General features: G+C 35.5%; 206 protein-coding genes and 1 riboswitch (2 of these 207 only partly in view). Of the genes, 99 read left to right on the top strand and 107 right to left on the bottom strand.

Features of this window, described 5'->3' with window-relative positions:
* From BUA89_RS01585 to BUA89_RS01550, 8 genes are all read left to right on the top strand, one after another.
* Positions 1–588, top strand: partial view of an NAD(P)H-quinone oxidoreductase gene (locus tag BUA89_RS01585; protein ID WP_072952875.1) — the 3' portion only. The gene continues 381 nt to the left of window position 1, outside the view; the window shows 588 of its 969 coding nt (coding positions 382–969); its start codon lies off the left edge, out of view; it ends in the stop codon at positions 586–588.
* Positions 589–597: 9 nt separating this feature from the next.
* Positions 598–1,278 (top strand): YoaK family protein, encoded by a 681-nt coding sequence (locus tag BUA89_RS01580; protein WP_072952874.1) that lies wholly within the window; start codon positions 598–600, stop codon positions 1,276–1,278.
* A gap of 451 nt (positions 1,279–1,729) precedes the next feature.
* Positions 1,730–2,779: a cupin domain-containing protein gene (locus BUA89_RS01575; protein WP_072952873.1), complete on the top strand. Its 1,050-nt coding sequence runs from the start codon at positions 1,730–1,732 to the stop codon at positions 2,777–2,779.
* Between the two features lie 11 nt (positions 2,780–2,790).
* Positions 2,791–3,477 (top strand): YoaK family protein, encoded by a 687-nt coding sequence (locus BUA89_RS01570; protein WP_178362415.1) that lies wholly within the window; start codon positions 2,791–2,793, stop codon positions 3,475–3,477.
* 5 nt (positions 3,478–3,482) lie between these two features.
* A complete protein-coding gene (locus tag BUA89_RS01565) occupies positions 3,483–3,944 on the top strand; it encodes a redoxin domain-containing protein (RefSeq protein ID WP_072952871.1) in 462 nt (153 codons plus the stop codon).
* Positions 3,945–3,946: 2 nt separating this feature from the next.
* Positions 3,947–4,462, top strand: a complete 516-nt coding sequence (locus tag BUA89_RS01560; RefSeq protein ID WP_072952870.1) for a DsbA family protein — start codon at positions 3,947–3,949, stop codon at positions 4,460–4,462.
* 89 nt (positions 4,463–4,551) lie between these two features.
* Complete coding sequence (locus BUA89_RS01555) at positions 4,552–5,424, top strand: alpha/beta fold hydrolase (RefSeq protein ID WP_072952869.1); 873 nt, start codon at positions 4,552–4,554, stop codon at positions 5,422–5,424.
* Positions 5,425–5,718: 294 nt separating this feature from the next.
* Positions 5,719–6,540 (top strand): alpha/beta fold hydrolase, encoded by an 822-nt coding sequence (locus tag BUA89_RS01550; protein WP_072952868.1) that lies wholly within the window; start codon positions 5,719–5,721, stop codon positions 6,538–6,540.
* Between the two features lie 89 nt (positions 6,541–6,629).
* Here the strand turns inward: BUA89_RS01550 and BUA89_RS01545 are convergent, their stop codons facing one another.
* From BUA89_RS01545 to BUA89_RS01525, 6 genes are all read right to left on the bottom strand, one after another.
* Entirely contained in the window at positions 6,630–7,460 is an 831-nt protein-coding gene (locus BUA89_RS01545) for an alpha/beta fold hydrolase (RefSeq protein WP_072952867.1), read from the bottom strand.
* The gene (locus BUA89_RS22845; RefSeq protein ID WP_143152245.1) at positions 7,417–7,665 is read right to left on the bottom strand and encodes a hypothetical protein; all 249 of its coding nucleotides are present in this window, start codon (positions 7,663–7,665) and stop codon (positions 7,417–7,419) included. Before BUA89_RS22845 ends, BUA89_RS01545 begins: the two co-directional genes overlap by 44 nt.
* Positions 7,666–7,792: 127 nt before the next feature.
* The gene (locus tag BUA89_RS01540) at positions 7,793–8,590 is read right to left on the bottom strand and encodes a helix-turn-helix domain-containing protein (protein WP_072952866.1); all 798 of its coding nucleotides are present in this window, start codon (positions 8,588–8,590) and stop codon (positions 7,793–7,795) included.
* 62 nt (positions 8,591–8,652) lie between these two features.
* A complete protein-coding gene (locus tag BUA89_RS01535; protein ID WP_072952865.1) occupies positions 8,653–10,068 on the bottom strand; it encodes an aldehyde dehydrogenase family protein in 1,416 nt (471 codons plus the stop codon).
* 209 nt (positions 10,069–10,277) lie between these two features.
* On the bottom strand, positions 10,278–10,958 hold the full coding sequence (locus tag BUA89_RS01530; protein ID WP_072952864.1) for a metal-dependent hydrolase: 681 nt from the start codon (positions 10,956–10,958) through the stop codon (positions 10,278–10,280).
* 107 nt (positions 10,959–11,065) lie between these two features.
* Positions 11,066–12,301, bottom strand: coding sequence for a hypothetical protein (locus BUA89_RS01525; RefSeq protein ID WP_143152244.1), 1,236 nt, complete (start codon positions 12,299–12,301; stop codon positions 11,066–11,068).
* 397 nt (positions 12,302–12,698) lie between these two features.
* Between BUA89_RS01525 and cqsA the strand changes: the two genes are divergently transcribed.
* The 12 genes from cqsA (at position 12,699) to BUA89_RS01465 (ending at position 23,600) form a co-directional block, all read left to right on the top strand.
* Positions 12,699–13,907 carry an alpha-hydroxyketone-type quorum-sensing autoinducer synthase gene (gene cqsA, locus BUA89_RS01520; RefSeq protein ID WP_072952862.1) on the top strand — a complete coding sequence of 403 codons (1,209 nt, stop codon included), beginning with the start codon at positions 12,699–12,701 and terminating at the stop codon, positions 13,905–13,907.
* Between the two features lie 279 nt (positions 13,908–14,186).
* Complete coding sequence (locus tag BUA89_RS01515) at positions 14,187–14,636, top strand: hypothetical protein (protein ID WP_072952861.1); 450 nt, start codon at positions 14,187–14,189, stop codon at positions 14,634–14,636.
* Positions 14,637–14,702: 66 nt separating this feature from the next.
* Positions 14,703–15,167: a hypothetical protein gene (locus tag BUA89_RS01510; protein ID WP_178362414.1), complete on the top strand. Its 465-nt coding sequence runs from the start codon at positions 14,703–14,705 to the stop codon at positions 15,165–15,167.
* A gap of 120 nt (positions 15,168–15,287) precedes the next feature.
* Positions 15,288–15,599 (top strand): hypothetical protein, encoded by a 312-nt coding sequence (locus tag BUA89_RS01505; RefSeq protein ID WP_143152243.1) that lies wholly within the window; start codon positions 15,288–15,290, stop codon positions 15,597–15,599.
* Positions 15,600–15,709: 110 nt separating this feature from the next.
* The gene (locus tag BUA89_RS01500) at positions 15,710–16,408 is read left to right on the top strand and encodes a DUF1826 domain-containing protein (RefSeq protein WP_072952858.1); all 699 of its coding nucleotides are present in this window, start codon (positions 15,710–15,712) and stop codon (positions 16,406–16,408) included.
* A gap of 621 nt (positions 16,409–17,029) precedes the next feature.
* Positions 17,030–18,223 carry an ABC-three component system protein gene (locus tag BUA89_RS01495; RefSeq protein ID WP_072952857.1) on the top strand — a complete coding sequence of 398 codons (1,194 nt, stop codon included), beginning with the start codon at positions 17,030–17,032 and terminating at the stop codon, positions 18,221–18,223.
* The gene (locus BUA89_RS01490) at positions 18,220–18,714 is read left to right on the top strand and encodes a three component ABC system middle component (RefSeq protein ID WP_072952856.1); all 495 of its coding nucleotides are present in this window, start codon (positions 18,220–18,222) and stop codon (positions 18,712–18,714) included. Before BUA89_RS01495 ends, BUA89_RS01490 begins: the two co-directional genes overlap by 4 nt.
* Before the next feature lies 1 nt (position 18,715).
* Entirely contained in the window at positions 18,716–20,659 is a 1,944-nt protein-coding gene (locus BUA89_RS01485) for a DUF3732 domain-containing protein (RefSeq protein WP_072952855.1), read from the top strand.
* A 233-nt stretch (positions 20,660–20,892) separates the two neighbouring features.
* Complete coding sequence (locus BUA89_RS01480) at positions 20,893–21,339, top strand: hypothetical protein (protein WP_072952854.1); 447 nt, start codon at positions 20,893–20,895, stop codon at positions 21,337–21,339.
* Positions 21,340–21,342: 3 nt separating this feature from the next.
* On the top strand, positions 21,343–21,690 hold the full coding sequence (locus BUA89_RS01475; protein WP_072952853.1) for a hypothetical protein: 348 nt from the start codon (positions 21,343–21,345) through the stop codon (positions 21,688–21,690).
* Positions 21,691–21,973: 283 nt separating this feature from the next.
* Positions 21,974–22,933 carry a PIN domain-containing protein gene (locus tag BUA89_RS01470; RefSeq protein ID WP_072952852.1) on the top strand — a complete coding sequence of 320 codons (960 nt, stop codon included), beginning with the start codon at positions 21,974–21,976 and terminating at the stop codon, positions 22,931–22,933.
* 43 nt (positions 22,934–22,976) lie between these two features.
* Positions 22,977–23,600: a hypothetical protein gene (locus BUA89_RS01465; protein ID WP_072952851.1), complete on the top strand. Its 624-nt coding sequence runs from the start codon at positions 22,977–22,979 to the stop codon at positions 23,598–23,600.
* 164 nt (positions 23,601–23,764) lie between these two features.
* On the opposite strand, the gene BUA89_RS01460 is transcribed toward BUA89_RS01465, so the two are convergent.
* From BUA89_RS01460 to mnmE, 7 genes are all read right to left on the bottom strand, one after another.
* Positions 23,765–24,565 carry a restriction endonuclease gene (locus BUA89_RS01460; protein ID WP_072952850.1) on the bottom strand — a complete coding sequence of 267 codons (801 nt, stop codon included), beginning with the start codon at positions 24,563–24,565 and terminating at the stop codon, positions 23,765–23,767.
* Between the two features lie 117 nt (positions 24,566–24,682).
* Positions 24,683–25,579, bottom strand: coding sequence for a hypothetical protein (locus BUA89_RS01455; protein WP_072952849.1), 897 nt, complete (start codon positions 25,577–25,579; stop codon positions 24,683–24,685).
* Positions 25,580–25,597: 18 nt separating this feature from the next.
* The gene (locus BUA89_RS01450) at positions 25,598–25,975 is read right to left on the bottom strand and encodes a helix-turn-helix domain-containing protein (RefSeq protein WP_072952848.1); all 378 of its coding nucleotides are present in this window, start codon (positions 25,973–25,975) and stop codon (positions 25,598–25,600) included.
* A gap of 185 nt (positions 25,976–26,160) precedes the next feature.
* Positions 26,161–27,234, bottom strand: coding sequence for a hypothetical protein (locus BUA89_RS01445; protein WP_072952847.1), 1,074 nt, complete (start codon positions 27,232–27,234; stop codon positions 26,161–26,163).
* Entirely contained in the window at positions 27,231–28,457 is a 1,227-nt protein-coding gene (locus BUA89_RS01440) for a site-specific integrase (RefSeq protein WP_072952846.1), read from the bottom strand. Before BUA89_RS01440 ends, BUA89_RS01445 begins: the two co-directional genes overlap by 4 nt.
* Positions 28,450–29,001, bottom strand: a complete 552-nt coding sequence (locus BUA89_RS01435; RefSeq protein WP_072952845.1) for a helix-turn-helix domain-containing protein — start codon at positions 28,999–29,001, stop codon at positions 28,450–28,452. The genes BUA89_RS01440 and BUA89_RS01435 overlap by 8 nt, the downstream gene beginning before the upstream one ends.
* A gap of 267 nt (positions 29,002–29,268) precedes the next feature.
* Positions 29,269–30,654, bottom strand: a complete 1,386-nt coding sequence (gene mnmE / locus BUA89_RS01430) for a tRNA uridine-5-carboxymethylaminomethyl(34) synthesis GTPase MnmE (RefSeq protein ID WP_072952844.1) — start codon at positions 30,652–30,654, stop codon at positions 29,269–29,271.
* A gap of 218 nt (positions 30,655–30,872) precedes the next feature.
* Here mnmE and BUA89_RS01425 point away from each other — a divergent pair, with 218 nt between their 5' ends.
* Complete coding sequence (locus tag BUA89_RS01425; protein ID WP_072952843.1) at positions 30,873–32,642, top strand: aminopeptidase P family protein; 1,770 nt, start codon at positions 30,873–30,875, stop codon at positions 32,640–32,642.
* 236 nt (positions 32,643–32,878) lie between these two features.
* On the opposite strand, the gene BUA89_RS01420 is transcribed toward BUA89_RS01425, so the two are convergent.
* Positions 32,879–33,313 carry a phage tail protein gene (locus tag BUA89_RS01420; RefSeq protein ID WP_072952842.1) on the bottom strand — a complete coding sequence of 145 codons (435 nt, stop codon included), beginning with the start codon at positions 33,311–33,313 and terminating at the stop codon, positions 32,879–32,881.
* 184 nt (positions 33,314–33,497) lie between these two features.
* On the opposite strand from BUA89_RS01420, the gene BUA89_RS01415 reads away from it, so the two are divergent.
* From BUA89_RS01415 to BUA89_RS01390, 5 genes are all read left to right on the top strand, one after another.
* Positions 33,498–33,935 carry a DUF6526 family protein gene (locus BUA89_RS01415; protein WP_072952841.1) on the top strand — a complete coding sequence of 146 codons (438 nt, stop codon included), beginning with the start codon at positions 33,498–33,500 and terminating at the stop codon, positions 33,933–33,935.
* 204 nt (positions 33,936–34,139) lie between these two features.
* On the top strand, positions 34,140–35,243 hold the full coding sequence (locus BUA89_RS01405; RefSeq protein ID WP_072952839.1) for a DNA topoisomerase IB: 1,104 nt from the start codon (positions 34,140–34,142) through the stop codon (positions 35,241–35,243).
* A gap of 78 nt (positions 35,244–35,321) precedes the next feature.
* The gene (gene pruA / locus BUA89_RS01400) at positions 35,322–36,947 is read left to right on the top strand and encodes an L-glutamate gamma-semialdehyde dehydrogenase (protein ID WP_072952838.1); all 1,626 of its coding nucleotides are present in this window, start codon (positions 35,322–35,324) and stop codon (positions 36,945–36,947) included.
* Positions 36,948–37,308: 361 nt separating this feature from the next.
* Entirely contained in the window at positions 37,309–37,518 is a 210-nt protein-coding gene (locus tag BUA89_RS01395; protein ID WP_072952837.1) for a cytochrome C551, read from the top strand.
* A 150-nt stretch (positions 37,519–37,668) separates the two neighbouring features.
* Complete coding sequence (locus tag BUA89_RS01390; protein WP_072952836.1) at positions 37,669–37,881, top strand: hypothetical protein; 213 nt, start codon at positions 37,669–37,671, stop codon at positions 37,879–37,881.
* Positions 37,882–37,984: 103 nt separating this feature from the next.
* On the opposite strand, the gene BUA89_RS01385 is transcribed toward BUA89_RS01390, so the two are convergent.
* Both BUA89_RS01385 and BUA89_RS01380 read right to left on the bottom strand, forming a co-directional pair.
* A complete protein-coding gene (locus tag BUA89_RS01385; protein WP_143152242.1) occupies positions 37,985–38,878 on the bottom strand; it encodes a hypothetical protein in 894 nt (297 codons plus the stop codon).
* Positions 38,879–39,137: 259 nt separating this feature from the next.
* Complete coding sequence (locus BUA89_RS01380) at positions 39,138–40,760, bottom strand: tetratricopeptide repeat protein (protein WP_072952834.1); 1,623 nt, start codon at positions 40,758–40,760, stop codon at positions 39,138–39,140.
* 280 nt (positions 40,761–41,040) lie between these two features.
* Here BUA89_RS01380 and BUA89_RS01375 point away from each other — a divergent pair, with 280 nt between their 5' ends.
* On the top strand, positions 41,041–42,210 hold the full coding sequence (locus BUA89_RS01375; RefSeq protein WP_072952833.1) for a thioredoxin family protein: 1,170 nt from the start codon (positions 41,041–41,043) through the stop codon (positions 42,208–42,210).
* Positions 42,211–42,250: 40 nt separating this feature from the next.
* On the opposite strand, the gene BUA89_RS01370 is transcribed toward BUA89_RS01375, so the two are convergent.
* Entirely contained in the window at positions 42,251–42,943 is a 693-nt protein-coding gene (locus tag BUA89_RS01370) for a hypothetical protein (protein ID WP_072952832.1), read from the bottom strand.
* 253 nt (positions 42,944–43,196) lie between these two features.
* The gene (locus BUA89_RS01365) at positions 43,197–44,219 is read right to left on the bottom strand and encodes a 3-oxoacyl-ACP synthase III family protein (RefSeq protein ID WP_072952831.1); all 1,023 of its coding nucleotides are present in this window, start codon (positions 44,217–44,219) and stop codon (positions 43,197–43,199) included.
* Between the two features lie 72 nt (positions 44,220–44,291).
* On the opposite strand from BUA89_RS01365, the gene BUA89_RS01360 reads away from it, so the two are divergent.
* The 8 genes from BUA89_RS01360 to BUA89_RS01325 all read left to right on the top strand — a co-directional run bounded on the left by BUA89_RS01360 (position 44,292) and on the right by BUA89_RS01325 (position 51,898).
* Positions 44,292–45,191 carry a magnesium transporter CorA family protein gene (locus tag BUA89_RS01360; protein WP_072952830.1) on the top strand — a complete coding sequence of 300 codons (900 nt, stop codon included), beginning with the start codon at positions 44,292–44,294 and terminating at the stop codon, positions 45,189–45,191.
* Between the two features lie 211 nt (positions 45,192–45,402).
* Positions 45,403–46,989: a patatin-like phospholipase family protein gene (locus BUA89_RS01355; protein WP_072952829.1), complete on the top strand. Its 1,587-nt coding sequence runs from the start codon at positions 45,403–45,405 to the stop codon at positions 46,987–46,989.
* 44 nt (positions 46,990–47,033) lie between these two features.
* Positions 47,034–47,993 carry a hypothetical protein gene (locus tag BUA89_RS01350; protein ID WP_072952828.1) on the top strand — a complete coding sequence of 320 codons (960 nt, stop codon included), beginning with the start codon at positions 47,034–47,036 and terminating at the stop codon, positions 47,991–47,993.
* 20 nt (positions 47,994–48,013) lie between these two features.
* On the top strand, positions 48,014–48,496 hold the full coding sequence (locus BUA89_RS01345) for a hypothetical protein (RefSeq protein ID WP_072952827.1): 483 nt from the start codon (positions 48,014–48,016) through the stop codon (positions 48,494–48,496).
* 55 nt (positions 48,497–48,551) lie between these two features.
* On the top strand, positions 48,552–48,920 hold the full coding sequence (locus tag BUA89_RS01340; protein ID WP_072952826.1) for a hypothetical protein: 369 nt from the start codon (positions 48,552–48,554) through the stop codon (positions 48,918–48,920).
* Positions 48,921–48,928: 8 nt separating this feature from the next.
* Complete coding sequence (locus BUA89_RS01335) at positions 48,929–49,276, top strand: hypothetical protein (protein WP_228420506.1); 348 nt, start codon at positions 48,929–48,931, stop codon at positions 49,274–49,276.
* Between the two features lie 34 nt (positions 49,277–49,310).
* Positions 49,311–50,789 (top strand): FAD-binding oxidoreductase, encoded by a 1,479-nt coding sequence (locus BUA89_RS01330; RefSeq protein ID WP_072952825.1) that lies wholly within the window; start codon positions 49,311–49,313, stop codon positions 50,787–50,789.
* 599 nt (positions 50,790–51,388) lie between these two features.
* On the top strand, positions 51,389–51,898 hold the full coding sequence (locus tag BUA89_RS01325; RefSeq protein WP_072952824.1) for an LptA/OstA family protein: 510 nt from the start codon (positions 51,389–51,391) through the stop codon (positions 51,896–51,898).
* A 65-nt stretch (positions 51,899–51,963) separates the two neighbouring features.
* Here BUA89_RS01325 and BUA89_RS01320 read toward each other — a convergent pair whose 3' ends face one another.
* The 4 genes from BUA89_RS01320 to BUA89_RS01305 all read right to left on the bottom strand — a co-directional run bounded on the left by BUA89_RS01320 (position 51,964) and on the right by BUA89_RS01305 (position 54,741).
* Positions 51,964–52,515 (bottom strand): DNA-3-methyladenine glycosylase I, encoded by a 552-nt coding sequence (locus tag BUA89_RS01320; RefSeq protein WP_072952823.1) that lies wholly within the window; start codon positions 52,513–52,515, stop codon positions 51,964–51,966.
* Positions 52,512–52,832: a MazG-like protein gene (locus tag BUA89_RS01315; protein ID WP_072952822.1), complete on the bottom strand. Its 321-nt coding sequence runs from the start codon at positions 52,830–52,832 to the stop codon at positions 52,512–52,514. Before BUA89_RS01315 ends, BUA89_RS01320 begins: the two co-directional genes overlap by 4 nt.
* A 5-nt stretch (positions 52,833–52,837) precedes the next feature.
* A complete protein-coding gene (locus BUA89_RS01310; protein ID WP_072952821.1) occupies positions 52,838–53,749 on the bottom strand; it encodes a helix-turn-helix domain-containing protein in 912 nt (303 codons plus the stop codon).
* Between the two features lie 122 nt (positions 53,750–53,871).
* Positions 53,872–54,741, bottom strand: coding sequence for an SDR family oxidoreductase (locus BUA89_RS01305; protein ID WP_317043370.1), 870 nt, complete (start codon positions 54,739–54,741; stop codon positions 53,872–53,874).
* 264 nt (positions 54,742–55,005) lie between these two features.
* Here BUA89_RS01305 and BUA89_RS01300 point away from each other — a divergent pair, with 264 nt between their 5' ends.
* From BUA89_RS01300 to BUA89_RS01270, 6 genes are all read left to right on the top strand, one after another.
* The gene (locus tag BUA89_RS01300; protein ID WP_072952820.1) at positions 55,006–56,610 is read left to right on the top strand and encodes a helix-turn-helix domain-containing protein; all 1,605 of its coding nucleotides are present in this window, start codon (positions 55,006–55,008) and stop codon (positions 56,608–56,610) included.
* A gap of 1,019 nt (positions 56,611–57,629) precedes the next feature.
* Complete coding sequence (locus BUA89_RS01290) at positions 57,630–58,439, top strand: hypothetical protein (protein ID WP_143152241.1); 810 nt, start codon at positions 57,630–57,632, stop codon at positions 58,437–58,439.
* A 1,206-nt stretch (positions 58,440–59,645) separates the two neighbouring features.
* Positions 59,646–60,905: a hypothetical protein gene (locus BUA89_RS01285; protein WP_143152240.1), complete on the top strand. Its 1,260-nt coding sequence runs from the start codon at positions 59,646–59,648 to the stop codon at positions 60,903–60,905.
* A gap of 10 nt (positions 60,906–60,915) precedes the next feature.
* Positions 60,916–62,187 (top strand): hypothetical protein, encoded by a 1,272-nt coding sequence (locus BUA89_RS01280; protein ID WP_143152239.1) that lies wholly within the window; start codon positions 60,916–60,918, stop codon positions 62,185–62,187.
* 429 nt (positions 62,188–62,616) lie between these two features.
* On the top strand, positions 62,617–63,417 hold the full coding sequence (locus tag BUA89_RS01275; protein WP_072952815.1) for a hypothetical protein: 801 nt from the start codon (positions 62,617–62,619) through the stop codon (positions 63,415–63,417).
* A gap of 4 nt (positions 63,418–63,421) precedes the next feature.
* Positions 63,422–64,207 (top strand): hypothetical protein, encoded by a 786-nt coding sequence (locus BUA89_RS01270; protein ID WP_072952814.1) that lies wholly within the window; start codon positions 63,422–63,424, stop codon positions 64,205–64,207.
* Between the two features lie 570 nt (positions 64,208–64,777).
* On the opposite strand, the gene BUA89_RS01265 is transcribed toward BUA89_RS01270, so the two are convergent.
* Entirely contained in the window at positions 64,778–65,194 is a 417-nt protein-coding gene (locus tag BUA89_RS01265; protein ID WP_072952813.1) for a hypothetical protein, read from the bottom strand.
* Between the two features lie 195 nt (positions 65,195–65,389).
* Here BUA89_RS01265 and BUA89_RS01260 point away from each other — a divergent pair, with 195 nt between their 5' ends.
* Both BUA89_RS01260 and BUA89_RS01255 read left to right on the top strand, forming a co-directional pair.
* Positions 65,390–67,378 (top strand): ATP-binding protein, encoded by a 1,989-nt coding sequence (locus BUA89_RS01260; protein ID WP_143152238.1) that lies wholly within the window; start codon positions 65,390–65,392, stop codon positions 67,376–67,378.
* Positions 67,365–68,006, top strand: coding sequence for a response regulator transcription factor (locus BUA89_RS01255; RefSeq protein WP_072952811.1), 642 nt, complete (start codon positions 67,365–67,367; stop codon positions 68,004–68,006). Before BUA89_RS01260 ends, BUA89_RS01255 begins: the two co-directional genes overlap by 14 nt.
* Before the next feature lie 49 nt (positions 68,007–68,055).
* On the opposite strand, the gene BUA89_RS01250 is transcribed toward BUA89_RS01255, so the two are convergent.
* From BUA89_RS01250 to BUA89_RS01230, 5 genes are all read right to left on the bottom strand, one after another.
* Positions 68,056–69,630, bottom strand: a complete 1,575-nt coding sequence (locus BUA89_RS01250) for a DHA2 family efflux MFS transporter permease subunit (RefSeq protein ID WP_072952810.1) — start codon at positions 69,628–69,630, stop codon at positions 68,056–68,058.
* 564 nt (positions 69,631–70,194) lie between these two features.
* Positions 70,195–71,298, bottom strand: coding sequence for an HlyD family secretion protein (locus BUA89_RS01245; RefSeq protein WP_072952809.1), 1,104 nt, complete (start codon positions 71,296–71,298; stop codon positions 70,195–70,197).
* A gap of 14 nt (positions 71,299–71,312) precedes the next feature.
* A complete protein-coding gene (locus tag BUA89_RS01240; protein ID WP_072952808.1) occupies positions 71,313–72,626 on the bottom strand; it encodes a TolC family protein in 1,314 nt (437 codons plus the stop codon).
* A complete protein-coding gene (locus tag BUA89_RS01235; protein WP_072952807.1) occupies positions 72,610–73,236 on the bottom strand; it encodes a TetR/AcrR family transcriptional regulator in 627 nt (208 codons plus the stop codon). Before BUA89_RS01235 ends, BUA89_RS01240 begins: the two co-directional genes overlap by 17 nt.
* Before the next feature lie 288 nt (positions 73,237–73,524).
* Positions 73,525–74,643, bottom strand: a complete 1,119-nt coding sequence (locus BUA89_RS01230) for a DNA polymerase III subunit (protein WP_072952806.1) — start codon at positions 74,641–74,643, stop codon at positions 73,525–73,527.
* Positions 74,644–74,889: 246 nt separating this feature from the next.
* Here BUA89_RS01230 and BUA89_RS01225 point away from each other — a divergent pair, with 246 nt between their 5' ends.
* Genes BUA89_RS01225 through BUA89_RS01215 form a run of 3 tightly spaced genes read left to right on the top strand, consistent with a single transcriptional unit; the run spans position 74,890 to position 77,830 of the window.
* Positions 74,890–76,188 carry a hypothetical protein gene (locus tag BUA89_RS01225; RefSeq protein WP_072952805.1) on the top strand — a complete coding sequence of 433 codons (1,299 nt, stop codon included), beginning with the start codon at positions 74,890–74,892 and terminating at the stop codon, positions 76,186–76,188.
* Position 76,189: 1 nt separating this feature from the next.
* Positions 76,190–76,783 carry an LPS export ABC transporter periplasmic protein LptC gene (lptC, locus tag BUA89_RS01220; RefSeq protein WP_072952804.1) on the top strand — a complete coding sequence of 198 codons (594 nt, stop codon included), beginning with the start codon at positions 76,190–76,192 and terminating at the stop codon, positions 76,781–76,783.
* A 3-nt stretch (positions 76,784–76,786) separates the two neighbouring features.
* Complete coding sequence (locus BUA89_RS01215; RefSeq protein WP_072952803.1) at positions 76,787–77,830, top strand: anhydro-N-acetylmuramic acid kinase; 1,044 nt, start codon at positions 76,787–76,789, stop codon at positions 77,828–77,830.
* A 30-nt stretch (positions 77,831–77,860) separates the two neighbouring features.
* Here BUA89_RS01215 and BUA89_RS01210 read toward each other — a convergent pair whose 3' ends face one another.
* Positions 77,861–78,250, bottom strand: a complete 390-nt coding sequence (locus BUA89_RS01210) for a hypothetical protein (RefSeq protein WP_055980700.1) — start codon at positions 78,248–78,250, stop codon at positions 77,861–77,863.
* A 40-nt stretch (positions 78,251–78,290) separates the two neighbouring features.
* Between BUA89_RS01210 and BUA89_RS01205 the strand changes: the two genes are divergently transcribed.
* On the top strand, positions 78,291–78,902 hold the full coding sequence (locus BUA89_RS01205) for an NUDIX hydrolase (RefSeq protein WP_072952802.1): 612 nt from the start codon (positions 78,291–78,293) through the stop codon (positions 78,900–78,902).
* On the opposite strand, the gene BUA89_RS01200 is transcribed toward BUA89_RS01205, so the two are convergent.
* Together BUA89_RS01200 and gldJ are read right to left on the bottom strand one after the other, a co-directional pair.
* On the bottom strand, positions 78,895–80,166 hold the full coding sequence (locus BUA89_RS01200; protein WP_072952801.1) for a UDP-N-acetylmuramoyl-tripeptide--D-alanyl-D-alanine ligase: 1,272 nt from the start codon (positions 80,164–80,166) through the stop codon (positions 78,895–78,897). The two genes, BUA89_RS01205 and BUA89_RS01200, sit on opposite strands and share 8 nt — an antisense overlap.
* Before the next feature lie 64 nt (positions 80,167–80,230).
* On the bottom strand, positions 80,231–81,826 hold the full coding sequence (gldJ, locus tag BUA89_RS01195; protein ID WP_072952800.1) for a gliding motility lipoprotein GldJ: 1,596 nt from the start codon (positions 81,824–81,826) through the stop codon (positions 80,231–80,233).
* 164 nt (positions 81,827–81,990) lie between these two features.
* Here gldJ and porU point away from each other — a divergent pair, with 164 nt between their 5' ends.
* From porU to BUA89_RS01180, 3 genes are all read left to right on the top strand, one after another.
* Positions 81,991–85,896, top strand: a complete 3,906-nt coding sequence (porU, locus tag BUA89_RS01190) for a type IX secretion system sortase PorU (protein ID WP_072952799.1) — start codon at positions 81,991–81,993, stop codon at positions 85,894–85,896.
* A 60-nt stretch (positions 85,897–85,956) separates the two neighbouring features.
* Positions 85,957–87,120 carry a type IX secretion system outer membrane channel protein PorV gene (porV, locus tag BUA89_RS01185; protein ID WP_072952798.1) on the top strand — a complete coding sequence of 388 codons (1,164 nt, stop codon included), beginning with the start codon at positions 85,957–85,959 and terminating at the stop codon, positions 87,118–87,120.
* A 367-nt stretch (positions 87,121–87,487) separates the two neighbouring features.
* Positions 87,488–89,770, top strand: coding sequence for an FUSC family protein (locus tag BUA89_RS01180; protein WP_072952797.1), 2,283 nt, complete (start codon positions 87,488–87,490; stop codon positions 89,768–89,770).
* On the opposite strand, the gene BUA89_RS01175 is transcribed toward BUA89_RS01180, so the two are convergent.
* Positions 89,751–90,365 carry a 4'-phosphopantetheinyl transferase superfamily protein gene (locus BUA89_RS01175; protein ID WP_072952796.1) on the bottom strand — a complete coding sequence of 205 codons (615 nt, stop codon included), beginning with the start codon at positions 90,363–90,365 and terminating at the stop codon, positions 89,751–89,753. The genes BUA89_RS01180 and BUA89_RS01175 overlap by 20 nt on opposite strands.
* Positions 90,366–90,779: 414 nt before the next feature.
* A complete protein-coding gene (locus BUA89_RS01170; RefSeq protein WP_072952795.1) occupies positions 90,780–91,310 on the bottom strand; it encodes a HugZ family pyridoxamine 5'-phosphate oxidase in 531 nt (176 codons plus the stop codon).
* Positions 91,311–91,802: 492 nt separating this feature from the next.
* On the opposite strand from BUA89_RS01170, the gene ahcY reads away from it, so the two are divergent.
* The 4 genes from ahcY to BUA89_RS01150 all read left to right on the top strand — a co-directional run bounded on the left by ahcY (position 91,803) and on the right by BUA89_RS01150 (position 97,224).
* A complete protein-coding gene (gene ahcY, locus BUA89_RS01165; protein WP_072952794.1) occupies positions 91,803–93,119 on the top strand; it encodes an adenosylhomocysteinase in 1,317 nt (438 codons plus the stop codon).
* Between the two features lie 458 nt (positions 93,120–93,577).
* A complete protein-coding gene (gene yiaA / locus BUA89_RS01160; RefSeq protein ID WP_072952793.1) occupies positions 93,578–93,970 on the top strand; it encodes an inner membrane protein YiaA in 393 nt (130 codons plus the stop codon).
* A 141-nt stretch (positions 93,971–94,111) separates the two neighbouring features.
* Positions 94,112–95,437 carry a BspA family leucine-rich repeat surface protein gene (locus tag BUA89_RS01155; protein ID WP_072952792.1) on the top strand — a complete coding sequence of 442 codons (1,326 nt, stop codon included), beginning with the start codon at positions 94,112–94,114 and terminating at the stop codon, positions 95,435–95,437.
* A gap of 26 nt (positions 95,438–95,463) precedes the next feature.
* Positions 95,464–97,224: a BspA family leucine-rich repeat surface protein gene (locus BUA89_RS01150; RefSeq protein WP_072952791.1), complete on the top strand. Its 1,761-nt coding sequence runs from the start codon at positions 95,464–95,466 to the stop codon at positions 97,222–97,224.
* A gap of 117 nt (positions 97,225–97,341) precedes the next feature.
* Here BUA89_RS01150 and purE read toward each other — a convergent pair whose 3' ends face one another.
* Entirely contained in the window at positions 97,342–97,845 is a 504-nt protein-coding gene (purE, locus tag BUA89_RS01145) for a 5-(carboxyamino)imidazole ribonucleotide mutase (RefSeq protein ID WP_072952790.1), read from the bottom strand.
* Between the two features lie 148 nt (positions 97,846–97,993).
* Here purE and BUA89_RS01140 point away from each other — a divergent pair, with 148 nt between their 5' ends.
* On the top strand, positions 97,994–98,899 hold the full coding sequence (locus BUA89_RS01140; protein WP_072952789.1) for a DMT family transporter: 906 nt from the start codon (positions 97,994–97,996) through the stop codon (positions 98,897–98,899).
* A 142-nt stretch (positions 98,900–99,041) separates the two neighbouring features.
* Here the strand turns inward: BUA89_RS01140 and BUA89_RS01135 are convergent, their stop codons facing one another.
* Together BUA89_RS01135 and BUA89_RS01130 are read right to left on the bottom strand one after the other, a co-directional pair.
* A complete protein-coding gene (locus BUA89_RS01135; RefSeq protein WP_072952788.1) occupies positions 99,042–100,154 on the bottom strand; it encodes a 5-(carboxyamino)imidazole ribonucleotide synthase in 1,113 nt (370 codons plus the stop codon).
* Positions 100,155–100,476: 322 nt separating this feature from the next.
* Positions 100,477–101,025 (bottom strand): DUF1543 domain-containing protein, encoded by a 549-nt coding sequence (locus BUA89_RS01130; protein WP_072952787.1) that lies wholly within the window; start codon positions 101,023–101,025, stop codon positions 100,477–100,479.
* 85 nt (positions 101,026–101,110) lie between these two features.
* Here BUA89_RS01130 and BUA89_RS01125 point away from each other — a divergent pair, with 85 nt between their 5' ends.
* Complete coding sequence (locus BUA89_RS01125; protein ID WP_072952786.1) at positions 101,111–101,941, top strand: sulfite exporter TauE/SafE family protein; 831 nt, start codon at positions 101,111–101,113, stop codon at positions 101,939–101,941.
* On the top strand, positions 101,938–102,321 hold the full coding sequence (locus BUA89_RS01120) for a DUF1634 domain-containing protein (RefSeq protein ID WP_072952785.1): 384 nt from the start codon (positions 101,938–101,940) through the stop codon (positions 102,319–102,321). Before BUA89_RS01125 ends, BUA89_RS01120 begins: the two co-directional genes overlap by 4 nt.
* 137 nt (positions 102,322–102,458) lie before the next feature.
* Here BUA89_RS01120 and gloA2 read toward each other — a convergent pair whose 3' ends face one another.
* Genes gloA2 through BUA89_RS01105 form a run of 3 tightly spaced genes read right to left on the bottom strand, consistent with a single transcriptional unit; the run spans position 102,459 to position 104,201 of the window.
* On the bottom strand, positions 102,459–102,836 hold the full coding sequence (gloA2, locus tag BUA89_RS01115; protein ID WP_072952784.1) for an SMU1112c/YaeR family gloxylase I-like metalloprotein: 378 nt from the start codon (positions 102,834–102,836) through the stop codon (positions 102,459–102,461).
* Position 102,837: 1 nt separating this feature from the next.
* Complete coding sequence (locus BUA89_RS01110) at positions 102,838–103,758, bottom strand: hypothetical protein (RefSeq protein WP_072952783.1); 921 nt, start codon at positions 103,756–103,758, stop codon at positions 102,838–102,840.
* Entirely contained in the window at positions 103,758–104,201 is a 444-nt protein-coding gene (locus tag BUA89_RS01105; protein ID WP_072952782.1) for a nuclear transport factor 2 family protein, read from the bottom strand. Before BUA89_RS01105 ends, BUA89_RS01110 begins: the two co-directional genes overlap by 1 nt.
* A 135-nt stretch (positions 104,202–104,336) precedes the next feature.
* Between BUA89_RS01105 and BUA89_RS01100 the strand changes: the two genes are divergently transcribed.
* Complete coding sequence (locus tag BUA89_RS01100) at positions 104,337–105,419, top strand: endonuclease/exonuclease/phosphatase family protein (protein ID WP_072952781.1); 1,083 nt, start codon at positions 104,337–104,339, stop codon at positions 105,417–105,419.
* Between the two features lie 87 nt (positions 105,420–105,506).
* On the opposite strand, the gene BUA89_RS01095 is transcribed toward BUA89_RS01100, so the two are convergent.
* The 12 genes from BUA89_RS01095 to BUA89_RS01040 all read right to left on the bottom strand — a co-directional run bounded on the left by BUA89_RS01095 (position 105,507) and on the right by BUA89_RS01040 (position 116,188).
* Entirely contained in the window at positions 105,507–105,827 is a 321-nt protein-coding gene (locus BUA89_RS01095) for a GIY-YIG nuclease family protein (protein WP_072952780.1), read from the bottom strand.
* A 166-nt stretch (positions 105,828–105,993) separates the two neighbouring features.
* Positions 105,994–107,052, bottom strand: coding sequence for a diphosphomevalonate decarboxylase (locus BUA89_RS01090; protein WP_072952779.1), 1,059 nt, complete (start codon positions 107,050–107,052; stop codon positions 105,994–105,996).
* Between the two features lie 61 nt (positions 107,053–107,113).
* On the bottom strand, positions 107,114–108,883 hold the full coding sequence (locus BUA89_RS01085; protein ID WP_072952778.1) for an AMP-dependent synthetase/ligase: 1,770 nt from the start codon (positions 108,881–108,883) through the stop codon (positions 107,114–107,116).
* A complete protein-coding gene (locus BUA89_RS01080) occupies positions 108,880–109,893 on the bottom strand; it encodes an NAD-dependent epimerase/dehydratase family protein (RefSeq protein ID WP_072952777.1) in 1,014 nt (337 codons plus the stop codon). Before BUA89_RS01080 ends, BUA89_RS01085 begins: the two co-directional genes overlap by 4 nt.
* Before the next feature lie 321 nt (positions 109,894–110,214).
* Positions 110,215–111,219 (bottom strand): MvdD family ATP-grasp ribosomal peptide maturase, encoded by a 1,005-nt coding sequence (locus tag BUA89_RS01075; RefSeq protein WP_072952776.1) that lies wholly within the window; start codon positions 111,217–111,219, stop codon positions 110,215–110,217.
* On the bottom strand, positions 111,212–112,168 hold the full coding sequence (locus BUA89_RS01070; protein WP_072952775.1) for an MvdC/MvdD family ATP grasp protein: 957 nt from the start codon (positions 112,166–112,168) through the stop codon (positions 111,212–111,214). The genes BUA89_RS01075 and BUA89_RS01070 overlap by 8 nt, the downstream gene beginning before the upstream one ends.
* 80 nt (positions 112,169–112,248) lie before the next feature.
* Positions 112,249–112,473 (bottom strand): microviridin/marinostatin family tricyclic proteinase inhibitor, encoded by a 225-nt coding sequence (locus BUA89_RS01065; RefSeq protein ID WP_072952774.1) that lies wholly within the window; start codon positions 112,471–112,473, stop codon positions 112,249–112,251.
* 27 nt (positions 112,474–112,500) lie between these two features.
* Positions 112,501–112,782 carry a microviridin/marinostatin family tricyclic proteinase inhibitor gene (locus BUA89_RS01060; RefSeq protein WP_072952773.1) on the bottom strand — a complete coding sequence of 94 codons (282 nt, stop codon included), beginning with the start codon at positions 112,780–112,782 and terminating at the stop codon, positions 112,501–112,503.
* A gap of 37 nt (positions 112,783–112,819) precedes the next feature.
* The gene (locus BUA89_RS01055; RefSeq protein ID WP_072952772.1) at positions 112,820–113,059 is read right to left on the bottom strand and encodes a microviridin/marinostatin family tricyclic proteinase inhibitor; all 240 of its coding nucleotides are present in this window, start codon (positions 113,057–113,059) and stop codon (positions 112,820–112,822) included.
* A gap of 116 nt (positions 113,060–113,175) precedes the next feature.
* Complete coding sequence (locus BUA89_RS01050; protein ID WP_072953269.1) at positions 113,176–113,955, bottom strand: alpha/beta fold hydrolase; 780 nt, start codon at positions 113,953–113,955, stop codon at positions 113,176–113,178.
* A gap of 97 nt (positions 113,956–114,052) precedes the next feature.
* On the bottom strand, positions 114,053–114,772 hold the full coding sequence (locus tag BUA89_RS01045; protein ID WP_072952771.1) for a pyridoxine 5'-phosphate synthase: 720 nt from the start codon (positions 114,770–114,772) through the stop codon (positions 114,053–114,055).
* Positions 114,773–114,922: 150 nt separating this feature from the next.
* Positions 114,923–116,188: a mechanosensitive ion channel family protein gene (locus BUA89_RS01040; RefSeq protein WP_072953268.1), complete on the bottom strand. Its 1,266-nt coding sequence runs from the start codon at positions 116,186–116,188 to the stop codon at positions 114,923–114,925.
* 260 nt (positions 116,189–116,448) lie between these two features.
* Between BUA89_RS01040 and BUA89_RS01035 the strand changes: the two genes are divergently transcribed.
* The 3 genes from BUA89_RS01035 to BUA89_RS01025 all read left to right on the top strand — a co-directional run bounded on the left by BUA89_RS01035 (position 116,449) and on the right by BUA89_RS01025 (position 118,707).
* On the top strand, positions 116,449–117,624 hold the full coding sequence (locus BUA89_RS01035) for a carboxypeptidase-like regulatory domain-containing protein (protein ID WP_072952770.1): 1,176 nt from the start codon (positions 116,449–116,451) through the stop codon (positions 117,622–117,624).
* A 75-nt stretch (positions 117,625–117,699) separates the two neighbouring features.
* Complete coding sequence (locus tag BUA89_RS01030) at positions 117,700–118,197, top strand: DUF456 domain-containing protein (RefSeq protein ID WP_072952769.1); 498 nt, start codon at positions 117,700–117,702, stop codon at positions 118,195–118,197.
* Positions 118,198–118,206: 9 nt separating this feature from the next.
* Positions 118,207–118,707 (top strand): hypothetical protein, encoded by a 501-nt coding sequence (locus BUA89_RS01025; protein ID WP_072952768.1) that lies wholly within the window; start codon positions 118,207–118,209, stop codon positions 118,705–118,707.
* On the opposite strand, the gene BUA89_RS01020 is transcribed toward BUA89_RS01025, so the two are convergent.
* The 3 genes from BUA89_RS01020 to BUA89_RS01010 all read right to left on the bottom strand — a co-directional run bounded on the left by BUA89_RS01020 (position 118,694) and on the right by BUA89_RS01010 (position 120,602).
* Complete coding sequence (locus tag BUA89_RS01020) at positions 118,694–119,335, bottom strand: uracil-DNA glycosylase (protein ID WP_072952767.1); 642 nt, start codon at positions 119,333–119,335, stop codon at positions 118,694–118,696. The genes BUA89_RS01025 and BUA89_RS01020 overlap by 14 nt on opposite strands.
* A 154-nt stretch (positions 119,336–119,489) precedes the next feature.
* Positions 119,490–119,993 (bottom strand): GNAT family N-acetyltransferase, encoded by a 504-nt coding sequence (locus tag BUA89_RS01015; RefSeq protein WP_072952766.1) that lies wholly within the window; start codon positions 119,991–119,993, stop codon positions 119,490–119,492.
* A gap of 6 nt (positions 119,994–119,999) precedes the next feature.
* Positions 120,000–120,602, bottom strand: a complete 603-nt coding sequence (locus tag BUA89_RS01010; protein WP_072952765.1) for a hypothetical protein — start codon at positions 120,600–120,602, stop codon at positions 120,000–120,002.
* Between the two features lie 63 nt (positions 120,603–120,665).
* Between BUA89_RS01010 and BUA89_RS01005 the strand changes: the two genes are divergently transcribed.
* The 5 genes from BUA89_RS01005 (at position 120,666) to BUA89_RS00980 (ending at position 125,882) form a co-directional block, all read left to right on the top strand.
* Positions 120,666–122,813: an endonuclease MutS2 gene (locus BUA89_RS01005; protein ID WP_072952764.1), complete on the top strand. Its 2,148-nt coding sequence runs from the start codon at positions 120,666–120,668 to the stop codon at positions 122,811–122,813.
* 6 nt (positions 122,814–122,819) lie between these two features.
* Positions 122,820–123,308, top strand: a complete 489-nt coding sequence (locus BUA89_RS01000; RefSeq protein WP_072952763.1) for a YcxB family protein — start codon at positions 122,820–122,822, stop codon at positions 123,306–123,308.
* Positions 123,309–123,592: 284 nt separating this feature from the next.
* Entirely contained in the window at positions 123,593–124,309 is a 717-nt protein-coding gene (locus BUA89_RS00990; RefSeq protein ID WP_178362413.1) for an ATP-binding cassette domain-containing protein, read from the top strand.
* Positions 124,310–124,341: 32 nt separating this feature from the next.
* Positions 124,342–125,139, top strand: coding sequence for a hypothetical protein (locus BUA89_RS00985; RefSeq protein ID WP_072952760.1), 798 nt, complete (start codon positions 124,342–124,344; stop codon positions 125,137–125,139).
* Between the two features lie 63 nt (positions 125,140–125,202).
* Positions 125,203–125,385: riboswitch (cobalamin riboswitch) on the top strand.
* A gap of 113 nt (positions 125,386–125,498) precedes the next feature.
* Positions 125,499–125,882 (top strand): acyl-CoA thioesterase, encoded by a 384-nt coding sequence (locus BUA89_RS00980; RefSeq protein ID WP_072952759.1) that lies wholly within the window; start codon positions 125,499–125,501, stop codon positions 125,880–125,882.
* A gap of 201 nt (positions 125,883–126,083) precedes the next feature.
* Here BUA89_RS00980 and BUA89_RS00970 read toward each other — a convergent pair whose 3' ends face one another.
* Entirely contained in the window at positions 126,084–126,674 is a 591-nt protein-coding gene (locus BUA89_RS00970; RefSeq protein ID WP_072952757.1) for an HD domain-containing protein, read from the bottom strand.
* Positions 126,675–126,985: 311 nt separating this feature from the next.
* Here BUA89_RS00970 and BUA89_RS00965 point away from each other — a divergent pair, with 311 nt between their 5' ends.
* From BUA89_RS00965 to BUA89_RS00930, 8 genes are all read left to right on the top strand, one after another.
* Positions 126,986–127,315, top strand: a complete 330-nt coding sequence (locus BUA89_RS00965; RefSeq protein ID WP_072952756.1) for a PadR family transcriptional regulator — start codon at positions 126,986–126,988, stop codon at positions 127,313–127,315.
* Positions 127,316–127,326: 11 nt separating this feature from the next.
* Positions 127,327–129,054: a PspC domain-containing protein gene (locus BUA89_RS00960; protein WP_072952755.1), complete on the top strand. Its 1,728-nt coding sequence runs from the start codon at positions 127,327–127,329 to the stop codon at positions 129,052–129,054.
* Positions 129,055–129,367: 313 nt separating this feature from the next.
* Positions 129,368–129,970: a 1-acyl-sn-glycerol-3-phosphate acyltransferase gene (locus tag BUA89_RS00955; RefSeq protein WP_072952754.1), complete on the top strand. Its 603-nt coding sequence runs from the start codon at positions 129,368–129,370 to the stop codon at positions 129,968–129,970.
* An 82-nt stretch (positions 129,971–130,052) separates the two neighbouring features.
* Positions 130,053–130,487 (top strand): PaaI family thioesterase, encoded by a 435-nt coding sequence (locus tag BUA89_RS00950; RefSeq protein ID WP_072952753.1) that lies wholly within the window; start codon positions 130,053–130,055, stop codon positions 130,485–130,487.
* 107 nt (positions 130,488–130,594) lie between these two features.
* Complete coding sequence (locus BUA89_RS00945; protein ID WP_072952752.1) at positions 130,595–131,626, top strand: hypothetical protein; 1,032 nt, start codon at positions 130,595–130,597, stop codon at positions 131,624–131,626.
* Positions 131,627–131,824: 198 nt separating this feature from the next.
* Positions 131,825–132,931 (top strand): RNA polymerase sigma factor, encoded by a 1,107-nt coding sequence (locus BUA89_RS00940; protein WP_083531567.1) that lies wholly within the window; start codon positions 131,825–131,827, stop codon positions 132,929–132,931.
* 150 nt (positions 132,932–133,081) lie between these two features.
* Positions 133,082–133,840 (top strand): hypothetical protein, encoded by a 759-nt coding sequence (locus BUA89_RS00935; protein WP_143152237.1) that lies wholly within the window; start codon positions 133,082–133,084, stop codon positions 133,838–133,840.
* 21 nt (positions 133,841–133,861) lie between these two features.
* Complete coding sequence (locus BUA89_RS00930) at positions 133,862–134,830, top strand: chorismate-binding protein (RefSeq protein WP_072952749.1); 969 nt, start codon at positions 133,862–133,864, stop codon at positions 134,828–134,830.
* Between the two features lie 68 nt (positions 134,831–134,898).
* Here BUA89_RS00930 and BUA89_RS00925 read toward each other — a convergent pair whose 3' ends face one another.
* The 10 genes from BUA89_RS00925 to BUA89_RS00880 form a co-directional block, all read right to left on the bottom strand.
* On the bottom strand, positions 134,899–135,093 hold the full coding sequence (locus BUA89_RS00925) for a hypothetical protein (protein ID WP_072952748.1): 195 nt from the start codon (positions 135,091–135,093) through the stop codon (positions 134,899–134,901).
* 5 nt (positions 135,094–135,098) lie between these two features.
* Complete coding sequence (locus tag BUA89_RS00920) at positions 135,099–135,701, bottom strand: MarC family protein (protein WP_072952747.1); 603 nt, start codon at positions 135,699–135,701, stop codon at positions 135,099–135,101.
* Positions 135,702–135,745: 44 nt separating this feature from the next.
* A complete protein-coding gene (locus tag BUA89_RS00915) occupies positions 135,746–137,491 on the bottom strand; it encodes a BatD family protein (protein ID WP_072952746.1) in 1,746 nt (581 codons plus the stop codon).
* Entirely contained in the window at positions 137,491–138,213 is a 723-nt protein-coding gene (locus tag BUA89_RS00910; RefSeq protein ID WP_228420505.1) for a tetratricopeptide repeat protein, read from the bottom strand. Before BUA89_RS00910 ends, BUA89_RS00915 begins: the two co-directional genes overlap by 1 nt.
* Positions 138,214–138,334: 121 nt before the next feature.
* Positions 138,335–139,342, bottom strand: a complete 1,008-nt coding sequence (locus tag BUA89_RS00905) for a vWA domain-containing protein (protein WP_072952745.1) — start codon at positions 139,340–139,342, stop codon at positions 138,335–138,337.
* Positions 139,342–140,334 carry a VWA domain-containing protein gene (locus BUA89_RS00900; RefSeq protein WP_072952744.1) on the bottom strand — a complete coding sequence of 331 codons (993 nt, stop codon included), beginning with the start codon at positions 140,332–140,334 and terminating at the stop codon, positions 139,342–139,344. The genes BUA89_RS00905 and BUA89_RS00900 overlap by 1 nt, the downstream gene beginning before the upstream one ends.
* Entirely contained in the window at positions 140,327–141,223 is an 897-nt protein-coding gene (locus BUA89_RS00895) for a BatD family protein (protein ID WP_378158291.1), read from the bottom strand. The genes BUA89_RS00900 and BUA89_RS00895 overlap by 8 nt, the downstream gene beginning before the upstream one ends.
* Positions 141,224–141,332: 109 nt before the next feature.
* Positions 141,333–142,196, bottom strand: coding sequence for a DUF58 domain-containing protein (locus BUA89_RS00890; protein ID WP_072952742.1), 864 nt, complete (start codon positions 142,194–142,196; stop codon positions 141,333–141,335).
* A gap of 81 nt (positions 142,197–142,277) precedes the next feature.
* Positions 142,278–142,733, bottom strand: coding sequence for a GNAT family N-acetyltransferase (locus BUA89_RS00885; RefSeq protein WP_072952741.1), 456 nt, complete (start codon positions 142,731–142,733; stop codon positions 142,278–142,280).
* Entirely contained in the window at positions 142,733–143,737 is a 1,005-nt protein-coding gene (locus BUA89_RS00880) for an AAA family ATPase (protein ID WP_072953266.1), read from the bottom strand. Before BUA89_RS00880 ends, BUA89_RS00885 begins: the two co-directional genes overlap by 1 nt.
* A 251-nt stretch (positions 143,738–143,988) precedes the next feature.
* Here BUA89_RS00880 and BUA89_RS00875 point away from each other — a divergent pair, with 251 nt between their 5' ends.
* The 6 genes from BUA89_RS00875 to BUA89_RS00850 all read left to right on the top strand — a co-directional run bounded on the left by BUA89_RS00875 (position 143,989) and on the right by BUA89_RS00850 (position 150,692).
* Entirely contained in the window at positions 143,989–144,462 is a 474-nt protein-coding gene (locus BUA89_RS00875) for a DinB family protein (protein WP_072952740.1), read from the top strand.
* Positions 144,463–144,573: 111 nt separating this feature from the next.
* Complete coding sequence (gene rlmB, locus BUA89_RS00870; RefSeq protein WP_072952739.1) at positions 144,574–145,326, top strand: 23S rRNA (guanosine(2251)-2'-O)-methyltransferase RlmB; 753 nt, start codon at positions 144,574–144,576, stop codon at positions 145,324–145,326.
* Between the two features lie 26 nt (positions 145,327–145,352).
* Positions 145,353–146,405, top strand: a complete 1,053-nt coding sequence (locus tag BUA89_RS00865; RefSeq protein WP_072952738.1) for a DUF6263 family protein — start codon at positions 145,353–145,355, stop codon at positions 146,403–146,405.
* A 65-nt stretch (positions 146,406–146,470) separates the two neighbouring features.
* On the top strand, positions 146,471–146,719 hold the full coding sequence (locus BUA89_RS00860; protein ID WP_072952737.1) for a hypothetical protein: 249 nt from the start codon (positions 146,471–146,473) through the stop codon (positions 146,717–146,719).
* Positions 146,720–146,737: 18 nt separating this feature from the next.
* Positions 146,738–149,275, top strand: coding sequence for a YfhO family protein (locus BUA89_RS00855; RefSeq protein ID WP_178362412.1), 2,538 nt, complete (start codon positions 146,738–146,740; stop codon positions 149,273–149,275).
* 112 nt (positions 149,276–149,387) lie between these two features.
* Positions 149,388–150,692: a glycosyltransferase family protein gene (locus BUA89_RS00850; RefSeq protein WP_072952735.1), complete on the top strand. Its 1,305-nt coding sequence runs from the start codon at positions 149,388–149,390 to the stop codon at positions 150,690–150,692.
* Between the two features lie 160 nt (positions 150,693–150,852).
* Here the strand turns inward: BUA89_RS00850 and BUA89_RS00845 are convergent, their stop codons facing one another.
* Entirely contained in the window at positions 150,853–151,491 is a 639-nt protein-coding gene (locus BUA89_RS00845) for a hypothetical protein (RefSeq protein ID WP_072952734.1), read from the bottom strand.
* 186 nt (positions 151,492–151,677) lie between these two features.
* Between BUA89_RS00845 and BUA89_RS00840 the strand changes: the two genes are divergently transcribed.
* Positions 151,678–152,643, top strand: coding sequence for a YpdA family putative bacillithiol disulfide reductase (locus BUA89_RS00840; protein WP_072952733.1), 966 nt, complete (start codon positions 151,678–151,680; stop codon positions 152,641–152,643).
* Positions 152,644–152,723: 80 nt separating this feature from the next.
* On the opposite strand, the gene BUA89_RS00835 is transcribed toward BUA89_RS00840, so the two are convergent.
* The 5 genes from BUA89_RS00835 to BUA89_RS00815 all read right to left on the bottom strand — a co-directional run bounded on the left by BUA89_RS00835 (position 152,724) and on the right by BUA89_RS00815 (position 163,322).
* The gene (locus BUA89_RS00835) at positions 152,724–154,307 is read right to left on the bottom strand and encodes a calcineurin-like phosphoesterase C-terminal domain-containing protein (RefSeq protein WP_072952732.1); all 1,584 of its coding nucleotides are present in this window, start codon (positions 154,305–154,307) and stop codon (positions 152,724–152,726) included.
* Positions 154,308–154,528: 221 nt separating this feature from the next.
* Positions 154,529–155,983, bottom strand: a complete 1,455-nt coding sequence (locus BUA89_RS00830; protein WP_072952731.1) for a SusD/RagB family nutrient-binding outer membrane lipoprotein — start codon at positions 155,981–155,983, stop codon at positions 154,529–154,531.
* A gap of 11 nt (positions 155,984–155,994) precedes the next feature.
* Positions 155,995–158,970, bottom strand: coding sequence for a SusC/RagA family TonB-linked outer membrane protein (locus BUA89_RS00825; protein ID WP_072952730.1), 2,976 nt, complete (start codon positions 158,968–158,970; stop codon positions 155,995–155,997).
* Between the two features lie 338 nt (positions 158,971–159,308).
* Positions 159,309–160,052 carry a glycerophosphodiester phosphodiesterase gene (locus BUA89_RS00820; protein WP_072952729.1) on the bottom strand — a complete coding sequence of 248 codons (744 nt, stop codon included), beginning with the start codon at positions 160,050–160,052 and terminating at the stop codon, positions 159,309–159,311.
* A 165-nt stretch (positions 160,053–160,217) separates the two neighbouring features.
* Positions 160,218–163,322 (bottom strand): TonB-dependent receptor, encoded by a 3,105-nt coding sequence (locus BUA89_RS00815; protein WP_072952728.1) that lies wholly within the window; start codon positions 163,320–163,322, stop codon positions 160,218–160,220.
* 242 nt (positions 163,323–163,564) lie between these two features.
* Between BUA89_RS00815 and ligA the strand changes: the two genes are divergently transcribed.
* Positions 163,565–165,571, top strand: coding sequence for an NAD-dependent DNA ligase LigA (gene ligA, locus BUA89_RS00810; RefSeq protein WP_072952727.1), 2,007 nt, complete (start codon positions 163,565–163,567; stop codon positions 165,569–165,571).
* 51 nt (positions 165,572–165,622) lie between these two features.
* Here the strand turns inward: ligA and BUA89_RS00805 are convergent, their stop codons facing one another.
* Positions 165,623–166,327 (bottom strand): hypothetical protein, encoded by a 705-nt coding sequence (locus BUA89_RS00805; protein WP_072952726.1) that lies wholly within the window; start codon positions 166,325–166,327, stop codon positions 165,623–165,625.
* A gap of 88 nt (positions 166,328–166,415) precedes the next feature.
* Here BUA89_RS00805 and BUA89_RS00800 point away from each other — a divergent pair, with 88 nt between their 5' ends.
* The 3 genes from BUA89_RS00800 to BUA89_RS00790 all read left to right on the top strand — a co-directional run bounded on the left by BUA89_RS00800 (position 166,416) and on the right by BUA89_RS00790 (position 170,638).
* Entirely contained in the window at positions 166,416–167,060 is a 645-nt protein-coding gene (locus BUA89_RS00800) for an MgtC/SapB family protein (RefSeq protein WP_083531565.1), read from the top strand.
* 157 nt (positions 167,061–167,217) lie between these two features.
* A complete protein-coding gene (locus tag BUA89_RS00795) occupies positions 167,218–169,356 on the top strand; it encodes a S46 family peptidase (protein ID WP_083531564.1) in 2,139 nt (712 codons plus the stop codon).
* A 169-nt stretch (positions 169,357–169,525) separates the two neighbouring features.
* Positions 169,526–170,638: a T9SS type A sorting domain-containing protein gene (locus BUA89_RS00790; protein WP_072952725.1), complete on the top strand. Its 1,113-nt coding sequence runs from the start codon at positions 169,526–169,528 to the stop codon at positions 170,636–170,638.
* Between the two features lie 41 nt (positions 170,639–170,679).
* Here the strand turns inward: BUA89_RS00790 and BUA89_RS00785 are convergent, their stop codons facing one another.
* On the bottom strand, positions 170,680–173,547 hold the full coding sequence (locus tag BUA89_RS00785; RefSeq protein ID WP_072952724.1) for a M16 family metallopeptidase: 2,868 nt from the start codon (positions 173,545–173,547) through the stop codon (positions 170,680–170,682).
* A 167-nt stretch (positions 173,548–173,714) separates the two neighbouring features.
* On the opposite strand from BUA89_RS00785, the gene BUA89_RS00780 reads away from it, so the two are divergent.
* The 7 genes from BUA89_RS00780 (at position 173,715) to BUA89_RS00745 (ending at position 179,135) form a co-directional block, all read left to right on the top strand.
* On the top strand, positions 173,715–174,191 hold the full coding sequence (locus BUA89_RS00780; protein WP_072952723.1) for a hypothetical protein: 477 nt from the start codon (positions 173,715–173,717) through the stop codon (positions 174,189–174,191).
* Positions 174,166–174,864, top strand: coding sequence for a hypothetical protein (locus BUA89_RS00775; RefSeq protein WP_083531563.1), 699 nt, complete (start codon positions 174,166–174,168; stop codon positions 174,862–174,864). The genes BUA89_RS00780 and BUA89_RS00775 overlap by 26 nt, the downstream gene beginning before the upstream one ends.
* Positions 174,865–174,903: 39 nt before the next feature.
* On the top strand, positions 174,904–175,470 hold the full coding sequence (locus BUA89_RS00770; RefSeq protein ID WP_072952722.1) for a YdeI/OmpD-associated family protein: 567 nt from the start codon (positions 174,904–174,906) through the stop codon (positions 175,468–175,470).
* Positions 175,471–175,961: 491 nt separating this feature from the next.
* Positions 175,962–176,588 carry a hypothetical protein gene (locus tag BUA89_RS00760; protein WP_143152236.1) on the top strand — a complete coding sequence of 209 codons (627 nt, stop codon included), beginning with the start codon at positions 175,962–175,964 and terminating at the stop codon, positions 176,586–176,588.
* Positions 176,589–176,674: 86 nt separating this feature from the next.
* Positions 176,675–177,070 (top strand): immunity 22 family protein, encoded by a 396-nt coding sequence (locus BUA89_RS00755; RefSeq protein WP_178362411.1) that lies wholly within the window; start codon positions 176,675–176,677, stop codon positions 177,068–177,070.
* Positions 177,071–177,182: 112 nt separating this feature from the next.
* Positions 177,183–177,359 (top strand): hypothetical protein, encoded by a 177-nt coding sequence (locus BUA89_RS23030; RefSeq protein WP_178362410.1) that lies wholly within the window; start codon positions 177,183–177,185, stop codon positions 177,357–177,359.
* Between the two features lie 549 nt (positions 177,360–177,908).
* Positions 177,909–179,135: a hypothetical protein gene (locus tag BUA89_RS00745; RefSeq protein ID WP_072952717.1), complete on the top strand. Its 1,227-nt coding sequence runs from the start codon at positions 177,909–177,911 to the stop codon at positions 179,133–179,135.
* 5 nt (positions 179,136–179,140) lie between these two features.
* Here BUA89_RS00745 and BUA89_RS00740 read toward each other — a convergent pair whose 3' ends face one another.
* From BUA89_RS00740 to tssO, 32 genes are all read right to left on the bottom strand, one after another.
* Positions 179,141–179,788, bottom strand: coding sequence for a hypothetical protein (locus BUA89_RS00740; RefSeq protein ID WP_072952716.1), 648 nt, complete (start codon positions 179,786–179,788; stop codon positions 179,141–179,143).
* A gap of 169 nt (positions 179,789–179,957) precedes the next feature.
* Positions 179,958–181,295, bottom strand: a complete 1,338-nt coding sequence (locus BUA89_RS00735; protein WP_072952715.1) for an AbiH family protein — start codon at positions 181,293–181,295, stop codon at positions 179,958–179,960.
* A gap of 3 nt (positions 181,296–181,298) precedes the next feature.
* Positions 181,299–184,148 (bottom strand): DNA polymerase I, encoded by a 2,850-nt coding sequence (polA, locus tag BUA89_RS00730; protein WP_072952714.1) that lies wholly within the window; start codon positions 184,146–184,148, stop codon positions 181,299–181,301.
* Positions 184,149–184,452: 304 nt separating this feature from the next.
* Positions 184,453–184,803 (bottom strand): immunity 51 family protein, encoded by a 351-nt coding sequence (locus tag BUA89_RS00725; RefSeq protein ID WP_072952713.1) that lies wholly within the window; start codon positions 184,801–184,803, stop codon positions 184,453–184,455.
* 81 nt (positions 184,804–184,884) lie between these two features.
* Positions 184,885–185,403 carry a hypothetical protein gene (locus BUA89_RS00720; RefSeq protein WP_072952712.1) on the bottom strand — a complete coding sequence of 173 codons (519 nt, stop codon included), beginning with the start codon at positions 185,401–185,403 and terminating at the stop codon, positions 184,885–184,887.
* 21 nt (positions 185,404–185,424) lie between these two features.
* Positions 185,425–190,167, bottom strand: coding sequence for an RHS repeat-associated core domain-containing protein (locus tag BUA89_RS00715; protein ID WP_228420504.1), 4,743 nt, complete (start codon positions 190,165–190,167; stop codon positions 185,425–185,427).
* Positions 190,168–190,353: 186 nt separating this feature from the next.
* Positions 190,354–191,613, bottom strand: a complete 1,260-nt coding sequence (locus tag BUA89_RS00710; RefSeq protein WP_072952711.1) for a tetratricopeptide repeat protein — start codon at positions 191,611–191,613, stop codon at positions 190,354–190,356.
* A 123-nt stretch (positions 191,614–191,736) separates the two neighbouring features.
* Positions 191,737–193,902 (bottom strand): type VI secretion system Vgr family protein, encoded by a 2,166-nt coding sequence (locus BUA89_RS00705; RefSeq protein WP_072952710.1) that lies wholly within the window; start codon positions 193,900–193,902, stop codon positions 191,737–191,739.
* A 224-nt stretch (positions 193,903–194,126) separates the two neighbouring features.
* The gene (tssD, locus tag BUA89_RS00700; RefSeq protein WP_083531561.1) at positions 194,127–194,537 is read right to left on the bottom strand and encodes a type VI secretion system tube protein TssD; all 411 of its coding nucleotides are present in this window, start codon (positions 194,535–194,537) and stop codon (positions 194,127–194,129) included.
* Between the two features lie 335 nt (positions 194,538–194,872).
* The gene (locus BUA89_RS00695; protein ID WP_072952708.1) at positions 194,873–195,229 is read right to left on the bottom strand and encodes a hypothetical protein; all 357 of its coding nucleotides are present in this window, start codon (positions 195,227–195,229) and stop codon (positions 194,873–194,875) included.
* Between the two features lie 819 nt (positions 195,230–196,048).
* Positions 196,049–196,378 carry a hypothetical protein gene (locus tag BUA89_RS00690; protein WP_072952707.1) on the bottom strand — a complete coding sequence of 110 codons (330 nt, stop codon included), beginning with the start codon at positions 196,376–196,378 and terminating at the stop codon, positions 196,049–196,051.
* Between the two features lie 100 nt (positions 196,379–196,478).
* Positions 196,479–196,775 (bottom strand): hypothetical protein, encoded by a 297-nt coding sequence (locus BUA89_RS00685; protein WP_072952706.1) that lies wholly within the window; start codon positions 196,773–196,775, stop codon positions 196,479–196,481.
* Positions 196,772–197,680 carry a hypothetical protein gene (locus BUA89_RS00680; RefSeq protein WP_072952705.1) on the bottom strand — a complete coding sequence of 303 codons (909 nt, stop codon included), beginning with the start codon at positions 197,678–197,680 and terminating at the stop codon, positions 196,772–196,774. Before BUA89_RS00680 ends, BUA89_RS00685 begins: the two co-directional genes overlap by 4 nt.
* Entirely contained in the window at positions 197,655–198,032 is a 378-nt protein-coding gene (locus BUA89_RS00675) for a hypothetical protein (protein WP_072952704.1), read from the bottom strand. The genes BUA89_RS00680 and BUA89_RS00675 overlap by 26 nt, the downstream gene beginning before the upstream one ends.
* 119 nt (positions 198,033–198,151) lie before the next feature.
* Positions 198,152–198,829 carry a hypothetical protein gene (locus tag BUA89_RS00670; protein ID WP_143152235.1) on the bottom strand — a complete coding sequence of 226 codons (678 nt, stop codon included), beginning with the start codon at positions 198,827–198,829 and terminating at the stop codon, positions 198,152–198,154.
* Positions 198,829–200,139 (bottom strand): zinc metalloprotease, encoded by a 1,311-nt coding sequence (locus BUA89_RS00665; protein WP_072952702.1) that lies wholly within the window; start codon positions 200,137–200,139, stop codon positions 198,829–198,831. Before BUA89_RS00665 ends, BUA89_RS00670 begins: the two co-directional genes overlap by 1 nt.
* Positions 200,140–200,141: 2 nt before the next feature.
* Complete coding sequence (locus BUA89_RS00660; protein WP_072952701.1) at positions 200,142–202,079, bottom strand: type VI secretion system Vgr family protein; 1,938 nt, start codon at positions 202,077–202,079, stop codon at positions 200,142–200,144.
* A gap of 45 nt (positions 202,080–202,124) precedes the next feature.
* The gene (locus tag BUA89_RS00655; protein ID WP_072952700.1) at positions 202,125–202,997 is read right to left on the bottom strand and encodes a lytic transglycosylase domain-containing protein; all 873 of its coding nucleotides are present in this window, start codon (positions 202,995–202,997) and stop codon (positions 202,125–202,127) included.
* Between the two features lie 75 nt (positions 202,998–203,072).
* Complete coding sequence (locus tag BUA89_RS00650; protein WP_072952699.1) at positions 203,073–205,568, bottom strand: ATP-dependent Clp protease ATP-binding subunit; 2,496 nt, start codon at positions 205,566–205,568, stop codon at positions 203,073–203,075.
* A 177-nt stretch (positions 205,569–205,745) separates the two neighbouring features.
* On the bottom strand, positions 205,746–206,303 hold the full coding sequence (locus BUA89_RS00645; protein WP_143152234.1) for a hypothetical protein: 558 nt from the start codon (positions 206,301–206,303) through the stop codon (positions 205,746–205,748).
* Positions 206,304–206,398: 95 nt separating this feature from the next.
* The gene (locus BUA89_RS00640) at positions 206,399–207,766 is read right to left on the bottom strand and encodes a zinc metalloprotease (protein WP_072952697.1); all 1,368 of its coding nucleotides are present in this window, start codon (positions 207,764–207,766) and stop codon (positions 206,399–206,401) included.
* Between the two features lie 2 nt (positions 207,767–207,768).
* Positions 207,769–209,706, bottom strand: a complete 1,938-nt coding sequence (locus tag BUA89_RS00635; RefSeq protein ID WP_072952696.1) for a type VI secretion system Vgr family protein — start codon at positions 209,704–209,706, stop codon at positions 207,769–207,771.
* Between the two features lie 189 nt (positions 209,707–209,895).
* Entirely contained in the window at positions 209,896–210,300 is a 405-nt protein-coding gene (gene tssD, locus BUA89_RS00630) for a type VI secretion system tube protein TssD (protein ID WP_072952695.1), read from the bottom strand.
* A gap of 188 nt (positions 210,301–210,488) precedes the next feature.
* Entirely contained in the window at positions 210,489–211,451 is a 963-nt protein-coding gene (locus BUA89_RS00625) for a hypothetical protein (RefSeq protein ID WP_072952694.1), read from the bottom strand.
* Between the two features lie 93 nt (positions 211,452–211,544).
* Positions 211,545–212,072, bottom strand: coding sequence for a hypothetical protein (locus tag BUA89_RS00620; protein WP_143152232.1), 528 nt, complete (start codon positions 212,070–212,072; stop codon positions 211,545–211,547).
* Positions 212,073–212,174: 102 nt separating this feature from the next.
* Positions 212,175–213,422: an SH3 domain-containing protein gene (locus BUA89_RS00615; protein WP_072952692.1), complete on the bottom strand. Its 1,248-nt coding sequence runs from the start codon at positions 213,420–213,422 to the stop codon at positions 212,175–212,177.
* The gene (locus BUA89_RS00610; RefSeq protein WP_072952691.1) at positions 213,415–216,534 is read right to left on the bottom strand and encodes a DUF5675 family protein; all 3,120 of its coding nucleotides are present in this window, start codon (positions 216,532–216,534) and stop codon (positions 213,415–213,417) included. The genes BUA89_RS00615 and BUA89_RS00610 overlap by 8 nt, the downstream gene beginning before the upstream one ends.
* A gap of 17 nt (positions 216,535–216,551) precedes the next feature.
* Entirely contained in the window at positions 216,552–217,055 is a 504-nt protein-coding gene (locus tag BUA89_RS00605; protein WP_072952690.1) for a DUF4280 domain-containing protein, read from the bottom strand.
* A 93-nt stretch (positions 217,056–217,148) separates the two neighbouring features.
* Positions 217,149–219,548, bottom strand: coding sequence for a type VI secretion system protein TssR domain-containing protein (tssR, locus tag BUA89_RS00600; protein ID WP_072952689.1), 2,400 nt, complete (start codon positions 219,546–219,548; stop codon positions 217,149–217,151).
* A gap of 47 nt (positions 219,549–219,595) precedes the next feature.
* The gene (locus BUA89_RS00595; RefSeq protein ID WP_072952688.1) at positions 219,596–220,507 is read right to left on the bottom strand and encodes a PKD domain-containing protein; all 912 of its coding nucleotides are present in this window, start codon (positions 220,505–220,507) and stop codon (positions 219,596–219,598) included.
* Between the two features lie 52 nt (positions 220,508–220,559).
* Positions 220,560–221,084 carry a type VI secretion system transmembrane protein TssO gene (locus BUA89_RS00590; protein ID WP_072952687.1) on the bottom strand — a complete coding sequence of 175 codons (525 nt, stop codon included), beginning with the start codon at positions 221,082–221,084 and terminating at the stop codon, positions 220,560–220,562.
* A gap of 12 nt (positions 221,085–221,096) precedes the next feature.
* Complete coding sequence (gene tssO / locus BUA89_RS00585) at positions 221,097–221,633, bottom strand: type VI secretion system TssO (protein ID WP_072952686.1); 537 nt, start codon at positions 221,631–221,633, stop codon at positions 221,097–221,099.
* A 180-nt stretch (positions 221,634–221,813) separates the two neighbouring features.
* On the opposite strand from tssO, the gene BUA89_RS00580 reads away from it, so the two are divergent.
* The 7 genes from BUA89_RS00580 to BUA89_RS00550 all read left to right on the top strand — a co-directional run bounded on the left by BUA89_RS00580 (position 221,814) and on the right by BUA89_RS00550 (position 228,573).
* The gene (locus tag BUA89_RS00580) at positions 221,814–222,485 is read left to right on the top strand and encodes a response regulator transcription factor (RefSeq protein WP_072952685.1); all 672 of its coding nucleotides are present in this window, start codon (positions 221,814–221,816) and stop codon (positions 222,483–222,485) included.
* Positions 222,486–222,625: 140 nt separating this feature from the next.
* A complete protein-coding gene (locus BUA89_RS00575; protein ID WP_027388329.1) occupies positions 222,626–222,916 on the top strand; it encodes an HU family DNA-binding protein in 291 nt (96 codons plus the stop codon).
* A gap of 366 nt (positions 222,917–223,282) precedes the next feature.
* Positions 223,283–224,842 carry an Rne/Rng family ribonuclease gene (locus tag BUA89_RS00570; RefSeq protein WP_072952684.1) on the top strand — a complete coding sequence of 520 codons (1,560 nt, stop codon included), beginning with the start codon at positions 223,283–223,285 and terminating at the stop codon, positions 224,840–224,842.
* 128 nt (positions 224,843–224,970) lie between these two features.
* Positions 224,971–226,365 (top strand): T9SS type A sorting domain-containing protein, encoded by a 1,395-nt coding sequence (locus tag BUA89_RS00565; protein WP_072952683.1) that lies wholly within the window; start codon positions 224,971–224,973, stop codon positions 226,363–226,365.
* A 115-nt stretch (positions 226,366–226,480) separates the two neighbouring features.
* Positions 226,481–227,230, top strand: a complete 750-nt coding sequence (locus BUA89_RS00560; RefSeq protein ID WP_072952682.1) for a hypothetical protein — start codon at positions 226,481–226,483, stop codon at positions 227,228–227,230.
* A gap of 1 nt (position 227,231) precedes the next feature.
* Complete coding sequence (locus tag BUA89_RS00555; RefSeq protein ID WP_072952681.1) at positions 227,232–227,699, top strand: OsmC family protein; 468 nt, start codon at positions 227,232–227,234, stop codon at positions 227,697–227,699.
* A gap of 223 nt (positions 227,700–227,922) precedes the next feature.
* Positions 227,923–228,573, top strand: coding sequence for a response regulator transcription factor (locus BUA89_RS00550; RefSeq protein WP_228420503.1), 651 nt, complete (start codon positions 227,923–227,925; stop codon positions 228,571–228,573).
* 182 nt (positions 228,574–228,755) lie between these two features.
* Here the strand turns inward: BUA89_RS00550 and BUA89_RS00545 are convergent, their stop codons facing one another.
* Positions 228,756–230,267, bottom strand: a complete 1,512-nt coding sequence (locus BUA89_RS00545; RefSeq protein WP_072952680.1) for a carboxypeptidase regulatory-like domain-containing protein — start codon at positions 230,265–230,267, stop codon at positions 228,756–228,758.
* A gap of 10 nt (positions 230,268–230,277) precedes the next feature.
* Positions 230,278–230,686 carry the 3' end of a CsgG/HfaB family protein gene (locus BUA89_RS00540; RefSeq protein WP_072952679.1) on the bottom strand. It continues 956 nt past the right edge of the window, so 409 of the gene's 1,365 nt are visible here — the last part of the coding sequence; its start codon lies off the right edge, out of view — the gene reads right to left on this strand; it ends in the stop codon at positions 230,278–230,280.

Here is a 230,686-nt window from a genome sequence, read left to right as displayed (position 1 = left end):
GTTTGGTCTAATGTCTTTCAGCGAGGGAAACTCCAGCCAGGGGAAACCCTTTTGCTTCACGGCGGGAACAGCGGTATCGGAATTACAGGAATTCAGATAGCACATGCTTTGGGCTCAAAAGTTATTGTTACCGTTGGTTCTGAGGAGAAAGGCCAGGTTTGCCTTGATTTGGGCGCAGATTTTTATATCAATTATAAAACTCAGGATTTTGAAAATGAACTGAAGAACGAAGGGGTAGATGTAATTCTGGATATGATCGGTGGTGATTATTTAGCCAAAAACATCAATATTCTGAAACCTGAAGGCAGACTTATTCACATCAATGCAGTTGACGGAAGCCAGACCAATCTCGATATCTGGAAAGTAATGACAAAACGTCTTACCATCTCCGGAAGTACTTTGAGAGGCCGAGAGTACGAATTCAAAAAACAACTGGCAAAAGAAGTTCAGAAATATGTTTGGCCTTTGATAGAGTCCAAAAAATTCAGACCTGTAATATTCAAAACTTTTCCATTTTCTGAAGCTTCCGAAGCACATGAATTATTAGAAAAAGGAACGCACAGCGGTAAAATCGTATTGGTAAGATAAGCACATCCCATGAAAAAAGATGCTGTTTTTTATTTATCCATTATTATGGCTTTCAGTGCGGGTTTTGTGGACACAAGTACCTTCACTGTGGCAGATGGCTTGTTTTCCGCGCATATCACGGGAAACTTTGTCGTTTTTGCCTACAAATTGTGCCATCATCACACGTTGGGTAATTTTGCCAACCTTGTGAGTTTTCCTGTTTTTATCTCTGCCGTTATTCTGACGAGTAAAATTAACAGCATTTATAAAAATGAAAAAGTAATCTTTGTTTCTATAGGAATATTACTGATGATAGCAGGACTCACCGCATTTATCTTAAAACAAAACCACATCGAAACAGGTTTTATCTATCATTTGATGCTGATGCTGATTGTATTTTCGATGGGAATTCAGAATACCATCAACCGATTATTCCCGAATTCTACTTTTGGTTCAACCACTGTCATGACGGGAAATGTAACCCAAGCAATATTAGATTTTTTCTCCTACATTTCTTTACCAAACACTTTTGAGAAATTAATTAATGTAAAAAAATCACTCGTTCTTCTGTCCGGATTTTTGACAGGCTGCATTGCAGGAGCATTGATATCTTCTACTTTTGGCCTAGTTTCCATGCTTATTCCTGCAACTTTGATCATCGTATTCGCTTTTTTTGAAAGGCTCATTATTCCTAAAATTGAACTTCAGTAAAGGATAATCAATTTTTATTTTCTTTAAATACAACTGTTTTGTGGCCAGACAGCTTTTACATTTATTTAAAAACAAAGTTGTTTTTCCTGCTACCTATTGGGTAAAAAATAAATATTAATTTTAAACAGTTTGTTTGTAAAAATAACTTTATTAAATACCTCTTCGGAGTTATCCGTTAAAATATAAATTACAAGACTTCATTAGAACTCTTTAAGAGCGGCCTGTGCCAATAATTATCAGTTCGTTCCTACGGAACTCCTCCCGACCAAATTTCAATCTATTAACAGAATACCTTCTACGGGAGCGGAAAAATATCATCGTCTTTTATATCATAAAACTCAACGACTCATTTTGCCCGTTCACCGAATGAAAGCTTAAAAATCACAGATTCAGGAGTAGTTTTACAATAGAAATTAAAGACAGACACTTATAATAATCACTAAAAAATAATATGATGAATACTTCAAATTTAAGCTTCAAATACGAGTTAGAAAAACAAAACCCACGTACTAATGACGGAGGAACTACAAGAGGTGCTTCTGTAAAAGATTTTCCTGCATCAATAGGTATTGCCGGAGTTTCTATGAGACTGCAGCCCGGAAGTATGAGAGAATTGCACTGGCACGCCAATGCCGCAGAATGGGCGTATGTGATTTCGGGAACCGTTCGTACCACTATTATTCATCCGGACGGAAAAAGCTATACCGATAATTTTGAACCGGGAGATGTATGGTATTTCCCAAAAGGGTACGGCCACTCGATCCAGGCGACAGGAACGGAAGAGTGTCATTTCATTCTGATCTTTGATAACGGTAATTTTTCCGAAGACCACACATTCAGCGTTACAGATTTTGTTTCAAGCGTACCGCCTGAAATTGCCGCTCAGAACTTAGGTTTAACCCTTGAAGAAGTAGCAGCGTTACCACAAAAAGAAGTCTATTTCGCAGCAGGAATTGTTCCGGATGAATTATCTTTCAATGCCACAGCAAGACCTGAAGAATCTGATATTGAATTAACCAATCTTCACCGTTATCCTTTGCATTCTCAACAGCCGAGAATCATTCCCGGAGGTGGTTTGCAAAGATTGGTAACGAGTAAAGAATTTCCTATCAGCAAAACAATGGCTGGTTCTATTCTAGAACTTCAACCCGGCGCTTTAAGAGAAATGCACTGGCATCCGAACGCTGATGAATGGCAGTATTTTATTTCCGGACAGGCAGAAATGTCGGTTTTCTTAGCGGAAGGTACGATTGTTACCGAACAGTTTAGTGCGGGAGATGTAGGTTATGTTCCGATGGGAGCCGGACATTATATCAAAAATACAGGCGATAAGGTTTGCAAAGTTTTAATTGGATTTAATAGCGGAACTTATGAATCCATTGATCTGAGCGAATGGCTGGCTGGAAATCCGAAAGATGTTGTCATCACGAATTTTGGTTTGAAGGAAGGCGAAATTGAAAAATTTCCTTCGAAGAAAGTATTTATTCAACCTGAAAAATAACGGTTTTGATTGTGGAAAAATCTCTTCTGTCATCCGAAGAAATTAAAGTACAGGAGAAATTGGCCATCTTTTTAGCCTTCATTGCTGGATATATCGACGCAACGGGATTGATCAAATGGAAAACCTATGTTTCCTTTATGAGTGGAAATACCACACAATTGGGAACGGCTTTTTTCAGTGGAAAATATGGAGTCATCATTATATCAGTCACAGTAATTGGAAGTTTCTTAATTGGAATCTTTGCAGGAACCTGTTTATCATTATGGAAGAAATGCAGCACTAAAACGATTGCTTTTTACATTGTTTCGGGAATTTTGATTTTTTATACATTCATCAACTACCGTTTCCAAATGGGTAATATTCCGTCCGTTGCTATTCTTGGTTTTGCGATGGGAATAATGAATACAATCGTAACAACCGTTGGACATCAAAAAGTAAATACCGATTTTGTAACGGGCACTTTGAACAGCCTTGCAAGAAATACTGCAATCTTTATGATGAGCAATGACAGAGATGAAAAAAATCAATCTAAAGCCAATGCAGTTCATTTGCTGCTCTTATGGATGGGATTTTTGTCAGGCGCTGTCACGGCTCCCTTCTTACTAAGTATATTGAAAAATTGGATTTTGCTTTTACCTGCAGTTTTATTGCTAACTTGTAGAGGATTAATTTTCAATTCAATAACACCTAAAAACTAAATATTATGTTACAAAAAGGCACAGTTGCTCCCGATTTTACATTGTTTGCAACACCAGACCAGAAAGTCACTTTATCAGAATTTAAAGAAAGAAATGTCATCCTCGCTTTCTATCCCGCAGACTGGAGTCCGGTTTGCAGCGACCAGATGGCTTTATACAACGAAACTTTGAAGTTCTTCCATAAATATGACGCAGAACTCTTTGGAATCTCTGTGGACAGCAAATGGTGTCATCTTGCTTTTTCACAATCCAGAAACTTACATTTCCCATTGTTGGCCGACTTTGAAGCAAAAGGAGAAACAGCAAAAAAATACGGCGTTTACGATGATGAGGAAGGAGAATGCAAACGCGCATTATTCGTCATTAACAAAGATGGCATCATCGAATGGAGCTACCTGTCTCCTACCGCCATCAATCCCGGCGCAGACGGAATATTAGATGCTTTAGAAAATCTTAACACAAAATAATTATGTCACTAAAACCATCAGTCAGCACAACTGACCACGCCCAAGGTAACGACAACGCCGACCTTGTAATTGTAGAATACGGCGATTATCAATGTCCGTATTGCGGAGCCGCTTATCCTGTTTTGAAAGAATTAATGAAAGAATTCGGAAGTCAGGTAAAATTTGTTTTCAGGAATTTTCCTTTGTCGGAAATGCATCAATACGCAAGACCTGCCGCCATTGCAGCTGAAGCAGCCAATCTTCAGGGAAAATTCTGGGAAATGCACGATGCGATCTACGAAAACCAGGGATCTCTGAATGAACTATTCTTATTTGAGCTTGCAGAAAAAATAGGCTTAAATATTTCTCAATTTAAAGAAGATATACAGAAAACCGAACTGGAAGAAAAAGTAGATTCGGATTTAGAAAGCGGAATTGTAAGCGGAGTAAACGGAACGCCTTCTTTCTTCGTTAACGGAAATAAATTCAATGGTGGCGCTCAGGATTTGATTGAATTAATTAGAGAGAATGCAGGATGATTTAGTCTTTCAGATAAATAAATCTACACAGCATTAATGAACATGTTATCAATAAAAATTTGATTATTTTTTTATTTTAAATAAGTAAAATGGATACTAAAAGACTAAATATCAACCATACACTTTATGCCAATGGCATCCGCCAAAATTACATAGACACTGGCGAAGGCGCTCCCGTTGTCCTCCTCCATGGTTTTCCCGAAACCAATTATGCATGGAGATATCAAATACCGGTACTCAGCAAAAAATACCGGATAATAGCACCCGACCTTCGTGGCTATGGTGAGACAGATAAACCCGCAACCGGCTACGATAAAAGGAATATGGCCAATGACATTATCGCTTTATTGGACGAACTGGGAATAGATAAAATTGCTCTTGTAGGCCATGACCGTGGTGCCCGTGTAGCCACCCGGCTTGCCAAAGACCATCCTGAACGTGTAGACAGATTGGTTGTGATGGACAATGTACCCACCCGTATTGTTGCCAGGGATCTGAATGCTGAAGTCGCAAAAGCCTATTGGTTCTTTCTGTTCCATCTTGTTCCCGATTTGCCGGAAGTTCTTATCTCCGGAAAAGAGGAGCAATGGCTGAGATGGTTTTTCTCCGACTGGACCTATGACCCTTCCACGATCTCCGGAGAAGCATTTCATACTTATGTACAGGCATACCGCTCTCCCGGGGCAGTTCGAGGCGCGATGGCAGATTACAGAGCTAATGCAATAGATCTAGAGCAGGATAAAGAAGATGCTCATATCAAAATAGAATGTCCGACACTGGCACTTTGGGGTGAGAACTTCGGTGCTGTGGGAAAAATGTTTGATATGCCAAAAATCTGGGCAGAGATGGCGACTAATTTAAAAGCAGTATCTATTGAACAATGTGGACATCTTCCTCATGAAGAACGTCCTGATAAAGTAAATGCGTTGCTGCTGGAATTCTTACAAGGCTGGAAAGGCTAATAGCCCAACTAAATCTTAAAGATAAAGTTTACAAAAATTTTCTTTAACGGGCCAAGATAAATACTTTCATCTCTTCGATTTAAACTTATTTAAACTTTTATATAAGCGGAAGTAGAAAAAAGATTTTTAAACATAACATATTTAAGTTTAACAATTAATTACAAAAAAAGCAATCAGGCATACGAAATTAAACTAAATTAATTTCTACCTGCTTTATCTGCCCTACATTTGCTAAAGTAAAGACAGAACAACTATCAAATAAAATTAATCACAAACATTAAAAATTTAAACAAAATGAGTACACTAAAATTAAAAGACGGAACAGAAATTTTTTACAAAGATCAAGGTGAAGGACCGGTATTAATGTTTCACCACGGATGGCCACTATCTTCAGACGATTGGGATGCACAGGTGATTTTCTTCCTTCAGAGAGGGTACAGAGTTATTGCACACGACAGAAGAGGCCACGGAAGATCCAGCCAGAATATTTACAATCACACGATTGAGCAATACGCTTCTGATGCTGCAGAGCTTGTTGAGTTTTTAGATTTAAAAGATGTGATTCACATCGGTCACTCTACTGGAGGTGGTGAAGTGATCCGTTACGTTAACAAATATGCCAAAGGAAGAGCCAAAAAAGCAGTTTTAATCAGTGCGGTTCCACCGATTATGGTTCAAAGTGAAAGCAATCCTGATGGCGTTCCGATGTCTGTTTTTGATGATATCAGAGAACAGACACTGAACAATAGAAATCAGTTTTACATCGATCTTACTTTCCCTTTCTATGGATATAACAGAGAAGGCGCAAAAATAAAAGAAGGTGTGCAGAGAAACTGGTGGAGACAGGGAATGATGGGGGGAATTGTCGCTCATTATGATGGAGTAAAAGCTTTTTCTGAAACTGATTTTACAGAAGATTTGAAATCTGTAGAAATTCCGGTTTTGGTAATGCATGGCGAGGATGACCAGATCGTTCCAATTGCCAATGCTGCATTAAAATCAATTAAATTATTGAAAAACGGGAAATTAATTACTTACCCAGGTTTCCCTCACGGAATGCCGACGACAGAGCACGAGACAATTAATAAAGATCTTTTAGAGTTTATTGAAGCTTAAATCCAAGCCTTAGTAAGACCCTAATATTACTAAAAACGCAGAAGGAATTACTTTCTGCGTTTGTTTTTTTCTCATAAGGGGCGAAAATTCTATTTCAGGAAGAGATTGATGTATCCTGCCGTAAGTTCCGGATGTTCATGTTGTGGTGCGTGCCCGGCATCATTCAGAATGATGTGCTGCATCGTCGGCGCATTTCTTAACAATGGCATCCAGTTTTCGGTAGCAAAACTGATATCATGGTCCCCTGAAACCACCAGAACTTTAGATTTTAAGGTCTTATAACTTTCGCGGAAATTCCAACGGTCTTCCCGCATGGTTCCAGATCCTGCAATATATCTTTCAAAAATCTCCTGATTTGCGGGAATTAAAGAGCTGTCTAATCTCTTCCCTATTCTGTCGTGAGATTCCTGAGCTGCTTTTCTGCTTTTTTCGGAAGCCGGCTCAAAGAACAGATAATATTCGTCTTCCAGATCATTAACAGGCTTTAAGGCATGATCAAAAAATACCTGTTCTATCGGAATCGCATTTTCCCCCGGAGGATTTGTTCCTATTAAAATAGTGTTCTGCACACGTTCCTGATTTTGGAAAGTAACTGCCTGAGCGACCAATCCGCCGTATGACCAGCCCAAAACATTAAATTTATCTATTCCAAGATAATCTGCCAATGCAGGGACAGTTTTTGCCACCTCAACGATATCCAGAGGCAGTTCCCCCTCCGAGCTTCCGATTCCGGGATAATCAAAAAGAATAACCGTATTTTTTTCTGCAAGAGAGTCTATAAATAAGGGATCCCAGGTATCCATGATTCCCCTGAACCGATTAACAAAAAACAAAGGTGATCCTTCTCCGAATTTTCTGTAGGCAATCTTACCATTGTTAATTTCTGCAAACTGAGTTTCTGCTGTTAATGATGTTTTCATAGGCTAATATTTTTAATACTAATTTACAAAACTTTTTAATGCCCGTATGCAGCAATACCTTCTTTTTCCAATCCTGAATACATTTCATTCTTTCAGTATACAGCTCATTTACAATATGATAAATAATCCTACCAAACAACAGTCTCTGTGATGGGTTGATGGTCGAGTGCTTCAGCTTATAATCTCCCGAATCCTTTTGATGCATCTGTGATGAAACTCTTTTACTTATTTTTTAATTTTAGTATTGTTTAGTTATCAGCAATGACTAAGAATCAGTAATCCATTTCAGCAGAAGAATGATATCAAATTACATGCGCCCAATGTAAAATCAATTATACCTTTTCAGTGATTTTTGTCGGACTGTATCCAAAATACTTTTTAAATGCATAAGAAAAATGCGAAAGGTCTTCAAAACCTAGATCCACAAAAATATCCGATGGCAGATTTCTTTTTTCTTTGATCAGAAAATGAGCTTCAGTTAACCTTTTCTGCAAAATCCATTTGTGAGGGGAAGTATGAAATACTTTTTCAAAATCCCGTTTGAATGTCGCCAGACTTCTTCCTGTGAGATAGGCAAAACGTTCCAGATTCACGTTATATTTATAATTCTGATTCATAAATGCTTCGAGATCTATTTTATGTGGTTCTGAAAAATCAAAAAGAATATTTTTCAATTCAGGCTGAAGCCTTAGCAGGATCAGGAGTAATTCTTTTATTTTTAAATCGATCAGATCTCTGGTCAGCAGACTTTTAACTTCAAGAATACTTTTTAGTCCGTTGACATAATTTGTCAGAACCTCATTCATCGGTATCGGAACCATAGGCTTTACAACCTCAAAATGATCCATCGATAACTCGTATTCTTTGGCAGCATTCCGCAATACCTCTTCACTAAGATAGATATTAAGACTTTCAAAAACTCCGTTTTCAGGAGGGTATTTTACAAATTTTACCAACTGATTTTTACGGATCAGATTGAAATGTCCTTCTTCGGCTCTATAGCTGTCTTTTCCGTCTGCCAGCATAAAGCTTCCCGACAGCTGGTAAGAAATCGTATGCTGAGGAACAAAATTTTCCCCTTTCCTGCTCATTTCATGATAACACGAATAGACAATATCTGACTTTTCCATTTTCTATTAGAATAAAATAAAGCGCTATTTCTGCAACAACGCTTTATCAAATTTACAAATTATTATTTCAGAATCGCTTTGGCTTCAAGATAAGCATCTAAGCCATATACTCCGTATTCCCTGCCAATTCCTGACTGCTTGAAACCACCGAAAGGCAGCATAGGATCATGACGGAACCCGTTGATACAGACTCTTCCAGCATCTATCTGGGAAGCAACTTTCTTCGCTCTTTCAGGATCTTCCGAACTGATGTAGGCCGCCAAACCGTAAGGTGTATCATTAGCAATCTCGATAGCTTCCTCTTCCGTTTTGTAAGGAATAATTGATAATACAGGCCCGAAAATTTCTTCCTGAGCGATTCTCATTTTATTATTCACATTCGTAAAAATGGTCGCTTTTACAAAGTTTCCCGCTTCCAGACCTTCCGGTTTCCCTACTCCTCCTGCTAATAGGGTTGCTCCTTCTTCCAATCCGATTCTGATGTAATTCTGCACTCTTTCAAACTGCTTTACACTGACCATCGGACCGACATTGGTATCGGGATTTTCCGGCATTCCTACGATTACTTTTTCTGCGGCAGCTTTGGCAATAGCATTCACTTCTTCCAGCTTACTTTCAGGAACCAATAGCCTTGTCGGTGCAATACAGGCCTGTCCGCTGTTCATATAAGCGCCAAAGACTGCAGTTGGAATAACTTCTTCAAGATTGGTATCATCTAGAATAATATTAGGAGATTTTCCTCCAAGTTCCAGCGTTACTCTTTTCATGGTATCCACAGCGGTTTTAGCAATAATTTTTCCTACCGCCGTAGAGCCTGTAAATGATATCTTTGAAATATCCGGGTTATGGGTAAGCTCTGTTCCTACCACATTTCCTAAGCCTGTTACAAAGTTGATGATTCCTTTAGGCAACCCCGCATCGTGAAAGGCTTCCATTAAAACCTGAGTCTGTAAACTGCTCATTTCACTGGGTTTGATCACAACAGTACATCCGGCAGCAATCGCAGTAGCAACCTTACTGCAAACAGAGCTGTTGCTGGCATTCCACGGCGTGATAATTCCGACAACTCCTACCGGCTGCAAAACAACAGTTGAGTTATTAATATTTTTTTCGAACTCAAAAGTTCTGATTGCTGCAATCATTGTATCGAACCAGCTGCCTGTATATTGATTGCTTACTGAACAAAACTGAAACGTTCCTCCATATTCCTGAATCATGATATCCGTAAGATCTTTTTCTCTTTTCTGCACGGCATTCTTCAGCCTTTCAAGATATTCTATCCGCTCATCAACCGTTGATTTTGAAAAAGTTTTAAAAGCTTCTTTTGCGGCTGCAATTGCGTTTCTGGTATCCCATTCATCTGCAAGAATTACCTCACCGATCTTTTGATGATCCGAAGGATTTATCAAATCTAAAACTTCTGTTCCGTGTGGCTTTACAAATTCGCCATTGATGTAAATTTTGTCTACTGTTTTCATTTCTAAAATTTTATACTACAAAATTAGATCAGAAATGAAAGTCCGACTTTGCAAAAAAGCTCAATTATACTTTGTAAAAAAGTTCAATCATATTTCAGTAATTAAAATGGTTTTTTGTAATAAAGAGGTTTAAACTTTTATTTAATTGCAAGAAAAAAAGCCTCCCAATCTGAGAGACTTATATAAATATTAAAAAATGTTATCTGTAATTATAATTCTATCGTAGAACCTATTTCAGGAAGATGAAGCTCTAAACCGCTGTTTTTAAAATCATCCAATGCTTTTTGCTTATCCAAAACAATAAAACCGAATGTATCGTAATGTACACCCAATACATTCGTAACTCCGATAAGTTTCGCAGCCGTAATAGCTTCCTCCACGCCCATGGTCAAAAGATCTCCTATTGGAAAAACAGCAAAATCGGGTTGCATAAAATCCACTACCAGCTTCATATCCAGAGATAATGCCGCATCGCCACTGTAATAAAAATTACCCTCTTCACTGCTGATCACAAAACCACAGGCAATCCCGCCGTAAGAACCATCTTCAAAACTGCTGGAGTGCAGTGCATTTACACATTTTACCGTGCCGAAATCAAAGGCAAACTTGCCTCCGGGATTCATTGGAAAGGCATTTTCTATACCGTTTTTTGTAAGCCAACTGTAGATTTCAAAGTTGCCGACTACTTTAGCACCCGTATTTTTCGCAATCTGTATTGCATCATAAATATGATCGTAGTGAGCATGTGAGACAAAGATATAATCAGCTTTAATACTGCTTACATCAATATGACTCGCCAACGGGTTTTGTGTAATATAAGGGTCAAAAAGAATGTGCTTCCCGTTAATTTTTGCGGCAAAGCACGAGTGTCCGTAATAGGTTATTTCCATAATATCAGTTTTTGTCTTTTTACAGCAAATTTCCAGCCAATCAGCTATTTAATATTTTATCTTATTGTTAATTATATATTAGTATCGATACAACCCTTATTAATGTATTACCATTTTATATAAGGAAGTAGTTTTTTTATTTGCTCCTGCCCGCTGTCATTTTGCTGCTTTTTAAGTTCATTGCCTGTATCGCGCAAAATCCTGACTGCTTCAGTGTTATACACTGATTCTGAGTTTAAATCAGCAAGTGCTTTATTATAGTCTTTTACCAGACTGTTTGCTGCCCCAAACTTTTTGTTAAGACCATCACCTAATGAAATTAATGTTTTATGAACTGCATTATTCTTTCCGAAACAACCTTTATCCCCTCCAACACCCTGAGTCAGGCATTTATTAAGTTCTGCCGAAGAAAGCTTCCCTCCTGCACAGCCTACAAAAACATATGGATCTCCTACTGAGGCTGAAGAGCATTGAGCCACGATTAAAGACTCAGGGGTAATATCAAATGCATTGGCTCCATAGCATATAGCAACATTGGAAAAATTGAGTAGGCCTTGCTGACCAAGCCCTTTTACACAGGAAATCATCTTTTTAAAATCAGAATCGTGTTCTGTTTCTGAAAAGCATAAAGGAAATTTACTGTAATCTGAACCAAATTCGTTGTGACATTTTGCTATTTTCCGTGAATACTGCTGCTCTTTACTGCGTCCCATTATATTAATCATACACAACGTTTCTTCCTCCGGTGTAACAGAATTTTTAGAGCATTTATAAATTTCAAATTCTTTTTTACCAGACATTTTTTCGATCATGCAGTGGCCAAACTTCTGTTTATCGATCTGACTAGAGGACATTAAAGACTGCTTGTAACAGTTATTTGCTGCCAGTTCCGAAGTTATCATCACATTACCGTAAGGTTTTTCTTTATTGATTAAAATAACAGGTACAGGAGTAACAGCTCCCGTCGCGGTTACAATCCCCACATTAGGATTACTTTCTTCAGAAACAGTATTTACTTCTATAGGAGAAGGTGGTTTAAAGTCGTAATTACCGATAACCCGGCTACCAAACCTGTAATCTATCTCAATAAAATTTCCCCGGTAATCCAGGAAATATGCATTTTTAGCAGGATCTACAGCCGGTAATCTAAGAAACATCAGCCCGGAAGGATCACGCTGTGCAAAACCTCTGTTCGTAGGGTTACCATCCTGAACGACCAAGCCATTATCATACAAAGCAAAGGACTGCCCTCTTAACTGATCAGTGATACGGCCGAGAATATTTTGTGCAAATACCAACTCGGAAGCCAAAATCATGAGCAGAATTAGAAAAAGGGATTTCAAACTTTTAATTTTTGTGTTCATAATGAGTTATCAGATTATTATGTTCATCAAATTTAACTAAAAAAAACATCGTTTAAAATACCACCAAAGGGGTATATTCCAAGAAAATATACCCTAAATACTATTACATATTCGGTTAAAAAATTTATCCGTAAAAAATAGAGTTATTAAAAAAAACAATCATTAATATTCTGAAATCATTCCTATAAACATTAATAAATGCACAATAAAAGTCACTACTGTTTGAAAAATAATTTAAATTTGATACATGGGTTCACAGCTAATTTTTATTCAGCATTTCCCTTTTTTATTATTTATAGTTTAATGAAAAATATAAAGTCCGGAAATGGTAAAAGTTTTTTGAGCATTTATATAAAAAACCACAAAACATCATATCATGAAAGCTACTTTACCTCATTCTCTGCAAGAAGATTTGCAGACCAAATTTCCGGATTTCCTTTTAAAAAAAATGAATGATTTCTATGCCAACAGAATGGGCAAAGAATGGAATGGCAAACACATTCTCCGAGGAAAAATTCCCAATGAAAATTCAATTGATCTGACAAGCAATGACTATCTGAAGTTCTCAAATGATCCACAGGTTTTACATTCACAACTTACAGCTTTTGGTGAAATACATCAAAACCCTCTGATGTCGGCTTCCTTTATTCATGGGAATAATCCACATACCCAGCTCGAAAACCGTCTGGCTGACTTTTTCGGAGCAGAATCTGCCATACTTTGTCAATCCGGATATGCAGCCAATCTCGGGCTAATGCAGGCATTGGTAGAAGATTCCGGAGTGCCTGTATATATTGACATGATGACCCACATGAGTGTCTGGAATGGTATACGTTTGGGAAATGGAAAAGCGATATCCTTTATGCACAACGACATGAGCCATTTGGCAAGAAGAATTAACGAATATGGTGCCGGGATTATTGTTGTAGATTCTGTTTACAGCAGTAATGGCAGTCTTGCCCCGTTGTATGAACTCGCCGAGATTGCTCGGGCAAACAACTGTACTTTAATAGTGGATGAATCGCACTCTTTTGGCACTCATGGAAGACATGGAAAGGGATTAATACATGAATCAGGCATTACTGATCTTGTCTTATTCAGAACTGCCAGCCTTGCTAAGGCTTTTGGTTCTAGAGCAGGAATAATTTTATGCCCCGACGGATTCAGAGATTTTTTTAATATTACCTCCAAACCGCAGATATTCAGTTCAGCTCTTATGCCTTTTGATATTATCGGATTAAGAGCTATATCGGACCTCATCCAATCTGAAACCGGAGATGAAAGAAGATCGAGACTTCATCAGTATTCTTTTCAATTAAAAAAACTGTTATTAGAAAAAGGAATTGATGTTACTGAAAGCGAGTCACAAATAATCTCATTAAAAGTAAATTCGGAAAGTAAAATGATGTTCCTAAAAGAGTATCTGGAAAACAAAGGGATATATGGGGCTCCTTTCTGTACACCTGCCACTGCTAAGAAAAAACCTTTATTACGATTTTCACTTCATTCCGAATTACCTCAGGATATGCTTGAATATATTGCTGTTAACTGTCAAAAAGCATTTTCAGCTCTTACATTGCAATAAATTTCTTGCTCTTAATTTCAAAAAGATGTAGTAATTTCAGAGCTTGTTCAAATTTAATCTAAAGCACATTTAGTTTATTCTTAATTTTAACCCTTAAGGCTTTAAGAAATTATTCGATTACTACAGATTAAGCAATCAATACATCTCATTTATTAAGTTTTTCAGCTTGAACTCTTAAATTCTTAATGTTTAAAAACTTAAACAAACTCATAATTAAATTCAAGCAAAAAGCTTATTTTATATACACGAATTAACTATATTGGCAACGAATTGACCGATATGAAGCTACATCAAAGAAAATTTACCGAAATTAAAATATTACTCAAAGAAAAACTTGGTGAAAAGATTCGTACAGAAGAAAAATACGGAACTGAGTATCTCGAAATAGATGGCAGCAAAGTATGGATGAGTGCTGATGATAAGGAACTTATCGTAGGATACGGATTTTCTCATACCCATTTTACTGATGATGATAACCTTTATGAAGGGATCATTCAGTTTTTTGATTTATTAACCAATCCTGTAAAAATCACTGATTACATTAAAGGAAACACTATTTTTAAGACTGTTGTCGAAATAGAATATCTAAATGCTCAACCTCTAAACATTGGAGAAACAGGCTTACTGTTCTACCCTTACTGGAAAAAAACTAAAACTGAAATTTCCTTAATATTGCCGATACTTACTAAAAAGGATATTGAAAAAGAGGTAAATGTCATTATCAACTGAAAATTTGTATTAAAAATTACAACCGGCAGTTTAGGCTAATGGTATCAAAACTAAAACTTCTTATATTTGGCAAGATTTAGACAAAAAAATATCAGTATAATGACTTTTGATGAAATAAAAAAAGAAACCCAGCTTGAAATAAAAACCAACCCAAAAACCAGGCTCATCTGGTATTGGGGGCTTGCATCACTGATCTCTGTTTTTATCCTGAAATGGATCCGTGCACAACACATGCATCTCTCCGAACCAGCAGATTTTCTACAGGGTACCTTGCCCAACTTTTTTGCGGCTACCGGAATTTGTGCCGCTGTTTTTGTCTACCATAAACTGATTTTCCGGGTAGATAAACCTTTTACCGAAAAATTGATTTTTGCAACTCTATTTACTCTTTTTGGATTAATACTTTGGGAAGTTATACAATATTTCATGGGATCGCCAATGGACATTTATGATATTATGATGACAATTTTTGGCTGCGGAATAACTGGGGGATTTATTTATATTCTTTATTATAAGACTATTAATATGTAAAAAAACTATAGTCAGAAATGAAAAAAGCACTATTTTACAGCGTCATTATCCTGGCAATGTTGGCGGGGTTCTTTTATATTCTGTGTGAAAAATCCTTCCCGCACCAAAAAACTAAAAGTTTTGGACTGTGAAACCACGTATCAGGATTATTATTTCAATAACTGGAGCCTGAGAAATTGGGTGATAAAACCCCAGCCCACCACAGAATTTTCCAGACAATTTGCTAAAAAAGAAGTCGGACAATGCCTTTATGAAAAATATTTTATTTCGCTTGATCCTCGATATAGAACTGAGCTTTTAAAGTTGTTCAAGGATAATCATGAAATAAAAATAAGCGTGAAAAACTTTGAAATCAATACCGAGTTTAAAGAAAAAACCGGACGAAATACACCTTCAAACCCTGTTTATTTTGATCCAAACTATTTAGAATAGAGCATCTTAATGAACAACTGATATAAAAAACAGATTATGTCATTATTCAAAAGCCCATATCTGATATTTGTTCATTATTTTTGCTGGAATATTCGAAAATTCATTGGGATATGAGCAGTACATTTTCCGTCAATACACAAATCAGTGTGGTTTCTAACTTTTCACAACTCGTTGGTATCAACTTTCACGATTCAGTGAATGCAATCTGCTGGGAGAGAAATTTAGCCGGAGATTTTAAAGAAATTGTTTCTCAGCTTGAATTAAAAGAAAATATTACGGAAGTTCTGCCCAAAGATCTCCTCTCTCTAAAACTGTCTGAAGAAGGCGATCTTGCAAGAAAAATTATTTTAACGGATCTCAAATTACTGACTGATTTCGGTGCTTCTCCTTCTTTAAACCTGCTTAAAAACTATGAAAGAGATGAAGAGTTTGATTTTATTTCCACCGATGTATACTCCTATCATGTGGATCGTTCTCCCATAGGAACCGATACTTTTTTATGCACTTACCATGGTGCTGCGAGCGACATTTTACCTAATCATCAGGCTATACAGAAAATCCAGATCCCTGAAATCCGGGAAAAACTTAAAGCTTTGTATGATGGGCCTTCAGAGAAATTTGAAGATTTCCTCAGGGAAAACTACTTTGATCTTCATTACGAGGCCCTACATAATGCTCACCCCATTAATTTGGGATTGGGACATGTGTGGAGATTGGCTGTAGATCACCCTGGACAAAAAGTATTGCCCTGTATTCATCGGGCTCCGATTGAAAATGAGGGTGAATATCGGTTGCTTTTGATTTGTTGATTTACTTATTAACAATAATTACTTTCCGATACAAAAATAGTTATAATTAATTATCAGTAAGTTATATATAATAGTAACAATATAGAATCGTATCGATTGTTATTTTTAGATTTTCACTAAAATGTAGTCCGTTTTTAAAATACAAAAAATAATTATATAGATAATTTGTAACGAAAGTTTAAATTATCGATTCCCAATCTTTGAGATTAATAAAAATCGCACAAAATTATTATTTTGAAAAAAAAGAACAAGGAATTAATTTGTTACCATTTTAAACATATAAATAATAAAAGCAATCTCTATTTCTAAACCTAAGAAATACTTGTTGTTATTACAATATTTTAGATATTACTACTCCTTTTATTCTTTTTAGTAGGTGGGTAATCCTTATCTAATCTTACATTTTAAGCAGGAAAAATATTTTACGAAAAATTTTAAGCTTTTTAAACCTCCAAAAAAAAATTTTGCTCTACTTTTTTAAAGTAGGGGGTACTACCAAAACTTGCCCTATACCGGGGCACTTTTGTATAGATACCTTCTGATAAGATAGATATAGTAAGATTTTGGTAATAACAAAAATTTACTATATTTACAATTAACTCAAAACCATGAATTTAAAACATGCCTGAAATAGATACAGATTTTTCAGCAAAAGAACCATCTTTAGGATATTTTTATCAAATAAAATATGCATTATGGCTTTTTCTAAATAATAAAGATTTAGATGAAGCAAGTTTAAGAATTGAAAGTCTGGACGATATTGATGTTACAAATGTTGATGTCACAAATTTATATCAGACCAAACTTCATATTAAAAATAAAGCTAATCTGACTGATGCAAGTACAGATTTTTGGAAAACAATAAGAATATGGTCGGAACATATACAAAGTAACATAGTCGATGTTGAAAAGAGCATTTTTAATCTAATAACTACCGAGCAAGTTCCTGATACTAGTATTTTATATAAATTAAAAGAAGGCAACCTAATACCAGAGGAAATTGAAGAGGTAATTAAGCAGTTAGATTCAATAAGCATTTCTTCTACTAGCAAAACTAATGAAAAAGGTTATCAAGCTTATAACAGTCTTAGTTCCGATATCAAAAAAAAGTTAATAAAAAACATACGAATTCTAGACAATTCTCTTGACACTACTGAATTAGAAAATAGAATTAGAAAAGAATTACAAATATTCATCTACCCGGATTACCTTGATGATTTTTGTGATTTTTTATCTGGTTGGTGGCTAAGATGCTCAATAGAAATCTTAACTAATTCGAGAGAATTTATAACGTATCAAGAACTACAGACACAAATCAATAACCTTCGTGATAAATATTCTGCTGATAATCTTCCTAATCATTTTCCTGAACAATTAAATATTTCTGACAAGGAAGTAAATGATTTAAAAGATAAGAATTTCATTAGACAACTTGATTTAATTCAAATAAAACTTAGTTCAAAAACGACAAAGAGAGCAATAAGCGATTTTAGAAGGGCTTACGAACAAAGATCACGATGGTTAAGATTACAATTGTTAAATCCAAGCGAAGAAGAAGAATTTGATAAGAGATTGCTTGATTATTGGAAAAATATTTTTGAAATTATGTGTGATGAAGCCGACGAAAATGAAGCTGATATTGAAGAATTAAAAAAATTGGGGAAACAGTTTTATTTAGAACAATTTGCTAAAAATACACCACAAATAAAGATTAGAGATAAATTTAATGAAGATTATTTAACAAGAGGAAGTTTACATATTTTATCAGATCATAAAAAAATAGGTTGGCATCCAAAATTTAACGATGAATTATGAATTCGACTTGGGAAAACAGAAATCCAATAATAGCAAATTTATTCAACCCTGCATTTTGTGGTGAAATTATTCGTGTAGTAATTCAGTCATACAATAAGCAATCTAATAAAAAGTTTCCATTTGCTTTAGCTTTTATTATTTTGCCAATATTACTACATGATGAAACCAGGAAAAAATTACCTCGATCAGTAAGATCATACTTTTTTGTCTGGATAGAGGAAAATGATTATTTATTTTTAAATTTTGCGAAACGAACGCAAAGTATGGTAAAATATACAAAAGAAGCCATCATTTTTGCTATGGCTTATAAAAAAATTTATATACTTGAAACGGGTGAATTTATAGTTTTAGAAAAGAAAATTAAGAAGAGAAATGGAGAAGAATATGAGGAATATAATGAGATTCTAAAAAAAGCAGAAATGTTGGGAAAATGGCTAGCCTTAACAAGTGATGTAAAATCTATCTATTCATTTTTGAGAATAACACCATAATATGCAAATACATAAAATAATACTTTATAACTCAATTGGAGAAACACGAGAGTTAGAATTTAATATAGGAAAAGTAAATATTATAACTGGAGAATCTAAATCTGGTAAATCTGCATTAATTGAAATTGTAAACTATTGTCTAGGATCGAAAACATGCGAGATTCCTGAGGGTATCATTAGAGAAACTGTTTATTACTTCGCATTAACTGCGGTTTTTGAGGATAATGAAACTATTTTTATTGCACGCGAAAATCCAAATGTTAAACAATTGCAATCTACAAGTACGGTGTATTTAAGACGAAATACCTCTGATTATATTCCAGGCTTTTCAGAAATAGATACTAATATTGACATTGATGCTTTGAAAGATTTTTTATCAAAAAAAATTGGAATTTCAGAAAATGTTCATACACCGGATGGGTTAACAAGAGATTCTCTTAAAGCAAATTTTAAACATGCAAGGTTTTATTCATACCAACCACAATATTTAATTGCGAACCCAAATCAATTATTTTACAATCAAAATAAAGAATTTATTCCTCAAACTATAAAGGACACTTTACCCTATTTTTTGGGAGCTGTAAATGAAAACTCTCTAGCTATAGAAAATCAAATATCTTCATTGAGAAGAGATCTCAATAGATTGACGAGACAAAAAAAGGAAAATGAAAAAATTAAAGAAAAAGGAATAAGTAAAGCTTACTCTTTAATTCAAGAAGCAAAAGAGATAGGGTTGCTTAGTGAAGATACGAGTAAATATGATGAGAATAATGCTTTTGAAATCCTTGTTGAGATTTCAAAATGGGAAAATACACCTTTAGAAGCTAAAGGGGAAAATTCAGCTATAAAAGCTCTAATAGATGATCGCAACGAAAAAAAAATAGAGCTTGGAAAGTTTCTTGATAATAAAAAAGTAGTTACTGATTATCTAAAAAATAGTTTTGGGTATTCAAAAGAAGCGAAAGAACAAGAGATAAGACTTGAATCTATTTTTTTATATGAAAATGGAACTATTTCAGATAATATTTGCCCCTTATGTAATAGTTCGCTAGATCATTCAATTCCAAGTGTGGATAATATTAATAAATCACTTGAAAGTATTCAGCAAGATTTAATGTTAACGAGGCAAGAAAGCCCAAGAGTACAAGCATATATTGAAACAGTAAATAAACAAATACACGAAGTCGAATCAGATCTATCTAAAATTGAAGCATCCATTGCCGCTTTATACATAGAAAATGAAAAAGCTAGAACATTACGTGATCTGAATATCAGAAGAGGTAAAATCATAGGTAGAATAAGTTTATTCTTGGAAAGCCTTTCTGATACTGAAGAAAACATAGGACTTGATCAACAAATTAAAATTCTGAATCTTAAAATAAGTGATTTAGAAAAATTATTGGATACTGAAAATGAAAAAGAAAAGCTCCTGTCAATTTTAAATAAGATTAATTTACAGATGAGCAAATGGGTTGAAAATCTTGATGTAGAAGATGAAGATAACCCAATTAGATTTGACTTAAATAGATTAACAATTTATATTGATTCACCAACCAAGCCAATAGCTTTACCTCAAATCGGAAGTGGTGCTAATTGGGTAGCTTATCACTTATTGATTATACTAGCACTACATAAACATTTCGTTCAAAAAAATAGACCGGTTCCTAGATTTATATTTATTGATCAGCCAACTCAGGTATATTATCCACCCGACAAATCAGAAGGTGTATTAGTCTTGAAAGATAATGATGATGCTGATGAAATAGCTGTAAGTAAAATGTTTAATTTCATTTTCAAAGTAGCTAAAGAATTGTCTCCAGCATTGCAAATAATTATAACTGATCATGCTTACTTACAAAATGATAACTTTAAAGAGTCAGTAATTGAAGTTTGGAGAGATGGAAGAAAATTAGTTCCTATAGATTGGGAAAGAAATATCTATTAATAAAGGCACAAAATTTGTAGTTTTGCGCAAAAGACATCAACGAAATTTAATAAGTGTAGACTTATTTGCTTTGTATAGGGAAATTTGGCGATTTAAAAATACAACACTAAAGCAAGAGTCGGACACCACACGATTGTGTGGGCGTTCTGCTTTTGTGTTTGTGGGTTACGCCAAATACCTCCTATACGAAGTGTGAATTGCTCACACTTTTTTTATTTCCTAAAACTTAAAGTATGAACATTTTTAAACTGAGAGAGGAGGTAATAAATTTGGCAAACATCGGAGAAATCCTGTATACTTTGCCCAAATCTGACAAAGATTATAAGAATAACATTTTTATTAGTAATAATAAGATTGAAAGCGTACGATATAGCAACTTCATTGCTAAAACTATCCTAAACTTACATCACGGAATATTTTCACAAAATACTTTTGAGCTTCTCAATACTTATGCAATTCAAGATGTGGAATTACAAAATACAACTTGCAGAAGCGCAATAATTGAAAATATGTTTTTTACCATTTATGGAGGTAAACCAGATTTTAATAGAATAATAAATCAGCCTATATATTCTCAAAATCTAAATAAGATGTTTTCTCCATTTTATTTTATAGAAGCATTTGATTTGATGTTTGATCCAGACGAATACAGAAGAAAAGTTATTAACAGAATATTTTAATTTATGAAAAAAATCATTTTTACATTAGCGTTGGTAGTACCAACTCTTTATTTTGCACAAGACTCTCAAAAAGACAAGAAGTGTGATCTACCCTCAACTTACCAAGAACCCGCACCGGATAAGAAAATACAGTCTTTTCTAAAAAAAGTAGATGCTACAACAGAAGATCTTAGAAAACATATTGCAATCGATAATGATTGTGATGAGAAAGACATTGTTTTTCTTCGTATTTCAGAGCAAAAAGGAAATGGAATTTATGATGTGTGTGTCAAAGGCAAGTCAATGAAATATAAAAGGATGGGATCAGTCTTTATGAAGAATAGTGAAAATCCCTTTGATACAGGAAAATGAAATCAATCAGTTGGGTGCATTACCTCGTTAGAATTCAAGAAATATAGTATTTGGGATAATATTTTAATTTTATTAGTGTCAATTACATTTCTTATTTTATACACTGTTTGTGCATTTTATATTATGTATGGTTTGAAATTATTGAGCAAAAGTTTAAAAAGAATTTTAAACTAAGCTAAAAACCTGTCATTAGACAGGTTTACTATTTTATAAAGTAAAAAACCGTAAAAATACGGATAGATTTCTTCATAGAAAATCCGATATTGTAACAAATAGTAACTTCATGAAAAATATTTATATAGATACAAATGTATATCTAACATTTTATCATTTTTCAAATGAGGATTTGAAGGAATTAAAGAAACTTATAGCATTAATAAACACAGATAACATCTGTCTGTATGTACCAGAACAGACAAAGAATGAATTTGATAGAAATAGAGAAGTTAAGATTGCAGATTCGCTTGACAAGCTTGTTTCCACTAAGTTTAATAATCAATTCCCAATGATTTGTCATAACTATGATGAATATACAGAAATGAAAAAAGCAATAAAAAAATATGAGTCAAATAAAAACTCCTTGCTGAAAAAACTCAAACATGATGCAGAAACTAAAACTCTTCAAGCAGATGAAATACTAAATAAACTTTTTGAGAAAGCTAAAACAATTGAAACAACAGATGAAATAATTAGCAAAGGAATTTTGAGATATAATATTGGCAATCCTCCAGGAAAAGATAAATCATATGGTGATGCTATTAACTGGGAAAGTCTTTTAGATGATGTACCCGATGAACAAGATTTATATTTCATATCTGACGATAAAGATTTCTATTCAAAATTAAATGATAAAAAGTTTAATGATTATTTACTTAGTGAATGGCAAGAAAATAAAAACTCCAAATTATTCTATTATCGAAAAATAACTGACTTTTTTAAAGAGCATTTCCCACATATTGAAATCACCAGTGAGACGGAAACAGAAAAAGAGATAATTATTAAGAATTTATATGAAGCATATTCATTTGATAATGCTAAGTATGTAATTAGAAAACTTAGAAATTATGATAATTTCTCAATTAAACAATTAAATGATATTACAACTGCATTTACTAGCAATAATCAAATATATTGGATAAAAGATGATTCTATTGTTTATTCTGCACGAAAACAAATTATTGAAGAAAATAGAGATAAAATAGATGAAAATCTTTATAAGCGATATAATACTGCTTATTATTAACGTTAATGATAAATCTTAATTTTAAAAACTAATAATTTTAATTATGAAAAAATTATTTGATGGAAATCATCTTTCCAGTTATTTATTAGATGTAAAGGAAAAAATTACATCACAACTTAATTCCTATCCGGAGGGAGAAATATTAAATCTTGAAAAAGAAAAAATTATTGAAAGTAATTTAAAAGTATTTAGAATTAAAAACATCGGAATTAATTTTGAAAGTAGGACTTCAAAAATAGAAATGATACCTTTAACCAAAGACCAGTTTCCTTTGCAAGCAAGATTTTCTTTAGAAGCTGGCAAGAAATATGATTGTGCTAAAATTACCTATACTTATGATATTACAGGGGATGGTATTTTTTTCTATTTACGTCCGAGTAAATTTTATTACCAGATAAATTTTGATACGGGTATAGTGCAAAATAAGTTGAAAATTAATATTCAAACCACTTATGGATCTGAAAATCTTAGTGACCAAATAAAAAATGAAGTCAAAGGTTTTATGCGACGGTTTGAAGATGAGGTTGTAAAAAATATAGAAACAATTAATCAAGAAATCAACGAATTTAATGAAGAGCTTCCAAAATTCATAAATGATTTAATTGACCAGCGAAAATCAAAAATTATTTCAAAAAAGGATGCTGAAAATGATTTGAATAATTTTTAGTTTAGAATTTCATAAAATAAAACTTAATCTGACAGTTTAATATAGCTTAATTATAACTTATCAGATTAAGTTTTTTAATTTTAATTATTTCTCTAGCTTAAAGTAGTAGCTTTCAAAAGTGTAAAAATTGTAATACACAGCCATTAAAAACTTAAAAATGTACATTAAAATTGTAGACTTACATTATTATATTTCGTTAGCTCTATTTCTTTATTAATTTCTTTAGAAGTAATAAAATTATCTTTTAGCCAGTTTTGAATATCCTTACTATCTTTTAATTCTAAATCATGATTTTTTTCTTCTAACCATTTACTATCGTGAGTGAAAAAAGTATTTGTAATTAACATTCCTGCATTAAAATAATCCACCAAATTCATCGCACCTACAAAATCTCGTACTTCACCAGCTGTCACTTTTTTAGTAATATTAACTTTATATTTGATTTGGATTGCAATAATAATATTTACAATATCTTTTTTATATGCTATAACATCTATTCCTCCATCAGCTTTATTTGTACTTCCTGATTTTTCTATACCAAAACCTTTATTTTTTAATAACGTAATAATTAAGTTTTCAAATGTATCGGGAGTTATTTTATCTAAATTTTTGAAATCCTTTCTAATCCATTCTATAATTTCATAAGTGGGATCGGTCAATATTACATTAATATTTTTATCATCATTCTTTTCTCCAAACAAAAATTTCAAAGCCTCCTCCTCAATTAAAGCATTAGGACTGAGGTCGACTTTAAAATTATTTTGTTCTAAAAGTAGAACAACTTTCGGCATAGACATCCTTAGCTCTTTAACTACTTTATGAAGCTTCATTTTTTTAGGTATAGATTGATTATCAAACTTGGTTCTATATTTAAAATTTGATTGATTAGATTGTTGCTTTTTCCTATCTAAATCATCTAAATGTTTTTGTTTTGTTTTATCTTGTTGAGTAGATTTTTTTCTCATTAAATTATTTTTAATAAAGATAAGAATAGAAACTTTAAATTAAAATACAGAAAGCAGAAAATCAATTCCCTACTTTCTGTAATTATCAACTCCGGCTTCTTATACAATGTCCGTAAACTAACTATCTAATAATTCAGTAAACTTACTATCCATAAGCGATAAGAGTATTTTTTTATTTTCTAATAATTTATTTTTTTCAAAGTATGGATAGGCTTTTTTTGATTCTAATTTGAAACTACCTTTACTTAGTTCAGCCCAATACTTGTGTGAGCAATATTTATATAGCTTATTTTTCTTATAATGTGAAAAATCTCTAATCTCGATATTATCAATGCACATTAGTTTAAATTTCACAATACTACACAATTTATCATAGAGAAAAATTAAGTTATCTCGATCATCTAAATCGTTTAAAAAACAAATTCCATTTTTATTGAAATCTCTTTTATCTAAAAATTTAATCTCAACTCTTAAAATTGCGTCTCCATTGCATTGTTGTCTACCCTTATGATAAATCTTAAGTCTATAATTACCTTTTTGAAATTCTTTATAGACCTGCTCTTCCGTTGGTGGAGGGAATTTTGAAACTTCACAAAAATCATAAAGAATACATTGATCCAATATAAATTCATCTAAATCAAACGGCACTCTTAGATTTAATCCAAACTCTAAACCTTGTGAAAGCTCTAGTTTATCAACCGGGAACTTAATCCTATCCTCCAGAAAATCAACTGCATTAACAAGAGAAGAATGCTTAAAATCATTATAATTCCCATCAATTCCATAAACTATTTTATTATAAAAATGATGTAAAGAGTTATGAAGATAAGCTCCTTGATTAGTGATTTTAAGTTCCATATTTTCAAATTCTTTTTTGTAGGTCTCATACGAAACAAGTGCATTTTCAGTTTTATCAAATCTGGTATAACTTATTTTTTCAAGGTTGTAGTTATCTTTCATAATTCCAAAAATTTCATTTTTATCAGGAAAATATGCTTTAATATAATCTATCATTTTTCAGAAGTATTTAGATTAAACATATTTTCTGCTATCAAATCCGCTATTAACCTCTGTATCTATCATTGAAAGAGATTTATATCGTTGTCCAGATACAATTTCATTCATCAAATCTTTTCTCAATACAAGAAATTTATTTGCAAATTCAGGTTTGTATGCTGGAATCAATCCAGAATTAATTTTGTCTCTAACGACTCTTTCATTCATTCCAAGAAGTTCAGCAACCTCTTTAGTTGTTAAAACTTCTTTTGTCTGCACAATACGACTAAAAATATCTAGTTTTGCTATATAAACAGATAATAGTCTGGTTACTATTTTTTGTACCAACTTTTCGATTATAAAACCGAAATTTTCGTTATGGCTGGATTTCGCCGTCATGATAGTTTTTTTCATACCATCGGCGTATCAAGAATTTAGCAATTGTGCCAAAAACAAAAAAACTCCCACTTTGCAGTAGGAGTTTTAAATAATTAATAATCAATATTTTATAACTCAAAATAAAATATCAATTCATTTATAATATCTGATTTTATTAATAAAATGAAATTTTTTTATAAAAAATACAAAGTAGGAGTTTCTTATTTTATGCTTACTATTTCATAAAGAATCGCAAAGCAATTTTCTAAGTTTAAAACATCTAATTGATTGGTTGAATATTTTAAATCTTTTAGCTTATCAGAATTTACTTCAGCATTATTTTGATAGGTGAAAAAATCGGATAAAATTTTCCAATGTGTATTATTTGTTGAAGTAATAATATTTTTATCAATTAAAACCTTATAAAAACTTTTTAGTAATGAAGGTGTTTTAAGCCAAATAATTCTATCTCTTTCTCTTCTTCGATTATTGAACAAATCATCAATTTGTTCATAAGTTGTCACATTTGCAATAAAGCCTTTTTCTATCAAGCTGTTTTTAATTGAATTTATTACAACTTCTCTCGCTTCATTAGTTAATCCCTTTTTAAAATTAGGTCTATTTTCTATCTGAAAAGATTGAATTTCTTTTTTAGAGGGATAAACAAGTTTTTTTAAAGCACTAAAATTATCTTTAGATAAATAATCAACGAAATTAGAATAGAAATCACGAAAAACATCTAAATAGATCTCTTTAACGGCAATTCCATATTTAGAAAAAACATTTTTTTCCTTGCGAATTGCGTCATCTAAATTATTATAGTCATTCAACAAAAGTTCAGTAAGTTTGTTAATATAGTTAAACTTATTCTTTGACAGGATATATTCATGCCGAAGTAAAGTTTGTGATTTTGTCTTTTCTTTTAATAAAGCATTATATAAAGGTTCAAAAAATGAAACCATTTTAAGCTCTCCGTCTTCATCTTCAATTTTCATCTTACCTTCAACTTTATACTCAAATTTATATTCTTTAACATTTATAAAATAATGATATGCTATAAGATAAAAATAATCACCTCTAATGAAAATATTTTTAAACATATCAAAGTTTTCTATTTTCGTCTCATCAATATTTAAACCTTTTGGACGTAAACTTTCTTTATTCCAAAAGAAATAACGAAACTTTGAAAATGGGTATACATCGAATTCGTCGTCGTCTTTATTCCCCTCTTCAAAATATTGAAATAGTGGAGAGAAATCAAAATCATTATCTATAACAGGTAAAAATTCTATCATATTCCCAATATTATATTATTAATTGTACTTACTTTTCTTTTATCAACTATTTTAGCATAAATTTCGGTTGTAGTTACATTTTTATGACCAAGCATTTTTGAAATAAGATATATATCTGCTCCGGCTTCTAGCTGTGCAACAGCGTAAGATGTTCGGAAATTATGAAAAGTGACTTTCTTATCAATTTCTGCCTTCAATAGCCATTTCCTCAAATTATCATTGAGTGAATGATATGCAATTCTATCAAAAACAAAATCTGATTTTTTTGTTCTCTCTCCCATTAAATTTACAGCTTCTTCTGAAATAGGATGGTATTGAAATGCTGAGGTTTTTTGCATTCTGAAATATATGTAACTTATCTTGTCTCTTACAACAACATCTTCCCATGTTAAATTATTTATATCACTATAACGAAGACCTGTTAAGAATGCAAACATGCAGTATCTTCTTAATGTTTCATCAGAAAATTCTGTTGTGAATAGAGTTCTACACTCATCAATTGTAAGAAAATTCTTCATGACTTCCTCTTCTTCAATCCAGCCTATACGTCCTTTAAAACTTTGTGATAGATAATTATCTTCATAAGCCATTTCTAAGACTTGTATAAATCGAATAAAATAACTTGCCGCAGAGTTTCTTCTTAGTTTATGTTTGGTACTTTTTAGTTGATATGTGTCAAGTAATCTATTTTTGAAATCTTCGATTAAAGTTTTATTAATATCACTGAAAAGGACATTATTATAATATTTGACAAAATATCCGTAGCAAGCTTTCCAAGCGCCAACTGAACTAGTTGCGTTTTCTGCTTTCTCTTTAAAGTATTCTGTAAATATTTTCTTTTTATTTTCAGCTAATTCTAAAGTTTTCAGCTCCGCTTCTGTATAAATATCAGGCTTCGTAATTTCCCTGAATCTTTTGGCTCTAAGTAATTCAATAGCTTCAAGTATTTCTTTATTGTGGTGCTTTTGCGCCGGTGTAAGGGTTAATTTTCTAGGATTACCCGTTTTATCTTTAATAATTTCAACTTTAGATTGTTTCTTGCCTTTTGAATCGTTGTAATAAATAATCTCACTTTGAAAATCATTATATAAAAAGTAACTTGTTTTTTCATAACGGGTATATTTTCCAGTCTTTCTATTGAAAACGGGAGGATAGAAATTTAATGAAAGATTACTTTTATTACCTTTTACAAGTTTTTTCAGTACAGTTACTTTTTTACTCATTATTAAAGATTGTATTTACTAAGTTTTTGGGAACATACACATTTTTACCTTTTGGAATTTTTGGAACATTATGTTTTTTGCATAAATGATAAAATGAACCTGAACTCACTTTAAATGCGTCTAAGACCTCATTAATCGTGTAATAATTATCATCGCAGAAATATGGTAAATTATATTGTTTTTCTTCGTTATTTTCAGCTTTTTGCTTAAAGAGTATATCTAAGTCAACCTTTCTAATTCTAATGGCTTTAAAGCCTTCTAATTTACTTAATCTGCCATCTTTTAACATTCGATAAATTGATGTTCTACTAATATTAAGTAAAAGCATAACCTCTTTGATAGATAAGTAATCTTTCTTTTGAATTTCTTCAATATCATAACCTTTAATTTGTACTTCAAAATCCTTATCACTCGCTTGAATCTTTTCATCACGCTTTCTCTTTTTGTAGAATTTCTTAGCACAGTCATCGGAACAGCATTTTGTTGTAGTCTTTTTAGCTACAAACCTATTTCCGCAGAATTGACAAATTTTATTGACTTCCATAACGTCTAAATTCTCCCCAAAAATGTTTCATATTGTTTCATCATGTTTCCCATTGTTTCAAAATGTAACATTTTTTAACGATGAAATTACAAATTTTATTCCAAATCAAATTCATAGAAACGAAATAGAAACAAATGGAATGTGTATATTCTGCAATATTAAATTTTGAAACAAAACATAAGACAAATAAAAATCCCCTTAAATATTACATTTAAAGGGATTTTTGTATTATTGTAATTGTAATCTATATACAATCTAAAACACTGTCTATTTTCCGATACAAAACTTAGAAAAAATATTCCCCAACACCTCATCATTAGTAACCTCACCGGAAATTTCACCAAGATGTTCTAAAGCATTTCGCAATTCATAAGCCAATAATTCTGTTGAAATCTGGAAATTGATGGCCTCTTTTACCTTATTGACTGCATCTAAAGATTTCTGCAGAGCTTCAAAATGTCTTTGATTGGTAATCACCACATTGCTTTCGGAAGCTTTTAGTTGCTCTACGTAAGATGACAATTCATTCTTTAAATCCTGGATATTTTGATTTTCGACCGCTGAAATTTTTATAAAATCAAACTCGTGGACAATCGCATTTCTGAAAATGTCTTCTGCTTTCTCATATTGAGTCGGAACCACCTCATCGATTTTTGTAGCACAGATAATTAACTTGAGATCATCTCTTAGCAAAGATTGAATCATTTCAATATCTTCAGAAAAATCTTCAGTGGCAGCATCTGCTAAATACACTAAAATATCGGCATTTTCTACTTTTTCCTTAGCTTTTTTTACCCCGATAGCTTCGATTTCATCTATGGTTTCACGCAATCCGGCAGTATCGATCAAACGGAAAGCATGACCTTTAATATGAAGAATTTCTTCTATGGTATCTCTTGTTGTCCCGGCAATGTTGCTTACAATCGCTCTTTCCTCTTTCAATAAAGCGTTTAGAAGTGTAGATTTTCCGGCATTGGGTTTTCCGATGATGGCAACAGCGGTTCCGTTTTTAATGGCATTTCCATATTGGAAACTTTCAATCAATGAATTAAGTTTCAGTTCGATTTTATTCAACAGCTGAACTAAAGCAGATCTGTCAGCAAATTCAACGTCTTCTTCTGCAAAATCAAGTTCAAGTTCAATTAAAGAAACAAAATTCAGTAAATCTGTTCTCAAAAAAGAAATTTCGTTGGTAATTCCCCCTTTCAGCTGATTAATGGCCACTTTTCGCGAAGCTTCGTTTTCAGAGGCAATCACATCAGCAATGGCTTCAGCCTGCGAAAGGTCTATTCTTCCGTTAATAAAAGCACGAAGCGTAAATTCTCCTGCTTTTGCCATTCTGGCTCCATTTTTAATCAGTGTTTCAAGAATACGTTTCCCAATATGCGGCGAACCATGGAAGGTAATTTCTACAGAATTTTCTGTAGTGAAAGTTCTTGGTGCCAAAAAAATAGAAAGCATTACCTCATCAATAGCCTCTTCCCCATCCATAAAATACCCGTAATGAATAGTATGGGATTTCTGTTTTTCAAGTTTTTTTGAAGGAAAACATTTCTGAACTACAGTTAATGCCTCATTTCCCGAAACTCTGATGATTCCTAAAGCTCCTATTCCGTTGGCCGTTGCAAGCGCACAAATGGTATCGTTATTCATACCGCAAATTTACGGTTTTTAATGGCAAATGAATAATACCGATTATCTATTGTCATCATTTTATTAAAGCTAAATGACGTCTGTTAAAAGTAAGATTCAGATTACTGCCCGAAAAATGAGCAACAGAAAAAATAGATTTAATTATTGGGTAAAATATATACAATGTACTTTTAAACTTCAAAATTTCGTAACTTTCCCTCTTTAAAAATTATTAAAAAATGACTTCAAAGGAAAAAGTGGCTGCACTTCGTGAAGAGATGCAGAAAAATAATGTTGATGCATTTATAGTATACTCTGCCGATCCCCACATGAGCGAATATTTGCCTAAAGAATGGCAGGAAAGAGCATGGCTGTCGGGATTTTTAGGCTCAGCAGGTTTTGTGGTAATTACAAAAGATAAAGCCGGGTTGTGGACGGACGGAAGATATTTCACACAGGCACCAATCGAATTGGCTGGTTCGGGTATCGATCTTTTCAAGGACGGAATGGAAGGAACTCCTAACTATATAGACTGGATTATTTCTGAGATTCCTGCTGGCGGAAAAGTTGCGGTAAATGCCATAGCAACTGCTCATGCGAATTGGGAACTTCTTACTCAAAAATTAAATTCAAAAAATATAACTTTAGTTGATGCCCCTCTTCTGAAAGAAATCTGGAAAGACAGAGGCACTCCTTCAAAAAATCCGATTTTTGTTCATCCTGTGGAAAGAGCAGGAAAATCTGTTGTTGATAAAATTGCAGCGATCCGCCAGAAGATGGAAGATATGGAGGCTACCGTTCATATCATTTCCAGCCTGGATGATGTTGCCTGGACATTGAATTTAAGAGGAAGCGATGTGGAAAGCAATCCTGTTTTCCTGGGTTATATCATTATCACTAAAAACGACGCAATCCTGTTTACTGATCTTGACAAATTAGAAGTTGAGGCTAGAAAACTAATGGACAAATCTTTCGTGAAAATGATGCCTTATGAAGAATTCTACAATCATTTAAAAACGTTTAAAAACGAAAAAGTTTTAGTCTCTCCTACCAGCAACCAGTCTATTTTTGAAGCTTTAAAATCTGAGAATGGATTTATTAAAGCTCCGGTTCCGGGAAATCTGATGAAGGCTCAGAAAAATGAAACAGAGCTTGAAGGTTTCAGAAAAGTGATGGTAAGAGATGGTGTTGCGATGGTGAAATTCCTGTATTGGCTGACTCACAATGCCGGAAAAGAAACAATGAACGAATACTCTATCGGGGAAAAACTAAGAGGTTTTCGTGCAGCAGGTGAAAATTTTGTCGGAGAAAGTTTCGGCAGTATTGTAGGGTATAAAGATAATGGTGCAATCATGCATTATTCGGCTAAAAGCGAAGGTAGCAAAGAAGTTACCAACGATGCAAGTATTCTGGTAGATTCTGGAGGACAGTACCTTGAAGGCACAACCGATATTACAAGAACATTAGCTTTAGGAGCTGTTACGGAGGAGTTTAAAAGAAATTCTACATTGGTTTTACAAGGATTGATCCGTTTATCGATGGTAAAATTCCCGAAAGGGACAAAAGGCGTTCAGCTTGATGCCATTGCAAGACTTCCTCTATGGATGGAAGGCAAAGATTACAACCACGGTACAGGACATGGTGTCGGCAGCTTTATGAATGTGCATGAAGGGCCTCAAAACATCAGAAAAGACATGAATCCGCAGGAGCTTTTGGTAGGAATGGTTTGTTCCAACGAGCCCGGATATTATCTCGAAGGTGAATACGGAATCCGTCATGAAAATCTAATTGCCGTTAAAGAATCCGAAACTACTATCCACGGTACTTTCTACGAATTTGAAACCTTAACGTTCTGCCCGTTCTTTAAAGATACCATTGTTAAAGAAATTTTATCTGAAGAGGAAATCAGCTGGCTGAACCACTATCATAAAACTTGTGAGGAAAAAATTGCTCCATTTTTAGAAGGCGAAGTAAAAGACTGGTTCCTGGAATTGGTAAGTCCTCTTTAACAGAGAAAGATAATTTAAATTTTTATTAAATATAAAAAGCCTTGTCATTTGCATTACAAGGCTTTTTTTATATGGAGCAACCGTATTTTTACGGATAAAATTGCAGGGATTCTCCTGAATGTCCCGAATACAATTGAAGCTATCTTTGTATCAACAAAAAGAAACATCATTCATATCTTCATAAACATTCAGTAAATTCAAAAGCGGAATCACTTCAATCCTTTGGAGTGATTTTTTTATTTCAGATTTTCAACAGAAATTCCTTCGTGCGTCAGAACAAGACTTTCCGTTGCAACCTGAGAATCATTGCTTACTAACACAGGCCCGATATATTTTGATGGAAAGCAATTTCGGAGCTTCCAGATAATAAAAGGGGTATGCGTTTCATCAAGAAGTTTTATGACGACATCACGTCTTTCTACTGACCCGAATGTTTTAGTTCTGATCCAGTTGAAGAAATCATTATCTCCTTTTACGATAGCTCTTTTTAAAGTAACATCCGAAAATCTGAGCAAGCCAGGCGCTTTTTGTTCTGAATCGAGCTTTGAGCTTCCGTCCCTTACCGAAATAACATCGATATTCATATCCAATCCTGAAACTTCAAGAAATTCTGTCCTGTTACCCCCCCAATCTACTGAGAAATGGTAACGATTGATAATTTTTTGCGGCATGATCAAGTAGTTTTTATCCTATATAAATATACTGATTATTAATCAATTATTTAAATTTAAAAATATCATTCATTACATTAAAATAACTTTATCAGAAGAATTCATTGCTGCATCTTGATACCACATAAATCAATTATTATTGAAAATTTAACATTTTGGAAAGGTTATTGCTTACTTACACAGTATGGAAAGTCAGAATTATAAAAATCACAGGAAATTTTATCCGCCGCATCATTTCATTTATCTTCCATTACTAATTCTGCTGAAAGGTTTTGGAATTTATAAAATTTTTAATGATGAACAGCATCAGCTGATCTGGATTTTATTTTCAATCGTTATTTTTCTGCTTTTCTATCTGGCAATTATGGTAAGACAGCATTATGCGCTGGGACTTCAGAACCGTCTGGTAAGAATCGAATTTAAACAAAGATATTTTGAAATTTTCGGTTTGAGATCTGATGAGGTTGAAGAAAAACTGAAGTTCAGTCAGATTGCCGCATTGAGGTTTGCTTATGATGATGAATTTAAAGAACTTTTGTACAAAGCACTTCATGAAAACATTTCGGGAGATAAAATAAAAAAATCCATCAGAAACTGGCGGGCTGACCATCACAGAATTTAAAATAATAAACACCAAAAATAAATTATTATGAAAAAATGGAGCTTATACAGTATGACGATATTTTGTTTGCTGACATTAACAAGCTGCGAAGCAGTAGAAACAATCTTTAAGGCAGGAATGTGGTGGGGAATCATATTAGTAGTTGGCGTAATAGCTATTATTTTATGGCTATTTTCAAGGGGTAGGAACTCTTAACCAAATCTTATGGAAAATTCAGACTTAGACCTCATTTCACATCTGAAACCCGCGAAGATTGTAAAAATTATGAAAGATCCGGTAGCATCTGCAAAGGCGGTACATCTTATATATACCTCCGATGCAGAATCAGCCGGTATCACCCGAAAAAAGACCGGAAAAAAGTATTCTTACTATAAAGACGGAGAAAAAATCAAAGACAAAGACGAAATCACAAGAATTAACAAACTGGTTATTCCTCCGGCTTGGGAAAATGTGTGGATCTGCGCTTTGGATAATGGGCATCTTCAGGCAACAGGTTTTGATGTGAAGAAGAGAAAACAGTATCGTTATCATCCGTTATGGAGTGCGTTGAGGAATCATACAAAGTTTTACAGAATGCTTCAGTTCGGGTATGCTCTTCCCAGCATACGTCTGCAGGTAGAGAAAGATTTAGCGTTAAGAAATTTCGATAAACGAAAAATTTTAGCACTGATTGTCAGTTTAATGCAGAGAACCAATATCAGAATTGGAAATAATGCCTATGAAAAACTCTATGGCTCTTTCGGTTTAACGACTTTAAAGGATAAGCATGTTCAGGTAAAGGGACAAAAAATTACTTTTCATTTTAAAGGTAAAAAAGGAGTAATGCATGATATTGATCTTAAAAGTAAAAGACTGGCGAGATTAGTTCAGAAATGCAAAGATATTCCCGGAAGGGAACTTTTTCAGTATATTGATGATGAAGGAAACCGCCATACCGTAGATTCAGGAATGGTGAATGATTACATCAAAGAAATCAGCGGTGAAGACTTCACGGCAAAAGATTTCAGGACATGGTCCGGAACTGTAAGTGCACTAATCGCTTTTAAAGAGATTGGTTATGCAGAAAATAATACTCAATACAAGAAAAAAGTAAAAGAAGCATTGGAAATCGTAGCTTCACACCTTGGAAATACAAGTACAGTTTGCAGAAAATATTATGTTCATCCATTGGTTATTAATCTTTATGAAAATAATACTATCAAAAAATATCTTGATGAGCTGGAAAAAATAGAGGAAAATGACGGTAAAGCCGATCTTACTCAGGAAGAAAAACTGGTTCTCAAAATATTAGAAAACGAAAAGATGTAAATAGTCTCTATCGATTTTTTGTCAGGATTAAAAGTTGTAAATTTGTATCATTAGCAAATAAAAAAATATACAACTAATATGTCTAAAGCAATTTCGCAAGTACCATTTGCAGTAAACGAGCCGGTAAATTCTTATGCACCGGGAACTCCGGAAGTGAAAAGCCTTATCGCTCAATACAAAAAAATGTGGGCTGAAAAGATTGAAATCCCCATGATCATTAATGGAAAAGAAGTAAAAACTGATGATAAAGTTCAGCTTCAGTCGCCTCAGGATCATGCACATGATTTCGGTTTTTACCACAGAGGAACAATGCAACACGTAGATGACGCGATTAACGCTGCACTGGCTGCAAAAAAACAGTGGAATGAGCTGGGCTGGGAGCAGCGTGCGGCAATTTTCTTAAAGGCAGCTGATCTTTTGGCGGGACCTTACAGAGATGTAATCAACGCGGCTACCATGATCGGACAATCTAAAAATGTACATCAGGCTGAAATTGATTCTGCTTGTGAATTGATCGATTTCTTAAGATTCAACGTAGAATTCATGACGGAAATGTATTCCGAACAGCCAGTTTCTGATTCAGGAATCTGGAACAGAGTGGAATACAGACCATTGGAAGGATTCTGTTTTGCGGTAACTCCGTTCAACTTTACAGCGATTTCAGGAAATTTACCAACTTGTATGGCCATGCTTGGAAACGTAGTCGTTTGGAAACCATCTGATAAGCAGGTATATTCAGCAAAAGTAATTATGGATGTCCTTACAGAAGCTGGTCTTCCTGCAGGTGTTATCAACATGATCTTTACCGACGGAAAAGAAACTGCTGAGAAAGTTTTGGCACACAGAGATTTTGCCGGACTTCATTTTACTGGTTCTACGAAAGTATTCCAGGGAATGTGGAAAATGATCGGTGATAATATCCACAACTACAGAACGTACCCAAGAATCGTTGGTGAAACTGGTGGAAAAGACTTCGTTATCGCTCACCCATCTGCTAACGTAGAAGCTGTGGCGACTGCTTTGGTAAGAGGTGCTTTCGAATATCAGGGACAGAAATGTTCTGCGGCTTCCAGAGCTTATATTCCTCAGTCTCTTTGGGCTGATGTGAAAAAAGTAATGGAAACTCAGATCGCTTCTATTAAAATCGGTTCTCCTGAAGATCCATCCAACTTTGTAAATGCTGTAATCGACAAAAATTCTTTCGAAAAATGTAAAGGATATATCGACAGAGCAAATGCTTCAAGCGAAGCAAACGTTGTAATCGGCGGACAAACTGATGATTCTAAAGGATGGTTTGTAAATCCTACAGTTATTGAAACGACAAATCCTCAGTACGAAAGTATGGTTGAAGAAATCTTCGGTCCGATTTTATCAGTCTACGTTTACGAAGATGCAAAATGGGCTGAAACTTTACAATTGGTAGATTCTTCTTCTCCTTATTCATTAACGGGTTCTGTTTTCGCACAAGACAGATACGCCGTAAACGAAGCATTCAAAGCATTGGAAAATGCTTCAGGAAACTTCTATATTAATGACAAACCGACTGGTGCGGTTGTTGGTCAGCAGCCTTTCGGAGGTGGAAGAGCTTCAGGAACAAACGATAAAGCAGGTTCCAAAATGAACTTGTTGAGATGGACTTCTGTAAGATCTATTAAAGAGACTTTTGTTTCTCCTAAAGATTACAAATATCCATATCTTGGTTAATCAATAATGAGTAAAAAGCAATAAGTAATTGTTGCCCTTTGATCATACAGCCTCGGAATTTCGGTTTCGGGGCTTTTGTTTATTTGATGATCGCGATTGCTTCGTCGCTTCGCTCCTCGCAATCTCTAAATATTTTAATAGAAATTTCAATGTTAATCTAAATATTATTTCATTAATTGGTGATAGGATTTACATCCTATCCTATAGTATGCCGCCACTTCGTGGCTCGTTGCAAACCATATTAAATATAAATCATTGAATATTAACATATTTTAAATCAATTTATCACTATTTTAGTATCTGAAAGATCTGTTAGGAATAATAATTGGACTATGTATAACACACACCAAAACAAAATATTATGAAAAATTTATTGTTAATAGCAGCTTTAGGAATATTCGCAATAAGCTGCGGAACAAAAGAATCCTCAATGACAACCAATAATTCGGATTCTGCAGCGGTAAACAATACAACAGCAGTACCGCCTGCCACTATAGACACTGTGAACACAGCAACAGTTAATCCGGATAGTATTAAAATGAAAATGGATTCAGCGAACACAGTACGATAAATACAGGTTTAACATAATAACGGGAAGTCCTCAGATGAAAGTTCTGGGGATTTTTGTTTTTAGCACAGAAGTATAAGAAACTACTTTTTACTTTTTACTTTTTACTTTAATCACTATATTTGATATAATACTAAACATTAAAAAATTACTATGAGAAAATTATGGATATGCGCCTTTTTTGGCTTATTATTTTTAGGAAGCTGTGCCGATAAAAAGGAGAACAGAGAAGAATTTAAAGAAGATCACAATAAAGATTCTATAAGAAATTCGATGGGAGATTCTGCAGTTGCCAATTCAGAAGCTGTACAGCCAATTTCTGCCGACAGCACGAAAACAGCAACAGATACGCTGAAAACAAAATAAAAACAACAAAACCGCAGAGTTGGTCTGCGGTTTTGTACTTAAAAAAACTTGACTGAAAAAACCGGGCAATCATCCCCGATTGTATTGTAAACTGATAGTCTTATTAACTTCCTAAGTAGATAAAGGTATTCACTACCAGATATGCAGATCTGTTATCTACAGTGGTTCCGCTACCTCCTGTAGGCACAGAAGCAGATCCTGTTACATTATGCATGTGAGTTCCCGACGCAGCGGTTACCCCGATCATACCGATACCACCCCATGAAAATGAATTGCCGTCTCCCTGATAATTATTGGTACCATTATTATTAACCATAGTTCCCCCCAACAAAAAGCCTCCTTCTGTAGGCGTATGCGTGTGAGCTCCTGCCGCTTGAGCAATACCTTCTACAGTTCCCGATAGATTGATATTCGGTAAATTTTCCCGCTTTATGGCTATAGAGTTATCTCCCCCCACGGTTCCCGGAATTTCATTATTCGCTTTTGACTTCAAAACCCTGTCTGTCGCATCAGGAAGATTATTTGTCAGTCCAAGACTTTCAGCAGAAGCCTGACTTTCCGGAGAAAGCAGAGATAGGCTCCTTCCGTCCAGCAGATACCATCCGTCGTGATCACTTGTTTTAAAAGAGCTTTTAATATCTCCTATATTTTTACTGTTTAAAGCTTTTGCATCACCCAGCATCATTTTTTGCCAGATATTTCCATCAAAATAATATAATCCCTGCGAATTGATATTAATTGTTTTTGAAGTAGCTGAAGTTACCGGCAAAGTTACAAATACAATGGTCCCGGCATGTGCATTGGTATATTGGGAATCTCCTGCCTGCAGTTGATCTCCTGTCATTCTCGGGGGCAAAATACCCTCCGCTGTGGATCCGTCACCATTTTTGGCAACGACATCCAGACTCGTTATTGGATTTGCCGTATTAATGCCGACCTGCGCATAGGCAAAGTTAGACAATACAGCAGCCATAACGACTGTAAAAGTTGTTCTCATCCGTTTAATTGTTACTAGTTATGTTTCATGGTTGGGTATAAAATATCGGTTACATATTCTATACCATGAGCTAGTAGTTTTCTTAGTTTAGTGTTTAGGTGTGTTGTACGAAACTTTATTTTTCCCGGAAAAGGTCTGGTGACTGCAGTATTTGGTTAGCCCCGTAAAACTGCCGCAAATATAAAAAAGTCTCTATTTCAGCTAAAACAAATAGTTATCCGTTTTCCCGAAAATGATAAGAATAAGATATAAAAAATGATTATTGATGTTTATTTTCCCGAAAACCGGCATATTTATCGCTCCGGCGATCGGAATCAAGCAACTTTATGTAGGCTGAAGGAGAATAATCGGTAACGATCTTAAAAACCGAAGCAAATTTACTGTGAGTAGAAAATCCGCATTCATCCGCTAAAATACTGATTTTATATTGCCGGTATTTATCATCATTAATAAGTTTGTCGACAATATAATTGATCCGTAAACGATTGATATAGGTTTTAAAATCTGAACTTTTATGCTGATTGATCACATACGAAAGGTATTTAGTATTCGTGCTCAATTCTCCGGCCAAAAAAGGCAGAGACATATTCTTATTATTGTATAAACTCCCCTTTTCAAAATCATCCAGAAGTTCAAGCAGCTTGGTTTCGGTTTCAGGGGTCATCAGCGATTCGCTGCGCTTTTTACCCACTTCTTCACTGTTTTCAAAAATTTTCTCCACAGATACATTGGTGAAAGAAGATTCTTCATGTTTCACGGATACTTCTACAGGTTTAGAGGCTATTTTCCGCTGGCTTCTTAGAATATGTCTTAATTTTGCCAGCTGTTTCCTCTGTTTTGTACGAAAATGCAGAAAAGAACCGATTAAAGCAGAGCAAAGAACAATAATGATTACATTCTTAGCAATACTAATCTGCCGGCCGCTTTTGTTTATCATAATTTCTTCACCATTGCCTGGCACCTCACCATTTTTACCATTAGCTTCACTGAATGCTTTTAAATATTTTTTGGCATACAGCGCAGCATTTTCATCATCTCCAATGCCTTCATAATAATCATTAATAGTTGCATATACAGTTTTTTTAAGCTCAGGATTAACCGATTTTTCAGCAACGCCCTCCGCTTTTTTCATATATAGGTAGGCTTCTTTCCAGTTTTTCTGCTTAATTCTTATGGCTCCCAGACCGTTATATACCCAACCTAAAAGATGCGAAAACCCACCAAGCATTTTTTCGGAAATTCTGTAGTTGATTTCGGCACTATTAAGATCATTAAGCTTAAAATAAATATCTCCTAAAAGCTGATAAGAAGCGGCGGAAGGAAATTTAACATTTATATTTTCAAATTGTTTGAAATACTGTAATGACCTGTTCACAAAATCTCTTGCCGCATAAAAATTGCCTTGGGAAAATTCATAATACGCCAGTTCCTGATTCAAAATTCCCATTGATTTCTTATATTGATCAGGATTTTTGATCTTATTGGCAGTATCCCAGCTTTTCGTAACATATCTTTTAGATTTTTCATAAAGCCCTATTTGCCTGTATTGTGCAGCAAGAAATATCATTATATTAAACTTCCACTGCAGATCAGAAATAGTATTCACCAAAGCGTAGGCCCTCTCACCATATCCCACCGATTTTTTGAAATTTCCGGCCTGCTGATATAAATGAGCAGAAAGCATAAGGGTTTTAACTTTGTTTAATGAGCTGGTAGAAGTTTGATAAAGAGAATTTGCTGTGTGCAATGCTTCAGACATTTCTCTGGGCGAGGTAATTTCGGAAGTGCCTTGATAGATGGTTTCGAAATCGTTTTTTTTCTGAGCTTGGATATGGATTGAAATCAATAAAAATACTACAAGTCTGTGAAAACTTTTAGACATACGTTAACAAATTATTATCATGGTTATTATAATAATTCATCATTAAAGAAGTGTCTTTTTGTTTTTCACAAAATTAAGAATAATTTAGTTTTTAATAAAATTTAATACGCTTAATTAATGTTAAAGTAAAAATTCAACAATTTATTTACTTATGTGGTATCAAAATGTTTATTTTAACCTCAACCGAAAAAAATAATCAAAGCAGAAGTGTAACTATTTTTGTTTTATAAAGACTGATTTGGTAACATAATTATTACATTTGCAATCAATAAAAAGTTTTATGAAAAAATTATCAATATTCTCAGCCCTTTTCATCGGAGCATTAGCTCTTGCACAAGGGATTAAATTTGAAGAAGGAAACTTCGCAGCAGTTCTTGCAAAAGCTAAAAAAGAAAACAAGCTTGTATTTATCGATGCGTATACAACGTGGTGCGGACCTTGCAAACTGATGGTGAAAAATGTTTTCCCGCAAAAACCTGTCGGTGATTATTACAATGCCAATTTTGTGAATGCCAAAATCGATATGGAAAAAGGGGAAGGAATTGAAATTGCTAAAAAATATAATGTAAAAGCATTCCCTACTTACCTATTCGTAGACGGAAACGGTGAATTGGTGCACAGAACTTTAGGATATGTGGAAGAAAAAGACTTCATTCAGTTTGCGAAAGATGCAGGAGATCCGAACAAGAGACTAACGGCATTGAAGCAAAAATTTGAAAACGGAGAAAAAGATCCTGAATTTTTGAAAAACCTTGCAAGTCTTACCATTTATAACGATGCCGAATTTGCAGGAAAAGTATTGGAAAGATATTTTGCAGGAAAAACAGAGCTGAATATGGAAGATGTACAGATGTTACTTTCAGCTACACAGACTACAGATAGCCCGTTGTACAAAACGTTTCAGTCAAAAAGAGCGGAAATTACAAAAGTACTTCCTACTGAAAAGTATGATGCAATTGACAAAAATATCAAGATCAGTACTTTGTTTAAGAAGTCATACAAAGCAGATACAAAATCTTGGGATGATAATTATTTCCTGACAGAAGCACAGAAATTCTTATCAAAAGAGGAAGCTGAAAAAACCCTGAAAAAAGCACAGGCAAACAGAGCATTAAGAGATAAAGATTTTGCTAAATATGAAAAATTGGCTTTAGAATTAAACAAAGATACTTCCGCAGCAAGCTCTGAAGAACTGAATTCTTTGGCATGGAATTTCTTTGAAAATGTAACGACTAAATCTTCTTTGGAAAAAGCAGTAGTATGGGCACAGGAATCTGTAAAAAAGCATGAAAACTACGCAAACACCGATACTTTAGCTAATCTTTACAACAAAGTAGGTGATAAGAAAAATGCTAAGATTTGGGCAGAAAAATCGGTAGCGCTTGGAAAAGCAGCCGGTGAAGATACCGGAGATACCGAAAAATTACTGAAAACACTTTCAGTACAATAATAAGAAATCCGCAGATGCACTCTGCGGATTTTTATTTTTATCAATTATTATAAACCAATACCTGCATTTTGGTGAGCATAGCTTCTGTATCTCCGTTGTAACCTCCGTATGTTGAAGGGACAAAATTTACAATCTGATTTCCGAACCAAGAAGAATACTGAACTTTGAAAATGTAGGTCCCTGTCGAAAGTGTTATAGATTTTAAAAATGTTACTGGAGCCGGAAGATTTACCAAATTTCCTGTAGAACTTGTTGACGTATATGCCGAAGAAACTTTTACTCCATTTTGCAACAAACTAAATACTCCCTGAGTACCTGTATCACCTCCTGTTACCGAATTAACAGCGTATCCTAAAACCGTAAACAAAAAAGTTTGGGTCATTCCGGTAGGTACTGTTAATGTAATAGTAGCTCCGGGAACATCGGCTGTAGTACCCTGATTAATAGTTAAAGCTGTAGTTCCTTGTACGTAATTTGCAGATGCAATAGTTCCGCTTACGGAGTTTAGTGTTTTCCAAGTTGGCGCTGATCCTGCTCCGTTTGAAGAAAGTATTTGTCCTGCTATTCCCGCTGATCCTGCCGTAGTGGCACTACCGCCAACATTCAGTTCCTCCGTGACCTGTAGAGATCCGTTAACATGCAATGTTCTTTGGGGTGTTGGGGTATTAACCCCTGTTTGTGAATAACCTAATATAGATAATAAAAGGGTTAAACATAATAAAATTTTTCTCATTTTTTTTGAATTATGGTTAATAGAATCAAACAAAAATTAAAATATATTAATTTTACATACCACAAGTTAATTCAAATTAAAACAACTCCCAAATATTTCACACTAAAATGAATAAAAATTAACAATCTAGTGAAATTCCATTAAAAACTAATAATCAATCAATTAGAATAATAAATATTAATCTGAATCAATTTTCCATAAAAAAAGCCGCATTAATGGTGAATGCGGCTATAATCCAATTAATTATTCTTGTTTAATATTCAAACAAAACACTTCCCCAAGTAAAACCACTTCCGAAAGCAGAAAGAAGAACCAGGTCTCCCCTCTTTATTTTCCCTTGTTCGATCGCTTCACTTAAAGCAATCGGAATAGAAGCTGCCGTTGTATTTCCATACTTCTGAATATTGTTGAAGATCTTCTCATCCGGCAATCCGAATTTCTGCTGAACAAACTGGGCAATCCTCAAATTCGCCTGATGCGGAATAAACATATCAACATCATCGATTGTTTTTCCTGCTTTATCTAAAGCCTCCTGCATGGTTTCAGGAAATCTTGTTACGGCATGTTTGAAAACGAAATTTCCGTTCATGATCGGGTATACTTCTTTGTTGGTAACATTTTCCGGATCTTTTCTCATCCTATCGCTCCAGCCGAATTTAGACCCCGGGAACTGTGTGCAAAGATCATCTGCATATTTTCCTTCAGAATGCATATTCATCGCTAAAATATCTCCTGCATTTTCATCTTGAGTTGCAGAAAGGACAATGGCTCCGGCTCCATCTCCAAAAATAACGGAAACTCCTCTTCCTTCATCAGAAAAATCCAGTCCGAAAGAATGAATTTCTGCCCCTACTACCAAAATATTTTTATAAGTCCCTGATTTAATAAAAGCATTCGCCACACTCATCGAATAGACAAACCCCGAACACTGGTTTCTGACATCCAATGCTCCGATTGTATCACAACCCAACATCTCCTGCAATAAAACGCCACAGCCCGGAAAATAATAATCCGGTGAAAGGGTTGCAAAAATAATATAGTCTATATCTTTTGAAGTTAAACCTGCATTGGCAATCGCTTTTTCGGAAGCCTTAAAACCTAAATAAGCAGTGGTTTCCTGAGAATCGTATCTGTCTTTTCGGTGTCTTCTTTCTTTAATACCGGTTCTCTCTGTGATCCACTCGTCGTTGGTGGTCATTAATTTTGCTAAATCATCATTGGTAACAACGTTATCCGGAACATAAAATCCTATCCCTTTTATTGTACTCTTAATCATATAGTTTTTTAATTTTGACAAAGATAAAATTATTTAAGACATAGTATTTCAAAATATTACTATTTTTACGGTATGCCAATTGACACAATTTACAGAGATTCTCAGTGCGAATGGGTGGATGTAGAAGCTCCTACTGCAGAAGACATGAAATTCCTTCATGAAAGATATGAAATCAACAACCTGCTTCTGGAAGATACCTTAGATCCCAACCATTTACCGAAATACGAAGAAGACGAAGAGGTAAAATTTTTCCTTCTCCGCGAAAGCACTGAGCTTGAACGTAAAAACCTCAACACCATCAGTGATATCAGCACCAAAATAGGGATTTTTCTTGTAGGCAAGACGATTATCACCATCCACAGGATGAAAACCAAAAGCATTACGGAAACCAAAAAGCAGGTATCATGCCTGAAAGAAGAGACAACTTCTGGACATATCGCCCTAAGAATAGCATTGCTCGTCATGAAAAGTTTTGATGATGAATCGATAAGCCTTCTGGAAACAATGGATAATATAGAAAATGAAATTTTTCTAAAAAACACCAATCATACCAATCAGATTAAAAGATTATACAAGCTGAAAAGAAAATCCGGCCTGAATTCCCGTGTGCTTACCATTTCTACGGATGCAGTAGATAAATTTAAACTTCTGAACCTTAAAGACTCCGAAGTTGTTGATTTAAAGGATAAACACAAAGACGTTGTCGGAGATTTCGACCATCTGAATATTCAGATTACCAACCTGATCTCTATGTTTCTGGCACTTTCGGATCAGAAAGCCAATCAGGTGATGAAAGTACTGGCCATTTATTCGGTATATTTTTTACCAATCACTTTTATTGCGGGAGTTTACGGAATGAATTTCGACAATATGCCGGAACTTCACCACAAATACGGATACTACGCAGTATTAGGAGTAATGGCAGTAGTGGTGATCTGTACTTTTATCTATGCCCGAAGAAAACAATGGTAATTTTACGCCTGTCATCCCGTAAAAACCCTGCTTACTGAAATTTTAATTAAAATTAATTTTAAATTATAAAAACGAATATGTAAAACATCGTATTTTTATTATGTTAAATCATTACCCTTGTTATTGCGAACCGCGAAACCCATACTCTGACAACAGAGACAACGTCCTAATTTCAGAGCTGCAATGACAAAACTGTTAAAACCTAATTGTCATGAAACCTGAAACTCTAAACCAAATTCTTGAGGAAAATGTTCTTTCAAAAGAATCCAAAGAAAAGCTCTCTTCTTTATACGCCAATATTTCAGCCAAAGAGTTCTCTGATCTTTTAGATGAGCAGGGCAATCAATATGTAGAATTTGTTCAGGAAGGCGGCGGTGTCTGGGGAAGTGCATTAGTGGGCTATCTGTATGGGCTCGAAATATTCGGAATCCGTTTTCTGAAAGTGGCGGGAACAAGTGCCGGAGCGATTAATACCATGCTGATTGCAGCCTACAAGACCAAAGAAGAAGCCAAGAGCGAAGTCATCAAAGACATTCTGTTCAACTGGAATTTTTCGGATTTTATGGATGGAAAATCGTATGTGAAAACAACAATTCATTCAATACTGAACAACAAGAATTTCATCAAAATCAATGCTATTATTGCTGCTATTCTGATGTTGATATTGGTTATTGCTCCGTTTGCCGTTTCTTCGGAAACCACATTGCGTGCAAAACTCCTTTTTCTGATTCCTATTATTCCCATCATCATTGCATTTCTTTATTTCAGAAAGCTTTATAATGATTTGAAAAAAGCAAATTCGGGACTTAATCCCGGGAATACTTTCATGACCCAAATGAAAGATGTGCTGGATAGCTTTGGTATAAGAACGGTTGCTGCACTGAATGAAAAATTTGCTAAACAGGGGAAAGACCTTAATCTCAACTATCGGTACGGCAACGGGAACCAATATTACGATATTGCACTGAAAAGCATTGAAGAGATCAGAACCAACAATAAAGAACATATCGACGAGATCCGTTATAAAATTTTCTATGAAGGTGCTGTCAACAATGAGTATTATAAAAAAGATCCTTTTTATTCATTAAAGTCGGAATATACTGTAATTACTACAGATATCAATGCCAAGATTAAAGTAGAGCTACCTACCATGGCCAACTTATACTGGTCTGAGGAAGAACTTAAGCACATCAGTCCGGCAGAATTTGTGCGTGCGTCAATGTCAGTTCCTTTCTTTTTTGAACCTTTTCAGAAACAAATTAACAAAAATGATACTTCGGTAAAATATGCTTGGAAATTCTGGATGAACACAAGGCAGGAAGATATTAACCCTGTCGGCGTTTTCATCGATGGTGGAAGTATCTCCAATTTCCCGATTGACCTTTTCCATTCCACTGATATTTTTTACCCGAGAATGCCTTTATTCGGAGTACAGTTGACCAGCGACTCGGATATTCTGTCAGAAAAGGGAAAAACAAGTGAGCAGATCTTAAAGTCTCCCCTTTCGTTTGCCGGAAATATCATCAGCACACTGAAAGGTTTTAACGATAAAACATTTCTTACCAAACATACATTCTACCACCTTTTCAGCATCCAGACCGTGAATTGCGGAACAAGCAGCTGGCTGAATTTCTTCATGAAAAAAGAAGAAAAAGAGGAACTATTCAATCGTGGATTTGTAGCAGCCTTAGATTTTCTTAATAATTTCGACTGGCAGAAATACAAATGCGAAAGGATGATGCTGTCTATGAAGGAGAAAAAGATTTTAAAGGAAGAGGATACGAAGACGGTGGGGTAAGGAATTTTGAGTATTTTAGTTCGATTTTTAATGGTAACTAAAATATGAATCCTTTTCGAGACTATCAGACAGATTTCTTAGCCTATCTATTTTTCATGGATAAAACTCATTACAGCGGGGATTCATATTCTCAAATGAAGATGGAACTTGCTGACAGAGATTTTAACTTTGATAATTTCAATCAGGAATTATATATCCGTTTAGTCATAAAAGATGTTTTCGCCGGATGGGAAAAACAGGTCAGAAAAATGTTTTCAGAGCTTATTGCCAATGGCTGGACTTTTACACAAACATTAGATTATAAATATTCATGGGGACGCCTTACCTTTCGTGGATTTCATACAGAAGTAAATCCAAAATTCCATGAAATTCTGGAAAAATATATTATAATTTTCGAGTCTACCTGCGGTGTCTGTGGAAATAGGCGAAATGTAGAAAGCTACGGTGATTATTATTTCTGCAAAAAGTGTTATTTAAAATATTTAAAAAAATTCAGGATCAGCAATATAGACAAGAAAGGCTTTTTGTATTTTGATGAAAAGAAACATTATATTTTTTGGTCTGATATCAATAATATTGAATGGGAAAACAATAATTATGATGCATTTAGAATTACTTTAAACAAACTTTCATCAGAAGAACAAATGATAAAGGAGTATGATGAAACGGATCATATATTTTTTTCTAATGAAAATTTTAATTTTTTTAAGCTGTTAAGAAAAATCCCGGCTCAACTGCTTACAGAAATCCAGAAAGAAGAAATTAGTGAAATCTGTAACAGTTTAGAAAAATGTATAATTTGTGGCAGAAAATCAGTTATAAAAGACAGATGCCAAATTTGTGGAAATTTGAAAAATACATTTGAATATCTTACTGAAAATTCTCTGAGAAGATTTGGAAGCAGACAGGAAATGATAGAACATAAAAAGAAAAGTTTCAAACAAAGCTTGAAAAATATAACGATGTTCAGATACCGATATAAAACAGACATGTCCTTTAAATAAACGAATAATTCAACAAACCAATGGCCCATAGAATATGCTTAATTATTACAAAAGATCAGGCAAAAGTACCCAAAGAGCTTCCCCATTTTTTTGATAATGATTTTCTGGTTATTCCTACTTCTGATGACGGATATCAAACTGATGATATCATAAAATTTTCTAAAAAATATCCTCACTTTAATGATATATTTAAAGCAGTTGACGATAAATTTTGGGAAGATGAAATAGCCAATAATGATTATGAAAGCATGTACTGCGAACTTTATCAGTTTGAAGATTTACTGAATATTGAAATTATAGAAATGCTGCATTTATCCAACTTCATCATTTATCATTACACGGAACTCACAACAGAGATTTATGAAGAATGCATTGCTTTTGAAAACAGAATGACAGTCGAAAATCCTATGGCCAGATTTAATGAAACCGGAATCAATAGCTACAATTACTGGAGATTTGATTCGTGTAAAAAACGGTATTTTGAAGATTTAAATAAAAGATAGGACGTTTTAGTAATTGATTTTAAATTTAAGATGAGTTAAGTACAAACCAGATAATATGGCAAGCAAAACAGATTTAAGAGAAAATCTATCTCTTCCGATATTCGAAAATACAAACGAAACGGAATTATTCCAAAACCAGGTACTGCGTCCCATTTTAAAATTGCAGAATGATATTTATATTCTCATATTCAAGGATTATGCTTTCAGAAAAACATCCGATTTTGACTCCCTTACGACAGTACAAAAGTTTGATTTTATTGATCAGAGTCTTCAAAAAGATAATGCACTGAGAAATACATTGATCGGAATAACCATTGGCATGCTTATTTTGGAAGAAATAAAAACCTACCTTTCCGACAGCAAATCCTACAACAAAAGAATCATCGCCATGCTTTCTCAAAGGATAAAAAGCCAGATTAAATAGCTTGAATAATGAAGATAGATAAAGAAACCATCAGCTACATCATTAGCTACTTCGGTAATTTAATGACTAACAATGAAAAATTAGCTTTACAGCATCAGATGTATATGTCTAAAAGCGCTGATAATAAAACATTGAGAAAAATAATGACGGAAAGAGGATGGATTAATAATGATCCTGAAACTCTCAACCTTTTAAAACAAGGATATGAAGAATTTGAAATGAATGTTGTGAAACGTATTATGTCGGAAACTCCTGAAAAAGTTTTTTTCAACAATTGTCCGAAATGCGGAAAACTGGCAAGAACTCCTTATGCGAAGCAATGCAGATATTGTAGCCACAGCTGGCATACAGAATAAAGAATTTAATTACTTTTAGCCACAACCTTTACCAATGAAGAAAAAATATTTCTACATCCTCAGCCTGTCCGTACTGCTGATTCTCTTGTTCATTTCTGTTCCTGTTTTCCATGTTTTAAAAACAAAATGGAGCGAATCCGGTTATCAAAAAACTGAAATTCCAAAAGGATATACGAACGATGCCAGTCAGTTGAATTTAACTAAAATTGACACTCTTGTTCAGGTTCCGAAAACCAAGCAGGAAATTGAAAAACAACTTCAACAGATTTTGCAGTACGCCAAAGAGAAAAACCTGAAAGTTTCCATAGCCGGCGCACAACACAGCATGGGCGGCCACAGCATCTATCCGAATGGGATCCTATTAAATATGCTTCCTTACAAACAGATGGAACTCGACAAAAAGAATAATATTCTTACCATCGGTTCGGGTGCACTTTGGGAAGATGCTATAAAATTTTTAGACAAACATGGAAAATCGATCGCGGTAATGCAGGCTTTCAGTTCGTTTTCTGTGGGCGGTTCAATGAGTGTGAATGGCCATGGCTGGCAAAAAAATCTCCCTCCGGTTTCTTCAAGCGTAGTTTCATTTACTTTAATGAACCATGCTGGTAAAATTCTCAATTGCAGCAGAACGGAAAATCCTGAACTTTTTAAGCTGGTTATCGGTGGTTATGGCCTTTTCGGGATTATTCTGGATGTAAAACTCAATGTTGTTGATAACGTTGCTTTGAAATATAAATACATAAGACTTCGTTCGGAAAACTATGTAGATTACTATAAAAAATTTATCTCTGCCAATCCTGATGTTAATTTGGTTTTTGGAAGATTAAGAATTTCCAACAAACGTTTTCTGGAAGAAGCAACCATTAATTATTTTGTGAAAGCTGATGAAAAACCACTTTCTCTTCCCCTACAAAATGCCAAAAACGAAGAAACGAAACGGCTGGTTTTCAGAAGTACAGTAAACAGCGAATACGGAAAAAGGCTACGCTGGGATCTTGAAACCGGAATGAATAAAATGACAAAAGATGCCGTGTACTCCAGAAACGAACTGCTGAACGACCATGTTTCCCTTATCGAAAATAAAGATCCCAATTCTACAGATCTGCTGCAGGAATATTTTATCCCCGAAAGAAACTTCAATCAGTTTATCAAAGACATAAAACCCGTTCTTAAAAATGCTGAGCCCGATTTGCTAAATATCACCATCCGTGCGGTAAATAAAGATGAAGACAGCTATATGAACTATGCAAGAGAAAATGTATTCGGCTTCGTTCTGCTATTCAACCAGAAGAAAACAGATAAGCAGGAGCTGGCAATGAAAATACTCACCAACAAACTGGTAGATCTCACCCTAAAAAATGAAGGAACATTCTACTTTCCGTATCGTCTTCACATTGATAAAATAAAAATGAGAAAAGTATATCCTCAGGCAGATTCTTTCTTTCAATTGAAAAGAAAATATGATCCGCAGGAGATTTTTGAGAATAAGTTTTATCTTCATTATAAATAAAACGTTGTAGATTTGGAAATATTTTGATATTCAATTCGTCGATTTGAGTGTCCTAATGAAATCGGGATGCATTGAGAACCCTTGAACCCAAGCACAAAATTTGTCTTTTCAACAAAAACTTCTCGATACACTCCGCTTCGCTCCGCACTCGAAGTGACGCTCGGTTTATATAAAAAAAGTTGCACCGTCGGTTCGAGTGTTTTTCGAAGCGTAGCGTAGAAAAATGTATCGAGAACTTATGAATGATAAAAAAATTTAAGTCTTAAGCTCAACAACTTCTCTATACGATATTTTTCAAAGATCTACTCAAAGTGACGAAAACGAATTAAAATACATACGTCTTACATAAGTAAATAAAACTAAATTACAAACATCATGATGAACTGGACCATCAGGAGCTTAAAAACATGAAAGCTCTAGTGTATACATCACACTCGCCCGAGTGGAGGGTACCCACTCGCCCGTATGAGGACCCCACACTCGCCCGAGTGTGTCACCCAGTAGAAAAGTAATATTTTCTTGTACAACGAAAGAAAAACAAAGACGGGATTTCAATATTTTCCGTAGCTTTAATACCACAAACACCAAAATATTAATCCATGAAAAAATCACTTTTTGTATGCTTACTTTTTGTAATCATCAGTTTTAGTCATCTTTACAGAGCCCAAAAACTTTCAGACGGGCAAACCACCGAGCTCAAGGGGATGAGTGTTACCTTCAATATCCTCAATAAAGAAACAATAGAACACGGCGGGAAATCTTTCGACCGCTATAAAGTTTCAGCGACGGTGAAAAATACCTCCGATAAGTCTTATAACATCAGACTTTCTTCATTTCCACAGATCGTTACCAATACCGGAATCGTAGAGCTAGACTGCATCAATGCCACCGGAGCGAAGCTTACCTCTAAAAAAATAGAGCTGAAAATGAAAGCCCAGATCATCAATGTCACCTACTCAGCGTATGACAAATCCGGAAAGTTGACCAACAGCATTATTCCTGTTACAGGCAGCTATTATTTTGATGCGGGAGATACCATCAGCGATAATGCCATTTTTATTGTTCCGCAGGGCGAAAAGCCCGATATTAACGTGAGAAGTTTAAGATAACACTCACCAGATAAAAGTCTTCTCTTACGAAAAGACTTTTTCTTTTTCCGGATCACAAAACACGATCAGATTTCCTTCCATTTCGGCTTTTGTTCCAGTACTTTATGATAAACGGGGCAGCCTTCTGAGTGTGAGCCTTTCAGATAACCGATGCTCATTAAAAACTCATTTACAATTTCACCTCCTGTGAATTTGAAGGTTTTCTTAAACAGTTTCATCCATTCCGGCAGGGTTTTCGGGTGATGGTGCTCCAGCCATTTTTCGAACGAACCAAATTCTTTCTGAAGTTCCATAATGGTTTTGGCATTTTCGATGGCTGCATTTACCTTTAATTTATTTCTGATAATTCCGGGATCTGCTAATAATCTCTCACGGTCAGCCTCTGTGTAAGCCGCTACTTTTTGAATATCAAAATTATCATAAGCGAGCCTGAAACTATCTTCTTTCTTTAAAATGGTTTCCCAGCTTAAACCTGCCTGATTGATTTCCATCACCAGCCTTCCGAACAGTTCATTGTCATCATGAATCGGGAACCCGTAATGATTGTCGTGGTATTTTTTGTGAAGCGCCCTTCTGCTTTCGGGTTGCATTCCTTCGATGGCTAAACAATAACTCATGGTAAAATCTCTTCTGTTTTGGTTAAAAATGTATTTAATGCTTTCTTAATATCAATTCCTGTGCGGTCTGCCAAGACAATCAGCCACCAGATGCTTTCTCCTAACTTATGTTCCAGCTCTTCCGCAGAATCGGGTTTCGTCCATGTTTTCTCATGTGACATTACATTTCTGCCAACCAAACCGGCATCGGTTAAAAATCCCAAAGGATCCTGCTCCGTCGTCCATTCTTTTCCATTCTGCTGAATTTCCAGCTGATGATACTTTTCCCTGATTGCCAGAGACCGTTTGATGATGATATCTAAATTATTCTGATCCATAGTATTTATTGTTGAAATGACTGCTTGAATTCGTTAGGTGTAAGAGAGGTTTTCTTTTTAAACAGCTTACTGAACGATTGCGGATGCTCAAACCCCAGCTGATAAGCTGTTGCAGAAACAGAATATTGCTCGGCAGACAAATAGTCTTTCGCTTTTTCTATTAATTTTTCGTGAATATGATGCTGTGCATTTTGCCCCGTATGCAGACGGAGCATATCGCTTAAATATCTCGGTGTTACATTCAGCTGGGAAGCCAGATATTCCACGGTAGGAAGGCCTTCAAGACTTTTCTCATGCTCAAAATAATCGTTCAGCACTTGTTCCATCCTTGAAACCAGGTCGTTGTTCACCGCTTTCCGGGTAATAAATTGCCTGTTGTAAAAACGGTTACTGTAGGTGAGCAAAAGTTCGATCTGAGATATAATCACATCCTGACTGAATGCATCGATTCTTTCATTCAGCTCATTTTGAATATCATTAAAAATATGCGAAATGGTCTGTTTCTCTCTTTCTGAAAGATACAGCGCTTCCGCAGCTGAATAGGAAAAGAACCCACACTTTCTGATCTTCCGAGCCAAAGGATAAGGCTGCAGAAAATCAGGATGAATGTGCAGAGACATCCCGCTGTAATCGGCTTCCTCCTGATCCATCCTCAGTATCTGGCCGGGAGAAACGAAGGACATGCCGCCATCCTGAAAATCATAATATCCCTGTCCGTATTTAATCTTCCCTTTGAATTTTGTTTTAAATGAAATCTTATAAAAATCCAGCTTAATGCCGTTTTCATACTCTTTCGGATCGAAAACCGCTTTCCCGTAATCAATCAGTCCTATCAGCGGATGCAACGACGAAGGCTGTCCCATCGCTTCATGCAGTGCCGATAAAGAGGTAAAATGAATGGGAGGTTTTGTTTTCATAAAGCAAAGATAAGGCGGGTTGGTGACAACTGTCTGGCAGGAGGGGTTATTAATTATGAATGATAAGTTATGAATTATTAATTGAAAATCACCGCTACCATTTCACATTTCATTTCTGATATCTAAAAAAGAAATCCTTCTTTCACTTTTTGAACCTGCTGCTCCACTCCATTTTCCATTCTTTCTTTATATAATATATTGGCATCTTTTCCGGCGATGTAGCGCAGCTGCCCTGTTCCGTCGGTTGCTGCTTCGAAAATAATCTGTGCAATATCTTCCGGTTTGGAGTAGTTGGCGATTTGCTCAGGAGAATACCCTTCCTGTACTTTTTCTGCCAGCTGTCTGTACGATTCATGGAAAGCTCCGTCTAAGGAGCGTCCCGCAAAATCAGTCTGGATTCCGCCCGGTGCCACAACTTTTACTTTGATATTGAACTGAGCCAGTTCGTACGCAAGACATTCGGAAAACCCGTCTACGGCAAATTTGGTTGCACTGTAAATAGAACAGGTCGGAAATCCCATTAGCCCAAATGTTGAGGTAATATTGATTAAAACACCATCCTTTCTCTCTCTGAAATAAGGAGTAAACGATTTGGTCACCCGGATGACACCCATGAGATTGGTTTCAATCTGCTTGTGGATCTGCTCATCGGTAAAGGCTTCCAAAGGTCCGATCAATCCGTAGCCGGCATTATTCAGAACAACATCGATGCTGTGGCTTTTCAATACTTCGGTCACTGTTTTTTCCAGTTCGTCTTTTTCTGATACATCCAGTTTCAGAACGGTTACATTTTCCAGCGTATTCAGCTCTGTTTCGTATTCGGGGTTTCTCATGGTGGCAATCACATTCCATCCTTTGGACTGGAATAATTTTGCGGTTGTTTTTCCTAATCCTGATGAAGCCCCTGTAATAAAGATTGTTTTCTGCATGTTGATTTTGTTGATGATTAACAAGGCAAAGGTCTTCAGAAAAGAAAACACCGGTGTAGCCATATTGAGTTTTTTCGTAGTTATATTGACGAATTTTAATTTTATTGTGTAAGTCCATTGCAAAAACATGAAGATATCCGTAAAACATCAGGCAGAAATTAAAATAAATCACTCTTAAAAGACACATCCCATCCGGTAAAAACCTCATTTTCAATAAATACCACATTTAATGAAAAATTTAATCATAATAGGTAATTTTTAATTTATCTTTGCTAAAATTAATCTAAATCAATATTTATCTGAAAAATTTTCCTACCTAATTAAACTATGGCGAAAAATTTACTTTTTATCATTTTCCTATATTCTTCTGTAGTGTGGGCACAAAAAATAAACAGTCTTTCAGAAGATATTTTTGTAAGAACAGCCAATATAATAGCTCCTAAAGATCCCCAACGGGCTTTACAAATAGCCGATTCTATTACTAAAACAGCTAAAACTTCTGAAATTAAAGGAAGAGGATTTCTCCTGTCTGCCAATATTCTTTTTTTCCATGACAAATATGATGAAAGTTTAAAATTCGCAGAAAGAGCAAAAAAAATTTTCGATAAAACTGAAAACTACGAGCTACAGGCAAGAGTTCGCGGACTTTTGGCTGAAGAATACCGATTTATAAGACTCCCACATAAATCTAAAGGATATTTAGAAGAAGGACTTAAGATATCGGATAAAATAACAGATCCTAAAAAACAGGCCATGATAAAAGCGCGTTTTTTTGCTGAGTTAATAGAAGGTGAATTAACCGATGATCATGTCGATCAGGCGTTAAAGCATCAGCTTCAAAGCCTTAATTATCTTTCGAAAATACCTGAAGATACCCTAAATACGGGACATGCTTATCACACCTTGGGCACCATATACACTATTAAGCATAATTACGAACAGGCCAAGGTCTATTTCTTAAAAGCGATAAAAATATTACCCGAATCAACTCATGATAAGGCGCTTGCCTATATCGGTCTGGCAAAAGTTTTAATAAATGATGGAGATTACGATGAAGCAGAAAAAATTCTTTTCAGAACTTTGAATTTTGCTGAAACCGCTCAGAATTCAAGCATAAAAAAGATTGTTTTCAGAGTCTTAGCAGATTTATATGAAAAAAAGAATGATTTTGAAAAAGCCAGTCTGTACAGAAAAAAATATGCCGAAACCCTGCATGATGCTCTTACTGATACCTCAGAATTTGTAGATGAAAATTATAACAGGTTTGAAAAGCAAAATCAGGAATATGCCGACTGGGACAGCATCCAGAATATTGTCATCGGTATTGCTGTTTTACTGATTCTTGGACTTCTCACGATTTCTATCATCAACAGAAAGAAGCACAAAGAAGAATACAAAAAATTCAAAAACATTCTTATGCATTATAAAGAAAAAGCAGAATATGTTTTAGAGACCAAAGTAGACACTTCCCATATTGAAGAGACTGAAAATGAAGAAGAAACCGTAGCCGAAGAGATTGAATCCGAAAAAATTCCTGCAGAAATTGCCATCAACAAGGAAACCGAAACTCATATCCTGACGCAACTCGAGCGGTTCGAAAAAGAGGAACTTTACAACAACAGCCAGATTTCCCTGTCATATCTTGCGATGGAGTTCAATACCAACATCCGTTACATTTCTTATGTTGTAAAAAAGTATAAAGGAACCGATTTCAAAAACTATATCAATAAGCTGAGGATCAATTACATTATCCATAAGCTCAATACTTCCGAAAAATATAGGAAATACAAAGTAGGTGCACTAGCTGAAGAATGCGGATTTTCCTCACACAGTAAATTTACGACCATTTTCAAGTCGATTACCGGGATTTCCCCTTCTGCTTTTATTGCCTTTGCAGAGCAGGAAAACGCTAAAAAGAAAACATCAAATTAGAAATATAATTATTAATTATTTACACTGGCCTGTACCGCTTCGGTACAGGTTTTTTATTCCTTTGCTACGTTTTCGGTAATTCTTCCATTGCTTATTCTTCTCTACTTACTTCATAATGCTGTAACATAAAAAAACAAATCATTAAGAATCAAAACTTTAAACTCTTAAAGCTTCTCTTTTTCTGAAAATGAAAAGGTCTTTATTTTCAGAAAACCAGAGCCATAGGTACCTTTGCTATGCAAGACTGCCCGATATACAGCGGGCCGCAGTAACATCCGTGGTGGATTTCCGGTATGTAAAGCCTTGACAGAATTTACACATGTTTTAAATATTTCCGCCGGATAGCTGTTTATCCTTATTTATGAATGGAGATACAGCAGATGTGAAGCCACGGGTTTAGTTAGGTATCGGAATACAGGGAAGAGCTTTCCTGTATTCTTTTTTAGTTTATACTGTTTAAACTAAACTTTAAAATTTGATATAAGGCCTAATAATTCGTATATTTTTTTGTAATAAAATAGAGAAAAAAGATTCTGGGAATTTATCTTCCTCATTACAAACTCCTTGATACAATTTTTTATCAAAATTTCCTCAAAATGAAGACATTACATGAAATACACAACATTTAACTTATTTAGCATTGCCATAACGATTGATTTTACATTCAAAAAAGCACTTCTAATGAATCGTTCTCAATTATTTATAAAATACATGGTTAAGCAAATGGTAGTGATTACTCTGGTCGGACTGTTTTTCAAGGCAGTCTTTTTTTATGCCAGCTCCCATTATATCGTAGATTAAATTCTACATTAAAAATAAATAATATAAAACTATATACGTATAATTAAGCTTTTTTGTTTATTTGTGGGGCCAAATCATAAATATTCAATAAAAAATATGTAAAACAATTAAACTTTTAACAATGAGAAAAAAAAATCTTACTTTTTGCTGTCTTTATTCCATTTTTACATGCAGCACAGATAGGCGTTAACAACGCCATTCCGTCCAGCACACTTGCTGTGGCCGGTTCTATAGAAGGAAACTTTAGAGAAATTACCACAACAGACGTTTTAACAACGAATGACTACCATGTCTCATTTTCGGGAACCACAGTGTCTGTACTTAATTTACCTTCTATGTCTGCTACCGATAACAGTATTTCAGATTTTAGGGGAAGAAAGTATTATATAAAAAACAACAGTACCTCCTCCAATCTTATTCTTACGGCAGTAGCAGGACAAACTATACGGATCGGCGGTAATACGGTACCCGCCAATACTTACACGGTAGCTCCGGGAGTATACGGAATCCTGACTGCTAACGGAAGCAATGGCTGGGATCTGGATCTGGCAGTAAGCACATTACCAGATACCAGCTGGAAACTGACTAGTAGCGGATTTAATGGAACATTAAATGTTTTGCAGCCCATTAATACAGGTACTACATATCAGACTGTGAATGGCAGTACCGTAACCATTACTGTTCCTGCCGGTTATACAGAATCCAGAGTTGTATTGAAATTCGACGGCTGGGGCGATGTATCTGCCGGAGGGGCCGCGATGGGATCATTAAGATTTCAGATTGTTCAGACAGGAGTATCTGCCGCCACCTATGCCTCTACTACCATGGCCTCATGGTCGGTTCCTTTCGCTAATGGCTCAACCCCGTACCGATATAATTTTCCTGCGGCCTATTCCATTTCAAATTTAGCGCCGGGTACCTATACGTTTAACCTTCAGGTAATACGAGAATCGGAAGCAGGTGCTGCAGTAAATGGGCTGACGATGTGGGGAATACAGGCCAGAGCAGAAGTTTATAACCGAAATTAGCAGGCCACACTATAAGACTGCTTACACGACAGTTTATATTTTAGCTTTAAAAAGGCGGTTTCTTACAGAGACCGCCTTAATTTTTTAGTTCATATTGATAGTTATCTTGATATTATATTTAGACAAGCTGTCAATCGGCAATTCCAAAACGCTAAGAAGTGCTAACCCGTTGTCATACCTCCTCTACACACTTCACTACCCGTCGGAAGACACTTCTATAACGGTCGAAAGGCAGTTCTATAAGTATCGGCAGGCATTTCCGAAGTGCCGACTGCCCGTTGTACAAGTCCCGATACCCCCTTTGGTAAGGGGGTATTTACCCTTCCGAAGTCACTTTTGGTACTTAGGTAAGGGTTTGTCGAGGCATAAGAAACGGTCTGCAGGGATTCCGGAAGTCCCTAAATCCCCATTTATAAGGAGTTACAGCCCGTTGGCAAAGTACTTTTAGTCCCTTAGACAAGCCCCGATACCCCCTTAGGTAAGGGGGGTATCCCCTTTCGAACCCCCTTGTTCAGAGTACTGTAGTTATAGGTTTTGAAAAATATTGATAGTGGATTCGTCACTTGGGTATTTTTCAGAACAAACTGGAGAAAAAATGTATCGAGAATTTGTCTTGAAAATCCTGAACTTCTCGATACGATTTTTTTCAAAAATCACTCGAAGGGACAAAAATACATCAAAATATCCAGCGGGTTTATTCTCTGTTTTCTATCATAAAAGCTTAGTTCTTAAAACTATTTTTCTGTTTTCCAAAGATTAAACACCATACAATAGTCACCACAATAAGATTTATTACGGGATTTTAACACAACTACAAAACACTACCTATCAATCATTTACATTTTAAAAACTTTCTGTTTTCGGAAAACGAAAAGGTATTTTCTTTTAAAAATACAGGTCTCGCTCTACATTTGCGAAGTAATGTCAAGCATAATAAACTTTTAAAACATGAAACCAATGTCCACTATCAAACCTTCACGGATTTCACCTTCTGGGTAAACACCCTGCCCCTACCATCACAATCTTTTTTGATCCCAACTTCTGTATAACAAATGCATCGATGCTTTTGTTCAGTTGACTGCCTTTAAAAAATCTCAGGATTTTCTAAAGCACTGCTTTTATAGTCTGTCTGTAAAAGATACTCTCATCTGCGTAAGCAAAACTCTCGACACAAAAACAATTTATCAGGATTCTAAAATTACAAACATGAAAAAACAACTATTAACTGCCTTTGCATTAACATTGGGCACATTGGCTATTGCTCAGGTGGGTGTGCACACCACCACTCCACAGGCCTCATTCGATATCAATGCTAAAACCACTACCGGAGCTTCCGCAGAAGGATTACTCATCCCAAGGGTAGACCGACTGAAAGCACAGACAATGACCGGGATTGCTACCTCTACTATGATCTATGTGAACAGTATTGCCAACGGATCATTAGGTGGAAATGCCGTGAACATCAATGCAGAAGGATATTATTACTTTGATGGTACTGTATGGGTAAAGCTGAATTCAGGCGCATCTCCTTCTATTAATATCTATAATGCAGATGGTACGCTTACAAACAGTAGAATCGTAACACAAGGAACCAATACTTTAACTTTTAACCCAACTGTAAATAACGGATTCTCAGTAAAGGGCTCTGTATTTTCTGTGGATGGTGCTAATAACAGAGTGGGTATCGGAACAACTACTCCTATAGCTCCGCTTCAGATAAGAACAACTGTTGCAGGGCAAGTTCCCGTAGAAGTAACTCAGCCTATTAATAATCTTTTACCGGGAATACGTATTTCGGGTACGGGAACTCCGGCTGTGGGGCAAACCGCGCTAATTGGTTTTAACCCAAATGAAAGTCAGGGAGCCTATCCTATTTTAGCGGGAGCAACCTACACCTCAGCTTCCGCAAGCCAAGGTGATGCGGACTTTATTGTTGCAGCTTCCCAGGGAGGAACAGCAGAAGTCATGTTAACCGTAAAAAACAGAGGAAACGTAGGAATCGGTACCACAACCCCTCAGAAAAAAATGCACGTTAACGGTGGATTGCAGATTACAAATGAATTAAGTGTAGGTGGTGATGCCGCTACAGCGGGAAGCTCAGGAACAACAGGACAGGTACTGACCTCAAATGGCGCAGGAAACGCACCTACATGGCAGACTCCGGCAGGAGCCAATACGCCTGTAAGAGCAGTTACGAGTAATGATACATTAACAGTAGCTGATTCGGGAGGTTTTGTCTATTCTAGCGGGACTGCTGCCTTGACAATTACTGTACCGGATACCCTGCCAATAGGTTTTCACTGTGTGATTATCCAACAGGGAACGGCACAGGTAACAGTAGTAGGATCAGGTACATTGACCTTGAATTCTGCCCGTGGAAATAAGACCAGAACGAGGTACTCTGCCATTGGAGTAGTAAAACATGCAGGTAACGTTGGAGTAATTACCGGAGATGCCGTGAATTAAAATGAAAAATATGAAAAGTTTATACATGGGAATTATATTCCTCTCGTTTTTTCAGGTTAAAGCCCAGCAGAATATTATTCTGCAAGCTTTAGAAGGTGAAGTTCCGGTTCCTGCATTTACCATCACCTCATGTACCGTTTCTACGGACGGATATTTAGGAGTTGGGCTGCCAGCAGCCAGTGCTGATATTACTGCTCGTCAGGTCATTTCAGTGAATGTAATCGTTCCAGGACCTTATACCTTTACCACCGGGGCAGTAAACGGAGTTACTTTCAGTGCATCCGGAACATTTACCAATCCGGGACTCCAGAATGTAACCTTAAATGGTACGGGTATACCGGTTGATTACACTATAGGTAACGGAACATTTACTTATACCGTAACGAATACCAACGGAACTAATGCAGGCAGCTGTAATTTTACCCGAAAAGTATATGTCCCTGATCAAAACTATACAGGCACAATCCGAAATGATGGATTGCACCGTTTTTTATATAAAGTTATTTTAGGCCCTGGAGGGAATGACTGGTTACAAACGAATTTAGGATCTCATTATAACAATGTTGATCATCCTTCCTTTAATCCCGAAGCATTTGCAACTGGAGTTGATGATTACAGAGCATTTGGAAGTTTATTCCAGTTGGGAAGAAATTCAGATGGCCACGAATTGGTTAATTGGACATCAGCTACAACAGCTGTAACCACAGATTTATCCAATACGGCATCTCCAGCCCCTACACCTACTACAACTCCGGTTAATACAGGTTTGTTTTATACTTCTACTGATGCTAATTATACGCCCGGAATTACTTTTGGTAATTGGTATGGCTTAGCAGCATTGGATGTTACTGCAGGAAGAAGAATCGTAGGTCCCGGAAAACCTTGCCCAACAGGATTTATGATCGCATTAAACGTCACTAATACTTTAACACCTGCAACGGCTCCTAATTATTACGGTGTAGATTCCAATGCAGGATCAGCTTATTGGATTGGTAATACTTTAAAACTGGTAGCACCAAAGGTATATCGTAATGGAGGTACAGGAAATTTGACGGCATACAACAGGAGATTAATGAGACAAAATGAAGAAACATCTATCCCCGTTGATAATCCTGTAATTAGTCCAGAATATGTAATTGAAGGTGGGATTATGACGATTCCTTCAGGAGATCCCTCATATCATAGGGACAGACGTATATCAGAAACCTGGAATACAGCAACAGAAAACTTTGATCCAAGAGGAAGTTTGGATGGGTACCCTGTACGATGTGTTAAGCGTTAAAAATTTATTCATGATTCTAATAGCACAAATAAAATTTATTACCACTTGTTTACCGTAATGAAATGTTCCCTCATTTTTCATTACAAAAATTAATAGGATTTTGGATGGTTAAAATCTTTTAATTTTAATTAGCTTTATGGCAGAACCTGTTCTTTTTTGAGCAGGTTTTTTTACTAAAATTTACAGTTGTATTGAATTATTTTTTTACAATTTTTCAGATATTTATCTCGTAAACACTCAAACAAGTTGCAAATTTTCACCAAACACAGAATTATTAACCAAATTTAATTAAAAATTAAAACATTAAATATCAACAATTTAAAAAACAAAAACTTTCTATTTTCCGAAAACGAAAAGGCTATTCCTTTAATATATGCAGTCTTCCGTATAACTTTGCTTCAATGTCAAGCATAACAAAAATTTAGAACAATGAAAAAAAAGATCATCTTACTTTGCTCTTTGGCAACCTTCGGTTTTTCTTTCGCACAAGTCGGGGTAAATACCACTAACCCGCAAGGAGCATTTCATGTAGACGGAGCCAAAGACAATAACATTACAGGTACTCCTACAGCTGCCCAACAGCTTAATGATTTTGTGGTAACCAGTACAGGAAATGTAGGCGTAGGAACAACCGCACCTAATGCCAAGATGGAGATTAATTCGGGTACTGCGAATACGAGTGGATTACGATTTACAAACCTTACCTCTACCACTCCTATTTCATCCGGACAGACCATCGGAGTAGATGCTTCTGGAAATGTGGTAACCTTACCCAATCCTACAGCCGTTGGGGTAACCACCGCAGAAGTAGCTTCTTCTTCAGGAGCCGATTTCAACGTCAATGACAGTTCAGATACTGTGGTTTCTGGATCGGTACAGAACATTACCATCCCTACAGGTGGAAAAGCAGTGTTCATTAATTTTATGCTGGGTATAGACTTTGTAGAGCCTATTGCAGGAACTGGAGCAGGATATTTCAGAGCGATGCTGTTTATAGACGGGGTTGCTACCAACACTTATCTTATTACTCAGGAACCGTTATCTACAGCAAATCCAAATACAGGAGGGCAGCAGCTTCAATATACTTTAAGCACCGTAAAAGAACTTGCAGCAGGCAATCATACCCTTGATGTGAGAATGAGAAGAACAGCGGGTAACGGTACTTTAGCCGGAGCAGTTAATGTATGCAGACCTATCTCCATGTCTTTTAATGCTTCTTACCTAAACTAATTGTATGAAAAAGTATCTATTACTGGCAGGTTTTGCAGCCATGAATACCCTATCTGCACAAATGGGAATCAATACCGATAACCCTCAGACTGCTTTTCATGTGGACGCCTCAAAAGATAACAATACTTCCGGTACTCCTACCATAGCACAACAGGATAATGATTTAGCCGTTACTTCTGCAGGAGGAATGGGAATCGGGATTACCACACCTAACGTGAAAGTGGAGCTTAACTCAGGAACAGCAAATACCAGCGGATTAAAATTTACCAATTTTAATTCAACAACACCTGTCGCAACGGCCGGACAAACTTTAGGAGTAGATGCATCAGGAAATATTATTACCGTTCCGAATGCTTCTGCACCGAGTGTGGTTACCGCAGAAGTCGCCAATACCTCGAATACAGCTTTCTTTGTTGATGATTTAGCGTATACCATTATCCCCACTTCTTCACAAACCCTCAATATACCAGCCGGTGGAAAGGCGGTTTTTATCAACTTCATGTTAGGAGTAGATTACGGAAACTTTCCTACAGGCGGCGGCAGAGGTTATTATGAAGCAAGGTTGTTTATAGATGATATTCCTACCAATGTATATTTAACAGTTCAGGAAAAAGATCAGGGAGGCAGTAACGCTTCATTTTCTTTCAGTACTGTTAAGTCACTGTCCGCCGGAAGTCACACGATTGATGCAAGAATGATAAGATCTGCAAACAACGGAACCGTATCGGATGCAAATATGACCTGCAGAATTATGTCGATGTCTTTTAATGCCTCTTATATCAATAATTAATAATAGTCCTGGTTTTTACCCTCAACAATTAATCATTGATTATTATCATGCGTGGTAATGAAATTCTCCCTCGCTTTTCATTATCCTTAAAAATACAAATGTCTCTATAAAAATTATATAGGATTGGGGTAGTTCCCGGCGTTACGTCCTTCAATTTAGTTTCAGTGGTTAAGCCTGTTCATTTTTCGGACAGGCTTTTTTTAATTTAAATCTATATAAAAAGTGCTATTTTAGAATGGTGTTAATCAATAATTTATCTAAACTTTTTTTTAACCGTAAGATGTAAAAAATTTTAACACTTTAGTGATTTTAAGTCTAATAAATACAAAGAAGAGCACATAATTTAAAAAAAATCAAGGATTTTTTCTTTCTGCAGATTTTTGAAATACTTTAAAGACACCTAATAAAGTTGAGTTTTTGGAGTTTACATCATCAACTTTACCATTCAAAATAACAGAAAAATTAAAATATAAAAAAACCTCCGAAACCAGGTCGGAGGCTGAATATTGTTATTGTGAAGGTGTTTTAAAAGTGCAATACCAGAACATTTGCACACCATATTAAAGTGTATTAAAAAGTATGGCTCGCAGAGGCTGATAAATACTGTCCGCTTGAAGTTCCTTCTTTTTTCAGCTGACCGTCTACCCAGATCTGAACCTTTAATGTAGCTGAAGCATTGGGGCCGATGGCATTTACCGCAACATTGGCATTGTATGCTCCTGCTTCTGAGGTGATTTCAGGGCTCGTCCATGTCGTTCCGCTTAAGCTGCTTGCAGTGGTCGGGTTTCCGTCGATTCCGTAAACGGCAATTTCAATATTGCTTCCGGCAGAAGCTTCCGCCTTGAACACCACTTTATGGGTTTTCCCTGCTCCGGGAGTATTATCGTCATCATCATTGCTGCATGATGCTACAAAACCTAACAGCAGCGCAGCTGCCATCATTATAAACGACCCTTTCAATACGTTTTTCAATTTCATTTTTTTCATAATTTCTCTTGTTAAATATTACTGTTTCTGTTGTTCCTGTAATCTTAATGATTGGTAACGGCAAAATTATGGTGGCTTTTGAAGGCAGTCAATCCTGCGAAATCAGTAAAAGCTCCTACCTATTTTCAGGTATTTTTCGGTGTTTATTTTATCGCTATATTACGGAGTTTTATTCACCGTAATGAAATTGATATAATGAAGAACTACCTCATCACGATTTGCATTTTATTATCCTTCCACTTTTCGGCGCAACAGCTTGTTCCTCTTAATGAAAAAGCGTACACCGACAGCCTTAAAACCGCAGTTACCCGCAACAGCAACAATGCTTCTAAAGCATATGCTTATTTTTTGTTATCAGATTATTACAGAAATACAGACTCCGCGGCGAGTAAAAATTATTTAAAGAAAGGAGAAGCTTTAAGCCTAAAGAACCCTTTGTCACAAGCGAAATATCTTTATTATGAAGGTCAGTATTTTTTAGAACGGAACAAGGAAAAAGCAGCATTATTCTATCAAAAAGCCCTACAGGAATTATCAAAAATAAAAGGACAGGAAGCCGATTTCCTGAAAGCATCTTCGTGGTATGGCTATGGAATTACGCAGAAAAATAAAGAAGGCTATCCTTTTTTAGTTAAAATCCTGATTGAAAAAAGCATTCCGCAGGTTGAAAAGTACAGGAACAATAAGTCTCTAGGGCATCTTTATTCGCAACTGGGGATCATTCTCACCTATAATGCAGAGTTTAAAAAAGCGTTTGAATACAATACGAAAGCCATTAATTTATTAGAAAAAAATGCCCCTAATACTCCGGAAATGTTTTTTGCGTACCTTAATATGACAAGCAATTTATGTTATCAGATTAAAGGTGACGAAGCCGGAAAATACCTTGATAAAGCAGAAAAACTGATACAGCCGTACCCCGAATCTTCTTCCAACGCTTCTTTTTATTACGGAAAAACACTATATCTGATTACCAAGCAGAGAAACGAAGAAGCCCTTCCAATGATTGAAAAGGGACTTTCCTACACAAGAAAATACAACCAGAATCTTCTGATGCAGATGTTTTACCTACACAAATATGATATTCTGAGAAAGCAGAACAAACTGAATGAGGCTAAGAAAGTTCTGGAAGATATCTTAACAGATAAAACGCTTATTATTGATGTTAATAACAGAAAGGCATTTTACCAGCAGCTTTCCGGACTTAATGAACAGATGGGAAATCTTTCGGAGGCTTTGAAGTGGGAAAAGAAATACTCAAAATTAAATGACAGCTTATACGCTGAAAATGTAAGTCTGAAGCTGAATACCCTTGAAGCAAAGTTCAGAACATCTGAAAAGCAAAAAGAAATTGCCGACCTTAATGCAGAAAAAGCACAGAAAGAACTGGAGATCAATAAGAAGACTCAATATCTGTGGATGCTCGGTATTGCTTCGGTTTTCTTGATTATTTTAATGATTTCCATTTATTTATATACGAAAAAATTAGCCAAAGAAAGAGAAATCAACCATGCGCAAAAGCTTAAGGAAATTGCACAAAAAGAAGAATTGAATATCACTAAAGCCATTCTGGAAGGCGAGGAAAAAGAAAGAGAAAGAGTTGCCAAAGACCTTCACGACGGTCTCGGAGGAATGCTTGCAGGTGTAAAGATCAATTTATCCGCATGGGCTTCGCAGCATCTTGAAAATCCCAGACAGGAAAAGTTCTCGGAAATCCTCAGCCAGCTCGATCATTCGGTAACCGAACTGAGAAATGTAGCCCGAAACCTGATGCCGGAATCGCTGTTAAAGTTCGGTCTGGAAACCGCCTTGCAGGAATTATGTGAATTCTACACCCGAACAGATCTGCATATCGATTTTCAGCCGATCACGATTAATTCAGAAATTCCGCTGGGAGTACAGATCAATATCTACAGAATCGTACAGGAAATTCTTGCCAATGCCGTAAAGCACTCGGAGGCGAAGAATATTCTGCTTCAATGCTCACAATCGGACGAAATTTTTATGATCACTATTGAAGACGACGGTAAAGGATTTGCAGAAGATTCACATCAAAAAACGAAAAGTATGGGAATTCACAACCTCAACAATAGGGTTAATTATTTAAAAGGTAAAATGGAAATCAGTTCCGATGATACCGGAACCGCCATCACTATAGAACTGAATACGCATGCCATCTCATAAAATAAATATCGTTATTGTAGACGATCATCCTATCGTCATTGAAGGGCTGAAAATCATGCTGAAAAATCAGCCTCTGTTTCATATTTCACAGACATTTAACAAAGGATCTGAAGTGCTCGGCTTTATAAAATCCAATGAAGTGGACATTCTTCTTCTGGACATTACATTGCCAGACATCAGCGGAATACAACTTTGTGAAGATATTAAAAAAATCTCTCCCAAAACATCTGTAATCATGTTCAGCAACCGATCTGAAAGGAGCATCATCATGCAGTGCATCCAAAACGGAGCCAGCGGTTATCTTCTGAAAAATGTCTCGATGGATGAATTAATGGCTTGTTTCAAAGGTGCACTTTCGGGAAATATTGTTTTCTGCAGCGAAACCAAAGAGATCATCAGCAAACCTTCCCAGCAGGAGCTTGGTGCTCTTCCACGGCTTACGAAGCGTGAAAAAGAAATCCTCCGGTTTTTAGCACAGGGAAAAACAAGCAGCCAGATTGCGGATGAACTCTGCCTCAGCCCGCTTACTGTCGATACGCATCGTAAAAATTTACTGCAGAAATTCGGAGCCAAAAACTCGGTGGAAATTGTCAACATTGCCTTAAAGCACAATATTATTTCAGAATAAAAAGGCCTCCACAAAAATTGCGGAGGCTTTTGTTTTATGTAAAAAAAATTTAGTGTACACCACTTAAATCTATTTTTTCTTTGCTTTTTCGCTCTTTAACGAAAAGAATAAACGGAATACAGATTAAGAATATTACTCCCAAATAAAGGAAAACATCCATGTAGGACAATACTGTTGCCTGTTTTGTTACGGACAGATCGAGCATTTTATAGGCTGCATTCAGTGCAGCATCGGGAGTCATTCCTTTTGCCATGAAGCTTCCTTTTAAAGCCTGCAATCTTTGCTGTACTGCAAAATCTGTTTCGTCGAGGTGGGTAATTAGGTTTACCCTGTATTTCTGGCTGGCATTGGCTATAAAGGTTGTTATCCCTGCAATCCCGAAAGAACCTCCCAGCTGCCTCATCATCCCTGTAAAAGCCGCCCCCTGACCAATTTCCTGGCCTTTCAATGTACTCAGCGACAAGGATGTGATCGGGATAAATAATAGTCCGAGACCTGCTCCTCTTACAATCAGCATCCAGAAAAAGGCATCTTTTCCGGTATCCGGAGTTAAGATTTTATAGCCCCAGAAACTGTAAATAAAGAAAATGAACAATCCTAAGGAAACAAGAATTTGCTGTTTTGCTCCTTTTGATAATAATCTACCAATAATAGGCATCATAAAGGCTGTCGTTAGTGCCGCCGGAATCATTAGGGCTCCTGACTGAAGTGCCGTCCACCCCAAAATACTCTGGGTATACAACGGAACGATAAAAGTAGAGCCATACAACCCAAATCCTAATACAAAGGACATTACGGTACCAATCCTTAAATTACTGTTTTTCAGAACTCTAAGCTCTACAATAGGATATTTAAAGGTAAGCTCGCGCCAAAGGAATAAAATAAATCCTAAAACCGCTGAAATCGTAAATGTAACAATCATGCCGCTTTCGAACCAGTCTTCTTCATGGCCTCTTTCCAGAATGAACTGTAATGAGCCCACTGTGACTGCTAATAAAGCAATTCCCAACCAGTCTACATCGGAAGCTTTACGTTTTTCTGCATATTTTGGACTCCTTACAAACTGAAGCGTCATTAAAGTCGCCGCAATCCCGATCGGAATATTAATATAGAAAATATACGGCCAGCTGAAATTATCTACGATATATCCTCCAAGAGGCGGACCTAAAGTGGGACCAATAATTACCCCCAGACCATAAATTGCCTGGGCCATACTTCTTTTTTCAATAGGATACGATTCCGTAATGATCGTCTGTGAAGTTACCAAAAGTGCACCCCCACCAATACCCTGCATCAATCGGAAGAAAACCAGTTCCCAGATATTCGTTGCATTACCGCATAAAAATGAAAACACGGTAAATATAATAATGGAAGCCGCAAAGTAATTTCTACGCCCGAACTGCTGAGAAAGCCAGCTCGTCATCGGTACAATAATTACGTTTCCTATCGCATAGGCGGTAATTACCCAACCTACTTCAGAAAGTGTGGCTCCAAGATTACCCTTCATCTCGTTCAAGGCAACATTTACAATCGTGGAGTCCACTATTTCAAGCAGAGCACAAAGAATAGCTGTGATCGTGATGATCACTCTTCGGGCTCCGTATTCTACTAATGAATCTTGCATAGTTTTTTTTAATATTTAAAAGAAATCAAGAGATTTGAGATCCAGATATCAGAATATGTTTTTTACGAACTAACTTATTCTTAATTATGAATTCCTGTTTTGTAATCAGCAATTATTTCCGGATCTCTAAATATCTTAATTTAAAAAAGTGAATTGTCAATGTTCATCAACTTCATAGTCAATTTTTACCGCTTCATTACAACCTCATTATTTATTGACTTACCTCCTGTTTTCATCAACTTCATAATTTCTGTTCCTTCATGTAACCTATCTTCATTCATGTCATCCGCATCCTCAACATCATTGTCTGTTTTACTACTTCATTTCAACCGCATCATTAACTTTCTCCTGCATACATTCGCCAACTCCATTTCCTGCCTGCATTTCCATCATTATTAATTCCTCCCCCATTGTTTTCAACTTCATGATAATTTTTACTACTTCATCTCATCATCATTACCGTCCTCTGCATCTTTTACCACCTTCATCATCAACTTTACTTCTTCATATCCTCTTCATGGTTCAACCAACTTCTTTCAGCAAAACTGACAATTCACTTATATATTATTTCAATGAAACTTCTGCTTTCACATTCATTCCTGTTCTCAGTTTTTTTGCAATGTCTTTATTAAGATTTACAAAATCGATTTTTACCGGAAGCCTCTGCACCACTTTTACAAAGTTCCCACTTGCGTTATCCGGAGGCAGAATAGAGAATGTAGCCCCTGTTGCAGGAGAGAATGAGCTTACTACTCCGTCGAATTCCTGATCAGGAAAAGCATCAATCTCAATTTTTACTTTTTGCCCTTCTACCATTTTATCAACCTGAGTTTCTTTAAAGTTCGCCACTACCCACTTCTGATCGTTTTTAACCAAAGCAAATAATTGCGAACCAGCCTGAAGGTATTGTCCTGCCTGGGTAGGAACTTTTCCTACATATCCGTCTTCAGGAGCCACAATTACAGTGTATGACAAGTTTAATTTTGCATTTTCTACATCCACTTCTCTCTGCTTAGCCACAGAGCCAGCAACACTGATCTGTTGAGAGCTTGCCGCAGTCTGAGAAGAAGCGATATTAGTCTGCTGAGCAATTTGGTTTCTTTGATCCACCAAAACCTGTAACTGTCTGTCTGCACTTTGTTTTGCTGCTAAAGCCTGCTCATACTGCTGTTCTGTAATCGAGTGGTCTTTTACCAATACTGAATATCTTTTTAAATCCTGAGCGGTTTTCCAAACGTTTACTTTGGCCGCTTCGATCTGTGCATTCGCTGTTGTTACCGCCGCTTCGGAAGAGCCGATGTTCTTTGAAGTCGCTGTAGTAGAAGCCTGCGCATTTGAAATATTACTTTTTGCTGTTGCTAATGCAGCTTCAGCCTGCTCCAATGCCATTTTCTGATCCCTGTTGTCTAACACAACTAAAGTATCTCCTTTTTTAACAAATTGGTTATCTTTTACCTTCACCTCGGTTACATATCCTGAAATCTTTGAGATAACCGGAGAAAGATTCGAAGCGATTTGTGCATCGTCTGTTTCCTCATGAACCTGTCCGTAAGAATAGGTTTTGTATCCGTAGATTCCTCCACCGATCAGAACGACGGCTAAAATGATAGGGAAAACTAAACTTTTTTTCTTTTTAGGTTCAGTTGCTTGTGTAGTATTATTTTCCATTGTAGGTTTCGTGCTTATTTTATTGTTAGGGTTCCTGTAGTCTGTAATAGTTTTCTGTATGCCAGTGCTGCATCTGCTTTAGCATTGATTACGCCAACGTTTGCTGCAATCTGAGCTGCATCTGCATCCAATAATTCCGTCATGGTAGCCAATCCATTGTCGTATTTATTTTTTGTAATTCTGTAGTTTTCATTAGCCTGTTCTGCAGACTTTTCGAAAACAGTAATTCTTTTTTTAGAATAATCTGTGTTCTGATATTCTCTGTTTACATCAAGCTTGATATTATCATTCAACAATTCGTTGGTTGCCGTCAGCTGCATTTCTCTTGCTCTCGACTGCTTGAGTGCAGAATTTTCTTTCCAGATATTCGAAAGATTGTAAGAAATCCCGACTCCCACGTTCACAGCATTATAAATAGTAAGGAATTTCGGAATATCCGCAGCCACATAACCACCTGTGAAGGCAATTGAAGGAAGGTTTTCAGCTTTCGCAGCTTTCGTCCCCAAGGCAGCAGCCTGTCTCTGCTTGTCTAAAGCCTGTAGGTCCTTACGGTTTTCTCTTGCTTCATTTAGGTAGAAATCAACTGCTTTTACTTCATTTCCTTCATCAATGTAGTTTTGGTCAACCTCAATTTCAGTTGTTTCCGGAAGGCCTAACAACAGATCCATATTGATATTGGCAATATTGTAATTATTTTTTGCTTCCAGCAACTGCAATTCTATATTCGAAGTCTGGAGATTGGCCTTCAAACGGTCGTTTCTGGCAATAACTCCGTTATTTTCAAGCTTTAGAAAAGTTTCGTCTCTTTTCTGCGATGCGGTAAGGTTTTCTTCTAATACTTTGATCGACTGATTGGCTTTAAACAAGTTATTGTAAGCCTGTGCAACATTATAAGCAATAGCTGTTTTATCATTTTCAGTGCTTAATTTTGATGCTTCTACCAGGTATTTTGCAGATTCGATTCCATATCTTATTCTTCCTCCGCTGTAAATCGGAACGCTAAGATTGGCCGAACCGTAAGCAACCTGATGAACTTCAGGGCCTCCGTCTCCGGACACACCGGGAAGCTTTATATTAACATTCGGCTTCAAAGGAAGATACATATAACTTCCTGAAACTTTCAGTTCCGGCAGCTGTCTGTTTTTCGCTTCCAAAAGATCTGCAGTAGCCTCTTCTATTTTTGCGGCGTCGATCTTCAGGTTTTTGCTGTTCTGGATACCCAGCTGCACAGCTTCATCAAGAGTAAGTGTTTTTTTCTCCTGAGCATTTGCGTTTGCAATCCCTACGAACAGAGCCAGCGCAAGGACTGAGTTATTTATTTTCTTCATAACCTAAAAGGTCTTTTAGTAAATATTTAATATGTTTATTAAGTTCTGTGTAATACTTTTCGTCGAAAACTTCTTCATCATCCGTATCATTTAAAAATTCTTTATACATTTCTTTGGCATTGGATGCATAAAACAAAGTTCCGCTTACGGTAGAATGAAGCAGGTAGATCGGAGGATTTTTAGTGAAAATTCCTTTTTGCAGGCCACTTTCCAAGATTTTTGAATACATGGAGATAAATCCCATCTTTGTCTGCTTCAGAAATTCTATAATGTGTGGATTTTCCGCATGAAGCTGTTCCCGCTGCATGATCCTGTAAAAGCATTTGTGATGCCTTACTTTACCTGCAAACTGATCTACGATCTTTTCTACTTTTTCCCACTCATTAATATCTGTTCTTTCAATAATATCTTTTGAAAAAAACTGTCCCTCGTTCATTCTGTATTCCACTAACTTTTCGTACAGTTTTTCTTTTGACCCAAAGTAGTAAGAGATCATAGAGATATTTACATTGGCTGCTTTAGCGATCTCCCTAGTGGAAGTTCCCTCGAAACCTTTTTCAGCAAAAAGTATTTCGGCAGCAAACAGTATATTTTCTTCTTTTGAAATCATTTATTATACTCTCATTTTTACAGGTGCAAATTTACAACGGAATTTTAACAAATCAAACGATTGATTGAATTATTAATTTTATTTTAATATTAATAAATTTAATTATTTGAAAATCAGTATTTTAAATTTTATTTAAAAAATTAATAAACAATATAGACTGTGTGATTGTCATAAAATTCAGAAGAAAACATTCACCAAAAACAAGTGCTGAGATGCATATTTACAGGAAATGAATAAAAAATTTTGTGATGAAGGAATAAAAACTCCGACATATTGCCGGAGATATTTTTATGAGTTTTTATGAATATATCTGGATAATTTTATTCCTAAATCGGTCCAGACAATTTTAGGGTTTCCGTTTCGGGTTAAGTGTAAATCGGCAGTGTTGATCTCTTCTAAAATACTTTCAATATTCGCCCCGCTGATGAATTTTGAGAAACCGATCCAATTAAAACCATTGGCATTAATTTTTTTATAAACAAGATCTTCCGACTGATAATTCTGAAGCAAAGCCAACCTGAAAATCTCTGAACAGTAATTTAAAAAGTTCTTCTGCTTTTCGCGGTTCCAGCCTGCAATTTCTCTTGCCCAAAGAATGATGCTTTTCAAAAACTCAGGTTTCTTTTTTACCATAAAGGCATCTCGCACCCATTGTATAAATAAGGTCTCAAATTCGTCACTTTTATTTCCCGACTGTAAAATTTTAATGGCAACGTTAAGATCTCCTTGGGCCTGATGAATGATTTCCCCTATTTTATCATCTGAAATATTGAAATTCTTTTTTAAATAAATGTCAAGATCTTCATCCTTTATTCTTGGAACTTCAACAATCTGGGTTCTGGAAAGAATGGTTGGTAAGATATCGTTTGTAGATTCTGCAGTAAGTAAAATAATGGTCTTGGCCGGCGGTTCCTCTAAAAATTTCAGGAATTTATTGGAAGCGGCAACATTCATTTTATCAGCCCTCCAGACAATTAAAATCTTGGTTCCGCCTTCAAAACTTTTTAGTGAAAATTTCTGATTCTGATCGTCAATTTCATCGGCAGAAATAAACAACTGCTTATTTTCCGATTCTAAAAATGCCGTCCAGTCATCGTAACTTGAATAAGGGGCATTGATGATCATTTCCCTGAATTCCTCAAACTTATTTTTGCTTAAAGAATTTTTGTTGTCTGTAAAAACCGGAAAGCTGAAATGCAGATCCAGATGATTCAGATGCTCAACCTTTGATCCGGCATGCTCATTCTCGCGGCTCAGAACTTCTTTGGCATAAGCCAGAACCACCGGCAACGTTCCGTAGCCCTCTTTTCCTACGAAAAGCTGGGCGTGGCTCACTCTGTTTTCTGCAATACTGTCGATAAGAAGTTTTTTCAGGCTTTCCTGTCCGGCAATGTTGTCCCAATTCATGGCTCAAAGATAAAGAATTTTTGGAATGGATGATTTGTGAAGGATGAATTTTGCTATCAAGTGAACAGCGCATTTTAGCCGTTTTATTCTATTAAAAAGTTATAAAAATTCACAGGCGAAGCGAATACACAATTCTCAATTCACCATAATTCTACGTATTCATCACCCTTAACAAACTTTAACCTCTGATAATTTTTACAATTCATTAATATTTAAGATATTTGCGCATTGTTTTAAAAATAAAGAATGAAAAAAATCTTTGTACTATCATTCATATCAGTTGGATATTTCCTAAATGCACAGAGTTTAAGCAACTCGCCGTATGCAACTTATGGAATTGGAGATGTAAAATATGATAATACGATTGAAACTGCCTCTATGGGAGGTATATCAACAGCATTTATAAGTGATTTTACCAGCAGCTTTAATTTCGCAAACCCGGCGAACAATGCCAATTTTGAACTTACAAGTATCAGATTGGAAGCAACCAACGAAAACAATTACTTTAAAACAGATTATAACAATACGAAGTCTACCAAACATTCTACGTATTTATCCAATATAGCCTTAGCTTTCCCTTTGTCACCAAAATTGAAGATGGGATTGTCTTATCAGCCTTACAGTTCTAAAAGTTATGAAATTATACATACGGATGAGCTTAAAGATGAAAATGGTCAAGTATATGCTATCAGAGGTAACAGATTCAAGGGAAGCGGTACATTGAATACAGCTCAGATTGCTTTAGGCTATAAGGTAAGTGAAAAGTTTGCGTTGGGAGTAAGAGCAAATTATTATTTTGGAAATCTTTATGATCTTAATGAATTAACACAATCTAACGCCGAGCTTATCAACGGATACGAAACTAAAAACAGTATCAGAAATTTTAATTTCACATTAGGAGGTAGCTACCAGAACTTAAACACAAGTACAGACAAAAAGCTGACCATTGGTGCAACAGCTACTTTTGGAAATACCAGCAACATGACTACTGATTATGTAAACAGTACTTATTTTTATTCTGATGCTTCGGCAACGGTAAAAAGTAACGAAAGTATTATTGATAAGAAAAGCATGAACTCCAACAACCTTTTACCTTTACAGGCTTCAGTGGGTGTAGGTTACGGTGAGGAGAACAGATGGTTTTTGTCTCTTCAGGGAGATTATAAAAAAGGAGAAAACATAGCCTATTTCGGACAGTCTCTGGATCTTAAAGATTCGTACAGGATTTCTGCCGGAGGTTGGTATTTGCCCAACTACAACAATTTCAGAAGCTATTTCTCTAGAGTTGTCTACAGATACGGGGCATTTTATGAAAAAGGAAGCCTTCACCTTGCCGGACAAAACATTAATAAATTCGGATTATCTGCCGGTGTCCTTCTTCCGTTCAAAACGAGCAGCATCACAAGGATGAGCGGTCTTGAATTGGGTATTGAAGTTGGAAAAAGAGGAACTCTTAAAAACAATCTTATCAACCAAAACTACATCAACCTGAGAGTTGGATTCAATTTTGCAGATAAATGGTTTAGAAAGACCTTATATAACTAAAATGACGTTTTTTAGAAACATATTACAAAAAAAAAATATAGCATACCTTTTTAGTTGTGCTATATTTTTTATGGTAACATCCTGTGAAGAAGATCTTACAAAAAAAAATGAGAAACAGAATAAAAACTTCCCTTCGCAGATTATCAACAATGCCAATATTATCCAAAGAGATTCAGGGATTGTAACGATGCGGGCCAAGGCTCCTATAATTGAAAAATACGAATTAATCGACAGTGTATACACCATAGCCAGAAAAGGGATCGACATTCAGTTTTTTGATAAAAAGAAACCCAAAACTCCCGGAACGATTAAGGCAAAATATGCAAAGTTCTACGACTATAAAAGGTTTTATGAAGCCAAAGGAGATGTAAGAATTACCACCAATGAAGGAGATAAATTTGCAATGCAGAGTGTTTACTGGGATCAGGTGAAAAAACATATCTACACCCACGACACCGTTTATGTTACCCGAAAAGACGGTAATACTTTGATCGGGGCGCACGGGATGTGGGCCAAAGATGATTTTTCTGAGTATATATTTTACGAAAATTCAGGGAATTTTACCAGTCAGAAATTTTCTGAAGACAAAAAATAATTTATGATTCTTCATGCCATCGGTCTGATGTCCGGAACAAGTCTGGACGGTCTGGATATCTGTTTAGCAAGATTTGAAAAAAAAGAAACATGGAATTTTGAAATTCTGAATGCTGAAACAGTTCCTTATGAGAAAAATCTGGAAGAACAGCTTAGAAATTCCATTTACCTTTCTGCGGAAGAACTCATGGAACTACATTCGGAATATGGCTTTTACCTGGGAAAAACTGTTAAAAATTTTATTTCTAAACATCAGCCTGAAAAAATTGACTTGATTGCTTCCCACGGACACACAGTTTTCCATCAGCCTCAAAAGAAATTTACTTTACAAATTGGGGACGGAAGAGCGATTAAACTCGAAACCGGTTTACCCGTTATCTATGATTTCAGGACTCAGGATGTTCTGATGGGTGGAAATGGCGCTCCCCTTGTTCCGATCGGCGATGAACTGCTATTTTCCGAATATGATGCCTGCCTTAATTTAGGTGGATTTTCTAATATTTCTTTAAAAATTGACCAACAGAGAATCGCTTTTGATATTGCTCCCGTTAATATTATTCTGAACAAGTTAGTTCAAAAATTCAATAAAAATTTTGATGAAAACGGAGATTTAGCCAGAATGGGAACAATAAATGAAGCCTTATTATTGGAGTTAAACTCATTACCCTTTTATCAACAATCTCATCCGAAATCTCTGGGAATTGAATGGTGTAATGAAAATGTTTTCCCTCTATTTAAAGATATTGAAACGGTCGACCTATTAGCCACTTTTACAGAACATATTGCCCAGCAAATTTCAAAAATTTTCAATAAAAATAAATTAAAGAATGTTCTTTTCACAGGCGGCGGTACTTACAATCAATATTTAATTGAAAAGATCAGATCAAAAACAGACACTGAAATTATTATTCCTGAGAAAGATATTATTGAGTATAAGGAGGCTTTAATCTTCGCATTTATGGGCGTTCTAAGGCTCAACAAAGAAATTAATGTACTAGCGTCTGCTACGGGAAGTTCCCATGATCACAGTTCCGGAATTATGGCATAAAAAAACCTTCATTGCTGAAGGTTCTTTATTTTATTTGTAGGCTTCGATCTTATCTGTTAAGGTATTGATGAAGTTTTGAAGCGGCTTTTCTACCATCATTTTAATGAAAGGATTGAATTTTCCTTCGAACAACATCTGAACTTCTGTTTGGTTTTCATTAAGAGGATTCAAAGTTGCCGTTAAAGAGAAATCTAAGCTGGAGCTTGCCGATTTCAGAACTGCTTTCTGATCGTTTACTTCATCGATTTTTAAAGCAATTTCCGGCATTCCCTGCAATCCGAATTTAAATCCATCTTCTCTCGTTTCAAACTTCTGAAGACCATCCGGCATAAAATCTTTGTAATTTTCCGGAGATTTCAGCACTTCTACCAACTCTTTAGATGATTTATTGACAATAATCTTTCGTCCTTCTAAATTCATTTTTTATTTTTGTATTTAAATTCTTAATTCTTACAAATATATGTATAAAGTTTTTGTGAACGAAAAAAAATTATTACTGTCTAAGCAATCTGAGAACTTAGAAAAAACGCTTGGATACGAAAACGTCACAAGCCTGGAGATCGCTTTGGATATTCTGGAAAATACATCTGTAACGGAATTAAACGTTTTTGGAGAAAATATCGATGAAATCTGGGCAGAGTTTCAAAAACTTTTCAGAATTATTGAAGCGGCAGGAGGGGTTGTTAATCAGCCAAACGGCGATATCCTTTTCATAAAAAGACTTGGAAAATGGGATCTTCCGAAAGGTAAAATGGAGAAAGGAGAATCCCGTGAGGAGTCTGCTGTAAGGGAAATTGAAGAAGAAACGGGCTTGGCTAATGTAGAATTGGTACAATTTATTAATACGACCTATCACATTTATGTTGAAAGAAATGGAGATAAAGTACTGAAATGTACCCATTGGTTTGAAATGAATTTCGATGGAGAAGACACTTCAAAACCGCAGATTGAGGAAGGAATTACTGAAGTTGCCTGGAAAAACACCACTCAGATTGAAGATGAGGTTTTCCCAAGCACATTTAAAAATATCAAACTGATCATTAAAGAATTCTGGGAGACAAAGGCTAAATAAAGTCAATCGATTTTTCTAGAGCGATCCCTCTTGATCCTTTTAATAATATATTTTCTGACTGAATTTTATTTCCTTTTAAATACTCTATTAAATCAGCCGTAGTTTCAAAAGATTTTCCTGATGAATTTACATTTCTGAAGTTTTTCCCGACAGTGATAATTTCATCAAAACCTAGTTCCTGAGCAAGCTGAAGTATGTTTTGATGTTCTTTTTCACTTTCATCCCCAAGTTCCAGCATATCGCCTATAATGATGGTTTTAGAACCTTCAAAGGTGATAAAATTATGCAGGGAAGCATTCATAGAACTCGGGTTGGCGTTGTATGTATCCAAAACTAAAGTCTTGCCCTCTTTTTTTACAACCTGTGAACGCATGTTCGTAGGCGTATAGTTTTCGATGGCATGTCTAATTTTTTCAAAATCAATCCCGAAATGAAGACCCAAACTTGCTGCTGCGCAAAGATTGGTAAAGTTATATTCTCCTGTTAGCTTTGAAACAGCTTTTTTATCCTGATAAGTTAATCCCACAAAATGTTCTTCGGAAAACAACTCAAACTGATAGTCCGAACTGGCTTTTCCAAAGGTAATTTTTGGTGAATAATTTTCCGTTTTTTCTATCTGGATAGGATCATTCTCGTTAACAACGATCGTTTGCTGATGATCTTTAAGGTAATCATACAATTCGGATTTTCCTTTAATCACTCCTTCAAAACCTCCGAAACCTTCCAGGTGAGCCTTCCCAAAATTGGTGATATATCCAAAATCCGGCTGGGCAATTGAACATAAAAGCTCGATCTCCTTCTGATGATTGGCTCCCATTTCGATAACGGCCATTTCATGTTCCGGCTTAATGGAAAGAATTGTTAAGGGAACTCCAATATGGTTATTTAAATTTCCAGAAGTATACTGAACATTGAATTTTTCGGCAAGTACCGCGTGAATAATTTCTTTCGTCGTCGTTTTCCCGTTGCTGCCGGTAAGCCCGATAATAGGAATCTGCAATTGTTTTCTGTGATGAACTGCCAATTCCTGCAAAAATTCTAGTGTAGAACGAACATAGAAAATATTTTTGGCTGTATTTTCATAATCCTGCTGCTCGACAATTACCGCCAAAGCACCTTTTGCTATAGCATCTTCTGCTAATGTAGCCGCATTGAAATTTTCTCCTGAAAATGCAAAGAAAATATCATTTTCAGCGATTTTTCTGCTATCGATGGTTACCTTTTCAGACTGTAAAAATAACGGATAAAACTGTTCTATATTCATAGTTCAAAAATAAAAAAACCTTCCAAAATTTTGGAAGGTTTTTTGAAAATTATTTTGATAAATATTATCTTCTTGTTCTACTCTTATCGCTTACTCTAGCATCTTGAGCTACACGGAATCCAATCCATCCATAAGCTCTATCCTGGCTCTTATATCTTCTTTGTCCCGGATCCAACCAATAAGCTGTATCTTGCCAAGAACCACCTTTTACCACTCTTACATCATTGGTAATACCTGTAGTTCTATCTTTTTTATCTTTCTGCAGTACTACTTTACCGCTTGCATCAACAATAAATCTTGCTTTAGGAGCATTATACATATTGTATGAAGCAGCTGAATCTGAAGCATTTCTGTAATCTAAAGACGATTGTCTGTCACCATCCTTATAGTTTCTGTAATCAGCAATTGTTTCTCTTTCGAAATGACCTGGTAAGTTTCTGTATACTAATCTTCCATCCGCCAATGTATCGTATTTAATGCTGCTTTCGTCAACCATTTTGTAAGTTCCGTCTCCGTTTCTTACAATTGCCTGAGGCATATTTCCTCTGTAATAGTTAAAGTCACTTGCATCTTCATCAATTATTGGTCTGTAAACATCAGCAGTCCATTCAGAAACGTTTCCGTACATTCCGTAGATTCCAAGGTCATTAGAAGGATACTGTCTTACGTCTGAAGTTTGTGCAGAACCGTCGTTTTTCCATCCTGGAAGACCAGAATAGTCACCCGATCCCATTTTGAAGTTTTCAAGGAACATTCCTTTTTCTCTTCCTTTAGTACCTCTAAGAAGTTCAATCTCAGGCTTTTTACCCATATACTGATTGTACTCTCTGTTTTTAGCCATACCTAAAGCTGCATATTCCCATTCAACTTCTGTAGGAAGTCTGAATTTTGAAACCATTGCAGCGTTTGGAGCTCTGTTTGCAGCTAGCAATCTTTGGTTTGTTGTTTTCAAACCTGTTTTCTGCTGCATTCTTTTCTCATTGATATATCCTTGCATTTCCGGATCATTCGATTTGAATTTATCCATGTTGAATGCAGTTCCACCTTGGTTATTAGATTCGTTGATATACAAATCTTTAGCAATAATACCTGCTTGCATTAACGCTTTCTCGTTTGCTCTGTCTGAAAGCCACTCGCAGTATCTGTTTGCCTGAGTCCAAGAAACACCTACTACCGGATAGTAATCAAACTCTGGAGAACGGAAATACGTCTCGTTGTAATCATTTCTAGATAGTTTGTTGTCCCATAATAAGGTATCCGGCAAAGCACCGTTGTAAATTTCCTTAAAACTAGGATCACTTGGAGGGAATACGTACTTCAACCATGTAAGGTATTCGCGGTATTCGTAGTTAGTAATTTCAGTTTCCCCGATAAAGAACGAACTTACCTGCATTCTGCGCGGTGAGTTATTCCAATCGTGCATAACATCATCTTTCACTAATCCCATTGTAAAAGTTCCACCTTCTACATATACCATTCCCGGCCAACCTTTCTGCTTTTGTTGCTTTCCTGCAAAAAACCAACCTTGTTTCTCGTTTGGTTTCCAACCTGTTTTGCTGACAAATTTTTTAGTACCGCCGCCATTATTAGATCCTCCGCAACTGGTTAATGCAAGTGTAGAACTTAATGCTATTAATGAAAACAACTTTAGTTTTTTCATAGTCGATATAAATATTTTCAAAGTACAAAGAAAAAATAAATTATTCAATAAATCAAGTAATAGTTTGATTTTTTTGAAAAACGTTAACAAATTAATTTTATTGTATCACAATTTAATTATAAAATTTTCATTTATTTTGTAATTCAGAAATTTCAATAATAAACATGAAACAAAAAATTTCGCTTTTATTCCTAATAAGCTTTGTATCAATGTTCTGGTCTCAAAGAGTATCCATTGAATGGGATGGCTCTAAAATCCGCGATTACGGCGATACAAAACTGAATCTCCCAAATTTTAAGAATGAAGGATTTTCGTTCAGCCAAAATAACATTTTTATAACAACCAAACAACAAGTTGGCGAAAACCAATTGAAAGTTTCTAATATGGTTTGGGAAAATGTTTCCGGTAAGGATTTGTTTTCATTAAGTAGAGATCTTATCCCTGAAAATGAAGTAAAAGATATTACATATTATAATCTTGAGGGAGGCCGATATGCGAGCATTAATGTATCAGTGTTTAAGAAAATCAACGGGCAGGTTCAGCGATTATCATCATTTGAGATTTCTCCGGGCAATGGATCTAATAATATCGGAAATACTTTAAAAGTTGGTACCACGAATAATCCTTTATCAACAGGAAATTTTTATAAAATAAGAGTTGACAAATCGGGAATCTTTAAAATCACGAAACAGTTTTTGCAGGATAACGGGATTAACCCTTCTTCTGTAAACCCGAAAAACTTCAGAATCTACGGAAATGGAGGTATTATGCTTCCTGAACATAACCAAGATGTAAAATACAGTGCACTCCAGGAAAATGCAATTCAGGTTGTGGGCGAAGATGACGGGGTTTGGAATGACAATGATTATGCTTTGTTCTATGCGCAAGGACCGAATGGCTATAATCTTTATAATACTTCTAACGGAAACGGTTTCAAAAGAAGAGAGACCAGGACTTATGCAACTGAGAATGTGAAGAACATCTATGAGGATTATTCTTATTATTATATTAATTTTGATAAGGGTCCCGGAAAAAGAGTTCAGCCTGTTGATGTGAATCTGCCGACAACTCCTTTAATTACAAGATTTGATAATTATCAGGTGATCAACAATGATCAAAAAAATCTGATGAAAGTCGGAAGAACATGGGTTGAAGATACCCCTTTTATTACGGATAAAGCAGTTAGCTTTACAACGGCTTCTCCAATTCAGGCAGGTGATGCCATCCGATATAAAGCTCAGGTTATAGGTTATAAATCGCAAAAAAATAAACTTACTTACGATATCAATACTCAAAATCCTGTTCCTTTCACAGTTCCTGAACCAGATCAAGGGTCTACATACGAATTTCACCCGATGACCTACCAAGGTATTATTACAGGTTTAAGCGGAAACCAGATTACTTTTAATCTTAAACCAGATATTACCTTAAATCCGAACGGTACTTTTTATCCTGATTATTTCGAAGTTCAATACAAGGATAATCTGAACTTCAATGGAACTCAGATGAGTTTCAGAGATTTTTCACTGGTAAGCGGCAGCAATACTAATTATGGTTTCAGTATGACCAATGCGGCTTCGGCTGAGCAGATCTGGGATGTTACCGATATTACCAATGCCAACAGAAGGGTAAATAAAGCTGCCGGAAATACTACTTTTAATTTCGGCTATATCACTTCCGATCAGAATTTTAATAATGAATTTGTGGCTTTCAGGGCAGATGCAGCATTCAGTCCGCAATTTGTGGGAAGAATCAATAACCAGAACCTTTCAGCACTTCAAAATGTTGATTATTTGATCATTACGACTCCTGAAATGATGGGACAGGCGCAAAGATTGGCCAATTATCATCAGACAAAAAACAACTACAATGTACAAATTGTAGATACCGACAGAATTTATAATGAATTTGGGAGCGGAAGTAGAGATCTCACTGCTATAAGAGATTTTGTTTCTAAGCTGAATACTCCTTTGGGAACATTAAAATATGTGTTTATTTTAGGAGATACTTCGTATGACTTCAAAAACAGAATATCGAATAACTCTAATGTAGTGTCTAGTTATCAGAGTGAGGTTTCCAGTGATCTAGTAAGATCTTTCGTTACTGATGATTATATCGTAATGACGAAACCACAAACCAGCAGTTATATCGACTCGAACCTTCCAGATCTTCCGGTAGGAAGAATACCGGCAGCTAATGGCACAGAAGCAGGTAATATGATTGATAAAACATTAGCGTATTACAACAGTTTATCCGGGCAGTCTACTCCTTTTGGAGAATGGAGAATGAAACTTGATTTTGTTGTAGACGATGATAATGATGGTCCCGGTCTTGTTCCTTTTCATACAGTTATGAACAATTCTTTGGCGTCTGTTTTTGAACAACCATCATCAACAAACCTAAAAGAGTATAATATAAGAAAATTATATTTAGATGCATTTGCAGCACAAAGTACTGCAGGAGGACAAAGATATCCCCAAGTGAACCAAGCTATTTCCAATGACATAGGAAACAGTTTATACCTTTTCTATTTCGGACATGGAGGTATCAACGGCTGGGCCCAGGAAAGAGTTTTGACACTTAATGAAGTTCAAAATGCCAATAACTTCTCGAATGTGTACAGCAGATTCCCGTTTGTATCTACCATTACTTGTGAATTTACACTTTGGGATGAGCCGGAAACATCTTCTGCCGGAGAACAGTTCATTAAACTAAAACAGGGAGGTCCCGCTACGATGATTACCTCAAGCCGTGCCATCAATGTAGGGTATGGTGTAGACTTTACCAATACTTTTACACAGAAAATCTTTACCCTTACCAATGATGATTTCGAGACCTTAGGATATGCTCATTTAAATGCTAAGAAACAATATGGTTCTTCTTCGGAACATTTAAAGGTAAACTTTTTGGGAGATCCTGCTATGAAACTAAGCAGACCTAAAAGATTATTAATCATAGACAATATTGAAACTCCTGTACCTGGTTTAATCAGAGGACTGGATTTTGTAAAAATAAAAGGGCACATCAACAATCCGAACGGAACCGTAAATACTACTTTCAACGGAAGAGTTGTGATTAATATTTTCGATAAGAGGTTGAACAAATCAACTTTAAATAACGACGGAGGATTAACTCCTGTTCTACAATATACAGAAGAAGGAAGTGCTATTGTAAAAGCATCAGGAACAGCCGTAAACGGTGTTTTCACGGTAGAATTTTATGTTCCTAAAGACATCAACTATGCCGTTGGGGAAGGAAGAATCTTAGGATATGCAGATAACAAAGCATCAGATGTATTTAATAATCAGGCTGTACAGGTAGGTGATATTAATCCCAACGGAATTAATGATAATGAGCCTCCAAAAGTAAAATTGTACATGAACAATACCAACTTTGCAGACGGTGGTATTACAGATCAAAATCCAATGTTACTGGCATGTGTTACGGATGATACAGGAATTAATTCCACAGGGTCTGGTATTGGTCACGATATTACAGTATATTTGGACGGGCAAATTATCAACACCATCGTTCTGAATGATTTTTATGCATCAGGAGAAGGAAATGGATGTTTAAGCCCAAGTCTTGCAGATTATCAAAAAGGAAATGTAACCTACCCTTTCAGAAATCTTGCGATAGGACAACACCAGTTAACATTTAAAGTTTGGGATATAAACAATAATTCGACAACTGCAACGTTAAACTTTGAGGTTAAGGATGAAGCCGATCAACATCTGATTATCAACAGACCGTTGAACTGGCCCAACCCTTTCACCAACAAAACGTACGTTCAGTTTGAGCATAATTGTGATGATATCCTTGATGTAAACGTTCAAATCTACACAATTACAGGAAAATTGGTAAGAACTTTATCACAGCCTGTTGTTGCAGAACCGTTCCTACAGGGCTTTAGAACCCCTCGCCAGGCAATAGAATGGGACGGAAGAGATGATTTTGGTGCTACAGTAGCAAAAGGTACGTATATTTTTAAGATATTTGCAAAAAGTCAAAATCAGGAAAAATGCAAAGGAAGTGCTACAGCTGTAGAAAAAATGGTACTTTTGAAATAAATTTAAAACAATAACAGTAATAATATTAACAAAAAACTGATAATATATAAAAGACAACATATGAATTTAACTACTAAACTGCTTTTAGGAATTGGGTTAAGTGCTGGTTTTTTAGGCTATTCTCAAGATTTAAGTCTAGTAAGACCTGTATTAACCGGAGCTCCTTTCTTAAGAATCGCGCCGGATGCAAGAGCTGGAGGTATGGGAGACCAAGGTGTGGTAACCTCTCCGGATGCTTTTTCACAATTCTGGAATGCCGCGAAATATCCTTTCAGCAGAACAAGTTCTTCCGTAGGGTTAAACTACACACCATACATGGGAAAACTTACCAATGATGTGTTTTTATTATACGGAGCATTCCACAAATTCTTAGGGCAGGAAGAAAGATCTACCATCTCTGCGAGTATCTATTACTTCAATATGGGGGAAGTAGACCTTACTCAATTAGTAGGAAATGAGGTAACATCCATGGGTACCTCAAAGCCAAACGAATTCTCGATCGACGTTGCGTACGGTCTTAAACTATCGGACTCTTATTCCATGGCCGTTACCGGTAGATATATCCGTTCAGATTTAGCCGGAGGTTTCAACACAGATACTACTCTGAAACCCGCAAACTCTTTTGCGGTTGATATTTCAGGATACTATACCTCTCCTAAATTCTCAAGTTTCGGAAATATGGATGGTAAAATCAACGGAGGTTTTGCAATTCAGAACTTAGGTCCGAAATTAGACTACACAGGAAACGAGGAATCAAGATCCTATCTTCCGACAATGGCTAGATTAGGGGTTGGTTATGACATGTATCTGGATGATATGAACAGAGTCGGAATAAGTGTTGAAGGTTCTAAAATTTTAGTTCCCGGATCAGAATACATAGGTACGGATCCCAATACAAGACAACCGATATATGAAGTGCCAAATGTGGGACCAATTGCAGGTATCGGAAAATCTTTCAAAAACAAAAACTCTATCATGATGAGTGGAGCATTAGAATATTCTTATGACAATGCCTTCTCTGTAAGAACAGGTTATTTCCACGAAAGTGAAGAGCAGGGAGCAAGACAATTTGCTACTGCGGGTATCGGTTTAAAATACCGTTCTTTCGGATTGGATATTTCTTATCTGATCAATATGTCTAAAATCAATACAGCCTTGGATAACACCCTTCGTTTCGGTCTTACCTGGAACATTGGTGAAGAAACTTCAAATGTAGATTATTAAGAATATATTCTGATATCAATACAAAGCTCCATTTTTAATGGGGCTGTTTTGTTATATTTTATTTTCTGGAGCTGTTTCCCGCTCTCCGCACTCGCTATTTTTTTGTTTCGGCGCGGCAGCTCCGCTGCCGCGCCGAAACAAAAAAATGAGCTCAAACAAAGCTGCGATCGGGGCTAAAAATTGAATTGCAAACTTTACATTGCCAATCAATTGTCAATTCACTTCGGTCCTAATCCTGAAAATCATCATTTGCTTTCGATGAAAAATTCACAATTCACAATAAAATAAAATCTGATATTTCAAAATATCTTCAGAAAAGTCTTATTTTTATAAGGCTTTTTGTTTTGCCAATACCTAATTTTGCAGCATGAATTATTCCGCGGAGCTCAAAAAATTCGTAACCAGCCAATATGTATATTCTGCCATCAGAATTACATTAGCCACTGTTTTACCCTGTCTTGTTCTTGCCCACTTCGGAATTTTAAAAGAATATTTCCTCTTTCCGCTTGGAACGAGCTTCGTTGCCCTTACCGATCAGCCTGGACCTTTTATCCGAAGAAGAAATGCATTAACCTTCGCAACCATTTGCTTCGTGTTCGTTGCCCTGATTGCAAGCCTGGTAATGAAAATCAAAATTCTGGTTTTCGCTGAGATCATCGTTTTCGGAATGTTCTTTTCATTAATTGGTGTTTACGGACAAAGATTAGCAGCAGTGGGATCGCTTTCACTGGTTGTTTTAGCCATCTTCATTGATGGACATTTAACAGGAGTCGATATTTTTAAAAGTTTACTGATTTTCGCTTCCGGCTGTGTATGGTTTTTATTGATCTTTTTAATTGTAACAACCATTCAGCCTTACAAATTGGCAAGCCAGATGATTGGGGAAAATTATCTTCAGCTGGCCGAATTCTTAAAGATCAAAGCCAATTACTATCAGAAAAATCCTGATTTCGATAAACTCACCACACAGGTTATCGCCAAGCAAATCGAAATAAAAAACCTTCAGGAAGAAACCAGAGAAACTGTGTTCAAAACAAGGGTTATTGTGAATGAATCCACAACAACAAGCCGTCTATTGATGTTAATGCTATTGAATTCGATGGATCTTCATGAAAAACTGATGACTTCCGAAAGCGATTACGAAAAACTTCAGAAAAGCTTTGACGATTCTGAAATTTTAGTCAATATTCATGATTATCTGAATTTACTTGCTGAAGAAATCACCAACATCGGGATTTCTCTTCAATTGGGAACAAGAGCAAAACCAATGTTCAACCTCGATGTTGAATTAAAAAGCCTCAATCACAATTATTTTGATCTAAGAAACAAAAGAATTTCACCCGATAATTTCGAGGATTTTATGATCTTGCGACAGATTTTAATGCGCATCAATGAAATCACGAAAGAAATCAACGAGATTTATAAAGTTTTTTCACAAAATGTAAAACTGGCAAAAAGTCTTTCCACAGGATTAGATTTAAAGAAATTTATGCCCAATGAAGAAAAGCTTAATTTTAAGGTTTTAAAAAATAATATTTCGCTTTCATCCTCGCATTTCCGTCATGCATTGAGAATTACGATTGCTTTATTGTTGGGATATACGTTTTCATTATTTCAGTTTATAGGAATCGGCCATACCTATTGGATTTTAATTACGACAGTAGCCATTCTTAAACCCGCCTACTCCATCACAAAACAAAGAAACCTGCTGCGTCTGTACGGAACGATTGCCGGAGCCGTAATTGCGTACGGAATCCTACATTTTGTTCACATCAATGAAGTTTTGTTTACCATTCTTTTGTTGAGCATGATCATGTGCTTCAGCTTCCTGAAAGGAAGATATTTCTGGGCGGTTCTGTTTATGACGATTTATGTTTTTTTGAGTTTTAATTTTTTAAGTCCGGGAAATATTGATGTTATTTTTAAAGACAGAATTGTAGACACCATTGTTGCCGGAGTTATTACTTCTCTGGTTTCATACATGGTACTTCCGGTTTGGGAACACACCCAGAATTTAGATTTAATGAAAAAATCAGCAGAAACGAATCTAATTTATTTCCAAAGTGTTATATCTAAATTTCTTGGAGAAAGTTTTGATATCGAAGATTATAAAGTAAAGCGTAAAAATGCTATCATTTCATTAGCCAATCTTTCCGACAACTTCCAGCGAATGATTTCTGATCCAAAAAACCAGCAGAAAAAATTGGAAATTGTTCATCAGTTTGTGGCGACTTCCCATTTGATTACTGCTTATACCGCATCTCTTTCTCAATATGTAAAAGATGATGAGAAATATCCTGAAATCGATGCCGAAGGATGGAGCAAAAAAATCGAAGCCGAATTACAACAGGTTTCTAATCTGCTGAACGGAAATAAAATTGATGAAGTTTTGAAGATGGACAGCCGTATCGAGCCGGAAGATTCATCTTTGGAAGATTTGATTTTAAAAAGAAGAACCGAATTGATCGAAAACGAAAGCTACGATCTGAGGGATCCTAATAAAATTTCACATTTAACGGAACTGAAAAACATCCATGACGTGTTGGAGCTGATTTATGACGTTGCTAAAGAACAAAGAAAAGTAATCGAAAAATACAGGAACGAAGCAGCAGCAGTTGGGAGTACTGAAGTTATTCCTCAACAATCGTGAAACAATAATCGTCGAAAAACTCCACCCTTGCTTTAAATTCATCGGAAATTTGATCATCATACACCCTGCATTTGATGTGATGAAGATGCTTTAATTCAAAAGGTCTTACTTCGTAATGTTTTTTCAGCGACCAGTGTTTGGAATGATGAATTTTGTACATGCTTTCCTTCACGCTCCAAATAATCGTATAAAAAGTAGATTCATTATCAAAAGGGATAAAATCTCTTTCATTTTCATACGTGAATTTATCAATTACCCTCAAAATTTTAGGGTTAAATTTTTCTATATCAATCCCAATTTTATTTTTAGAAATCGCAATGGCTGCAAATGGAAAAGAATGGGTAATCGAAATTTCCGCATCTTTTGGAAACAAAAATGGTTCTCTTTCTTTATATAAAATTTTTGAATGTGGCTTTAAACCTTTTAAAAGTTTGCGAACCATCAAAACCTCCAACAATTTTTTCGGATGATAATCTTTTACTTTCTCAGCATTTTCAGGCTCCAAAAGTTGATTAATATCCAGATCTTCGGTTTCATCGTATTTCCATACAAGAATCGTAGCATTATCATCAGAAAAATCGCGGTAAAGAGGCATGGGTTTGTTTATGGGACAAAATTAGTGAAAAAATTTTTGGCGGGAAATTGGGAGTTGGAAGTATGAGGTTTTACTCCTGACTTTTTATTTTTTGTTTTTGGCTTTGAACCTCAATTAAAATAAAATATTGGTCAGTTTGAGTAGAAATTATTCGTAATGAAATGGAAAATAATTTTGTATCGAGAATTTTTACTTTCAGCAACTTCTCAATACAATTTTTTCAAAATCTACTTGAGCCGACGATCTATTAATAGAATTAGGATTTAATCTCGAAAATAAGTTGTTCAAAATTTTAAACAAAAAAATTCACTCAAATCCGAAGACTCAAGTGAATTTAATATTATTTAAAAGCTAAAACACAATAAAGCAGTTAGTAGTAAAACCTCCCGCTTTCCTCATCGAGCTTCCTACAAATTATTTCGTCTGATGGTTCACATCATTTCTGTGTTCCATAATTTCAAGATTCTGATCTACGAAATATGCACTTCCGAATCCGTTTACATAAGAACCTTTCACCGGATGAAGCCCGATCAAGATGAAATCTTTCATTTCAGCGATAACGTCTACAACCTTTCCGTGAGTTTCTTTTAATTGAGAAACAACTGCGTTCCAGGTTTCAGAATCTCTTTCAACCTGAGAAGTTGCCGCTTCGATTGTCAATCTCTCACGAGCGTAGATCTGTTTTGTTTCAGATTCGTCTTCGATAAACATGATTGAAGTTTTTCTTCCGTCAGCAAGGTTTTTTGTGTGCTTTGCCATGAAAGAAACCAATATATAAAATGTGTTGTCTACTTGTACAAAAGGGGCATAACTAGAATTAGGCGTTCCTTCAGCATCTACCGTTGCTAAAATTACACTGTTTGTTCTCTCGATAAGTTCTTTAACTTTCGGAGTGAGTGGTTTTGCTTGTTTCCGTGCTTCTTCCTGTGTATGTGTATGATTCATAATAAAAGATTTATTCGCGCAAAAATAGCTTATTTAGACTAAAGAAAAATAATTTTTGTATAAAATATCTGTAAAATGGCTGGAAGATAAAGGTTTGAAGATGGAATTTGGTGCTCGCTAAATAATTTATGGTTGTTTTTTTACTAATAATTAAAAATTTGTCTAAACCTTTTATTTGATCTATTAATGATTTTTCAAATATTGAAGTGAAAGACTACCACCCTAGCCCCGATTGCAACGGCATCCTTTTGTGTAGTGAAAACGGAACAAAAGATATAGTGGAAAGCGGGAAATAGCTCCTAAAAAAATTAAGTAAATTCCAAATGCTAAAACAAAAAATCCAATTCTTATAACCTTAAAAATTTTCTTCTTCCAACTTCATGCTTCCGTCTTACAGCCAAACCAAATTCCCAAAATGTCATTTCTCTATCTAAATTATTAATTGTAATTTTGCATTTTAATTATCGTTGAATTAAAACCTATTCATTACATATGAGTACTACAACACAATACGTTCCTTACAAAGTGAAGGATATCTCCCTTGCAGAATGGGGAAGAAAAGAAATTACCCTTGCAGAAGCAGAAATGCCAGGTTTGATGGCTATCCGTGAAGAGTACGGACCGTCTCAACCATTAAAAGGTGCAAGAATCGCTGGATGTCTTCACATGACGATCCAAACGGCTGTGCTTATCGAGACATTGGTAGCTTTAGGAGCTGAAGTTACTTGGTCTTCTTGTAATATTTTCTCTACACAGGATCACGCTGCTGCTGCAATTGCTGCTGCAGGAATTCCGGTTTACGCTTGGAAAGGTCTAAATGAAGAAGAATTCGATTGGTGTATTGAACAGACTTTATTCTTTGGTGAAGACAGAAAACCCTTGAACATGATTTTGGATGATGGTGGAGATTTGACGAACATGGTTTTTGATAAATATCCTGAATTCACAAAAGATATCAAAGGACTTTCTGAAGAAACGACAACTGGAGTTCACAGATTGTACGAAAGAATGAAAAACGGAACTTTGGTGATGCCTGCTATCAACGTAAACGATTCAGTGACTAAATCTAAATTCGACAATAAATACGGATGTAAAGAATCTGCAGTAGATGCTGTAAGAAGAGCGACAGACGTAATGTTGGCTGGAAAAAGAGTGGTTGTTTGCGGATACGGAGACGTAGGTAAAGGTACTGCTGCATCTTTCAGAGGAGCGGGTTCTATCGTTACGGTTACTGAGATCGATCCAATTTGTGCGCTTCAAGCTGCAATGGATGGTTACGAAGTGAAAAGATTGGATACTGTGGTTGATAACGCAGATATCGTAATCACGACTACCGGTAACTTCAACATTGTAAGAAAAGAGCATTTCTTAAAATTAAAGGATAAAGCAATCGTTTGTAACATCGGTCACTTCGATAATGAAATCGATATGGCTTGGTTGAACGAAAACTACGGTCACACAAAAACTGAAGTGAAACCTCAGGTGGACATCTATACTCTTGAAGAAGGTAAAGAGGTTATCATTCTTGCTGAAGGTAGATTAGTAAACTTAGGATGCGCTACAGGTCACCCGTCTTTCGTAATGTCAAACTCTTTCTCTAACCAAACTTTGGCTCAGATCGAACTTTGGAACAACTCTGAAGCTTATGGAAACGAAGTATACATGTTACCTAAGCATTTGGATGAAAAAGTAGCAGCTCTTCACCTTAAGAAATTAAGCGTAGAACTGGAAACTCTTTCTCCTGAACAGGCTGAGTACATCGGTGTTGACGTGAAAGGTCCTTTCAAACCTGAGTATTACAGATACTAAGAATTGTCATCCTTGCTTATAGTGAGCTTGTCGAACTTTCGAAGGATCTCAACATAACAGACTCTCCAATTTTTGGAGAGTTTTTTACTCAAAATCTAATATCCTCTAACACTCCAACTCAACTAGAAGCTATTTCCTGCTCTCCACACTCGTTATTTTCTGGATTTATTTTTGCGGCGGCTTCGCCGCCGCAAAAATAAATCCAGAAAATGAGCTCAAACAAATGCTGCGATCAGGGCTAGGAAATTACACCCGTGAAAAGTCAATTGTTAATTTCATCGTAAGTGAATGATGAATTTTACTTGAAGTTATAAAATTGACAAGTGAACCAATTATATGAAATGAATTTACATTTCACAATTTCTTTTTTGATCGTACAATAAAAATTCAAAATTTCAGTTGTTATTCACTTTTAATTTAATTTAATATCTTTGGAGCCTTAACAAAAAAACATTAACATGAAAAAACAAAATGTGTCAACTGCATTCGTAGCAGCATCTTGGATAGCACTGGGAGCCGGAATGATCGGTTTTATTGTAGGTCTTGCCAGAGCAGAGATGCAGCTTAATGAAAAAGGCTATTATTTCACTATCTTATTATACGGCCTGTTCGCCGTAGTTTCTTTACAGAAAGCGGTTCGTGATAGATTAGAAAATATTAAAGTCACCGATATTTATTACGGTATCTGTTGGTTTGCCACACTCTCTTCAATAGTTTTATTAGCTATCGGACTTTGGAATGCCACGATTTTGCCAAGCGAAAAAGGATTCTATGGATTTGCCTTTTTACTGGCACTTTTCGGAGCCATTGCCGTACAGAAAAATACCCGGGACAATATGCTTCAGGAATAAATTACTAAACTCTCCAAATTCGGAGAGTTTTTTGTTGAAAAAGACTCATTACTGTTAAAATTTTCTATTAATTATTCAAAAACTCTTAATATTTTACATATTTTATTACTTTTGTGATTACCTATTTCACAAAATATTGATATGTATAAAAAACTAATAACACTTCTTTTATGTATTGTATTCATTCAAATCACAAAGGCTCAAAATGAGTTCATCACCGTTTGGAAACCCGGAACCGCCCAACAGATAGAATTTCCCGGGAGAGGTACAGGTTTCCGTGTTTACTGGGAAGAGATCGGATATACCCAACACAACGGGATTATAGATGATGTTACTTCGAATCTCAATTTCATCATTCCTTTTGGAAGCCCTCTCAATCCTGTTCCGGCAAATGCAACATACCGCATTAAAATAAGCAATGGAAATGGATCTTTTAATTCAATACGATTTTTCGATAATACAGTAGTCCCCATTTATAGTAATCCTGATAGTTCCAAAATTTTAGAGATACAGCAGTGGGGAAATATTCATTGGACGACATTTAATAACGCTTTTGTTTTTTGTCAAAATATGAACATCACAGCAACTGATGTCCCGGATCTATCTGCAGTTACAAGTTTTAGAGAAATGTTCTATCTATGCATGAATCTGGTAGGAAATCCTTCTTTTAATAATTGGAATACCTCCACGGTTACCGATATGTATTATATGTTCGGAGACTGCTATCTTTTCAATCAGCCCATAGGCAACTGGAATGTGTCTAATGTCACCAATATGAGTTACATGTTTGATGCAGCAAATAGCTTTAATCAGAATCTTCGAGATTGGAAAACATCGAATGTTATGACTATGGAACACATGTTCCATGAAGCGAGCCTTTTTAATCAGGACATAAAAATTTGGGACACCAAAAAAGTGACCAATATGGTTGAAATGTTTCATGATACAGATTTTAATCAGAATCTCGGTTCGTGGAATTTGAGCGCTTTAACCAATGCGGAAGATATATTTCTTAATTCCGGAATGAGCTGCCAGAACTATGACAGCACTCTTTATGGCTGGAGCTTATCCTCTACAACTCCTAATAACATTAATATTTCCAGTGCTTCGCCATTGGTTTATTCTCATCCGCAAGCGGTTATTGCAAGAAACTCTCTCATTACCAATAAAGGCTGGACGATCTCCGGAGATACCTATGATAATAATTGTCTTTCTGTGCTCTCTACATCAGAAATGATTACAAAAAATCCGGTAAATATTTATCCAAATCCTGCTACTGATTTTATTTATATTAAAAACATGCAAGATCTAAAAACCTATACAATTTTTGATGCCAGCGGAAGAACTGTACTCCAAAATTCTTTACATGAAGATAAAATAAATATCAGTTCATTGATTAAAGGAAGCTATCTCTTAAAGATTATTACAAAAGAAAAGAATTATAATTTTAAATTCATTAAAAAATAAAACTGAGAACCACCAAAACATCAAATATGCTAAAAAAAATCAACTTTTTAATAGCTTTTATTCTGTTCAGCCAGATTATTAGTGCACAAAATGAATTCATCACGATCTGGAAACCGAGTATTCCACATCCTCATCCATACCTTCCATATGCAGGCGTTCCGATAAATTCTACAGATACCCAGATTTGGGTTCCGGCTGTTGGAACAAATTTCACAATCTATTGGGAAGAAGTTGGATATCCTTCACACCATGCTACAATGACTGATGTAAATTCCATTTATCAGGTTTTTATAGATTTTGGAGCCCCTTCCAATCCCATTCCTGCAAATGCTACATATCGTGTAAAAATCAGTAATGGAAACGGTAATTTTCACAGATTCCGGTCTTCCAATTGGGATCTGTTTATCAATGGGGACGGCATTGTAGGAGACGTTCATAAAATCATTGATGTTGAACAATGGGGCAGCACAAAATGGTCTTCTATGAAACAGGCGTTTCAGGCCTGCAGAAACATGAATATCTCGGCAACCGATATTCCTAATCTATCGAATGTTACAGAGATGCAACATATATTTACGGGGTGCAGTTCTCTTGTGGGAAACCCTTCCATTAATAATTGGAATACTTCTCATGTCACTGATATGCGGTTTGCATTTGCCGGCTGCTCCGTCTTCAATCAACCAATCGGAAGCTGGGATACTTCTAATGTAACAGTGATGGCAGGAATGTTCAACAGTGCATTAAAATTTAATCAACCGATCGGAGACTGGAATACTGCGAATGTAATATATATGACAGCTATGTTCAACTCGGCAAGAGAATTTAATCAACCCATCGGAAACTGGGATCTATCCAGCAATCTGGAGTGCGAATTGATGTTTTCCGACGCCTGGAAATTTAATCAGCCCATCGGAAATTGGAATACCTCCAATGTCTTGGAAATGAATGGAATGTTTATGGGTGCAAAAGCCTTTGATCAGGATATCAGCAATTGGAATACCGGGAACGTTTATATTATGCACTACATGTTTTCAGGTGCAGAAAAATTTAATCAGGATATCGGGAACTGGGATGTGAGCAATGTAGAAAGCATGTATGATATGTTTAATGGTGCTGTGCTATTTAATCAGGACATTTCTGGCTGGAATGTTGGTAAAGTGATGCTTATGCAAAATATGTTTAAAAATGCTCAATCCTTCAATCAAAATATAGGAAACTGGAATGTAAGTATGGTTAAAAACATGACCAGTATGTTTGAAGGTACCCCTAATTTTAATCAAAACTTAGGACATTGGAATTTAGCTTCGTTACAACAGGGTCTTAATATGTTCTTCAATTCCGGGCTTAGCTGTCAGAATTATGACAGTACACTTTTCGGCTGGAGTTCTAATCCCTCGACTGCAAGTAATATTTATTTTACTTCAGCAGCACCGCTTATCTACTCTCATCCTGCAGCGGTAAGTGCAAGAAATTCTTTAATAACCAATAAAAACTGGACGATTTCCGGAGATTCTTACAACGGCGAATGCCAGTCTTTTCTCGGAACTTCCGATGTGAACATCAAAAAAGAAATATCAATTTACCCCAATCCTGCTGCTGATTTTATTTATATTAAAAACATACAAGGCCTCAACAACTATACAATTTTTGACGCCAGCGGAAGAACAGTACTTCAAGATTCTTTACATGAAGATAAAATAAATATCAGTTCTTTAATTAAAGGAAGTTATCTCTTAAAGATTGTCACAAAAGAAAGGAGTTATAATTTTAAATTCATCAAAAAATAGAAAACGCCTCACGGAAATGTGAGGCGTTTTTGTTGTAAATGGTGAATCGTCAATTGTGAATTTAACTAATTTAAAATCGACTTTCGAAGAGAAATTGACCATTCACAATTCACTTTATTATTTGTCAAAATGATTCGGATGTTGTGCTTTAATGTCATCAACAGTTCCCAATACTTTATCTTTCAGAGCATCCTGATATTTCTGAAGCTGGTCTGCAACCTGAGCATCGCCCGCCCCGATAATTTTTGCAGCCAATATTCCTGCATTCAAGGCACCGTTTAAAGCAACAGTTGCTACCGGAATACCGCCCGGCATTTGAAGAATCGACAATACAGAATCCCAGCCGTCAATAGAATTACTAGACAGAATAGGAACACCAATTACGGGTAACGTGGTACAGCTCGCCACCATTCCCGGAAGATGTGCCGCACCTCCTGCTCCGGCAACAATTACCTTTAGACCTCTTTCTTTAGCTGTTTTGGCATAATCAAACATTCTTTCCGGAGTTCTGTGTGCAGAAACAACCGTTAATTCATAAGGAATGTCCAAAGATTTTAAAAAATTTGCTGCCTGTTCCATGATCGGCAAGTCGCTCTGACTTCCCATAATAATTCCTACCATTCTTCAATTTTATTAGATGTTCAAAGATAAAGAATTAATGATGTTTCTGCAAAAAGGCGCAAAAGTTGTTCTGTTACCTTGAGAAGTTGCCCATCTGTATCCATTGGGATTATTGTAAATTAAATATTTTTACTAATACATTTAAATTTTGAAAAATTATAAACTAAGTCTTGCCATTTGTACGGTTGCTATCGTTTGGGGAACAACCTTCTTATCCATACGCGTTGCAGTGGAAACGATTCCAGCTTGGTTTGTTGCGGGGATCCGCCAGTTTTTAGCAGCCATTTTCATGCTTTTGATCTTACTGTATCGCAAACAGTTTAGATGGATCGGATGGAATAATCTGAAATACCAGCTGGTTTTTTCTACATTAATGCTTATTATCGCCAATGGCATGACCACCGTTGCGGAGGAATCCGTCACCAGCAGCCTGACTTCACTAATCAGTGCCTGTTCTCCGATTGTGGTCTTTCTCGGAAGTGTAGCAATCGGACTCCAGAAATTCAGCTTTCGGGCACTGGTGGGGGTATTAATGTGCTTCGGAGGAATTGCCCTTATCTTTTGGGATGGGATTAATGATTTGGGTAACCCCGAATATGCACTGGGAATTTTCTTCCTTTTTATTGCTATTCTGGGATGGGCTTCAGGAACTATTTTTACTAAAAAATTGAATATCCAGAGCGAGAACATTTCTCTTAATCTGTTTTACCAATTCGCTTTTGCAGGAATTGTACAGATTATTTTTGCTTTCCTGTTTTCGGAACATTATAACTTTGGAAACTGGAGCCTGAAAAGTATTTCAGCAATGCTCTATCTCTCTGTTTTCGGCTCTGTGGCTGCATTCTTTGCATTTCACTATGCTCTTACCAAAGTTTCTCCGGTTCAGGTTTCCATTCTGGCTTATATCAATACCATTATTTCCATATTTTTAAGCTGGCTGATTCTTGGGGAAGATATTTCTACTAAGTTTATATTTGCCGCAATACTGATTATCTTTGGAGTTTTTGTGATTAACTACAACAGGGAGATGTTTAAAAGACAGAGAATGGAGTGATTAAATAGAGTCGTTTCAATTCAATCTTAAAAAACAGCAGAATAACAAAACTAATAATAAGAATATATTTTAAATATCCTAAAATTTCCAAATAAAAAAGACTGCTTTTGGGCAGTCTTTTCAATATAATAAGGTTCTTCAATTACTCCGCAATCACTCTCACCATTCCCTTCACCATCACCAATTTCTCCATCAGCTCCTCTCGGGAATCTGCCAATACATTGATGTGTCCCATTTTTCTTCCCGGCTTGGTTTCCGTTTTTCCGTAAAGGTGAACGTAAGTTTCTGGTAATCTTAGCACATCTTCCATTCCTTCATAAATCACTTTTCCAGAAAACCCTTCTGCTCCGACTAAATTCAACATTCCGCTGTAAATAATTGCGTCCGTATCTGCTAAAGGCAAATTTTTCACGACACGATACATCTGTTCAAACTGAGAGTTTGCATTTCCCTCCTGACTCTGATGCCCGGAATTGTGTAGTCTCGGAGCCGTTTCGTTAACCCAAACTTTTCCTTCTTTATCCAAAAATAATTCGATGGCAAAAAGTCCCGGAGATTGGATCGCGTTTAAGAATTTCTCAGTGATTGAGTTGATTTGTTCTTCAATTTCTTCAGTCAGGAAAACCGGACAAATATTGAAATCCAACAAGTTTAATTTGGGATCTGCAACCATTTCCGTTACAGGAAAAGTTTTTGTTTCACCATTTTCGTTCCTCGCAACAATTACAGAAAGTTCTTTATCGATATCCACTAATTTTTCAATCACAGAATCCTCAATCCAAAGGCTTTTCATATCCTCAGCCGTACGGATTACCTGTACTCCTTTCCCGTCATATCCTCCCGTATTCATTTTCTGCACAAAAGGCAATGGCATTTTGATCTCATCAGAACTTCCGTCCATGATTTCAAATTCCGGGCTCGGAATATCGTAAGCCTTATAAAATTGTTTCTGAAGAATCTTTTGTTGAATCGTTTTAATGATTTTAGAATTCGGCACAACTTTTATTCCCTGATTTTCCAGTTCAGCCAAAGCATCAGCATTAACATGCTCAATCTCAATTGTCACCACATCTTTATCTTTACCGAAACTCAAAACCGTTTCATAATCGTTGAAATTTCCTTGTGTAAAGTAAGAAATATTGTGGCAAGGCGCATCAGAAGCCGGATCCAGTGTATAAAATTCATCGTCGTATTTCAAGGCTTCCTGAATCAGCATTCTTCCCAGCTGTCCTCCTCCTAAAATTCCTATTTTCATTTTTACTTTTATTTTTTCTATTAGATTTAATTTTTTTGATTTAAACCTCTTTTTTAAACACAGAGTTCACAGAGGGTTTTATTTAAAAATACTTTATATTTTTAAGTTCACAAAGGCACTTCACTTAGCAAAGAGCTCAAAATTTTGCCTTTGTCCATTTTAATTTATTTCCGTCACTTCGAATAGATTTTTGCAAAATCGTATCGAGAAGTTTGTAATTTTGGAGATACATCTGTTCTCGATACATTTTTTCTCAACTTTGTTACGAAAAATACTCGAACTGACGAATCCAATACCGTAATTTTACAAAATGTGCAACGGGTTAAATTTTATCAATTTTCAAATATCCCAATCCCATAACATTTTCCTGATTTTCAGCATCGGATTTTATTAATGAAATTGAATATTTTTCTTTCATTTTTTCCGGAAGAATATCGTTTACATTAAAAATATCATCAATATCAACGCCGTGTTTATCATCAATATGACTTACGGCTCCTTCAAATCCCATTGTTTTGTAAAATTCGGTTGCTTTTGCTTTTTTCACAATATCGCCCATTGAATTTCCAACCATTAAATGCTGCTCGTGAAATTCTTCAAAAAAACCTCTTTTATATCCTCCAAGATTAATAAAATACAACTGCTCTTCTGAAGTCTGTTCTCCTTTTTCAACAATTTTCACTTCATATCCATCAGCAAATTTTACTTCCTGATAACAGTCAAGATGGATCTTTCCATTGGCTTCCTTCCAGAATTCTTTCATATCCGGAACAAGATCTTTCAGACTTTCCGCAATCCCGAAAAACACATCATGCTGCTCAATATTCCTTCCTTTCGGTGTTGCCCCGAGGATGATATAAAATAATTTCATTTAAAATTTTGTTTATGCAAAAATACGTCAAATTTATCTTTTTTAAACGTTTGGCAGACTAACGCAATAGTTTTATATTTGTAGCATGTCAGAAATCATCATTCTCTTCCTTGGAGCAATTTCGGCAGGACTTTTGGGTTCACTGACCGGTTTAGGAGGAGGAGTTATCATTATTCCTTTATTAACGCTGGGTTTCGGCGTTCCTATGCATTATGCCATCGGCGCTTCTTTGATCTCTGTAATTGGAACTTCTTCCGGTGCGGCAGTTGCTTTTGTGAAAGAAGGCTTTACCAATATGAGGATAGGGATGTTCCTGGAGATTGCCACAACAGCCGGAGCTATTGTCGGCGCTTTGGTTTCCGGTGCTTTAAATCCTAATACGATCGGAATTATTTTCGCCAGTATTCTTCTTTTAACGGTTATTTTAAATTTAAAAGGGAAACCGGATCATCAAGAACCTGTTATCAAAGGAAGCCTCGAAGATAAATTAAAGCTTCACGGGACTTTTCCTGATAAAGGAGTTGTAAAAACCTATTCTGCGAGAAATACAGTTCCGGGATTCTTCATGATGATGTTTGCAGGTGCGATGTCAGGATTATTGGGAATCGGTTCGGGTGCGCTGAAGGTTTTGGCCATGGATAATATGATGAGGTTGCCATTCAAGGTTTCCACGACTACCAGTAATTTTATGATTGGGGTGACTGCGGTTGCCAGTTCATTGATTTATTTCCAGAGAGGCGAAATTATTCCTGTAATTGTTGCTCCGGTTTTGGTAGGTGTTGTGGTTGGAAGTTTCATCGGATCTAAAACATTGATGGTTTCAAAAACAAAAAAACTGAAAACATTTTTTGCAATTGTGATTACCATTCTTTCGGTTTATATGATGTATAACGGTATTAGAAGCAATTTCTCATGAGAAAAAATTTTACAGATGCTGATCTTAACCGTTCTGTGGGAAATCTCCTGCGATTGGGCGTTATTTTATCAGTTACCACCTCATTAATCGGTTTTGTGAAGCTTTTCACAGAAGGATTTAAAATGCCGAAAAAATACAAGCTTCTTGACATGGGGACATCTTCCGAAAAAGTTTGGGGACATTTCTGGGATTCACTTTGTAAAGGCGAAGGCATGGCTATTATCCAACTGGGAATATTACTTTTGATCTTTACTCCTTTAATGAGGATTATATTCGCGTTGATCGGTTATTTAAAAGAAAAAGATTACGTTTATGTGGTCATTTCTTCAATTGTTCTGGCAATTATGGCGGTGAGTTTCTTTACAGGCTATGCACACTAATTCTTACCAATTTATTTGAATTAACCAAAACAAATATTTTTCGATAAGATTATTATACTTTTATAAGCATATCAGCCACGAATACACAAATTAGTGCTTAATATTCGAGCATTCGTGGCATCAAAACCTTCTTTTAATTAAGCTTCATAAAACTCCAGCGGCAACTGATCCGGATCTTGGGTAAAAAAAAACTCTTTTCCGGTGAATTCATCTATTCTGATCTCTTCGCAGTTTAATCCTTTCCTAACTAATTCCTTCCGTGTATCATTAACATTCTCCACCGAAAAAGCCAAATGCCTTAGACCGCATGCTTCTGGTCTTGATGGTCTTGGCGGAGGATCTGGAAACGAAAACAGCTCAATTACATAATGATCTTCGATAGCAAGATCTAGTTTATACGATTGTCTTTCTTCACGATATACTTCACGAATGATATGTAAACCTAAAATTTCTGTATAGAATTTTTTTGAAACTTCGTAGTTTGAACCAATGATGGCGATATGATGGATTTTCATTCTAAAATTTTTTAAATTCCTCTTCCAATAATTTTTTATAAACTTTTCTCAGTTTTCTTTCAACTTGTGCCTCTCTTAAATTTTTTTCAATGGTCATCGATTTTAAGCTCATATACGTCCCTCCTGTTTTCTCATCTTTAGACATATAAAACTGGATATTTTCAATGGTTTGGTCGCCTATTTTTATTTTATCAATCTTATAGTCTCCACTCTGTTCAATTTCTCTCACGATCAATCGTTTTATGCTGTCGTCTGCAATACGAAAAATAGCTTTATTATTATGGAGATTCTGTTGCTGTACATTTACCATATCAAAATATTTCCATTTATTTTTATTAACAATTCTTGTTGTGTCTTTATATATATTAATATTTCTATTTTTAAATTCGTCAATAAGTTCGTCTTTTGGCTTGGCTACAGTGAAGGTTGAGTTAATAAAAGCCAGATTCCCTGAATAAGACAAATAATTATATCTGTATCCCGGAGATGTCGACATTAAAACGAAAATCGTCGGCAGCAATACCGCAAAGGCATGAATTTTCTTTAAGCTGAACGGGTGCAAAGCCTTTATATTTTTAATCAAAAAGTAAGGAACTGGCAACAGCAATAAAACCAATAAATCCGACTCATCTACCACCCTGTGAATTGAAATTGGAGAAATAAGATTATACCACTTTATAAAACTCTCCGAAAAAGGTGATTTCCAGAAACTGAAAAATAATCCAGCTGCAAAGACTGAATTTTCTTTTAATTTTGGGAATAGATACGTCAGAAGCATCGGCAGCAAGACAATTCCGACAATGTCTGATAACTTTCCTGTTAGCCAGCTTGTATATTGAAATTTAAAAAAATGATCATTTAAAAATAAAACAATCAAACAGCTTAAAAAAACGTAATTTAAGATCAGATTTTTGTTTCTCATTATTTAATTTCCTTGCAGTTATCTTTCCTTCTTGTGTCAATTAAATATTGAATTTTCCACTCATCATTTTGCTTTACCAGCTGAAAGCTGTTTGCTCCGCAATGAGAAAATTTCCCTTTAAAATAAAATGAATACGGTGTAAAAACACTCGCCAGATTTCCGTCTACATGAATTGCTTCTATTGTAATTCTTTCATCAAGATCATCTTTTGACATTTTGGAAATGGAAGCGGCAAATTCTTTTATATCTTCATTTTTGACACCATCTTTCGTGATTGTCTGTAGAATTGCTGTATCGGAAAAAGAACTTTTTAATAATTCAGGATCAATATTTTTCATGGCTAAAAATAAATTCCGGATCGGTTTTTCGATTTCCTGATTCTGATTTTGCTGTCCGAAGCAAAAACTGCCGAGCAGTAATACAATAGCGAATAATTTATTCATGATTTCCGTTTTATAAACTGATGAAATAAAATTAACAAATAAATTTTAAACTCAATTTTGATTAACAAAGTTTAAACGTAAATTCGTTTGAAAAGTTGTAAAATTGAATTAAATTTATCCGTTATTTTGACTTGTATGTGGATATTGTATGTGATTCTGACTGTTTTATTGCTGATTTTAACCCTCTTACCTAAAATCCAGCATTCGCACTGGGTTTTCCGTGTTCCTGAATTCGGAAAAATACAGCTCACATTTTTTATACTTTTCACATTGATCTTAGGTTTCCTGATTGATGCTCCCAAAACTTTATGGTACTATCAGGGGCTTTTGCTGGTAATATTTGTACATCATGGGGTAACGCTTATAAAATATACTCCTCTGTATCCTGTTAAAAAACATTCTCAACAGCATCAGTCATCTGAAAAACTACATTTTATTTCTGCCAATGTTTATCAGTTTAATAAAGAATATGACCGTTTTATTCAATTAATTAGAAAATATAAGCCGGAAATGTTCCTGACTATGGAAAGTAACGGGGATTGGGAAAATGCATTGCGAGTTTTGGAAAAAGACTATCCTTATCAGCATAAAGTCACGCTGGAAAATACGTATGGAATGCATTTTTATTCAAAAATTAAAATTGAAGATTCTCAAACCCATTATTTTGTTGCTGATGATATTCCAAGCATTGAAGCCCATCTGAAGACCAAAGACGGCTTTTCATTTGTATTTTTCGGAGTTCATCCACCACCGCCAAGTCCTACGGAAGAAGAGACTTCTAAAGAAAGAGATGGTGATTTATTGAGTACAGCAAAACGAGTTATAGAAATCAAAAAACCGGTGATTGTTGTTGGTGATTTCAATAATGTGGCTTGGTCTAAATCCTCTATCTTATTCAGAAAAACCAGTCACCTCATCGATCCCAGAATCGGGCATTCTTTTGTTTCAACTTTTCATGCAAAATACCGTCTGCTAAGATTTCCGATTGATCTGATGTTTCACAGTGAAGATATTTTCATTAAAGATTTAAAGACCCTCGAAAATTTTGGTTCCGATCACCTTCCCGTGTATTGTGAATTTTTTATCGATCATGAAAATGAAGAACAGGAAGAACGTATCGATTATGCTACACAAGAGGAAAAGGTTGAAGCCGAAGAGATGATTGAGGAAGGGAAAAAAGAGGATGGAGAACGTGATGCTGTGGTGACTGAGGGTTGATTTAAGATTATTTTTTTTATTGTTTTAGGTTCTATACATAGGTTTAACACCATGTTTGTCATTCCGTAGGAATCTAAGCCACAATATTTAAAATTCTTGTTCAAATAAATAATTCCAAAAATCCAGATTAGGATTAACCGATCTTATTAATTCCAATTTTTTATTTCTGGGAAAATCTTTAATTTCTTTTTCTCTTTCAATTGCTTGTTGAATCCAGCCAAATTTCTCATAATAAATTAAAAATTCAATATTATATTTCGCTGTAAAGCTATTTTTATTTTCTTTAGTTGCATGCTGAAATAATCGTTTATGAAGGTTATTTGTAACACCAGTATACAAAACAGTTTTTCTTTTGTTTGTAAGAATATATACGTAAAAAGTATAAATTCCTTCTGAAAACTCTATCATTGGTATTGTGTTTTTTTATTTAACATTGCTTAGATTCCTACGGAATGACAAACAAGCAGTTAATCTAAATAAAAAATATACCTCTATCATTTTGTAGAATCTGAGTATATAAAGCTAAATAAAAAAACGGACAAAAGCCCGTTTTCTATAATCGATTTTACTTTATTTAAAACTTCATCACATCCTTTACCACTCCATTATTCTGAGTATGCTGCAATAATTCTGTTTCAATAAAAGCTTTAATATTTTCTTCCGAACCATCATTCGGGAATAAAAGATGAACGTTTGCCCCGGCATCCAGCGTAAAGAATAAAGGTAAGCCTGTTTGTCTTCTGAAGTCCCAGATTTTATTGATGACTTCCAAAGTTCCTGTCTTCATGAGAATAAATGCAGGATCGCTCATCATCATCATGGCGTGTAAAGTTAATGCTTCGTGCTCTACCAATTTGATGAAACTCTGAAGATCCCCGCTCGCTAAAATCTCTTTCATCGGACCAAAATTTTCTCTTGCCTCCTGAAATCTTCTGTCTGCATACGGATTTGTATTCATTAATCCATGACCAACCGTAGAAGAAACGTTTTTCTGACCTTCATGAATCAATAAAACCCAGTCATTAAAATCTTTAAAAATATCATGAATTTCATCATCCGGATATTTCGCCGCAAATAAATCTGAGCTTCCTCTCACCTGAGATTCTCCCCAAACCACCAATCCATTGTAAAGGCTTCTGCAGGCACTTCCGCTTCCCAATCTCGCTAAAAATGATGCTTTCCTTAATGAATCTTCTTCCGAAATTTGCCCTGAAAAAGCTTCATCCAGCTTCATCAGACATTTTGCGATAGCACCAAATCCAGATGCCGAGCTTGCTATTCCTGAACTGTGAGGAAATGTATTTTCTGTTCTGATAATGTATTTTCCTTGTAAAATCCAGGGAAGATACTGTTCAATAGTGTTGAAATATTTCTCGATTTTTTCGGCAAATTTCACTTCTTCATTTTCTGCCAGAAAAGTTTGTACAGAAAATGGTTCTTCAGCCAAAAATTCTATTGTAGTATTGGTTTTACAATGATTTAAAGTATAGCTAATGCTTGGGTTTGCAGGAATCTGATTGTCGTATTTTCCCCAATATTTAATTAAAGCAATATTCGACGGACAGCTTTCCGAAACCGTTTGATTACTTATCGTAAATTCGTTATTTCCTAAAAATTCTTGTGTTGTTGTCATAATTCTGATATTTATTGGACCTTAGCCCAATGCTGCTTACATCGCCATTTATGGCTAAAACTTAATACATCTTCTCAATCAAATCCGCATATTTTTTCAAAACCACGTTTCTTTTCACTTTCAGTGTTGGAGTAATTTCTCCTGTATTGATATCGAATTCCGCAGGCATCAAAGTAAATTTTTTCACCTTTTCGAAATCGGATAAATGGCTTTGTAATTCTTTCAGTTTTTCTTTATAAAAATCGTGAACTTTCTCATTTTTCACGATCTCTTCCCAATTCGTAAACGGAATATTGTTCTTTTTAAGATAATCCTGTAAAAACTCAAAATTAGGGACAATCAACGCAGAGACAAATTGTCTTCCTTCGGCAATCAGAACAATCTGACTGATAAAGTTATTATTTGTTAAAATATTTTCAATCTGCTGTGGCGCAATATATTTTCCATTGGAAGTTTTCATTAAATCTTTCAATCGGTCTGTAATGGTAAGATTTCCTTTTTCATCAATTTTCCCTGCATCACCTGTCTTAAACCATCCATCTTCTGTAAAAACCTTCTGCGTTTCTTCAGGTTTGTTGTAATATCCTTTCATGATTCCGTTTCCTCTCGCCTGAATTTCATCGCCTTCACCAATACGGATTTCTACACCCGGAAGGGCTTTTCCGCTTGTTCCATGCTCAAAATGGGTTAATGGAAATAAGGTTAACGTTGCTGTAGTTTCTGTTAAGCCATAGCCAACCGTTACATGAATTCCCACCGATTCGAAGAATTTGGTCACTTCCGGAGACAAAGAAGCTCCGCCACAAGGCAAGAACCAGAGTCTACCGCCCATTTTTTCTTTAATCTTACTGAATACCAATGTTTCAGCAACCGTTTCTTTTATTTTTAAGCCTAATGGAACTGGTCTTTCATTTCTTTTTAATTCGGCAGTTTCCCACCCGGTCTTCAGTGCCCAATCGAAGATTTTTTTCTTTAATGATGAACCTTCTGCCGCTTTTTCCAATACTCCGGCGTACACTTTCTGGAAAAATCTAGGAACTGCACACATCATCGTTGGCTTTACTTCTTCTAAAGCTTTGGCTACATTTTTAGGATCTTCAAGGAAATAAACCCTTGCGCCACCATATAGGCACAATAAAGTCCAGCATCTTTCGAAGACATGACTTAGCGGTAAAAATGCCAGAGAAAGCTCTTCTTCAAAATTTTTAAATTTGAAAAATTCAAAGTGAGCATCGAAAGCTTTGATGAAATTTCCGTGAGTGAGCATTACCCCTTTGGGTGTTCCGGTAGTTCCTGAAGTATAAATTAAAGTAGCAACATCTTCATATTCTTTGTGACAGAATTCAAGCTTCGGAGATGATTTGGCAATGAAATCTTCAAGATAAAAACTGCTGAATTCTTTCTTGATCCAGACTGCTTTCTTTGAAACAATAATCGTCTGAAGATGAGTATCTTCTCTTTGTAAAAGTTCAAGACAGGCATCATACTGCGCCTGGTCGCCTACTAAAATTATCTTTGCCCCGGAATCTTTGATAATATATTCTGCCTGTTCTGCATTATTGGTTGAATAGACAGGAACCGTGATGGCTCCGATGGACATGGCCGCAAGATCGAAAATAATCCATTCTGATGAGTTGTCCGAATAAATAGCCACTTTATCATTTTCCTGAATTCCAGCATTTTTCAGTGCGTTCGCTGTTTTACCAACAATCTCACCGAATTTTTTCCAGCTCAGTTCTTTCCATCCTGCATCTTTCTTTTTAAAACCAATGGCTGATTTTACAGGATGTTTTTCTATATTTTTTTGGATAATCGCCTCTGCAAGATTCATTTCTTAAGCTTTTGATCAGTGATATAATTATTCAAATGAAAATCAATACTTTCCGTAAGAGGGATAAACTGATAATTCAATTTTTCTTTTATTTTTTTATTGGAAACAATATTCATCGATGAGATGGCCTTCACATTGGACCTAGTCACCATTCTCAGCGGCGGAATAAGCCACCCCAGCAATACATTTGCAAAAACACCAAGGTTCAACTGAAAGTTTGAAAGAATTTTCGCCTCCTTCAATCCCAATTTTCCTCTAATCTGTTTTCCTAATTCGGCATATTTTCTGTTTTCAGAAATGATAATAAACCGCTCTCCAAAAATATTTTTCTCCATCAATTCAATGGAAATATTCGCAACATCTCTTACGTCTGCATAGCTCGTTCCTCCTGAAAATGTAAAACCGTTTTTTTCAAAAGTAGGGAAAATATCACCACTGCTGTTGCCCCAGTTTCCGCTTCCTACAATCATTCCCGGATTAACGATCACCGTGTTAAGACCTTCTGCAGAAGCTCTCCACACCTCCATTTCTGCCAGATGCTTTGAAATGGCATAGGCTGAGTGTTCATCTTTCGGGTTAAAATCAGAATCCTCATCCAGTTCCCCCTTGTCATTGAAAAGATCCAGAACGGCGATAGAGCTTACATGGAGAAACTTTTTCACCTCAGAACCATCGCAGGCAAACAGAAGGTTTTCTGTTCCTTTTACATTCACATGGTAAATTTCCCTGCTGTCTTTAGGATTGAAACCTACTTTTGCGGCACAGTGATAAACCTCATCAACCCCTTTTAAAGCGTCCTGAAGAGAATTGATGTCATCAAAATCTACATCTATCCATTCAATTTTACTGAAAAAATCGTCGGGATTTTCCGTATAAAATGTATAGGAATGTCTTACTTCGTTTAAATTGCTTATCGGTCTTTTTGCTGCACGAACTTTTTTTCCCTTTTTAAGAAGTTCCAAAACAATTACCCTGCCCAAAATTCCGGTCGCTCCCGTTACAAAAACCATCAATTACTGTTACTTGATTGCTGACTAAATTATGATAATATTCTACGTTATGCAAATTTGCGATTTTTAAGGGAGAATTCGGTTTTTTAAAAGATAAAAACCGTAAAAGTTTTATGTATTTTAAATTTTGTTTCGTTATTTTTCTTTGGAATTCTTTAAACGCAAAGATCACAAAGATTTTTTTATGAAACTTGAAAATCTGTTCGATTGCAAAGGCGTTTCACTCAGCAAATAATATAAAAGAAAAACGGACAAAAGCCCGTTTTTGTTGAATTATATTTTGAAAATAATTTTCATTAATCATTAATTTTTATTTAAAACTTACACCAAAACCATATTGTTTCTTCTCGGAGCTTTATCACACAAAACATCAGCGATACTCTTTGAAATCTGGTTTCCCTCTGTAAGATTATCCAACCAGAAAAACTCGCCGGCCGCATTAATTTCTATAAAATAATATTCATCTTCCGGAGAAACAATGATATCAATCGCTCCATAATCAACGTTATAAATATCCAAAAGCTCCAGCAGTTTTGCCTCTACATCAGTGGGAAGTTCTGTAGGGATCCATTTATCGATAAGATTTACCCCGTCTTTTCTCCAGTCGATTTTTGCTGCATCAGACTGTTGGGAATCGATTTCAAAAGCGTACACATCACGCCCTACAATCGTTACCCTAAGCTCTTTTTTCTTCTCGATTTTCTTCTGAAACTGCATCGGGCAATACAAAAGGGTGTCCAGCTCTTCCAGTTTATCTTCATTAACGACGTTGGTGAAAACAACACTTTCCACACCGTCTTCATATATAGCGAATCCTGTTTGCATTTTCGCAATTACATTCTGATGCTTTATGATAAACTGTTTGGCTTCCTCAGGATTGTTGGTAAGGCAGGTTTCCGGAATTTTCAATCCGATCTTTTCTGCGATTTTCAGTTGCTCTTCTTTGCTGTCCAGTCTTCTGTAAACACCAGGTTTCCCTAAAGAATAGGCATCAATAGATTCCAGGAAACCGAAAAGTGTATTGCGGATTTCGCCCATAGCCGCACCGTAAAATTTAGGATCCATTTCTTCCTTCAAGCCATTTCCTATATTATAAGCTCTTCTGTACCAAACTGCTGAAATATCATCCAGACGGTGTTTTTGATCCGGAGTTTCTAAGATACTGATCCATTTTCCGTCCTGAAAACTTGTAGTAAGCCTGTTTTTCAGCGGATAATCGTCTACGTTGAAACGAATCACTTCACAGCCATTTTTATCTATATATTCAGTTACCTTTTCTATTGAAAAGTTATCTCCCGTATGGGTAATTATTAAAATTTTATTCATTGGTTTTCATTCTTTTGATAAGGTTGTCGGCAATTCTTTCCGCAATTGGGAACTTTAATTCTTTTTGCAGCATTCCCCATTCTCCCTGTGGATTTACTTCAAGAAAATAATAATTTCCGTCTTTACTTTTGATCATATCAATCGCACCGATGTACAACCCCATTTCCTGCATCATCGAAGTCAAATTGATTTTGACAGGATCCGGCAAATCGTATTCTGACCAGAAGTAATTTCCCTGAGCTACACGCCAATCGGCATTTTCGCTGTTATTGATCTTTCCGGTAAAAAATTCACCATCCAGATAAACGATTCTTAATTCATATTCTTTATCCACATAAGGCTGAAAAATCATCGGGCAATATTCAATATCTTCTATGTTTTCTAGAGAATTTTCATCAATAATATGGGTGGAAAGAAAATTTTCTCCTCCCATTGATTTTGAAATCACTCCATGAAGTTTTGCCACCATTTTTCCGTTGCAGTTTTCATGAAAAAAATGAGTGATCTTCTTTGAATCGTTGGAAAAAATAGTTTTTGGAACGGTTAAATTATTTTTTTTTGCAATTTTCAGCTGAAGCATTTTATTGCCGTCAATTTTAGTTTCGTTTTCAAGAGGGTTGATCCACGGAACATTTTCCAAACTGGTAAAAAGATTGTACCTGAGACTTGAATATTCTTTTACAAAAATCCTTTTATAGCTTTCATCCAGCTCTTCAGGAATAGAAATCCCCCATGACTTTCTGTGCCAGACCGCTTTTACATCTTTTGAATGGACGGTGTTGCCAAATTCATCAGTCAGTTCAAAAAAATCTTCGTGAATACTGATCTTCTGAAGATGATTCAACCGGTCGGAATTCAATCTGAAATACGGAATATTTTTAGATTTTAAATATTCAAAAAAGATATCGATATTATAAAAATCCTGAGAATGCGTGATACAAAGAATCATTTGCCTGCTTTTTAGTAAAAAAGGAAACTTAAATTAAGTTTCCTTTCATGTCGTTTATTAGTATATGGTGACAATATTATCTAAAGATCCACATACTGAGTATCGTCATCGCCGTCTGAAGGATACTTTTGCGTCTGCATCATATCAAGCGTAGGCTTTGTTACCGTATCAAGAGTCGGTTTTGTAATGATATCCTGTGTAGCCAAAGTGATGTCTCCACCTCCTTTGATTTTTTCAGGATCCTGAAGTTGCTTTTCCAGAAACGAAGCGAAGAATGGCTTCTTTTTTGAATCTTTGTTTTTCATTATAGTTTTAATTTGGATTGGTAATTTTTAAGGTTCTAAAGGTTCTAACCCAGGTAATCCGGGATTGAATCCTCCTTCGTCACTATCGGACGGATATTTCAAAGTAACCGGAGTGTCATATGCAGGCAAAGTGGATATTGGCCCATCCGATGTGCGCGTGGTAACAACCATGTCTTTCGTAGGAAGGGTAACAGAATCGTTATTGATGCTTGTTATAATCCCTCCTCCTCCCTGAATTTCTTCAGGATTCTGAACTTGCTTCTCTAAAAATGAAGCGAAAAACGGCTTTTTTTTGTCGTTGCTTTTCATAATGTTGTAATTTGAATTTAATATTTGGTTTTAGTTTTTATACTGCATTTGCATCTTCGTCACCGTCTGAAGGATACTTCATCGTGACGTTATCGCTTCCGGGCTTCGTGACCTGATCCTGAAGTGAAGAAGTGATGCTGTCTTTCAGGGGTGCTGTAGCATTATCCTGCAAAGCAGAAGTAATAGACCCCGAACCCCCTTTTATTTTCTCCGGATCTTCAATCTGCTTTTCTAGAAACGAAGCGAAGAAAGGTTTTCTGTTTTTTTTCTCTCCCATAGTATTTATTTTTAGTGATTTAGAAAACTCTAAAGTATTAAAAAAATTCACACTGAGAAGAATAATTTTACATTTTAATAAAATTTTAACAAATTCAAACCCATACAACCATTATGTTATACAATATTTAAAAATTCTTTTACAATGTTAGCAAAATCAACAGGATTCTCTGCCTGTACCCAATGTCCCGCATTTTTAACGGTTACAATTTTTTCTTTCGGGAACTGCTGTTTAATGGCAAATTCATCCTGAGGAAGAATGTAATTGGATCGTTCTCCGGCAATGAATAAGGTTTCACCTTCAAACACACCGAATTTTATGGCATTTGAAACGAATTGATTATATTTCTCGGACAAAGTTTTCAGATTAAACCTCCAATTAAGCTTCTTGTTATCATCCCAATACAGATTTTTAGTTAAAAACTGAATGGTAGATCTTTCCGGAATATACTGGCTTAAAACAGCTTCCACTTCATTTCTGGAATTAACCGTATTAAAATCAACCGTTTCCAAAGCTTTGATAATTCCCTGATGGTGTGGCGGATAAGCCTTTGGAGTGATATCAACAACAATCAGCTTCTCCACTTTCTCAGGATATTTTATAGCAAACTGCATGACCGCTTTCCCTCCTAAAGAATGCCCTAAAATATGAGCTTTCGGAATTCCGTAATGATCCATATAGCGAAGAATATCATCTGCAAGATCATCGTGAGACATGTCTTCCGAGTGAAAACTTCTTCCGTGGTTTCGAAGGTCGATTAAATGTGTCGGTAAAAATTCACCAAAATCTTTTCCGAAAGTTCCCCAGTTATCGAGCATTCCAAACAATCCGTGAAATACAAGAAGCGGTGTAGACGAAAGATTTTCGCCAAATATTTTTGAATTTAAAATTTCCATAAGTTTTGTTTTTTTGGATGGAAGTTGGATGATGGAAGCTTGAAGTTTAAAACAACTCTTAATAACCTCCAGCTTCAGACTTACCACTTCCAGCCTTTTACCATTTTGCTAATCTCTTCAAATATGCCTGAACCGTATTTTCCAATCCCATATACAATGCTTCGGAAATCAGAGCGTGCCCAATGGAAACTTCCAATAGATTCGGGATATTATCAGAAAAATATTTTAAGTTATCTAAGCTTAGATCGTGACCTGCATTAACACCCAATCCAAAATCTGCGGCAACGACCGCCGTATCGTAATACCGTTTTATGGCTGATTCTTTATTTACTATATAATTTTTTGCGTAAGCTTCTGTATACAATTCTATTCTGTCTGTTCCGGTTTTTGCAGCATATTCTACCAATTCCGGCGTAGGATCCAGGAAAATAGACGTACGGATTCCTGCATTTTTAAATTCGGCAATAATTTCTGTAAGAAAATCCAGATGCTTTTTGGTATCCCAGCCCGCATTTGAGGTAATTGCGTCGTCTGCATCCGGAACCAGCGTTACCTGCTCAGGTTTTACCTCCAACACCATATCGATAAACGGGCGGTGAGGATTTCCTTCAATATTGAATTCTGTTGTGACCAACGGCTTCAGATCATAAACATCTTTTCTTGTGATATGTCTTTCATCAGGTCTTGGGTGAATGGTGATCCCCTGTCCTCCAAACTCCTGAATTTTAATTGCAGCTTCCGTTACACTTGGCGTTTCGCCTCCTCTTGCATTTCTTATTGTTGCAATTTTATTAATGTTTACACTTAATTTTGTCATTTTTGAATTGTTTTTAAGCAGGAAGATGGATGCTGGAAGCTAGAGGTTTACTACAACTCTGCATATTTCTTCTACTTTTAAATATTTATAACAGAAAATTTTTGAGAAATGATGACGACTTTCATCCTTCCGCAACTATTTTCCAACTTTTTATACTTTCACACTTACCTGCATCACCTGCAGATCAAATTCTTTTGAAGCAACCAATAAATGGTCAAAAATATCTGCCTGAATCTGTTCAAAATGCTCCCATTTTGAATCATTGGCAAAACAATAGATTTCCAACGGCAAACCTTGTGGGGTAATATCCAGTTGCCGAACCATCATTGCGCCATCCTGATCAACATCCTGATCGTTTTCGATATATTTCTGGGCATAATATCTGAATACTCCAATATTCGTCAACTGTCTACCATTGATGATTTTATCTTTATGCTTCAGGTTTTCTTTTTCTTTTTTGAGCTCATCCTGTTTACCTTCAAGGTAATCTGCTATCAGATTGATTTCCTTTAAACGCTGAATATCTTCTTCCCCCAAAAACTTAAAAGAATTAATATTGAAATAAATAGACTTTTTAATTCTTCTTGTATTTGATTCGGACATTACCTGAAGATTTTTAATCTCCGTTGTCAACAGGTCATACGTTGGAATGGTAGAATATGTTTTATCAAAATTATTGATTTTTGTAGTCAGCAAATTGATCTCAGCAATATTTCCTTCCAGATTATACTTGGGAATGCTTACCCAATCTCCTACTTTCATGTTTTTGGAAGTTGCTACATGAATTCCCGTTACAAAACCTAAAATGGTATCACGGAATACCAATACCAAAACCGCAGTAATGGCTCCCAAACTTCCGACGATAGTTGTTCCTTTAATTCCAAAAATCACACAGATACCCACCACGGAAAAGATAAAAATCCCGAGAATTTTTACGGTTTCCGAAATAGCATTCAATGCCATTATTTTATAGAAATCCTGTTTAATAATGAAATAATTCCTGAAACCCGTTAATGCTCTGTAAAGCATTCCGGCAAAGATCATTACCATTCCCAGATTAACAGATCTGATGATAAATTTTGTTGTTCTATCTAAAGCTCCTGCAAATATCGACTCATGAATACTTCCTATAATTAAAAGAGCGATAAAATGCGCAATAGAATTGGTTATTTTTGAAGCATAAATAGAATTGACAACCGGATATTTTTCCTGATTGTGAAAAAAACGGAAGACACTGTTGATAATGACTTTAAGAATAAAATCGATGACAAAAAAAACAGCACACAGCAGGGCTATTTTCACGATGATATGAACAACCCAATCGAGCCCGGCAGGGGAAATCCTGCTTATATATTTATACAGTGGCTCACTCAGTTCCTGCAAAAAGTCTTTTGTTTCTTCTAACTGATCATTCATTACAGCAAATTTATGAAAATTAAGGATGATTTTAATTAAAAACTTTTCCAGCAATTTTTATCCCAAAATGATTTTTCCGTATTTTTTAAAGATAATTTTACAAGCATTAAATCTTCTGAAACCCTCATCAACAAATTAAATCATTCATTACCAATCTTTAAATAAGATAAATCATTAATAAAAATAATCACATTTAAGTGTTTTATATTTATTTATTTTTTAAATTTGGTTAAAACTAAACAAATCAAAATCAATTAAATATGAAAAAACACTACTTATTTATTTTGTTGTGCATCTTTACACTTTTCATTAATTGTAGAGGAGATGAATCTGCAACAGTTTCCGATCCCGGTTCTACAGCGGTAAAAACAGGAAAGCTTACCGGAAAGGTCATGTCACAAAACGGCACCAAACCTATCGGTGGAGCCTCAGTGTTTACGTTTGATGAAAAATACAAAATCTACTATACAACTTCTGATGCCGAAGGTAATTTCTCACTGGAAGCTCCGGTCGGTAATCATACCATTCATATTCAGACCGGTAATGGTAGTAATTTCCGTACAGAAATCTCTGCTCAGGTAAAAGATAATGAAACATTAGCTCTTGATGCGAGCCAGACAAAGCTGAATCAGGTAGCAAAAATTGCTTATGTAAAAGGAACTTACGATCAAATTGAGGACATTATCCAGTCTTTAGGATATACGGCCACAGAAATTACCAATAATGATCTTGCCAACTTAACGACTATATCGCAGTACGACATTATTTTCCTGAATTGCGGTTCCAGAAAATATCTTATCCACCAAGCTCTTTATCCCGCTATTGATGCCAACTTAGCAACTTTTGTGGCTAACGGAGGAAGTATCTATGCTTCCGATTGGGATGTTGCCTATTTGGTAGGAGGTACAGACAATACTTCAGCCTGCGCACCTGCGGGAGGGTTTGTTCCGGACGCGAAACTATGTTCTCTAAACCAGGGAAGCTCAGGCATTATTCCGGCTACGGTAAGCAATGCAGGACTTGCTGCTGCTTTAGGATTTAATACGCTTAATATTGACTTTGACTTGGGAGTGTGGCAGAAAATCACAAATTATGACCCGACTTATTGGGAAGTTTTAGTGAAAGATATGTCGAATAATCCTCTAATGATAAGAACCAATCATTTTACAGCAACAGGAGTTCCGAATACTCCGGTAGGAAATGCCCCGAACACAACGTTTACAACGGTTTGTATTACTCTTCCCGGAAATATTCAGATCAGTATTTCTGTACCTCAGGTACTGGTTCCTTATCTTGTCGCTCTCGGAGCAACGGTAGGACCTTGTTCAGGATCTTCCAACAGCGGCTACATCTATTACACGAGCTTCCATAATCATGCTTCCGGAAACATCGGGAATGCTGCGGGAATCCTTCAATATGTTATCTTAAACCTATAAATAACTTTAGTTTTTAAACATGAAGTGGCTCTTACAAAGCCACTTTTTTTATATCTTGCATGTATAATTTTAACTATGAATTTAGACACCACCTTAATCAATATCCTTAGTCTTATCCTATTATTCCTGGGAATTTTAGGGACGTTTTTACCTATTCTGCCGGGATTGCTACTAAGCATCTGCGGACTTTTGATTTATAAATTCGGTACAGATTCTGATCTATCGATGATCTATGTCTGGGCTTTTGGGATTCTCACTGCCATTTCAGCGGTTTTAAGTTATGTTATTCCTGCCAAAACCAATCAGAAATATGGCGGAACAAGATGGGGAAGCATCGGATCTGTGATCGGGATGATCGTCGGAATGTTTTTACCAATTCCTTTAGGATTTTTGATCGGAATGTTTGCCGGAGTTTTTATCGGCGAACTTCTTCATGACAGTAAAGACATGAACAAGGCTTTAAAATCTACAAAAGGAGCTTTCATTGGATTCATTTACGGAACCGGTTTCAGCTTTGTGGTAGGTGTGGCAATGTTTTTGGTAGTAGTATTGGATATGCTTAATATTATTTAAAAGAAAATCATGCTTTATAAATCCATTATATTCAGTTTAGGCCTACTATCATTAGTCAACTGTAATGCTCAGAAAGAAACAAAAAACACAGCTAAAACCAATATTGATCCAACAACAAAAGAAGTAAAAGTGTCGAACCAAGATGGAAAAATCATGTATTTCAGCGAAGGAGAAAACAGATTTCTGAAGGAATATCAGATGAATGTAACCTTCAAAGGAATTTCTGAAGACAGTCGCTGCCCGAAAGATGTTAACTGTATTTGGGCGGGAGTTGCCGTGGCACAGGTTGAAGTAATGGGTACTGCAACCCGGCCCGTGACTTTAAATCTTGCAAGCACGGATAATAAGAGTAGAAATTACCATCAGTCTGCAGAATTCAACGGCTATACAATTTCTCTTACCGATGTTCAGCCTTATCCTGAAGCAGAAGCAGGCGCCAAAGCATTAAACGGAAAATATAAAATAGGAATTACCATTAAAAAAGGAGGTGGTGAATCTACCACGAAATAGGTTTCTTCCCTTTTGAAACCAGATATTCATTAATTTTCGAAAAAGGTTTGCTCCCGAAAAACCCTCTGTATACAGAAAACGGAGAAGGGTGCGCGGACTTTAAAATAAAATGCTTAGCCGGATCGATGAATTCGGCTTTTTTCTGTGCAAAAGCACCCCATAGAACAAAAACTATATTTTCTTTTTTATCCGAAATTTCTTTGATGATATAATTGGTAAATGTTTCCCACCCCAGATCTTTGTGGGAATTCGGAGTGTGGGCACGAACGGTTAAAGTTGCATTCAACAATAAAACGCCTTGTTTTCCCCAATCGTCCAGCTCTTTTGAAGTTCTTACTACTCCCAGATCATCTTTTAATTCAATAAAAATATTTTTTAATGAAGGCGGTGCGGCTACCTGCTCGGAAACAGAAAAGCACAAACCATTCGCCTGATAGTCGTTATGATAAGGATCTTGCCCGATAATAACTACTTCAATATCATCAAAAGGAGTAATTTCCAACGCTCTGAAAATCTGATTTTTCGGTGGAAAAACTTTTGTTGTTGCATATTCTTGCTTTACTTTTTCCCAAAGGTTGGTAAAGTATTCGGTATTTTTTATAGGGGCTAGAATTTCTGTCCAGGTCATTTTGTTTAATTTGAAAATGATTTAATTTGAGAATTCAATTTTAACGCCAGACTGTCATTTGAATACAGCAAGGCGAAATGAAGATTTATAAGCAAATTTAACAATTAAAATAAAAAGATAGATTTCTCCTTCCGTCGACATGACGAATGAAATATTATCTCTTTAAGCTAAACACCAAATTATCCGGAAATCCTTCATCCTTCCTTGCCTCTTCCAATACAAAATTATGTTTTAAAAGAAGACCTTTCGAGTTTTCGTTGAATTTATTGGTCATTGCCAAAATCTCATGCAAATGTAAATCATTAAAAGCAAAATTTAAAACGGCATCCAAAGCTTCCGACATGATTCCTTTTCTATGATAATCCGGTAACAATTCATATCCTACTTCTGCCTCTTTTTGATCTTCGGAAAAATTCCACAGACAAATCGTTCCGATCAGATTAGGTTGATCTTTTAAAGAAATTCCCCAATAAAACGTCTCATTATTTTGCGTTCTCTCTTTAATGGTTAAAATAAACTGAAGCGCATCATAATTGTTTTTCGGAGAATTTCTCTGTACAAATTGATTGATGACTTCGTTGCTTCGGATTTTAAAAATATCTTCTACGTGGCTTTCGTTGATTGCTTTTAATTGTAGTCTTTCAGTTTCTAGTTTCATAATTTTTTATTCTATTGCATTAAAACCATAATATCCATCTTCCATGCTCATAAATTTTCCTGTTGCTCCATCAAATCTTAGAGTTTTTAAATGTCGCAAATGCTGTTCTTTATTTAAAATATGTCCTATAACCAGCCATTCATATATTTTTTTCGGATTATTGACAAGCATATCTATTTTCCAATCAACACTATTATTCAGATCAATATTGAATTCATTTTTTACTTTCTCGATCAACTGATATATTGAAAAAGTAAAATTTGGTTGTGAAAAATCAATTTCCTTCACAATCACTCCTTCATTATTATATTCAAGAGCCTTGTCTATATTCAAATTTTTAAATTTATATGATTCACCTAGAAGATTTCCTTTTCTATCATAAGCATATATCCGAATAAAATTCAGTTTATTTTGCTCTCTTACTTCTTCAAAATAATGTTCTCCGTCATCTCTACTATTAACTAATAAATTCCCTTTTTTATAATTATAAATACCATATTTATCTCTTTTAATTTCAAAAGATTTTACTTTAAATTTTTTAGTATTCCAATTCGTTTGAGCTCGAAAAGGAATAATTAAAAAAAGTAAAAGAAATAATACAATCTTCATTAATAATTTTTGTAAATATCTCAAATATACGTAATAATCACATTTTCTCACTAAATTTGCACTGTGTATATAAATAAAGAAGATTTAAACGAATTAGAGTTTCCGCAATTGCTCGCGGAAATTTCTCCTTTTGCGTATTCGCCTAAAACGAGAGAAAAAATTCTTCAACTTCGTCCGATGGAAATTGACGAGGCAGAACTTTCATTGAAAAAAACTTCCGAATATCTGTCTAGTTTTGAAAGTTCAAATGCGATTCCGTTTGATGAATATGAGGATATTGAAAGTGAGCTGAAGCTTATGCTGATCGAAAACTATCGTCTGGAAAATTCCGCTTTCATCAAAATCAAAACGCTTACGGAACAAATCGGGAAACTGCAGAAGTTTTACCCTACCATGCCGGAAACCTTCCCTACTTTAATGGAAGATGCTGCGGTCCTGGAATTTAAAAAAGAAATCATTGATAAAGTTGATAAAGTGTTCAATCGTTTTGGCGAAGTAAAAAGTGAAGCTTCTCCAATTCTGAAAGTTTTAAGAACAGAAATTCAACACGCTAAAAAGGCAATTACCGAAAATTTCAACCGTGCCTTGTTCAATTACGGACAAAGCGAATTTTTGGATGACATCCGCGAAACAATTATTGATGACCAGAGAGTTTTAGCTGTAAAATCAGGGTTTAAGAAAAGAGTTCCGGGAAGAGTGTTAGGACTTTCAAAAACAGGTTCAATTACTTACATCCAGCCGGATTCTGTGGTGAAACATTATTTCAAGCTAAAAGAAAGCGAGGAAGAAGAGAAGAAGGAAATTGATAAAATCCTTAGAAAATTAACGGCAGAATTGGCAGAATTCCAACCGCAGCTTTGGAGATATCAGATTTATATTTTTGATCTTGATTTAACCAGAGCCAAAGCAAAATTTGCAGAATTAATCAACGGAGTTTTACCGAAAATCAACCGTCATAAAACGTTAAGAGTAAAAGATGCTTTTCATCCTTTATTGTTTTTAAGAAATAAGGCAGAAAATAAAACTATTTTCCCGCAAACACTGAGTTTAACGGATCATAACAGAATTATCTGTATTTCCGGACCGAATGCGGGTGGAAAATCAATTACGCTGAAAACTGTCGGATTGCTTCAACTGATGATCCAGAGCGGAATTTTGGTTCCTACGCACCCGAAATCTGAGATGTTTTTCTTTGATAAAATAATGACTGATATTGGTGATAATCAATCTATTGAAAATCATCTTTCAACATATTCGTCAAGATTAAAGAAAATGGGCGGAATTATCCGTGAAGCCGATGCAAATACGCTTTTATTAATTGATGAATTTGGTACAGGTTCTGATCCTGAATTGGGTGGCGCTTTGGCAGAAAGCTTCTTTGAGTTTTTCTACGACAAAAAAAGTTTTGCCATCATTACCACGCACTACACCAATATTAAGCTGGCCGTAGAACAACTTCCCAATGCTCAGAATGCAGCCATGCTTTTTAATGAAGAAACGCTGGAACCAATGTACAAGCTGGAAGTAGGACAAGCCGGAAGTTCATTCACATTTGAGGTGGCGGAAAAGAATAAAATTCCAAGATTTATCATTCATTCTGCGAAGAAAAAAGTAGAACATGATATTGTAAACCTTGATAAAACGATTGTGAAACTTCAACAGGAAAAATATGAGGTTGAAAAACTGAAAACCGACCTTGCCGAAAGAAAAGAATCTGTAGAAGATAAACGAGATAACCTGCAAAAACTGAATGAGCAGCTTCAACAAAAGTTATTCAATTTCCAGAAATTGTATGAAGAAGAGCACCGTAAACTGCAGTTCGGAAACAAAATTGAATCGTTTATCGACAGTTATGTGAAAGGAAAATCCAGGAAAGATGTTGTAAAAGATTTTGTGAAAATCCTGGAACAGGAAAAGTTCAGGAAAATAGGAGCAGATAAAGATGAAAGCAAAAGGCTTCAGGTGGTAAAAAGAAAAATCACCCAACAGCTGAAAAAAGAAGAAGTTATTGAAAAAATCACCGAAACCAACGAAAAGATAGAGGAAAAACGTAAAAGTGACCGTGCTGTATGGATGAAAATAGGACAGCGCGTACGGATTACCGGAAGCACAAGTGTCGGTACGATTGAAAAAATTTCGAGAAATAAGGTGACCGTCAATTACGGAACCTTTAAAACGACGATTAATGCAGATGAACTCGAAAGGATCTGATAAAAAATGACGGTTAAGACCTACATAACATTTGGAGATTTTTTGAATTTTAATCTTAAAAATTCATTACCTAGAATTATTATCTTTTCTTTCATCATTCTGGTATTCTTAGGTTTAAATCTTTATAATGCAGAACGTGAGACCAGCGATATATTCAGGTCAGCATCAATCTGGTTTGCGATTATCGTAATATTTATGTTGGTTCGTGCTTACTTCCGTGTAAAAAATGCATTTTATTCCAATAAGAAAATTCAGAAAGAGATGACCTATACTTTTTCTGGAGACAATATTCATATAAAAGGCGAAACTTTCGATGGCGACTTCTCATGGAATACCGTTCATAAGATCAGAGAAAATAAAGACTGGTTTTTGATTTACCAAAGCAAAACGACCATGAATATGGTTCCGAAGAAATATTTTACAAAGAGTCAGGTTTCGGAACTGAGAAATTTAATTCGACTAAATAACGTAAAAGCAAAATTAAGAAAAGATTAAAGTCATAGAAAAAAGAGTGCAGATCATCTGAACTCTTTTTTTATTTATTCATATTTTTGAACCATGCTGACGAATTTAAAAATATTATGGATCTTTTACAGAAAACTGCTCATTCCGGGAGTATTTTTTTCAGTCTTGCTTATGTTTTCGTTGGGTTTTAACTTTGATAATTTCGGGTTGTGCTTTATTATACTTCTTCCTTCCTTTCATTATCTTATCTATGAATTAAGACTCAGAAACGAATATCTTTTTTATGCACATTTTGGTTTTTCAAAACGGTTTTTGTGGATCTTCACCTTCTTATTGGGATTACTGGTAAAGATAACTGCACGATTCTTATGAGCACACTTCATGTTGACAGCATTACAAAGTCTTTTGGTGAAAAAAAGATTTTACAGGATGTTTATTTAGGTTGTGAAACCGGAAAAACAATGGGTATTCTGGGCAGAAACGGTTGTGGAAAATCGACTCTTTTTCAGATTATTTTCGGAACACTCAAAGGTGACACCTCATATATAAGATATAATAGTATCATCTTACAAAATCAGTCAGACCGGAAAAATAGGGTTTCTTACCTTCCGCAGTATTCTTTTGTTCCTAAAAATATAAAAGTTGATCATTTAATTTCGCTTTTTTGTGATCAGAAAAATGGCAGCAAACTAAAAAATTTAACCCTCGTACAACCATTTATTAATGAAACTCCCAACAGATTATCCGGTGGTGAGCTCAGGCTTGTAGAAGCTTTGCTTATTATCTATTCATCATCAGATTTTATTTTTCTTGATGAGCCCTTTCACAGCCTTTCCCCAAAAATTGTGACAGAGCTCAAAAGAATAATAAAGGAACAGTCTGCAGATAAAGGAATTATTATTTCAGACCATCTCTATCAGGATGTACTGGATATTTCCGATGAAATTTATCTGCTTTCGGATACTCACCTGAAACCAGTAAAAGATTTAACAGAATTGAAAAGGTATAATTATCTTCCGAAAAGCATTTAATTTATATCTTTGAAGTATAAACATTCTTTTATATGACTTTCATCGATAAAGCGATTTATGCATCCGTTTTCAGTCTTTTTTCTTTTTCACAGATTTTTGCACAGAATAAGGTACCTTTTGGTGTGGTAAAAGCGGAAGAAGGCTATGCAATGGTACGTGTACATAAAGATGACTACAGAAAAATTGTGGATAAGATCCGCATGAAGAAAGGTGATGTATTTATTTATGTAAAACCTGCTCCAGGCGAAACAGAATGGATCTGGATAAAATATCCTGAAAAAGATGACACCGACAAACCTTTCGTACGATACGACAGCATTACCAAAGAAGGAATGGTGAATAAAAACCGCGTAGTTTTTGTAGATCAGTTACCAAAATTCACTCCATCAAAATCTAAAAACGGAAAATCAATTATTTTCACGGACGACAGTAACCCAAAAATTCCTGGGAACCAGAGAACAAAGGTGATTATTGATGTTTATCCTTCTTACGCCCATATCAAAAAACAGGAAAAAGATGCGGAAGGAAATATTGTTAAAATCGACAAGGTAAAATCGTGGGGAATCGGCAAAGAACTTCCTGAAGGCTTAACAGAGATTAAATCTGTCCGTGTACAACAGCCGGGAAGGGGTTCTGTTTTTGTGAGAGATGCCATTAAAAATATGTTTCAGCCTACGATGGATTTTGAAAATGTTGGAGTAACAGCCATCGACAACGATCATATTTTCCTTTATATGACCAACGGATCCGGTGAAAACAGATACACTACCATCTGGACGATAAAACAAGGGAAGGCAGAAAGCCAGATCATTTATAAAAATCCGGAATAATTCGTCAATAATCATTATTTTTGTACCCGAAAAGAATAAGCTTTTGGCCTATAGCCTTATGCTCTTCTCTTTTTAGAATTTGGTTCTGCCTAATCGCAGATTAAAAGGGAATCGTGTGAAAATCACGAACTGTCGCGCAACTGTAAGTAACTGAAGTCTTTATTAAAAATCCACTGTTTTATCACAAAATGGGAAGGGAATAAAGATGTTACAAGTCAGGAGACCTGCCTTTTTCTTCAAATAAAAAACTTTCGCGATCTGAAGTTTATTGAACCAACTGTTTTCAGGAATTTCTATGTTCCTGAGTTATTCTGTTTTGTTTCAATAGTCTTTCATTTCGCTTTAATTAATAATGAATTATGACTACAGAAGAAAGAATTGAAGCGTCGGAAACCAGAATTTTTAAAGCCGTTTTCCCTAATACCACCAATCATTACGATACTCTTTTCGGAGGCACTGCCATGCAGCTGATGGATGAGGTCGCCTTTATTGCGGCAACAAGATTTGCGAGAAAACGTGTGGTAACGGTAAGCAGCGATAAAATCGATTTTAAAAGATCGATTCCTGCAGGAACTATCGTAGAATTGATCGGAAAAGTTTCCCACGTCGGAAAAACAAGTATGAAAGTGAATGTAGAAATCTACACCGAGCAGATGTATTCTTATGAAAGGGAAAGAGCCATTGTTGGGGATTTTACTTTTGTAGCGATTGATGAATTTAAGAAACCAATCTCAATACTATAATGGAGACTCCGGCGGCCTTCGGCCGCCGGAGTCTCCTATTTTCAAATCTATTTTATGGGTTTCGGCGGGCCTTGCCCGCCGAAACCTTTTTATTCTTTATCTCTCACAGATTGCGCAGATTTTCACAGATGTTTATAATTTTTCTTTATATTAACAATTAAAACATAAACATTTGGGAAATAATATATTCCGTTAAAAAAATTATTTCAAAACCTTCTCAGTTTCCAGATTTTTAATTAATAATAACTGAAAAGCCTCTCCTAATTCATCTGAAGCCCTACTGATGGCATTTTCAAGCATATTTCTGATCTGCTTTTCTGTCACTCCTGCTTCTGTCCAGCTTTTTCCTGATGTATGCGAATTCAGGATAAAAGGCATTATCCTGTCGATGGCACAGGCAAAAATTGCATCGGGGGTTTGTTCTTCTTCAAACTCAAGCCAAAGATTGAAAAATTCTGAACGTAACGGTTCATTTAAAATGCCGAAAATCTTTTGAGCAGAAATTTTCTCCCTTTCAAACTTTCCCGTCATTGCCTCTTCGTCAAACAAAAAAGTATCTCCTGCTTCAATTTCCACCAAATCATGGATGGATAACATTCTGATTACTCTTAATAAATCAATATCCGCCCTGTTTTTGGCATAAGGGAAGAGAATCTGCGCCAGGATAATAATCTGCCAGGAATGCTCTGCTGTATTTTCCCTTCTGGAATCGTCTGCATTGTAATTTCTACGCTGTACATTCTTTAAAGCATCAACTGCTAAAATAAAATCAATCTCGTTCTGTATCTTCATTTTGATTCTTTGTAATGGTTCTGAGTTTTTAAAAGTGTAACTAAAATCTGCTTCCAAAACTCATCTAAAAATAAGAAATTTTAAAATTTTCGACCTTATTTTAAGTCAAATAAAATTATCACAAAAAACAATTTAAAATTTATTAAACTGATTAACAAGTATTTAAATATTAAATTAAAATAATTTTACTACTTTGTATTGCATAATACCATTTTAATTACATATCTTTGTAATGTAAAATCGAAATAGGTTCAGCTAGCTAGGTTCCGAAATTCGAAAATTATATAACTAATTAACAAAACTTATTAAAGATGAATACCGAAAATACCAAAGCGCAAATGCGAAAAGGAATTCTGGAATTCTGTATTTTAAGTCTCATCAACCACCGCGAAATGTATGTTTCCGATCTGATAGATGAACTGAAAAAAGGGAAACTGGATGTAGTAGAAGGAACCCTCTACCCTCTTTTAACAAGATTAAAAAACGGTGAATTCCTTTCTTACAGATGGGAAGAATCTACCGGAGGACCTCCCAGAAAATATTACCAAATCACAGAAAAAGGAAAACTGTTTTTGGATGAACTTCAAAATACCTGGAACGAATTAACAAATTCAGTAAACCAAATCACTCAAAAAAATTAAAAAACAAAGCTATGAACAAGACACTCTCAATAGGACTCGCAGGTTTTTCTTTCACCATAGAAGAACACGCATACATAAAGCTCAGCGACTACCTGAATGCACTGAGAAGCTCGCTGGACGCTTCTGAAGCAGATGAAGTAATGCATGACATAGAAATCAGAATGGTGGAGATCTTCAAAGATTCAATGGCAAAACGTGAGGTAATTAACGATTCTGATGTAGAACGAGTAATTGCACAGATCGGATCTCCTGAAACCATTGAAGAACAGGAAGAAGCTTACTATTCTGAAAAAAATAATAAAAGATCAAACAATACAGGTACTGAATATACAGACAAAAAACAACTGTTCCGTGATCCTGAAAGACAGAAAATTGCAGGTGTTTGTGCAGGTTTGGCTTATTACGTAGGGATGGATATTACTGCGATGAGAGCGATCTGGCTGGGAATTTTTATACTGGGAATTTTCACGGCAGCCGTTTCATCTTCACTGATCTTTCTTTTGTACGTTATTCTTTGGATCGTATTACCTAAAGCAGAAACCGCAGCAGATTTCCTGAAAATGAAGGGAAAGCCTATGAACTTCGACAATCTTAAGAATGAGTCTAACAAATTGGTACAATTCGCCAATGAATCTACTCAGAGGGTCGGAGAAATTTATACCGAAAACAAGCCTTATATCAACAATGCCGGAAGCGGAGTGTGGAATGTAATAAAATATTTCATCGGTGGAATTTTCGCATTGATGGCGTTGGGAAGTATCGTAGGAATATTCGTATTGTTCGGGCTTTTCGGGATGGATTCTGACTTTGCAGGTGCTAATGAAATCAGATTTTATTTTGATGACGATGGATTGGATAAAATTTTAACAGCGATTATGATCATCGGATCACTGATTCCTGCTATCGTTTTCAGCTTATTAAGCATCAAAATTTTCTCTCCAAAAACTAAATTGAGAAATATCGGATGGGTAATCGGAGCTTTATTTGTACTTCTAATCGGTCTTGGGGCATATTTCGGAGTAAGCATGGCAAAAAGAGAAGCGTTTCTGAAAGGTCATAAGGAGGATACCGAAGAAGTGGCTATCAACACAACATCAGACAGTATTTATGTAGATATGAAGCAGGTAAGCATTCCTCAGAACTATATAGCTTATGATAACGATCTTTATTCCGACAAAGTATCGGTGTACAAAGAAGACAGACCTTATGTGGAAGTAACGAGAAAAGCAGATGTAAAAACACCGTATTTAATCATTAAAAAAGAAGCAAAAGGATATAATCTTCCTTTGAATATGAATGTTCCGGTAGAAATTATCAACAACAGAATTATTCTTCCGAATTTTGTGAAGTATCCTTATGATCAGCGTTTCAGAAGTTATAATGTTAACTATGAATTAGTAGTTCCTATCAAAACCGTTGTAATTCCTGCAAAGCAAGACCAGATCAGCTTCAACGGAGACCTTAATGCAGACGGTATTGATGATGATGATCAGGAAAAAGATGAATACGGAAATATCAAAATCGAAAAGAACAAAATCACGGTAAACGGTTCTACTATCGAATACAATTCTAATGACAGCGATAGCGACAGCATCATCGTCAATGGAAAAAAAGTACCGAGCAACCAGGCAGACCAAGTAATCGATTCGATGAAAAACAGCATCAAAAAAATGAAAGGCGGTAAGCTGGACATTAAAGTTGATGAAGATAAAAACTCAATTTCCATACAAACTAAATAATTAACTGCAGAGAGTGGCAGAAGGTGTGAATGAATGACACAAATGTTTGAAATTCACACTCTTCTTCTCTCAAAAAGAACAAAAAAACATAAATATTTGTTCGCTATGTTAATAAAAAGATTTACATTTGTACAGATAAAAAATAATAACCCATACTCAAAAATATTTAATCATCATGGTACAGTTAGCATTAGAAATTGTAATGAAAATAGTTGATTTAATCAGCAGTTTATTTTAAGAGCGATAATATTTCAATATATTTGTAAAGTATAACCGATTTGGTTATACTTTTTTGTTTTTAATTCAAATTTTTATGAGAAAGCTGATTGGCAAACTGATATTAAAATTAATGGGCTGGAAAGTCGTTCTTCAGGGCGATGCAAGCAGTCTAAACAGATGTATCCTTGTAGTGGCACCCCATACGCACAATATGGAATATATTCTGGGAAATCTTGCCTATTGGTCATTAAAAAAACCATTAAAAATCATTATTAAAGATGCTCATACAAAAGCCTGGTACGGAAGTATTGTAAGAGGTTTGGGCGGAATCGGGATCGACAGGAGTCAGAAAAATGATCTCATAAATTTTGTGGCCAATCAGTTTGCTAAAGACGATTTCAGCTTAGTGATCACGCCGGAAGGCACAAGAAGCTGGGTTCCGAAGTGGAGAAAAGGTTTCTACCACATGGCTTTGGCTGCAAAAGTTCCTATCGTTCTGGCTGCGGGAGATTTTAAGAGAAAGATCATTTATTTAGGATACACCATTCCTTACGAAAGGATTGCAACAGCTACATTTGCTGAGATTATGAAGGAAATTCAGGATTATTACATTAAGAATGATATTGTCCCGAAAGTTCCGGAAAACTGGAACCCTAATATTATAGGAAATGATTCTGAAACAGCAACTAGCAACTAGCAACTAGCAACTAGCAACTAGCAACTAGCAACTAGCAACTAGCAAAATTACTCATTACACATCATTTATTATCTATATAAAAATGTACATTAAAGATAAAACAAAAGAGGAAATATTAGAATTCATCAACAATTGGGGTGAAGAAACATTTGCAAAAACCCTGGATATCAAATTTATTGATATTGATATTGAAAATGAAACTTTAACAGCGACAATGCCCGTAACACCAAAAATTCACCAGCCTTTCGGAATTATGCACGGCGGAGCAAGCTGTGTATTAGCTGAAACTATGGGTTCCAGCCTGTCTAATATTTTTATCGACGGAAGCAAATATTTTGGTGTGGGAACCAATATCAACTCCAATCATTTGAGAAGTAAAAAAGACGGAATTGTAACCGCTGTGGCAAGATTTATCAGAAAAGGAAAGACCATGCATGTTTCGGAAATTGATATTCGTGATGAAAAAGGTCAGTTGATTAATCATACTACCATGACGAATAATATTATCAACAGATAAAATTTAATTTTTTCTAAAAATATCAAGCTCAAAAAAAATTTGAGCTTTTTTTATATCTTAACTGCAACCTTTTTATTTTCTTGCATCTTATAAGAAAATTAACAACCATGAAAACTTTCATTTTACCTTTTTTATTTTTATTGACGTTTGTAGTTTCTTGTTCTACAAACGATAACCTGGAAGCTTTAGAAAAAAATGTTGCCTCCTACGATGTATACGTTGCAGGAATGGACAATTATAAAGCATGTTATTGGAAAAATAACATTAAAACAGATTTGGTTTCTCCGGATAGTACTTTTGCTACAAAAATTATTGTCGAAAATAATGAAACACATGTTTTAGGAAAAACACGTACTAATTTTAATGGCAGTTATTATTATTGGAAAAATAATATCAGACAAAATTTAGGTCAATATCTAGGAGTTCCTGCAGGGCAATATTATCAGATTTTAGATATGGCTATCGACAATACTGATAATTATTTTATAGGATATTATGACACGCTTTCACCTGTGGCAACAGAAAAATACGCCTTTTGCATTTGGAAAAACGGAGTAAAAACGGTTCTTAATACCTCTGATGATATTATTTACACAAATTCAAAACTTAGTGTATTTAATCATCAATCTTATGTTTCTGCAACAATACGCGTTGGTGCAACATTTCAGTCTGGATATTATATTAATTCTGTATTTCATGCTGTTCCGGACATCAGTTGGGTAGGAAATTTTGCTCAAACATCGGCCGGAATCAATTTTCTTTACATTAAAAATCAAAATTATTATTCCAGACAATTATCTACAAATACAGAAACTCTTGTAGACAGCAATGTGAATCCTAATCTTAGTTTCGGAAAAATAATTGGCGAAACAACTTCTAATGATCAATATGTCATTGGTTCTGTTTTCCTGAATAATTACTATTACAAAAACAATGTTCAGACAGTATTTCCTTTAGATTCTAACTATCCGACGATTCAGGATATGTTTTTACTGGATAATAATTTATATCTAATCAAACAACAAACAACATCATCTGCAAGCAAAGTTTATATCAATAATGTAGAAACGCAGAGTATCAATAATACCACAAATTTATTTGGAAGCGGATTCAATTCTATTTTCGTAGTGGCGAATTAAAAAATATTTTCAAAAAAAAACTGCAACTTTTTTAATTCTTTTCATCTTTAGTAATATAAAACCAAAATTTTGTAAAAGATTATTTCGACTATCATTATTAAATTTATTCTTGTCCTGTTAAACGACAGGATGAGATTAAATTTAAAATAAAAAAACATTTTAGGTAAATACAACTTTATATTTGCCAGGAATCAAAATATGATGCAAAACAATAGTAACTTAGACTGGCAAAAGGTCTACAGCAATTATTCCCCAAAACTCTTGGGGATTTGCCGTAGATACATACAGGATATTTATACGGCAGAAGATATTGTGCAGGACAGCTTTATTACTGCAATACAGAAAAACCATCAGCTCCATGATGAAAAAGCACTTTTCGCCTGGCTCAAGAAAATTGTGGTGAATAATGCTTTACAGCACATCCGAAGCCATAGCAAAGATACTTTTGTTACTACAGAACCTTCAGAAATTCCAGATATGTACTCAGAAATGGAAAATCAAACTTTGGAAGAAAAAAATATCTTTATTTATGATTTTACAAATGAAGAACTGCTGTCATCTATCGACAATCTCCCACCCCATCACAAATCTGTTTTTAATTTATATTTCATTGAAAACCATTCTCATGCGGAGATTTCTAGTTTGCTGGGAATTACAGTAAATACTTCAAAATCTCATCTTTTAAGAGCAAAAAAATCTGTTCAGAATTATTTACTGAATAATTTTGTCAATCATAATACCCCGAAGAAGAAAATGGCGCAATTGCTTGTTATTTTCGGGCTTGGCGGATTGCTTTGGGCACAAACATTTCAGAATAAGTTTGCACAATTCAAAATTCAGCCTTTAAAAAAATTAGAAATTCCTTCAGATCATCAAATTAATAATTCAGGATTCTCTTCTTCGAATCAGGCTTGGAAAAAGAAACTTATGATCGGAGGAACTCTTTTGATCATTGCTATCGCCTCTGTTTTTTTATTAAATACGAGAAATTCCTTGATTTCAAATAATTCATCTGTTCCGATTAATAAGAATCAGATTGGAATAAATCCAATTCAAGCCCGGAAGAACGAAAAAAAATCCAATCCAAATAGGGAAAAAAACCCTGTTGGCCAGCATATAAATGAACCACACTCCACCCATAATGATCTGCAAAATGTTACAGAATCAAAAGAAAAAGAACAGAGTTTGGTCATTAAAAAGAACTTAAAAAAGACGATCATTAAGGATTCCGTTCACGAACCTTCGCAAAAAGTAATTGTAGTAAAAAAAATCGTCAGAAGAGACACTATATTTGTAGAAAAATAAATTCACAAATCCATCATGTTCCTTAAAAAAATATTGTTTCTCTTCTTAATAATTACTGTAAATTTTTCTTTTGCACAAAGACATAAGAAAAAGAAAGTCGACACGGTCTATGTATACGAAAAAGTGGTTATTTATGATACCGTGTATTTGATGAAACCACTAAAATTCAAACAAAAAGGTCTTATTTTTCCAGAAGCCAAAATTCAGGAAGCTGGCAAAATTCATGATCTTTATAAGAAAGAAACTGAAAAACAAAAAGTGTCTAAAATAGCCCAATTAAGCAAATCTATTACTTTTCAATATGGAATTGAAGGTGGAATCGGCTTAAAAAAAACAAACTGGACAGCAGAAAGGAACCCGCAAATAGGCGAAAATTTGGGACTTTGGATTTCGAAAAGTTTCTTCAATTCCCAATTTTTCTTATTACTTTCAGCGAATGGCTATTATTGGCATTCTTCTTTTGACCTTGATGCAAATAAAGAAGACACTTATCTCAACGGTTTTTACTTTACAGAAGACGACAAGCCGTTGTTATTTCAAAGATTTAACAACAAACATTTTGAATATGTTTTTCAGTTGAAATTTATTTATGAGTGGAAAAATATACGTCCTTTTGCAGGAATTACAGTCAATAGAAATACATATAAAATGCAGTTTTTGGTTCCTGAAAGTAATGTCCTAAATAAATTGGATGATTTCAGCAGCAATCAGACAAATATAGGCTTCTCGCTTGGTCTTCAATATAGAATTCTAAAACGTTTCTTATTATCAGCCGAATATCAGCAATATCACATGAAAAATATTTCACTAAAAAACAGTGATTTTGATTTTGACATTTTTAAGACTAATAATACCTTTGCAGAAAGAAAGATCAACGTCGGAATTTCCTATATTATTTCCAAGTTCTGATTTTCGAAAAAGTATTATATAATGATTTATTTCAAATTTCCATTCGACGAAACACTGTATTCTACAGATGAAAATTCAAACGAAAATCATATCAGTTTTCATTCTTTTGATGGTTTACATCGAATAGATCATTACGGAAAAATTACAGAAATAACTCCTGAAGATTTTGATCAGACACTTATTTCAAGTGAATCTTTAGCTGAAGATCCAAATCAATTTTATGTAGAAACGAAAGAAGAATACTTAAAAAATCTGGATCAAGTTATTTCAGTGATCACTGAAAATCAACTTCCGAAGCTGGTATATTCAAGAAGGAAAATTTTCACCGATTTTAATGAAATTGATTTAAATAAAAGCTTTAAAAATCTTTGCCACGCTTACCCTAATGCTTTCAGATATCTTTTTATGGATGATGAAAATTCGTGGATGGGCGCTTTCTCCGAAGTTTTAGGAAAATTCAATAAAAATACGCACGAGTTTGAAACCATGAGCCTTGCCGGAACCCTTCCCATTTCAGAAAGCTGGTCTGAAAAGGAAATTGAAGAACAAAAACCGGTAAGCAGCTACATCAGAAATATTTTAAATACTTACTCTGAAAATATAGAGGAATCGAAAACTTACGATCATATTTCAGGAAATATTAAACATCTCAGAACAGACTTTAAAGCCAACATCAAACCTGAAGATTTAGATAAACTCATTCAGGAATTACACCCAACTCCGGCCGTTTGTGGAATTCCAAAAAGCTTTTGTAAAGAAAAAATTGAGGAATTAGAAAAATTCCCTCGCGAATTGTACGCAGGGTATATCAAAATCGAAACAGAAGAAACGGTACAGTATTTCGTAAATCTGCGTTGTTCTAAATTGTACAAGGATTCTGTTCATTTATTCGTAGGAGGAGGAATTACAGCCCAAAGCAGCCCCGAAAAAGAATGGACTGAAACGGAACTCAAATCTGAAGCAGTTCTAAAAAATCTAGTAATTTCTTAGAAACTCGAGCAACAAAAAAACCTCCTTCAATATGAAAGAGGTTTTATATCAATAATATAATTATAAAATTATTTTCTCACTCCGATTCTGCTCCATGTATCCATTACAAACAGTACGATAAGACCAATCGCCGCTGAAGCAATAGAAAATACAAACTTCAGGTTATCCTCCGATAAAATATCCGCCTGCCAGTCTAAAGCATATAGATTGATGGCGATGAAAACGATAAACAGTACTAAAAATACTTTATAAAACTTCTGCATAACTCTTAAAAATTAATATAATTCTGCACCAATTGTGCAAAATTTGCGGTGAATAATTTAATTGAAATCGCCAACAGGATAATCCCGAAAACTTTCTGTAAAATAGCCAATGTGGCGTCCCCCATTTTCTTCTCCAGCCATGTCGCAGATTTCAGCACCAAATATACGAAAATTGTATTGAGAATGATTCCAAAAATAATATTAATATCATGAAATTCAGCTTTCAGCGACAGTGTTGTTGTTAAAGTTCCTGCTCCCGCAACCAGTGGAAACGCGATGGGAACAATGGATGCAGATTTTGCTTCAGAACTTTTATTGATCTCAATTCCTAAAATCATTTCCAGGGCAATGATAAAAATCACAAATGCACCGGCAATGGCAAAGGAATTTACATCTACCCCGATAAACTTCAGAATTTTATTTCCTACAAAAAGGAACACGAGCATAATTCCACCCGCCGTAATAGAGGCTTTTTTCGCTTCGATCTGTCCGAATTTCTGCTGAAGACTTACTACGATAGGAATAGAACCAATGATGTCGATCACTGCAAAGAGCACCATAAAACAGGTGATGATCTCTTTTATTGAAAAATCATTAAAAATTTCCATCAATGCAAAATTAAAGATTTCGCAAAAATATGAAAATAAAATGATTATTTGCTAATCTTGGAATATAAATTAACGATAGAAGTTAGAAGCTCATCCATTCCTTCAGAAGATTTTACAGGCGCATATTTTTCTATCTGTACACTTTGCTGGAGAACAATGTATTCTTCGGCAACAGCATATCCTTTATCATTTTCAAGAACATTTCTAAAGTCGTGCTGAGAATTCTGTAAATATTGATTTCGGACTTCTTCATCAAGCTCTTCCAGGGTTTGAAAAAATTTCTGATAATCGTTATTATCCTTAAGGTTTTCCAAATAACTGAAATAATCGTTGATATCTGTTTTAAACTGTTGTCTGATTTCATTTTCAGTCTCCGCAACAGATCCTAAAGAAGGTTTATCCATTAAAACTTTCTTCCCGGTCTTTCTTTTTCTCTGCCATGTTTTAAATAGCAAAAAGGCAATCACCAATCCTAATAAAATAAAGAGATTGGTAAAAAGGATATTCCAATGGAATTTATTTTTCTCCTTTACTTTCAGAGAAGTTGTTTTCAGCACCGGTGTGTTTACAGTCTCCAGAAAAGTATTGGTATATTCATTCACTTTCTCCACGGTAGAGCGGGATTCCATAATCTGATCGTGTGAAAATGCATTAACCGCTAAATCTTCATGCTCCAAATCCACATATTCCTTATTTACAGGATCGAAAAAAGCAAAAGGTTCGGTTTTAATAATAATTTCACCTGCTTTTTTAGGAATTACAACATAATTGGCAGAAACTTCGCCCATCATTCCTGTAGTTGCCAATGTGACTTTGGATGTAATTTTCGGAGCAAAAAAATCATAATCCGGAGATTCTGCAATTTTTGGCAGTTCCATACTTTTTAAATTCCCTTCCCCACTTACCTTTACAACAACATTGATCGGCTTTTTGACCTCTGCTTTTTCTTTTGAAACATTCTCTACATTTACTTTAAAATTTCCAACTGCATTTTTAAAACCCTCCGGAGAGCCTTCCGGTAATTTTTTTACATTGATCTTAACTTTATTGGAAACAATTTTATTTTTATGTGAGAACGAATTTACCGATGCAGAAACACCCGGAACTTCCACATAACCCGCTTCATTAGGGAATATCATGAATACCGCTAAAATCTGGGATGCCATATTTCCGTAATCTGACGGATCGATCTCCGATTTGGCATAGCTTATGGGATATACTTCCAGGTTATTTTTTTCCGGAAGATGGATATTCTTCACTTTCCTGAAGTTGTCCATATTTTTAGAATAGACTTTCAGAACGGCAACAGTCGGCTGATCCTGATAGACTTCACGGTCTTCGACTTCCATATTCAGATATACATCCTTGGAAGCCGGAGTATTTACAGCAACTGCTTTTTTCTCCGCTTCTTTTATGGAAATGTCGAAAGGCTCGGTTTTATAAATTTTATTATTGATGGTAATCAGAAACGAACCGATTTTCAGTTTTCCTTTCTGTTTGGGCTCAAGAGCAAGCCGGGTAACAGCCTGAGAAACCACCGTATTGGTTTCTGGATCCATAAATGCGTTGCTTACCGATCCGGTTCCGATAAGATTAAATTTAGAAAAATCGGGTAATCGTAATTTGGTTTGCTGATTGTAGTCGCTGCCTTCAATTTCCAGCACAATGGTAAGATTGATGACTTCGTTTGCGGTGTAGCTCGTTTTATCGGGTGTAACCGTAAGATTTACCTGTCCGTAAGAAATTACAGATATTAAAAGAAATAATATGTAGGTAATTCTGCTCTGCATCACCAATCTTTCTCGTTGCTCTCTGGCATCGAATAAGAATTTTTATTCAAAATTCTTCTGGCGGTTTCCTTTTCTTTATCGCTTACTTTATTGAGTATTTGATTTTCCAGATCTTTTGGGATTTTACCTTCATTATTTTGGTTTTGTCCGGGATCATTTCCCTGTCCTTTTCCTTGATTTTGCTGGCCTTGTCCCTGATCTTGTTTTTGATCTTTAGAACCTCCTTTTTGATCATCATTTTGCTTTTGGTCTTTACCACCGCCTCCTTTACCAGAGTTATTTTGCTGTTGTTTTTTTTGTTGGTTTTCTTTATCCTTCAGTTTGGCAATTTCATAGTTTTTTCTTGTTGCCTCGCTATGCGGATTTTGTTTCAGGGACTGCTTATAAAAATTGGCAGCTTTATCCGGCTGCTTCATCTGCATATAAGTGTTTCCCAAATTGTGAAGAGCCGCCGCCTTATCCGGAATCGTCTGAGATAATTTCTGTGCTGTCTCGAATTCCGCCTTTGCCTCTTCGTATTTTTTACTTTTATATAATGCGTTCCCTAAATTGTAATGCGCTGTAAAATCTTTACTGTTCGTTCTTATCGCTTCCAGATACTTTACAGACGCTCCATCATAATCTTTACCGTTAAATTTTTCGTTCCCTTCATACACCAGTGTTCTGTAGTTTTTTTGACCAAACAGAAGTCCTGAGTACATGAAAGCAGTTATAAACGACAAAAAAATGATTTTAGTATTCATTACGTGCAAAATTATTCCTTTAAATGTTAATAAACAGCGTATTATTTGTTAAAATTGGGTTAAAGTAATAGTCTGAAGGGGAGACAATATAATTTGAAAATTATACATTAAAATCTCTTTTCGGATTAAAAATATAAATTAAAAAAAAGAAAAATATGGATACGGCTAAAAAATACTGATAATAATGATTGGCATTCTGAGATTTTACCATTGTTTCAGAAGAACCCATTTTCTTTTTCAGAGCATCTATAATTTTATCGGGAGCTTCATTGATATTGTTTCCGTCGATATAAGATCCTCCGGTTGCATCCGCCATTTTTCTGAGCGCTTCCGTCTGTCTTTTGGAGATAACAGTCTGTCCGTTCATATCACTTTTATAACCCATCAACTGTCCGAAAACATATTCCGGAACCGGAGCGCCTTCGTCTGTACCAATTCCAACAGAAGTGATCATAATTCCTTCTTTTTTTGCCAATCTTATCGCAGCTTCATCATTTCCTTCATTATCTTCTCCATCGCTTAATAAAACAACTTTTCGGGCATCTTTGCTTACATTCTTAAATTTTTCCGCTGAAATTCTTATTCCATTCAAAAAATCCGTCCCCTGAATCTGCATGGAGTTGGTTTCAATTCCGCTGATATAGGTTTCTGCAGAATTGTAATCTGTTGTCAGTGGCATAATTGATGTGGCCTGACCCGCAAAAATTACGATACCCACTTTATCACTTTTCATTTTCTGCATCGTCTGAATCATCAGGTTTTTCGCTTCTGTCAGACGGCTCGGATTAATATCTTCCGCATTCATCGAATTGGAAACATCCAGCATGAAAATGACATTATTTAATTTCTGATTGGTCTTAATTTCTTCCGAACCACTCAATAAATCAATAATCGAAAAAATTAAAAACAAGGTTCCCAATAAATACAAGGCCGGAAAAAATTTCGTAAAACCCGATCTTTTTTCAAATAAATGCTCATGAAACTGGCTGTCTGCAAAAATTTCTCTTTTCTTTTTTTTCCATTTTAAATAACGAACCAAAAAGACAGCTAACAGCGGCAAAAGCAACAGCAATAACAAATACCAATAATTTCCTAAATACCAATCCATTAACTTAAAATTTTATAAAATACCCATCTCAGCAAAGCATCTAAAAATAACATTCCCAATGCGATCCAAAGGAAAATTTTAAAATATTCCTGATAATTAAACAATTTAGAAACTTTTACATCAGATTTCTCCAATTGATTAATTTCATCATATACTTGCTCTAAACTCGTGTTGGATGTTGCCCTGAAATATTTTCCGCCCGTCATCTGAGCAATTTCTTTTAGCACCGGCTCATCAATTTTCACCTCTGTTTCCGTGAAAACCAAATCTCCGAAAATATCTGTCTGAGTAGGCATTAATGCATATCCGTTGGTACCAATTCCGATGGAATATACTTTAATTCCGTTATTTTTTGCCAGCTCGGCAGCGATGGCAGGAGGCATTGCATTTTCTATCGTATTGACACCATCTGTCATTAAAATGATGATCTTACTTTTTGCCTTGCTGTTTTTTAAGTGATTAACCGCAACAGAAAGCCCTTCACCTATTGCGGTTCCAGGTTGTAATTCTAACGGATTTAAATTGTTTAATTCATCCACAACAACCTGATGGTCTGAAGTTACAGGAACTTTCGTAAACGCTTCCCCGGAATACGCCACCAAACCGATTCTATCATTCGGTCTTTTATTAACAAATTTGATAGCAATATCTTTTAAAGCCGTTAAACGATCCGGTGTTAAATCTTTTGCCAACATACTTAAAGAAACGTCGACTGAAAGCATGACATCAATACCTTTGGTATCGTCTCTGTCCTGAGAAACGGTGAAAGTTCTCGGTCTTGCCATAGCAATAATCAACGCAGAAAGAATAATGTATTTTGAAATTTTCAAAAAGAACATCACCACATGAATTCCTCCACTGTTACCCATATTTTTGACAGTCGGAACTTTAATTCCTTTTCGTTTCTGTTTGCTTGCATCTCTGAATAAAAGCGGAATAAACAAAAGAAAAAGCGTTAAAAACCACGGACTAAAAAACTCAAAACTAGGCATCTTTTCTCAGGTTTTCGAATTCTAAATCTTTTGATGATCTCTTCACAAAATCTCTGATATCGGCAAAATCTTTATCCATTGTTTCTTTATTGGGGAAAGTTTTTGCAAATTTTACAAGGTCACCTCTTAAAAATACCTCTTCCACCACTTTTTCGTTTTCCTGAGAAATTGTATTGTTTTTCTTCATCAAATCAATCAAATCATCCGTCAGCAAAACATCTGCCGGCAAACGGTATTGTTTTGTAATAAATTTTCGTGAAATATCAATCAATTCAACGTAAAATGAACGATAATTTCCACTTTCCACATATTTTTTCTTTTTTAGGGAATCCAGTTCTTTTAAAGTTTGATTGGTCGCAACGACAGGCGAATCTTTCGACTTTCTGCCATATTTAATGAACATTATAATCGCAATAATCAAACAGATGACAGCAATGGCAGCCAAAATATAAAACTTATACAGTTGCCAATAATCTGTAACCTCAAGTTTCACCTCTTTATTATTCATTATATCATTGATCTGATCGGTCTTTTGAGCCGTATTGATCACATCAATTTCGTAAGGAATAGTTTTTAAGATTTTCCCATTTACTTTAAACTCAAGTTCAGGAATGGTGAATTTCCCTTCGTCAAAAACTGCAAATTCGATCCTTCTGTAATAAACATCCTGAGTCTGAGCAATACTGTCTTTTATTTCTTCAAAATGAAATGGCAGCAATTCGTTTTCAGGAGCGGCAGAAACTTTCTCATTATTCAGATTATTAATCGTCACAACAATATGGTTCACTTCTCCCAAAGCGATAGTTTTCTTCTCAACACTAGAAGAAAGGATCTGCGAAAAGGCATTTGCACAGATTAAAAAACAAAATATAAATAATAGTTTTTTCAATTTTATCATTAAATTTTAACATCATTTTGTCATTTTGACGAAGGAAGAATCTCTAATCTTAAAGATTGCTTCGTCGTTCCTCCTCGCAATGACAAAAGAACTTCTATTTTTATTTTTTCTGAAAATAATTATACAACAACTTCGAATAATCCGAACCTGTATTGATATTCATAAAACTTGCCGAGCTATTGGCAAAATCTTCTTCCAAAGCCCTTAATTTTTGTTTCTGAGCTTCCGCAAAAGTATATCTCCATCTTGCGCTGGAAGTATTTGCCCAAACCTGCTGTCCGGTTTCCGCATCATATAATAAGGTGTAACCCACATCTGGAATTTCGTTATCCTTTTCATCGAAAATCCTCATTCCCAGCAACTGATGCTTTTTGGAAGCCACTCTTAACATTTTAGAATCGTATTCATCTTCAAAATCTGAAAACAGAAAAACCAGAGATTTTCTTTTGAAAATTCCCATCATATATTCCATTGCTTTATCAATTTTTGAAACCGCAGGAACATAATCTGCCGTTAGAATATTACTGATAATTGAAAGAATATGCTTTCTCCCTTTTTGTGGCGGAATTACCTTATATACTTTATCGGCAAATAAAATCAATCCCACTTTATCGTTATTTCCCGCTGCTGAAAATCCTAAACTTGCGGCAATTTCGGCAACATATTCTCTCTTGAGCTGGGTTTTTGTTCCGTAATCCATTGATGCAGAAATATCGACTAACAGCATCATTGTCAGCTCCCTTTCCTCCTCCATCACTTTCACGAACGGTTCGCGGAAACGTGCCGTTTTATTCCAGTCGATTCTACGGATTTCGTCACCAAACTGATACGGACGAACTTCCGAGAAAGTCATCCCCTGACCTTTAAAAGCACTGTGATATTGCCCCATCAACGTAGCTTCCGTCTTCTTTCGGGTACGGATTTCTATTTGCTTGACTTTTTTTACAATATCTTTTATCTGCATTTCCTGTGTTTGAGTGTTTTAGTGTCTGAGCGTTTTTTTGAGATTCTATAAACTTCCATCATCGTGCATCCAACTTCTATCCTATTTAAATTCAATAGAAACATTAAACCATTCATCATCAAATTTCGGACTGTATTTTTTGTAGAAATTGATGGCGGGTTCGTTCCAGTTTAATACCTGGAAAACCATTCCGGAGTATTCACTTGATTTTCCATATTCCATCGTTGCTTCAAATAAATTCTTCCCGATTTGTTTTCCTCTTAATTTTTCCGTCACCACCAAATCTTCCAGATACAATCTTCTTCCCTTCCAGGTTGAATATCTGTCATAGTATAAAGAAATCCCAACAATTTCTCCATTAAATTCAGCGACAAAAGCTCCCCAAACAGGCGATTTTCCGAAGCCATCTTCAATGAATTGCTCTAAAGTTAAGGTAACTTCATGCAATGCATTTTCATATTCAGCCAATTCTTTGATTAACTCCAACATCGAAGCACAATCTTCCTGAACTGCCTTTCTAATTACCACTTCACCCATTATGGAGCCTGGATTTTCGCTAAAATTCTGTTGATAATTTCTTCTGATGAAATTTCTTCCGCCTCTGCCTCGAAAGTTAAACCAATCCTGTGTCTTAAAACATCTTTCGCCAGTTCTTTTACATCTTCAGGAATCACAAAAGCCCTTCCTTTTAAGAATGCGTACGCTCTGGAAGCAATGGCTAAGTTAATTGACGCTCTCGGAGAAGCTCCGAAACCGATATAATTTTTTAATTCAGAAAGACCATAATTTTCAGGAAAACGGGTTGCAAAAACCATATCCAGAATATATTTTTCGATCTTCTCGTCAAGATAAATCTGATTGATCAATTCCTTTGCAGCCACGATATGATCCAGGGAAATTACAGGTTTTACTGTCGGCTGATGCGAAGTTGAAACCATTCTCATAACGGTTCTTTCATCCTCAAATTTAGGATAATCAATCGTACATTTCAGCATGAAACGGTCACTTTGCGCTTCCGGCAAAAGATAAGTACCTTCCTGATCGATCGGGTTTTGCGTCGCCAATACCAAAAACGGCTTTGGAAGCTTCATGGTTTCGTCACCAATGGTCACCTGCTTTTCCTGCATTACTTCCAGCAAAGCCGACTGCACTTTTGCCGGCGCACGGTTGATCTCATCTGCCAAAACGAAATTGGCAAAAACAGGACCTTTTTTTATCGAAAAATCATTGTCTTTTACATTATAGATCATGGTTCCGACAACATCGGCAGGAAGAAGATCTGGCGTAAACTGAATTCTTGAAAATTCACCATGAACAGCATCTGCCAGAGTTTTGATCGCCAAGGTTTTAGCCAATCCGGGAACCCCTTCCAAAAGAACGTGACCATTCCCTAAAAGCCCTACTAAAAGGCGGTCTATCATATATTCCTGTCCAATAATAACCTTGTTGATTTCCTGTCTCAGGAGAGAAAAAAAGTAGTTTGCTTCTTTTACCTGTTCCGTCAATTGACGAATATCTTCAGCTTGATTGATCTCTGACATATCTTGATTTAAAATAATGGGTAAATTTCCAATAAATACTTGCATTAATCAACATAAAAAATGCCATTTTTGAGTTAAAGTTTGTTAAATATTCCAGCATTAATGCAAGATTCAGAATAGATGAAATCCTAAAACTCAATACGATTATCAGAATTTTTCATAAAAATATATAAATTTTGCTTTAATCTACCGTTCAAAAATTGTCATTTCCAGTTTATTAAACTATTTTTGGTGATTAAAATTATTGCAAAATGAATTATCATTTTCAAGCCCACAGACAAGTCAGAAAGAACCTTTTGGACATTTTACAGAATACTTCTCACGAAGATCTTTTGCTAATTCCGGACGGCTTCAATAATAATCTTTACTGGAACATCGCACATACGGTGGCAACACAACAACTATTGCATTATTACCTCAGCGGAAATCCTTTCAGAATTGATAAATATTGGGTTGAAACCTATAAAAAAGGGACGCTTCCCAACTTGGATGTGCAAAAATCAGAAGTCGAAGATCTTGAGTTTCTCCTGGTAGAGACATCAAAAATTTTGATGAAAGATTACGACAGTGATTTTTTTTCGGATTACACCCCTTATACAACAAGTTTCGGGATGGATCTGAAAAGTATTCAGGATGCCATTATTTTTAACAATATGCACGAAAGTATCCATTATGGATATATTTTGTCGCAAAAAAGAGCAATTTTAGGAGAAAAAGGAAGGTAGTTAAAAAGTGAATTTTGCTTGGCCAGTCAATAGTGAAAGATGAATATCAACACGGTAAATGACCTACAAAGTAAAATTGACATTTGACAATTCACTATTTAAATTATTAAAATGACAGATAAAAAAGACGATTTTATTTTCGGGCTGCGTCCCGTGATTGAAGCTATTGAAGCGGGAAAAACAATTGACAAGGTCTTCGTGCAAAATGCATTGCAGGGACCGATTTATGCTGAACTTAAAGCTATTTTAGCTAAAAATAAAATCCGTCCGAACTACGTTCCGGTTGAAAAACTGAACCGTTTTACAAGAAAAAATCACCAGGGTGTTGTTGCATTTATATCGGATGTTCCGTTTCATAAAGTGGAAGACATTGTTCCTCAATTATTTGAAGAAGGAAAAACTCCATTTTTATTGATTCTTGACAGATTAACAGACGTTAGAAACTTCGGAGCAATCTGCAGAACAGCAGAATGTGTGGGAGTTGATGCGGTTATTATTCCGGAAAAAGGAGCAGCGCCAATAAACTCTGATGCGATAAAAACGTCTGCGGGAGCACTTTATAACGTAAAAATCTGTAAAGCACCTAATTTGGCTCATGTGGTAGACTTTCTTCAACAGAGCGGAATTTCCGTATATGCAGCAAGCGAAAAAGCAGAGAAACTAATTTACGATGTAGATTTTACAGAACCTTGCGCCATTGTAATGGGTAACGAGGAAACAGGAATTTCTAAAGAAGTTCTACATCATTCTGACGACAAAATTAAACTTCCGATTGAAGGAAAAACTCAGTCCTTAAATGTTTCCGTAGCTTGTGGGGCGATTTTGTATGAGGCGGTAAGACAGAAATTCACAAAAACCATTTAATTCAACCAACACTTAAAAAATCTAAAATGAAAAATATAGCAGCATTAGCGCTAATTTCAACAATAGCATTGGTTTCTTGTAATAAAAAAGAAACGGCAAAAATCACCAAAGTAGATCCGAAAACAGGAAAAACAATCACAGTAGAAGTTCCTGCTGATTCTGTGGCAAAAGTAGAAGCAAATCCTGCTATTAAAGATTCTGCAGGGATCTTCAAGCAGTCTTTTAAATTGGAAAAAGGAAAAACATATCCTTTAACAACGTATCAGAGAGATACAAAAACGATGACTGATCCTCAGGGGAAAACCATCAACGGAACCAGCGAATCTACAGACGAAATGTCCTTCACAGTCAATGATATAAAAGGTAATGTTTATGACATGACATTAAATCTTATTGCGAAAAGGAATTCTCAGACCGCACAGGGAAAGACAATCGTGGTAGATACAAAGTTGCCTATTCCGAAAGAGGAAGAGTTGAAAATGATCTGGAATATCAACAGAGCTTTGACAGGGAATAAGCTTAGCATGAAAATGGATACCAGAGGGAATGTAATTTCTATTACAGGTTTTGATGCAGTGTACGCAAAAGTTTTGAATGCTGTAGGAACTCTTATAAAAGATAAAAGCCAGAAAGAAAATATTGTAGCAAGTCTTAAAGAAACTTTTAACGAAAAGGTTTTGAAAGATCAGTTCAATAAAAATTTAACGATTATTCCTAAGAAGGGGGCTAAAGTCGGAGAAAAATGGTCAAGCAGTGAAAATGCCGATGCACAGGGGAAAATTAAAGTAACCTCCAATTATGTTTTAAAAAGCGTAGGAAACGGCATTGCTGAAATCTCTGTAACCGGCGGAATTCCGAAGAAAACAGAAAAACAAAATCAGGGAGAGGTTACCCACAGCTTAAGCAGCGAGCTGGCACAAAACGGAACCATTAAATTTGACCAAAATACAGGCTGGATCACCAATCAGAATATCTCTGTGAAAACAACGCAGATCGAAACCATTTCAAACGGAAAAGAATCTCAGTCTATGAAAAGTGTTTCCAATTCTTCTGTAATGGTGAATCCTTCGGCGAAGTAAATTTGAAAAATAAATCTTTGCGGGTCACTTTAAACTCTCACATAGAATTTAAAATATAATTAATTATGTCTTTTATAAAATGGCTTCTTGAAATAGTTATCACTACGATTATTATTTTCTTTGTCTGGAATATGCTGAAACGAATTTTTTTAAACAAGTTTTATAAATTCACAGGCTTTAATCCAAACAATAATCAAAAGCAGGAAACCAAAACCTCAAACGCAACTCTTGAGAAAAAAGTGAAATGGGATGCTGAGACGGTAGACTACGAAGAAGTGAAAGATAATAATAAAGGTAATAATTCCGAAAAATAAAAGATAATAACCATCAACATGGCGAAAAATAAAAACTTAATTTATATTGCAATTTCATTAGTTGTATTTATAGTTTTAGCATTTTTATACTCCACTCCTGTTTTTACGGGAAAACAACTTTTTCAGCATGATATTGTACAATATCGAGGCGGAGCAAAAGAACTTCTCGACTACAGAGCCGACACCGGAAAAGAAACTTATTGGAGTGATTCCATGTTTGGAGGAATGCCGACTTATCAGATGGGAAGCCAGTTTAAGGGTGATATCATCAAAAATCTGGATAGTAAATTAAACTTCTTTCCAAGACCAGTTAATTATCTTTTCCTGCTTTCTGCCGGGTTTTTCCTATTGGGAATGGTTGTGGTAAGAAACTGGAAATATGCACTTTTAGGAGCAACTTTTTTCGGACTTTCCACCTATTTTTATATAGCAATAGCTGCCGGACACAACGGTAAAATTAATACGATTGAGTATTTCGCGCCGCTTCTGGCCGGAATTCTGCTCGTTTATATAAGGAAAAGCTATATTTGGGGATTCATTGTCACTACCCTTTTTATGGGACTTCAGATAGCGGCGAACCATCCGCAGATGACCTACTATCTTTTCCTTGCACTAGGATTTTTATTCTTATCTGAATTAATCAGAGCGATTCAGAAAAAGACATCCATGAAGCATTTTTTAATTTCTTCAGGAATTATCGCAGCCTCATGCATTATCGGAGTCGGGATGAATTCACAAAGAATCATGGCAAACTCCGAATACATTAAAGAAACCGTCCGTGGAAAACAAATCCTGACCAACGACAGCCATACCGGAGGAGAATCCGGGATGGACAAAGAAAGCATGCTTCTTTGGAGCTACGGAAAACTGGAAACCTTAAACCTCTTCATTCCAAGATTAATGGGCGGCGGAAGCCAGGAGCCTGAAGGAAAGGAAATGATGGCAAAAGTTCAGGAAATGGTTCAGGAAAATGTAGGATCACAGGCTGAAATGGACAGAATTTCCAAAGGTTTCGGAAACTTAACCTACTGGGGAGACCAGCCCGGAACTTCGGGACCTGCATACCAGGGAGCCATTGTTTGTTTCCTAGCCTTTTTAGGTTTCTTTTTTGCCTGGAAAAAATACCGTTACTGGATTTTAGGAGCATCCATTTTAACAGTCTTTTTAGCCTGGGGAAGTAACTTCATGGCATTCTCAGACTTCTTTATTGATTTTGTTCCGTTTTACAACAAATTCAGAGCACCTTCTTCGATCTTAGTCGTAGTAGAATTATTATTCCCTTTAATTGCGATTATCGGATTATACAGGTTCTTTACCGACGAAAAGCTAACGCAGGCATACAAACAGAAAATCCTTGTGTATGTGGGTGGGGGCACTTTAGGATTTATCTTAATTCTTTTGATTTTCGGAAAAGCATTATTAGGTTTCCATACCGATAACGAAAAAACATATCTTCCTCCTTTCCTTTTGGAATATCTGGTGGATGAAAGATTCAAATTATTTAAAATCGATGCCATTAAAGCATTCCTGTATGTGGCGATTGCCGCTGCAGCTTTATTCATGGTTTTAAAGCAGAAATTAAATCAGAATATTGCTTTGGTGATTCTTGGAGCGGTAAGTTTATTTGATCTTTGGTCTGTAAACAAACGTTACCTGAATGATGAAAACTATGTTGATAAAAATATTGCAGAAAATCCTTTTCAGACGGAAAGTTCAGATCTTTTAGCAGGAAAAGTGGAAGAAAACCCGACTCTGGGATCTATTTTGTCGAGTGTAAATGTCAACAAAACACTGGAAACCATTGCTGAGAAAGATAAGACTCATTACAGAATTTTCAATAATATTTTAGGCACTTTCAGCGAGACGAATACATCTTATTTCAAATCTTCCATCGGAGGATATCATGCTGTGAAACTGAGAAGATACGATGATGTCATCAACGAATATTTCCAGATTATGGATTCTGTAAAGGTTCCGAACATCCTGAATCTTCTGAATGCAAAATATCTTGTTTTAGGCGGTCCTGAACAGCCTCAGGCTATTCCGAACCCAAAAGCCAACGGAAACGCCTGGTTTGTAAGTGATCTGAAATTCGTAGAATCTCCAAACCAGGAAATTAAAGCGATTGGGACGATTAACAGTAAAAAAACAGCCGTGATTGCCTCTTCAGATAAAAAATATTTTGACGGAAAACCTGTTCAGGCAGACTCGACAGCTTATATTAATTTAACGGAATATCAGCCAAACGAACTGGAATTTAAATCTCAATCAAAAACACAACAATTGGCTGTATTCTCTGAGATTTATTATCCTCACGGATGGAAATTCTTTATTGATGAAAAAGAAGTTCCTTACATCAAAGCAGATTATTTGCTTCGTGCGGTTCATGTTCCTGCCGGAAATCACAATATAAGAATGGTTTTCGAACCGGAAGTGATTGAAAAAGGAAAATGGATTTCGCTGATTTCATTTGGACTGTTTATTTTGTTAAGTGGACTGGGAATCTTCTGGATAAATAAGAATAGAAAGAAGGAAATAGTAGTAGAAAAAGTTTAAACTTAAATTGCCATTCATAATCTGAATTATTATAAAAAGTTCTTTGTGAATTTTAAATTTGCTTAGATTCTTACGGAATGACAAAAAGAACACATAGTTTACATTATAACTAATGGAACAAAAAAAAATATTGATCATCACCTATTACTGGCCTCCTGCGGGAGGTCCTGGTGTTCAAAGGTGGCTGAAGTTTGCAAAATATTTACCCGAATTCGGATGGAAACCTGTGATCTACACACCGGAAAATCCGAGTTACCCTTTGCTGGATGAAAGCTTAATGAAAGATGTTCCAAAAGATATTGAAATCGTAAAAACAAAAATCTGGGAGCCCTATCAGTTAGCCGAAAAACTCAATAAAAGCAATAAAAAATTCAAGGCCGGACAGTTTGATGTGGGTAAGAACCAAAGCTGGAAATCTAAACTTTCGATTTGGGTGAGAGGAAATTTTTTCATTCCTGACGCACGAGTTTTTTGGGTAAAACCATCTGTGAAATTTCTTGAACACTATTTAAAAGAAAACAAAATCGATGTCGTTGTCACTTCAGGGCCACCACATTCTCTGCATTTGGTTGGTTTACATTTAAAAAAGAAACTTCCCAACTTAAAATGGATTGCCGATTTCCGTGATCCGTGGACGGAAATTTCTTACTATAAACATTTAAAACTGACTAAAAGCTCCGACAAAAAACACCGCCAGCTGGAAAGTGAAGTTTTCAGAAATGCAGACATCACCTTAGCAACAAGCTATACCGATGCAGAAAATTTCAGGAAAAACGGAGCCAATGCAGTTTGCATCACAAATGGTTTTGATGAAACAGATTCTAATTCCAAAACCTTTAACTCCTCCAACTCTCCAACTCTCAAACAAAATTTCACCCTAAGCTACATCGGGGTTTTGGAGCAATTGAGAAACCCTGAGAACCTTTGGAATGTATTGGATAATTTAATTAAAACCAATTCCGATTTTGAGGAAAATTTCACTCTGAAATTTGCAGGAAGAATCGATGATAAAATTTTAAACTCAATTGAAAACACCAGTTTAAAAAATCACATTCTGAATTTGGGATATTTATCTCACGACAAAGCTGTTTCTGAAATGCAAACTTCTGATATTTTATTAATTACAAACTTTCCTAATCCATCCTCAAAAGGAATTATTCCCGGAAAAATTTTCGAATACCTGGCGACCGGAAAGCAAATTATTTCGTTTGGACCCAACGATGCGGATGTTTCTAAAATTTTGGATGAAACTAAAGCAGGAAAGCATTTCAGTTATCAAGACTCTGAATCGATTAAAAAATTTGTCCTTGAAAAATTTGAACTTTGGAAAAATGGAAATCTTTTGGAAAACACTCAAAATATTGAGCAATTCTCCAGAAAAAATCTGACTAAAAAATTGGTTGAAATTTTGGATTAATAAGTTCTAATTCAACCACAAAAGTCACAAAAGATTTTAATACATTAGTTATTTAAAGTTAAAAAAATCTATACATAAGAACGCATTAGCTTTTAAAAATCTTTGATTTACTTCTTAAGCATTCTAATGTGTTAAAATCTTTTGCGTCTAAATTTCTATATTAAATCGTCCACTGATCGTTCACGACTCCTACCAGATAATATTTTCCCTGATATTTTTCAAAAACCAGACGCAGACATTTCCAATCCATTTCCGAATTGGCTTCTGAACCTTTGATGAAGTTTTCCGTAAAATCTGCTTTTGAATAAATTTGCTTTAAATTATTCAGTGAATTTCCTCTTCCCTGAAATTCGTTAAATGAAACCTGTGCCGTGACAAAATCTTTGGAATATACCCATTCTGAAAGATAATCACTAATGGTTGCTTTGTATACATCGCCGGAACCATCCATTGCTCCCCAAGTGAAAAGTGTTTTTGTCGGCTGATATTTCACAAAATCTGCTTTTGAAAAGTTTTTGTCTTCCTTGGGATTTACAAAAGCGTACATGGAAAACCGCACCCCTTTTTCCGGATGAATAAATTCTGCAAACTTTTTGTAATCTTTGTCTTTCAGAACCTGAACAATTTCTTCATTTATCTGTTTTAAAGCCGCATCCTTATTAGCTTCGGTCTGAACTGTATCTACATTGTCACTCTTTATCTGCTCTGTTGAATCTGTTTTATCATTGATAAATTTATCGGGATTCTTTTTACAGGCAACTAAACAGATCACGAATACTAAAATGATTAATTTTTTCATATCTTTCTAATGTTTGACCTAAATTCACCAAAAGCAGTGCCATGTTTGGGTTTGTGAGTTAGTGAGCTGGAGAACTTATTGCTTTGAGATTCTTTTATGTTTGAGATAGACTTTGATTATTGACAGAATAGTTTTTTGCTTTTATTGAAAAGTTCGTCGCATATTGGTTTTTTGTACTTTTGTTCAATGGAAATTTTGGATATTCTCATCATCGGAGGCGGGCCGATCGGGCTAAATTGTGCATTGGAAGCTCAGAAAAACAATCTTACGTATTTAATTATAGAAAAAGGAACTATTGTTAATTCATTATACAATTATCCTTTATACATGAGATTTTTTTCGACTGCTGAAAAGCTGGAAATCGATGGAATCCCATTCATTTCAACAGCTCCGAAACCTGGAAGACAGGAAGCTTTGGAATATTATCAGGGAATTACCCGACAAAGAAACCTTAACATTCATCTTTACGAAAAGGTGGAAAAAGTTTCTAAAGAGAATGACATTTTCGAAATTAAAACTTCAAAAGGAAAGTATTTTGCCAAAAATGTGATCATTTCAACAGGATTTTATGATATTCCGAATCTGATGAATATTCCGGGAGAAAAATTATCAAAAGTAAAGCATTATTATACCGAACCCTATCCTTATGCGCAACAGAAAATTGTCGTTGTAGGATCAAGCAATTCTGCCGTTGACACCGCGCTGGAAACCTACAGAAAAGGAGCTGATGTTACCATGATTGTCCGCCATTCTGAAATATCGAAAAGTGTGAAATACTGGGTAAAACCTGATGTTGAAAACAGAATTGCAGAAGGAAGTATCAAAGCTCATTTTAATGCTGAACTGATTGAAATTAAAGAACATTCTGTTATTTTTAAAGATGAAAAAGGAGAAATCAATGAAATTGAAAACGATTTTGTATTGGCAATGACAGGCTACCTTCCCGATTTTGATTTCCTGAAAAATTCCGGAATTGAACTGCAGGGAGAATGCCTGAATCCGCTTTATCATCCCGAAACCATGGAAACCAATATAAAAAATCTTTATCTGGCAGGCGTGGTGTGTGGAGGAAAAGATACGCATCTCTGGTTTATAGAAAATTCGAGAGTGCATGCAGAGATGATCGTAAAAAATATTCTTTGTGAAAATTAAAAAAGCCCGTAACGACATAAAATAAAACCGACTCCATACGAAGTCGGTTTCTTTGAAAGTATAGTATAAAAAATGAAAAACTAAGGAATTAGAATCGAGTTCTGAACCTCGAATTCCTGTGATGTTGAGAACTGATTTCCATACATATCCACCGCTCTTACCTCAACCTTATGTTTTCCTAAAGAAAGTTTTTTTGCAAAATCTCCCGTCCAGATATGCTTAGACATTTCCGGATTAGAAGGTCTTCTCCCCGGGAAAAGATTCTGTGTAGTATCCCACTTAAATACAGACATTACAAAGTTAGGATCCAATGTTTCGTCATAAGACATTGCTTCCCATTGTTCCCCGTCAATTCTGTATTCCACCTTATCTTTTTTGCTTCCCATAAAGAAATTAGCCAAAATTTTAGCAGAAGTTTTAGACGGATACGGAATAACTTTTGGAACATATAAACTGATCTGATAATCTTCCGGTTTTCCTGCTGTTTTGTATTTAACTTTATACTGATTATCGTTAAAACTGATAAAAGAATATCCTTTAGCAGTACCATCTCTCATGGTTGAAGTCGGTAATCCTGCATCATCTGAAGTTCCGGACCACCAATCTCCGCAGGTTGTTCCAACGTTGTATTCATGAAGGTCTTTTGAACCGTTCCAGCCCGCCTCTTTCCCATAGAAAAGCTGCTGCTGAATGTGCGTGTGTGCCGATAATATAAAAGCATTTTTGAAAGGCGTTAAATAATCAAATAATTTCTGGCGGTCTGAGTTTCTGAAATTATCCTCGTTTTTATGTTCCAGCGGGATGTGGAACGAGACAACAATTAATTTGTTTTTATCAACCAGTTTCAGATCATTCTCCACAAATTTTAACTGATCTTCACGGAAACCGCCCCAATAACCTTTTCCGTCTCTCGGATCCGGGTACAAAATATCGTCTAAAATGATGAAGTGAACATTTCCATAATTGAAAGAATAATTGGCTGGTCCGAAATTCGATTCGAATGTTTCATCAGAAAGATGATCTTCTTTTGCTTCGTAGTTCATATCGTGGTTTCCCATCACATTATACCAAGGTAAACCAATTTCTTTCATAACGTCTGCATAAGGTTTTTGAAGGCTCAAATTATCTCCCACCAAATCTCCTAAACTTATTCCCAATACCGCATTTTTCTTGGTATTTTTTACCTCATTTACAATTGCTCTTCTGAAATAATCCAATTGTTTATCGGTGTAAGGCTGTGGATCACCGAAAACTAAAATATCAAAATTTTTGCTTTCATTTTGTTTGTTTAAAGCAAAATTGATCTCTTTCGGAAGCTCACCTGTCGGCGCAGAACCTTTGTATTTATAATCTGCCGGCGAACCTTTTGGTTTGTACTGATAATAATATTGGGGTAAATTGTTTCCGTTAACAGGTGTCATATATCCTGAAGGTTTGATCACGAAAACCGTCTGTCCATCCTGAATCGGTAAGCTGTATCTTCCGTTTTTATCAGTCAAAATAACCTGTGTCCCATTGGAAACCGCTACTCCTTCAATTCCTTTTTCTTTGTTTTCCCTTTTCTGATTTTTGTTGCTGTCTTCATACACATATCCCGAAACAGAAGCCTGTGAAAATGCCATCGCTGAAATTAACAGGCAGGGTATTAAAAATTTTATGTTCATTTTACTTTTTTGCTTAAAATTATTTTGTTGTTAATTGCGGGCTTTATTTAACCTTTTTTGAATAAGTAAACCTCCGTCAGCTCGAGTGTTTTTCGTAATGAAATGAAGAAAAATGTATCGAGAGCATTTTTAATTTAAATTAACTTCTCGATACGATTTTTTCAAAATCTACTCAAAGTGACTGCAGATATCCTTTAGAAAGTTATCCCCAACTTTATTTGCTACGGTTTATTCCACCAAACTTTTATATTAATATTATCACCTCCCATCTGCTGAACTGCTGCCTGATAATTTGATGTGTTTAAAACTCTTGGATTTGGCGGATACATTAATCTTGAAGGCATTAATCCGTTATTCAGAAGGCCTCCGTTGTTTGGTAATACTGGAAAACCCGTTCTTCTTTTTTCAAACCATTGCTGTTGATCTACAAAGAATAAAGCCACATACTTTTGAAGCATAATTCTATCCAAACTTCCGTTGTAAGCAACATTGGTATTGGTAAAATAATTAGCAGGCATTGTCGCTCCCCACTGTTCAATAGTTGCTTTCACTCCATTTTCATAGAAAGTTTGTGCACTTCCCGGAATAATTCCTCTCCATGCCAATTCTGAAAGAATAAACTGTAATTCGGCATAAGGATAAACCAAAATGTTCAATGGTGCTTTTGCGAGATTCTGGTTCATATTGGAAGGCTGATAAGTAAAAACCGTTCCTGATGAGTATCCTGAAGGAGCACCTTTATATCCGATGTTGGTATTAGTCGCCAAATCTTTTGCCTGAGTAAAAAACATAGACATTCTCGGGTCATTATTTGCTTTCATTGTTTCCACTAAAAAAGATGAGGCAGCTCTGCTTGTCGTAAAATCCTGAGGTCTTGCAATTGGAGGAAGAAGTGGTGAAACTCCTGTAATGTTTATTTTTGCAGTTTCTGCATTACTTTGGAAAATAGGATATGTTGTAGGATTGCTGATGATTTCCTGAATTCTTGCAATGACATTCACTTCTCCGTTTTTACTCAAAATCCTTGTTAATAACCTTAGTGAAAGTGAATTACAGAATTTTTTCCAGTTGGTAATTCCGTTCGTGTCGTTATTGGCATTATAGAAAAGATCTGTTCCGGTTAACGGTTTTGTTGTAACAAACAGAGAATTTGCTTTTTTAAGATCATCCAATAACTGTACATAAATATCTTTTTGCGTATCAAACTTCGGCTGGGAAATCCCTTCATCCAGCCTTGAAGCCTCAGTAAAAGGAATATCACCAAAAGTATCGGTAAGGTTGGAAGTAATCCAGGCATTCATTACCAAAGCAATTGCTTCGTAGTTTTTGTCGTTGCTTTTTATTGCAGCTTGTCTAAGATCGTAGATCTGCTTAAGCCATTTGTAGTTGTTATTCCAAAAACCGGCTCCCGTATTTTCTGTAATGTAGTAACGGCTCAGTGAATTTCCTTCATTGGGAAAATCCAGACAGTTCTGCATGATATCAAAAGTAAAATCATTTGCCCTCATGTAGTTAACAGAAGCCATATTATACTGAACCGGTGCCAAAAAGCTCGAAACTTCGGGATCAAGGATTTTACTGTTGTCCACGTTGATCTCATCCATTGTTCTGTCGCAAGAAATTGAGGCTATACCTAAACCTGCCAAAAGGAAATATTTAAAAATTGTTTTTTTCATGTCTTAAATAATTAGAATTTTACATTAAGCTGGAATCCTACAGTTCTGGCTGTCGGCAATTGTCCCATTTCCACTCCGGGCGTGATGGTAGAGTTATCTAAAGTTGCAGCTTCCGGGTCGAACAGCGGGAATTTTGTCCACATCCAAAGGTTTTTCCCAAAAATTGCCAGAGTAAGATCTGTAATTTTTAAAGGCTGTATAACAGATTTAGGGAAAGAATAGGCTATTCTTGCATCTCTAAGCTTGATGAAGGAAGTATCGAAAGTATTCGTTTCAACATTCGCTCTTCTCCAGTAATCTGCGTAATAAGTAGGTACTGCAACACCTTTTGTATTAGGAGAATAAGATCCGTCAGGATTTTGTACAACACCCTGCCCTACAATAAGACCATCCGGATTATCTCTTCCTGCCAAAGTATGTTCTAATTTACCCTGCTCTGTCATCTTGTGATGAGACTGAGAGTATGCCATACCTTTATATTGGCCATCAAATGAGAAACTTACCGTTACATTTTTAATCCTAAATTCATTTTGAATTCCGGCTCTCCATTTCGGAAATGCGTTTCCGATCTTTTTCATTGCGGTAGGTTTAGCCGTTAAACCATCTGTACCGAAAACCACTTGTCCGTCGGGAGAATACATTAATCCATAACCATACAGGTCACCAATTGACCCGCCAACTACGGCATTATAATATACCACTCCTCCTACACTTGCCATGGTATAAGGTTCACCCTGAAATTCTGCAGGTAAGGAAAGAATTTTATTTCTGTTCATCGACCAGTTGGCAGAAACATTCCATGAGAAGCTTTTATTTTTGATAGGATAAGCGTTCATCATCAATTCCACTCCTCTGTTTCTTATCTCTCCTGAATTAATAACTCTTAAGGAATAACCTGTTTCCCAAAGTACCGGTACATTTCTGATAATCTGATCCACCGAATTACTTTGATATACTGTCGCATTGAAAGTAAGCCTGTTTTTGAACAAACTAAAATCCATCCCGCCTTCAATATTGGTAATCATTTCCGGTCTTAAATTAGGATTGGCATATAAGTTCGGTATTTCTACAGATCCCGGGAATGAACTTACACTGTAATAATTTTCCAACTGATAAGGCTCTGTAGCATTTCCGATTCTTGACCATGAAGCTCTTAATTTCCACATATTCAAATTATTGCTTTTAAGCCCGAAAATATCGGAAAGTATAAAAGATGAAGCTACTGATGGATAAAAATAAGAACGGTTTGCTTTTGGAAGTGTACTGCTCCAGTCGTTACGTGCCGTGAAATCTAAAAATATTTTTTCTTTATAATTTAAAGTTAATAAAGCATATAAGCTGTTTACATATTTGTCATAGGGAGTTGGAATTTTAAAATCCTGCGCCTGTGCATTGGTAAGACTATACACTCCCGGATTTTTAAGACCTATGGCATAATAGTTCTGTGTTTTCTGCTCTTCATACTGAGAACTTGCTCCTCCGGTTGCAGTCAGATTAATACTACCGATTGCAGTTTTATAATTGACCATCAAATCATTATTGAAATTGAAACCGTCAATGTATTGCTCGCGGTAATAACCTTTTAAATAATTGGCTGAGCTCCAAGGTCTTTTCTGAGTACGTAATTCATCATTCAAAATAATTCCTGATCTTAGCAGGACATCAAAATGCTTATCAATCTGATAATTTAAGCTTATGTTACCCGTAATATTTTTCTTGTTTAAGCTATTGGTCATTTCATAAGCAATCAGGTATGGATTATCAATATATGAACTGAATGGATGAATCTGGTCTACCTGATCCTGCCCAGGCTTCCAGATTGGTCTGTACCATGCCAAATCTACGTTCGGATTCTGGAAAATCATGAAATAGGAAATAGACTGGTTATTGTATCCTGTTGCCGGAAGATTATCACTCTTTGTCTGGCTGTAGCCTAATTTTACATTTGCCTTTAATTTTGAGCTTAATTTATGATCTACTGATATTGCAGCATTCCATCTTTCCATGCCTGTATTCGGCATCATCCATTCATTATTCAGGTAAGTAAGGGATGTTCTGTATGCTGTTTTATCATTGGAGCCTTCGATGGAGATGTTGTTGGAATATGTTGTTCCGACCTGCCAGAAATCTTTGATATTGTTTTTATAAGGTCTCCAAAGCTGTCTTTCTTTGCTTTGTCCGCCAACTGTAGGATCATACTGATAATAATACTGTCCGTTGAATTTTGGCCCAAAAGCGCTACTTGTTCCTCCGGTACTTACTCCATCCGCCGAAGCTCCGTAAGAATAGTAATAATTTCCGTTCTTATCTTTCGTCATCGTTCCCTGTCCGTATTCATACTGCCAATCCGGCCATTTCAATACAGAATCAAAGCTTGTATAAGAATTTAATGTAACCTGAAGTCTGCCATCTTTATTCTTCCCCGATTTGGTTGTGATCATTACAGCTCCTTTAGCTCCTCTGGAACCATACAAAGCGGCCGCAGTAGGACCTTTAAGAATTGTAATACTTTCGATGTCATCCGGATTGATCGTATTAAGATCATTACCGTAATCAATCGGAACGTCGCCTCCCGAACCTGCTCCGTAAGCCGGTGTTCCTGATCCTACCGTTCTTCCGTTCATCGGTATACCATCTACTACAATCAGAGCCTGATCCTCAAAACCATTCATGGATACATCACCCCTTAAAGTAATTCTTGCTGTAGCCATCGGTCCTGCTCCCGCTGTCTGAATCTTTAAGCCTGCTACTTTACCTTCCAGAGCACCTGTCCAGTTATTGTTTTGAGTTCTTAAAAGCTGTTCAGATTCGATAGTTTCTGTAGAATATCCGAGAGCCTTGTTTTGCCTTTTGATCCCCAGAGCTGTTACTACTACCTCATCAATGTTTTTAATGGTGTCTCGCTTTGCCTTTTGTTGAGCCGCCAAGTTTACACTGACTAGTCCTAATAATGATAAAATGAGTACTTTTTGTGTCTCTTTACGCATATCCTTTTTGTTTGCGCAAAATTAAAACGACATTATGAGTATGACTTTAATACTATTTTAACGTTTATTAAAGAATTATTAAACATCATACTAATTTAATTTTAACAAAAAAACACATACATTTGGTTAACAACAGGTTAAAATAATTAAGGATTTTTAATATAAAAGCTTGCGTTTATTTATCTAATTTTATTGTCTTTTCCTGAGAAAATAAAATATACCACAGAAATACCACAATTCAATAACAGGTTAAAATTATTTACTATTTAACCCGATAAAAAAACAGTCCGTCTCAATAAAGAGACAGACTGGTATAATCGGCTACTAAATTTAAAAAATTACTTTTTGAGCTGATCAGGAATGTTGGTTGTAATAAATCCTATTCCCTGCTTTTTTAATTCATCTGCAACAGCAACATCATTCACTGTCCATGCATTGGTGATTAATCCCAAAGCTTTCGCATCAGCAATCCATGTCGGATTTTTCTGGAATACACTGAAATGATAGTCGATTCCGTCTAAACCTTCTTCTTTGATCTGTTGTGGAGATAATTCTCCTTTTAAATACTGAACTTTAAAACTTGGTTCCAGTTTTTTAATTTCCTTGCAAATATTTAAGCTGAAAGAAATAAAATCGCATTGACCTCCCAACTTCATATCCTTGATCATTTTGATTGTTTTTGCCGTCAATTCATCTTCTTTTTCCTTGGTTTTATCCGGCTTTATTTCAACAACCAATCGTAAAGCTTTGTCTTTTTTCCCTTGCTTCAGATAATCCTTTAAAGTAGGGAAATCTTCACCGTTTGATAATTTTACTTTCTTTAATTCTTTAAAATCGGTTTCAGAAATTTCCATTTTCGCGTGATGCTCATCGTGGTTTACAACCAAAACACCATCTTTCGTCATTCTCACATCGAACTCTGCTCCATAAATCTTCAAGTTCTGCGCATTCTCCAACGATTTCAAGGAGTTTTCTGTTGTCGGTGGCTGCGTCTGCCAATAACCTCTGTGCGCGACAATCTGGGTTTGTGCCTTCATGATAACTGTACTTAAAACTGCTAACCCTAAGATAATTTTTTTCATAATATAAATTAGATATTTAAAACAAAAGTCTTTCAACTTTTTGTTAAAGGTATATAAATTTAAGTGAATGGTCAATTTTGCTTCGCAAGTCAATAGTCATTTAAATAAAACTGAATTGACAATGAAATAAGTTCAAAACTGACCATTCATAATTTCACATCCTAATTAGAATGAATATTTTGCTCCAATCTGAATCTGGTAAGGATTTCCTGATAATGGCTCCAGTCCGCTTGTGTTCAAGCTGTATTTAAGCTGTTTCGTAACCGGATCGAATCCTGTAATTCTGTAAAGCGCTGTATTTCCGTAAGATTTATTAACGCCCCATTCTTTGTTAAGCAAGTTAGCCACGTTGAAAATATCAACCGAAAGTTCAAATGCCCCAATTTTTTCAAACTTGATCTTTTTTGCGACACGAACGTCCCAAACTCCATAGAATCCGTTCTTTCCGCCGTTTCTTTCTGCAATCTTGTTGTTGTAATCTGTGATGTAGTTTTTCAATGCTTTTCCTACTTCAGGATTATCAATTAAGGTTTGGGTAAGATTCGGGAAGATATATGCCAGATCGTTGCTATCAACAAAATCTCCGTTTACGTTTCCACCTGCCGTTAAAGAGAAACGTGTTCCGCCCATTCCGGCGTATCTGATCCCCAAAGTAAATCCTGCAATCGTCGGTGAGTTACCATAAATAACCACTTTGTTTCTAAACTGGTTGTCTGAATAGGTCATTCTCAGGTCTCTCGGATCGCTTGCAACCGGAGTTGACAACGTTGCAGAATTCGCTACGTTTCCATTATAGGAAGTATTGTCTTTAATGTCTGCCCAAGTGTAACTTGCCGTGATCTCACCGTCTTTCCAGTAACGGTAGCTTGTATCGACTACAAATGAAAACTGGTTCACCTTTCCGTCGCTTACCAATTCCAGAACTCTTCCGAAATTCTTGTTGATTCTTCCGTCTTTCCAGTTCATCGTTCCGTTGGCAGCAATGGTAGCGGCAGAAACGTAAACTCCTCTTCCCCCTTCATTATCCAAAGTGAAATATGGGTTTGCCTGCATGTTTCTGTCATAATAGAAATAGTTGTTTCTTCCTAAAGCCATATAACCTGCCACTCCCGCTCTGAATCTTTCGTTGAAGAAATGCGTGTAAGAAATATTCGCTTTGTAAACCACAGGAATTTTAGCGTCTTTCCCAGTATAATTAATGGTTGGAATTTGGTTCTGAGCCAATGTAGGAACTGTGCTGTAATCATTTCTATAGCTATTGAAGTCCGGAACAGGAACATCTTTACCAGTCACATCTACCGTTGCCAAATGTCTGCCATCAAAAACCAAATTATTGATAATCATATAATTATTAATATCAGATGAGAAAATACCGGCTCCGAATTTTAAGAAATCTTTGTTACCTTCATTAATATTCCAATCAAACTGGAATCTTGGCTGAATGATGAATGACTTGATCTGATTATCTGTTCTGATGCCCATTTCATCATACAATTTTTGGTTAAGTTCTGCTTTCGGATAACCTCCGTAGTCTAATCTTAAACCAGCCATTAAATCTAAACCTTTAGCAATTTTGGTCTGAATCTGCCCGTAAACTCCCAAGTTGTAAATATTGGATTTCACTGAAGGATCATCCATCAAAGGAACTTCTCTGTAAAATCTGTACGCGATAAGATTGTTAAAATTATATAAATTATCACCGCCATTTGCGCTAGGATTTTCTCTGAAATGGAATCTTCCGTTCACCTCACTTCCGTAGATCGATTTTGCCATCGTGTACATGAGATCTGCTCCGAAAGTATATTTGATTTTATCTGTATTATAATATAAATTGTCGACAAGCTGGAAAACATTATTTCTGAAACTTTCCTGCCCGAAGCGGTGACCTCCGATCTGAATATTCGTTGCTTTATCCTTTCCATCAATGCTGGAAACAATATTTTCAACGATCGCTCTCGGAAGAGCGTGCCCCAATTCATCATTTTGGTAGCTGTCCTGCGCTGTGTAAAGGTATTGAGCCTTTAATTCGTTGGTCATGTTAGGTTTCAGGTTGGATCTTAAAGTCAATAATAAACTGTTATCCAGGTTTTTATCATTTCCATAAGATTCAAAAGCATTGATTGCTGTGTTGTCTCCTAACCCGTTTTTATTTAAATCGTAAGTAAAATTGTTTCTTAATGTCAGTAAGTTTTTATCATTGATTTGCCAGTCTAAACGTAAAAATGCAGCGTCCGAATTTCTCACTTTATCAAAACTTCCAAATTGCGGTGAATTTCCAACGCCATATTTTGCTCTTGCAATGTCTAGGAATTTATTTAAAGTTGCTGTGGTTGTATTTAATCTCAACTCGTCGTCGTGAGATTTGATATCTGCAATCTGCAACGGTCGTGAATCCAGCTGATGATCCCACGCAACGAAGAAATGCAGTTTATTCTTAATAATCGGACCACCCAAAGAGAACCCGAACTGAGACGTAGAGAAATCATTATTAATTTTATTTCCTCTGATATCATATTTGCTCGAAAGCCAGTTTGTTCTTAAATATTCCCAGGCACTTCCTGAAAATTTGTTCGTTCCTGATTTTGTAACCGCACTTATCGTTCCTCCTCCGCTTCTTCCCAGCGTAACATCGTATTGGTTGGTTGTAATTTTAAATTCACGAACTGCTTCCATAGAAATTGAAAAAGGAGCACCACTTCGGCTGGTTGTTGCACCCGCTGAAGTCGGATTTTTCGCCGTCATTCCATCAATTGTAAAGTTCGTGGAAGAACTCAGCTGCCCGGAAATACTTCCGTTTTTACCACTGAGAGGAGAAAGCTCCGCCAAATTGGTAAAGTTTCTTCCGTTTACAGGTAAAACCGCAATATTTTTAGCAGACATTGATGTTGCAGCACCCAGGTTTCCGATTTTGTTTTTCAGATTTCCAACGACAACCACTTCTTCAATGGATTTTTCACTGCCCAGATCCATGTTTACCGTTACCTGATCGCCAAAGTTAACGTTATAACCTTCCCTTTTTTCATCATTTACGATTACTGTATACGGTCCGCCCAAAGGAATTTCCTTGAAAATATATTCTCCTTTTGAGTTGGTTTCCGTTTCTGTTTTAAAACCTGTCGATTCGTTGATAATCGTTACTTTCACTTTTTCCTGAGCCGTTTTTCCAACTCCCGTTACTTTCCCTACAATCGAAGCCTGAGTAGTTTGTGCATATGCAAACGTTCCGAAACTCAAGAACAACAATCCCAATACAATCTTTACTTTTCTCATTATCAAAATTTAGCTGGCGCAAAGGTATCCTGACTTCGGTAGACGCTTGTTTACGGGAGTTTTAAGAATTTTTCAATTAAATTATAACATTATGTTAAATCAATGTAAACAGGAATTTTATCCTATACAAAATCAATTCATTGGAATATGTTACATCTTTTTAATTTTCTCAGAATATTTAATTCCCTTATTTTTTAAATTGGAATTACTTTAATTATTTTTGCTGAAAAGATAGAAACCCAATGTCCGAAAACATCCAACAAAAAATAGAAGACCTGCGTAAAGAACTTCACCAGCATAACGAAAATTATTATCTCCTTGATACTCCGACAATTTCGGATTTTGACTTTGATATGCTGCTGGAAGAACTTCGCGATCTGGAAGCCAAACATCCCGAATTTTACGATGAAAACTCGCCTACCGTGCGTGTCGGCGGTGGAATTACAAAGGTTTTCCCGACGGTTCAGCACAAATTCAGAATGTATTCTCTGGACAATTCTTACGATTTTGATGATCTTGAGGACTGGGAAAAAAGAATCATTAAAACCATTGATGAACCTGTACAATTTGTTGCAGAACTAAAATATGATGGCGCTTCGATCTCCATTTTATATGAAAACGGAAAGCTGGTTCAGGCTGTGACGCGTGGTGATGGCTTTCAGGGAGATGAAATTACGGCCAATGTGCGTACCATTTCGGATATTCCGTTAAAACTGAAAGGCGATTTTCCTGCACATTTCTTTATGCGTGGTGAGATTTATTTAACGAGAAAAAACTTCGACAAAATCAACAAACAGCGTGAAGAAGACGGCCTTGATCCCTTTATGAATCCCAGAAATACAGCAAGCGGAAGTCTGAAAATGCAGGACAGCGGTGAAGTGAGAAAACGCGGATTGTCATCAGTTCTGTATCAGTTTATTTCTGAAGAAACTCCGGCGGAATCGCATTGGGAATTGCTCCAGAAAGCACAAAGATGGGGCTTCAAAACATCTCAGCAGGCAAAATTGTGCACAACTTTGGATGAGGTAAAGGAATTTATCAATTTCTGGGATATTGAAAGACATAATCTTCCTTTTGAAATTGACGGTATTGTATTAAAAGTCAATTCATTAAAACAGCAAAGACAACTTGGCTATACCGCAAAATCTCCACGTTGGGCAATGGCTTATAAATTTAAAGCTGAAAAAGTAGAAACTGAATTGCAAAGCGTATCTTACCAGGTCGGAAGAACGGGAGCCATTACTCCGGTTGCGAATTTAAAACCTGTTTTATTAGCTGGAACGATTGTAAAAAGAGCGTCTCTACATAATGAAGATATCATTAAAAAACTTGATCTCCATGAACATGATTTCGTGTATGTAGAAAAAGGAGGTGAAATTATTCCTAAAATCGTTGGCGTAAACACAGAAAAAAGAACCGACGAAAGCAAAGAAATCGAATACATCAAACATTGCCCGGAATGCGGAACTGAGCTGGTAAAAATTGAAGATCAGGCGATCCATTTCTGCCCGAACGAATTGCACTGTCCGCCGCAGGTTGTGGGAAGAATGATCCATTATGTTTCGAGAAAGGCTTTAAATATTGAAAATCTGGGAAGCGAAACCATCGAACAATTGTACAGGGAAAGACTGATCGAAAATCCTGCAGATTTTTATGTTTTAACCAAAGAGCAGCTTCTTCCATTAGAAAGAATGGCGGAAAAATCTGCGCAGAATATTATTTCAGGAATCGAAAAATCAAAAGAAATTCCGTTTGAAAAAGTATTATACGGAATCGGGATAAAGCATGTAGGAGAAACGGTTGCAAAGAAATTAGTCAAGAATTTCCCAACGATTGAAGAACTGAAAAATGCGACGGTGGAAGAACTTTGTCAGGTTGAAGATATCGGAACTAAAATTGCGGTGAGCCTTGTTGATTTCTTCAATAACTCTGAAAATATTTTAATGCTGGAAAGATTAAAATCTTATGGTGTAAAACTGGAGAAAGGAGAAAGTACCAATGAAGTTTTGTCCAATGTTTTAGAAGGAAAAACGTTCCTTTTCACCGGAAAACTTTCTTTATTCACCAGAGAAGCGGCGGAAGAAATGGTAGAAAAACACGGCGGAAAAAATATTTCGGCTGTTTCTAAAAACCTGAATTTCCTTGTCGTGGGTGAAAAAGCGGGAAGCAAACTTAAAAAAGCTCAGGACATTGGAACGATTGAGATTTTGGATGAGCAGCAATTTTTGGATTTGGTTGAGAAACAATAGAAAACAGAAATATCGTTATAAAGGCTGTCTTTTCAGGCAGTCTTTTTTATTTTAACTATGCTCAAAAACATATAACGCATCGGAAATCTCTCTTGCAAATCTTTGATTTTCATTTTCATAAAGATAAAATCCTATTTCAAGGTTTTTTACATTTTCTTTACTCCATTTTAAAAATTTATCATAATCCTTTTCGTCAAAATCTTTAGACCTATCTTTTTCATTTATAAAGTCCTGATAATGGTTTTGAATAAAGTCTACGTAAATTATAAAGCTATTTTCAGTAATATTAACATTCCAAAGTTGTAATAATTGGTCAATATCTTTTGTCAGTTTATAAATTCCGTAAAATAAATCATTATCAAAATAAGTCATTTTCTTAAGGTAATATTCCCACCATTCAAAAAGGAAAATTTCAATTGCTTCCTGCTCATCCGGCTCCCAGGTTTTCCAATGTCCATAATCCAGTTTTCCGAAAATCACAACAATAGAAACGCCTAAATGATCATCTACTAAAAGCTCTAATATTCTTGGCAAAAAATGTTTAAAATCATTCACATTACCAAAAGTTGTCATTGCTTTCAAAGCGTATCGTGTGAGATCTTCTTCCTGTAAATCTCTCAATTCCTTGCTATGTATTTTATCTTTATCCGAATCAGAAACACAACAAGGGCATCCAATAATTTTGGAATTGAGTTCGTATTTAGAAAATACTGAGTACAAATTTTCAATCGCTCTTTCTAATTTTTGAGGAAACATCTTCAGTTTTTATTACAAACACAATATAGTCATTTGCCCTTATATCAAAAGAATTATTGTAATTTTAATACGTTAAAACTGTAAAAAGATGGAATTTTTAAAGGATCATTCTATTCAAAACGAATTGCTGTTGATATTTATTTCCGTACTTCTCGGGATTTTTATTGGGACAGAACGTGAATACAGAAACAAATCTGCGGGATTACGCACCTTTATTCTGGTTTGCTTCGGGTCTTGTCTGTTCACCATTCTTTCCATTAAAATTGGAGTTGCCAATCCGGATCGTCTGGCAGCCAATATCATTACCGGAATTGGTTTTCTGGGCGCCGGTGTTATTTTTAAAGGAGACAATAAAATAGACGGAATTACCACTGCAACTACTATTTTTGCCACAGCTTCCATCGGGATGGCCGTAGGTTCAGGCTATGTTTACCTTTCGTTGCTGGGAACTGTTTTGGTTCTGATTGTTCTTAATTCTTTAACTTATTTTGAAAGATTTATTGATAAAAAACATAAAATCAGGGAATACAAAATAGCGGTTACCACTTATCATGACGTTAAACATTGCGAAGAACTTTTTCAGAAAAACAATTTAAAATTCCTCCTTTCCAAACAGCAATATACACAGGGAAACTTAGCAACCACCTGGATTATATCCGGAAATAGCCAGCATCACGAAGCTTTAATGAAAAACCTTATGGAAGATGAAAAAATAATCGCCTATCAGTTTTAGATAAAAAAGACTGGAAAATCTCTCCAATTTCTCTCTAAAAACATACAAATTTGAAAGTCTGAGTTCTCAATTTTATCTTCATACTAAAAACATTAAACTCAAAACTTTAAACTTCAAAACTCATATTTTCTTTGTAAATTGGGGCAAAATTTTGATTATGACAAAAAAGATACTTTTATCTGTATTTCTTTTGCCGGCTGCGATGACGTTTGCACAGCAATATGGTGGAATGTGGATTCCAACAGAGCTTAATGAAAAGGAAATGAAAGATTTAGGAATGAAAATCTCTGCAAAAGATATCTTCAATCCTCAAAAAGCAAGTATAAAAGATGCTGTAGTGCAATTCAACGGTGGATGTACTGCGGAAATTATTTCGCCAAAAGGTTTATTACTAACGAATCACCACTGTGGTTACGGACAAATTCAGGCACATTCAACCGTTGAGAATGATCTTTTATCCAACGGTTTCTGGGCAAAAAATCCTGAAGGAGAGCTTCCGAATCCTGGAGTTACGGTAGATTTTATTGTTGATATTAAAGATGTATCCACACAAATTTTGGAGGGGACGGATAATCTTCAGGAACCCGAACTTTCTAAACAGATTGCCAAAAATATTGAGATTTATAAAAACTCTCAGAAAACAGAACCTTACCAGTCGATTTCTGTAAAATCAATGTATTACGGAAATAAATTTTATGCCTATACTATTGAAACCTATAAAGATATTCGTTTGGTAGGTGCACCGCCACAAAGCATAGGGAAATTTGGTTCTGATACCGATAACTGGGTGTGGCCGAGACATACGGGAGATTTCTCGATGTTCAGAATTTATGCTGACAAAAATAATAAGCCAGCCGAATATTCAAAAGACAATGTTCCTTACGTACCAAAGCATTATCTTCCAGTTTCTATCAAAGATAAAAACGAGAACGATTTCACTTTCGTGTTTGGGTTCCCGGGAAGAACTACCGAATATCTTCCTGCCATCGCTGTTGAAAAAATCATGAAAGAGATTGATCCTGCGAGAATTGCGGTGAGAGATGTCGCTCTGAAAACTCTGGATGAAAAAATGCGTACCGACGATGCAACCCGTATCAAATATGCATCCAAATATGCTTCTGTTGCCAACTATTGGAAAAAATGGATCGGCGAAGTGGAAGGTCTGAAAAAATCCAATGCTGTTGAGAAAAAAGTAATGTACGAAGGATCTTTGGTTTCTAAAAATCCTGATGTAAAGACAACTTTAGATCAATTAAATAAACTATACAACGACCAGGCTCCGTTTGCATTAAATAATGCCTATTACTCTGAAACCATCAGAAATGCAGAGACTTTAATGCTTGCCAGCCTTTATTACAACTACATTTCTTCGGTAGAAGCCGGAAGAATGGATGAAAAAGGAACAACCGCCTTCAAAAACAGGCTGACTTCTTTTTACAAAGACTACAGTGCAGAATTAGATTCTAAAGTAACGGCTAAATTATTGTCGTTATATGCCAACAAAACGGCTCCGCAATTCTTGCCGGCAGGATTTGATAAGTATAAAAATGAAATGCAGAATATCATTTCTTTTGAAGATACTTCTAAAAACTCAATCATTACAGGAAGAGCTGAAGTGAATGGTGCATCTTTAAGCAAAGACGTAGAAAAAGCATTTTCTAATCAGGATAAATTGATCAAAACCCTGAAAAAAGATCCTGTTTATCAGCTTTACATTTCTCTAAGAGATACGTATATGACGAAAGCAGATCCTCAGTACACATCTCTACAGACGAAAATCGATGCTTTACAAAAGACTTTCATGGCACAGCAAATGGCAACGGATAAAGACAAAAAATTCTTCCCGGATGCTAACTCTACACTTCGTGTAACATACGGAAAAGTAAAAGGTTCTTCACCAAGAGATGCGGTTTCTTACAACTATCAGACTCATTTGGCGGGAGTTATGGAGAAATATATTCCGGGGGATTATGAATTTGATGTTCCTAAAAAACTGATCGATCTTTACAACAAAAAAGATTTTGGAAACTATAAGGATAAAACAGGTGATGTTCCTGTAGGATTTACTGCAACCAACCACACAACGGGTGGAAACTCAGGAAGTCCGGCTCTTGACGCCAACGGAAATCTTGTAGGATTAAACTTCGACAGACAGTGGGAAGGAACGATGAGTGATATCAATTACGACCCACGCTTCAGCAGAAATATCATGGTTGATACCAAATATATTCTTTTCATTATTGATAAATATGCCGACTCCAAATGGCTGATCGATGAAATGAAGGTTATTAAATAATCTGGATCAACATTACAATATAAAATATCCCGAAAGACATCCTTTCGGGATATTTTTATTATAAATTATTTTGAAAATTTCTTATTTTAATTAATATTATCCTATAAAAAATACATTTAAATAAATTAAATTTATTAACTTACTGATATTAATTCCAAATCCTTATTCTATGTTACAAAAATTATCTTTTTATTTCGTTTTAGGTATTTTCCTGATCAATTATTCCAACGCACAGACAAGCATTTTAGCCATTAATTCTACCACAAAAACTGTTGCCAAGCTAAGTGCCACAGACGGATCGGTCATTAATGCGAATTTCATCAATCTTACTTCACAAAATCCGGGAACGATTAAAGGAATCATTCAGGTTCAGAACAAAATATGGATCTCCGATCAAACCTCTAATGCCATTTATATTTGTAATATTGACGGCAGCTACTCTTCTACTATTCCGTCTTCAGCAGGATTAAGCAATATCCGAGGCCTGAATATCGTGAATAATGAAGTCTGGGTTACCGTCGCCGGAACGGCCAATGGTGCTACAGCAAACTCTATCAAAAGATTTGATTTTTCGGGAAATTCATTGGGTAACTATACTACCATCGGATCTCCTTTTGATGTTTTGGATAATGGTTCTGGATCCGCTTACGTAACGTCTTTCAATACCGAAGGAATTCAAACCATTTCGTATAATGGTACTATAACCGGAAATCTTGTTCAGTCGGGAGTGTTATCAGGAATTCAGCAAATTAATAAAACACTGGACGGAAATATTTTGGCCTCTGTTTTTTCCAACTTGAGCAGCGCAGGAAATAACGCCGGAATTTATCTCATCTCTGCAGCTAACGGAAATATCCTGAACAAATGGCCTGTGGGAGGCCCAAGAGGAGCTATACAAACAGAAAACGGCAATTATCTTTACTCTACAAGCAATGGTGTTTACAGCCTGAATCCTTCCACCGGAGCGTCTACACAAATCATTGCAGGAGGATATCAATATTTTGGTAAACTTAACACCTCGCTGATGGCTGTTACTGAAGCGAAAACATTCACCGCTTCTGTTTATCCCAATCCTACTTCAGGGATTATTTCCCTGAAATCTAAAGAAGAAATTGGTACTGCGATCTTATATTCTTTAGACGGTAGGGTAGTGAAAACCTTTACTGGGTTAAAAGGAAATGAAGAAAAATTAGATATTTCGGAATTGCCTGCCAATACCTATATCCTCAAACTTCAAACGAAACAGGGAGAAGCAAAATCAATGAAAATCATTAAAAAATAAAAGAAAAAGAAGGCTGTTATCATGAAACAGCCTTCTTATTATTAATGTCCGAAAATATCTTTTAAACTTACTTCTTTAAAGCTACCCATTTGGTTGACAGCTTCCCTATTCAGGTTTTCTTTTTTACCTATAATTGCTGTATTAAAATGGATAGGTTTGATATCCGTATTGTAAAACTGTCTTAAATCTTCAAATTTCAGATTTCCGATCTGCCTGTAAATATCCTGTCTGAAATCGTGATGAATATTCAGTTTTTTTAACCTCAATTGATTAAAGAAAATATTCGTTCGGGTTACACGCTGTGAGGCAATCTGTTTTAAGGCCGCATTTTTTGCATTTTCAAACTGAATCGGAACTTCGGGAAGCTCGGCCATCAGCTCTGTCATGGTGTCGACGGCAATCTGCAGTTTATCGGGCTGCGTACCAATGTAAGTAGTGATGTAATCCGGATGATTCAGCTCTGCATTCGCTGCATAAGAAACGTAAGCAGAATATGCCAAACTCTTGCTCTCACGGATTTCCTGGAAAACGATGGACGACAACCCTCTTCCAAAATATTCATTGAATACATTGATTTTGCCAAAGTTTTCAGGATTTACATAGTTTCCTTTTCCTACTTTACCCATTTCCATCTGTACCATATCATAGTCGGTAAAATAGACATTTCCAATCGTTTCAGGCTCGGGATATTGCTTCGGCTCCGGAATCTGAAGGCTTTCATTGTCGATATAATTCTCAATATATGATTTGAAATTCTCAAAATCTTTCCCGTAAAAGAATATCTGATAAGGAAATCTGAATAAGTTTTTCATTCTGTCTGTAAACACTTCGACATTACTGCTTTCAAGTTCAGCTTTCGAAATAATATCTGTAAATCTGGAAAACTCTCCCAGCTTCGCATAGTTCGTTAATGCCGACATAATTCTTCCTTTATCTTTTTTAACAGCCGCTCTGTTCTCCAAAACCGTTTCCACAAACTGGCTGTAAATTTCCTGATCAGGTTTTACATCATACAGCCAATGCTGAAGCAGCTTAATTCCTTTTTCAATGTTTTCTTCGAGACCGTTAAGAGAAATGATCAGCTGATCATTGGATGTCTTAAAATCATTGGTTACTCCAATTTTAAAGAACTCTTTTTTAAGATCTTCAGGAGAAAAATCCTCCGTTCCCAAATATTGTAGAACCTGTGTGGAAATTCCCAAATCTCTGTCGTGATCGCTTCCTAAAGGAAAAATAAAATGCACCTGGGCAATGTCGTTATATTTATTTTTAACAAAATTTAATTTTTTATCCTTAACAATATCTGTTTTAATTTCTTTCTGATAATCAATAAACTCAGGTTGGATATCTGCGGTTTTTTCAGCTAAAATATGTTGTAAAAATTCCGACTGTGCTTCACGATTAATCTTTATCGGGGTAATTCCTGGATTTTCCACTCGGATTAATTTATCATTGATTCCTTTTTCTTTATAGACAATGACGTAATTTTCTTTAAAAAAGTCGTTGGCAAAAGCAACTACATCTTCTTTTGTAAATTCTGCATATTCATCCATCTCGTTCAGCTCCTGCTCCCAGGTTCTGCCTTTAATGTAGGTATCGTAAAGATTAGTGGCCAAACCATCTGCTGTTTCCAGCGTTTTCATTCTCTGAATTTTGAAATCATTGATAATAGCAGGAAGCATCCAGTCCGGAAATTCGCCTTTTTTCACCAATTCGATCTGCTCCATCACCAACTCTTTCGCCTCATCAAGAGTTTGGGTTTCTTTCGGAACCGCAACGATTGAGAAATATCCGTATTGCTTCAGCCCAACTGAATAGGCCTGCCCCCAAAGTAATTTCTGAGTCTGGTTGATATTAAGATCCATTAATCCCGCTTCTCCTCTATTGCTCAGAATATTGACCACAATATCTGCCAGCATTGCTTCCCTTGTACCGTAACGTTCAGTTCTCCAAGCCAACTGAACTCTCGGTGTCGTAGGACTTTTTACCGTTCTCTTCACAATTTCTGTAATGGGCTGTTCGATAATTGCCGTTTTTTCCGGGAGTTCTCTGTAAGGAATTGCCCCGAAATACTGATCAACCAGCTGAATGGTTTCTTCAAAATCCAAATCTCCAACCAAGACCATCGCGTAATTGTTCGGAACATAATATTCATCAAAATATTTATGTATAGCCTTCATAGAAGGGTTTTTCAGGTGTTCCGCTTTTCCTAAGGTGGTTTGCTGCCCGTTCGGATGAGTTGGAAATAAAGCGTCCATCAGCTCATAATTCACCAATCTCGAATCATTATCCTGCGCCCTGTTGAATTCTTCGTAAACAGATTCTAGCTCGGTATGAAAAAGCCTTAAAGTCAGTTCTGAAAAACGTTCTTTCTCCACCTTCAGCCATTTTTCAAGCTCATTATTGGGTACATTATTTTTATAAACCGTTTCATCAAACCAAGTGTGTGCATTGGTTCCTGTTGCACCTAATGACGAAATTGCTTTATCATATTCATTTGCGATAGCGTATTGGCTTGCTTCCTGAGAAATTTCGTCTATTTTTTTATAGATTTCTTTCTTTTTCTCAGCATCCTGTTCAGCCTTATGATCTTCATACAGGTCTGAAATACAGTTTAATAAATCACTCTCCTTTTCCCAATTCTGAGTTCCCAATTTTGAAGTCCCTTTAAACATCATGTGTTCAAGATAATGCGCCAAACCTGTATTATCAGCAGGATCATTATTGCTCCCCGTTCTTACCGGAATATAGGTCTGAATTCTCGGAGCATCAAAATTCTGGGCAAGAAAAACTTGTAATCCATTTTTCAAAGTATATATTCTTACCTTATTTTCGTCATTGGAAATCGTGATATATTCGTAATGATTAGAATCTTTATGATGAGTTTCTGTATAGGTCTTTATCTTCATAAGTTAATTTTATCTGCCCTTCTCATTGAGTGCATCTTACAAATTTACGGATTCATAAAAGAAAACTAAACATCCATCGTTGTGATTTATAAAATTGATTAATCATGATATCATGAAAAAACCTATCTTAGAGCATTAAAGCTTTTAACCTTTTGAAATAATTAAAAATGTCTGATCTTTTCTTTCTCTGCTTTGTTGCAGGTTTGGTCTTATTTGCTGTCGGGAAATGCATTTACTTCTTTATAGAAAAAAAGAAAATTGTGGCCAGCTGTAAGCTTCCTGCTTCAATTGAACTGAAGAATATAAGCGGCACTATTTTTACGGACGCAGGCAGAAATAAAAGGTTTGAACAGTGTTTTTTCCATATTCTTATCAATGAAAACTCAATTTTTTTGTTTTCTATCGGTTTCAGTTTTATTCCCAATAAAGTCACGAACCTTCTATTTTCGAATTCCAACAGAACAAATACAAGGAAACCTACCCTTTTAAGAGAATATAAAATTGATCACCAAAGCATTGAATTTGTATATTATCCCGAATATCTTATGAACAGGCATAAAAAGATAACCCTGAAAAACCTTAACCAAGAGCAAATCTCAATTTTTGAAAATTTATTAGATGGAAAAAGCAGAAGATTTTATTAATATGAAAGTAGAACTTATACCTGTTATAGAAATTACGAATTATGATGAGGATATACCGATGCCTCCTTCCGGCCCTTATTGGGAATTTCCCGATGAATGGGAGGATTATCGTATTTCCGCAAACATAAAAGCTGGTTTTTCCAAGGATTTGAAGCCTTATTTTAAAAGTTCTTCTTTTTACAGAATAAGTGAAATTTCGGATAAAGATCTATTAAAAATTATTCATAAGGAAATTGAAATTCAACAGACAGAGGAAAATCGAGGAATCGATGATTTAACATGTTCTTTAGATGGAGGATATATTTTAAAAATTAATAATGTTGATAAATATTTTCCTCACTGTTGTGGAAAACTGAGAGATATAACAGAATGGGAGGATTTGATTGCTGAAGAAGAGCACGTCTATTTTTATATGGGTCATCCATCTCCGAGAGTCGAAAAATCTGAGACTAAAATTATTTTTGACTTTTTAAATTCGGAAATTCAAGATCCATATTCGCCACCTATTTTAGAAGGCAAAATTGCTGTTGATAAAGAAGTACTAAAAATTGCAATTGAAAATGCTAAAAATGAACTCTTTCATTTTGCACAACAACTTATTAAAATAAATGAATTAGAAAATTTGAATATTCCTGAAATTGATACGATATTGATTTATGGAATTGATGAATAAAATTTTAAAATTCAATATTTTAGCAATATTATAAATAAAATGGTAGCAACATTTTTCCCAACACCAGAAGAATTCCGAAAATGGCTGGAAAAAAACCATAAAAACGAGAAAGAACTTTTGGTAGGATTTTACAAAGTCGGAACAAAAAAACCTTCCATCACCTGGTCTGAATCTGTTGATCAGGCATTATGCTTTGGCTGGATTGACGGTGTTCGAAAATCGATTGATGAGGAAAGTTACAGCATCCGTTTTACACCAAGAAAACCGACCAGTATTTGGAGCGCCATCAATATTAAAAAAATGGAAGATCTTACCAAAGCCGGCTTAATGACTTCCGAAGGTTTAAAGGCTTTTGAATTGAGAAAACCTGAAAGATCTGCCATTTATTCTCACGAAAAAGAATTGGCAACTCTTTATCCTGACTATGAAAAACAATTTAAAGCCAATAAAAAAGCATGGGAATTTTTCAACAATCAGGCTCCCTCTTATAAGAAAGTGATGTTGCATTGGATTACAAGTGCGAAACAGGAGAAAACAAGGTTGTCGAGATTGGAGAAGACGATTACAGAAAGTGAATTGGGGAAGAGAATTTCGTTTTATGGTTGATTTTAGAATTTTTGCTGCAACTTTACTGGGAGTTTCAAATTTTCATTATTTTTTGTTCTTCAAAAAGGAAAATAAGCAATTCAGGCTAAAAGTATATCTAACTGTACTATTTATCCTTACCATCTTATCAAGTTTGTATATCATTATCATAACACCGGGCTTTTTCAATTATAAAATTTTAGAAAATGGCTTATTTCTATTGATGATTAATTTTCTGATTCCGGGTTATTTTTTAATGCTTTTCGGTATTAATTCCTTGTTGGAAAATATCCTAATTATTCGGGGATATTTTACCTACAATATTATATTTTGTATTTTATTTCTAAGTTCTACAATGCTGTACTATTTTTTAATTATGTTGATTTTAACGTTTAATTTTTTTTAATAATTTTAGAAAAAATATGAATCGTCTTTCACTTATTCTAGTATTGTTATTCCTTATATCTTGCGCAAAAAAGGAAAATATTCCATTCAATAAATTTGAAAAGGGAATGATAAAATTTGAATATCCTTCCGACTGGAAACTTACAGAAAAACAAGGCATAGATTCCTACTTCGCTTATCTTTCAAAAGATGATGATACGATTTTTATAACATACGGAATGTACAATCCTAAAACGTACAAAAATCCAATTAAAAATAATCTCTTTAAACAGATCACGATTGATGGTAGAGAGGCCGTGATTGAAACTTCTCAAAATATATACGGAGGTTTTGCTTCAATCTATATTCCAAAAGCAGATTCTTCAGAGGGTGTTTATATATTCAATAAGAAAGCAAACTCTCCCGAAGTTTTAGACATTTATAGAACCATTAAACTAGGAAAATCTATTCGAAAAGTACCATTAAAGCTAAATTTCAATGAATTTACAAATAAGAATTCTCCGCCCGGAATTGTTTTATATGAAAATAATTGTTTGGGCTGTCATTCTGAATTTCGATATGAAATTGGTCCTTCGCTCGATCAAAAATTTATTCAATCGAAGGGAAAATCCTGGCTTGAAAGTTATATGTATTCAAAAAAACAACCTGTAGAATATGACATTGAATGTTCTCAAATTCAAAAAAAAGATTCATCGTCAGTCAATGAAATACTAAAATATCTGTTTCAAAAATAGTTCTGCTCTTTTTTGCTTTCTATTTAAAATATTAAATGATAACTTTGAATTCCCTATGGAGAAATAAGGGATTAGAATTTAAAATTATGAATACAGATACATTAGACTTTTGGGTAGGAAATTTCAACAGCGAGGAAGATTTTTATGAATTTGTAGAAGAAGATGAAAATTTCTATCTGGAAGAAGAATCCGACGATAAGTACATTTCAAAATTTGCAGAATCTCAGGATACGATCTGGCTGGATCACGATTTTGTAGAATATGGTTTTGAGGACGGAAACCGAACAATTTACGAAAAATTTTCAGAATATTCTTTTGCAGAACAATGGCTTCCGATTCTTATCAACAGATTGAATGAGCTTAATCTGGATATGAATATCAATTCCATTATTTTCTTAAACAAGCAGATCCCAAAACCGGTTTCTGTGGAAAACGATTTTTTCTCTTTGATCTATATTGGCGGAATTGAATATTCTGCGTAAAATTTTTTACTTTAAATGACTCGCCAAATAAATGATTTTTTAATCTATAATAATGAAAAGCATCTACTTTATGATGAACTTTTAGAATATAGAATAAGGGAAGACAGAAGTCTTGCTCCTAAATCAGCAGACCGATCATGATGAAAAACTCAATCCGATTGATTATCTTTTGCTCGATAAAACCAACATCGATTCTGAGGAAATGCTTTCCATGAAATTAAAAAAACTGGAACATTATTACGGGATGAAACCGACTGATGACCTGGCAATTATCAGATTAATAAAATAAAATAAAATAAAATAATGATTTCCAAAAAGTTACTCACCATTAATATTGTTGTTTTAATCCTGCTGATTGTAGCTCATACTTTAGGAAATTATCTAATTCTATACCCGATGAGATTTGATTTTTGGGAAGTTGTGAAAGAAAGCAAACCGCAATATCTTCTTTTTGCTTTGGCCTTTTTTGCCTTAATTTCATGGCTTATAAGCCACTTAAGAATTAAAAAGATCAGTCCTAAAAACAGATTTCTTTTGGTTTTTACTGTTTTGTGTGGTGTATTGTTTTTATATATAAGTTATTATGATATAACCATATTTTTTAAAACAAAAAATAATTCATATTAATTTTCTTATCTTATCAAAAGAATATCACTAAATTTAGAACAGCTATTATTCAGCCTTTTAGAGTAAACTTAAACCATAAAAACTAAAAACATGAAATTAACTTTTAATCTCCTGCCTGATCTTTTCAGGTAATCCTGCATTCATTTTTAGTATTTCAACAAATTCCTTTCCGATAAGTAAGGAAATCCATTCATATAAAAAATTATCAATCATGAAAACCGGAATCTATATATCAGCTTTAGGCAAGGCTATTGATCGTAATTCGGTTGAAAGATATGCAGAACGCTTTAAAAATGAAATGAATTTCAACACCAATGGCCTTCAATATGAAACGAAAACCGAAAAAATAAATTATACTAAAAACAAGGAAAGCCTGGTAGTGAGTATTTATGAAAAAAGCTCACCCGATGATATTGTATACAAATTTTACGACTTTAAATATCATGATATTCTTACGGAAAAGTTCAACAGCCGATCTTTACTATTTAAAAGTTTCTGGCTATTGGTTTTAGTCCTGAAAAAATTCCCTCTGATTCTTAAAAGAACATTCTTACCCAAAAACTACAGCAGATCTATTGAATCACTGTATGTTTTTTCGATTTTTTTAATTTTATCACTTTCTTTAGTTTTGATGTTTCCCGCAACCTTAGAGGCAGCAACAGATTTTTTCACAAAAGACAATATTAAGTTAGCAGAACTGAAAAACTTCTTTTACCCAGGAGATATCCCATACGTTTCTTTCAGAGGAATAGAAATAGGTTGTATAAATATTGATTTTCATAAAATTTCAAAATCTATAGTATTGTTTACTTCTTTGTTGGTTTTAATAATTCCAAATGCAAATACAGTAATTACTGAGCTTGCAACAAATTTTGTCTGTGCCAACGATTATTTACAACACGGATCCCAGAAACAGTTGATTCAGGGAAATCTGGAGCATCTGGTAGATTATATCACAGAAAATGAGACCGATTGTGAAATTCATTTTCATTCGTATAGTTTTGGAACTATTCTGGCTTTGGATTATGCTTATCCTTACGGAACAAAGCCTTCGAAAAATGCTTTAACTTATTGTAAATCTATCATTACTATAGGAACTCCCTATGAATTCGTCAATTCCTATTATTCAAGATTTTACGAAAATCGCCAGATACAGCCGGGAGACTCTCTTCAATGGATGAACATCTACTCCACTGCGGATGCTCTTGGCACCAATTTCAGAAAAGATAAAAATGCAGGTGAAGCTGAATTCGGAGTTTTGGGAGCATCAAATAAACCTCAAAACATCAATTATGAAGTGAGTCCCGTAAAAGGAATTTTCGATTTTATGATGTTGTACAGCATTCGTGTTCACGAAATGTATTGGGATGAAACTTCCGAAGGACAAAGCTGTTTGGGATTGATTTATAATGAAATGAAAAATAGAAATCTGATTTAATTGAGTTATTCTACAATTTCCCATCGATCATATTTATACCCGTATGTCTTCACTGTTTTTGTGTTATTAACATATTGGTAGACCTTAACCTGATAATCCGGAAGATTGTAAAAACTGAAACGTATATAATCCATTCCTGTATTTTTGGACACTTCAAGAGGATCAGTGATGTTTTTAGAATAATAATAGAACTCTGCTCCGGTTTCTTTTACTTTACCTTTGCTGAACTTTTTGAATTTTTCAGTATCCTCTTTATCAGTATAATAATAATAACCTTCATAAGAGCCAAAACCTCCACCAATTGAACTGGGAATGATGAATTTATTTTTAAATTTCTTACCTAAATAGATCAAATCATCAGTCGTCCAATTTTGAAGATTATAAAAAGGATCTTTTAAATTGTATTCTCTAATACAAGTAGGATAATCTCCAATCGCATCGCATACAAGCTTAAAAATATTATACCGGAAATTGATATATTTTCTGGTAAACTGTCTCTCATCCAAATCATCAATCAAGGTTCTGGTTAACGAATTGAAATCCATTTCAGAGGCTTCGCGTTTTAATTTATTATATGAAATTTTATCTTTTTTATTTTGCTCGATACATTCTTTGCTTGGGGAATAGCGATAATCCATCGTATCTCTTTTCATATTTTGTGAAAAGAGCAGAATAGGAAAGAGCAAAAATAAAAACTTCATCAGATAAAATTTATTCACTTAAAATTATTAATAATTTTCTTAGAAATGACCTTTTTCAAACCGAACAATAAAAAACTTCCACATTGTTGTGAAAGTTTTTACTTTAAATTTATTTTTATGATTAGCTGATTGTTGAAAGCTCATTAAATAAATTTTCAAAACTAGACTCAATAAACTCTAATCTTTTATCCTTCATAAAATTTTCAATTATTTCTTTATCAATTATGCCTAAAAGATTTTTTAATTGATCTCCCTTTGCGGAAATCGAATGATAAAATACCTTTATTTTACTTTCACTTTTCGTAACCAAATCAAATACCTCTCTTATATATTGTCTATCTGAATAATCTAGTGAATGTCCCCAAAAATAAAAAGTATACTTTTCCATATTCTTAACAACAGTTTCGTCAACTTGATAATCTTTTAAGAAAAGATAGTCTGTTTGCTTATGGAGCTTTTGAAAATATTTAGTAAACTGAAAAAGTTTATGCTTTTTTAATGAATCATGAATATCATCAACACCTAAAACAATTTTTAATTCTTCTAAATTATTATAGTTTTCCATTACCGATCCATGAATAAATTCAACTTCATTCACTCTTTTATAATTAATATTCAGTCTTTCTAATGATTCTGCAAATTTATCTTTATCAACTTTGTAAAATTTTTCAAAAGTATTAGTATAGTTAAATGAATAAATTCTAGAAACCTTACTAAATATTTTTATATCATCATTTATGATAAAATTTGCTTGCATTTCTTCTTTAAAATTATCATAAAATGAATTAATTACAATAACTATATAATCGTTGAATATTCCAATAAATTCCTCTAGTGAACTATACAAAAAATTAAAAAAGTCTCTTTCTTTATAATATTGAATGTACTTTCCTATATTTAAAATAAATTTTTCTTGAACAATTAAATAGCGATCATATTCACTAAATATACCAAAAGATTTTAATAATGATGATTGTAGTTTATTTTTAAAATATTCTTTATCTAAATCTATTGGGATAAAGAATCTTGATACACCACCTATATTCCCAAAATTCGGTTTCTTAAAATCATTTCTATTAAAACTTTCAAAATATTCTAAAACTGAAATCAAAATTCTTTCAATTTCAGTTTCAAAATCAATCCATGTCTCAATTTTATTTTCATCAACTGATTTAAAATATCGAAACCAAGAATTATTTTTCAATCTGGTTTTAATAGATTTAATATCTTCAATGTCAAAGACAAAATTTTCAGTTTTATAATATTCATTAATCTTTTGATAAAACCATTCGTTTTTTTCTTTAAAGGTTTTACCAAATAAATCTGAAAAAGAAATGTTAGATTTTCCTTCTGGAAGTTTTTCAATTTCAGATAATATAGAAATTAAATGATTATATGAGGTAGGTAAAAAATGCCTTAGATCAAAACCATTACCAAGAATAACAATTTTTTCTTCCATACATTAATGCGCTTCCAGCCAGTTATTTCCTACCCCAACCTCAACCAATAACGGAACCTGTGTTTCCACGGCATTTTCCATTTCCATTTTGATGATATTTTGGGCTATTTCAAGCTCTTCAATCGGAGCTTCGAAAATTAATTCGTCATGCACCTGAAGCAACATTTTTGTCTGTAATTTTTCTTTTTCCAGCTCTTTCTGAATTTTGATCATTGCCATTTTTACCACATCTGCTGCGCTTCCCTGAACAGGCGCATTCACGGCATTTCTTTCAGCATGACCTCTTACTACAAAATTATTGGAATTGATATCTTTCAAATGACGTTTTCTTCCCAAAAGTGTTTCCACATATCCTTGCTGTCTCGCTTTATTCACCTGTTCCGCCATGTATTCCTTTAATTTCGGATAGGTTTCGAAATACGCTTCGATCATTTGCTTAGCTTCTGTTCTAGACAATCCAGTTTGTTCTGCCAATGCAAAAGCGCCCTGTCCATAAATGATTCCGAAGTTCACTGTTTTTGCCTGACTTCTCTGCGTTTTCGAAACTTCTTCCAATGGAATTTTAAACAATTTCGCAGCCGTAGAAGCGTGAATATCTTCGCCGTCCTGAAACGCTTTGATCATATTATCTTCGCCCGAAATCTCGGCAATCAGACGAAGTTCGATCTGTGAATAATCGGCAGAGATAATCTTCTTTCCTTCCGCAGAAACGAATGCTCCGCGAATCTGCTGACCTCTCAAAGTTCTGATCGGGATATTCTGCAAATTCGGGTTTACACTCGCCAAACGACCTGTTGCAGCCGTAGTCTGCGAGAAATTGGTGTGAACACGGTTGTCAGTCTTTTCAATCTGTGAAGGCAATGCATCGACGTACGTTGATTTTAATTTCTGATACGTTCTGTATTCTAAAATATGCTTGATAATTTCGTGTTTAGATGATAGTTTTTGAAGCACATCTTCCGAAGTCGCATACTGTCCGGTTTTTGTCTTTTTCGCTTTTGGGTCAAGCTGCATTTTTTCAAATAAAATTTCACCCAGCTGTTTCGGTGAATTCATATTGAATTCTTCCCCTGAAAGTTCGAATATTTTAGATTCTAATTGTTTTAAATCATTCTCTAAATCAACGCTTTCCTGAGCCAGCCATTTTTCATCAAGGGAAATTCCGGCGAGTTCCATTTTTGCCAGAACTTCCATCAGCGGCATTTCTATATTGAAAAACAGATCTTCCAGATTTTCCTTTTTTAATTGAGGGGCAAACAATTCATACAACTGAAACGTTACATCCGCATCTTCCGCAGCATAATCTGTCTGAGTTCTTAAATCAGCATCCCTGAAATTCCCCTGCTTCTTACCTTTTTTCCCGATAATCGTTTCGATGGAAACAGGCTTATAATTTAAATAAACTTCTGAAAGATAATCCATTCCGTGTCTTCCGTCCGGATTTAAAAGGTAATGCGCGATCATGGTATCGAACATCGCTCCTTTTACGGTAATATTGTATCTTTTTAAAATTTTATAATCGAATTTAAGATTGTGTGCTACTTTTACTAAATCTTCTTTTTCAAAGAACGGCCTGAAAATTTCCAGCGTCTGCAGAACTTCGCCCTGATCTTCCGACAGGGGAATGTAATAAGCCAAACCTTTTTTATAAGAGAAGCTCATTCCGACCAACTCGGCTTCAAGCTCATTCAGGGAAGTGGTTTCCGTATCAAAACAAACGACTTTCTGCTTCAACAGATTATCCACCAAAATCTTCTGAGCTTTCGGATTACTGACAAACTGATACAAATGATCATTGTGCTCAATCGTTGATTTTGTGGAAGTTGCCTGATCCAGTTCTTCGTATGTTGCGAAAAGGTCTAATTGTCCTACTGCCTGTGCAACTTTTTGCTGTGGAGTAGCTTCTGTAACCGTTATTTCAACTTCAGTAACAACTGTGGTTCCGGTTACAGCAGGAGCAAAAGCACGATAAAGATTTTCATATAATCTACGGAATTCAATTTCTTCGAAAACCTCTTTTACTTTCTCAAAATCAGGAGTTTCCAGATCGTACTGTTCCTGATGAAATTCTACGGGAGCATCACAGATAATCGTTGCCAGTTTTTTGGATAAAATTCCTCTTTCTGCCGATGCTTCCACTTTTTCTTTAAGTTTTCCTTTAAGCTGATGGGTATTGGCCAAAAGATTTTCAATGCTTCCGAATTCTTTCAGGAATTTCATGGCAGTCTTTTCGCCGACACCTTCCAATCCCGGAATATTATCCACCGCATCGCCCATCATTGCAAGGAAATCAATCACCTGCTTCGGATCTTCTATTTCATATTTTGCTTTGACTTCTTCTACGCCTAAAATTTCAATATCGCCACCTTTTAAACCTGGTTTGTAGATCTTAATTTTATCCGTAACCAGCTGTGCAAAATCTTTATCCGGCGTTACCATAAAAGTGGTATACCCTTCTTTTTCTGCTTTACAGGCAATTGTCCCGATCACATCATCCGCCTCATATCCCGGAACGCCCAAAATCGGAATGTGCATCGCCTCCAAAATCCTGTGAATATATGGAATCGCATTTTTGATCGCTTCAGGCGTCTCACTTCTGTTGGCTTTATACGCAGAGAAATCTTCCGTTCTTACACTTGCTTCCCCGACATCAAAAACAACAGCCAGATGTGTCGGCTTTTCTCTTCTGATCAATTCAATCAAAGAGTTTGTAAAACCGAAGATCGCTGAAGTATCCAATCCTTTGCTGGTAAGCCTCGGATTTCTGATCAATGCGTAATATCCCCTGAAAATCATCGCATAAGCATCGATGAGAAATAGCCTTTTATCTTGTGTTGCGTCTATATTTTCCATAAGGAACAAATATAAGGATTCTTATCTTTTTCTTTTGTGTTGATTGTATGGTTAAGCTGAATTTTATTTTAATACAGGAATCAAAATGCTTTATAAATATGAAGATTGTCATTCTGACGAAGGAAGAATCTAATTATTTTTTATTATAATCTTTTCTTTTGTCTTGAAACAAAGAAACACTTAGAATAGCATTTCGTGTATAATTTCATCTCAAAGTTATTTTAAAGATTGCTTCGTCGCTTCGCTCCTCGCAATGACATGAAAAAAGACCTCGGAAAGAGGTCTTGGATGATATAAGATAATGTTAATCTAATTCTGCTTTTGAGAATAAATCCTGGATCAGCATTTCGTCGTCACAGGCTTTTTTGAAGTCCGAAATGAATTCTTTTAGACTTTCGGGATTTGAAGAATAGGCACAAAACATATCGGCTTCAGGATCGAATTTGATATCGTTTGACAAATTAGGCTTTTTCTCGTTTACAAAAACTTTTGCCAGCGAAGTCCAGTCGTAACCGTTGCCTTCAAAACCTTCGTCTTTTCGCCATTCGAAAATATCAGGTTTGTAAGTTCCTGCATTTAAACATACTGAATACGTTTTTTCTGAGGATACCCAATAAAAGGGTTTAATAGCAGTCTCAAAATTGTAGGCTTCCATAATGTTTTTATTAAAATTAATTGAATATTAAAGATAATAAATTTTTAAGCTCCTCAATTTTTTATAACACTTATTAACTTTTTATTTTACCTCAACAAGAGGTGCTTTATCGTTGTGAAAATCTGTTTTGAATGTTTTCTTTCCCACAAGATCTTTCTGATAAAAATAATCGTCATGAAGTTTTGATCCTCCTTCCACACCCATTCCGATTTTGTCATCTTTTTTCAGTTTATTTTTGATCGCATTGAAAATTTTGGTTGTATTCTTATTGGGCTTTTTTGCAAGGATTCTCAATGAAATACGCTCGATGCTGTCGGCGGTTTCTCTTCCTCCTTCCCCGTCAATAACGACTGGCTCCAATTCATCATCAAAAATATCATCCTGAGAAACATCATCGGATTGTTCAGATAAAATATAGAACCTCAGATTTTTTTCTCTGTTATCCTTTATTTTATCAGCTTCTCCTTTTTCAATTTTTTGTAATGAAATTTTACTTTTATTTTTTACTTCAATATAAAAAGTACCATTATCTTTTTCCACAATATCTTCAATATACTGAGAAAAATCTTTTAAAGACATTACTAAATTTATATATGACATATATTTTTGTTTATTATTTTTCTATTTATAATCTGAAGCTTTTCCGTATCCTTCGAATGAAACTTCGTGCCCCTTGTTTTTAACATCATCAATAGCCAAACGCTCCCTAATGACGCCCGTTTTTCCGTCCTGTAACGTTCTTCCGACATTAATGTGATATATACTTCCGTTTTTCCGGCGGAAAGAAGCATCCATTCTTCTGATGGGTTTATTACCTCCTTTTGTATCGATAATTATTTCCGTTTTTGAACCTCCTCCAATATGTTTTACACCTTTTTTCGCGGTTTCTCTTTTAATAATCTGATCAATTTTGGCGTTATGATCACCTGTTCCTTTAGATTTAGGTCCCGGTTTTTTAAAAGGTGTACCGTCTTTTTTCACTCTGTTCATCCATCTTCCCGTGCCTTTCCCTGTTCCGGTTCCCTTCGTTTTAGTAAGCCCGAGAATATCTATAAAATAGTTGGAATCGGAAACATATGCATACAAAGCAAAACCACCGTTCAATCCCAACGGATCTTTGGAAATATAATTTCCGCTTTCTACATCATAATATCTAAACCTGTTGTAAGTAAGCTCTGTTTCTGCATCATAATACTGCCCCTGAAATAAAAACGGAATAAAATTATTTTCTCCTTTTCTCGGTTCTCCATATATATCAAGCTCCCGTTCCCAAACTTTCTCACCAACATCATTATAAGCCTGAATCGGCGTTCCCAAATAATCGTTGATAATAGAATATCTGTTTCCTCCTTCGATTTTAGCAACCGGATAATGTCCTGTTTCATCATAAATCCATGTAATAACATTTTCTGCCGGTTCTTTTTGATGGATCACATTTCCTTCGTCATCAACAACAGTTTTCGGTATTTCTTCAAGATCATAGCTCCACTCATGCAGAATCACATTCGCATCCCAAATATACCGAGTTATTTTTTTGTTTCCAATTTTTGCAGTTCTTCTTCCTAGTGCATCATATTCAAAGCTAATTTCTTTTCCATCGGGTCGTTTTACTTTTGCCAGCATTCCATTTGCATTCCAGGAATAAGCCCAATCTCCGGACTCCCATTCAGGGTTTTGAATTTCGAGCAGAGAAATTTCATTAATGTTTGGAAGGGTATTGCCATCACGTAATTTCGGTTCGTTCAGCCAATTTTCCGCAATAGATTTATAGTAATGATGGTGGTTTTCCTCTTCTTTCTGATCTGTTTTGCTGTTATTAATCGGTCTTTTACTTTTTAATAATAAATTTCCTTCGTCATCATAATGGTAAAACCAATTTTTGTCGCGCATCAACTTTCCGCCTTTGTCGTAAATACGGTCGGTTCGTTTTGCACTTTCGTATATGCAATCCGTTTCATCAGGATTTTTATACTGAATTTCGCCATTCGAATATTCAGCGGCGACAAGACTTCCAAAAGCATCGTAATCGAATTTGGTTCTTCCACCCGTCACGTGATCCAAAACCTGTAACAATCGACTTCCTGGCGCCCAATGATAATCTTTGTGGAAGGTATTTTTTTTATTGACAACGACTTTCTGGCTGATCGGCATTCCGAGATGATCAAATTCAAAAGTACTTTCTACTCCGCCTGTCATTTTTCGGGAAAAATGTTGCCCGTTTTTACTGACATTAAGATTCATTTGCCACGGCTGATGAATATCTTTTGTGGATGCCATTACATTTTTAAGCTGACCAAGCTCATTGTAAGAATAATCTATTTCTGCCCCAAGACTGCTTTTTAACCCTGTTAAATTTCCCTCATTATCATATTCATAATCAATGGAATGTTCCCCTTGCTTTTCGCTGGTTACCAAGCCCAGTTTATTTCTCTGAAAAGTAAGGCTGCTGCTTTCTGTATCGGCTTTTATCAGCATTCCTGAAGTGTCATATTGATAAGCCGCCCAAGTTCCGTCGGAATAATGACTTTGCGTTAATCTTCCTCCCAGATCATATTCATAAAAAATATTTTTACCATTCGGATTTCTGACTTGAGTGACTAATCCGTCTTTATCCCTTACAAAGAATTTTTGCTGACCATCAAAACCTATCTCACCGATAATTTCGTCATTGCTGTTTCTTTCAAATTTATAAATCTCACCTTTTTCATTCGTGATGCTCATTAGATTTTCATAAGCATCGTATCCGAAAACCAAGGTTTCCTCTTTTTTGTATGTTAAAGCGTTCCTACGAACCTGCCGTCTTACATTTCCCATCGGTGTGTAACTCAACAGCCATTCTGCCTTTCCATCTGTAATATAAACCGGAAGATCATAAGCATCATAACGAATTTTTATTGGTAATTCTCCGGATTCATTAATTTCAACTACTCTTCCCATTTTATCTCTTCCCCAAACCGTTCGATTAAGAGGCTCCGGACTGAAAATCAGTAATCTTCCATACTCATCGTACTTCCAGTATTCATCACCATCAAGAGTATCTCTACGTCTGGTAATCTGCCCTCTGTTATTATATTCATAAAAGGTTTCAATATTTTGTGACGTACTTTTTACAGGCAACTTTTCACTGTTTAAGTATTCGTAGAAAATAGTTTCTTCTGTAGGATCGGTGTAGCTTAAAAGTCTGCCTTCTTCATCATAATTCCATATTTCTGAAGTTCCTGAAGGTGAAAAACGGGCAATAATATCTCCAAATTCATTATACTGATAATGATATTCTTCCCCATCCTGAGTGTGGAGAATTTTAATATTGCCATATTCGTCATAAGTGTATCCTTCTACCCTTCCTTCAGGAGTTCCGGTCATTTTCAATTCGTTGTGAGAAGTGTAATCGTACCAGGTTTCCCCGCCTTCACCATCAACTTGTTTATAGACTAAAAAATCTTCGTCGTAATAATATCTTTCCTTTTTATTATTCTGTTTTGGATAAATAACTTCGGTGTAACCTTCCTCATCATTATAATTTAAAAATCCTTCCATGAAACCCTCCAAACCTTTTGTATGAACTACGCGACTTTTTTTGTCGTATTTCCAATGGTAGCTCATTTCGTTTCGGTTGGTTCTTCGGATCACCCTGTTTTTCTCATCGTATTCAAAAACAATGGCTTTTTTATGAATATCCCAAACATGAGTAAGGTTTCCGTGTTCATCGTAGTTGTAACGAATCTGCAAATCTCTCTTATTCTTATAGCAATAATAAACTTCTATTACTTTTTTAAGTTCAGGATGAATAACCGTTTCTATGCTGAAACCGCTTTTAACATCTTTAATACTTTTCAGTACAATATTCCGATCCTGATAATCGTACTCTCTGATCGTTCCGTCTCCATATTCGACATGAATGACTTTAAAAATACTTCCTTCCGTAATATGATGAAAACGTCTGTACGTATAAATATCCGATCCTTTTCTGATGATCCAGATATTATCACTTGGGCGGTATTGCCAGATTTTCAAACTTCTGTAATACGTTAATTCCTCTCCAACAGGCGGTACAGGGATCGGCATCGGTTGCAATTCTTCGGGATAAACCCACGCTGCAACCTCATCATTTTCATCAGGAACAATATAAAGATCGTGAGCATTGAAAATTCCGTTTCCAAGCATTCCTTTCGTGTAAGGCCTGTCGCTGTACCAAACGTTTGTCCATGTTAAAGATGTTCCCGCTTCAATCTCGAAATCGTCCCATTCAAACAACATTGCTCCGGAAGCAAAATTGACAGGCTCTAAACCCACTTTACATAATACTCTTGAAACGGGATTATTTTTCCCAAATTTACCCTGTAAAAAGTGATTGAATTTCGTTACGCCTTTTCCTAAACTTTTCGTTAAACCTCTCATCAAAGCCATTCCTGCAAAACGCATCAGCATTTCACCGGGTGTATAAACGTGCGGAATAAAAGCCCCCCCAACCAATACAGGACCGCCCGTATTGATCTGAATATATAAGCTTGAAAAATTATTATAAAAAGCAAAATAAGCCAGCGGATTTTTCTTCGGTTTATCGGGCATTGCAGGCAGCATCGTCATTCCGAAAGGCAATCCCATACAAGTAAGAACCTGCTGTGGCTGATTTCCGCTCATCTTACTTCCCTGTCCTAAAACGGTTTGCGCACCATAATATACTTCCCCTTCGTGTGGAGCTTCCTGCGGAAAAGGAATCATATAAACGGGAATCAAAGAAGTGACGTGCCTGAAAGGGATCACAACTCCCATTACACTCGTTGTAGTCGTGGCTTTGTGTCTTCCGTGAACATATATTGAACCTCCCATCGGAATGCCTTCCGGAAGGTCTGGTTTTAAATTTCTGATAAATTGCGGAATCGGAATCGTGAATTTAATATAATCCATCACATCGAAAACGATCCCGATAAACGGATGCGGCAAAGGCAACGGAATGATATTGAAAGACGGTGGCGGTGGAATTAAAGTCCAGTGAATATCGATTGCCAGCACAATATCAAAATGTTTGCTCGTATGCTGAATCGCGTTGGGAGTAATGGCAGGTGTATTTACCTTAATTAATTTAATTTTACTTTCTGGTGCCGCATTTTCTGCCGTTACGGAAGTTCCTGCTCCTTCTCCGTCACCGTTTGATTTTGTATTTTCACTGTCTCCTCCAACTACGGATTTCACCATCGAAACAGGATTCAGAGAGTCGAAATTATTTTTCATTCCGTTTTTCCAGCCTTGTGTCGTTTTTTCTCCGCTGAACGAGGTGACGTCTGCATTTACTGTCAAAGACCGGTCAGGATTCATATCTGGCTTTGCAACCTTAATCTTTTTAATTTTATTTTGATCTGCCATGATATTTTAATTTGTGATTTGGTGTGTTTACATTTTTATTGCAAAGCTTTTATTTCTTGAACCATTAAGAATATTTTGGGAATTAGGCTTTATTAAGAAAATCAGATAGATTTTAATTCAAAAGCATTTCGCTTACTATTCTAAACTCCTTAATCAAAAGCTTAATGGTTTAAATATTTCTGAGATCTAACTATATTTTGGCTGTTCTACATTCACTTTCCAATTTTCTCCAAAATAACTTTTCATTTCGGTATCCAATGCTTTTTTTTTATCATTTTCGCCTTCATATTTGATGAAAAGCATCGATGCGACAAATTTCAGACTGCTGGATTCTCTCGTGGAATGTTCCATTAATTTTGCGATGTCAAGACATTTTTCGAAATACTCAATCATTTTATCTTTGCTTAAAATATTGTCATTTAAGGTTCCGATGATTCTGTAACATTCGATCGCCATTGCATATTCGCCTATTTCCTGTGCGATTTTTGCTGCTTCTTCGAATGCCTTTTCTGCTTTTGCCTTTTTTGAATTTCCCAATAAAAAACTACCGTAATTCATATACATCTGAATTTCCAGCGGAGAATTGGGATCAACTTCTTCAAATATTGTTCGGTACGTATCTTCCGCTCTGTCCCTCTTTCTGTCGGCAATATAAGCCTGAGTCAACATGAAATAAGCTGAAATTTCGCCTTGCTTATTATTTTGTTCCTGAGCTAATTTTACAGCCATTTTCAAAGAAAATTCTGCTTCCCTGTATTTTCCTTTGCTCAAATGATTACTTGCGATAAGAATCTGCTGCTGAAAATCCGTATCCACGCTGTTTTTCTTACGGTTGGTATGTGCTGCAGTATTCTGCATCAACTGATGAATATCAACCTCAACTCTGAAGCTGTGCGCCAAAGAATTTTCCGGTAACGTTTTGTATATATGATGTTCTGCCCAAACCAGTTTAATATCCTGACTTTCTGATTTTTCGCAGAGCTCGCACCATTCTTTCACCCAGATTGATAATTCTTTAATGTTATGAATTCTGACCGGAGCGATATACAAATAGATCTTGGAGTCTTTAAGATTCGGAAAATTTTTCTTTAATTCCAACAAAGGAAAAAAAGCTTTATAAGCATCCGTTTTAAATTGATTTTCAGCAACATTCAGTTCCCATTTCGGAATATTTTCTTTGCTATTTTCAAGCATTTCATAATATTCTTTCCATTCATCAAACAAGCTCTGTCCGAAAGAATCCATTCGATTGAATTCCTGATAATGAACTAGAAAAACATCTTCACCATCGTAATCTTCAGATAATCTTGATTTTATAAATCCGTCGAAAAGATCGGTTTCATGTTTTTCACCAAGACAGATGAACATTGGTTTTTTGCCGTTTGTTTTAACGACATTTTGCCATTGTCTTTTTAGTTTTACCAGCTCCAGGTCTACAGGATTCATTAGTTTTATATTTAATTTTGAATCTTCCCTTGTTTGTTTAACACAAAGTCCACAAAGATTTTTTACTACTAAACTTTTTTTATGCTCACGAAGGCGCTTCGCTTAACAAAGACCATTGGAGTTTTAATTCAATTTTACGGTTCCGCTGACGATATTGGTTTCGCTTCCGCCTCCGATGTTGATTTTTGCACTGCTCAGATTGGCTTCGGTTTTTGCCCCCATCGAAAGTGTGGTTGTTCCAACATCCAAAGTTGTTCCTTCAATACCAATTCCCGAGGTAGGATCTCCACCTTCAGGGCCAACGCCAATTCCAACGCTCGCCGTTCCTCCAACTCCGATATTTTCGCCCTGAACCATGATTTCTTTTCCTTTAATTATAATATTTCCGGCTTTATCCATGAAAATTGAACTCTCACCACATTTCAAGGTTATTGTTTCTTTACTGTCTACACTTATATTTCCGGCTCCATCAAGAAAAACCTGATTCTGATCTTTATCTCTTATAGTCATCCCGCCGCCGTCATCAAGGCTTACGGTATGGCCGCTTTTACTGCTTAAACTTTTAATATTATTTCCGGCTCCACCACCACCGCCAACGCCGCCGTGGAACATTCCTCCCATCACGAAGGGTCTGTCGGGATGCTGATGCACAAAATTCACGACCACCTGATCTCCAACTTCAGGAATCGCCATAAATCCTCGATTTTTACTGACTTTCTCGCTTCCACCACCATCGGGAGTCATGACACGAATGTATTCCGTTGTGGTAGATCCGTTTTGCCAGTCAAACTGTACCTGAACTCTTCCCTGATTCAAAGGATCTGTGTTGGAAATAACTTTTGCAAACTGTGCATCTGCTTTCGGAGTCTGAAATTCCGGACGCGGAATAAAACCCGTATCCGAAGCAATAGCATCAAAAGTTCCTGTATAATACCCTCTTGCATCGACTTCGTGGTTTACTTCAAGAATCATTAATTTCGTAAAATAGGAAGTTTCGTTGCTGTCTGTTTTTCGCATTTCTATATCTGCAATGCAGCCGGGATATAAGAATGGAACCGTCGTATTTCCGGACGTTACAAAAACATCCGAAGCTTTGCTTCCCGCCGTCCCTTTCTGAGACGTTTCAACATCCATGAAAGATGCAGCCTTGATTGGAGCAACTCTTAATGAAGGTGTTGTGAACGTTTTTTCTGAAATTTCGTAAGCTCGTTTTGCAATGTCTGAAGTATGGGTAATCTTTGAGCTTCCGGTTGTTAATTTTTCGTTTTTACTGCTGTTATAGCCATAGAAACTTGGATTAACATGCTGTGCCTTCATTCTGATTTTGACATCATTGACACTGCTTCCGTATGTTAATTTGATGGGATTTTCCTGAGGTGGAAGTTTCCCAAAATGAAGGACTTCGCCATCATAATAGAATTGTTCGCCATAGGCTTCCGCCATTCTTGCCAGATAATTGTAATGGGTTTCTTCGTATTGAGAACTATAAGAAACATTTCCGTGCTGAGCATCTACCCTGAAATCGAATTTTCCCTGTCCCAGACCTTCTTTAATAACCTGATCTGCAATACTGTTTAAACTGATTTCCTGAGTGCCTCCAAAACTCTGAATGTGCGGAGCGGCATCTAACAAAACCGTCGGACTGCATCCCGTGAGAACGATATTTCCCAAACTGCCTTTTTCCTGACTGAAGCCCACCTCTGTAATAACTCCTACAAAACTTCTTTCGGGACCGTCCTCAACATCTTTATATTTGAAAATAACGGTAATTCTTTTTCCTAAAAAGTTCTGAGCTTCCTCAAGATTGTGGTTTTCCGCGCTTCCTAACGTATCATAAGCCAATAATAAATTGAATTCATGATGTCGGGTGGCACTTTGTTTTAATTTAAAATGCTTGAAATGTTTTACCGCTTTTCCTTCTACCATAATATCGAGCTTTACAACGCGGTTGATACCCTGGATCTGGTTTTCAGGAATTGCACTGGCATTATGTATTTTGGAAGTCGGCTGCTGAGACCAGACTTTATCTTCTACTAAAGTAGGAGGATTGGGTTGTAATTTCTGATTCATCAACATTCCGGAAGTGCCGGCCACCATGCCAGTGTAGGCTTGCGCCTTTGCCAATTTATGTGTGACTTGCTGAACTGTTCCGCTTGTTTTTTCCTGAATATTTTCTGTAGCCTTGCTTATGGCCTGATGGGTTGCCATATCTTTCATCCCGTCTAATTGTTTCGTGACAGATGGGTTTCCTGCTGAAGGAATTTTTGGCGTATTGTCATCCTTAAACATAGCCGTAAAATTTTAGTTGATTGGGTATTTTTATCTTAAAATGCTAAAATTTATCCGATAAAAATCAAATAAATTTTCATTATCAAAATTTAATTCGATACTGACTTACAGAGTATTAAATATAAAAAGAATAATTTAATTTCAAAAGAAAAAACAGAATAGCTACTCTTGTGAGCCGTGCTATTCTGTTTACCAATTTTATTTTACTAAGATGATTTAAAGGTTTATTTACCACCACCTGGCCAAACACCTTCGTATTTGGAGTTTCCGTAGTCGATAATTTCGGCACTTACGATGAAACTGATCAGCATGCTGTTTTCATCTACAGCGTCGAAGTCTACTTCATGCTGAATCACGTATCCGTTTTCCCATCCAAGAGTAATTAAAGTCCCTTCTTCATGAGATTTGTTGAAAGTGATTTCACCAGTTGTAGGCTTGTATTTTCCGTTTAGTAAACTTTCAAGGATATCAGATTTTTCAGTTGCTTCTACCGTCACCTTGATCAATGCATTTGAAGGATCTGAAGCTACTCTACCAGAAACGTCTGTAGATCTCGAAACGCTGTAGTTCAGCTTTAATAATTTCTGTCCTTCGCCGCCGTTGAATTTTAAGATTCCTCTTGAATTTGCTGCCATGATTTGTAAATTTTAATCGTTAATATTTTGTGATTCGATTGATTTGTTGAGCCAAAGATAGACCAGATATTCTTAAACAAAAAACTTTTCAGCACCTATTTCATTTTTTGTAGTAGTTCTACGATTTGGTGTAGTAATTCTACGACAATAGAATTATAAACAAATATAAAATACTAATATTCAAATATTTAAAACAAAATAAATTAATAAAAAGGGAAATAATTTTCGCACATATTAGAGAAATATTAAGAATTTTTATGTAATTATTATGGTTTTGTTAACTTTAAAGATAATGTAATAGAAGTTTTATTGGAGGAATAATTTATACTCTGAAATCATTCAGAACTTTGCTTTTTAAACATTCTTTCTCGATTTAAATCTAAAGTATCTAATTTCTCAGATAGGAAAAGAAAATTCATTTTACCACCAGCACCTTCTTTCTGCGCTAAATAAATAGTATCAGTATTTTTACCTTCTTGAATTATTATTTTACTAACAAATTCTTTATTAGCTCTTTTCAAATTAAAATATCCTTTTTTGTCAGTAAATGAATAATTTTTAGAATTCGCTTCAATAACTTTCGCATTTGCTAAAGGAACTTTGTCTATATAAATATAACCAGAATAATCATCTTTAATTGAATGACAGCTATTCATTGCTATAAAAACAATTAAATAAATAAAATATTTCATTTAAATACATTAATCTTTGAAATGATATATTAGTTTTCTTCATTTAAAATAATATTACCTAAATCAATAATATTATTACGAGCATTATAATTTGTGAATTGTACATTGACTGGTTAAAATAATTCTAATTGGATAATACCTAGTCTAATAGTATCAGAATTATTAAATTTTGATATATCATACTTTTTTATTTTATACCCATCCTTTTTGAAAAAAATAAACTGACTTAATTTCTGAATTTTTCTTTTTGATTCCTGTGAGTCTTCTATTTCAATTTTAGGAAAAATAAATTGGCCACTGCTTCCACTGACAATATTTCTTAGACTGAGAACATCTAAAGAATCATAGTATATATGGACATTTGACAATGGGTTATTCTCAGTATTTTTTACTATACCAACAACAGGTTTTCGATAGACTATATTTTTTGAACAAGATGAATTTGTTAAAGTAAGAAATAAAGTACCCGTAATTATTAATTATAAATAAATATATTTTAAAGCTTATTATCATTTATTTACTAAAAATAATATATAACGATTATATGGAGAACACTATTATAAGCATCTTAACTTTAATATTAGTTAATCAAATAGCAAATTGTAAGCAATATTTAGTACTTATTCAAATTTGATTTTCTGCAAATAAAAAGTATCTGGAAAATTATACTCAATGAATCCTCCTTAGATAATAAAACTCTATCATGATAGTCTACCGGTATTTCTTTGTCTGAATATTTCATTAAATTGAATTCTTCACAAATTTTATTTTATTTTTTAATTAGCATCATCAAATAATTATTCTTTATAAGTTATTGATTTACAAATCAATAAATATTGTATCTTTTTTACCTTCTACAAATGAATAACTTATTCTCTCTCCATGATTACTCCAAACGGTTTTTATGGTGTCCAATGGCTTATTTTTGTAAGAAATAGCTAAATCATTAATTGAACTTTTTGTTTTTTTCATTTTAAAAAAGCCTTTATTATCCGTAATAGTACAGTTGTTCTTATTTATTTCACACACTTTAATATTAGGTAAGGGCTTTTTTTCTTTAGTAAAAATGTAGCCTTCGTAGTAATCGGGTGTAGCAACACAAGAGATTAAAAAGAAAATAAATGTGGCATTTAAAAAATATAATTTCATAATTAATTAATTTTTCAATTTTGTGAAACCAAATCAGCCATAAAATATGTTGTTTAACATCATATCAAAATTACATTAGCTTTCTTCATTTAAAATAATTTTATTTATTCTTTTCCATATAAAAAATATGTCCGTCAAAACATTTTCCATTTGGCTTACACCCATATTTTTCAAGAGTATCCGTTTTATAACCTTTTTTTTCGATCATTAAATCATTACATTCAGAAAATGAAAACATCCCATCTGATTTTGTAACGTATTTTTTTGAAATATCCTTTGTATCACTAACAAAAACACCCTCCAAAGGTCTTTTTGTCTTAGCATCGTAAATGTATCCATATTTTTCAGAACAGCTAATCAAATTTGCAGCAAGTACTATAAGAATTAGTTTACTCATTCTTTCGGTTTTTTTAACCAAATTAAACTTAAAACATCTTGTTTAGAAGCCACAATTAAATTAAAATCGTATTGTGATTGATGCGGGTCATCTTTAAAATAATGCATTAAATTAATTTCTCCTGTATTTTTCTCATTTGAATAGCTTTTATTTCCATTGGGAGTTTGCCATATTTCCGATGAATCATCATGTGTAAATGAATGCCATGTCCCTCCATATGCTCTTAGTATTGTATGTCCTAATTCATGTGCAGAAGTGTACATAAAATCTTCATCAACTTTATTTTTAACAGTATCTAAATATCCCCATTCATTAATAAAAGAAGGTTGATACCAATCTAAGAAATTACAATAACCAACATTATAATAAATTTTTCCTAAAAATCCAGCATTTCCTGATCTTCCCCAACTTCCATTAGTGTTATAAATCAAATCTAATGGATTCAAACTCATAATATTGGTATTTATTGATTTAATTACAAGCTCATAATTTTCGGTATCAATACTTAAAGTATTCTTACCAACTCTGCTCCAATGTTTATTTATACCTTTCATTGCAAGTTTCTCCAAATCAGCAAAACTTCTAGTTCTTGCTTTTATTGGTGACTTTCCTGCTACTAAAGCACTTTTAGGTATCTTATCCCACGGACATCTTTGTTCCCAATGCGTTTCATCTCTTGCGCCAGCTAAATAGGAAGTACATTTTAAACCTTCTTCTCCTCCATCTTTTAAATTAACTCTTAGTGTAGTGTCAATTCTTTTATTATTCTTATCAATTTTTACATCTACCCAATCTACTTTTTCATAACTGGTTGAAAACTCTACCTCTTTAGTTTTTTCTTTCCCGTTTTTCCTTGCAATGATAACAGCTTTAAGCTTCTTACCATTGAATTTTTGTACTATCATAAATGCCATTATTATCAAATCCGTCCCAGAAAATAATATAAGAGCCTATTTTGGTGTAATCGCTGGAGGTTATATTGTACGGATCAAAGATTGATTTCCAATTCCAGATATTGGTAGGCTTTAAAGGATCATATGTTGGTTTTTTACTTTTGAGATCTTCCGCCAATAACGGAAGCCTTCTTGCGGTCACAACAATTTCCGGCAAATTGGTAATGGCATACAGCGTACTGCCGTCTTCATTTAATATTTTAAACTCTAAAGTATCAATATTACTTAATGATAACGAATAATTAAAAGTAAAATTGGCATTTTCATAATTCCCTTTAAAATCAAGTATTCCAAAAGGTACCACTGTTGAATATATTCCATCTTTTTTTAATAGAAACGTTAAAAGTTTTTCTTATCACCATTATGTCTTCATTGAAAATTAAAATTCCAAAATGAGATTATCTATTAAAGTGATAAACTTTACTATCTTCTTAATGGATTAAGATCATATTCTTTATCATAGAGTTTTTCACCAGTCAGACCACTAAGAATAACTTTTCTGAAAATATATGTTTTACCATCGGCTTTTAACTTTTCTGTATTCCAAGTTAACTCCCAAATATATTTATTAAATTCTTTGGAAAACTGCCTGGATATTTCTCCAGTCTTCTGAAAATCAATGTTGTTTTTTTTTCCAAACTTTAGAACGTCATCAAGTCCGAATGAAAAATTTTCATCTTTATTTTCTGTTTTAGATAAAACACCATTCTTAAAATACTCCCATTTACCTATTTCAAGATTGTTTCCAAAGTATTTTTTTTTCGATTCTAAATTTCCATTCTTATTGAAAGTAAATTTTGTTTTATATCTATCTTTTCCAATAAACTCTTCAACATAATGTTCAATTATGTTTTTGGAATATCCGTCTTCCACATACCCATCTTTAATAATATGATATTGCTTCACATAAGTATTTTCATCTTTCTGAAATCCTTCATACAAAGGATTTTTCTTTATGTTCGATTCATATTTTTCAATATCAAAGTTTATTGTTTGCATATTTTTTTTGCTAATTGATGTATTTTGAACAATTATTTCTGATTTATTTTTTTCACAATTATTAAATAAAATTCCAAAAAGTATTATTATTACTATTTTCATCAGTGAATCATTTTTTTTAATATATCCCATTGCCATTTATATGTTTGTTTTGCAATAATATTCGTTATGTGAGAGTAATAGTCCATAATATTATCTGTTTTAAACTCTTCAAAAGTTATCGGACTACTATTATCAAATGTGTGATATAAGCCTATTGCGTGTAAAAGTTCATGAGTTGCGGTTGTTTTCACACTTTCAAATCCTACCCCCGCAGCTGTCGCCGTATCTTTCAAATTTAAAACATATACCGTTTTAGAAGGAATATTTTCCGCTTCTCCCAAAAGATAACTGCCATCACTCTGCTGAATAACCTCAGAGATAAAGTAAACTTTATAAAAACTGTCATACTTATTCCCAACAACACTTCCGTCCGGGAATTTTGCAGTTCGAAGTTTAGCATCTAAGTATTGATGAATTCCTATTCCACTTCTTAGTTTTGGTATAAAATTCCGATCATTGGACAGATTTATATTTATACTTTTAACATTCACATTAATATAAGCCTGCTTCAAGTATTTATTTAATCTAGAAATTTCACCTGTTGTGCTTCCTTTTCCTGTCTGTGAAATAACAGTTATAAATAAAACTTTTCCTTGTTTTTGATGGGCAGAGCTATTTGCTAATATTTTCAGTTTACCGCAAACTACATCGTCTGCTATGACCTCAATAATTTGATCTGTTCTCAACTCTTTTAAGCAAGTAATTTCAAGATAATTGTCTAAGGTATACTTCCCTTTTTTAATGGTTATTTCACTAATATTAAACTTAAAATAAGTATCTTTATCATTCGGAGATTTCTTATGCCGAATAATTAATTTTTTTGGTAATTCTTCAATTTCAACTTTTAATGTCAATTTATTTGTCATTCCTTTATAGATAGTCATATATGGAATAAGATATAAATAAGGATTACCATTAATTTTTGGTTTCCAGGGAATAGACATTGCATAGAATTTATTTATAAGCTTTTGATAAACACTGCTTTTTTTTACAAAATTATAATTGATATCATATTGCCCTGTGATATTTTTATACCAAGTATCTCCTTTTGTACCTGTATCACCAATTCGCAGCCAATCAAAACCAAATTCCCCACTCCATTTTGCATGTGGTCTAAACTGTACTAAGCACTTTGCCTGTATTATTCCTGCAGGAGGATGAGAAGCATTCCCATAGCTCACTCCCTTTTCAGCCCCTTTCTCTGAAACAATTTCTGCTGAGCTGTCGATAATATCACTTTCAGAATAGATAGTGTAATCCTGCTCTACCGCTTCAAAAATTTTACCTTTTACTATTCTCGTTCTTGACATGACTAATGATTTTTACTCATTTCTCCACTGTTGTTCTGAACCTCATTTTGGGCATGCTTTGTAATAGAAGCATTGGAAGTAGTTTCAATACCCTGATCGGAATTAATAACCGTTTTTCCCTTTTTCACTTCACTTACCGCGTCCCCCTCAATCATCTCCGTCAGCTTACCCGTAATAAACATACTCGTATCTCCCATCACGGTGGTCATTTTCATCGCTCCCACACTTTGAGAATTATTCATTCCGATAGTATCCGATTTATTCATTCCCACCGAAGTTGTCATATTCTCTCCCACATTGATATTCATATTCTTACAGTTCAAAGTCATGGTCTCAGGAGCCGTGATTGTAATATTGCTTCCCGTTGTATCCAGATGAATTTCATTACCTGATTTATCCGTAATGATGATGCTTTCATCCTCCGTAAAAACCACTTTATGTCCGCTTCTTGTCATGATTGATTTTACTCGGTTATCTGCAAATCCACCCAAAGCGGTTCCGCCATGAAACATCCCGCCCATTACAAAAGGTCTGTCAGGATGACTGTGAACAAAATTAACCATCACCTGGTCTCCCACTTCAGGAATCGCCACATACCCTCTGTTTTGGGTAACCTGATCTGTTCCCCCCGCGTCAGGACTCATCATTCTGATAAAATGGGTCGTATCGTTGGTCTGCCAGTCGAATCTTACCTGAATTCTTCCCTGACCTTCAGGATCGGCATTGGAAATGACTGTTGCAATCTGCGGCTCTGCCTTCGGTGTTTTAAATTCAGGTTTGGGTAAAAATCCCGTATCCGAAGCAATTCCTTCAAAACTGCCGGTATAATGACCAATTGCATCGACTTCATGAGATACTTCCGTGATCATGATTCTTGTGAAATAATCAGACTCGTTGCTGTCCTGTTTTCTCATCTGAACATCCACCACGCAGCCAGGATGCAGGAAAGGAACCGTTGTATTTCCTGATAATGAAAATACATTCACCGCTTCACTGCCTGAGCTGCTTTTCTGGGAATATTCTATGTCTAAATGGGTAGAAGCTTTTATCGGTGCGACCTGTAAAGCCGGTGTTTTATAAATTTTATCATTGTGGGCGTAAGCTGTTTTGGCTAAATCACTTACATGGCGGATAGGCGTTTCTCCCGAAGTCAGCCTTTCATTTTTGCTGCTGTTGTAGCCGTAAAACTGAGGTTTGGTATGGACTGCCTTTAATTCTACTTTAATATCATTCGCACTGCTTCCATACGTTAATCTGATCGGTTTATTCTGAGGTGGGAGCTTTCCGAAATGCAATACTTCACCATCATAATAAAACTGCTCGCCATACGCTTCTGCCATTCTTGCCAGGTAGTTGTAATGCGTTTCGTCGTACTGACTGCTGTAAATAATCTGAGAATAATCATTCGTATCCACCCGAACATCAAATCGGCTTATATCTATCCCCTGTCTGATAACTTCATTGGCAATAATCCCCATGTTTACAGAAGATCCGCCTCCAAAGCTCTGAATATGCGGGGCTCCGTCCAGCAAAATGGTCGGGCTGTATCCTGTTAAGACAATATTTCCAAGGCTCATTTTTTCCTGGCTGAAGCCTACGCCTGTGATGACTCCCACAAAACTTCTTTCAGGACTGTTTTCGATGTCCTTGTAAGAAATGACGACGGTTAAGCGTTTTCCAAGAAATTTATTGGCTTCTTCCAAGGTATGGGTCTGCCGGTCTTCCAAAGCATCGTGAGCCAGTGTTACACTGAATTCGTGATGACGTCTTGCACTTTGGGTCAGCTTAAAATGTTTGTAATATTTAATAACCTTTCCTTCAATAACCAAGGAAAGTTTCACCAGACGGTTGATCCCAGAATGATGAGTCGCTGAAACTCCATCACTCATCGTACTGGGACGGAATGATGAATTTTGTATATTTTGTGATTCTGTTTTCATATTACCTGTGTGATTTGGAAAGGTTAAACATGATCGCTTAGTGTATTAAGGTTTAGTACCTTGTGTATTTCCTTCTTTTATTGATCTTGACAGTATTTTGTTTTTTCTTAATAAAAAGTCAGGCATCAGATCTGTGGGAAGATAGAGTGTACTTTCCCCTTTCTGCTGAAGTTCCTCATCAATTCCCGGATTCCAGGAAAGTAACTTATTGATATCTACTTTAAGTTCCTCTGCAATAATATTCAGATTAAAACCTGCATTAATATCTGTTTCTGCCAACTGAGAATTGTCTTTTCCGCTGCCTCCGTTCACAAAAAAGACAGTATTCATTCTGGATGAATTATAATTACTCAAAACACTTTGCAGCTCTCCTGTTGCATAGCAGGCATTCAGATATTTTTTGACATGATTGATGGTTTCTGCCGGAAGATATTTAGAAAAAATATGATATTGTGAGGATCCGGCAGCTGTCATTGCTTTGGCGATATTGCCTTCACCACAGTTATAGGCAGCGACCACCGTCACCCAATTGTTGTATTTTTTGTACAAATTCGTTAAAGAAATCGTTGCGGTTTTGGTACTTTTATAAATATCAGTACGGTTTTGATCAGTGAGTCCATACTGATTGGCATGGGCAGTCATAAACTGCCATACTCCCACAGCTCCTGCGCCGGAGGTAATCTTCCTGTCAAAATGAGATTCTATTAACGCTAAATTTCTCAGGTGACGGGGCAATCCTCTTTCTACCAAGGAATATTCTATAAAATTTACAATTTCCTTATTGGCATTAATGATACTTTTATATCTTTTTACACTGCTTTCCGACGTATCAGAAGCCGTAAGAAACTGTGCACTCATCCCATGAGAACACAGTAACAAAACTGTCGTTAATAAGATATTTTTGAAATTTGGTTTCATTTATTTTTTATGGTAAAAACAGTTAAATCGTAAAACTGCTCAATTCACATCAGCCTTTTTACGATTTAACATTTATTATTCTACTCTCCAGGTTAACTTTTCTTCTTCAGAATTCCAGTCTACATGGATGGTCTGTCCGGATTTTACTTCTTCTCTTACAATCATTTTCGAGATCGGTCTTGCCAGCTGAGATCGTATCACTCCGGAAATCTGTCTTGCTCCGTATTTGCTGCTGAATCCTCCTAAAGCTAAATTTTTTACCGCCTCATCGGAAATTTTTAAGCTCATTCCCAATCTCGTTAAAGAAGTATGAAGTGATTTTAGCTGAATATTAAAGATTCTCTCTGCAATAGATTCAGTGATTGGCGCAAAAGGAATAATTTCCGTGATTCTTGCCAAAAATTCCGGTCTGAAACGTCCTGAATTCGACATAATCTGCATCAGTGAATTTGATTCAGGGATCTTTCCTTCCTCAAACTGCTTTACAATTTCCTCGCTTCCGATATTTGATGTAAATAAGATTAAGGCATTGCTGAAATCTCCTTCTTTTCCAAGCTTATCATGCACTTTTCCTTCGTCCATGATCTGTAAAAAGACATCAAAAACCGAGTGATGCGCTTTTTCAATTTCATCAAACAAAACTACCGTATAAGGCTGTTGTCTGATTTTATTTACCAACATCCCCCCTTCTTCATACCCGACATATCCCGGAGGCGCACCATATAAAAGTGCCGCTGAATGTTCTTCTTTAAACTCAGACATATCGAAACGAACCATCGCTTTTTCATCATTGAAAAGCAATTCCGCCATAGATTTTGCCAACTCCGTTTTTCCAGTTCCCGTTGGACCTAGAAGGAAGAAGGAGCCGATAGGCTGTCCCGGTTTGTTTAATCCGCTTCGGTTTTCAACAATTGCATCGGAAAGAATTTTCAAAGCATGATCCTGGCCTACTACTCTGTTCATTAAAAGCCCTTCCATATTCAGCAATTTCTCTTTTTCCTGAGCCTGAATTTTCCCGATCGGAATATTTGTTTTTGCCGCCATTACAGCCGCTAATTCCAAGCGGTCTACTTTTTCTCTCTTTACCGCTGCGTGTTGCAAAAGCTCTGCGTAAGTATCTTCAATAATTTTCTGAATCGCATCAACAGGCATTGAATTGTCAATCTGCGGCTGCTCACTCAAAGAGCCCCACAAAATCGGACTGATTTTATCTCTTAATAAGTTGTACGTCCAGATCAGTTCATCTGCTTTATCTTTTTCGTCAAAAAATTCTTCCTGTAGAATTTCGTCGTATCTTGTTTTCCAGCTTTCCAGTTCTTTTTCAGAAAGCTCATCCAGCATTTTAATAGCAGCCATTGTTCTGTCTAATAAATCGATAGCCGCATCGGGTAATTTCTTCCCTTTTGCATATCTTTTTGCCAAACGGACACATTCCGGAAGGGCTGCTTTTTCGACTTCAATGCCGTGGTGTTTTTTGTAGCCCTCCAATAAAACGTCGATCATTTTCACGCACGTTTTTTCGTCCGGTTCATTTACCGTCAATACTTCAAAGCGACGGTTAAAAGCCTGTTCCGGTTCAATAATTTTTCTATATTCTTCCTGAGTGGTCGCTCCGATTACGGTGATTTCACCTCTTGCCAATTCAGGTTTTAATAAATTTGCTACGTTTCCGATGCTTCCTTTTGGATCTAAAAGCGTGTGAATTTCATCAATAAAAAGAATAGCTTTTTCAATTTTTTTGCATTCATTGATTACTTTCTTCAAGCGGTCTTCGATTTCACCTTTGTAAGAAGTTCCGGCTAATAAAGCTCCGGTATCCAGTTCCAACAATGTCCCGTTTTTCAGCATTTCAGGAACGTTTCCTTTGGTAATTTCTATTGCGAATCCTTCTACCAATGCAGTTTTCCCAACTCCGGGTTCTCCGATAATAATTACGTTGGGTTTACTTCTTCGGCAAAGAATTTCAACCAACATTCTCAGTTCCTTATCTCTTCCGATAATGTTTTCCAGATCTCCTTTTCTTGCCTGTGCGGTTCTGTCTACACAATAATTTTTAATGGAAGGAAAAGACTGATCCGAATAATCTGCACCATTGGAGAAAATAGAAGAAAACTCTCCGTTATCTGAAGTTGCATAAGGCGTATCTTTTCTGTATAAATTGAATATCTCATGCTCTCTGAGCGGGAGAGATTTAAGCTGCTGTAAAGAAAAAGCAACCTGCGGTTTTACGATGGCAGTTAAAATACAGATCGGTGTAATTTCGTCCAATCCTAATTTTAAACGGATATCGTCGGCTTCTTCCACAATATTATCCACCATCTCATCTTCACCCACTTCATCGGGAAGGTGGGAAGTTTTCGGATACTCTTCTATTCGTACATCTGCCCATTCGTAGAAATATCCCGGATCTTTATCAATGCTTTTTAAAAACTCATTAAGCCCGATATCTTTATGCATTAATGCCTGCAAAATATGCGGTGCGCCGTAGGTTCCGTTATAATTTTCCCTCGCTATAGACTGTGCAATATGAAAAAGCTGTTTTACGGTTTCGTTGGTTACTAGTACTCCCATTTATAATTTTCTTATATTAATAAATTGTGTTTATAATTCGTTCTATCTTACAGCAAAAAACAGGCTAAATTGTTTTGATACACAACTCCTGCCTTCTGCCTTTTTATTTTATCTGATGTTTATTTAATTTTCTAAATATAATAATTCTTTAGCGCTCGTAATACTTTTAAGATTACTTTATTGTTCTTTCACCTCGCCCGTTTCGCCATTGATGATATACGTTACCGGTAAAAAGGCAGGCGGTTCTCCAATTCCAAATTCGGGATTTTTGTTGGGTTTTCCGTTTTGCATAGTGACCGTATATTCATGCTTACTTTCGTCGTACTTTACGGTAAAAGCCTCGGTTCCATTTTCACTTAATCTTCCTTCACCTGTAGAAATATTAATCAGCTTTTTTTTGTCCAGAATCTTTAAAACATCTGAAGGTTTTATTTTTCCAAACTTTTCCTCCTCATTTTTTTTCTCCACATTTCCTTTTTCATCGTAATATTCAGAAATCCCTACATTGGTATACTGCCCAAAACGGGTTTCTTTCTTTTTAATAAAACCGTCCGGGTAAAATTCTTTATACACTGTAAAAAATGACGGAGCAGGCTCCCTCTCATATTGTAGCCCTACATTATTTCCTTTTGGATTTTCCATCATATAAATTTCATTTCCATTAGGCAATTGGTATAAAAAATCTGAATCTTTCTCAAATTTCACCGCCAGTTCACTGTCAATTTTTTCTCTCATACCCGATTTTTCTTGATTGCTTTTTTTTCCCTGACTCTGACCGTCGCAGGAAAGAAATATTGAAAATAATAATATAAACAAATACCTCATAATGCTTAATTAATCTTACTATTTAGAATTTTCCAATGCCAATAGTAGGAACAGAATCTTTCTATCCCCGCCAAATGGCTGTAATCCATAATATTATTGGTTTTTTTTGCCTGATATGTATATTTTGCAGGCATTGTCCCCTGGGATATACTCGCAAATGTGTGGGGAAGATTCATGGCATGCATGGTCTCGTGGGCTATGGTTGCCTTGTTATGTGTTTTAAAATACACGCCGAATTTAGAATTTCCATACGCAAAACCATTCCAATTGCCACTTTCACCGATGAAATAGAGCCTGTAATGATTATCGTATTTATTCCCAAATTGGCTTTTTACTTTATCTTCCAGATATTCCCGCAAACCATTGCTTTTAGTGACTGTGAAAACACCTCCTACACTGGTGCAGAAATTACTTTTAAATTTATTAAAAAGAAAATTTCCTGTACAGTCTAAAATTTCTTCCGTCATCGAAACCGACACCAAAGCCTGAGACATGCATTGAGAAAAAAAAGCTTTCCCTCCCGTTGCAGGCTTTCCAATGACAGGACTGCCGTTGGCATCGGTTTTTACCTTTACAATAACAACATTTATCTTTTTGACCACAGCAGTATCGTTGGGATGAATTCTCAATGCCCCGCAAATCTCGTCATCAGCTTTTACATAAAGAATCTGCTCTTTTGAGAAAGCTTCCTTACATGTAATTTTCAGATAATTGTACTTGCTGTATTTTCCTTTTTTAACATCCCCTATTTCTTTTAGATTCAAGCTTAAATATTTCTCCGCATCTTTTTCTTTAAACTCAAGAGTCAGTTTTTTTGGTTTTTCCTGAATTTCAATTTTAAGCGTAAATAACGCAGACTTGCCTTTAAATAAAGTTAATGTCGGGATAGGATATAAGTAAGGCTTTTTGTTTACTTTTTTCCAAATCACTGAAAAACTCTTGTAGCTTTTCAGTTTTTTATCATACATGCTTAGTTCTTTCTTGAAATAGCCATCCGGATTACTTATCTTATCTGCAGTCCAGCCATTGGTATTCTGAAAAGGCGTAACAAAAGTGCTTTCCTCAAAATATCTTCCCATAATAGCTCCGAACCATTCGTCACCTTTCTGTCCCGAATCGCCCTGACGAAGCCAGTCAAAACCAAAATCAGGAGTATTCATATATTGATCATGCGGTCTGAACTGAACCAAACATTTCGCCTTAATTTCTCCTGCTGAAGGTTTAGAAGGCGTACCATAGCTCACTCCCTTTTCTGCCCCTTTTTCTGAAACAATTTCTGCCGAGCTGTCGATAATATCACTTTCAGAATAGATAGTGTAATCCTGCTCTACCGCTTCAAAAATTTTACCTTTTACTATTCTCGTTCTTGACATGACTAATGATTTTTACTCATTTCTCCACTGTTGTTCTGAACCTCATTTTGGGCATGCTTTGTAATAGAAGCATTGGAAGTAGTTTCAATACCCTGATCGGAATTAATAACCGTTTTTCCCTTTTTCACTTCACTTACCGCGTCCCCCTCAATCATCTCCGTCAGCTTACCCGTAATAAACATACTCGTATCTCCCATCACGGTGGTCATTTTCATCGCTCCCACACTTTGAGAATTATTCATTCCGATAGTATCCGATTTATTCATTCCCACCGAAGTTGTCATATTCTCTCCCACATTGATATTCATATTCTTACAGTTCAAAGTCATGGTCTCAGGAGCCGTGATTGTAATATTGCTTCCCGTTGTATCCAGATGAATTTCATTACCTGATTTATCCGTAATGATGATGCTTTCATCCTCCGTAAAAACCACTTTATGTCCGCTTCTTGTCATGATTGATTTTACTCGGTTATCTGCAAATCCACCCAAAGCGGTTCCGCCATGAAACATCCCGCCCATTACAAAAGGTCTGTCAGGATGACTGTGAACAAAATTAACCATCACCTGGTCTCCCACTTCAGGAATCGCCACATACCCTCTGTTTTGGGTAACCTGATCTGTTCCCCCCGCGTCAGGACTCATCATTCTGATAAAATGGGTCGTATCGTTGGTCTGCCAGTCGAATCTTACCTGAATTCTTCCCTGACCTTCAGGATCGGCATTGGAAATGACTGTTGCAATCTGCGGCTCTGCCTTCGGTGTTTTAAATTCAGGTTTGGGTAAAAATCCCGTATCCGAAGCAATTCCTTCAAAACTGCCGGTATAATGACCAATTGCATCGACTTCATGAGATACTTCCGTGATCATGATTCTTGTGAAATAATCAGACTCGTTGCTGTCCTGTTTTCTCATCTGAACATCCACCACGCAGCCAGGATGCAGGAAAGGAACCGTTGTATTTCCTGATAATGAAAATACATTCACCGCTTCACTGCCTGAGCTGCTTTTCTGGGAATATTCTATGTCTAAATGTGTAAAAGCTTTTATCGGTGCGACCTGTAAAGCCGGTGTTTTATAAATTTTATCATTGTGGGCGTAAGCTGTTTTGGCTAAATCACTTACATGGCGGATAGGCGTGTCTCCCGAAGTAAGCCTTTCATTTTTGCTGCTGTTGTAGCCGTAAAACTGAGGTTTGGTATGGACTGCCTTTAATTCTACTTTAATATCATTCGCACTGCTTCCATACGTTAATCTGATCGGTTTATTCTGAGGTGGGAGCTTTCCGAAATGCAATACTTCACCATCATAATAAAACTGCTCGCCATACGCTTCTGCCATTCTTGCCAGGTAGTTGTAATGCGTTTCGTCGTACTGACTGCTGTAAATAATCTGAGAATAATCATTCGTATCCACCCGAACATCAAATCGGCTTATATCTATCCCCTGTCTGATAACTTCATTGGCAATAATCCCCATGTTTACAGAAGATCCGCCTCCAAAGCTCTGAATATGCGGGGCTCCGTCCAGCAAAATGGTCGGGCTGTATCCTGTTAAGACAATATTTCCAAGGCTCATTTTTTCCTGGCTGAAGCCTACGCCTGTGATGACTCCCACAAAACTTCTTTCAGGACTGTTTTCGATGTCCTTGTAAGAAATGACGACGGTTAAGCGTTTTCCAAGAAATTTATTGGCTTCTTCCAAGGTATGGGTCTGCCGGTCTTCCAAAGCATCGTGAGCCAGTGTTACACTGAATTCGTGATGACGTCTTGCACTTTGGGTCAGCTTAAAATGTTTATAATATTTAATGACCTTTCCTTCAATAACCAAGGAAAGTTTCACCAGACGGTTGATCCCAGAATGATGAGTTGCTGAAACCCCATCACTCGTCGCAACGGGACGGAATCCAGTCTCTCGCTTATTTTCAGGTGTAATTGACATAATTTTGTGATTGTGTAAGGTTAAAGTTAAAAAAAATTATTCAAACATGCATTTATAATTTAATATATTATGTATCAATACCATATACTAAAATTTATCTTAAAATTATTCCTTAGGTATAGGTGAGGCAAAAAAGACTATCCCTCTGAAGGACAGTCTTTCATTATGAATGTTGATGATTGTAAAATCTTAAGATGATGGCCATAGACCTTCGTAAGCAGAATTACCATAGTTGATTTTCTCTGCGCTAACAACAAAGCTGATTAGCATTGAGTTTTCATCTACTGCATCGAAATCTACCTCATGCTGGATTACATAGCCGTTTTCCCAGTTTAAAGTAATTAAAGTACCTTCTTCGTGAGATTTGTTGAAAGTAATTTCTCCTTGTGTCGGCTTATACTTCCCGTTTAATAGACTTTCTAAGATGTCTGATTTTTCAGTAGCTTCTACTGTAAGTTTAATGATCGCGTTTGAAGGATCTGATGCTACTCTACCTGATACGTCTGTAGATCTTGATACGCTGTAGTTCAGCTTTAATAATTTCTGCCCTTCGCCGCCGTTGAATTTTAAGATTCCTCTTGAATTTGCTGCCATGATAGGTAAATTTTAATCGTTAATAATATTTTGTGATTCAGTGATTGTAGGACAAAGATAAAGGGGTTATTTTTATTCTGAAAATTTTTAAGTATAAATTTTATTTTTTGTAGTAGTTCTACGATTTGATGTCGTAATTCTACGACTTTTGAGTTAACAATCTCTTAATATTGCCTGCCAGATTACGTTTACGCAAGTTCTTCAACTAAGAATAAATTAGAATACTTTACACCAAATTGAGAAATACTGCTTTGAATTTCAATAGATTTCACCATTCCGGAACTCCAATAAAGAGTATAGCTTCCATTGAAATTTTTGTTGCTATCATCAGAATTTAACTGCTGTAAAAGCGTAATTTCTTCCTTATAATCAGAATTTTTAACTTTCTGCTGAAGATCGACTTTGTTGTTATTTTCCCCGATAGATTGCCGAAGATGAGATGTTCCGTTTATAAAACCGTTTCTAAGGGCAGGAAAATAATTTTTAATAAAAATATCTTCTTTCATTCTTGCGTCGAAAACATCTTCGTTCAGGACAGCAAATTCAAATTCATCAAGGTAGATTTTAGCATATTGATCCGGAAAAAAATCAAATAACCGCTCTTTAATTGCGTGAAAATTTTTTATGGTATGTTCAGTAAGGCCTACTTTAATCACTTCACCTTTTCCATCCGTCGTTACTTCAATCGGATTCAGTGCTTTGATAGATTCTGAAGCCAGATAAGCCATCTTACTGCTGTTTTCTTCGGAAAAATTGTTTTTGAAAAGGTGAAAAACGTGGGTATTTTCCTCAATTCTGATCCATTTAACAGAAACCGTATACGTTAATTGATTGGATTTCCTGCTCGATTCATTTTCTTCCCGCTCTATATTCTTTACCGAGTAGATTCTGCTGAAATTTTCAGGATTAAAAGGAATTTCAGGATTTAATTTCGGATGTTTAAAAGGGGCATCGTTTCTGCTGTTGTATCGTTTAACGGTATCTGTATCAGGAATAAAAAGTTTTTTTCCGGGAACCAGCTGATGATCTATAAGATCGCCTTTTGCACAATGCCTGTTGTGAAATTCTTTAAGGTATTTCGGGTTTTCAAGATGAATTTCTTCAGATATGCTTTCCAGCGTTTCGCCAAAAAGTATGAAATGAACCATCATAAATTTTGTTTTTGGTATACCCTAAATTAGAGCAAAAATTTCACTTTTCAAATAATTTACTAATATGAAATTGATAAATCTTTCTTTAGAATTCTATCGTTTACTGAATTCGAGATACTTGTCACCACATTGCGTAAAATGCTCAAATTCATTCATCGCATTTCCGTAATTCTGAATGACGATTTTGTCTCCTTCATAAAGACCTCCGATTTCCCCGATAGTCACGGAGCTAATCTCGCCCGTTTTCTCATCCGTTTCTGTAGAGACATTTCCGGCAGCAATGATTTTTGATTTATCATAAATCTTAAATGTCGGTTTGCCGTCAACATTTTTAAATTCCATTGAAAACCTTCCGCCATCACAGGTGGTCGCCACATATTTTCCTTCTATTGACTTTTTGGAGACGGCTGTTTTCGGCTTGTCAGTATTTGTACTGTCTGCGACTTCGTTATCGGGTTTTTGATCATTTTCTTTCTGACTACTTTCCGAAACAGGTTTTTCGGATTGGGCAACAACCGATGAATCTTTTATGGATATTTTTGTTTTAGACTCGTTTTTGTTACACGACAAGGCCGCTAAACCAGCCAAAAGGTATAAGCCTATAAAGTTTTTTCTAATCATAAAAGTCTTACTTTTCAATGGGATTGATTTCATCAATACTGATGCCAATTCAATACCTAAAAATAGGATAATTTTGGCAAGTATTTTTATTTCGGGAAATAATTATTCCTTTTTCAATCTGCTTTTATGCACATACCCTTTTTTGCCTGCATTGGTTTTCACAAAATACCAGTCACCGGAAGCCTGGAGAACAGTAAGATTTTCACCAGAATTTATTTTCTGAAGAATTTTTGAAGAGGTATTTTTATCCATTCGAAGATTGGTATATCCATCAGGATCTTGTATTAAGTATTTTTGCTGAGCTAAGTCCTGTTTTTCAGTTCTGCATTTTTTATCCCTATCGTTTTCATTGGGTATCTGTTTTATTTTGGCAGTCCATCCGGATTTGGTGATATCAATATTCTGATTCACTTCACAGACATATTTCACTGCATTTTCAGATACTCCAGACATTGTTTTGTAGGTAATCTTTTTCAAAAACCATGAATTACTTTCCGGCACAACAGACATTTCCGTTTCATAATACCCACGATCCGGAAAATAGGTAGCTACCGTAAACCCTTTACCTTCATTATTCGGAATAATATTTTTTACAATATTCCCTCCGTCCTCAGAAAAATTGGTCGTTTCGAGTGCGAGATTATAATTTCCGTTTTTATTTCCGTAAAAAAGAAATAAATCATTTCCCTGATAAGGCTTACTGCTTACGATTTTATCTACAACTCCGTCCTTATTAACATCAAAAGAAATTACAGAGTAACGATCATTATTTTCGTAGGTCTGAAAACTGCTTCTTACTTTTTCCGACGAGATATTTTTACCCGCTATATTTTTTACAATATTCTGTTTTTCTGGATTTAAATGATTGATAAACTCTGGATCATCATTAAAAACCGGGCCATCAAATAAAAATCCCAGTACTTTTTGGGCCTTCTCGTTGCTCAAGGAATTAATCAAATCATATTTATTATTCTTTTTGATATACTGAAGGCTTTGATCCTGAAAATAGTTCACTCCATCTGCTTCCCAAATTCCGTTTTCTGCGATAGATGTAATACCAGGTTCATATTTTTTAAATTCCGGTTGATTTAAAAGCGAAAACCAATACTGAATGTATTTGTCTGAATCTTTATACAGTAGAGCCGGAGCATTTTTGCTGTCGTTCCAGCCAAAAGTATTTTTAAATGCATGAAAATCCTTTGGAAAATTTTTCAGAAACTCTTCTTCATCTTTTACTTTTAAGGCTTGCTGCAGGATTTCCTGATTATTTTGATCAGCTGTCTTCTTATCCTGCGATGGGCTTTTACAGGATATCAAGAGTGTCATTATGACGATAAGTACTTTATTCATACGCTTCGGTTATAATTATTTGTGCGCCGTCAATTCCCTGCTCATCCACAAAGTTGAAAATCTCGTTCAGTTTATCCCTGCTTCCTCCCACAAAATCTGTAGATTTCGAAGATCCCGGAAGAAGACACCCTTCAGTATCTGCAGCGGTATTTCCGGCATGAATAAGTATAGCCCTGCTGGCAGAAACCACATCATTGGACAGCTTTAAAGCTTTTGCAAATTTGGTTCCTGAATGCCATTCAAGCTTGTAGGTTCCTATAGGCACCCTTTGCTCCATTCCGGAAACGGTGGTATCAGGGCCTTTCTCTTCCAGAATATATCCGGAGATGGTAGAATTGTCTATGGAGAACTCGCCAATCGTGGAATTGTCGGTCTGCCATTTCCTTGTCAGTCTTATCGTCACCGCACCCGTTGCTGTAGCTTCGGTATTAGCGCAATCTTCAGGATACCCGAATATTTTTTTAATTTCTTTAAGGTAATTTCTTCTTTCCTGTCTCCCGTTTCCACCACCGTTTACCAGCCAGCTTATCGTATCGATATAATCTTTATCTGCCAAAAGATTCATATTGATGGTTGCATAGCTCGTTGTTCCCGATGGTGTTGTATTTGAAATCTGGGTTTTCGGAAATTTCTTTCCTACTGAGTGGTCATATTGGCTGTAGCTGGTATCGGGAACCGTCCATTCCGTTCCATTACCCAATACTTTACCCTGAGTCCAGAACCACGCTGCTGAATTAACCGCCAACTCCAGTTCTTCTGCAACCCGTAAAGGACTTGCCACTACATCTTCACCCGAATATGCTTTGTATTTACTGTAATTATTCTTCCAGGTGAGCTGCATCAGTCCTTTTCCTTTGTATTTTTCTCCGTCTCCTGCCACTGTATTTCCGTTTCCAATAGCATCGGCGTGACGTCCCGGATCATATTTTGAGCCGTTGGCATATTCTAAAGTTGTCTGGAATTTATCACTTTCATGATACACCTGCGCTAAGAAATGGATTTTTCTGATACAGGTATTGATTTCGAAATCTTTAAATATTTTATTAAGCTGAGCAAGAAATCCTGCATTGGTTTTGTCGTCTACATTACAGTTATCTGCATAAAAAACAGAATTTGTATTGGATACGCCTTCAGATTCTCTCAGTTTTTTAAGAATAATTTCAAATTCAGTAATGGTAATATCTCTGTTGCAGAAGCAGTTTTTGCCCAAAACAAAATAAGCGCCTTCTGCTTTCAGGAAGTTTTTATCATGCTGCTTTTCTCCCTGTGCTTTAACATTCAAATACAATAATTCTTTTTCTTTTTTATGAAGTTTAAAGGTTATGGTATCACCTGAAGCATATGCTTTTATCTGCAGTACTTTTACAATCTCATCCAGATGGGCAGTTTTGCCGTCTGCAATTTTTGTGTTATTGGCATTTCCTTTTTTAGCATTATTCAGAACAATCTGTGCAATTCTTTTCTTATCGTCTTCATTGGCTACATTATTAGGTCCTCCGAATTTATATGTATAGGTGCCATCCTCTTTTCCTTTTGCCAACTTTTCCTTCCATTGGGTGAGTTCATCATTGGATTTTGGTCGTAGGTGGATCGGTATTTTCACCATACCGTTTTCTATCGTTCCGGTAAATTGCGTTTTCTCTGTTCCCTGTACTTCTCCTGAAGAAGCTGCAGTTGCCTCCATCTGGGCTTCCGTAATTTCAAGAGCCGGCAGAATAGCATCGGGTGAGCCTTTTATCAATCCATCTTTTTCTTTAATGGTAATCGTTGCCTGCTTTCCGTTTAATCCGGCAGTTCTTGCGACTAAATACAGCTTAGAATCCAGTGCTGCACTATTCACTTTCTTAAATTCAGCTCCCAGTTTAAAAGTCTGAATAGTTATTTTTTCATTTTTATTATAAGCCTCTTTCGTTAAAGCACTTTTTATAGCCTCAAGAGTAGTGTATTCTTTTTTTGAAGCTAAAGCTTTGATAGCCGGCTTCCCTAAAATAATATTGGCAATTCTTGTTTTTTCAGCATCTGTGGAAGTACGGTTTCCGTTGCTTCCAATGGTGTACTCCAATGTTCCGGCCGCTTCTCCGGTCTGTTTTGTATACTCTTTCTTGGCAAAATAAGCATCCATCAGTTCTTCTACCGAAGATCCCTGAACCACACTTACTGTTTTACCGTCATTAGGTTGTGGAGTGGAAGGCTGTTTTGCCTCAGCCTTACCTTTTGCTTCACCCCAATCCCACAATTCAAGATTATTCCACCAATTGGTTACACTTTCTACAATACCTTTTTCTTCTTTTTTAGACTGAGGCTTTTCCGCAGCAGGCGAATTTTGAGCTCTGGGCGGAGTGTTATTATTCCCGGCAGGCTGCGGAGGTGGTGCAGGCTGAGCAGGAGAACGCTGCTGTGGTCTTGGCTGTTGAGCCGGTGCCTGGTTATGGAGTGGATTATTTAAATTAACATTATCTGTCGCATGCTTATTATGAGAAAAATATTCTACAGTAACGTAAAATTCAAGTTTTTGAGGATCTGTTTCCCCCTGCATTGCTTTTTGGATTAAAGCTCTTGTCAGCATGAACTCAGCAACTGCAACCCCTGTTTGATCTACGGTAGCCTCTTTTGTTTCTATTAAGAGATTATTAGCATTATGTCCATCACCGGCTGCATCATCTTCCCAAAGTGAAAACTTCAATTTTTCTCCCTGTAAATTTACGCACTGAGCGCGTGCCCGCATTTTTTCAGTGAAACTGAAGGTTGTTCCGGGAGTATCATCCACATATTGCAGTTCCACTTTATTTATTCTGGGAACCGCTACCGGCTGAGGCGTAATTTCAATGGTAGATGTACCCATTCCTTCCGGCTCGTAGAGATAAGCTTCTAAACGGTAGGTATGTTTATGGGCCACTTCCCCAAAAGTAAAAATTCCGGCACCCGTTTTTTTGATATTGGTCGTCGTAAAGCTTCCGTTTGACCTTTTTTTGAATAATTCCCAAGTTACTGCAGATTCAACACGCTGATTCTGTGGTGTCGCCGGATACCAGTCTGTCACCGTATATGTTGTTGCTTCTCCTACTTTAGGAGAAGGATTTCCGCTTATTTTTGAAACTCCTTTTTTAGACATCACATTAAGTATTAAGTTTAATAGGCATCTATTTCATTTTCAAGGGCAGTTTCCTTAAAATCCCGCATTTTCACCAGCGGGTTTATGTGCTGTACAGTTCGGTTGTCGGCATTTTTGACATTCTTTTTACTCATTTCTCCACGCTGTCCATGATCTTTAATGGTAATCAGTCCGCCAACAGTACACTGCAATTCAGAAATTTCAGTCACCGTTTTTTTATCCATGATCTTCACTTTGTCGTAGGTTTTTTTCCACTTTCCTGCCGGCGCATAAGAACATGGTAAATAACCGCCTGCTGTGGGCTTTAATTTACATTTGCCGAAACTTGGTCCTGATGGATTAAACTGCAGGTCATCTTCCGTAACACCGAGAAAGTCTGCATTTCCCGCAGAATCGTTCCAATAATGTTTCTGATGCGCTGTTACTTTATGCTGAGGAAACTGATCACCCTGATTGCATTGGGCTTTACCTTTTTGCACGACAAAATGTTTGCCGTCATGAGATGATGATTGCTGTGACATAATACTGTAATTTGGGTAACATCAAAGATAAAAAATTTACATTAAAAAATAAAAAAAGCGGAAAAAAATTTCCGCTTTTCATATTATAAGTTATTAATGTTTAGTATATTCCGGTGCTTCAACAGGGAGCATGGTTGGCATAAAGTATTCGTTCAGCCAATAAAATGTCTGCCCGTTTTGCTGAATTTTTACGGCCGGATCATTTCTATGCGATAACATCCTTTCTGCTAAGTTCTTGTAATTAGCAAAATAATTTTTCACCGTTTCATTTCTTACAATCTTAGATTTTTTCCAGCCTTTCAGCATAAATTTCGTCATAAGCTCCTCCTCGGAAAGATCAAATCCTGTGCTGGCTCCCACCGCATAAGACATCGGCTGTTTGTAAAGCTCTCCTTTATCCACAAACTTTATGGTCGGGTTATACTTTTTCAGCAACTTCACATATTCTCTTATCGCTCTTCCCTGGCTGAAGTCCGGTTTATCAGCTTGTGTATTTTTATATACTTCGTTATAGAAAAGTTTTAAATTATCATACTCGGTTTCAGAAATTAAAATTCCTTTTTCCAATCCCGGCTTATATTCTTTCAGTTCACTTGGAATATATCCTTTAACCAAAAACGGATTTCCGTAGTTAATAAGCTGTGCTGCAATCCCTGCAGGAACCGGATTGGTAAGCCCCGAATATATATATTTATATTTTACATCAACATCAGTTCTCCCCGCTCCTACTGAAGAGTGGAAATATTCATTTAAAGATTTATCCATGGTAACATTATCCAAAGTTACCTGCGAAATTAAGCTGTCGACAGACTTCTTAAGATAACCCGGAGTTGCAATATCCCCCTTTTTAGGGAAAATTACGAATCCCTGAGCCATACTCTGCTTAGGATAATCCAATGAGAAAAACCCTGCATCCCCTTCTACAAGACTGAAGTTATTCTTTGTTAAAACATCACTCTGATTGATGATTTTCTGTTTCTTCAGTTCAGCGATATTTTTTGCTGTATTGGTGACCACATTTTCTGCCATCAGTACAAAATCATTATACGTATCCGAAGATCTCGCACTGGTCTGGAACATGATTATTCTTGCCTGAGCCTGCGTTAATGAATTGATCACCCCGTACATATTTCCACTTTGGCTGGCAGAAGTACCCACAGTTACCACAATATTGGTTTCATCAGGAACCGCTGAAAGAAGATCTCCGGCTGCCATCAAGCCTTCGTTTACCGGCTGATATCCGCTGTTGCTTGCACAGTTCATTTCATTGCTTTTATCAGCAATAAATGAGGTAATCTTGCTGTAATCCGTGCTTAAGGTAGAAACTGCTACATTTTCTCCACAAGGGTTATTTTTGTACAAAACAACTCCATATTTCACCTGATTAAAGTAAGAAGGCTTTTCGAATCTTAGCTGTAAATCCTGCAATAAAGATTTTACAATCGGTGCATAAGGTGCATTGGGCGCACTGATATCCAATGCAAAAACAATATTAATTTTTTTATTTTTTTCTGTAATTTCTCTGTAACGGTCGAAACGAATAGGCTCTCCTAAAACATTGTAAATATAATTTTTACTGTAGTCCAGAATATTGGTAAAGTACTTCGTTTTCGAATCAGGAGTCGGAGCTTCAGTAAGCGGTAACGTTACCGGATAGATATTTTCAAGCGGAGTCCTGCTGTTCACATCCGTTAAAAGAATTGCCGTTTTGTTTTCCGTCTGGCTGCTGTTCGGAGCTCCTTCATGGATTCCCAAAGTAGTTTCTGTAATCCCTGTCGTATTTTTCATTTTTACGGCAGAACGCTCTCCCCAGGCAGAAACAACATTTGAGCTTACCCAGCCATATAAACCTGTACTGATGCTGTCCATATCCACAGACGGCTTTTTCCCTACCAAAAATCTTTTATTATTTTCAGCCTGTTTGTACACGTAAACGATCTGTCCGTTCGGGATTTTCACATTAGCCTCTTCGATAAGACTTGGCGAATTGAAAACTTTAATCGAATCGTTTTTATAATATCTTTCAGAGTTTCTGATCACTTCACTGTTGCTTGGCAAAACAGCCACTCTTACAGGAAAACCTGTCTTTTCGCTTTTTAAAGAATTACTCCAAAGCAGAAGATCAGATTCCGGAATCCATCCGTAAGTTTTGATTTGTTTTGAAGAAACTTTTTTCATTAAAGCATCAGGGATATACTCTGCTACTTTTACCATTCCGTCTCTGTTTTTCAACACCATTAGAGGCTCCAGAAACTTAACTTCTTTGTAAGATTTTTCATCATTTTTATCCAAATATGCCGTATTTCGGGATCTGTCTGAAATAGCGATCCAAGGCACAGATTTTTTTGGATATCCGTTAATGACAGATGCATTGTCTACCTGCCCGTATTGTGATGGTTCCGGAGTTCTTTTGGAAGGAAGCTTTACCTGGCAACTTACCAGTAAAACAGAAACCCCAACGTAATATGCTGCTAAAGGAAATTTATTTTTCATCCTAATTTATTTAATGATTGGTGCGTTCAGCAAATGTGAACGGGAAATTATTTACTTTGATTAATATCGACTTTGGTTACACAATCCTGCTTATCATCAAGATTTACTTTTACCGTCTGGATCACCATGTTTTTATCAAACTGAAGACCTGCACAATACATGTAAAAGTTGTTTACTTTGCTGTCGTTAACCTTCACCACTGTATTTTCGTTGTTACACAAATAAGTCTTCAGTAAATAATTGTAATGCGTATTGAAGCTATTTCCGTTGGCGATCTGCTGAAGGTGATATTTAAAATCGTTATCTACTTTAGCGTAAGCATCCTCAATATTCACTTCTTCTTTCATGGCATCGTAACCAGGAAGGATTTTGATGTGATGCAGAACAGGCTCTTCGCTTTTATCTGTGTACAGCGTTACGATATAATCACCCGGTTTTTTGTAGGAATAAAAAGTCATTTTATCCTTAGAATCGATATTTCCGGTTTCGCCAAATTTCCATGTGAACTGCGTAGCCCCGTCTGCAACTGCCAAAAACTGTACATTTTCAAGCTGCATCGCCTGGCTGTTTGCCTCGATTCTCGCTTTAACTTCTGTAGAATCTTTCGGCTTAGGAAGTGTTCTTGCGGACACCATTACAGGAAAAGACTTGGAGTATTTGTTGTCGATAATCAATGTTACCTGATAATATCCCGGTTTATTGTAAAAATGGATTCCTCTGCTTTTATCTGATGATTGTCCGTCCCCAAAATTCCATCTTCTGGTTTTTGCAAACTGCGTCATATCCTCGAACAAAAGTGTATCTCCTACAGCAATAGTAGACGGATTTACAGTACCGATAATATCATCGGCAGAGTGTATCACCTTCTTCTGCAACCATAATGCCACCAATGCCGCTATGAGCAAAGTCGCAATAACACCAATAATAATGTTCTTCTTGTTTTTTTGAAAGTAATTCATAGTTAAATGATTGTGATATGTGTTTTATTTTTTATTCTTAGTTAAATTAAGCTTACTGAGTTCTGGCTTTTAAAGCAGTTTCTCGTTGGAAAAGCTGACTTTTCTTTTCTTTAAAGCCAATAGAGCATTCCTCAAACTGTTTTTCGAAGCTCTTGATATTCTCGGTTTTGCTGGAAATAACTTTTTTATCGTCAAAATACATCTTATAAAATTTTGCGATCTGCGGATACGCGTCTTTTCTGATATCGGTAGTATTATCATTCGCCAACTGGTTGGCCACATCATTAATTCCGTTCATGATGTTGTTTTCTACGAAAGGCTGCGGCGCTTCATCCTTTAACCTGTCGATCTGCGAAAAAGTACTGTCTAACAATTTGAAAGTAAATTTCTGTTTCTGATCGAATTTGGCTTTTTCTTCAAGACTTTGAATGGAAATGACATCCTCATCTGAAAACGGAGACTCAAAACCTTTCAGGAAAAGAATTCCTAAAAAGATAATTGCGGCAAAAAGCATCAGAATTAAATATAAAAACTGATAATGCTTTTCTTTTTTTGATAGTGTGATTTGTCCCTGCATACTTTTTCGTTTTTATCTTCTACGTCTGCTTCCTGTAAAATTTCTTGTAGGATCTACTTTAAGCTCATTATTTACAATACCGATTTTACCGCGGCACTCTGAAATATCACGAAGAGCGATCTGCTCTTTATAAGAAACTTTTACGATCTCGGTTTTTAAAGCCAGCATCGGCTCTATCTGCTTCATCAGAATAGAATAGTGCTTAAAATTATCCACACTATCCTTCCCCATAATATTTTTGGCATCCTGAACGTTATCCATAATAGAATTCCTCAGGATGATGTCATTATCTACTTTGCTGATGTTTAATTTGTCCATTCTGTACAAAATACTGTCGACATGAGTTTTAAGCACATCTCCTCTGGAAAGCATCTCGCGATAGTCATCTGCCTGTTTTTTAACGCCTTGACGCTGCAGATCGTAACTTTTGAAAAAGAAAAAAACACAGATGAAAGAAACACCTGAGAGTACAATAAATGATAGAATAAATTTCCAAACGCCTAAACTGACGTCTTTTTTATTTAATTTTTTTTCCCGATTTGAAGACATATATTTGTGATTTGTTTGGTCTGTGAAATTATAAAAAAATAATTTATGTACAAAATTTAAGTATTTAAGTTATAAACAAGCATTTTTTTAATTAATTTAAGATTAATTTTCACTTTCACTATATTTTCATAATTTAGTCCCTTAATTTAATGACCATTCACCAAATCGATTAATAACAAAGTGAGTAACCTAATATCAAACACTGTAAGATTTTCTATAGCAGACAGTGATTTTTATTTTAAAAAGATCCTGATCAAGACGCTTACGGAAAATCCTTTCTACATCCTTCTTAATGACTGCAACAACGGCCACGAGCTGATCAGCAGAAATTACAGAAGACAGGAAGATGTGTTCATTATAGAGCTTTTCATGCCTGTTTTAAGCGGTCTGGAAGCTATAAAATACATCCGGAAAAACAATACGGATACGCCCATCATTACTTATTCCGGGACGTATCAGGAAGATATGGCGGAACTTCTTTCAAAAATACCCAACATCTATTACTGCGAAAAAAAAAGCAATATTATAAGGGATATCATTAAAGGAAAAATCTCTTCGGAAAGTTTTGATTATACCGCTTATACTAAGGAATGGGAACAGCAGCCATTGGCAGTGCACGAATATATGAACAGGCAGAAAAAGAGTCAGGAGGAGCTATCCCCAACCGAGATCCAGCTCATGAAATTCTGCTATGAAGGCTTCAGTAACAAAGAGATAGGTGAACAACTGAACCTGAGCACAAGAACGATCGATACATATATCAACCGCCTCACGGAAAAGCTTGGATTAAAAACAAAACTTCACCTCATCCGCTTCTGTGTAGAGAATGGGTACTACAATTCCAGCATGTAAAGGTGACTTAACCCAACCGTCATATAGAGTAAACATTAAATTTTCAACTCTTTATAAAAAAATATTTTACCACTAATTTGCTAATATTCAATTTTTTTAACTAAATTTGCACACCTAAAATTTAAAATTAAAATAAGGAAATGACAAAGGCAGAATTGGTAAACACCATCTCAAACAAGTTGGGCACCGAAAAGAATGAAACACAGAAAGTTGTAGAGGCTTTTATGCAAGAAATCAGGACTTCTATGTATAATGGAGATAACGTTTATCTGAGAGGTTTTGGTTCTTTTATCATTAAAACAAGAGCAGCAAAAACGGGAAGAAACATCTCTAAGAACACTGCGATTGAAATCCCTGCTCATAACATTCCTGCTTTCAAGCCATCAAAATCTTTTGTGGAGAAAGTAAAAACGAAAGTTACCGTAAAATAAGACATTAACTGAATATTAACTAGTTACTAAAAAATTATAATTATGCCAAGCGGAAAGAAAAGAAAAAGACACAAGGTTGCAACTCACAAGAGAAAGAAAAGAAGAAGAGCGAACAGACATAAGAAGAAATAATCTCTTTTTCTCGATTTATAAAATATAAAAATATAGTTGGTGATTTTAAGTTTTAAAGCCTCACCGACTATATTTTGTTTTGCAACTATAAGATGTCAGGGAAAAGAAAAGTTTATATTTTATCAGAAAAAATGTTTCCTTATTCGGCAGTAATGCTTAATTTAAGGTTAAAATTTATTTGATGAAAAACAATATCTTTTCCTGTAATCTTAACAATTTTTATCTTACAACAAAATGAAGAAAGAACTAATAGTTTCGCATGAAGATGATCTTACAAAGATTGCACTGCTGGAAGACGGAAGACTATGTGAACTTCATGAGCAAGAGGACAAAAGCGATTTTATAGTTGGAGATTTGTTTGTTGGAAAAGTAAAAAAGCTGGCTCCCAACCTTAATGCGGCATTCGTAAACATTGGATACGAAAAGGATGCATTCCTGCATTACCAGGATCTGGGACCACAATATCTTACCTACAGAAAGTTTCTGAGGGATACTATTTCCAAAAAACAAAGCACTTCAAGCTTAAAAAATTTCGAGATACAACCCGAAATAGATAAAAACGGAACCGTAGACAAAGTAATCGCAAAGGACGACCTTGTCTTATTACAGATTACCAAAGAACCCATTTCTACGAAAGGACCCAGAATTTCGACTCAGGTTTCTTTAACAGGGCGTTTTTTGGTGCTTATCCCTTTCGATAATAAAGTTTCAATTTCAAAAAAAGTAAAAAGCTTTGAAGAAAAAGAGAGACTGAGAACATTAATCGAAAGCATTAAACCTGAAGGATTCGGAGTTATTATAAGAACCGTAGCCGAAGGTAAAAAAGTAGCAGACCTGCACAACGACATGAATCAGCTGATTCAGAAATGGGAAACTACTTTTAAAAATATACAGAAAAATAAAGTTCCGTCCAGAGTTTTAAGCGAAGATGATAAAGCTTCAGCTATTTTAAGGGACAATTTCAATCAGGATTTTGTAAGCATCACCTGCGATGACGAACAAATGGTTGAAGAAATGAAAAACTATCTGGAAGTTATCGCTCCGGAGAGAAAGAACATTGTCCATTTTTACGATTCTCATATTCCACTTCTGGAATATTACAATGTTGAAAAACAGCTCAAACAAAGCTTCGGGAAACACGTCAACATCCCAAGCTCAAAAGGTGCTTACCTTGTTATAGAACACACGGAAGCCCTTCACGTAGTCGACGTAAACTCCGGTAACAATATCACAACCGGAACTGCCGTAAATAAAGAACACGCCTTAAAGGTGAACAAAATGGCAGCAACAGAGATCGCAAGACAACTGCGTCTCCGTGATATGGGTGGAATCATTGTGATCGATTTTATCGACATGCCAAACCCCGAACACAGAAGAGATCTGTACGAACATCTAAAGGTAGAAATGAGCCGTGATAAAGCACGCCATAAAATTCTTCCGCCAAGTAAGTTCGGATTGATACAAATTACCAGACAGAGAAACCGTCCGGAAAAACAGATCGATACCAAAGAAGAAAACCCGAATAAAGACGGAGAAATTGTAGCTCCTATCGTTATCGTGGAAAGAATGGGCGAAACCCTTAGAACCATTATGCAAAAGGAAAAAGGAAAACTTTACCTGCATGTACATCCTTTCGTGGAAGCATACCTTACCAAAGGCATCAAGAGCATCCAGATGAAATGGTTTATGAAATACAAAAAATGGGTAACCGTTATCCCAAGGGATTCTTTTAAATACTTAGAATACAGAATTTATAACTCCAACAAAGAAGAGTTGACAGGATATTCTAATTAAAAAATAAAACCTCTAGTTTTCTAGAGGTTTTTTTATTACTTTTACAAAAGTTACACGAATGATTCTTATTTACCGACCAGATTCTATTGGTGTAATTTATTATTTCTAACACATTAAAAAACATAACAATGAAAAAAATTCTATTATTAGGATGCATTTTTGCTATCCAGAGTATTTACGCACAAATTATTTCTAAAGATCTTTCTTTTGCTTCCAATGGGATATTTACTATGCCCGGAAATCTTACCTTTTCAATGGCTCAAGATCCCGCCGGCAGTATCTATTTCACTCACAATGTAAACACCTATCCAGGAATTAATGTTACAGAATCTTATGTATCAAAAATTACATCCAATGGCCTTCCTGATATTACTTTTGGAACAAGCGGAACAGTTCCATTACCCTATAACAATTATTTAAATGAAGTTAAAATACAAACTGATGGGAAATTAATAGTTTTTGGGTTTACCAATTCAGAATCAGTAGTAATTTCCAGAATACTTCCAAATGGGCAATCAGATTCTACTTTTGGAACAAATGGTACCGTAGTTATACCTTCCTTGGTTCCCGACCAAACTTATAGTTCTTATGGAATTATTTTACAGAATGACAAAATACTTGTACACGCAGTTAATTATGGTCAAAATGTTCAGCATCAACATGTAATTCTCAGACTAAATACCAATGGAAGCATTGATAATACTTTCGGAAACAACGGTTATGTGGCCACACAAGGAAGTCCAGCTGGCAGAACATTTGTGCGAATAGATAATCAATCGAATATTATTTGTTTTAATAGTACCATCGGATTTATTCAAAAATTTAATTTAAACGGGCAGCCAATAGCGAGTTTTGGAAATAATGGAGTTGTATCATTTGTTGATCCTAATGGCTTTGGTTATGGTGGAACTAGTGCCGTATTTGTGGATAGCAATAATAGAATTCTTTGTGCATTAGGCTCATCCGGTGATGTTAAAAGGATAAATACTGATGGAACTTTTGATAATACATTTAACTATAATTTATTTACAAGTCTTGGTTTGTATGGAGGTTCGTGGATTAACTGTATTGTAGAAAAAGATGGATTTTATTATGCTGCAGGCGAAGGCTCTCCCAATCATTTTATTTCAAAAATTAATCAAACCGGTTCTTTAGATCCTGCCTTCAGCAATTATTTACAAACTGATTCCAATGTGGAAGACATGATTGTCAATAACAATAATATTATAATAAGAGGAAGTGGATACATCGTAAAATATTTACTTAATACCACTACATTATCAACTACTGATGCTATAAAAACGAGTCTTGATATAGTTTTTGAAAATCCTGTAAAGCAAAACTTAGTTTACAGTGCAAAAGAAAAAATAAGCAAAATGGAAATCTATTCTCCCGATGGGAAACTGGTAAAAACTATAAAAGAAAACAATTCAAATGTTTCTGAGCTTTCGAAAGGAGTTTATTTTGCGAAAGTAACTTTTGACAATGGAAAATCTATCACAAAAAAGATCATAAAACTTTAAAACAGATAATAATATCGATCAAATTTAGAATCTCCGTATTTTCACGGAGGTTTTTTGTTTTTATAAGAAATATGATTTTTATAATTTTATCGTTTCTTATAAAACTAATCCTGAAATGAAAACAATTCTTTCTTTTGTTTTATTATTAATTTCCTCTGTTGCTTTTGGACAGAACACGCCCATTTCAAAACGTAGATTCAAAACACTTGTTTCAGAAGCTTACCAACAATTTTCTTTAAAAGAATATGATGATGCCAAAAAATCTTATTTGGAAATTTTAAAATTTGTTGATGAGAATAAAGTAAAAAAATTTAGCGGAAAAACAGAATATTATACAAGTAACTCTTATATAAATGGATTTTACACAAATCTGGCAAAAATTGAGCTCATTAATAAAAACTATTCCGAAGCTATAAAATACCTTGACAAAAAGAAAGAATATCCTTTCAGAGCAACTTGCGGAAATGCTAATGCAAGAATTGACATTTCTATGGCAACCCTCTATTCTCAATGTTATATAGGCTTAGAAAAAGATGAAGAAGCTTTAAATTTTCTCATTCCTTACATTCTGGATAACCAATTAGGAAATAATTCAGAAATTGTACATCTCACGTATAATTTACTTTCTAAAAATCATTCTAGTGAAAATTTAAAACATCAATTCGAGGATTCTTTTAAAAGTTTGAATATAAAAAAAGAGAAAAGAAATCAATATGAATACGATGCTTTTAGTATCCGATTTTTGAACAGGGATATTCCTTTAGAAAATTGGGATTTTAGAGATTTGAAAACTCAGGAAGAAAAAGAAAAATTATTACGTGAAATTCTTTTTAAATCCGAATTCTATACACTTCTATCAAAATAAAATGAGAGACCATCACTACAAAACTACGATTAAATGGACGGGAAACAAAGGAAAAGGAACCAGCACCTATCGTGATTACGAAAGAAGCCATACTATTTCTGTAGAAAATAAACCGATTATTGAAGGTTCTTCCGATCCGGCTTTTCGTGGAGATAAAACAAAATATAATCCGGAAGAAATGCTTTTGTCGTCGCTTTCTTCTTGCCACATGCTGTGGTATCTTCATTTTTGCTCGGAAGCAGGAGTTATTGTCACCGATTATGTTGACGAAGCAGCAGGAATTATGCAGGAAACAGCGAACGGAAGCGGGCATTTCACCGAAGTTACACTGAATCCTACTGTAACAGTTTCTGAAGAATCAATGATCAAAAAAGCAAAAGACCTCCATCATCAGGCGAATGAATTTTGTTTTATTGCCAACTCAGTTAATTTTCCTGTAAAACATATCCCAACTGTGTTAGTTAAATAAATAAGGTATTTTATTTTATTTTTTAACAAACAATATATCAATAACTTACAAACAATAACTCCAAAAAATCACATCAAAACTCTACCCAAAGGGAATTATTTAACAATTTTTTACTAAAAACCATATTATTTTAATAATTTATTTGCAATAAATCTAATTTTTGCAAATATTTTTCTATAAAATTCAAGTTTTTTTCTTATTTTTATATAAACTAAAACTAATCATGATGAGACCGAGATTAACCATCTTCGACGAGCCTCTGTTGTACACAGAAGGGCTTTCAAAACTCCTCGACCAAAGTGGAATATTTACAACTATTGATATTTGTAACTGCCCCGAGGCACTCAAAATTCTCCTGAAGGACGATCCTCCGGAATTCCTCATGATCAGTTCAAACATGCTCATTTTTACTGACCTCTACAAATCGGTAGAAAATATTACTTCTGAAAACAAATCCATCAAGATTATTATTATCGGAAACGGATACGATGTTACGGATATACGCAAATTATTTAACAAAGGAATCAAAAGCTACCTCGACAAAAACAGCAGCTACGATGAATTTATAAAATCTATACAAGCTCTGCTCCTGAACGAAGTATACATTTGCGACCATGCTAAAGACAGAATGGTAAATTTTATCAGTAACGAACAGGAGCAGCACAAAACCCACTTCAAAGATCCTCTTACCAAGAGAGAACTGGAAATCCTGAAACTTATCTGCGACGGTCTCAGCAGTAAAGATATCTCTGAAAAACTTTTCATCAGCATCAACACGGTAGAAACACACAGAAAAAGAATTCTCCTGAAACTGAATGTAAAAAATTCGGTAGGCGTTGTAAAATATGCATTGGAAAATCATATCATAGACTAATCATCCATCCAATTTTGCTTCATTAAAAATTCCAAACTTACGGGTTTGGAATTTCTTTTAATATACCATGAAAAAAATCAAGAATTTGATTTCGTAATAAAAACTTTGGTCAATGGTGAACCGGAGATATTAAACCAACGATTCACCTTTTCTGAATTGACCATTCGCAGAGAGATTTTCACTTATTCATAATCCGGCATTTCCGCATTATTGAAAAGAACAGCTCTAGTGAGATCCGTCATCGAACTGTTCAGATCAATAACCATAACATTCCGCTGGGAAATATTATCATTAGAAGTATTCATGAAAATTACCTGCGCGTTATTCGGGGAGAATCGTGGATCGAGATCGTTGGTTCCCATTATTTTTTCGCTTTCCAAAGAAATATCGTAAGCCATATTTGTACTCAAACGATAGACAAATACGTGAGCATCCAGCTGTCTGTAATTCCCCGAGTTATCCTGATAACCGGATATATCTCTTGAGTACACCAGCATTTGCCCGTCTACAGAAAAATTCAGTCCGCCACTTGCACCGGGAAGACCTGTTAAAACTGTATTTAAAATATTTCCCAGCATGTCAATGACATAGATTTTGGTATTATATCCATTGAAATCATTAGTTTTTAGAGCAATTTTACTTCCGTCGTAGCTCCAGTCACATTCGGAAATCATGCTTCCGTCGGGTGTGGTGTATACCAGATTCAAGCCGCTTCCGTCTTTATTGATTCTGTATAATTTATTAAAATTCGCGTACAGGATTTCCTGACCGTTGGTACTCCATGAGAAATCGAGTTCATCATTTCTGAATCCGGCAACCGGAACCGTTGTTACTTTAAAGGCATTGGAACCGTCCGGATTTGCAGTGTAAATATGGCTGCTACCACCTTCTGTTCTCAGAAAAGCCACCAGTCCTGAATTATTATTTTTTCTTGGCCTCCAGCTGTTGTACGACGGATTGGTAAACTGAAAATGAGTTCCCGCATCATCACTCGATATAATTACAAGATTGCCGCTTTGTTTCTGAACATAATGAAAACGGTTGGTAGGAACCATATTGGTTGTAAACTTACTGATCGGGCTGAGAACCGGATCGTGTATACCGTCTGAAACAGACACCTGCCAGAAATAACTGACCCCGTAATTAAGATTGGATAAGGTATAATGTGTTGCCGTAAGATCATTCACCTGAACTACATTGGTATTTACATTATTTTTAATCGTGAGATTATATTTTAAAACATCGGTAGCATCGGGATCTGTAGAGCTCCAAGTCAGTTCAACGCTTAAAGGCTGATTGACCGCATTATCCACAGGGCTCAATAATTTGGGCGCTGTAGGCGGGGAGTTTAGCGATTTATCATCATCCATTTCAAAAACCATCGTTACTACCTGATCTTTATTCTGAATATTAACCGCCTGAAAATTGGTAAGATATCCCGACAATTCAGCTTTTACCGAATAATTTCCGATGGGCATTCCCGGTATTTCAAAAGAACCGTCTGCTGCCGTAAACACGGTCTGTGTAGTTGGTGTAGTAAAAATCTTTACATTAGCAATAGGCTGATTGGTGCCTCTTTTCACTACTTTCCCTTTTAAACTTCCGGTCTGAGCCTGATCTACCAATTCTTCGCTGCAGGAAAAAAGACAAACTGAAAAGATTAATATGCTTATAATTTTGAATAGTGTTTTCATAGCTCATGTTTTATTTGTTACCAATGTAAAAATTGAGTCCTAATGCAAATCTCAACGCCTGATCCTTTCTTTTACCGTTTACAAGACCTTCCCAATTATCTTTAAAGCCTAAATCATACTGGGATGAAGCCCGCAATCCAACATTTTTAGCGAAAATATATTCCAGACCTCCTCCAAATTGTCCTTTATACTGAGGTTTAAATTTGGAAAACATAACTCCACCCCCTCCATAAATGTAAGGGCTGAATTTATATCTTGGGAAAAGAATATATTCCAGATTAACTTCAGGAACGAAATAAGAACGTTTAAGAATATTCTGATTTTCCATCGTGAAAATACTTGAATTCAACTCCAGATTAAAACTTGGGCTCATAAAATATTTAAAACCTAATTTTCCTCCGATATTCATTCTGGGATTG

The organism is Chryseobacterium arachidis, assembly GCF_900129245.1.
Lineage (GTDB): Bacteria > Bacteroidota > Bacteroidia > Flavobacteriales > Weeksellaceae > Chryseobacterium > Chryseobacterium arachidis.
The sequence above is the reverse complement of the archived record's forward strand: the minus strand, read 5'-3'. Positions and strand labels throughout refer to the sequence as shown.

Excerpts from the sequence above, each read along its gene's own strand:
- BUA89_RS01580 (WP_072952874.1), top strand. The coding sequence starts at position 598 with ATGAAAAAAGATGCTGTTTTTTATTTATCCATTATTATGGCTTTCAGT.
- BUA89_RS01575 (WP_072952873.1), top strand. The coding sequence starts at position 1,730 with ATGATGAATACTTCAAATTTAAGCTTCAAATACGAGTTAGAAAAACAA.
- BUA89_RS01565 (WP_072952871.1), top strand. The coding sequence starts at position 3,483 with ATGTTACAAAAAGGCACAGTTGCTCCCGATTTTACATTGTTTGCAACA.
- BUA89_RS01560 (WP_072952870.1), top strand. The coding sequence starts at position 3,947 with ATGTCACTAAAACCATCAGTCAGCACAACTGACCACGCCCAAGGTAAC.
- BUA89_RS01555 (WP_072952869.1), top strand. The coding sequence starts at position 4,552 with ATGGATACTAAAAGACTAAATATCAACCATACACTTTATGCCAATGGC.
- BUA89_RS01550 (WP_072952868.1), top strand. The coding sequence starts at position 5,719 with ATGAGTACACTAAAATTAAAAGACGGAACAGAAATTTTTTACAAAGAT.
- BUA89_RS01545 (WP_072952867.1), bottom strand. The coding sequence starts at position 7,460 with ATGAAAACATCATTAACAGCAGAAACTCAGTTTGCAGAAATTAACAAT.
- BUA89_RS22845 (WP_143152245.1), bottom strand. The coding sequence starts at position 7,665 with ATGCATCAAAAGGATTCGGGAGATTATAAGCTGAAGCACTCGACCATC.
- BUA89_RS01540 (WP_072952866.1), bottom strand. The coding sequence starts at position 8,590 with ATGGAAAAGTCAGATATTGTCTATTCGTGTTATCATGAAATGAGCAGG.
- BUA89_RS01535 (WP_072952865.1), bottom strand. The coding sequence starts at position 10,068 with ATGAAAACAGTAGACAAAATTTACATCAATGGCGAATTTGTAAAGCCA.
- BUA89_RS01530 (WP_072952864.1), bottom strand. The coding sequence starts at position 10,958 with ATGGAAATAACCTATTACGGACACTCGTGCTTTGCCGCAAAAATTAAC.
- cqsA (WP_072952862.1), top strand. The coding sequence starts at position 12,699 with ATGAAAGCTACTTTACCTCATTCTCTGCAAGAAGATTTGCAGACCAAA.
- BUA89_RS01515 (WP_072952861.1), top strand. The coding sequence starts at position 14,187 with ATGAAGCTACATCAAAGAAAATTTACCGAAATTAAAATATTACTCAAA.
- BUA89_RS01500 (WP_072952858.1), top strand. The coding sequence starts at position 15,710 with ATGAGCAGTACATTTTCCGTCAATACACAAATCAGTGTGGTTTCTAAC.
- BUA89_RS01495 (WP_072952857.1), top strand. The coding sequence starts at position 17,030 with ATGCCTGAAATAGATACAGATTTTTCAGCAAAAGAACCATCTTTAGGA.
- BUA89_RS01490 (WP_072952856.1), top strand. The coding sequence starts at position 18,220 with ATGAATTCGACTTGGGAAAACAGAAATCCAATAATAGCAAATTTATTC.
- BUA89_RS01485 (WP_072952855.1), top strand. The coding sequence starts at position 18,716 with ATGCAAATACATAAAATAATACTTTATAACTCAATTGGAGAAACACGA.
- BUA89_RS01480 (WP_072952854.1), top strand. The coding sequence starts at position 20,893 with ATGAACATTTTTAAACTGAGAGAGGAGGTAATAAATTTGGCAAACATC.
- BUA89_RS01475 (WP_072952853.1), top strand. The coding sequence starts at position 21,343 with ATGAAAAAAATCATTTTTACATTAGCGTTGGTAGTACCAACTCTTTAT.
- BUA89_RS01470 (WP_072952852.1), top strand. The coding sequence starts at position 21,974 with ATGAAAAATATTTATATAGATACAAATGTATATCTAACATTTTATCAT.
- BUA89_RS01465 (WP_072952851.1), top strand. The coding sequence starts at position 22,977 with ATGAAAAAATTATTTGATGGAAATCATCTTTCCAGTTATTTATTAGAT.
- BUA89_RS01460 (WP_072952850.1), bottom strand. The coding sequence starts at position 24,565 with ATGAGAAAAAAATCTACTCAACAAGATAAAACAAAACAAAAACATTTA.
- BUA89_RS01455 (WP_072952849.1), bottom strand. The coding sequence starts at position 25,579 with ATGATAGATTATATTAAAGCATATTTTCCTGATAAAAATGAAATTTTT.
- BUA89_RS01450 (WP_072952848.1), bottom strand. The coding sequence starts at position 25,975 with ATGAAAAAAACTATCATGACGGCGAAATCCAGCCATAACGAAAATTTC.
- BUA89_RS01445 (WP_072952847.1), bottom strand. The coding sequence starts at position 27,234 with ATGATAGAATTTTTACCTGTTATAGATAATGATTTTGATTTCTCTCCA.
- BUA89_RS01440 (WP_072952846.1), bottom strand. The coding sequence starts at position 28,457 with ATGAGTAAAAAAGTAACTGTACTGAAAAAACTTGTAAAAGGTAATAAA.
- BUA89_RS01435 (WP_072952845.1), bottom strand. The coding sequence starts at position 29,001 with ATGGAAGTCAATAAAATTTGTCAATTCTGCGGAAATAGGTTTGTAGCT.
- mnmE (WP_072952844.1), bottom strand. The coding sequence starts at position 30,654 with ATGAATAACGATACCATTTGTGCGCTTGCAACGGCCAACGGAATAGGA.
- BUA89_RS01425 (WP_072952843.1), top strand. The coding sequence starts at position 30,873 with ATGACTTCAAAGGAAAAAGTGGCTGCACTTCGTGAAGAGATGCAGAAA.
- BUA89_RS01420 (WP_072952842.1), bottom strand. The coding sequence starts at position 33,313 with ATGCCGCAAAAAATTATCAATCGTTACCATTTCTCAGTAGATTGGGGG.
- BUA89_RS01415 (WP_072952841.1), top strand. The coding sequence starts at position 33,498 with ATGGAAAGTCAGAATTATAAAAATCACAGGAAATTTTATCCGCCGCAT.
- BUA89_RS01405 (WP_072952839.1), top strand. The coding sequence starts at position 34,140 with ATGGAAAATTCAGACTTAGACCTCATTTCACATCTGAAACCCGCGAAG.
- pruA (WP_072952838.1), top strand. The coding sequence starts at position 35,322 with ATGTCTAAAGCAATTTCGCAAGTACCATTTGCAGTAAACGAGCCGGTA.
- BUA89_RS01395 (WP_072952837.1), top strand. The coding sequence starts at position 37,309 with ATGAAAAATTTATTGTTAATAGCAGCTTTAGGAATATTCGCAATAAGC.
- BUA89_RS01390 (WP_072952836.1), top strand. The coding sequence starts at position 37,669 with ATGAGAAAATTATGGATATGCGCCTTTTTTGGCTTATTATTTTTAGGA.
- BUA89_RS01385 (WP_143152242.1), bottom strand. The coding sequence starts at position 38,878 with ATGAGAACAACTTTTACAGTCGTTATGGCTGCTGTATTGTCTAACTTT.
- BUA89_RS01380 (WP_072952834.1), bottom strand. The coding sequence starts at position 40,760 with ATGTCTAAAAGTTTTCACAGACTTGTAGTATTTTTATTGATTTCAATC.
- BUA89_RS01375 (WP_072952833.1), top strand. The coding sequence starts at position 41,041 with ATGAAAAAATTATCAATATTCTCAGCCCTTTTCATCGGAGCATTAGCT.
- BUA89_RS01370 (WP_072952832.1), bottom strand. The coding sequence starts at position 42,943 with ATGAGAAAAATTTTATTATGTTTAACCCTTTTATTATCTATATTAGGT.
- BUA89_RS01365 (WP_072952831.1), bottom strand. The coding sequence starts at position 44,219 with ATGATTAAGAGTACAATAAAAGGGATAGGATTTTATGTTCCGGATAAC.
- BUA89_RS01360 (WP_072952830.1), top strand. The coding sequence starts at position 44,292 with ATGCCAATTGACACAATTTACAGAGATTCTCAGTGCGAATGGGTGGAT.
- BUA89_RS01355 (WP_072952829.1), top strand. The coding sequence starts at position 45,403 with ATGAAACCTGAAACTCTAAACCAAATTCTTGAGGAAAATGTTCTTTCA.
- BUA89_RS01350 (WP_072952828.1), top strand. The coding sequence starts at position 47,034 with ATGAATCCTTTTCGAGACTATCAGACAGATTTCTTAGCCTATCTATTT.
- BUA89_RS01345 (WP_072952827.1), top strand. The coding sequence starts at position 48,014 with ATGGCCCATAGAATATGCTTAATTATTACAAAAGATCAGGCAAAAGTA.
- BUA89_RS01340 (WP_072952826.1), top strand. The coding sequence starts at position 48,552 with ATGGCAAGCAAAACAGATTTAAGAGAAAATCTATCTCTTCCGATATTC.
- BUA89_RS01335 (WP_228420506.1), top strand. The coding sequence starts at position 48,929 with ATGAAGATAGATAAAGAAACCATCAGCTACATCATTAGCTACTTCGGT.
- BUA89_RS01330 (WP_072952825.1), top strand. The coding sequence starts at position 49,311 with ATGAAGAAAAAATATTTCTACATCCTCAGCCTGTCCGTACTGCTGATT.
- BUA89_RS01325 (WP_072952824.1), top strand. The coding sequence starts at position 51,389 with ATGAAAAAATCACTTTTTGTATGCTTACTTTTTGTAATCATCAGTTTT.
- BUA89_RS01320 (WP_072952823.1), bottom strand. The coding sequence starts at position 52,515 with ATGAGTTATTGTTTAGCCATCGAAGGAATGCAACCCGAAAGCAGAAGG.
- BUA89_RS01315 (WP_072952822.1), bottom strand. The coding sequence starts at position 52,832 with ATGGATCAGAATAATTTAGATATCATCATCAAACGGTCTCTGGCAATC.
- BUA89_RS01310 (WP_072952821.1), bottom strand. The coding sequence starts at position 53,749 with ATGAAAACAAAACCTCCCATTCATTTTACCTCTTTATCGGCACTGCAT.
- BUA89_RS01305 (WP_317043370.1), bottom strand. The coding sequence starts at position 54,741 with ATGGCTACACCGGTGTTTTCTTTTCTGAAGACCTTTGCCTTGTTAATC.
- BUA89_RS01300 (WP_072952820.1), top strand. The coding sequence starts at position 55,006 with ATGGCGAAAAATTTACTTTTTATCATTTTCCTATATTCTTCTGTAGTG.
- BUA89_RS01285 (WP_143152240.1), top strand. The coding sequence starts at position 59,646 with ATGAAAAAACAACTATTAACTGCCTTTGCATTAACATTGGGCACATTG.
- BUA89_RS01280 (WP_143152239.1), top strand. The coding sequence starts at position 60,916 with ATGAAAAGTTTATACATGGGAATTATATTCCTCTCGTTTTTTCAGGTT.
- BUA89_RS01275 (WP_072952815.1), top strand. The coding sequence starts at position 62,617 with ATGAAAAAAAAGATCATCTTACTTTGCTCTTTGGCAACCTTCGGTTTT.
- BUA89_RS01270 (WP_072952814.1), top strand. The coding sequence starts at position 63,422 with ATGAAAAAGTATCTATTACTGGCAGGTTTTGCAGCCATGAATACCCTA.
- BUA89_RS01265 (WP_072952813.1), bottom strand. The coding sequence starts at position 65,194 with ATGAAAAAAATGAAATTGAAAAACGTATTGAAAGGGTCGTTTATAATG.
- BUA89_RS01260 (WP_143152238.1), top strand. The coding sequence starts at position 65,390 with ATGAAGAACTACCTCATCACGATTTGCATTTTATTATCCTTCCACTTT.
- BUA89_RS01255 (WP_072952811.1), top strand. The coding sequence starts at position 67,365 with ATGCCATCTCATAAAATAAATATCGTTATTGTAGACGATCATCCTATC.
- BUA89_RS01250 (WP_072952810.1), bottom strand. The coding sequence starts at position 69,630 with ATGCAAGATTCATTAGTAGAATACGGAGCCCGAAGAGTGATCATCACG.
- BUA89_RS01245 (WP_072952809.1), bottom strand. The coding sequence starts at position 71,298 with ATGGAAAATAATACTACACAAGCAACTGAACCTAAAAAGAAAAAAAGT.
- BUA89_RS01240 (WP_072952808.1), bottom strand. The coding sequence starts at position 72,626 with ATGAAGAAAATAAATAACTCAGTCCTTGCGCTGGCTCTGTTCGTAGGG.
- BUA89_RS01235 (WP_072952807.1), bottom strand. The coding sequence starts at position 73,236 with ATGATTTCAAAAGAAGAAAATATACTGTTTGCTGCCGAAATACTTTTT.
- BUA89_RS01230 (WP_072952806.1), bottom strand. The coding sequence starts at position 74,643 with ATGAATTGGGACAACATTGCCGGACAGGAAAGCCTGAAAAAACTTCTT.
- BUA89_RS01225 (WP_072952805.1), top strand. The coding sequence starts at position 74,890 with ATGAAAAAAATCTTTGTACTATCATTCATATCAGTTGGATATTTCCTA.
- lptC (WP_072952804.1), top strand. The coding sequence starts at position 76,190 with ATGACGTTTTTTAGAAACATATTACAAAAAAAAAATATAGCATACCTT.
- BUA89_RS01215 (WP_072952803.1), top strand. The coding sequence starts at position 76,787 with ATGATTCTTCATGCCATCGGTCTGATGTCCGGAACAAGTCTGGACGGT.
- BUA89_RS01210 (WP_055980700.1), bottom strand. The coding sequence starts at position 78,250 with ATGAATTTAGAAGGACGAAAGATTATTGTCAATAAATCATCTAAAGAG.
- BUA89_RS01205 (WP_072952802.1), top strand. The coding sequence starts at position 78,291 with ATGTATAAAGTTTTTGTGAACGAAAAAAAATTATTACTGTCTAAGCAA.
- BUA89_RS01200 (WP_072952801.1), bottom strand. The coding sequence starts at position 80,166 with ATGAATATAGAACAGTTTTATCCGTTATTTTTACAGTCTGAAAAGGTA.
- gldJ (WP_072952800.1), bottom strand. The coding sequence starts at position 81,826 with ATGAAAAAACTAAAGTTGTTTTCATTAATAGCATTAAGTTCTACACTT.
- porU (WP_072952799.1), top strand. The coding sequence starts at position 81,991 with ATGAAACAAAAAATTTCGCTTTTATTCCTAATAAGCTTTGTATCAATG.
- porV (WP_072952798.1), top strand. The coding sequence starts at position 85,957 with ATGAATTTAACTACTAAACTGCTTTTAGGAATTGGGTTAAGTGCTGGT.
- BUA89_RS01180 (WP_072952797.1), top strand. The coding sequence starts at position 87,488 with ATGAATTATTCCGCGGAGCTCAAAAAATTCGTAACCAGCCAATATGTA.
- BUA89_RS01175 (WP_072952796.1), bottom strand. The coding sequence starts at position 90,365 with ATGCCTCTTTACCGCGATTTTTCTGATGATAATGCTACGATTCTTGTA.
- BUA89_RS01170 (WP_072952795.1), bottom strand. The coding sequence starts at position 91,310 with ATGAATCATACACATACACAGGAAGAAGCACGGAAACAAGCAAAACCA.
- ahcY (WP_072952794.1), top strand. The coding sequence starts at position 91,803 with ATGAGTACTACAACACAATACGTTCCTTACAAAGTGAAGGATATCTCC.
- yiaA (WP_072952793.1), top strand. The coding sequence starts at position 93,578 with ATGAAAAAACAAAATGTGTCAACTGCATTCGTAGCAGCATCTTGGATA.
- BUA89_RS01155 (WP_072952792.1), top strand. The coding sequence starts at position 94,112 with ATGTATAAAAAACTAATAACACTTCTTTTATGTATTGTATTCATTCAA.
- BUA89_RS01150 (WP_072952791.1), top strand. The coding sequence starts at position 95,464 with ATGCTAAAAAAAATCAACTTTTTAATAGCTTTTATTCTGTTCAGCCAG.
- purE (WP_072952790.1), bottom strand. The coding sequence starts at position 97,845 with ATGGTAGGAATTATTATGGGAAGTCAGAGCGACTTGCCGATCATGGAA.
- BUA89_RS01135 (WP_072952788.1), bottom strand. The coding sequence starts at position 100,154 with ATGAAAATAGGAATTTTAGGAGGAGGACAGCTGGGAAGAATGCTGATT.
- BUA89_RS01130 (WP_072952787.1), bottom strand. The coding sequence starts at position 101,025 with ATGAAATTATTTTATATCATCCTCGGGGCAACACCGAAAGGAAGGAAT.
- BUA89_RS01125 (WP_072952786.1), top strand. The coding sequence starts at position 101,111 with ATGTCAGAAATCATCATTCTCTTCCTTGGAGCAATTTCGGCAGGACTT.
- BUA89_RS01120 (WP_072952785.1), top strand. The coding sequence starts at position 101,938 with ATGAGAAAAAATTTTACAGATGCTGATCTTAACCGTTCTGTGGGAAAT.
- gloA2 (WP_072952784.1), bottom strand. The coding sequence starts at position 102,836 with ATGAAAATCCATCATATCGCCATCATTGGTTCAAACTACGAAGTTTCA.
- BUA89_RS01110 (WP_072952783.1), bottom strand. The coding sequence starts at position 103,758 with ATGAGAAACAAAAATCTGATCTTAAATTACGTTTTTTTAAGCTGTTTG.
- BUA89_RS01105 (WP_072952782.1), bottom strand. The coding sequence starts at position 104,201 with ATGAATAAATTATTCGCTATTGTATTACTGCTCGGCAGTTTTTGCTTC.
- BUA89_RS01100 (WP_072952781.1), top strand. The coding sequence starts at position 104,337 with ATGTGGATATTGTATGTGATTCTGACTGTTTTATTGCTGATTTTAACC.
- BUA89_RS01095 (WP_072952780.1), bottom strand. The coding sequence starts at position 105,827 with ATGATAGAGTTTTCAGAAGGAATTTATACTTTTTACGTATATATTCTT.
- BUA89_RS01090 (WP_072952779.1), bottom strand. The coding sequence starts at position 107,052 with ATGACAACAACACAAGAATTTTTAGGAAATAACGAATTTACGATAAGT.
- BUA89_RS01085 (WP_072952778.1), bottom strand. The coding sequence starts at position 108,883 with ATGAATCTTGCAGAGGCGATTATCCAAAAAAATATAGAAAAACATCCT.
- BUA89_RS01080 (WP_072952777.1), bottom strand. The coding sequence starts at position 109,893 with ATGGTTTTTGTAACGGGAGCGACCGGAATTTTGGGCAGGGTAATTGTT.
- BUA89_RS01075 (WP_072952776.1), bottom strand. The coding sequence starts at position 111,219 with ATGAATAAAATTTTAATAATTACCCATACGGGAGATAACTTTTCAATA.
- BUA89_RS01070 (WP_072952775.1), bottom strand. The coding sequence starts at position 112,168 with ATGATTCTTTGTATCACGCATTCTCAGGATTTTTATAATATCGATATC.
- BUA89_RS01065 (WP_072952774.1), bottom strand. The coding sequence starts at position 112,473 with ATGAAAAACAAAGATTCAAAAAAGAAGCCATTCTTCGCTTCGTTTCTG.
- BUA89_RS01060 (WP_072952773.1), bottom strand. The coding sequence starts at position 112,782 with ATGAAAAGCAACGACAAAAAAAAGCCGTTTTTCGCTTCATTTTTAGAG.
- BUA89_RS01055 (WP_072952772.1), bottom strand. The coding sequence starts at position 113,059 with ATGGGAGAGAAAAAAAACAGAAAACCTTTCTTCGCTTCGTTTCTAGAA.
- BUA89_RS01050 (WP_072953269.1), bottom strand. The coding sequence starts at position 113,955 with ATGGAAATTTTAAATTCAAAAATATTTGGCGAAAATCTTTCGTCTACA.
- BUA89_RS01045 (WP_072952771.1), bottom strand. The coding sequence starts at position 114,772 with ATGACAAAATTAAGTGTAAACATTAATAAAATTGCAACAATAAGAAAT.
- BUA89_RS01040 (WP_072953268.1), bottom strand. The coding sequence starts at position 116,188 with ATGAATGATCAGTTAGAAGAAACAAAAGACTTTTTGCAGGAACTGAGT.
- BUA89_RS01035 (WP_072952770.1), top strand. The coding sequence starts at position 116,449 with ATGAAAAAACACTACTTATTTATTTTGTTGTGCATCTTTACACTTTTC.
- BUA89_RS01030 (WP_072952769.1), top strand. The coding sequence starts at position 117,700 with ATGAATTTAGACACCACCTTAATCAATATCCTTAGTCTTATCCTATTA.
- BUA89_RS01025 (WP_072952768.1), top strand. The coding sequence starts at position 118,207 with ATGCTTTATAAATCCATTATATTCAGTTTAGGCCTACTATCATTAGTC.
- BUA89_RS01020 (WP_072952767.1), bottom strand. The coding sequence starts at position 119,335 with ATGACCTGGACAGAAATTCTAGCCCCTATAAAAAATACCGAATACTTT.
- BUA89_RS01015 (WP_072952766.1), bottom strand. The coding sequence starts at position 119,993 with ATGAAACTAGAAACTGAAAGACTACAATTAAAAGCAATCAACGAAAGC.
- BUA89_RS01010 (WP_072952765.1), bottom strand. The coding sequence starts at position 120,602 with ATGAAGATTGTATTATTTCTTTTACTTTTTTTAATTATTCCTTTTCGA.
- BUA89_RS01000 (WP_072952763.1), top strand. The coding sequence starts at position 122,820 with ATGACGGTTAAGACCTACATAACATTTGGAGATTTTTTGAATTTTAAT.
- BUA89_RS00985 (WP_072952760.1), top strand. The coding sequence starts at position 124,342 with ATGACTTTCATCGATAAAGCGATTTATGCATCCGTTTTCAGTCTTTTT.
- BUA89_RS00980 (WP_072952759.1), top strand. The coding sequence starts at position 125,499 with ATGACTACAGAAGAAAGAATTGAAGCGTCGGAAACCAGAATTTTTAAA.
- BUA89_RS00970 (WP_072952757.1), bottom strand. The coding sequence starts at position 126,674 with ATGAAGATACAGAACGAGATTGATTTTATTTTAGCAGTTGATGCTTTA.
- BUA89_RS00965 (WP_072952756.1), top strand. The coding sequence starts at position 126,986 with ATGAATACCGAAAATACCAAAGCGCAAATGCGAAAAGGAATTCTGGAA.
- BUA89_RS00960 (WP_072952755.1), top strand. The coding sequence starts at position 127,327 with ATGAACAAGACACTCTCAATAGGACTCGCAGGTTTTTCTTTCACCATA.
- BUA89_RS00955 (WP_072952754.1), top strand. The coding sequence starts at position 129,368 with ATGAGAAAGCTGATTGGCAAACTGATATTAAAATTAATGGGCTGGAAA.
- BUA89_RS00950 (WP_072952753.1), top strand. The coding sequence starts at position 130,053 with ATGTACATTAAAGATAAAACAAAAGAGGAAATATTAGAATTCATCAAC.
- BUA89_RS00945 (WP_072952752.1), top strand. The coding sequence starts at position 130,595 with ATGAAAACTTTCATTTTACCTTTTTTATTTTTATTGACGTTTGTAGTT.
- BUA89_RS00940 (WP_083531567.1), top strand. The coding sequence starts at position 131,825 with ATGATGCAAAACAATAGTAACTTAGACTGGCAAAAGGTCTACAGCAAT.
- BUA89_RS00935 (WP_143152237.1), top strand. The coding sequence starts at position 133,082 with ATGAAACCACTAAAATTCAAACAAAAAGGTCTTATTTTTCCAGAAGCC.
- BUA89_RS00930 (WP_072952749.1), top strand. The coding sequence starts at position 133,862 with ATGATTTATTTCAAATTTCCATTCGACGAAACACTGTATTCTACAGAT.
- BUA89_RS00925 (WP_072952748.1), bottom strand. The coding sequence starts at position 135,093 with ATGCAGAAGTTTTATAAAGTATTTTTAGTACTGTTTATCGTTTTCATC.
- BUA89_RS00920 (WP_072952747.1), bottom strand. The coding sequence starts at position 135,701 with ATGGAAATTTTTAATGATTTTTCAATAAAAGAGATCATCACCTGTTTT.
- BUA89_RS00915 (WP_072952746.1), bottom strand. The coding sequence starts at position 137,491 with ATGCAGAGCAGAATTACCTACATATTATTTCTTTTAATATCTGTAATT.
- BUA89_RS00905 (WP_072952745.1), bottom strand. The coding sequence starts at position 139,342 with ATGGATTGGTATTTAGGAAATTATTGGTATTTGTTATTGCTGTTGCTT.
- BUA89_RS00900 (WP_072952744.1), bottom strand. The coding sequence starts at position 140,334 with ATGCCTAGTTTTGAGTTTTTTAGTCCGTGGTTTTTAACGCTTTTTCTT.
- BUA89_RS00890 (WP_072952742.1), bottom strand. The coding sequence starts at position 142,196 with ATGCAGATAAAAGATATTGTAAAAAAAGTCAAGCAAATAGAAATCCGT.
- BUA89_RS00885 (WP_072952741.1), bottom strand. The coding sequence starts at position 142,733 with ATGGGTGAAGTGGTAATTAGAAAGGCAGTTCAGGAAGATTGTGCTTCG.
- BUA89_RS00880 (WP_072953266.1), bottom strand. The coding sequence starts at position 143,737 with ATGTCAGAGATCAATCAAGCTGAAGATATTCGTCAATTGACGGAACAG.
- BUA89_RS00875 (WP_072952740.1), top strand. The coding sequence starts at position 143,989 with ATGAATTATCATTTTCAAGCCCACAGACAAGTCAGAAAGAACCTTTTG.
- rlmB (WP_072952739.1), top strand. The coding sequence starts at position 144,574 with ATGACAGATAAAAAAGACGATTTTATTTTCGGGCTGCGTCCCGTGATT.
- BUA89_RS00865 (WP_072952738.1), top strand. The coding sequence starts at position 145,353 with ATGAAAAATATAGCAGCATTAGCGCTAATTTCAACAATAGCATTGGTT.
- BUA89_RS00860 (WP_072952737.1), top strand. The coding sequence starts at position 146,471 with ATGTCTTTTATAAAATGGCTTCTTGAAATAGTTATCACTACGATTATT.
- BUA89_RS00855 (WP_178362412.1), top strand. The coding sequence starts at position 146,738 with ATGGCGAAAAATAAAAACTTAATTTATATTGCAATTTCATTAGTTGTA.
- BUA89_RS00850 (WP_072952735.1), top strand. The coding sequence starts at position 149,388 with ATGGAACAAAAAAAAATATTGATCATCACCTATTACTGGCCTCCTGCG.
- BUA89_RS00845 (WP_072952734.1), bottom strand. The coding sequence starts at position 151,491 with ATGAAAAAATTAATCATTTTAGTATTCGTGATCTGTTTAGTTGCCTGT.
- BUA89_RS00840 (WP_072952733.1), top strand. The coding sequence starts at position 151,678 with ATGGAAATTTTGGATATTCTCATCATCGGAGGCGGGCCGATCGGGCTA.
- BUA89_RS00835 (WP_072952732.1), bottom strand. The coding sequence starts at position 154,307 with ATGAACATAAAATTTTTAATACCCTGCCTGTTAATTTCAGCGATGGCA.
- BUA89_RS00830 (WP_072952731.1), bottom strand. The coding sequence starts at position 155,983 with ATGAAAAAAACAATTTTTAAATATTTCCTTTTGGCAGGTTTAGGTATA.
- BUA89_RS00825 (WP_072952730.1), bottom strand. The coding sequence starts at position 158,970 with ATGCGTAAAGAGACACAAAAAGTACTCATTTTATCATTATTAGGACTA.
- BUA89_RS00820 (WP_072952729.1), bottom strand. The coding sequence starts at position 160,052 with ATGAAAAAAATTATCTTAGGGTTAGCAGTTTTAAGTACAGTTATCATG.
- BUA89_RS00815 (WP_072952728.1), bottom strand. The coding sequence starts at position 163,322 with ATGAGAAAAGTAAAGATTGTATTGGGATTGTTGTTCTTGAGTTTCGGA.
- ligA (WP_072952727.1), top strand. The coding sequence starts at position 163,565 with ATGTCCGAAAACATCCAACAAAAAATAGAAGACCTGCGTAAAGAACTT.
- BUA89_RS00805 (WP_072952726.1), bottom strand. The coding sequence starts at position 166,327 with ATGTTTCCTCAAAAATTAGAAAGAGCGATTGAAAATTTGTACTCAGTA.
- BUA89_RS00800 (WP_083531565.1), top strand. The coding sequence starts at position 166,416 with ATGGAATTTTTAAAGGATCATTCTATTCAAAACGAATTGCTGTTGATA.
- BUA89_RS00795 (WP_083531564.1), top strand. The coding sequence starts at position 167,218 with ATGACAAAAAAGATACTTTTATCTGTATTTCTTTTGCCGGCTGCGATG.
- BUA89_RS00790 (WP_072952725.1), top strand. The coding sequence starts at position 169,526 with ATGTTACAAAAATTATCTTTTTATTTCGTTTTAGGTATTTTCCTGATC.
- BUA89_RS00785 (WP_072952724.1), bottom strand. The coding sequence starts at position 173,547 with ATGAAGATAAAGACCTATACAGAAACTCATCATAAAGATTCTAATCAT.
- BUA89_RS00780 (WP_072952723.1), top strand. The coding sequence starts at position 173,715 with ATGTCTGATCTTTTCTTTCTCTGCTTTGTTGCAGGTTTGGTCTTATTT.
- BUA89_RS00775 (WP_083531563.1), top strand. The coding sequence starts at position 174,166 with ATGGAAAAAGCAGAAGATTTTATTAATATGAAAGTAGAACTTATACCT.
- BUA89_RS00770 (WP_072952722.1), top strand. The coding sequence starts at position 174,904 with ATGGTAGCAACATTTTTCCCAACACCAGAAGAATTCCGAAAATGGCTG.
- BUA89_RS00760 (WP_143152236.1), top strand. The coding sequence starts at position 175,962 with ATGATAAAATTTGAATATCCTTCCGACTGGAAACTTACAGAAAAACAA.
- BUA89_RS00755 (WP_178362411.1), top strand. The coding sequence starts at position 176,675 with ATGAATACAGATACATTAGACTTTTGGGTAGGAAATTTCAACAGCGAG.
- BUA89_RS00745 (WP_072952717.1), top strand. The coding sequence starts at position 177,909 with ATGAAAACCGGAATCTATATATCAGCTTTAGGCAAGGCTATTGATCGT.
- BUA89_RS00740 (WP_072952716.1), bottom strand. The coding sequence starts at position 179,788 with ATGAAAAGAGATACGATGGATTATCGCTATTCCCCAAGCAAAGAATGT.
- BUA89_RS00735 (WP_072952715.1), bottom strand. The coding sequence starts at position 181,295 with ATGGAAGAAAAAATTGTTATTCTTGGTAATGGTTTTGATCTAAGGCAT.
- polA (WP_072952714.1), bottom strand. The coding sequence starts at position 184,148 with ATGGAAAATATAGACGCAACACAAGATAAAAGGCTATTTCTCATCGAT.
- BUA89_RS00725 (WP_072952713.1), bottom strand. The coding sequence starts at position 184,803 with ATGGAAGCCTACAATTTTGAGACTGCTATTAAACCCTTTTATTGGGTA.
- BUA89_RS00720 (WP_072952712.1), bottom strand. The coding sequence starts at position 185,403 with ATGTCATATATAAATTTAGTAATGTCTTTAAAAGATTTTTCTCAGTAT.
- BUA89_RS00715 (WP_228420504.1), bottom strand. The coding sequence starts at position 190,167 with ATGGCAGATCAAAATAAAATTAAAAAGATTAAGGTTGCAAAGCCAGAT.
- BUA89_RS00710 (WP_072952711.1), bottom strand. The coding sequence starts at position 191,613 with ATGAATCCTGTAGACCTGGAGCTGGTAAAACTAAAAAGACAATGGCAA.
- BUA89_RS00705 (WP_072952710.1), bottom strand. The coding sequence starts at position 193,902 with ATGTTTAAGGATGACAATACGCCAAAAATTCCTTCAGCAGGAAACCCA.
- tssD (WP_083531561.1), bottom strand. The coding sequence starts at position 194,537 with ATGGCAGCAAATTCAAGAGGAATCTTAAAATTCAACGGCGGCGAAGGA.
- BUA89_RS00695 (WP_072952708.1), bottom strand. The coding sequence starts at position 195,229 with ATGAAATATTTTATTTATTTAATTGTTTTTATAGCAATGAATAGCTGT.
- BUA89_RS00690 (WP_072952707.1), bottom strand. The coding sequence starts at position 196,378 with ATGAAATTATATTTTTTAAATGCCACATTTATTTTCTTTTTAATCTCT.
- BUA89_RS00685 (WP_072952706.1), bottom strand. The coding sequence starts at position 196,775 with ATGAGTAAACTAATTCTTATAGTACTTGCTGCAAATTTGATTAGCTGT.
- BUA89_RS00680 (WP_072952705.1), bottom strand. The coding sequence starts at position 197,680 with ATGATAGTACAAAAATTCAATGGTAAGAAGCTTAAAGCTGTTATCATT.
- BUA89_RS00670 (WP_143152235.1), bottom strand. The coding sequence starts at position 198,829 with ATGAAAATAGTAATAATAATACTTTTTGGAATTTTATTTAATAATTGT.
- BUA89_RS00665 (WP_072952702.1), bottom strand. The coding sequence starts at position 200,139 with ATGTCAAGAACGAGAATAGTAAAAGGTAAAATTTTTGAAGCGGTAGAG.
- BUA89_RS00660 (WP_072952701.1), bottom strand. The coding sequence starts at position 202,079 with ATGAAAACAGAATCACAAAATATACAAAATTCATCATTCCGTCCCAGT.
- BUA89_RS00655 (WP_072952700.1), bottom strand. The coding sequence starts at position 202,997 with ATGAAACCAAATTTCAAAAATATCTTATTAACGACAGTTTTGTTACTG.
- BUA89_RS00650 (WP_072952699.1), bottom strand. The coding sequence starts at position 205,568 with ATGGGAGTACTAGTAACCAACGAAACCGTAAAACAGCTTTTTCATATT.
- BUA89_RS00645 (WP_143152234.1), bottom strand. The coding sequence starts at position 206,303 with ATGAGAGAAAAAATTGACAGTGAACTGGCGGTGAAATTTGAGAAAGAT.
- BUA89_RS00640 (WP_072952697.1), bottom strand. The coding sequence starts at position 207,766 with ATGTCAAGAACGAGAATAGTAAAAGGTAAAATTTTTGAAGCGGTAGAG.
- BUA89_RS00635 (WP_072952696.1), bottom strand. The coding sequence starts at position 209,706 with ATGTCAATTACACCTGAAAATAAGCGAGAGACTGGATTCCGTCCCGTT.
- tssD (WP_072952695.1), bottom strand. The coding sequence starts at position 210,300 with ATGGCAGCAAATTCAAGAGGAATCTTAAAATTCAACGGCGGCGAAGGG.
- BUA89_RS00625 (WP_072952694.1), bottom strand. The coding sequence starts at position 211,451 with ATGATGGTTCATTTCATACTTTTTGGCGAAACGCTGGAAAGCATATCT.
- BUA89_RS00620 (WP_143152232.1), bottom strand. The coding sequence starts at position 212,072 with ATGATTAGAAAAAACTTTATAGGCTTATACCTTTTGGCTGGTTTAGCG.
- BUA89_RS00615 (WP_072952692.1), bottom strand. The coding sequence starts at position 213,422 with ATGAATAAAGTACTTATCGTCATAATGACACTCTTGATATCCTGTAAA.
- BUA89_RS00610 (WP_072952691.1), bottom strand. The coding sequence starts at position 216,534 with ATGTCTAAAAAAGGAGTTTCAAAAATAAGCGGAAATCCTTCTCCTAAA.
- BUA89_RS00605 (WP_072952690.1), bottom strand. The coding sequence starts at position 217,055 with ATGTCACAGCAATCATCATCTCATGACGGCAAACATTTTGTCGTGCAA.
- tssR (WP_072952689.1), bottom strand. The coding sequence starts at position 219,548 with ATGAAAAATAAATTTCCTTTAGCAGCATATTACGTTGGGGTTTCTGTT.
- BUA89_RS00595 (WP_072952688.1), bottom strand. The coding sequence starts at position 220,507 with ATGAATTACTTTCAAAAAAACAAGAAGAACATTATTATTGGTGTTATT.
- BUA89_RS00590 (WP_072952687.1), bottom strand. The coding sequence starts at position 221,084 with ATGCAGGGACAAATCACACTATCAAAAAAAGAAAAGCATTATCAGTTT.
- tssO (WP_072952686.1), bottom strand. The coding sequence starts at position 221,633 with ATGTCTTCAAATCGGGAAAAAAAATTAAATAAAAAAGACGTCAGTTTA.
- BUA89_RS00575 (WP_027388329.1), top strand. The coding sequence starts at position 222,626 with ATGACAAAGGCAGAATTGGTAAACACCATCTCAAACAAGTTGGGCACC.
- BUA89_RS00570 (WP_072952684.1), top strand. The coding sequence starts at position 223,283 with ATGAAGAAAGAACTAATAGTTTCGCATGAAGATGATCTTACAAAGATT.
- BUA89_RS00565 (WP_072952683.1), top strand. The coding sequence starts at position 224,971 with ATGAAAAAAATTCTATTATTAGGATGCATTTTTGCTATCCAGAGTATT.
- BUA89_RS00560 (WP_072952682.1), top strand. The coding sequence starts at position 226,481 with ATGAAAACAATTCTTTCTTTTGTTTTATTATTAATTTCCTCTGTTGCT.
- BUA89_RS00555 (WP_072952681.1), top strand. The coding sequence starts at position 227,232 with ATGAGAGACCATCACTACAAAACTACGATTAAATGGACGGGAAACAAA.
- BUA89_RS00550 (WP_228420503.1), top strand. The coding sequence starts at position 227,923 with ATGATGAGACCGAGATTAACCATCTTCGACGAGCCTCTGTTGTACACA.
- BUA89_RS00545 (WP_072952680.1), bottom strand. The coding sequence starts at position 230,267 with ATGAAAACACTATTCAAAATTATAAGCATATTAATCTTTTCAGTTTGT.